Here is a 230,686-nt window from a genome sequence, read left to right on the forward strand (position 1 = left end):
GTTGGATTAGCATTCGATCTTGACAATCTTGTGAATAAAGGGCTAATTCACTAGCTAATTGACTTGTTGCTTCTCCATGTAAAATGATAAGCCCTAATTCTTGATTAAAAAAAGTCAATGCCTGCATAGACTCTTGGAAATTTTGACCAGCTACTAGTTTCAGCTCCATGTATTCAGCTACTTCTCTCATTAATTTAGTCGCTTCTTTTGATTGCATTAGTTCAATGATTGCATTCATTTGGTAACCGCTTCTTAATAGTTGACTCCATTCATAACTAAAAAAATGGGTATAATAAAGTCGTAACATCGTATTCAAGAGTGGTATTCCCATGAAAAAAGTGGCTTTTTTTATCGCTGTCCCTGTTTTTAATCTTTGTTGAAAAATAATAAACAGCAATAAGAAAAATAGCAGACTAATAAATAAAACTGTTGGAAATTGTTGAATAAAAATAACGGCAAATCGATTTATCCATGATAAACTTCGATCTGTTGTGTTGTAAATTTCTTCAAAACTAGGTAATAAAACTAAACGCATCGCTATCATAATACCCGACATAAAAACCAATAAAATAATAGGATAGTGCAATAATTTTATCAGTTCTTTTTTTTGTTTTTCTTTATCTGCTAGATATTGTCCACTTGAATATAATACGAACGAAAAACGACCATGGATCAAGGATAAATAGACTTGCGAACACACTCGTTCTGAAAATCCTTGGTTCCTAATTACTTCATCAAATCGCTCCCCGTTTTCTAATTGATGGATAATCATTTGAATCCACACTACTTCTTTTGGCATAATTTTGGCTAAGAATACTAATGCTTCACCTAAAGTAAACCCTTCTTGCACTAAAGAAGATAACTTTATCAAAAATGACGCTTGAATAGAGAGAGTCGGTTTTTTATGGGATTTGGTATTTTTGAAACGTTGTTTTACTAATATAGCCATAAACATACGCCTTTCTAAGTAAACGATTAAAGGAACGAGGAGTATCATTTTGTTGATTGGTTAGTGTTAACTCATTAGACAAACAATTTCGTAAATCTTGCTTCGTTACAACTTCATAGATAACCGCTCTTTTTTCATGTCCTTTAACATGTGGACAAATCACTAAACTTTCTTCTTCACAAAAAGCGCACAGTTTTGGAACTAATTTCTGAAAAACAATCCCTAAAAGTGTTTGCCTTAACTGATCCATTGTTACTCCCAATTCTAATAAGCGTGAGAGTACCCCTACTGCATTTTTAGCATGGATTGTTGCAATCATCAAGTGTCCTGTTAAAGCTCCTCTTATAACCACCCTTGCGGTTTCTTCATCTCTTATTTCCCCAATAATCATTGTATCAGGATGATGCCTCAAACTTGATTTCAATAATGTTTCGTAGAAAATTCCAGCTTTTTCATTTACCTCCGTTTGTAAAAAGGCCGATTCTTCTATTTCAACAGGATCTTCTACTGTAATGACTTGCTGTTTAAATTGTGTATGATAATCTCGAATTAATTGATACATTGTTGTTGTTTTGCCAGATCCAACGGGACCAGAAAACAAAATCAACCCACTTTTAAAACGAACCAATTCATTCATTTCAATCACTTCATTTTGAAAAAATGTTGTGCGATTCAAAGAACCCGTTTTCATTTCATTTAGCAGACGAATCACCATGGACTCCTGGCTCCTGTAATTCGATATAGTAGAAAATCGCAGAGCTTGCTTGCTCTCTTTTAGCATTAATTGTATTGAGCCGCTTTGTGGTTTTCGGCGCTCTCCTACATCCATTCCGGAAAGATATTTAAAATAAGATATTAAACGATTGGCTTCTGTTGACTTTACTTGAGAGTGTTCATACAGCTCGCCACTAATTCTAAAAAAAAGAAAATAATGAGTTATTTCTGGCAATAGATGGATATCACTAGCTCCTTTATTTTGTGCTTCTAAAATTAAATTTTCAGCAAATTGTTCTATTTCCATTCTAATCGCCATTATAGAGACTTTATTCACTGGTTGAGATAGAATTCAAGTCTCGGGCTTCCCTCCTTAATTTTTTCATAGTTATCTAATGCCTCCTTTTTTTTAGTTCTCTTTTTTAATATTTGCATTTATTTCTTTTTTCTTTTTTTTACACAAAAAAAACACTTTTTACTTTATCAAAATAGATAAAATAAAAAGTGTCTTTAGATCGTTCGTTTTTAAATTCAATTTCTTTATAGTTCTGCGTTGTGGAAAACTTCTGATACATCATCATCGTCTTCAAGTTTGTCTAACATTTGCTCAAAGATTTCTTTTTTATCATCAGATAATTCCGCTGTTGTTTGCGGAATCATGGTCACTTCCGCTTTAGCTAAAACATATCCTTCATTCTCTAAAGTGTCACGTACTTCTGCGAATTCTGATGGATCTGTATAAATCTCAAAAACTTCATCTGACGTTTCCATTTCTTCTCCACCAGCTTCTAGCACACTCATAAGCACAGTATCTTCATCAACGTTCAAACCTTCTCGCTCAATAGCTATATAGCCTTTGCGCTCAAACATGTAGCTGACAGATCCTTTTTCACCCATTGCTCCACCATTTTTATTAAAAGCAACTCGTATATTTGTACCAGTACGATTTAAGTTATCTGTTAAAGAATGAACTAAAACAGCTACACCACTAGGACCGTAACCTTCATAAGTTACTTCATCATAATTTTCACTTTCGGTTGTACTGCTACCTTTTTTAATGGCACGTTCTATATTGTCATTAGGCATATTATTAGACTTAGCTTTATCCATCACCATACGCAATGAAGGGTTCATATTTGGGTCAGGTCCACCACTTTTTACAGCCATGTAAATTTCTCTAGATATCTTTTGAAAAATTTTTCCACGTTTTGAATCTTGTGCATTTTTTCGTCCTTGGATATTATTCCATTTTGAATGTCCTGACATTCAACTCCCTCATTTCATTGTTTATTTAGGCAAGTAAGCCTTATCTATTCTACCAAAAAATAAATGGTTGAGCAATCTTTTCTAAAATGCATAAAACTTGTTTTAGTCTCGATATTTTTTCTTCTTTTTATAATTGGTCTTATGAAAAACGAAAAAAAGTACAGCTAAGATAATACCAGTTGCTGCTCCTATACTGTCTAGTTGAATATCTTGCAATAGAGGTGTTCTATTGGGAGTAAGACCCTGGTGGAATTCATCCATAGCCGCATAACCAGAAGCCAACAACCAAGAGATAAGTATAGATAAGCTCAGACTTGCCAACTTATTTTTCAAACCTAAAAACCAAAATAATCCCAAAAGAAAATAAGTTCCAAAATGGGCAGCTTTACGGATAAAGAATTCCACAAATTTACTATAACCAAGTGTTTGAATACTTATCTCACTCCCTGCATAGTTAAACTGAACACTATTCAACAAGTTTTTCAGTGGTTCTTTAGCTAATAGTTGATCAAGCATAGGAGTAATTGATTGTGCTTCATAAGGTTGGGATGAACTGTAAAAAAGAATGCCCATGATAGCCAACGCTAAAATAATATAACTGCTATCTCTAGTTGTCGAACGCATATTCACACTCCTTTTCCTAAATGTTTTTTAAATTTAACTAGCACAATTGAAATTTTTCTATTCATTTTAGTATATCAAAAATGAAGCAAAAATAAACTCGTTTCTGCTAAATTCTTCAAAATAAAAGACACTTATCTTTTTAGATTCAATTTATTTTTTATTTGGTATTTTCATATTTTAAATAACTAGACTATAATAGAGTAAGATTAATAAAGAAAGGGATTTTTTTAGATGACTTACGAAATGAATTGGGATTTAGACTCTATTTTCTCAGGTGGAAGTGGATCTAGTGAGTTACAAAATAAACTAAGTTTAATCGAAGAACAACTAGTTAGCATAACTGAGCAAGTAAATAAATGGGATAGTGCAAAAGACAAACCAGACTTCAAAGAATTTTCAGCTATGTTAGAAAGTCAAGAAAACATTACCTTTGGTTTATCACAAGTGCATACCTTTGTTGAAGCTGTTCAGTCAGCAGATGTTACAGACAAAAAAAGTGGCGCTTTATTCGGACAAATTTTCACACTCAGTAGTTCATTTGATACCATTAAAACCATTCTCACAAAAAAAATAGTCGCTATGTCAGATAAAGATTGGAAGGGTTTACTTTCTTTAAGTGAATTTCAACCAATTGAATTTGTCTTACAAGAAACTAGAATTCAAGGTAAAGAATTATTGAGTGAATCTGAGGAAGCTTTAATCAATGCTCTTTCAATAGACGGTTTCCAGGCTTGGAGTGACCATTATGATACGTTAGTTGCGACAATTGAAATCCCTTTTGAGGAGGCGGATGGTTCGCGCATGACTCTTTCCGCTGGACAAGCCTATAACAAAATGAATTCTGATCCTGATGAAAGAGTTAGAAAACAATTGTTTGATAAATGGGAAGTCGCATGGGCTGAAAAAGCTCCCTTATTCGCTGATGCATTGAATCATTTAGCCGGTTTTAGATTAACTGATTATAAAGCACATGGCGTTTCGGATTTTTTAAAACGTCCTTTGGAATACAATCGGATGGAAAAAGAATCGCTAGATGCTATGTGGAAAGCAGTCAGTGAACACAAACAACCTTTTATTGATTATCTGAATCGTAAAGCTCAACTAATAGGGAAAGATCAATTAGACTGGCAAGATGTTGAATCTCCTGTTTTAGTGGGCAATACCAAACCACAGCTTTATCCATACGATAAAGGCGCCAATTTTATCATAGCTAACTTTAAAAAGGTCAGTCCAAAAATGGCATCTTTTGCTCAAACTGCTTTTGAAAAGAATTGGATTGAAGCCGAAAATCGTAGTGGGAAACGTCCGGGAGGCTACTGCGCCGAGTTGCCAGAAAGTAAAGAATCTCGAATATTTATGACTTACGCTGATTCACCTGGTGAAGTATCTACGTTGGCTCATGAATTAGGTCATGCTTTCCATAGTTATGTAATGAAAGATTTACCGGCATTAAACCAACAATACGCAATGAATGTAGCAGAAACTGCCAGCACCTTCGCCGAAATGGTTGTTGCTGATGCCACCGTAAAAGATGCAAAAACTAAAGAAGAAAAAATAAATTTACTTGACACAAAAATCCAAAATTCATTAGCTATGTTCTTAAACATACATGCTCGTTTTATTTTTGAAACTAATTTCTATGCAGAACGACAAAACGGAATTGTTACAGATGAACGATTATCTGAATTAATGGACGCAGCTCAAAGAGAAGCATACAAAGACTCGTTGAATTCTTATCATCCCCATTTTTGGGCTAGTAAATTGCATTTTTTCATTACTGACGTTCCTTTTTATAATTTTCCTTATACCTTTGGTTATCTTTTCAGTCTAGGTATTTATGCGCAGTATTTAGAAGACAGCACTGGTTTTGAAAATCGGTACATCGCTTTATTAAAAGACACTGCTTCAATGTCTACAGAAGACTTAGCTAAAAAACATTTGCATGTTGATTTAAATACGCAAGATTTTTGGGTAGCTGGTATTGAAGTTATGGAAAAAGAAATCCAAACATTCTTAGACCTCACTGAAGAATATACAAAGTAAGATACAAAAAAAGACGAAGCTAGATTAATTTTATTAATCTAGCTTCGTCTTTTCAATTAGTACTACGCTTTTATTTTAGTATCTTCCGAACCCAACAACTTTGCTAGCCCACCATCCAGAACTATAAGAGGTATAAGCCACTCCAGTGCTGCTTTGTGAACCAACGAAACCGCCGCCACCTGTTACAATCCCAACATGATCCACAGTAGAACCACCTAATGAAAAGAATACTAAGTCTCCTGCTTTTGGATTAGATACACGCGATGAAGCACTGTATTGTGCAGATGCAACACGTGGAATAGAAACTCCAGCAGATCCTAAGACATATTGAGTAAATCCAGAACAATCAAATCCACTTGCAATTGATGCTCCGCCCCAAAGATAAGGTTTCCCTGCTGATAAAGCAGTGTTGATAGCCGGTTGCATTGAAGATAGAGATGTTCCGCCTATTGAAGGTGCTGGTACTGGCTTTTTAACTGGTACTGGTGTTGTCTTTTTAACTGGTGCTGGTGCTGGCTTTTCAACTGGTGCTGGTGTTGTCTTTTTAACTGGCGCTGGTGTTGTCTTTTTAACTGGCGCTGGTGTTGTCTTTTTAACTGGCGCTGGTGTTATCACAACTTTATTGGCAGTTGGTTTACTTACAGATACTGATGTATTTGACTCTTGATTTGAAGAATTAACAGAACTTGATTGAGTAGAAGTTTGTGCTTCTTCAGCTACTTCTGTAGTATTCTGTTCAGTAGTTGCAACATTTTCAGTTGAAGCAGCTTCTATTGTTACTCTAGATTCTTCTTCTTTTTGTTCAAAAGCTACTTGAACAGCTTTTTCTGCATCTGCTTGAGCTGTTGTATAATCTGCTACTGCTTGTTCTGCAGCTGCTTTTTGTACTAAGAAAGCATCTTTATCTGCTTGCGCTGTTGACATTTCTGAAGCAAGTTGCGATACAACTACTTCTTTTTCTAACAATTGTTGCTCAAGTGAGCTCTGTGTATTTTCTAATTGAGCTGCTAAAGCATTTTGTTGTACGATAGTTTTTTCTGTTTTTGTTTTCTTTTCAACAACCAGTTTTTGATCTTGTACTTGTTCTTCCACAAGGTTTTTATTAGCTGTTACCATGTGATTAACGACATCTACACGACCAATAACATCTACTAAAGATTCTGCTTCAATAATAAATTCTATGTAGTTCTGTGTATCTCCATTAGTTTGAACTGTACGTGCTTGTTTATCTAATTGTTCATTGCGTTCTTCAATCTTTTTTTCTAGTGAGTCAATCTCAGTTTTTAAAGTTACCATCTCTTCTTGAGATTTGTTAATATCTCCAACCATTTTTTGAGATTTTTCTTTATTAACATTAATCGTTTTATTTATCGCTTCTAATTGTGATTGTGTATTGTTTTTTTCTGTTGATAAGCCATTTATTTTTTGATCAGCTGTATCTATGTTATTTTGGTTTGTATTTGATGTTTGTTTAGCTTCTTCAATTTTATCATTATAAGATTCAGCACTAGCTGTTATAGGTAGAATAACAGAACCAAAAGTCATTGTTCCTAAAATTGCAATTGAAAGTAATTTCTTATTCATTAATTATTCTCCTCCAAAAAAATAGTTATTTTTAAAATAATTAAACTGTTATCACCAGTTCACAAAGTTCAGTATAGCATGAAGAACACTTTTAAAGATTACTTTTAGGTTACAATTCAATGTCAAATAATAACACTTAGAAGATAAATAAATTTTATATGTGTTATTATGATTTTGATCAACAACAACCTCTTGAAACTTTTACGAATTATGCTAATTCTTCCTTTTATGAGTTTGCAGTCTAAAAATCTATTTCTTCAATAGTCCCGAAAAAAGTCCTATAAAGAATGTATGAATGATTCAAGCTTAGCTTTTTTTAGAATGACTGGTTAACGTGTTATCTATTTTATTCTCTTGCTTTTATAAAATAAAATAGTGTATCATGTAGTGTTAGATAGTTTATTTATCTATACTACATCTTTATATATTTTAGGAGGATTTATAATGTCTAAAGATTACCGTGTATTACTTTATTACCAGTACGTTAACATTGAAAACCCTGAACAATTTACAGCTGAACATTTAGCTTTTTGTAAAGAAATTGGTTTGAACGGCAGAATTTTAGTTGCTGCAGAAGGCATAAACGGAACCGTTTCTGGAACATTTGAACAAACTCAACACTATATAGACACCATGCACGCTGATTCTCGCTTTGCTGACACTGTATTTAAGATTGATGAAGAGAATACGTCAGCTTTTAAAAAAATGCATGTTCGCCACCGTCAAGAATTAGTTACATTAAACCTTGAAGATGACATCAATCCAAACGAACTTACTGGTACTTATTTAGAACCTGAAGAATTTCGTAAGGCTATTTTAGATGAAAACACGATCGTGATTGACGCACGTAATGACTATGAGTTCGATTTAGGACATTTTAGAGGTGCTGTCCGTCCGGAAATCCGTACTTTTCGTGAACTTCCTCAATGGATTCGCGAGAATAAAGAAAAATTTATGAACAAACGTATTGTCACTTATTGCACTGGTGGAATTCGTTGCGAAAAATTTTCCGGTTGGCTTCTTAAAGAAGGATTTGGAGATGTGGGACAATTACATGGTGGGATCGCCACTTACGGTAAAGACCCCGAAGTTCAAGGAGAATTATGGGATGGACAGATGTATGTTTTTGACACTCGCATAAGTGTTCCAGTAAACCAAAAAGAACATATTATTGTTGGCCGTGATTGGTTTGATGGTTTGCCTTGTGAACGTTACGTGAACTGTGCAAACCCCAAATGTAACCGTCAAATTCTAACTTCTGAAGAAAACGAATTTAAATACCTAAAAGGGTGCTCTCATGAATGTCGTGTAGCTCCTGAAAATCTTTACGTTAAAACGAACCATTTGAGCCAAGAAGAAGTGAGCGAACGTTTAGCTGCTATTGGAGAAAAGCTTCCAGCAAACAGTTTATAAAAAATTACACCAACTAACAGCTAAATCCTAATCACTTCAAAAAACGTAATGTAATCATAACCAGCGATTATTATCCATAAAGTGGACACAGGTCTGCTCCCTCAAACGCATTATAGACCAAATAGTTGCAAGTAAAAAACAGGACATATGTCCTGTTTTTTTACCCTAAAATCAAGGCGTCATCACTGACCCGATTGCCGCTATTTTTATGAAACAATTCTAATAAATCTGGTACAGTCATTTGTTGTTTCTCATTTCCACTTACGTCCACCGCTACCTGTCCATTGTATAACATAATTAACCGATTGCCGTATTCAATTGCATTTTCCATATTGTGAGTAATCATCATAGCTGTCAGTTGCTCTTCTCTAACTATTTTATCTGTTAACTCTAATACCATTTTACTCGTCTTTGGATCCAATGCGGCTGTATGTTCATCTAGTAAGAGTAGTTTTGGAGCTTGTAAAGCAGCCATCAGTAACGTCAAGGCTTGACGTTGTCCACCAGACAATAATCCAACCTCCATTTTCAGACGATTTTCTAAATTTAAATCTAACTGTTTTAATCGTTCACGAAATTCTGTTCGCTGTTTATCTTTTACTCCTAAGGAAAGTCCACGTTTTTTGCCACGCTTATAAGCAACTGCTAAATTTTCTTCTACGCTTAAGCGAGTAGCCGTCCCCATTTTAGGATCTTGAAAAACACGACCAATGTGTTTTGCTCTTTCAGCTGTTTTTTGGCGTGTTATATCTTCTCCTGCTAAACGAATACTGCCTGAATCTATAAAGAAACTACCAGCAATGCTATTTAACAGTGTTGATTTCCCCGCACCGTTGCCACCAATAATAGTAACGAATTCACCTTCTTCAATTGTTAAATTTAGCCCTTTTAAAACATGATTCTCATTAACTGTCCCAATTTCAAAACTTTTATGGATATCTTGTACTTTTAGAATAGCTGTCATTTAACTATCTCCTCCTTTACTCTACGTACTCTACGATTTTTTTGACCTACTTTAGATTTTCTTTTTATTAACGGGGTAGAAAGAGCAATTGCTAAAATAAGTGCCGAAAATAATTTAATATCTTGCGGATCAATACCTAGTTGCAATACCAAATCAATGATTAATCGGTATACAATTGATCCAACAACAATCGTTAACAATCGTTTTGCAAATGATAACTGATGAAAAAGTACTTCTCCAATAATAACTGAAGCAAGGCCAATCACAATTGTTCCAATACCCATTCCAATATCGGCATAACTATTATTTTGTGCAATTAATGCCCCAGATAAAGCAATTAAACCATTGCTTAACATATATCCAATAACTTTCATTGTATTCGTATGAATTCCATTTGCTTCACTCATAGCCTCGTTATCTCCAGTTGAACGAATGGCTAAACCTGTTTCTGTATTAAAAAATAAATACAGCAAAAAGATAACTAATAGGCTCGCCATCATTCCAACAACTAAGACAGCCATACGACTATTTAAGCCGTACGATTGAACTGTTCTAATCAATGTTTCTTCTCCTAGCAGAGTAACGTTTGCTTTACCCATGATTCTTAAATTAATAGAATATAGTCCTGTCATTGTCAAAATACCCGTTAATAGAGCCGGTATTTTCAATTTCGTGTGTAAAAGACCAGATACAACTCCAGCTAACATTCCGCAAAATACAGCAATTAGTGTTGATAGGATTGGTGAAATTCCAGCTACAATTAAGCTCGCACATACCGCTGCGCCTAAAGGAAAACTTCCCTCGGCTGTTAAATCTGCAATATCTAATATCCGAAAAGTCAAATAGACACCTATAGCCATAATCGACCATAATAAACCTTGTGAAATGCTTGATAATATAATACTCATAGTGTATAAAACTCCTCCATTATCCTTTTAGTCTGGGACCACAATACTTGCAGGATCTATTCCCAATGCTTTTGCCATTTTTTCATTTACAACTAATTCTAAATTATTTGAAGTCTCAACTTTCATTTCAGCTGGTTTCTTTCCCTCTTCAATAATTTCTAATGCGATTTCAGCTGTTTGACGTCCTAAATCTGTGTAGTTTATTCCATATGTTGCTAAAGCGCCGGCTTGCACCATTTCTGCTGAGCCAGGTATTACAGGCAATTTGTACTCAGTTGCAATTTCTCCCACTGTTGGCATCGTGCTAGCTAGAGTATTATCTGTTGGGATATAAACTGCATCAACTTCTTGTGCTAATGTTGTCATAACTTGTTGTACATCATTCGTTGAAGTCACTGTTAAAACTTTTACTGCTATTCCCTTTTCTTTGATAGCTTTCTCAGCCAAAGCTGCTTGAATCTTTGAATTTGGTTCGCTTGAATTATAAATGATTCCTACTGTCTTAGCCTCAGGAGCTATTGATACTAATAGGGCGATTTGTTCTTCAATTGGGACAATATCACTTGTTCCAGTCAAGTTTTTCCCTGGTTTTTCCATACTTTCTACCAAACCAGCATCAACTGGATCCGTTACTGCTGTGAACAAAACGGGATCCTCTTCTGTTACATTCGCTAAAGCCTGAGCAGCTGGTGTAGCAATTGTCAAGATAACGTCGTTTTCCCCAGCTAGACGTTCACTCATACTTTGTAAGTTTGCTTGATCTCCTTGCGCATTTTGATAATCAACGGTCAGATTCTCACCTTCAACGTATCCCGCGTCTTCAAATTCACTTAAGAAGCCTTTACGTGCTAGAGATAAAGAATCGTGTTCCATATACTGTAAGATTCCTACATTTATACCGTCTTCTTTTCCATCTCCTGCTTCTTTACCAGTACCACAGCCTGCTAATACTATTCCTGCTATCATTAATCCTAATCCTGTTTTCCAAATCTGTTTATTCTTCTTCATTTTCTTTTCCTCCTAGTCTCCTCTTTTTTTCATCAAATCAATTATTTGAGAAACTAAAAACACCCACATAGATAAACGTACAATCTAAGTGGGTGTTGCTTGTTATTTTAAAAAAGATAAAATAGGTTTCTTGCACCACATAGATATAACTTTCATCTATGTGACGCATTCAGCTCAATACAAAATGCCTTAGCCATCATAGATACAAACATCACTGTTTCCTGTTTGTATCCAAGTGTGACCTGTCTACAAACAGCTTCTAAAATAGCTAAAGAAATAATTATTTAGTTGTGTCCTGTTTTTTGGCAGATTATTCATATTGATTCCCTCACAATTCATTTTTTGGATAGCCCAAGTATAAAAAACAAATAAAAGCTTGTCAATACATTTATTAGTTTTTTTTAATGATTTTATCATCATATATTCATTTTATTCACTACTTAGAGATATTTCAACTTATCTTATCACCTATTCCATTCAAAAGTTAGGTTTTTTTGTAACTTTTTGATATAATTAACAGAGTAACTTTAATCAAGACTATGAATTTGAGGTGAAATCATTTTGAAAGATTCAGAAAAAAATACAATTCCATTTTTCTTAGCAAAATTAAAAAAATTTTTTACGATGATTAAAAAAAAGTTGAAAGAAAAATGGTCTTCTTTCACACAGAAAAGAAAAGAGCAAAGCAACCAGTCCGACGCTCAACAATCTACTTCATCTAACCATTCTCCTGTAGAATCAAAACAACCAAATACAAATCCTGAAACACTTGATGACAAATTTATTGGTATTTTATTGGCTGCAAAAGGATGGGTTGTTGTGAAAAGTAAGAATATTAAAAATACTATCACTAAAAAAAATCCAGAAAATAATAATGAAGAAAGCACACGATCGAATCGTTATCATTCCTTCTTTTTTGGCTTTAATGTCACTTACAACGTTCTAAAAAACCTTTTTATTGCTTTAATCATTTTTCTTTTAGTTGGTGTAGCATTTGCAGGTGGAACAGGATTAGGCTACTTTGCTTACTTAGTCTCTAAAGACGAACCACCTACGTATAAAGAAATGAATGCTGATTTAAAGAATATTGAAACGACTTCTTCTATTTATTATGCTGGCGGAGAGTTAATCAGTGATTTAAGAACAGACTTAAAAAGAACAACAATGCCTTTAGAAGATATGTCTGATTTAGTTCAAAAGGCCATTATAGCAACAGAAGATGAGTATTTTTACGAGCATAACGGAGTCGTGCCTAAAGCTATTGCTCGTGCACTTTTTCAAGAAATTACCGGGGCTAGTTCAGTCTCTGGAGGTTCTACTCTGACCCAACAGTTAGTCAAGCAACAAATTCTAACGAATGAAGTTTCATTTAAACGTAAAGCTAATGAAATCTTACTTGCTTATCGTCTTGAAAATTTTTTTTCAAAAGATGAAATATTAGAATCCTATTTAAACGTCTCTCCTTTTGGACGAAATAATCACGGAGAAAATATTGCCGGTCTACATGAAGCTTCTTCTGGCATCTTTGGTGTTGCTTCAAAAAAATTGACCCTGCCACAAGCCGCTTTCATTGCTGGGTTACCACAAAACCCTATCGTATATAGTCCATATAGCCAATATGGTGAAGTTAAAGATGATTTATCCGCTGGGTTCGCTAGAAAAGATGAGGTTTTATTCCGGATGTACCGCGAAGGCTCTATCACTAAGAAAGAATACGATAAAGCAAAAAGCTATGATCTAGCAGCGGACTTCGTCCAACAAGATACAACAACCAAGCAAAATAATTCTTACATCTATAATGCCGTTGAAAAAGAAGCACGCAAAGTTTTAATGGAACAACTGTATACAGCAGATAAGTTTACTGCTACTGATTTAGCAGCTGATAAAAGTTTATACGATGAGTATTATGAAAAAGCCGATCAAAAAATGCGGATGAACGGCTATCAGATTAAAACAACTATTGATAAATTTGCTTATGATGCTATGCAAAATGTCGTTACTAGTAATGCTAAAAATTTAGGTTATAAAAAAGAAATCGACTGGAAGAATCCAGAAACCGGTGAAACAACTACAATCATTGAACCCGTTCAAAATGGTAGTGTCTTACTAGACAATGAAACAGGTGCTATTCTTTCCTTTGTCGGTGGAGTTGATTTTAATCTCTCACAAGTAAACCATGCGTTTGATACCAATCGATCTCCCGGTTCTACTATAAAACCTATCTTAGTTTATGCTCCAGCGTTGGAAAACGGGACCATTACACCAGCTACTATTGTTCCTCAAACAAAATTAGTCGTCCCTGATGGTGTTACTGGTACCCATGAAATTACAAATCACGGCAACAGCGTTCCCGAGACATGGATTAGTGCCCGCAAAGGATTAGCTGCTTCTAGCAATATTGTTGCTTCAAGGATCTATATGGAGATGCAAAAATCATTTGTTCCTGGGGAGTACCTCCAAAAAATGGGGATAGGAACAGATTCGATTGCAGAGGAAGAATATAAAAATATTTCCTTAGCAATAGGTGGAACTGACGGTGGAGCATCTGTATTAGAACAAACCACTGCTTTCTCTACTTTAGCAAATAAGGGGACACATACAGAAAATTACATGATTGAATCTATTGAAGATTCAGCTGGTGACGTTCTTTATCAACATGAAGAGAAATCCAACCCAGTCTTTACTCCTCAAACAGCGTATCTTACTATTGATATGATGCGAGATGTTTTAGCTGCTGGTACGGCTACTGATGTAGAAAGTCAATTGACTTTTAGTGCTGACTTAGCTGGTAAAACTGGAACTTCAGATTTGCAAAAAGATATTTGGTTCATTGCTAGTACACCCAAAGTTACTTTGAGCTCTTGGATTGGGTATGACAACTCTGTTGAAGAAAATTATTTGGATCTAAGTTCTGGTGCTGGTAGTTCCGGAAGCAGAAATCGAACTTACTGGGCTCAACTTGCTAACGCCATTAATAACGCTAACCCAACTATTATGGGAGCCAACCAATCTTTCCAACAACCTAAAGGAATTGTTCCGGCAACTGTAAATGAAAAGACTGGTACAAAAGCTGGAAAAGTTAAATTAGCTGATGGAAAAGAAATAACTGTTTCTGGTGAAACAAAGACAGAAATTTTTAATAGCAAATACCTCCCAAAAGCAGCTACGTATAATTTTGCTGTTGGCGCAAGTAACAAAGACTTAAAAGACTTTTGGGGTGGAGTTGCTACCGCCGAAGAAAAAGCTGAAGCCGAAAAAGCAAAAGCTGAAGCTGATAAAAAAGCTGAAGTTGCAGAAGAGAAAAAAGCTAAAGAAGAAAAAGAGGATAACGCTAAGGCTGAAGCAGAGTCCAAGGCTAAAATAGAACTAGAAAAACAAGCTGAAGCTGAAGCTAAAAAGAAGGCTGACGCAGAGGCCAAGGCTAAAGCTGAGTCTGAAGCTAAAAAGAAGACTGAATCTGATTAATACAACCCCTAAAAAACCCGACTGAAGAGAAATCTTCAGTCGGGTTTTTTAATTTATTTAGAAGTTCCACGGTTGGCAATGTGATGAGGTAAGATGATTGTTTTTTCATCTACTTCTTCTTTATTCATCAATTTTGTCAATAGACGCATAGAAACAGCGCCGATATCATACAAAGGTTGAGTAATTGTACTCAATTTAGGGCGAACCATTTCAGTTAATTTTGAGTTATTAGCCGTAATGATTTCAAAGTCTTCTGGTATACGAAGATTTGAGTCTAACGCACCATTTAAAATACCAACTGCTAGCTCATCATCTCCAACAAAAGCTGCTGTTGCATTTGCTTCAGCTAGTTTAGAAAAGATTTCTTCTCCAGCTGAGAAAGTATAATCTGTTTCAAAAATTAAGCTTTCATCAAACAGGATGCCTGCATCTGTTAAAGCTTTTTGGTATCCTTTCATCCGATAAACACTATTAATGGGCTCATCTTTTTGAGATCCAGAAACGAACGCAACACGTTGATGACCCTTAGCTAGTAGCTCAGCAATTGCTTCTTCTGTTGCTGCTTCATAGTCGATATTCACACTACCTACTTGCTTGTCAGGGTCAACTGTACCTGCTAATACTACCGGGATTTTTGAACGTGAAAATTCAGCACGCAATTCATCTGTGATTTTATGTCCCATATAAATTAAACCATCGACTTGTTTTGCCAATAAGGTATTTAAGACATTTACTTCTTTTTGATCATTTTGATCAGAGTTAGCTAGGATAATATTGTATTTGTACATTGTAGCAATATCATCAATCCCTCTAGCTAATGATGAAAAATATAAATTTGTAACATCAGGTATGATTACCCCTACAGTAGTCGTTTTTTTACTAGCTAAACCACGAGCAATTGCATTTGGTCTATAATCTAAACGATCGATAACATCTAGTACTTTTTTTCGAGTAGTTGGCTTAACATTAGGATTTCCGTTGACAACTCTAGAAACAGTCGCCATTGATACATCCGCTTCTCTAGCGACATCATAAATTGTAATCGTTTGTTTTTCCATATATATTATCTCCTTTAATTGAGTTTATTTTGTTCATTCGTATTATCCTAATACAATCTATCAGACTTTCACGCATAATGCAAGCGTTTTACTTACGTTTTCATGAAAGTTTCATTTTGAGTTTTCATTAATTTGTATTCTTCTATTTATTTTTTTATCTTTATTCTTTTTTATTTACGTTTTTTATTTATTCAATGATACAATTAGAAAAGATTAAGATACTTTGGAAAGTTGGGGTTAAACTATAATGAACAAAAAGCTAAATGAGTTAAAAAAATGGTTAAAAGAAACTAAAACGGACTGCGTATTAATTAATGATCCGGAAAATATTGCTTACTACAGTGGCTATAAAAGTGATCCTCACGAAAGAATTTCAGCTTTGGTTGCTTTCCCTTTCGCTGATCCCTTTCTTTTCACGCCTTCTTTAGAAGTAAATGATGCAGAAAATAGTGAATGGTCTTTTTCTGTTTATGGCTATCTAGATAATGAAAGTCCTTGGTCTATTATTTCAACAAAAATACAAGAAATAATAGTTGGTACAAATAGATTTGCAATTGAAAAAGCGTTTTTAACTGTGGAACGTTATGAAATGCTCCTTTATTTTTTTGAGAACTCTCAATTTATAAATATATCAGAAAAAATACAAGAAATGAAGCTTATCAAAAATCCTGATGAAATAAACCGTATGATAGAAGCTGGAAAGTGGGCAGATAAAGCTTTAGAAATTGGCTTTAATAGTATCAAAGAAGGTATTTCTGAAGAAGAAATCGTTGCGGAAATTGAATACCAGTTAAAAAAACAAGGTATAAAAGAAATGAGTTTTGAAACGATGGTTTTAGCTGGCGACCACGCTGCTAGTCCGCATGGTATCCCTGGTTCAAGAAAAGTTAAAAAAAATGATATGGTTCTTTTCGATCTAGGAGTAGTTTGTAACGGGTATACTAGTGATGTTACGAGGACAGCTATTTTTGGCAAGCCATCAATAGAAGCTGAAAAAATTTATTCTGTTGTTCTTAAAGCTCACCAAGCTGCTATTGCAGCAGTGGAACCTGGTGTAACTGCTGGACAATTAGATGAAATCGCACGAGATATTATCACGAAAGAAGGATATGGAGACTACTTCACCCATCGTCTTGGACATGGATTAGGAAGCAACGTCCATGAACACCCTTCCATCATGAAGGACAGCGAGTTAATCATTAAAGAAGGTATGTGCTTTTCAATAGAACCTGGAATTTATGTACCAGAAGTTGCAGGTGTTAGAATTGAAGATTGCTTATATGTAACAAAAAATGGTTGCGAACTTTTCACAAAAACATCTACAGCCTTTCAATCAATTATTTAAAAAAAAGATGCTATTCCCCTTTTTTCAATAGGAAAATAGCATCTTTTTCTAATAGTTAAAAATCTACATTTGTATTATTTGTTTTACGGTCTTTCAAATCAGCTGATTTTTTTAGTTGTTCAGAAATTTTATGAACCGTTGACTATTTTTTAGTATCAAATGAATTAGATTGATTTGAACTATAATCCATCGTATTTTTTTCAATTTCTTTTTTTAATGAGTCTGAATCTAATTTTACTCCGGTTTTTAAATCAGTTTCTTCTTTTTCAGTTTTAGCCTCATCAGCTTTTTTCTTTACATCTTCTGATACATCTTTAGCTACAACTTTTACATCTTTTTTTGTATCCGTAGCAATGTCTGCTAAATCTTCTGACGTATCTTTAATATTTGCCTTTGCATCATCAATAGTTGATGCGACCTCTTCTTTTGTATCAACAGCAGTTGATGTTAAATCAGATTTAACTTTATCCGTATTATCCATTAATTCTTCATGAATATCTTTCAAGTCAGCTCCTACTTCTTTAGAAGTTTGGGTTAACTGTTCTTTCATTTGAGAAGCTGTATCTTTTAAACTAAGTTTTATATCATCTGATGCGTCTTTAGCTACATTTTTAATTTCTATTCCTTTTTCTTTTGCAATATCTGAATAATCTTTCGCTGTATTTTTAGCATCTGAGGCTTGTTTAGCTAAATCATCGCGTAATTCTTTTCCAGATTTAGGTGCAAATAATAATGCCGTAATACTAGCTGTTGCTGCTCCGATAAGTGTACCTAATAAAAAACCATGTTTTTTTGTCATAATTAATTTTCTCCTTTTCAAGTTAACTTATTTTATTTTACTTATCTAATTAGTCTATCGTAATGAGTTCGGTTAGTTTGACTTTCGTTTTCGATTTAAATTTAAAGCTGTTTTCCCAACTTTTGTTACCATTCCTGCTTTGACTGTTTTTTTGGTTGTACCAGAAACATGTTCTGCTAAATGACGTGTTGACGAATTCAAACTTGATACAGACATCCCTAAATCTCCAATTGCTTGGAATACAGGATCAGTTTTGCTTAATTTTCCATTTACATCATCAAGCGTTGTGTTCGTTTTGTTCAATAGACCTTCCACTTCAATTAACAAACTATCAGCGTCTTTAGTTATTACTTCGATGCTGCTATTTGCTTCTTTTACAGTTTTAGAAACTTCTTCGATTACTTTTGAAACTTTTAATAATACCACAATTAAAAAAACGACTAATGCAGCAAATGCTATTGCAGCTATTAAAGCTGCTACTTCTCCACCTGTCATGTTAGTTCCTCACTTCCTTCATTTTATTTATGATTACTCAATTTTATGCTATTTTACAAATGAAGAACCATTAAAAAAATAATCGTCTCACTGCAAAGTATAATAAAATCACTTCATATTTAGAATACCATATCGTTTTTACCACTTCAAATGATATGATACCGATTACCAAATAAAAAAAGAAGTCTCATTTCTTCTTTAAAATCATTTTAGAATTATTAAGATAGTTAAAAATTTGCTAGGTTTATTTTCCTTTCTTTTATTAATTTGTTATGATTAAAAATAGTAAGCTGTTTTCAAAAATTATGTCCAAAGGAGTCTTTCAATGAATAATCAACCAGACAGTTCTGTTACTACAGAAGTAGTAGATTCCGTTGCAGAACAAACATCTTTTTTTATAGATTTTTGGCAAAATATCGATTGGAACTATTTATTATCTGCTGGTATCTCAAAAACAATCCAAATCTTTCTTTTCTTTCTTATTTTTCTTGTAATAAAAAAAATTGGAAATGCATTTATTACTAGAACTTTTCAAAATTACCGAAGAAAAAAACATATTTCTTTAAGTCGTTTAGATACTTTGGATAATCTCACCCACAACATTTACAATGCCATGCTTGGTTTCTTTCTAGCATATGCTATTCTTTCAGAAATTGGAATTCCTGTTGGCACGTTGTTGGCTGGTGCTGGTGTTGTCGGTTTAGCATTCTCTTTAGGGGCACAAGGATTTGTCAGTGATATTGTGAACGGTTTTTTTATTCTACTCGAAAAACAAGTGGACATTGGGGATGTTGTTACATTCAGTGACATTACAGGTACTGTTGTCGATGTCAACTTAAAAACAACTATCGTAAAAAGTTTTGATGGAACGCTAAACTTTGTACCTAATCGTTACATTACAATTGTCAGCAATCTATCTAGAGAAGACATGCGTGCTCAAATAGATATTCGAATGAAACCTGATGTTGATATGGTAAAAGTGAATGCAATCATAGAACAAGTAAATAACCGATTAGTTCCTTTGCATCCTGAAATCACTCAACAACCAACTAGTTTAGGTTTAATGGATATTGGGGATAATTTTTTAGCAGTGCGAATTCATATTTTCACACTCCACGGTAGTCAGTACTCTATTCAAAATACTTTTTTCCAAGAATATGTTGCTGCATTAACCAAAGAAGGCATTGTCATTCCGTCAACTCCAATAAAAATGGCTACTTAAGTTTTTTTGCATCGTTTATGGAGTATGGTTTTACTCGCTATGTCGAAAGTCGCATAGACTTTTTATTAAAAAGAAAATAAACTAACGTTATGATTTTGTTTTAAGGACTATTTTTAATTGAATGAAAGGACTGGAAATATATTGACAACCCCAAAAATTTTAATTTTAACGGGCAGTTATGGAAACGGACATTTGGAAGTAACAAATGCTTTGGTTGCTGAGTTGAATAAACGTGGCATCACCGATATTGTTATTTCGGATTTATTTTACGAGGCTCATCCTATCCTCACTAGTTTCACTAAACAACTGTATCTGAAAAGCTTTACTAAAGGCCAAAGTATTTATGGGTTTTTATATTATAATTCAGATGCGCGCTTAACAGACTTTCGAATTGATCGTATTATTGACCGCTATGGATACATGCGCATAAGTCAACTAATGAATAGCTATGATTTTGACGTTGTTATTAATACTTTTCCAATGCAAGCCTTGCCTATTTATAAACAAAAAAATGAACATAATATCCCTTTTGTAAATGTACTAACTGATTTTTCTTTACATTCTCGTTGGCTTTCTGAAGAAATCGATCATTTCTTTATAGCTGGCAAATCTTTAAAAAAAGAATTAACAAACTCTGGTATATCTTCTGATAAAATAACGATCTCAGGCATACCCATCAAAGAAGAATTCTACAATACAAAAACGCTCTTTTCTAATAAAACAAACGATTCAGTTCATCCAAAGGAATTATTGATTTCAGCTGGGGCCTTTGGTGTTATAAAAAATCTCCCTATTTTAATTGAAGAGCTTTATCACCAAAATAATTTAAACATTACTGTTGTCTGCGGTCGAAATCATGAGCTTTATAACTTACTTCTAACTAAGTTTACAGGTATCTCTTCTATACTTATTTTAGGCTATGTAGAAGATATGGCCTCTCTTATGAGACAGGCTGACATAATGGTCACTAAACCTGGTGGTATTTCCCTTTCAGAAGCGTTAGCCATCCAAGTTCCTTTAGTTTTAACACCCGCTGTTCCAGGACAAGAATTTGATAATGCCAAACTATTTGAAATAGAAGGAATGGCTCTTATAACACATGAAGAAGAAGAAATAGTCCCAGCTATTCTCTTTTTATTAAAGAATACTTCTTTTTCTACTGAGTTAAAAAAGAATATGGAAAAGTATTTTTATCCTACCGCTGCTGCTACAATCATCGATAAAGTTTTAACCATTAGTAAAAAGACTACTTCTTCAAAGGAGAATTCACATGGAAAAAAAACCATCAATCCTTGATAGACATTTCCTTTTTTTGTTATTGTCATTGCTTTTGATAGAATATGTCCGAGCTGCGTATGTTATTAGTTACTTACCCGTACAAGCAGCGATTGGAAATCAGTTTTCTGTTGCTTTCGTAGGTTTAGCTGTCAGTTTACATTTCATAAGTGATGCTTTTTCTAATTTTCAAATAGGATTTTTAATGAATCGTTTTGGTGTTAAAAAGGTTGTTTCTTTTTCTTTGTTTACAAGTCTTATAGCTTTAGTTTCTGTTCCTCTTTTTCAGTTTCATTTATTTATTATTTTGTTGGCTTCTGTTGTTTTAGGTTTAGGAGCTTGTCCAATTTGGATTATTGTTTTAGCGAGAGCTACCGAGGGTAAACGTGGTTCAAATATGGGGCTAGTTTACTTTTGCTGGCTTTTAGGTATTGCGGGTGGAGTCATACTAATGAATTATCTAATGATTGATCATTTTTTATTTGCTTATTGGCTATTGCCTATTTTTGTCGGGATTGCGTACATCTTTTTCCGTTTTTCAGGAAATCATCCCAATCCTAATGCAAAACAACAATCTTTCGGTGATATTTTTAAGCAAGCCATTAAAGTTTTTATTAGAAGTAGAAAAATTTTGCCCGGAACTTTAGTTCAAAGTATCGCTATTGGGATGATGATTCCTATTCTTCCAACGTTTGTTTTACAGAATCTTCTATTAGATTACCGTCACTATATGCTACTCGTTACAACAGCTGGTGTCACCGCTGCTCTTTTTATGATTCCTTTAGGACGGTTAACTGATTATTTTAAAACTAAAGCCATGTTTATTACTGGATTTGTCTTTTTTGGATCAGGCCTCATTTTACTGACAACAGCAAAATCTTTAATCCTCATTTTTATCATGGTCTTTCTACTTGCCATAGCTTATACTGCCTATTTGCCTTCTTGGAATGCATTTGTGGCAAGCAATATACAAACAGATGACCAAAACGTAAGTTGGGGAATTATCTCTTCATTTCAAGGAATTGGTACTATGCTTGGACCAGTAATCGGAGGATTGCTTGCTACATTTGGTTCTGGACTGACAGTACTCATTAGTGGTTTATTTTTTATTTTGCTTGCTATATTCTATATGATTGTCAAGTAGGTTATTATGTTCAATGGAAGTGTTAACTATTCTCGAATGCCTCAATTTTAGAATAGATAAAATTTTAGAATAGATAAAAAATTATTTATACCTTTTCTATTTCCCTTTTATAGTTAATCAACTTTCAATCTTTCTTATTCCTTCTATTTTGCATTCTCTTTAAATTTATTAAAAAGCATCAAGATTTCTGCCCCAATCGGCTAAAATCTCGATGCTTTTTCATCTGAGTGGTTAAGAAATGAGAGCTATCTCAATTTTCATTTGAGACAGCCTATTTTTATAATTAGGAGATGCGATTTCTCATTCATTGTCGGCTTTAACAAGTAACGTTGATAGTTCCTGTATTTATAAATGAATGCCCTTTATGCTATTGGAGGCGTTCCTTCAGCATTTGATACAACTGCATCAATCTGAACTAAAGCTTCTCCAGTTAAAGCTGATACGCCAACTACTGTACGTGCAGGGGTTCCTTCTGGGAAAAATGTTTTGTAAGCTTCGTTTACAGCATCAATATCTGCAATATTTTTAAGGAATACATTTACTTTAACGACATCTTCCATAACGTGATCGACGCTTTCGATAATTTTCTTGATATTTTTCAAACACTGTTCAGCTTGCTCTTTTACTCCACCCGTTACCATTTCACCTGTTTTTGAATCAATAGGCAATTGAGCTGAAAGATGGTTGTAATGAGAAAAAGCGACAGTTTGTGTAGATAGAGAGCTTATTGGTGCATTTTTTGTGTTGTTTGCTTCCAAGATAAGACCATGTCTATCTTCAATAAGTTGTGGTGGTGTTCCGTCTCCGTGTGACACAACTGCTTCAATTTGTACCAAAGCAGCCATAGGTAAAGCTGATGCTGCAACTACTGTCCGTGCAGGAACATAAGCTACGGCTCTAGCAATAGCTGAGTCTGGGAAAAATGTTGTATACACTTCGTTTACAGTTTCAATATCTGAGAAGTCTTTAAGGAAGATAGTAATCTTAACAATATCGTCAAAAGGAACGTCAAGACTTTCTAAAATTGCCTTGATATTTTTTAAGCATTGTCCAGCTTGCTCTTTTACCCCACCGGATACTAATCTACCAGATTTTGGATCGATAGGTAACTGAGTTGAAAGATTATTGTAATGCGAAAAAGCCACAGCTTGAGTAGATAAAGAATTCATTGGCGCATTTGCTGTGTTATTTGTAAGTTTAATAAGATCGCCTGATTGTGGTGCGTTTGGAATTGTACCTTCACCGTGTGAAACAAGTGCATCAATTTGCACCAAAGCAGCCATAGGCAAAGCAGCAACTGCTACTACCGTACGTGTAGGAAGATAGCTTGAGAAGAATGTTTTGTAGACTTCGTCTACAGCATCAACATCTTTGATATTCTTAACGAATACAGTGATTTTAACAATGTCATTCATAATATGGTCGATGCTGTCTAAAATTGCCTTAATATTTTTAAAACACTGTTCAGCTTGCTCTTTTACACCGCCCGCTACTAATTCGTTAGATTTTGGATCGATAGGCAATTGAGCTGAAAGATTATTGTAATGAGAGTAAGCTACAGTTTGTGAATAGGGTCCGATATTTTTTGGCGCATTTTTTGTATTTCTTGCTAATACTGCGTTATAGTTAGTCATAATAGTTATCCCCTTTTAGATATATTTATTACCTCCAGTTTCAGCCTAATTCTATCAAGGTTTTAATGCCTAATTTCTGCTGTGAACTTGAGTTAATAACCGCTAAAGCGGTTACATAAACGCAATTATAGCAAACTTTCATCATTTTGACTACATATTTCTTATGACTTATTTTTGTGTTGCACTTTTTTCTAGACAATAACCGTTAAGGGCTACATCAAAAAGATGGAATCATCTCGACGCAGCCCGTAACGATCTTCTGTATTGTGTTGTGTACGTAAGCGTCAATTCCAACGCACCTGTAATCCTATGCCAAAAGTTCCATTTTTATATTTCTGTTTTATACACACTCTATTTTGCGTTTTATACACACTCTATTTTGCGTTTTACATCGTATTTATTTTCAAACTCGTGAGCAATTCTATTGGTTGCTTTAAGTATTTCACTACGCGTTACAATACCGGTGAAACTTCCATCTGATGCCGCCACACAAACAAACGAGTTACGAACGAGCAAATGTAAAACTTCTTCTAAATCATAAGGATTTTCGATTAATGCAAAATCTGTTTGCATCACATCTTCAACACGGATATCTCCAAGCTTATCAAAATCGACATCTTCAATACTAGTTATTGCATCAATAACCATAGACATAGAAATTAATCCTCGTATTTTAAATTTTGAATCTAAAACGGGTATAACAGTATAACCTATTTTTGTTAATACTAATAACGCATGGTCTAAGCGGTTGGTCATTTGAATATGAGCCACATGTTCTGCAGGAATTAAAAAGTTTTCTTGATTTTCTAATAACATTTTCCCGATTTCTTTACCTATCATGTCTATCAGTTTCCTTTCTCACTAATGAACCTCTTCATCCATTTTAAGTGAAAACACACTAAAATAATAGTATATTACACACCATTATTCTAGTTATCCTTTATTATGACCTAGTAAATGAATAGTTTAATTCCTCAATTGGTTGATGCAGTCTATTATAATACGTCACTTGAATCGTGTTTTTAACCGTTTCAACAATTGCATATGTTTTTACTCGATAGGCTCCACGGGGCGATAAAATACTCCCAGGATTCAACATCAAAATTCCATCTAGTATTTCTACTCCTAATTCGTGCGTATGCCCAAAAAAAGCAAACTTAGCCTGTGCTTCTTTCGCAGCTAATAACAGCGTCTGCTTAGATTTCTTCACATCATGTAAATGCCCATGAACCCAAATAATTTGTTCCTGATCAATTTCTGCAGTGCGCACTGTTGGATAAGCTTGTTCGAAGTCCGTATTTCCTTTTACAGTCATCATATCTTGCCAAACTGAATCTGTTTCAGCTAACTCAGAATCCCCACAGTGAATCATTGCATCAACTTTTTCTTTATACTTTTTAATAAGCTCTACTAAAATATCTCGATCGCCATGACTATCGCTTACGACTAATACTTTCATTCCATCCACCTCATTATTCATTTATTTGATCGCTTAACCAGTTATCCCATACTTGGTCTAAATTTACTAAAGCTTGTGCACGATGGCTAGTTTTATTTTTTTCTGTTTCAGATAATTCTGCCATTGATTTACCAGCATCCACTACATAAAACAAAGAGTCGTATCCAAAACCATTCTCGCCGCGCGGTATACCTAGTATTCTACCTTCTACTTCACCCTCGACAACTAAACTTTCTTTACCAGGAAAGGCTAAAGCTAGGGTACAGTGAAATTGTGCTGTGCGTAAGTCACTGGGAATATCCGTTAATTCGTGTAGAAGTTTTGCGTTATTTGCTGCATCACTTTTGGGTTCACCCGCATAGCGTGCTGAAAAAATCCCGGGTCGTCCTTCTAAAGCGTCAACTTTTAAGCCTGAATCATCTGCTAACACCATTACATTTAACCTATTTGCAATCGTCTCTGCTTTTAATAGTGCATTTTCAGCAAACGTTGTTCCTGTTTCTTCTACTTCAGGAATTTCTGGATAGTCCAGCAGCGTTTTAACTTGGATTCCTTTTTTAGCAAATAAAGCTTCGAATTCGCGTGCTTTACCCTGATTATTAGTTGCAATTAAAATAGTATCGGACAGAACAAGGCCAAGATTTATTTGTTTTGAAGAACTTTCTTTGATTGCTTGATTTTGTATATGGATTAATTCTTCTATCCCTTTTTCTCCAAGTTCAAGCATATCCATTAATTGAGCACCTGAAAATGTTGACTCTTCACCTGTCCCTTGTATTTCTGAAAACTTACCACTAGTTGTCATAACGATATTCATGTCAACACTAGCAGAGCTGTCTTCTAAATAATCTAAATCCAATAATACTTCATTGCTTTCTGTTATTCCAACACTAATAGCAGCAATATTTTCTTTGATAGGATCTTCTTTTATTTGACCACTTTCCAGTAATGTTAAAATGGCGATTTTCAACGCCACAAAAGCACCTGTAATACTGGCTGTGCGAGTGCCTCCATCTGCTTGGATGACATCACAGTCGATTGTAATAGCTCGTTCGCCTAATTTATCCAAATCAACCACAGAGCGTAATGTACGAGCAATGAGACGTTGGATTTCCATTGTTCTGCCTGTTAATTTCCCTTTTGCAGATTCACGAATGGTTCTTGTGTTTGTAGCTCTAGGTAACATAGCGTATTCGGCATGAATCCAGCCTTTTCCTTGCCCTCGCATAAATGGTGGAACTTTTGTTTCGATCGTAGCATTGCAAATGACTTTTGTATCACCAAAAGTAACTAATACTGAACCTTCAGGGTGTTTCAAATAGTTTGTTTCAATTGTAACATGACGAAGTTCATTATTTTTTCTTGTATCTTTTCGCATAATTCCCTCTATTCTAAAGACGTTTTTAAAGGCCTAATTTAATGTGTTCTATTTTAATATTGTCTATTTTGAGCCATTGTGAAGCAATCGGTTCAAACATTTGAATCGATCCTGTGGTATAAAAATTATATTCTGTATTTTTGCTATCTCGACTATCTACAGCCAAGTTAAAATAATCTAAAATAGTACTTACTTCACTGATTGTTTCTGCACCTGAATCAATTAACGTGACAGAATCGCCCATCACATTTTGGATAATAGAATGTAACAACGGGTAATGTGTACAACCCAAAATTAGCGTGTCTAATCCTGCGTTTTTCAAAGGACGCAAGGTTTCAGCAACAACTTTTTTTGCAATAGCACTATCGTATTCATTGCTTTCAACTAATGGAACAAATTTTGGACAGGCTAAACTTGTAACCATCGCTTTAGTATCTTTAGAACGAATCATTTTTTTATATTCGTTACTTTTAACTGTACCTTCTGTTCCAATTACGCCAATTTGATTATTCCGAGTACTTTTTATAGCTGACCGACTACCGGGTAAAATAACTCCTATTACAGGAATAGCTAATTTTTTTTTAATATCTACTAGGGCCGCTGCTGTTGCTGTATTACATGCTATTACTAACATTTTAATATCTTTACTTAATAAGAATTGAGTCATTTGCCAAGTGAATTTTAAAATCTGTTCCTTTGGCCTAGGACCATAAGGACACCTGGCAGTATCTCCGACATAGTAGATAGATTCATTCGGTAGTTGCCGAATAGCCTCTTTAACGACTGTCAATCCACCTACTCCTGAATCAATAAAGCCTATCGCTTGTTTTTTCATGTTTTAACAACCTTTATATGAAGTCAATTTATTTGTTAGCTCTATCTTCTCTTTTTTTCACGAAGAATTCAAGTCTTATAAATAAAAAAGATAGGTTTCTACTCTATTGCACGTTATACTAGATTAGTATAAACTGCGAGGTGAAAAAGAATGAATGAACAAAAAACAACCATTGACTTAAATTTGTTTGAAGAGAATAGTCCTTTTTTTGGACAAACTTTACTGCGTGATGTTTTAATACCTAATTTATTAAGAAATGAAACAAATGAAATTTTATATTGGGCTGGAAAAGAGATTGCAAGACAATACCCTCTTTGCTCTATTCAAGATATTATTCTTTTTTTCGAAAAAGCGGGATTTGGAACTCTCATGCTAGATAAACGGGATCATCATGCCATTGTTTACCGATTGACTGGCTCTTTTGTCGAAAGCCGAATCAAAGCTGTTAAAACCCTATCTTTTAATTTAGAAGCCGGATTTCTAGCAGAACAAATTCAACAACAAGAAAGCAATTATACAGAGGCCTTTTATGAATTAGATACAAAAAATCTTAGTGTTTTACTTATATTAAAACAGGATGCAAAAGATTCAGAACCAATCGAACAAAATAACGCATTTTTTACTTTAAATAAAAAAAATAAAGAACCAGACTCGTTGGATTTTCCTGGGAAAATAGCTAAAGAAAAGTTGAATGTACTAGCGGATACTTTACCTACTATCGATAAATCGGAAGACATTCAGTTAGAGAATAAGACTGCTGTTTTTGATGAATTGCCTTCTCGTTCTTCAAAGCACAATAAAAAATAATAACACAAGGTATTGAGTATAGTTGTCTCGATACCTTTTTTTTGTCTACTTTTGCTTTTCGCTACGCATGATATTCCATGAAGTTTTCATCGTTTTGAACATACCCGCATCTGAATAAACTAAACCATTTGAACGATAGAGAATGAGTGAAACATATGAGCAAACTACAGTAAAAACAATCATTAAAAGAATAGCTAGTATATTTCCAGTAGCTGTAACCGTTTCGCTAGCCACTCTAAATGGCATGACCATTGGAGTGAAAAAAGGAATATATGAAGCTACTTTGACAATCATTTGATTAGGACTGGCAAATGCAAACATTCCAGCATAGAAACCAATCATGGAAAGAAAAATTAATGGGATACTGCTTTATTGACATCTTCTATTTTGGATACAAGTGATCCCAAAAAGGCAGCAATAGCAGAGTATAGAATAATCCCTAATACAAAATAAATTGCCGAGTATCCCAATAAACCTTGTAACAATTCTTTGATATCAATCCCTTGCATAATGGTTTGCACTATTTCAAATTCCTTACCAACTTGATAAGCAATAAAACCAATCACGCCATAAATAACTACTTGAGTAAGACAAACTAATAAAATTCCGATTAATTTACCAAAAAAGTGAACAGAGGAACTCACACTAGATAAGACAATTTCCATAATTCGTGTCCCTTTTTCTATTATTTTTCAATTGAGAGAAGCAAATAAAACAAAAAAATATAGGTTAATTCCATTCATTCTGAATGATTCATAGTATTTTTTTAGGAATCTTTTTATTTCTATTAACAACGTTCTATTAACTACTATTATAGAGTGACAACTCATAAAATTTACGTTTAATCTTTCTTTTCTTCTCTGCTATGAGATTAATTTGATCGTACCGGTTAGTTTATCATACCCTATTCAAAAATTGACAAGTTTTAAAAAAAGCTTTCCGACTTGTCCAAAACAAATAGACAAGTTGACTATTTTTTAGCCCAAACTTGTCCATTTAAATATCGTCCTGACATTGTTTACGAGATAATAAAAACAAAAAATTTGGATTCATATTGGCCATAAACACCATAAAGCAAATGAAAAAACAGCATCTTAATAGACAGTTAGTAGGTTTCGATAAACTATTTTGATGATTCAAGTTCATTACTTATTTAATTAGTCTATTTTTATCTTTGGAACTTGTTTTTTCAATTCCGCTATAAAAGATTGTTTGTTTTCAGGAGATAGTTTGATTATTTTCATCCCTACTTTCGTTTGGTACTGAAGAATCACTCCATTTTTTGAGCTTAGTGCTCTTTCTCCATTTAACAGGTCGGCTAATCGATAGTGAACCTCTTGTACTTTTATCACCTGATCGTATTGAATCTTTTTGGTAAAAATTCCTTTTCGTATTCGTAAGCTATCTTTATTGAAAGTATAGACAATAAACCAAGCAGCTGCTAACCATGATAGCAAGGCAAGTGTCAAAAATATCCAGCCTATCCAAGTAAACCATTGGTTAAATGATACGTTTGTCAAAACTACAATCAGACTAATAACCAATAAAAAACTGTTCGATGAAAATAAAATAAGTAAAAAACTGTCTCGCTTTGTACGAAATGTCATCATTGTACACGCCCCTTTAAATTTTTTCTGATAGAAAATCTTTAATAATTGCATTAAATACATCTGGTTTTTCAATCATTGAAAAATGTGTTGTTTCCGGTATAGTAATAACCATACTTTCAGCTATTAATTTATGCATCATTTGCGTGTGTTTCTTTTGAATCACATCATTTTCACCAACTACTATTAACGTTCGTGCGTTTATTCTCTTTAAATCAGCATCATTAAATTTAATTTGGTGCCACATCAAATCAATTACTTCTTTGCGTCGTCTTTTAGATTTAGAAATGAAACCTAATAGTTTCAAATAATAATATAGTCCTTTCACTTGTAAGAAATCTTTTTTTTTCAATCCTTCTGGCTTGTAATTAGCACCGACAACAACAAGATTATCCACTCTTTTTGGATAATGTGATGCTAAATACAGACCTAAATTCCCACCATCACTAAACCCGATTATATCCGCTTTATTCAGTTGAAAATAATTCAATACGTTAATAATATCGTTTGTCATTTTTTTAAATGTCATCTCACCTCTAACGTGTCCAGAGCGTCCATGACCTCGACTATCCATTGCAATAACTTGATAAAAATCACTAAAATAAGTTATTTGATTATTAAATATTGTATGGTCTTCTTCATTACCATGCAATAAGAGTAGGGGTTTTCCTGCTCCAGTTACTTGACAAAACAAACGAACCTCTTTTGTTGGAATATAACATTCTTCCATACTATTCATCCTTTTTATTTTTAGTGCTTGACTTGATTTTTTATCTCTTTAAGTTAGTTTAACATACTTTTATTTGCTTTTTATTTTATTCTTTATTTAGAGTGTTTTATAAAAAGTGGCTTCTTTAACAAAAAAAAAAGAACACGTGTCTCTCTCCAAAGACCAGTGTTCAAATCGTATACCAAAACACAGGGGGGGGTTTTGATACTCTATTCAATTTATAAGTTTATATTTAATTCAATTGTTTTTAATGTAATGGTTGCTTCATTTATAAATTTTACAAATGTAAGTTTACTTACATGCATTTTATTTAAATCATTTGAAGTGAGATTGTGTTTTCTTAAAACACTATCAAAAGGACAATCAAGGATACCGTCTGCGTTTTCAATCAAATCTTCCTCAGCTATGTTCAATGTACTTTTCGCATCTTTTCCTTCAATAATATAGGCATATATTACATTTAACTGTTTTTTATCCATGATTCCCTCTCCCACTTTATGAAAATAAAATTCTCATTATTCTTACTTAAACGTAGAAGTTCATTTTATCTGTGTGTGTGTGCGACTCCTCCTATTCTCCAAATTCATTCCTCATTTATCATTTGGTCAATCAGCAAGTCATTTGGAAAACGGTAGTCTTGGCAGCTAATACGATATTCGTCTAGCCACCCATGAACCAAAGTATTGGTAAGATTGCCACAAGTTTTTTTAAGACCTTAATGTAGTCTGCTTTCATGTCATCCCTCCGCTCTATAAACATAGTATAGCAAATGAATAGGGTTTTGTTATATAATGTGCATATAGTAACATTAGTTTTTAAAAAATTAAAAAGAAGGTGCTCATAATGACCAAACCTAGTCAATCTTTTGGACCAGCTTTAAAAAAAATACGTGAAAATAAAGGCTATACACAAGAAATCGTTGCTCGCAACGCCATGAACCGCTCAACTTATACACGGTTTGAATCCGAAGATATCACTACTAACATAACAAAATATTTCCAAATTCTTACTAACTTGGATATGTCACATAAAGAATTCTTCTATATTCATAATTCTTATCAGTTAAGTAAAAAAGAAGCAATTTTGTTTCAGTTTAATTCTATTACAACCAACTCTGATGTAAAACTTTTAAAAAAATTAAAAGCTGAAGCTGAATGTTACCTAGCAAATTATGATGATCCTATTATTAAAGACATCGTTGAAGTTTACAATGCCTCACTTACTTTAGCTGAGACTAATGATTTGAAGAAAGCTTGCAAACATGCAGAAAAAGTCTGGTTTCGCCTAGAAAAAATGGATAAATGGTACTTAACAGAACTGCGTTTGCTAAATAACATCTTATTCTTTTTCCCTGCTGAGACCTCTTTATTTATCTCTAAACGTGCCTTAGTAGACTTAAATTATTATCGCCATTTTGAAGAAGCCTCTAAATTGCAAATGGCTTTCTCAATGAATTTAATTTTTTTATTAATGGAAGATCAAGATTTTAAACAAGCTTTCATTCAAATCGAAGAATTGATTATAAAAAGCAAGAAAGAATCCAAATATATTATGCTGGCAGTATTATATGTAAGAAAAGGAATTATTTTAGAAAAAACGTGCACAGACAAAGAGGGTGATCACTTTATTCAAAAAGGTCTTAAACTTCTTGAAGCTATTGAAGAATGGGATATCAAGAAAGAATTAGAACAAGAGTTAGACTATTATATTAAAAATAAAAAATAAAGACTGCAAGCGACTTCTGTTCACCAAACAGAAGTCGCTTGCAGTCTTTATTTTTATAATTTATTTATATTTTGCAATTACTTCTTCAATTTGCTCTTTACCATGATAACCAATTAGTTTTTCAACTACTTCGCCATCTTTTTTTACTAACAGTGTTGGAATACTCATAATTCCAAATGAAGCTGCTGTTTTTTGATTTTCATCAACATCCATTTTCACGATTTTAACTTGTTCTCCCATTTCTTCATCAATTTCTTCTAAAACTGGAGATTGCATGCGACAAGGACCACACCATGTTGCCCAAAAATCAGTAATGCTAAGTCCTTCTTTCGTTTCTACTTCAAAATCTTTATCTGTGACTACTTGTACCATTTAAATTCCTCCTAATATATCAGCTTATTAATAGTAAGTTTTTCAACCTTTATTCATTATAACAAATAAATTTATTGTTTTCTAGTATCTTGCCTATGATTTAAATTCTACTATTGTAGCTCCATTTCCACCTTGATTATTTGGTGCATAATGAAAACTTTTTACTGAACGGTGTTTTTTTAGTGCTTCTGTCACTCCCGTTCTTAAAGCGCCTGTGCCTTTACCATGAACAATCGTTACTTGTGGGTAATTTGCTAATAGGGCTGCATCCAGGTATTTATCTAAATCAGCTAATGCATTTTCATACCGTTCGCCACGTAAATCTAACTGTGTAGAAACATGACTGTTAGAAGCAGAGCGGACTGCCGTTGTCATTTTGCGTGTTGGTTCTTTTTCAGGAGTTGTTAATTTAATGTCGTTTTCTTTAATTTTCATCTTTATCATGCCCATTTGAACAACCCAATGATTTTTATCCACTTTTTCTAAGAGTACACCTTTTTGCCCAAATGACACTACTTGTACATCGTCTCCTAATTTAAAAGACTGGTTTATTTTTGCTTTTTTTAAAACTTTGTTTTTTGACAATGATTCTTCATGATGTAGTTTCGATAAACTTGACTTAGCACCGATTAGTTCATGCTCTTTCACATTATTTCCATATGGTTCTTGTAGTTGTTTTTTTCGTAAATCTTTAATAATCTGATTGGCTTCTTCTTCTGTTTTTTCAACAATACTATTGGCTTTTTCACGGGCTTTTTTTAATAAATCTTCTTGTTCACTGTAGAATTGTTGAACGGCTGTTTGCAAATCAGCATGAAGTTGCTCTGCTTCATCCAAATGATAACGAACTTCAAGGTATTCTGTTTCAGCCATTTTCCGTCGATTTTCTAAATCAGTAATCATTTCATTTAAATCTTGGCTTTCGGCATCAATTAATTGACGCGCTGATTCAATAACATCTAAAGACAGCCCTAAACGCTTAGATATTTCAAAGGCATTGCTTCGTCCAGGGACACCAATTAATAAACGATAAGTAGGGCTTAAGGTATCTACATTAAATTCCATACTGGCATTAACTGTGCTCGGTCGATTGTAACCATAAGCTTTCAGTTCAGGATAATGAGAAGTAACCATCACATAGCTCCCAATTGTTCCAATCTTATCTAAAATCGCAATAGCAAGTGCAGCTCCTTCTTGAGGGTCTGTACCGGCACCTAACTCATCAAAAATAACTAAACTTTTTTCGTCTATTTTATCCAAAATAGAAACAATATTTGTCATATGTGAAGAAAAAGTACTTAGACTTTGTTCAATCGACTGCTCATCCCCGATATCAGCAAAGACTTCCGTAAATAATCCCATTTGACTCCCTTCAGCTACTGGAAGCTGTAACCCGGATTGTCCCATTAGTTGTAGTAAACCCAGTGTTTTTAAGATAATCGTTTTACCACCAGTGTTTGGTCCAGTAATAATAACCGCTTGGTGTTCACCACCAATTAGAATATCATTGGCAATAACTGTTTCTGAATCCAACATCGGGTGTCTTGCACTGAGTAATTTCACTTCGTTATTCTCACTAATTAACGGACGACTAGCTGATATGCTTTTGCCGTAACTGGCTTTTGCACCGATAAAATCAAGTTTGCCCAATAAAAACATATTATTTAAAATTTCATTTCCATAAGGAGCAATCTCATTCGATAATTCTGCCAGAATACGATCAATTTCTTGTCGTTCTTCAATCTGCAATTGACGCAATCGGTTATTTAAATCTACAACTGATTGAGGCTCTATAAACAAAGTTTGTCCTGTTGAACTTTGATCATGAACAACTCCGCCAAATCTACCGCGATGTTCAGGTTTTACTGGGATTACATAGCGATCATTTCGCATAGTTACCACTGCATCAGTTAAGTACTGTGCATTTTTCCCTCGAATTAAACTATCTAATTTTTCGCGAATCCCTGTTTCGCCACGTTTGATTCCGGTGCGAATGCCGCGTAAAGCAAGACTAGCATCGTCCAATACATGACCGTCTTCTTCTACAGCTTCGCGAATTTGTTGGTTTAACGTAGGAGTTGTAATAAAGTTAGCTGCTAAGTGATAGAGTGTATTTAATTCGATATCCGCTTCTTTTAGTGTTTCAAAAAAACGAGAAACTTCTGAAGTTGTTCTTAGAATTCTACCAATTTGAGCAATTTCTAACCCATTCAATGAAGCTCCAATTTGGAGACGTTTTAAATGAGGTTTAACATTATGCAGCTTAGGAATTGGCATTCCTCCACGCAATCGTAAAATAGTTGTGCCATCTTCTGTTTCGTTTTGCATCGTTTCAATACCCGATAAAGAAATAGATGGTTTTAGTTCAAGCGCTTGTTCTCTTCCTAATTCAGAAGCAGTAAAATGTGATAAGGTTTTAATAATTTTATTGAATTCTAGTGTCTGAAATATTTTCTTATTGATCGTATTCACCTCTTCATCAATTTTTTTAGTCAAAATAGATACCAAGAAACCGTTCTTTAATATAAAAGAACGATTTCTCAGTTAATCATTTATTATTAATTACAGTGTTGTTTGAATCCACCAATTGTAAATTTGTTTAGATAAAACTGGTGTATTCTCTACTATCATTTGCGCTAAACTGCTATCATTAAAAGCATTTTGAATAGAGTCATAAGGCAACATGGTTAACAAGATTAGCGCCAAGAAGATTCCTGTATAGGAAACAATAAAGGCTAATGCTGCTCCACCTAATGAATTAAGCTGCTTTATTACTGGTATATACGTTAATGAATTTAATAAACCTCCAATAAACCTTGTCAAAAGCCAACCAACAAATAAGATTAACACAAAAGCAACGCCATTATAAAAAGCTTGGTCTAGACTAAATCCTAATGCTTGATTATAAAATGAAAACTGTGTTCCTTCTGAAGCTGCTGGATAAGGAATGAGCAAATTTAATCTCGCTCCTAGTGCTTTATAGTATTGTGATGCTACAAAATAAGAAATAAAATAACCAGTCGTCAGTACAAGTTGTAACACTAATCCTCTTCTAGCACCTCCATAAGCACCTAATGCTAGAATAATTAATATAGCAATCGTCATCATCAATTTTACCACCCTCTTTAATCAAAAATCTATCTGATTTCTTCCTGATTCTCTTTTAGTTTAATTTCCATTTCGTTTAACTTACTTTGAATTTCATCCAGTTTAATTTGCATATTAAATTGATCAGAAACAGCATTAACTGCTGCTAAAACTGCACGTCTCTCTGGATCCAAATCTTTAGACAAAGATTCAATTTGACGCATCTGTGTATTAACTGTTTCAGCTACCATTTTTAAGTGAGCTTCAGAGCGTGCGCCGATAATGGTGTATGTTTTTCCTGCAATCGTTGCTTTATAACGAATTTTCCCTTGAGACATTACGAACCCCTCCTAAAAACCACATTTCCTTTATTTTACCATGAAAGATAAAAGAGTGACACTTCTTTTCTTTAACTTTTTTACTTAGACAGTGTTCTGCCATAAATGAAGCTCAGTATCTCATGGCTTCTCTTTCTATAGTAAAGCCTCTGTAAAACATACTTTCTTAGTCTTTACCAGATTATCCTTTTAGAGCTGTCATTTGCAAACCTAATGCCATATTAAATAGCCGATTCTTTATACTATAATACTATTCAGACTATTTTTTTTCATCAGAAAGGATGACTAAATTTATGTCCAATGAAGTATTAACTGTCTCCCCTCACACGTTAGAAGAAATGAAAAAATAGTATCCAACTGTTTTAAAAACTACAACTCCACCTGGTGGATTATTTGCAGCTAAAAAGAACACGATTAATATCACTACTTATCTCTCAGGGAAAGTCTTGTTCCAGGGTGCTAAAGCGCAACAAGAAACCTCTCTTTGGGCTGATAAAAGTAGCCAAGTCACGTCTAGTAAAAAAAATATAAAAGATCTAAACACTCCTTTACCGAAAAGTTTTGACCACTGGTCCGTTGTCGGGAGTGATGAAGTTGGTAATGGCCGTTGTTTTGGACCGTTAACTGTGGTTGCTGCTTATGTCGATAAAAGTCAATTTCCATTATTGAAAGAATTAGGTGTCAGGGATTCGAAAGATATGAAAGATTCTGAAATCATCCGGGTTGCTTCTGATTTAATCACTTTTCTTCCTCATAGTTTGTTGACTGTCATGCCACAAAAATACAATGCGATTCAACCCACTATGACTCAAGGTAAAATGAAAGCTGTTTTACATAACCAAGCTCTTGGACATATTTTAACCTAGTTGCAGCCTATTGTACCCGATGGCATTTTAATTGATCAATTTGAATTGCCTTCTACTTACTTTAAGCATATCCAAGATCAGCCCAATCAAATAGAAAAAATCTCTATTTCCAAACTAAAGGAGAAAGTCATCATTTAGCGGTTGCAGCTGCCTCTATCATTGCTCGTTATGCTTTTTTAAACAGTTTGAAATCGATGACAAAAGAGGCTGGCGTCACCATACCATCAGGAGCCGGAAGCAACGTCGATATAATTGCCGCTAAGTTACTTAAACGTGGTGGATTACCTTTGTTGGGGAAATATGCTGAATTGCCTTTTGCCAATACACAAAAAGCTCGAAAAATAGCTAGCCTTTAATAGAAAATAAGTTGTTGAAAAGTAGCCTTTTCTTTCTTATTAGCAAGAAAGAAAAGGCTACTTTTAGTTGTTTTTATTTTTAGTGTACAGATAAATAGGTATCCCTGATAAAGTTAATAATGTTCCCAACAACGCATTTCCAGGTTGTACAATGATTGTATTAAAGATAATATAAAACCCGCCAAATATTGCCACTAAAGGAATGACTGGATAAAGCGGTACTCGATACGGTCTATCAATATCAGGTTTGGTTTTCCTTAAAATAATAACCGCAATAAAAGTTAACGTAATGAAAATCCAGATAACAAAAATAATTAAATCCGTTAACTGATTGAACTGACCTGTCAAAATCATAATAATAGAAATACCTAAAATTACTAAACCACCATTTACTGGAACATTTGTCCGTTTGCTTACTTTACTGAACCACTCGCTAAAAGGAAGCATTTTTTGAGTCGCTAGTACGTACGGAATTCGAATACCTGAAATAGCGTACCCATTCATTCCGCCAAAAACAGAAATTAAAATCCCAATGGTCACTAACTTCCCGCCCACTCCGGCAAATAACTTAGAAGCAACCAATGCAGCTGGTGTATCTGTGCTAGCAAGTTGTGAGCTATCTAAAACAAATAAATAAGCAACATTAATCATTAAATACACTGCCATAACAATCGAAATCCCACCAATAATGACTCTAGGCAACATCTTCCCTGGATTTTTCATTTCACCTGCTAAAGTTCCTACATTAATCCAACCATCATAAGCAAACAAAGTTGCCACTAAGGCCGAACCTAATCCTGTAGCAACAGGATGATTTGCAGCAGAAAAAGGCAACAAACGGACGACTCCACCACCCGGATACAACAAGCCGGCTATAATAATAACGATAATCGGAATTAACTTTAAAATAGTTGCAGCTGTTTGAATACGACCACTGTACTTTGTCCCCAAAAAATTAATAAACATAACAAACACAGCTGTTATAATAGCGACAGAAACAATACTTGTATCTGATAATTCAAATAAACTGCTAACTTGTGTAGCAAAAATAATAGCCAATGCTCCGATATTTGCTGGATAATAGACAATCATTTGTGCCCATCCAACTAAGAACCCAACCCATCTTCCATAAACTTTTTCTAAATAAATCATCATTCCGCCTGTTTCAGGATAAATCGTTCCAATTTCTGCAACGGTTAACCCTCCAGCTATCGTAATCAGACCACCTAGGAACCAAGCTAACAAACCCACACCTGGTGCACCTGCTGCGCCATAGACAGCAGTAGGTTTGAAGAAAATACCGGCTCCAATAACAGTTCCAACTACTACTGTTAAAGCAGTTAATCCTGTAACTTCTTTTTTTAATTGTCCATCTCTCATATTTCACCCTCTTTTTCATTTTAAAAATAGTTTTTTATTAGCTTAACACAGGCGCCATACCTCGGCTATCTTTTTCATGATTTTTTATTCTAATAATAAAAAGAAGCTTTGCCGTTAAAGCAAAACTTCTCTATATTTTCAAAAAATCAAACTCTATCTAATAACTGCATCGTATTGCTCAACTAACGCTTGTGTTACTTTCTCAAAAGCTTTCGTAACGTCTTCTTCTATTAATGTGTCAGTTGGATTCAAATAAGATAAGGTATAAGCTAATGATTTTTTACCTTCTTCAATTTTGTCTCCTTGATATAAATCGAATAATCGAACGTTTCTTAGATATTTTCCACCTTTTTCAGAAATCAGTTCTGTTAATTGTTGATTGGTAATGGTTTCATCTACTAACAAAGCCATATCTCTTGTCATCCCTGGATATTTTGGTATTCCAGCATAAATAGTTGGGTGTTTTTCACCTTCAATAATGGGTTGTAAGTTTAATTCGAAAATATATGTTTCTTTTACATCATACTCTTTAGCCATTAAAGGATGAACTTGACCGATAAAACCAATTGACTGCTCCCCTAAATAAATGGCTGCTGTTCTTCCCGGATGCATACCTTCAAGGTTTTTATCCGTTACAAACGTTAATGGTTCAGTTAAGCCATATGTTTCAAATAGCCCTTCTAAAATCCCTTTTAAATCAAAGAAATCTACTTTTCTGGCTTTTTCTTGCCAATTGCTATCTACTAATGAACCAGTTAAAACACCAGCAAGATGTTCTTCTTCTATTGGCAACAGACTGCCTTCTCTTTTATAAAAAACGCGGCCAATTTCATATAAAGCGACATCCATATTTTTGCGAGCACTATTATAATGTACATTATCTAACAAGCCACTAATAAGGTTCATTCTTAATGTGCTACGATCTTCACTCATTGGAAAATCAAGTTTAGTCGAATTGCTCTCTTTCATTAGGAATTGTTCAGCTTTTTGGGGAGTTGTTAAAACATAACTAATGGCTTGAGACAATCCTGCTCCTTCTAAATAATGTCTAGTATGGCGCATAAGACGTTGTTTATCATCTAATTCCCCTGGAGTTGATTCAATAACTGGCAGTGTAGAAGGTAGATTATCGTAGCCATAAATGCGAGCGACTTCTTCTAATAAATCAGCCTCGATAGAGATATCCCATCGACGTGGTGGGATAGAAACTTCAAACAACTCATTTTTTTCAGTAACTTTAAAGCCTAAACGATTAAAAATTGATAAGACCTCGTCTGTCTGAATAGCTGTTCCTAATGAACGATTCAACTTAGCTAATGTGATTGTAACAACTGCATCTTTCACATACAAATCAGAGACAACAGCTGTCCCACTAACAACACTACCACCAGCTAGTTCGCTCATCAACGCCGCCGCATGAGCACTTGCAGTTAAGATAGATCCTTGGTTAATTCCTTTTTCGTAACGTGAGCTACTTTCGCTACGCAAATCAAGTTTTTTTGCCGTTTTGCGAATGGAAACTGGTTCAAATAAAGCTGACTCTAACGCGATATTCACCGTGTCTTCTTGAATTTCTGTTCCCAATCCACCCATAACACCTGCCAATGCAACAGGCTTTTCTCCATTTGTAATCACAATAGTTTCGTTTGTTAATTGACGTGATTCGCTATCTAAAGTCTCCAACTGCTCATCAGTTGTTGCGCGACGAACAAGAATAGTCTTTGATTCTAATCGGTCGTAATCAAATGCATGCAAAGGTTGTCCATATTCTAATAACATATAGTTCGTAATATCGACTATGTTATTTAACGGACGAATGCCCGCATTCATTAACTTCGTTTGAAGCCACATTGGACTTTCAGCAATTTTTACGCCTTTAATCATTCGCATACTGTAAAAAGGTGTATCCTTTTTATCCTCAACAGCTACTTTTATATAGTCTTCTATTTTTTCATTTTCATTTTCATTTAATGAAAAGTCTTTAAAAATAGGTTTTCTATCATAAATGGCTCCTACTTCGTAAGCCACTCCTCTCATACTCAACGCATCTGCTCTATTAGGCGTAATCGATAAGTCCAAGATAGCATCATCCATTGCTAGGTATGAAAAAACACTTTCTCCCGGAACGGCTTCGCTAGGTAATACATAAATGCCATCTGCATATTTCTTAGGAACGACTTTTTCAGAGAAACCTAGTTCTGATAGCGAACAAATCATTCCGTGTGATACTTGTCCTCGCATTTTACCTTTTTTGATTTTAGTGTTCCCTGTAATTCTTGAACCCGGTAAAGCTACAATAATTTTTTGTCCGGTTGCGATATTTGGAGCTCCACAAACAATTTGTGATAATTCTTCTTCGCCAATATCCACTTGACAGACATGTAAGTGATCAGAATCAGGATGATCCTCCACTTTTACAGCATGACCAACAACTATTTTTTTTAAGCCCGTTTCTGGAACAAAAACATCTTCTACTTCGATTCCCGTCCGTGACATTTTATCTGCTAAGCCTTCAGGTGTAATACCTGTTAAATCTAGATATTCTGATAACCATTGATACGATACATTCATAAGTTTACTCCTTCACCTTAAATTGATTTAGAAAACGAACATCATTTTGATAAAAATGTCTGATATCATCGATTCCATATTTTAACATTGCTACACGATCAGGTCCTAAACCAAAAGCAAAACCACTATACTTAGCAGAATCGATTCCAGCCATCTCTAAAACATTCGGATGAACCATACCTGAACCTAAAATTTCAATCCAACCCGTCTGCTTGCAAACATTACAGCCAGATCCGCCACATTTAAAACAGCTCACATCAACCTCTACTGAGGGTTCAGTAAATGGGAAGTAACTTGGTCTTAATCTAATTTCACGTTCAGCACCATATAATTTTTTAGCAAAAACTTCTAATGTGCCTTTTAAATCTGCCATCGTAATATCTTCTGAAATTACAAGACCTTCAATTTGATGAAATTGATGGGAGTGAGTAGCATCATCACTATCACGGCGATAAACTTTACCAGGACTAATCATTTTTAGTGGTCCCTCAGAAAAATCATGCTTTTCCATCGTTCTAGCTTGTACCGGTGACGTATGTGTGCGTAATAATGTATCATCCGTAATATAAAAAGTGTCTTGCATATCACGAGCTGGGTGATGTTTAGGTAAATTCATTCGCTCGAAATTGTATTTATCTTCTTCTACTTCTGGCCCTTCAATAACTTGATAACCCATACCAATGAATAAGTCTTCAATTTCTTCCATAATTTGTGTTAAAACATGTGATTGCCCAGTTGGTACATGATTCCCAGGTAATGTTACGTCAATTGCTTCATTAGCTAAATCGTGGTTGATTTTTTCCATTTCCAATACTGCTTTGCGGCTTTCCAATTGTACAGCTATGGCATCACGTACTTCATTCGCTGCTGAACCAATCATTGGTCGTTCTTGTGCTGATACATCTTTCATTCCTCTAAGTACTTCAGTGATTGGACCTTTTTTCCCTAAATAAGCTACTCGCACATGATCAAGTAAAGATAGGCTTTCAGCTTGTGCGATTTTTTCAAGTGCTTCTTCTTTCAACACATCTAATTTCTTTTTCAACTCCATATATGTTCTCCTTTTAGTGCATTATTTTAACTATTTTTGAACGCAAAAAAAGCCCTATCCCAAAAAGGGACGAGGCTACGATTCGCGGTACCACCCTTGTTTAGATTTATAAACTAGCCTAAATCTACACTTCATTTTACATAACGGTGTATACCGGACCTTTTTTCATTACCTAAAAAGTAAATTCCAAAGTCAACTAAGGAAGTGAATGTTCATTTGGTAATCTAGACAAATGCTTTCAGCCCGAGGCATCTGTTCTCTTTTTTAGACTATTCCAAATTACTTTTTTCCATTATCATTTTTATTTATATTTATTATCATTTTGCTTCTCATCCAGTTTACCTAAATGCTAACGGAGAGTCAAGCAGTTCCTAGGCTTACGGTTCAACAATACAGACCCATTCATCTGCCCAACTTTGAACAGCATTCATGACATTTTTTAAATCTTTTCCTTTTTTAGTCAAACTATAAGCAACACGCATTGTTGCATTTGGATCAACTGTTCGCAAGACTAATCCTTCTTGTTCTAATTCTTTTAAGCGTTCTACTAACACTCGGTCACTAACGTTAGGTATAGCAGCGGCAATGTTTTTAAAACGTTGAGGACCTTCTAACAATACATCAATGATTAGACCCATCCATTTTTTCCCTAAAATAGAAAAAGTGTGCTCAAACTTAGGGCAAATTTCTTTTTGTTTAGACTCACTTTCGGTTCTTTGATCTACTTCTTTTATTGTCATAGTGTTTATTCACCTCTTTTGATGTATTATATCATTTTTGGTTATTCATAGTAAGTAATCTGTTTATTTTTCGCTTACCTTTTATAGTATCTCATTTTTAATACTTGTTACACTTGATTTACCTCAGAAAAAAAGTTTTCTCAGCTAGTTGAATAATGAGAAAACTTTTTTCATTTGATTAAGTTAGTCTCTTAGTATTAGAAATCCAGTTAATAGAAATCTAGGCTTGAGCAGGTTTTAATCTTGCCCACACATTCTTTATTCGATTATGCACTTTTCCAGATAAAGGAACAGCTACTTCTTTTACAGCACAATACTTATCTACAAAAGTTACGATATAGCTTTCTTTATACTTTGGTAAAGCGACTGTTGCTAACCACATATGTTTAATAATGATGTCACACTCTAACGCACTTAATTCAGTAATCTTTTTAGCATTCTCACAAGCTATACGTGGATGAACATAAGCATGGGTTCCTTCATCAAATTTCGTTGTTCTCCAATCATAGTAAAACAAATCATGAAGCAAACCAGCACGTGCAGTTGATTTAGCGTCCAAGCCATATCGTTTTGCAATACGATAACTAAGATAAGAAACACTGATTGAATGTTCCAGACGTGTTGTAAAGTGATGTTGTGTGTATTGATTTAATTGTTTTACTTCTTCACGATCAAGTAAGTCTTCAATTAAGGACACGTATTCTAAATCTTGTTTCCATCTTGGTTCAGACATTCAAAGACTTCCTTTTCTATTCTATAGAGTTCAGGAATTTCTTCCTATTAAACCATATGATACACTTTTTTTAAAAAATGAAAAGTATAACAATACTAATTTAATCGCTATAAACAAAACTTAATAAATTGGACATATTTATGAAAGAGTCCTTATTTTGTTAAGGCAAACATTAGAATACCCGCAGCTACAGCTACGTTCAATGATTCTGCTTGCCCCATGATTGGAATGTATAGATTCTTAGTTGTTTTTTCTAGTAATTCTTTGCTCATCCCGTTTCCTTCATTCCCCATTACCACAGCAAATTTTGATTGTGGTGTAATGTCTCTATAAGAAACAGCTAATTCATTCAACTCGGTTCCATATACGGGAAATCCAGCATTCTGAAATAACTCAAACCAATCAGACAAATCATCTTGATAAATAGGCAAATGAAAATGACTTCCTTGCATAGAACGAATAACCTTATTGTTATATAAATCAACGGTTCCTTTACCTAGAACAACACCGCCAAAACCCGCTGCATCAGCTGTTCGAATCATTGTTCCAAGATTCCCTGGATCTTGAACATTATCTAAAAATAAATACGGTTTCTCAAGTACTGGTTCTTCGGGGACACTATTTTTTTTAACAACAGCAAATATCCCTTGTGTTGTTTGTGTTTCACTTAACTGTTTAGAAACTTCTTGCGAAACTAAAACCATTTTATTTTCAGGTAAAGAGGTTGCTACCATTTCTTTAGCATCTTCACTAAGCATTACTTCCAAGATGAGTGCTTTATTTTTAATCGCCTCATCTATCAGATGAAAGCCTTCAATCAGATAGGTACCCACTTTTTCTCGCCCTTTTTTTGTTTGCAACTTTTTCCACATTTTTACTCGTTCATTTTTGACTGATACGATTGTCTCCATCTTTTTTAATCCTCCAGTTCGTACAAATCACTTGCTCTTTCATTCTACTAAAAAAACCTCTCTTTTTACAGAGAGGTTTCCTATTTTTTGTTTTTTATAATCCTAAATAAGATGCTGGATTGACTCGAGTACCATTCACATATACTTCAAAATGAAGATGGACACCTGTTGATGCACCCGTCGTACCCATTATTCCTAATTGTTGCCCTTGAGAAACATTTTGTCCTGGTGCTACGGCTAAACTACCTGAAACCATGTGCGCATAAAGTGTTTTTAAGCCATTGCCATGATTAATTATAACATGATTTCCCCAACCTGAACCATAACCGGCCACTTCAATTACTCCACTTTGAGCAGCGATGATAGCTCCACTTCCACCAAAGTCCGTTCCACCATGTAATTTACTCTCTCCAGTAATTGGGTGAATACGATACCCAAATTGAGAGGTTACTACGCCATTACTTGGACGGATAAAGCCTGAACCATTACTAGAACTACTCGCTACACTGTTTGGTTTCGTCGTTTCTGCTTGTGGTGCTTGTGGTGCTTTTGATGCTTGTGGTGCTTTTGATGCTTGTGGTGCTTTTGATGCTTGTGGTGCTTTTGATGCTTGTGGTGCTTTTGATGCTTGTGGTGCTTTTGATGCTTGTGGTGCTTTTGATGCTTGTGGTGCTTTTGTATTATTTTTTGAAGAGGCTGCTAATTTTTGTTCTTCTTGTTTAGCCGCTTTTTCAGCGGCTTTTTCTGCAACTGCTCTAGCTTGTGCTTGACGGGCTTTTTCTGCTTCAAAAATCCGTTGTTTTTCTTGTTGAAGTTCTTTAGATAAAACACTAGTTTTTGTAGCGACTACTTTTTGTTCATCCACAAATGTGTTTTTTTCATTTTCTGTCATATTGTATTGAACAGCTAGTTGAACAATGTGATCATCCATTTCAGCTTTTTGAGCGACTAAGTTATTTTTAGTTACTTCAATATTACTTTTTAATTTTTCTATCGCTACTTTTTCATTTTTTGCTTCTTTTTCATTTACTTCTAATGTGGCTTTATCATTCTCTTGTTCAGTTACTATTTCTTTGTTAGCTGACACTAATTGATTGATTATGCCGACACGCCCAATTAAATCTGATAAACTCTCAGAAGAAATCACCATTTCTACCATATTAGATGCTTTACCATCTGTTTGGATAACACGAGCTTGGTTTTGTAATTTTTCTTCTCGTTGTGCAATCAGTTCTTTTAAAGTTTCAATTTCTTTTTGTAATTTCTCGATTTTTTCTTTTGATTCTTTCAATTTTTTCTCTTGTTCGTGTAATTTGATAACCACTTCATCTATATTAGATTGTAGTTTTTTTACATCATTTTCTATCTCAGTTTTTTTTGATTCTAAGCTATCCATTTTATTTTCTTGGGTTTTTATTTTAGAATTTAAGTCATTTGATTTAGTTTCAAGTTCTTGTCTTTGTTTTTCTAAGCTTTGAACACTCTCAGCATTCACCATTGTTGGCATTACAAAAGGACCTGCAAGCAACATCGCTGCAATTAATCCAGTAGTTAGTTTCTTTTTCAAAAAATGTACCCCCCATGAATCTATATGATTAATCTTTCTTATTTTTCTCAACTTTGTAAGTATAACATCATTGTATAAAATAAACGATACTATTAAAGTAACAATTTCACAGTACTATTACAAACAGATTAAATAACTAATTACTTTTAATCTCCTTTTTTTGTTTGCAACTTTTTCCACATTTTTACTCGTTCATTTTTGACTGATACGATTGTCTCCATCTTTTTTAATCCTCCAGTTCGTACAAATCACTTGCTCTTTCATTCTACTAAAAAAACCTCTCTTTTTACAGAGAGGTTTCCTATTTTTTGTTTTTTATAATCCTAAATAAGATGCTGGATTGACTCGAGTACCATTCACATATACTTCAAAATGAAGATGGACACCTGTTGATGCACCCGTCGTACCCATTATTCCTAATTGTTGCCCTTGAGAAACATTTTGTCCTGGTGCTACGGCTAAACTACCTGAAACCATGTGCGCATAAAGTGTTTTTAAGCCATTGCCATGATTAATTATAACATGATTTCCCCAACCTGAACCATAACCGGCCACTTCAATTACTCCACTTTGAGCAGCGATGATAGCTCCACTTCCACCAAAGTCCGTTCCACCATGTAATTTACTCTCTCCAGTAATTGGGTGAATACGATACCCAAATTGAGAGGTTACTACGCCATTACTTGGACGGATAAAGCCTGAACCATTACTAGAACTACTCGCTACACTGTTTGGTTTCGTCGTTTCTGCTTGTGGTGCTTTTGATGCTTGTGGTGCTTTTGTATTATTTTTTGAAGAGGCTGCTAATTTTTGTTCTTCTTGTTTAGCCGCTTTTTCAGCGGCTTTTTCTGCAACTGCTCTAGCTTGTGCTTGACGGGCTTTTTCTGCTTCAAAAATCCGTTGTTTTTCTTGTTGAAGTTCTTTAGATAAAACACTAGTTTTTGTAGCAACTACTTTTTGTTCATCCACAAATGTGTTTTTTTCATTTTCTGTCATATTGTATTGAACAGCTAGTTGAACAATGTGATCATCCATTTCAGCTTTTTGAGCGACTAAGTTATTTTTAGTTACTTCAATATTACTTTTTAATTTTTCTATCGCTACTTTTTCATTTTTTGCTTCTTTTTCATTTACTTCTAATGTGGCTTTATCATTCTCTTGTTCAGTTACTATTTCTTTGTTAGCTGACACTAATTGATTGATTATGCCGACACGCCCAATTAAATCTGATAAACTCTCAGAAGAAATCACCATTTCTACCATATTAGATGCTTTACCATCTGTTTGGATAACACGAGCTTGGTTTTGTAATTTTTCTTCTCGTTGTGCAATCAGTTCTTTTAAAGCTTCAATTTCTTTTTGTAATTTCTCGATTTTTTCTTTTGATTCTTTCAATTTTTTCTCTTGTTCGTGTAATTTGATAACCACTTCATCTATATTAGATTGTAGTTTTTTTACATCATTTTCTATCTCAGTTTTTTTTGATTCTAAGCTATCCATTTTATTTTCTTGGGTTTTTATTTTAGAATTTAAGTCATTTGATTTAGTTTCAAGTTCTTGTCTTTGTTTTTCTAAGCTTTGAACACTCTCAGCATTCACCATTGTTGGCATTACAAAAGGACCTGCAAGCAACATCGCTGCAATTAATCCAGTAGTTAGTTTCTTTTTCAAAAAATGTACCCCCCCATGAATCTATATGATTAATTTTTCTCATTTTTCTCAACTTTGTAAGTATAACATCATTGTATAAAATAAACGATACTATTAAAGTAACAATTTCACGAGTACTATTACAAACAGATTAAATAACTAATTACTTTTAACCTCCTTTTCTCCAGTACTTTGCAGGATAAATTAAGCATAGCAATTAAAGTTCTTTTGTTATATTATATAAAAGAGAATTCTATCTGCTATTAAGTAGTCCATGCTGTTATTTAAGCATGTCATTTGAATTGTAAGAAAAAAAGGGGGTACGAAATGAACAGGAAAAAGAAAAGAAGCTTTGTTTTAATAATACTTATCTTATTCACATTTGGTGGTGGGATAAGTTTCTATCAACACACTATAAATGTACAAGCGAAAGAAGACCAAAAAGAAGTAGAAAACGCACTAACATTGGCAAAAAAAACGACGAACCTTTTATATTTGACTGACAAAACAGAGCTCTTGAGTGACTCAATTACACAAGAAAAAATCCAAGAAGCCGAACATTCTCTTAAAATTTTATCTGCTTTAACATTAAACGAAACACAACAAAAGTATTTAAATAACCTTTCACAACAGGTAAATGATGCTACGCAGATGTTTACTATCCAATCTTCTATACATAAGAAATTTAAAGATGAAAAAATAATAAGTCATGATGTTGAATTTTCTAAAGAAGATAAAGATTTAATGTTGTTAAAAAAGAGGAAACCCCTTTTTGTTAAAAAAATTAGTGAGATTATTGAACAAAGTAAGAGGCAGCTTGCTATAAAACAAGAACTTAGTCACTTTTTTAAAGATTACGATAAACTTGAAGCAAAAGAAACTATCGCTCGCTCTGATTTTAACAGCTTCAAAGAAAAAGTTGATTCTTTGCCTAGCGAAACATTTAAATCAAGTTTAACTGAAGCTTTAGTTGCTGTCCAAAAAGCCATTGAAAAAAGAGCAGTAAAAGAAAGAGAAGTAAAAGAAGAAGAAGCTAAAATAGAAAAAGAGCGTGAAGAAGCAGAAAAAGAACACGAGATTGAGGCTGAAAAGACAAAAGAAACAGATAAAGATAAAGTTGCCTTTAATGATTCTAGTGTTTCAACTTCTGTCTCTAAAGAGACTACTCAAAGTCAAACAAGTTCTAAATCAATTGCCTCATCCAAGCAAGTCGTACCTGCTCAACAAACTGGAATTGAAGGGTTAATAGCACGCTCTTTAACTAGTCAATATACCGATCAAATCATAGGTGTTGTCGCAAATGGTTCAAGTTCAACCGTTTATGTATTTGAAAAAAATGGTGCCCAATGGCAGACCATCCTTTCTGTCCCAGGCCGTGTCGGTTATAATGGCGTAGGCAGTTCTTACGAGGGTTCTGGTCGTACTCCAAAAGGTGCTTATTCATTAGGTTTTGCATTCGGTACTGGTCCAAATCCAGGAACCATTTTAACTTATAAACAAATTACTGGGAATTCTTATTGGATCAGCAACCCTGATGATTCTCAATACAATACATGGCAAGAACGTTCTAGTTCTAGTTCTTTGGATGAACACATGAACGATTACCAAACACAGTATAAATACGGCATTACATTAAATTATAACAATGGTGTTAATGGTGGCAGCGCGTTTTTTGTGCATGTCAACGGAAATGGTGCAACAGCTGGATGTATTTCTGTATCTGAATCTAATATGCTTTACTTGATGCAACACATTAGAAATGGCGCTTATATTATTAATGTCACTAGCGAATCAGAATTAGCTCATTACTAATCCGGGTTTTCTCTTTCACTTACTCTATATAAAAAGGACTACAGAATTCCTTATTGGAATTTGTAGTCTTTTTTGTCCCCATTAATCACTTTGTTTACTATGTTTGTTTTTTTTACATTTTCACTTCCACTTGGCTTCCTTCAGTAGTTTTTGTTACTTCGATATGAACAGGTATTCGCATCTTTAATTCTTCCACATGTGAAATAATTCCAACAAGTCGACCTCTTTGGTTTAATTCATACAAGGTTTCGATTGCACTATCTAAAGAATCCGAATCCAAGGTTCCAAAACCTTCATCAATAAATAATGTATCTACACTCACTCCGCCACTATGATTTTGAATCACATCGCTTAGTCCTAATGCTAATGCTAACGAAGCCTTGAAACCTTCCCCGCCAGAGAGCGTTCTAACACTTCTTGTTTTACCCGTATAATTATCAAATACATCTAAATCCAAACCTTTAGCTCCGGTCCCTTTAACTTTTTCTTCTCTTCGTAATAAGGAATAGCGATTATTGGTCATTTGTGTAAATCGTAAATTCGCTGCCAGAATAATTTCCTCAAAGTAGATGGCTAAAACAAATCGTTCAAATGAAATGTAATCTGTCTCTTTAGAACCATTAGCTAACTCAGCTAATTCGCTGTACAACCTATATTTTTCTAATTGTATCTGCTTAGCTTCATATTGGTGCTTAATTTCTGTATTGGCCGTTTCGTACTTTTTGACTGTTCCAATTAGTTCTTCATATTTTTTATTTATCACAATTCGTTCATTTTCCTTTTGTTGATTTTCTAAATGGTAATCTTCAATGGATTGTCCGTCTTTTATGGCTGCTACTTTTTCTTTTTGCTTTGCATAGTTCGCTTGATTGACCCATAATTTTTGATCATAATCAAATACTTCTGTTGTTAATTCTTGTACTTGTTTTTCCTCTAACACATAGTCTTCAAATCGTCCATCAAATTCTGCTTCTTTTAGTTTCGTTTCAAATTCAATAGCAGCCGCTTCATAGCGCGTAGTACTATTTTCAAGTTGTGTTTCAAAAGAACCAATTCTTGTTTTATACTGTTCTTCTAATTTTTCTAGTTCAACTTTTTTATCTTGGTTTTTTTTATAAATATTTTCTATTTTCTGTGTTTCATCTATTAGCAACTGCAAGTTTTCTTGTACTTCTTTAAGTTCATTATACGTCAACTGACTTATGGCATCTTTGATTTCTTTTTTTATCTCTTCTATTCGGTTGTCATTATTTTGACTAGTAGAACGCAATTCTTGAATAGCCGATTCTACTTTTTTCTCTTGCTTTTGCGTGTTTTCTATTTGTTGTTTAACGGATTCTTCTCGTCTAACAACCTGTTCTAACCGTTTTATTTCATCATTGAGTTCTGTTTTTCTTGTTGTCCCCATTTTTAATTCTAACAGCAGCTGCTCCAACAATTCCTCAGCTTCATTAGAACGCACATTAAACAATCGTTCGTATTCTTTAATATGCTCATTTAAGTAACCCATTTCACTAGAAGCAACTGTATAGTTGTTATACTTCTGGTTTTTTTCACCTTCTACTGCTTCTAATTGTTCTTTTGACCCAACATCTTCTGATAAAATTGCTGGAACAGGATGATCTAGTGAACCACAAACCGGACATGCGGTATCTTTTTTTAACTCATTAGCTAATACCCCAGCAATATTTCGGTTATACGCTAGTTGTTGTTGTTGATAATTTTTTTCACTTTCTTGGTAATCGGTTTCTAACTTATTAAATAGAATGACTTGCTTGTTTTTTTGTTCTAAAATTTGAACCAAGTCTCTAAGACTATTTTGCCTAGTCGTTAATTCCGTAATTTTTTCTTTTAACTCATACGCATCCGTTTGTTTTTTAACTAGTTTAATTCTGGCTTGATAGATTTCTGCTGATAATTGCTTATTTTCATCTAACTGATTTCTTTGTTCTATTAATTTTGCTGTCTGTTCTTCAATCTCTATTTGTAATTCTTGATTGGCTACTTTTAAAGTTGTTATTTTGCTTTCTTTTACTTCAACTGCTTTTATATTCCGTTCTTCTTGTTTCAATTCATTGATTTTTTCTCTTTTTTCTGGCAAAAGTAAATAATTTTTTTCAGCTATTGTTGCCTCATTTTTATTTTCTATCCATGCAATTGCTGTTTTTGATAAGGCATTTTTTTCTGTTTCTACACTCTGCTGAAGCGCTTCTTTATCTACTAATGCTTTCTCTTGTTCTGCTTTGTAGACAACTAGTTTTTGTGCTTTTTCGTTCATCTCTATTTTTTTACGTTTTGCATCCATTTCTTCTTTTAGATCTGTCAACTCATGCTTTACCTGTTCCAATTGCTCTAATTCAGTTAAGTCCTTTATTCGTTCTTGGTTTTGCTGCATTTTTTTACGGAATCGTTCCATCTCATTTGTATAATTTTGAATGTTTTTTCTATAAATACTCAACGAATCTTCTAATTCAATCAACAATTGCTTAATGTCCATCAACTCAATTGCTTCAGCTAGCAAATGATTTTCTTGAGGATCAATTATACCTATAAATTTTTCCATCGTTTTATCACTTTGCTCAACTTCTAATCTTAAACGGCGAGCTTCTTCTTTCAAACTTGATTGAAAAGCCTTAATCGTATCTGTTTGGAAAATATTACGAAAAATCTTTTCTTTATCTGCACTATTGGATTCCAACATTTTTTTAAATTCGCCTTGAGGTAACATCACAATTTGCTTGAACTGTTCATAAGATAAAGAAAGCAACTCTTTAATTTCTTGATTGGCTTCATTTATTTTTGTTGTTACATTTTTACCATGAATAAATTCTACTTCAGGACTATATTTCTTAATTCTATGTTTCCCAGGACCCATTTGAGCGGGTGAACGCTTAATATAATACTGTTTACCCGCTAATTCAAATTCTAATTCAACATAGCAAAGATCATCATCAGTAGCGAACTGTGATTTAAATGAATCTTTTTCTCGACTTGTCCCACTTGCCTCATCATATAAAGCATAGGCAATCGCATCAAAAATAGTCGTTTTCCCAGCACCCGTTGGACCACTTACTAAAAAAAGTGTTTTTTGATTAAATTGAGTGAAATCAATTTCAACTTCCCCTTTATATGGGCCAAAAGCATTTAGTATTAACTTTAGTGGTCTCATTTATTCTCGTCCCCCTATTTCATGTAACGTGCTCTCGACTATTTCTTTACGATTAGTTGCTAGTTCTTTTTGTTTAAACTGTTGATAAAAATCACTAAACAAATCTTCTAGTGGCATCTCTTTCAAGCTTTTTTGATCATATTTTTTATAAATTTGACCCTCTTCTTTTTTTGCAGCATATTCTAAGCCCATTGCATTCGGAAATCTTCTGCGCAATTGGTTCATTGCATCCATCACATAATTTTCATCCTTTAACTCAAAAAAAACATAATCATCAGATTTTTGATTCATTAACTCCTTAAATAAGCCTTTAATAACGCGCATATCATGTAACGGTTTTAAATAAATCGGTTCAATTTCTACTTTACCCTCTTCTAACGTCACCAACGAGACTTGTTTCTTTTGGATTGCTTCTGATTTAGAATATTTTAAAATGGATCCACTGTAACGAATTCTATCGTGTTTAACTTTTTGTGGTTTGTGTAAGTGACCTAATGCCACATAATCAAAATCTTCAAACAATTCGACATTCACGTATTCTGCTGTCCCAATACTCAATGGACGTTCTGAATCGGTCGTTTCAGAGCTATCATCAGAGATGTTAATCACAAATCCATGAGCAATGATGATATTCGTTTCCTCTTTATTCATTGTTTGTTTTATCTTATTTAACTGAGCTTTAGTCGCGTCTTCTAAATTTTTTATTGAATCATCTTTTAATAATTCACGAATATAAACATGATCTGCAAATGGCAGTAAATAGAAATTAGTCCCTTGAACAGTTACTTTTCTCGTCTCTTCTTTAACTGTTCCTTCTATATAAAGGTTACTCGATTCGAACAAACTCGCACCATACTCAACGCGTTCATTGCTATCATGATTTCCTGCAATAATAAATACAGGGATTTTCACTTCATGAATCAAACGTGTTAACACTAAGTTTACTAGCGAAACAGCTTCTTTTGGTGGAAAGGCCCGATCATATAAATCACCTGCCATAATTAGCACATCAACTTCTAAAATTTTTAATTTTTCAATCAACTGGTTCAGAAAAAATTCTTGATCCTCTAACATGGATACTTCATTTACAATTTTCCCAATATGCCAATCTGCTGTATGTAATATACGCACTTATCTCGACCCCTATCTAATTTTCTTGTTCATTATTCTCAATTGATTCCTTTTATTTAGTCTACCACTTTTTTATTCCATTCAAAAGTTCTGATTTAGACGCTAGCAATTATTATCCATTCTCAAGAGTATACAAAGCCACTTTAATGCTGTTACTTTAAATTATGAAGCTATTTGGACAAAAATTAAATACAAGAAAAAGCCTTCGAGTATAATCACTCAATGACTTTTTCTTTTTATACTGAATTGGTTTATTTTTATTTACATTTCTTTATTTAATTTTAATAAACAAGAAGAGGTCTGCGTTATATTGATTATCATATACATTCATAGATTCAACTATAAATTTCAATTTAACTTGTTGATTCTCTTCAATGATTGTAGCCTCATCAACCGATATGAATTCTTTTTGCACATTATCATCGATTAATAGCTTATCAAAAATAGATTGCATCTCGATTTTAATTTGCTCATTATTTTGTTCATCTTTCAATATTAAAGTGTAGTTATTATCTTTTTGCTGTTGAACTAATATATATACTGATCCTTCTTTTTCAAAAGAAAGTTCATTATCCTTTGAAAGCTCACTATCAGAGTCATACAAACGCAGTCGAATCATTTGATCATAGTCTTCAATCGACAGATTTAACCCTTCCTCATAATTTAAACTTACATATCGACCATTATCAACAATATCTTGGTTTTCATATTCTTTTGCGAATCCAAAAGTCGTTTCAAATTTATTATTACTTGTTAAATCATCTGGTAACCACTCTATATTACTAGCATAATTCATGTTTACTAAATAATCAGATGTTCCAGTGATTCGAATTTTATCTTCTTTAGAAATAGAAGCATTCGGAATAATCTTATCCTTTTCAAGCATTTCATTATCTACAAGAATATTTTCTAATAAGTTTGTTTGGTTTACTCTACTTACTGTAAACGCATCGATAGGAGGGATAATAGAAAGAATACAAAAAGAAATTAAGACTGCAATCGCTATGCCGTTTTTCTTGACTGGCAAAAAGCTAAAAATTAATCCTGCGATTGTTGCAAATACTCCAAAAAGAATCACATAATACCGACCTTGTGTAATTCCCAGTTCTCCAATTTTCAATACCGATGCAATCGTTTGGAATAAAACAATTGGAATGAGTACTTTCGGAAAAACCTTTCTGAATAGTACTGCAAACTGATTTTCAATTGTACTAGATAATATATACACTAGTATAACGGTGACTGCGTAAGATACAAGCAGCGGTTCTAACAAGTTATCCGTCCAAAAGCTACTTCTTATATTTAGCACTATATAGGCTAACAGAATGGCCGTATATATCACCGTTAACGGAATAATCACATAAGAGATTAATAGTTCTAGTACTTTAGGAACACTCGTTGCTTCTTTAAGCTTTTCTAATATAACCATCTTATCTTCCTCAGAAATACGCTTATCTGTCGCCTTTTCATATAAAGGAGTAAAAGATAAATAGTATAAGGGAGCGAATAAAGAGAAAATAATATTCAAAACATGCAACGTTAATTTATCGTCAATCGGAAAGAGCAAACGGTCGATTGCAAACAAAATGGAACTAGTACCCATTGCAATAATCACTGTAAATAATGAAGTAATAAAGAAAGCTTTAAAAGCAGCCATAAAACTTTCATTAAAAGCCAACCTTGTTTTTATGGTAGGAATTAGAATATAGAGCAAGACTAGCGCAAAAACGAATACACTTGTTTTAATTCCTACTTCTAAGTCATATAAATTAGCTGTCGGAATAATAAAATAATACCCAATCGTTATCAAACTTGCTGCAGCCATAAGCATAAATCGTTGACTTTGCTTATGGAAGAATCTTTCGTACAGTTGTTGAGCAACCCCGCTGAGTACTGCACCTACAAAAAGAGTGAATAAATAGTTGGTATACACTTCTTTTTCTTGATTAATCGTTACACCATTTAATATTGCTAATGCTAAAAGAAATAAAACAGTCAGAGGGTAACGAGTACTTGCACGGATCATTCCTTGGAATATTTGTTGTAAGTTTCTTATCAGTTTCATCTTCTCCACCTTCTTTCTTAGTTTATGATGAATTCATCTAAATTATAAGTCAATTAAAGAGTAATGTATATTGGTTTGTTTAGTTGCAAAAAAAAAGCACCATCCGAAGATGATACTTTTTTAAGATGCGCGGCAGCGTCCTACTCTCACAAAGGGAAACCCTTCACTACCATCGGCGCTAAGAAGCTTAACTGCTGTGTTCGGCATGGGAACAGGTGTGACCTTCTTGCCATCGCCACCACACATCTTACATATAAGAGAACGTTGTTCTCTCAAAACTGGATAGTGTTTAACTATAAGGGCTTAAAACCGTTTCTTCATCGTTTAAAAATTGGTTAAGTCCTCGACCGATTAGTATTGGTCCGCTCCATACATCGCTGTACTTCCACTTCCAACCTATCTACCTGATCATCTCTCAGGGGTCTTACTCACTTACGTGATGGGAAATCTCATCTTGAGGGGGGCTTCACGCTTAGATGCTTTCAGCGTTTATCCCGTCCACACATAGCTACCCAGCGATGCTCTTGGCAGAACAACTGGTACACCAGCGGTGTGTCCATCCCGGTCCTCTCGTACTAAGGACAGCTCCTCTCAAATTTCCTGCGCCCGCGACGGATAGGGACCGAACTGTCTCACGACGTTCTGAACCCAGCTCGCGTACCGCTTTAATGGGCGAACAGCCCAACCCTTGGGACCGACTACAGCCCCAGGATGCGATGAGCCGACATCGAGGTGCCAAACCTCCCCGTCGATGTGGACTCTTGGGGGAGATAAGCCTGTTATCCCCAGGGTAGCTTTTATCCGTTGAGCGATGGCCCTTCCATACGGAACCACCGGATCACTAAGCCCGACTTTCGTCCCTGCTCGACTTGTAGGTCTCGCAGTCAAGCTCCCTTCTGCCTTTACACTCTACGAATGATTTCCAACCATTCTGAGGGAACCTTTGGGCGCCTCCGTTACACTTTAGGAGGCGACCGCCCCAGTCAAACTGCCCGTCAGACACTGTCTCCCAGCCAGATTATGGCTGTGGGTTAGAGTGGTCATACAGCAAGGGTAGTATCCCACCATTGCCTCCACCAAGACTAGCGTCCTGGCTTCATAGGCTCCTACCTATCCTGTACAAGCTGTACAAACACTCAATATCAAACTGCAGTAAAGCTCCATGGGGTCTTTCCGTCCTGTCGCGGGTAACCTGCATCTTCACAGGTACTATAATTTCACCGAGTCTCTCGTTGAGACAGTGCCCAAATCATTACGCCTTTCGTGCGGGTCGGAACTTACCCGACAAGGAATTTCGCTACCTTAGGACCGTTATAGTTACGGCCGCCGTTTACTGGGGCTTCAATTCTGAGCTTCGCTCGAAAGCTAACCCATCCTCTTAACCTTCCAGCACCGGGCAGGCGTCAGCCCCTATACGTCATCTTTCGATTTAGCAGAGACCTGTGTTTTTGATAAACAGTTGCTTGGGCCTATTCACTGCGGCTGACCAATTGGTCAGCACCCCTTCTCCCGAAGTTACGGGGTCATTTTGCCGAGTTCCTTAACGAGAGTTCGCTCGCACACCTTAGGATTCTCTCCTCGACTACCTGTGTCGGTTTGCGGTACGGGCAGATTGTTTCTAACTAGAAGCTTTTCTTGACAGTGTGACATCAGGAACTTCGGTACTTAATTTCCCTCCCCATCACAACTTGTCCTTAATAGAGGCAAGCATTTGACTCACCTCAAGACTTGTTGCTTGGACGCACATATCCAACAGTGCGTATTCCTTAGCCTACTGTGTCCCTCCATTGTTCAAACAAAACAAACTGGTACAGGAATCTCAACCTGTTGTCCATCGTCTACGCCTATCGGCCTCGACTTAGGTCCCGACTAACCCTGGGAGGACGAGCCTTCCCCAGGAAACCTTAGTCATTCGGTGGACGGGATTCTCACCCGTCTTTCGCTACTCATACCGGCATTCTCACTTCTAAGCGCTCCACCAGTCCTCACGGTCTAGCTTCGACGCCCTTAGAACGCTCTCCTACCATAGAACCTAAGTTCTATCCACAGCTTCGGTGTTATGTTTAGCCCCGGTAAATTTTCGGCGCAGGGTCACTCGACTAGTGAGCTATTACGCACTCTTTAAATGATGGCTGCTTCTGAGCCAACATCCTAGTTGTCTAAGCAACCCCACATCCTTTTCCACTTAACATAAACTTTGGGACCTTAGCTGGTGGTCTGGGCTGTTTCCCTCTCGACTACGGATCTTATCACTCGTAGTCTGACTCCCGGATATAAATCAATGGCATTCGGAGTTTATCTGAATTCGGTAACCCGAGAAGGGCCCCTAGTCCAAACAGTTGCTCTACCTCCATGATTCTAATTCCGAGGCTAGCCCTAAAGCTATTTCGGAGAGAACCAGCTATCTCCAAGTTCGATTGGAATTTCTCCGCTACCCACACCTCATCCCCGCATTTTTCAACATACGTGGGTTCGGTCCTCCAGTGCGTATTACCGCACCTTCAACCTGGACATGGGTAGATCACTTGGTTTCGGGTCTACGACCACATACTCATTCGCCCTATTCAGACTCGCTTTCGCTACGGCTCCGTCTCATCAACTTAACCTCGCATGGGATCGTAACTCGCCGGTTCATTCTACAAAAGGCACGCTATCACCCATTAACGGGCTCTAACTACTTGTAAGCACACGGTTTCAGGTGCTGTTTCACTCCCCTTTCGGGGTTCTTTTCACCTTTCCCTCACGGTACTGGTTCACTATCGGTCACTAGGGAGTATTTAGCCTTGGGAGATGGTCCTCCCGGATTCCGACGGAATTTCTCGTGTTCCGCCGTACTCAGGATACTGATCAGAGTGAACGAAGTTTCAGTTACGGGGCTTTTACCCTCTTTGGCGGACCTTTCCAGGTCGCTTCTCCTACTTCGTTCATTTATGACTCTATGTGTTCAGTCCTACAACCCCAGAAAGCAAGCTTTCTGGTTTGGGCTATTCCCGTTTCGCTCGCCGCTACTCAGGGAATCGATTTTTCTTTCTCTTCCTGCAGGTACTTAGATGTTTCAGTTCTCTGCGTCTACCTCTATTGACCTATGTATTCAGTCAATAGTAACACCCGATAAAGAGTGCTGGGTTTCCCCATTCGGAAATCTCTGGATCAAAGCTTACTTACAGCTCCCCAAAGCATATCGGCGTTAGTCCCGTCCTTCTTCGGCTCCTAGTGCCAAGGCATCCACCGTGCGCCCTTATTAACTTAACCTATGGTCATGTTAACTATTTCATTCACCTTATGGTGAAGAAATACATTAAAAAATAAAACGCGATGTTTTCTTGGTTTCTTGCTTTTCTTACATGTTAAACACTATCCAGTTTTCAAAGAACAACTAACTTACTGTTTGAGAAGATTAGACCTCTCAAAACTGAGCAAAGTAAAACAACTGTGACGGTTCCGTTATATCCTTAGAAAGGAGGTGATCCAGCCGCACCTTCCGATACGGCTACCTTGTTACGACTTCACCCCAATTATCTATCCCACCTTAGGCGGCTGGCTCCCAAAAGGGTTACCTCACCGACTTCGGGTGTTACAAACTCTCGTGGTGTGACGGGCGGTGTGTACAAGACCCGGGAACGTATTCACCGCGGCGTTCTGATCCGCGATTACTAGCGATTCCGGCTTCATGCAGGCGAGTTGCAGCCTGCAATCCGAACTGAGAATGGCTTTAAGAGATTAGCTTGACCTCGCGATCTTGCGACTCGTTGTACCATCCATTGTAGCACGTGTGTAGCCCAGGTCATAAGGGGCATGATGATTTGACGTCATCCCCACCTTCCTCCGGTTTATCACCGGCAGTCTCACTAGAGTGCCCAACTGAATGCTGGCAACTAATAATAGGGGTTGCGCTCGTTGCGGGACTTAACCCAACATCTCACGACACGAGCTGACGACAACCATGCACCACCTGTCACTTTGTCCCCGAAGGGAAAGCTCTATCTCTAGAGTGGTCAAAGGATGTCAAGACCTGGTAAGGTTCTTCGCGTTGCTTCGAATTAAACCACATGCTCCACCGCTTGTGCGGGTCCCCGTCAATTCCTTTGAGTTTCAGCCTTGCGGCCGTACTCCCCAGGCGGAGTGCTTAATGCGTTAGCTGCAGCACTGAGGGGCGGAAACCCCCCAACACTTAGCACTCATCGTTTACGGCGTGGACTACCAGGGTATCTAATCCTGTTTGCTCCCCACGCTTTCGAGCCTCAGCGTCAGTTACAGACCAGAGAGTCGCCTTCGCCACTGGTGTTCCTCCATATATCTACGCATTTCACCGCTACACATGGAATTCCACTCTCCTCTTCTGCACTCAAGTTCTCCAGTTTCCAATGACCTTCCCCAGTTGAGCTGGGGTCTTTCACATCAGACTTAAAGAACCGCCTGCGCTCGCTTTACGCCCAATAAATCCGGACAACGCTTGCCATCTACGTATTACCGCGGCTGCTGGCACGTAGTTAGCCATGGCTTTCTGGTTAGATACCGTCAGGGGATGAGCAGTTACTCTCATCCTTGTTCTTCTCTAACAACAGAGTTTTACGATCCGAAAACCTTCTTCACTCACGCGGCATTGCTCCGTCAGACTTTCGTCCATTGCGGAAGATTCCCTACTGCTGCCTCCCGTAGGAGTCTGGGCCGTGTCTCAGTCCCAGTGTGGCCGATCACCCTCTCAGGTCGGCTACGTATCATTGCCTTGGTGAGCCATTACCTCACCAACTAGCTAATACGCCGCGGGTCCATCCATAAGCGGTAGCCGAAGCCACCTTTCATCCGTTCGCCATGCGGCAATCAGAATTATGCGGTATTAGCATCCGTTTCCGAATGTTATCCCCCACTTATGGGCAGGTTACCCACGTGTTACTCACCCGTCCGCCACTCCTCTTTCCAGTCGAGTGCAAGCACTCAATAGGAAAGAAGCGTTCGACTTGCATGTATTAGGCATGCCGCCAGCGTTCGTCCTGAGCCAGGATCAAACTCTCATAAAAGTTGAACCAACCCGTTAGGATTGCTTCGCTTTTTAACGATGCTTGAAGCTCATTAAAATGACTTGCTAGCGAATAATTATTCACTTTGTTTCTTTTGGTTCGACCCTTGGTCGAACCGCCGTACACAGTTTATTGTTTTACTTTGTTCAGTTTTCAAAGGTCTAATTTGTTTGTCGTTGTCGTTTTGACAACTTCTAAATATTACCAGAAGTTGTTTAACTTGTCAACAACTTTTTGAAATTTATTTTTTTCGTTGCTGATTCGTTGCTACGTTGTATCGCTACGACATCTACTAATATAACAGCTTGTTGAACTTACGTCAACTGTTTTCCAAAAGAATTTTTTTCATTTGTTGCCTTGTCATTTTTTAATGAACACATTCTTTTTTACAAATCAGCATCTACTTTCTTAGTTAAATCCTATTCTTAAAAGGATTTAACTAGAATGACATTCACTATTTTGATGCACTTTTGAATGTATAAAAATATCTTTTTCGGTATATTTATTCTATTAATAATTGCATAAAACAGCTGTTCATTCTATAAAAAAAGAAACTCCCTCAAAAAAGAGTCCCTATTTTCTTAAACGTTCAATTTATCAGCGTTATTTTAGTCTTTCTTTCAATATACCATCTTTCATAACATATACTTTATCACAACGATCAATTAAACGCTCATCGTGTGTCACCATGATTGTCGCTTTATTTTGTGCTTTTGTTTCACGCGCTAATATATCTACAACCTCAAAAGCTTTTTTTGAATCTAGACTTGCTGTTGGCTCATCTGCTAAAATAACAGATGGATTGTGATACAAAGCTCTTGCAATAGCCGCTCGTTGACGTTCTCCTCCAGATAAATCGCTCGGATAATTTTTCTTTAAACCCACTATCCCCAATTCATCTAATAAAGCATCACTTTTTTTTGCATCCATTTTATTTTTGTTGACTTTATTAACTAATTTCAGTTGATCCTCGACTGTTAGGAAAGGGACTAAATTAGAAGCTTGAAGGATAAAACCAATTTCTTTAAAGCGTAAAGCAGCTCGTTTTTTTTCTGTAACTTCACTAAACTTATTTTCTCTTATCAAAACTTTTCCTTCAGAAGGAGTTTGGAGTCCACCTATTATAGTTAGAAGTGTACTTTTTCCTGAGCCGCTTGGCCCAATAATAGCCACAAACTCGCCAGCTGCAACACTAAAATCGGTCTTTTTTAATGCTTCTACTTTTGTGTGCCCTTCTCCAAAATTTCTTGTCACTCCAATTAGTTCAATTAATTTCATTATGTGTCCCCTCCTTAACCTATCGCATCTAATGGATCAATTTTGACAACTGTTCTAACTGAGAATAAAGCACCTAGCACAGCAACAACAATTAATAATGTTGTAATCGCAGCTAAAAACACAATATTTGTTCGATAAGGTACAGCTGCCGGTAATACTAAAGCTGTTAATAATGTCAATATTAATCCTATACCTACGCCAACTATAGCTAGTATGAATGTTTGAGAAACAACTGATTTCGAAATATAAAAGTTAGAAATCCCTTGTGCTTTCATAACGCCAAATAAACTTGTCTTTTGTAGTGTTAAAACATAAATAAAAATTCCAATAACAACTGCAGCAATAACAATTAAAAAACCAATCATTAATCCAAATGTTAGAACTTGTGCTGTATATCCAGGAATTTTACTAATATAATCTTTAATTGGGTAAACGGTTAAATCATCCGTTTCAATAGCTATCCCATCAACTGAATTATTTTCCCCACGTACAATAACGGCACTAATTCTCCCGGCATCGCTACTATCAGCCTTTTCAAATCGAACTTCTTGGTAGCCAGGAATAGTTGTATATAAAACAGGTGCCACACTGAACCTGGCATCTTCTGTAAAACCAACAACTGTTACTTTTTTGTCATTTCCTGCTAATTCAAGTGTATCGCCTATATTAATGTTCTCTTCTTCTTTCAAGCTTATATCTGCGACTACTTCATTATCTTTAGTAAAAGCCTCGCCTTCAATCACTTCAGGCATAATAAATTCTTTGGAGTCAATTCCAAAAAATGTCACATTGACTTTATCTTCTTCCTTTGAAGCTCCCGCTTTTCTGACAACGCTAGATGCTTGGCCTAAAAAAGCGGTTTTATCGCCTTTTACTTTCTCGGCTTGCTCTAGGGTCATCATTGACATATTGATATTGGTATTAGATTCGTCGGTTAAAACAATTCCATCTGCTCCCCATTTATCGATACTTGTCCGATTATCCTGTGCTAGTCCATAAGCTAACCCAACTAAAAAGAAAACTAGATATGAAACTAAAACCATCACACCAATAATTAATGCGAAACGTGTTTTAGAATGCTTCATTTCCCTCCATGCTAAAAACATTCAATCACCCCTCTTGTAGTTAAATCTATTACAGTCAAGCAATATAATACTTGATTGTTTTTAAATTATAACATCTTATGGAGCATATTAGACAAAGAAATAAAAGAGATATGTTATCATTAGAATATTAATTTAAAAGGAGTGGATAGCTACATGCAACATGAAATCAGTAACTTTAATTATTACAATCCTACCGAAATTATTTTTGGAAAGAATCGAATTCCTGAATTAAAAAAATTGATCTCTACCGATAAAAAAATCCTTATCACTTATGGCGGAGGCAGTGTCATAAAGTTCGGTACTCTTGATCGGATTAAATCAGCTTTATCAGAACACCAAGTTGGAGAATTTGGCGGAATTGAAGCTAATCCTACTTTTGAAACAGCGATGAAAGCTGTTGAGTTAATTAAAAAAGAAAAATATGACTTCATACTAGCAGTTGGAGGCGGTTCTGTTATTGATGCCACTAAATTTATCGCTGCGGCAGTTTTATTTGATGGCAATCCTATTGATATTTTTGCTGGCGGCATAGGTAAAGGTACGCCTATCACTTCTGCTTTACCATTTGCAACGGTATTGACTTTGCCAGCAACCGGTTCTGAAATGAATGCAGGTGCTGTTATTACTTTTAAAGAAAAACAAGCTAAACTTAGCTTCGGCAGTCCTCATGTTTTTCCTAAGTTCTCTATCCTAGAACCAGAAATCACTTACAGCTTACCTACACGCCAACTAGCTAACGGTATCATGGATGCCTATATTCATATCATGGAACAATATTTAACTTATCCTGTTGGCGCAATGGTACAAGATCGTTATTCTGAAGGCTTATTACAAACGCTAATTGAAATCGGTCCTGATGTCATTGATGAAGATAACCACGATTATAATTTACGTGCTAATTTTATGTGGACAGCAACCAATGCTCTAAATAAAGTCCTTTCTCCTGGAGTTCCTCAAGATTGGGCTGCACATGCTATGGGACACGAAATCACTGCGTTATACCATACAGATCACGCTAGAACACTAAGTATTGTTCTACCAGCTTTATTAAAAGTACGTAAAGAAGAAAAAAGAGCAAAACTGTTGCAATATGCTGAACGTGTATGGCATATCACCACAGGTACAGAAGATGAAAAAATAGATGTTGCTATCGGAAAAACAAAAGACTTTTTCAAAAGCCTTGGAGCTCCAACATCATTTAAAGATATTGGTTTAGGCGAAGAAGTTATTGAACCTTTAGTTGCACAATTAGAAAAACACAATCAAGTTGCTTTAGGTGAACGTAAATCTCATGATTTAGCTATCAGTAGAGAAATTTACCGTACAGCTCTTAATTAAAAAAGTCATTTTAAAAAGGACACTGCTGAATAATCTCAGTTGTGTCCTTTTTTCATATTGTTATATAAGTACATATTGCAAGTATAGCCACTTTATCCTTATTTAAAGAAATAATTTGTTTTATGCTAATATTTCATATCGTTCTTAAAATTTAGAATAAACCATAAGCTATCGCTTATTATAAATAGAATGTAACTTACTAACTCTTTTGAAAAATTGATACTACAACAAAAAGAAATCCGAAGAAGTTTTGAAGAGAAGCAAAATAGCTAGGCTTTTCTTCAAAACTTCTCCGGATAACTCTTCTTTTTCTCTAAACTTAATTGGCTTAGATGCTATTTAATCAATTCATAAATAGCTTCTGCATAAATGCTCATTGCATTCGTTAAATCATCAATCGCCATAAATTCATTTGCTTGGTGCATGGTGTCAATGCTATCAGGGAACATTGCTCCATAAGCAACTCCACGATCAAACAAACGACCATAAGTGCCTCCACCAATGGTTTGTTCTTTTGCTTCGAGTCCTGTTTGTTTTGCATAAACAGCTAACAACGTTTTAACCAATGGATCTTCTGGTGAAACATAATGTGGTGTTTGTTCTTTTCCGCGACCTAAAGTAACACCGTAATGGCCTAATTTTTTATCTAATTCAATTTCGATTCCTTCGATGCTGACGCCTTTAGGGAAACGGAAGTTTAGAGCAATCATTCCCCCACTTTCAGGGGTAAAAGTAAAGATTCCTGGGTTCATTGTTAAATCTCCCATAACTTCATCGACATAATTTAATCCTAATTTTTCAGCTCTTGAATCCTCATGAAAGAACTCTGCCGTCATTTCAAGGTAAGATTTAGCATTTCCGCCAAATGAATAGTTTGTTAAAAATGTTGCTAAATAAGTTGCCGCATTTACTCCTCCGCGAGGCTCCATTGCATGAGCTGCTTTCCCATTAAGTTCAATCGTTACTTGATTTCCTTTAACAGATACAGTGCCTGTTACGGGTTTGTTCTCAACAAAATCATAAAAATCTTTTTCGATTTTCTCAGCCTCTTGGCTATTAAAAATCGCTGTTGCATCTTGAGGAACCATATTTTCACGCAAGCCGGAATCAAAACTAATCAACTCATTTTTTCCGCCTGTAACATTCCCTTGTGTGTTCACATGCATTGTTAAAATACCCTTTTCACCATTTATAATTGGGAATTGTGCATCTGGTGAAAAGCCGAATTCAGGCTTCTCTTCTACTTCAAAATAACGATTCATACACATCCAACCGCTCTCTTCATCCGTTCCAATAATAAAACGAACGCGTTTAGATACTGGTAAACCTAAATCTTTGATAATTTTTAATGCATAGTAAGCAGCCATGCCTGGTCCTTTATCATCACTTGAACCACGTGCATAAAGTCGACCATCTTTTATTACAGGTTCAAAAGGATTTGTATCCCAACCTGAACCAACCGGTACAACGTCAACGTGTGCTAAAACTCCAAGAGTTTCATCACCTGAACCATATTCAATGTGACCCGCTAAATTATCGATATTTTTAGTGACAAAGCCATCACGTTCTCCTAATGCAAGAAAAGCTTCTAATGCTTCTTTAGGGCCGGGTCCAACAGGTGCTTCATTTGTAGCTTTGCTATCATCACGGACACTGTCAATTTTTAACAATGAAACCAAATCTGTTAGGAACTCCTCTTTACGAGCTGATACTTCATTTTTCCAATCTATCGCCATGTACTTAACACTCCTATCTTTTTTCAACAACTCTATCATAGCACTTTTTATCTTACATACCAATATTCCAATTGTTTTTTCAAGATTTTATTAACGTTTTAAAGTGATTTTTCAGTTCATTGTCTTTATACTAAATGAAACAAGCGACAAGGAGGACTATTATGAAAAATTTGGATAAGAAAACTGTCCAATCTATGATTCCTGAACGAAAAAACATTAGTTACAAAGGTGATTACGGAAAAATACTATTGATTGGCGGCAATGATTCAATGGGTGGAGCCATTATTTTAACTGCTTTGGCTGCTGTTTATAGTGGAGCGGGCTTGGTAACTGTTGCTACCGCTAAAAGCAATCATACTGCTCTGCATGCTCAACTTCCAGAAGCCATGGTCATCAATTGGAGCGACCAACCACAACTTGAAAACCAATTAAAAGAAGCAACCGTTATTGCCATTGGACCTGGAATGGGTGTTTCCAAAGAATCTCTAAATCTACTTAATTTTGTTTTATCTCATATTAATAAAAAACAGCGTGTCATTATTGATGGATCAGCCATTACACTGATGGCTAAGCACCACTTAGCTATCCCTAACGACCAAACCGTTTTTACTCCTCATTTAGGAGAATGGGAACGATTAAGCGGATTAGAACCTGCAAAACAAAACCCCACATTAAATCAAGTCAAACGAAATCAATTAAATGCAACCATTGTATTAAAAAAACACCGAACCGAAGTGTATTTCAAAGAGGAAATATGGCAAAATCAAGCTGGGAACCCTGCAATGGCTACTGGGGGTATGGGAGATACTTTAGCTGGTATATTAGCTAGTTTGACTGCTCAATTACCTGATTTTAAAGCAAGTATACTAGCTGGCGTTTTTTTGCATAGTTATATTGGTGACCAATTAGCCCAAAAACAATATGTTGTATTGCCTTCACAGCTGATCAAACAGCTGCCCTTTATTTTAAAAGAGTTTGCCGACTACCAATAAGCATTTACAAAATAAAGAAAGGAGGACAAATTAACTGTCCTCCTTTCTTTATTTTGTAAATGCTTTTAATTCTGCAATCTCGTTAGCTGTTAACGGTCGATAATGACCGGTTTTTAAAGACTCATCTAATACCAATGGTCCCATTGACAGTCGTTTTAAATACTGAACTTTTTTTTCGACTGCTTCAAACATCCGCTTAACTTGATGAAACTTCCCCTCATGAATAATGACTTGGATTTTAGAAGTTTGATCAGCTGGACTAGTTGATAGCACGCTTAGTTTAGCAGGGCGACAAACAAATCCATCGTCTAGCATAACGCTTTGTTCAAAAGCCTTAATTTCTTTTTCACCAACGATCCCTTCAATAATCGCTTCATAGCATTTGTCTACTTCTTTTCTAGGAGAAAGCAATTCATGAGCTAATACGCCATCATTGGTTATCAGTAATAACCCTTCTGTGTCTTTATCTAATCGACCAACCGGAAAAGGATTGGATAGTTGATCTTGATGATTCAGTAAATCAATAACTGTTTTATGCACTTTATCTTCTGTTGCGCTGATGACTCCTTGTGGTTTATGCAGCATAAAATAGAAAAATTCTTGGTAATGAACTCTTTCTCCCGAAACACTTATCACATCTTTTTCAGGTTGAACATGAGTTTTCCCCTCTCTTATTACGCTCTCATTCACTGTCACTTTTTTACCTTTTATTAACTCTTTCACTGATTTACGTGTCCCATAACCCGTATGTGCTAAAAATTTATCTAAACGCATATCTTTTGCTCAACTCCTTAAAGGTAAAAGAGCTAGCTAACTATGTTCCCATAGGCTAGCTAGCCTGAATCTATTTACTTAATTTTTAATTTGCTTCTCAAACGCGCTACTCTACTACCTAACAAGCGATCGGCTAAACGTGTTTTCAACGCTGCATAGAAATAGAAAAATCCTCCCATAGAAGATGAAACCATTATATTAATCAATGCTCCAAATCTATCTTTCGGTTCGAAGAATAAATACACTCCCTTTTGAAAAATAAATACAATCAGTGCCATACTACTTGTTATTAGAATCATCAATAAAACACGTCTCATCAAAAAGCTAATATTCAATTTAGTCATCTTATACATTGCCCATAACATTAAAAAGACGGTTGTCCCGAATCCTAATATGTTGGATACTAGCATCCCATATGTGCCAAAAACCCATAAAGAAGGGTATTGAAAAACTAACTTTACAATTAATCCAAGGCCCATTGCGGATAAAGCTGATTTAGTCTGATTCGCTGCTTGAAGTGTCGATCCTAATAACACAAACAATCCAAGAGAAATACTCATGAAAGAAGACAATTGTAGAATTCCCGTACCGAATGCACTATAGCCGTAAAAAACCGTGTATAAAGGTTTTGAAACAACCGCCATGCCAATTGCAGACGGCAGCATAATAAAGAAAAATAGTTGAATGCTATCGCTTAACTGCATTCTCACATCTTTCATTTTATTTTTTGCTAATAGATCGGCAATCAGTGGAACCGAAGTTATCGCCATTGAACCTGCTAATGAAATGACAATCATAATCAATTTATTTGCATTACCTGCTGCGATAGCATAGTTATTTTCTATTTGTTTAGCTGTTAATGCTGTCACACTTTCCATGATGGGTGCAAAAGTAAACTGATCGATCATTTGGAACAATGTAATCCCTGATCCAATAATAATAAACGGAACAGCTGTTTTAATAATAGATTTAAAAATTTCGTTTGTTGATACTTTAATGTTATTTTTGCTATGAGCTAGATTGTACTCTAATTCTGGCTTCTTTTTCCAAATAATATAAAGTAAATAGACAATACTGAACAAGGCCCCAATAAATGCACCAAATGTAGAGGCTGATACAGCACTAACAATTTCTCCGTCAGAAACTATTCGAATAAAATAAACAGCCACTAACATAAAAACCACGCGACCTAATTGTTCAATAAATTGCGAAATAGCTGAGGGTGCCATTGTGTGGTGCCCTTGAATGAAACCACGTGTCACACTCATACAAGGAATAATCAATAATGCCCAACTTAATGAGCGAATAACTTGTGTCCCGTCACTTACTGAGGCTGTTGGACTATTTGCAGCAATAAACGGTGCGATGATGTACATCAACAATGCTGAGACAATTCCTGTAACAGCCATCACTTGTAAACCTTTTTTATAAATATCTTGACTAATTTTATACTCACCTAAGGCGTTATAATAAGAAACTTGCTTCGCGATTGCTGAAGGCACGCCAGCTGTTGCAACATTCAAAAACAATGCGTAAGGTGTATACCCAATCATATAAAGTGCATTGGCTGAATTCGCTACTTCTTGAGTTCCCATCCATGCCATCCAAGGAATAATATACAAAGCACCTAACAGACGGGATAAAATACTGCCTCCGGTCATCCAAGCAGATCCGCTGACCATTTTTTCTCTTGAACTTTTCTCTCTGATTGGCTCTTTTTCCTTCACCCTATCCATTGACATTTTCCATACCCTACTCTCATCCTTTTATGTACTAACGTCTATTCTACTTCTTTACGAATATGGTTGCAATCACTTTACTGAGGGACTAGTGTAACTTTACAAAATCTTAAGATTGCCTTTAGGTATCCTGAAGAAGTTAAAAGAGGTTAAAAGAACTAAAGAGACGAGACTGTTGCCTCAACCCTTTAGTTCTTTAGCCTCTAACTCTTAGTTTGCTACGATATTAACTAATCTTCCAGGAACAACAATAACTTTTCGAATCGTTTTACCCTTTAACGCTTCTTTTAGTTTTTCATTGCTCATAGCTAACTCTTCTAATTCTTCTTTAGTAATTTCTTTTGGCGCTTTAGTTTTAGCTTTCAATTTTCCATTTAATTGAAAAACAACTTCAATTTCATCTTGAGTTAGGTATGACTCATCGTAACTCGGCCAAGCTACATAAGAGATACTTTCAGTACTATTCAGCATAGACCATAGCTCTTCACCTAAGTGAGGTGCAATTGGTGCCAATAATTGTACGAAACCTTTGATGTAGTCGACTGGCAAAGCTTTTGCTTTGTAAGCTTCATTCACAAAAATCATCAACTGTGAGATAGCCGTATTGAAACGCAATTGTTCAAAATCTTCTGTCACTTTTTTTACAGTCTGATGGTAAACAATATCTAATGAGCCATCATTAATGGTTGTTATTCGGTCACGCAGTTTACCTTCTTCGTCTACCATTAAACGCCAAACTCGATCTAAGAATTTGCGACTGCCTTCAAGTCCATTTTCATCCCATGCAATTGAAGCATCTAGTGGGCCCATAAACATTTCGTACATCCGCAATGTATCTGCGCCAAATTTTGCTACGACTTCATCAGGGTTAACAACATTGCCTTTTGATTTAGACATTTTTTCGTTATTTCCTCCAAGAATCATGCCTTGATTAAATAATTTTTGGAAAGGCTCTTTTGTTGGTGCGATGCCAATGTCATATAAAAATTTATACCAAAAACGAGCATATAATAAATGCAACACAGCATGTTCTGCTCCACCGATGTAAATATCAACTGGCAACCATTCTTTAAGTTTTTCAGGATCAGCTAACATCTCGGTATTTTTAGGATCGATGAAGCGTAAAAAGTACCATGAGCTACCAGCCCATTGTGGCATCGTATTTGTATCGCGACGACCTTTCATTCCGGTAATTGGGTCTACAACATTTACCCATTCTTTAATATTAGCTAATGGTGATTCACCTGTGCCACTAGGTTTTATGTGCTCTGTTTTCGGTAACAATAAAGGAAGTTCGTCCTCAGGCAATGTAGTTGACGTTCCATCTTCCCAGTGGATAACTGGAATAGGTTCTCCCCAGTAACGCTGACGCGCAAATAACCAATCACGCAAACGATAAGTTGTTTCTGGATTTCCTACTTTGTTTTCTTCTAACCAGTTATTCATTTTAACCATAGCCGCTTCTTTATCCAACCCATTTAAAAAATCAGAGTTAATGTGTAACCCATCTTCAAGAAAGGCTTCTTTTTCTACATCTCCGCCTTTAAGAACTGGAATAATAGGCAATTCAAACGCTTTGGCAAAATCATAATCGCGTTGATCATGTGCAGGAACAGCCATAATAGCGCCTGTACCATATGAAGCTAAGACATAATCCGCAATCCAGATTGGCATTTTTTCACCGTTAACAGGATTGATTGCATAGGCTCCTGTGAAGACGCCGGTTTTATCTTTATTTAAATCTGTCCGTTCTAAATCACTTTTCAAGCTAATTTTTTTAAGATAAGCTTCAACGATTTCTTTTTGTTCCGGTGTAGTAATCGTTCCTACTAAATTTAATTCTGGTGCTAATACACAATACGTAGCTCCAAATAAGGTATCCGGACGCGTTGTAAAGACAGTAAAATGTTGATCTGAGTCTTGGACAGAAAATTGAACAGAAGCTCCAACGGATTTACCAATCCAATTGCGCTGCATGTCTTTAATACTTTCAGGCCAATCAACTAATTCTAAATCTTCTAATAGACGTTCTGCATAAGCAGTAATTTTCAACATCCATTGTTTCATCGGTTTACGAAAAACTGGATGACCGCCACGTTCACTTTTTCCATCAATTACTTCTTCATTTGCTAGAACTGTTCCTAATTCCGGGCACCAGTTAACTGCTACTTCTGCTTCATAAGCCAGTCCTTTTTCATATAGCTTAGTGAAAATCCATTGCGTCCATTTGTAGTAATCAGGATCGGTTGTATTAATTTCACGTTCCCAATCATAACTAAAACCTAACGAATTGATTTGACGACGGAACGTTTCAATGTTTTTTGCTGTAAATTCTGCAGGATCATTCCCTGTATCTAACGCATACTGTTCAGCTGGTAACCCAAAAGCATCCCAGCCCATTGGGTGTAAAACATTGTACCCTTGAGCACGCTTCATACGTGAAAGTATATCCGTTGCCGTATAACCTTCAGGGTGTCCAACATGCAACCCTTGTCCTGATGGATATGGAAACATATCCAACGCATAAAACTTTTCTTTTTTTGTGTCTTCTGTCGTCTTGAATGTATTAGTATCTTTCCAGTAGTTCTGCCACTTTTTCTCAATCGTCTTGTGATTAAAACTCATATTATTTTTCCCACTTTCTTTATTTTATCTCTTAAATTAAAAAATCGTCCTATGAGTCCAGATAATTGCTCTGTTACTCATAGGACGATTTGACAAGTCAATAATCGTGGTACCACCTAAATTTTCTACACCTTTATTTATGTAGACTCTTCTTACCTTTAACGCAGGCGTTACGACTTCACTTACTGTCATTTTCAGCAAAGCAACATCCAAGGCGAGTTCAAAAGTTTTCTTTATGCATTTACACCACCCATGCACTCTCTTTGAAAGAAGCGTTTCTAATAATCCTTTTCTTTGTTTTTAACTATTTATCTTATTCTATCAAATAAAGTCTTAGTGAGCAAGGATAAAAATAGTCCTATTACGGCTAACCTACTATTATATCCTGTTTAATTAGAGAGTATTAAATGATTTTTGATAAAGCAATAAATGCACTCGTTTTCCGAGTATAATCAATCACAAAAAAAGGAGTGAGACATAAAGCATTTAGACCCGAATTACTTTTTCGTGATGTGGACGTCAGGTTTGTTTTTTGGAGCACATTTTAGAATAAAAGTCCGGATATGCGAAAGAGGCTGGGACTTTTTGTCCCAGCCTCTTAGTTACTTATTTTTTTAATTTAATCATTTCATCAGCAACGAATTGTACTTCAGTTCCAACAATAACTTGAATGTTATAGTCAGAAACTTTATTGATTCCTACAATTCCTGCAGATTTAATTTTCTTCTCGTCAACTTTAGACATATCTTTGACTTCTAGTCTTAGACGTGTTGTACAGTTATCGATAGCTGTAACGTTAGTGTCTCCGCCTAAACCATCATAAATGATTTTAGCTTGACGTTTAAATTCAATATCTTTTGCAGATGAACCTGAAACTTTAGAAGTAACAGCCGTAACTTCTTCTTCTACCATTTCTTCATCTTCATCGTCTCCACGACCTGGTGTTGCTAAGTTGAACTTAACAATAATAAAACGGAATACGAAGTAGTAGATAGCAAAAAATACTAAACCTTGAACAATCAACATATATGGTTGGTTAGCTAAAGGTAAACTAGAACTTAAGATAAAGTCGACTAAACCAGCGCTAAAACCAAATCCAGCTGTCCATTGGAACGTCGCTGCGATAAATAATGAAATCCCTGTTAATACTGCGTGAACCAAGTATAAAACTGGTGCAACAAACATAAATGAGAATTCTAGTGGCTCAGTAACACCCGTAAAGAAGGCTGCGAAACTAGCTGCAATCATCAATGATGCAACAACTTTTTTCTTATTGTCTTTAGCAGTGTGATACATTGCAAGTGCTCCACCTGGTAAACCAAACATCATGATTGGGAAGAAACCAGCTTGATACATACCAGTTGTTCCTTTTACTCCAGTGTTACCCCAGAAGTTTCCGATATCATTGATACCAGCAACGTCGAACCAGAAAACTGAGTTTAATGCGTGATGCAATCCGGTAGGAATCAATAAACGGTTAAAGAATCCATATAAACCAGCACCAACAGCGCCTAATTTACTGATGGATGTACCAAAAGTTACTAATCCTGAGAAGACTACTGGCCAAACAAATAGTAGAATCATGGAAACAACCATCATAGCTACTGAAGTCATAATAGGTGCTAAACGTTTTCCACTAAAGAAGGCTAGTGCCGTCGGAAGTTTAACCGTATGAAAGCGATTATACATTGCAGCAGCAACTAATCCTGAGATAATACCGATGAAAGCATTATTGATTTTGCCAAAAGCTGGACTTACTGCTTCAACGTCAATCCCTTGTAACATCGCAACAGAATCTGTACCTAATAAAGTAGTGATAACCAAGAAAGCTACTAAACCACTTAGAGCAGCTGCGCCATCTTTGTCTTTTGACATACCTAATGATAAACCAACAGCGAACAATACAGGCAAATTATCGATAACAGCAGCCCCAGCTTTAATTAAAAAAGCTGCATATATGTTGTCTCCACCCCAGCCTGATGGGTCAATCCAATAACCGATCCCCATTAAGATAGCAGCCACAGGTAAAACCGCAACTGGAAGCATTAACGAACGGCCTATTCTTTGAAAATATGATTTCATTTTCTTTTCCTCCTAAGTATAATAAGTCCTTAATACAATAAATAATGACAAGATAAAAGAAATAAATATAAAAGAAATAAACAATGTCGTTTTACTTTTCATAGCATTATTTCATTTGCATCTTCCTTTTCCAAAAAAATTTACTTGATAGCTGTCCAGTTTATTTAGATAAATTAAAGTTAACTGAATAGATAACCAGTAGCTTTCAATATCTTAACATATTTCAAATAAAATTTTTTTATGTTTAGAAAAATTGTTACTAAAGGATTGGTATTCATTTCATTCTTAGTCTATTTTAGTGGAAAACCATTTATAAACATAGGTATACCAATTTATTTTTATAGGCTACACCAAATTGAAAAAAAAGGGTTAAACAATAGATTTCTCTATGTTTAACCCTCTTCTTACTATTCAATGGCTATATGTCTATTTAACTAAAATAGCTTGGCCAACGAAAATAATATCTGTCTTTAAATAATTCCACTCTTTTAGTTTTGCTACTGAAGTATTTAGTTTATTTGCGATAGCCCACAATGAATCTCCAGGTAAAACTTTATAGCTTTTCGTTAAATTTTCTTTTTCTTTTACAGGCTCACTTGCTGAAATAGATTGAACGATTAAATTCTGTCCAACTGTTATCGCATCTGATTTCAGGTTATTTAGTGATTTTAAATTTGCGATTGTCAGTTTTTGTGCATTTGCGATTCCCCACAATGTGTCACCACTTTTCACTTGGTAATTAGTTGTTACCGTTGGCTTTGTTGACTCATTAGATCCTGTAGGTGTATTTTCTTGTACAGTTGGAGTTGATTCTTTAATACTCAATTTCTGACCCACATAGATAATGTCAGATTTTAGGTTGTTCCATGTCTTTATATTAGCCACAGATACATTTTTACTTGTTGCAATACTCCATAATGAATCACCGCTCTTGATTTGGTAACTTGATGATACTGTTGGTGTTGAATCTGTTTCAGTAGAGTCAGATTTGTTACTTTCTAACGTTGGTGCTGGTGTCGTGACGGTTTCTTTAATTACTAATTTTTGACCCACATAGATAACGTCAGATTTTAGGCTATTCCATGTTTTTATATTAGCCACAGATACATTTTTACTTGTTGCAATACTCCATAATGAATCACCGCTCTTGATTTGGTAACTTGCTGATACTGTTGATGTTGAGTCTGTTTCGGTAGAGTCTGGTTTGTTACTTTCTAGCGTTGGTGCTGGTGTCGTGACGGTTTCTTTAATTACTAATTTTTGACCCACATAGATAACGTCAGATTTTAGGCTATTCCATGTTTTTATATTAGCCACAGATACATTTTTACTTGTTGCAATACTCCATAATGAATCACCGCTCTTAATTTGGTAACTTGCTGATACTGTTGATGTTGAGTCTGTTTCGGTAGAGTCTGGTTTGTTACTTTCTAGCGTTGGTGCTGGTGTCGTGACGGTTTCTTTAATTACTAATTTTTGACCCACATAGATAACGTCAGATTTTAGGCTATTCCATGTCTTTATATTAGCCACAGACACATTTTTACTTGTTGCAATACTCCATAATGAATCACCGCTCTTGATTTGGTAACTTGCTGATACTGTTGGTGTTGAGTCTGTTTCGGTAGAGTCTGGTTTGTTACTTTCTAGCGTTGGTGCTGGTGTCGTGACGGTTTCTTTAATTACTAATTTTTGACCCACATAGATAACGTCAGCTTTCAGGTTATTCCATGTCTTTATATTAACCACAGACACATTTTTACTTGTTGCAATACCCCACAATGTATCACCGTTCTTAACTTGGTAACTTGATGATACTGTTGGTGTTGAATCTGTTTCGGTAGAGTCTGGTTTGTTACTTTCTAGCGTTGGTGCTGGTGTCGTGACGGTTTCTTTAATTACTAATTTTTGACCCACATAGATAACGTCAGCTTTCAGGTTATTCCATGTCTTTATATTAACCACAGACACATTTTTACTTGTTGCAATACCCCACAATGTATCACCGTTCTTAACTTGGTAACTTGATGATACTGTTGGTGTTGAGTCTGCTTCGGTAGAGTCTGGTTTGTTGCTTTCTAGTATTGGAGTTGGTGTCGTGACGGTTTCTTTGATCACTAATTTTTGACCCACATAGATAACGTCAGCTTTCAGGTTATTCCATGTCTTTATATTAACCACAGATACATTTTTACTTGTTGCAATACTCCATAATGAATCACCGCTCTTAACTTGGTAACTTGATGATACTGTTGGTGTTGAATCTGTTTCGGTAGAGTCTGGTTTGTTGATTTCTGGTGTCGGACTCGGTGTGGGTTTAGTTGATGTATCGCCAACCGTGTATCCTTTATCAAATTTAGTTAGATTATAGTCATTAATTAGTCTATTTAATTTAGAAGCATAACTTGGATCAGTTGCATATCGCCCTTGTAACCATGATGTAGCTTCAGAATAAGTTTTCGCATTATTTACCCATGCACCAGAATAAAAACCTCTATCCCAATTTGTTCCATTTTTCAGCAAATTTGCATTGTCTTGTAACGATTCAGCATGAGATGGATACTTTTTAAAGTTTTGTGGAATATAAATCCAACCACCTTTGTCACTGTATTCCGATGTATACATAGTGACCGTTTGGCCTTGGTAGCTTCCTTTAATACCAAATAAATTATAGTTTGGTGAAGATGATAGCTTGCTGCCACCGAAACCACTTTCTAAGGCTGCTTGAGCGACCATTACAGAAGCGTAAAGATTGTTTTTAGGCGCCACTTCAGCTGCGTATGCTCCAATAAAGTTTATAAATTCTGTATTAGACATCTTCTCAATGCCCTTATTAGAATTTATTACTTCATTAGATTTATTTGCAACTTTAGCACCAGATTTATTTACAGCTAATGTATCTCCTGGATGAATTAAATTTGAAGAAAGTTTATTCCATTCCTTTAACTCTGTCACAGATATCTTATGCGCTTTTGCAATTCTGTTTAAAGTATCTCCTGATTTAACAATGTATATTTTGGCTAAGTTTGCTTTGTCAGCTGCGGCTTTTTCGGCTGCGGCTTTCTCAGCTGCAACTTTTTCGGCTGTGGCTTTTTCGGCTGCAGCTTTCTCGACTGCGACTTTTTCGGCTGTGGCTTTTTCGGCTGCAGCTTTTTCGGCTGCGACTTTTTCGGCTGTGGCTTTTTCGGCTGCAGCTTTCTCGGCTACGGCTTTCTCAGTTGCGACTTTCTCGGCTGCGGCTTTTTCGGCTGCAGCTTTCTCGACTGCGACTTTTTCGACTGTGGCTTTCTCAGTTGCGACTTTCTCGGCTATAACTTTTTCAGCTACATTACCTTCAGCAATGACAATCAGTGATTCCTCTTTATTTTCACTCACTTTATCTTCTGCAGTTGATTCATATGTAAGTGTAGATTCTTCAATTCCAACTTCTGCAGTTGAGTTCGGATTCTCCATTTTTGATGAATCTTCAGATAAAACACTTTCATTATTTGAAACTGCTACAGCTTCAGTCCATAATTCTTCAATTTCATCAATCGTTAATTCCTCAAAGTTTAATTTTTTAATTTGTGCTTCACTTAATAAAAGCTTTAATTCATTTATCCTTTGTTCTTTTTCAATTATCGCATCTTCTGAAAGGACCTCTGTGCTTTTTTTTCCTGCCTCAGCTTCTTCTGTCGTTTTATCTGTTGTCTCTGTAACTTCTTTCGCATCCTCCAGTTCATTATTACTAGAATTTGCTAAATCATTAGCCGTAGCCGATACTGAAAAAGAAGGAAATGCTAATAGACCAATAAGTAAAGTCGTGCTTAAAACAGCTGTGCTTCTTTTGTACACTGTCTGTGGTAAATTGAGTTGTTCAATCATTTTTTTATTAGTAATAGATTCTATTCTTTCTTTTCTAGTTTTCTCCAATACTATACCTCCTAATTTAGTTACCTTCTATAACAAAATGAGTGCGACATTAGCTAAATTTTATAATCTTTACTACTCATGTTATTATAACGTTCTATATGCTTATTAGATAGATGAATTTTATTTGTGACAGCTATTTTAATATATGTTACATAACCGTAATAATAACAGACTGTTTTCTAATTTAATCCAAAAATCTTATTTTTAACCTATTCATTATCACTTCAAATTGTTCAGGCTAAAATTTTATGGTAAAATAAACTACTATTCGTGAATTCTATTTTCAAACTAGTAAAAAAACAACTTTAGAAAGTGTGAAATGATGCCTCAAAAACCTACTTATTATCAACCTGCTTTACTTATTAGCTTTTTATGTTTTGTACTCTTCTGTATTATAGCCCTTGGGGTTCAGTCAAACGCTGATTGGATAAATTGGGTGGATCAACTCATTGCTAATCCAATCGTGGCAAGTGCCACACAAAATAAAACAAGCTTTTTTATTTTTATTACTCGTTTAGGTGGGGTCCCAGTCATGTCTACTGCTGTCGTATTATTTAGCTCTTTCCTTATTTGGCAATCAAAAAATAAACGCCTAGCCATTTGGTATATTTCACAATCGATTTTAGGAGCTGGTGCATTAAATATACTTGTAAAAGTACTTTTTCAAAGAGAGCGACCTACAATTGAACATTTAGTTATACAAGGAGGATTTAGTTTTCCAAGTGGACACTCAATGGGCTCATTAATTTCTTATGGCGGGATAGCGTTTTTAATCTTTTACCTTTACAAAAAAAGCACGCTGTCTATCGGTGTCTTGGTCATCGCTATTCTTCTAATCTTATTAATTGGTTTAAGCAGAATTTATCTTGGGGTTCATTTTCCATCAGATGTTATCGGAGGTTATTTATTAGGTACTTCATGGTTAACACTATTGATTGCCCTATTCCCAAAGTTAATAAAACAAAACTAATTTTTTGTCTTATTCATGTCAACTTCAACAAGTAATAAGGAGATTTAAACTATGATTGAAAATGCACTTCGCTACAGCCATACCCTCTTAAAAAGTACCATTATAAATGGTGATAAGGTTATCGATGCAACGGTTGGAAACGGTGGAGATACTGTCTTATTAGCCAAACTAGTCGGGAAAACAGGTCATCTATTCGGTTTTGATGTTCAAGCTCAAGCGATTAAAACGACCAAAGAAAAATTATTATTCACCGGTCTTTTACAGCAAGTTTCTCTTTACAACGAAGGTCATGAAAAGTTGAACTTATTTGTACCAGCGAATATAGAAATTGCAGCAGCCGTTTTTAACTTAGGTTATTTGCCTACAGGGGATAAACAAATTATCACTAAAGGTGAAACAACTATCCAGGCCATAGAAATTATTTTACCGCGTTTAAGAAAAGGCGGCTTAATAGTATTGACAGTTTATTCTGGTCATCCAGAAGGAGACTTAGAAAAATCAGCTATTTTAGAATTTACTAAGCAACTCTCACAAGATTTATTTACTGTTTTATATTATGGATTCATCAACCAAAAAAATTCACCACCCTTTTTAATTGCTATTGAAAAGAGATAAAAAAGCTCGTGAGTCTAGATTTGGTACCGACCCCCAAAAGTTAGAGTAAATAATCTAATTTTTGGGGGTCTTTTTGTATGGCTAAATATCATGCTGATTTAAAATTAAAAATTGTAAAGGAGTATCAAAATGGAACGTTGACATATGATCTATTGGCAAAAAAATATGGTATGCCAAGTTCATCACCTATAAAACAATGGGTCAATCTTTATACTCATTATGGAAAAGAAGGGCTAATCCGAAAAAAAACAAAAGAAGTCTATTCTGTTCATTTCAAACTAGATGTATTACAATTTATGAAACGAACAGGTGCTTCTTATCAAGAAACGGCTAATTCCTTCGGAATCAGAGAATTCTCTATCATTGCGAACTGGAATCGTGCATTTAATAAAAAAGGTATAGAAGGCCTGAAATTTCAACCAAAGGGGCGACCTCCTATGTCTAAACATCCAAAGAAAAAAATAGAAAGTGAAGAAACTATGTCTAAAGAGCAAGAACTTAAGCATGAGAATGAGCTTCTACGCTTAGAGAATGCTTACTTAAAAAAGTTAAAAGCTTACGAGGAGAATCCGGATGCCTACCTCGAAAAGCACAAGCGGCGTTGGCATTCGAGCTCAAAGAAGAAGGATACAAATTAAAGGATGTCCTTGTAGTTGTAGATATTCCCGAAGCGACGTATCATTATCATTTAAAGCGATTGAACACAGACGAACAAGATATAGCTCTAAAAAATAAGATTTCAGAGCTATTTTATCGCTTCAAAGAACGCTATGGATACAAACGGATCACGAATGAATTAAATAAAACTGGACTAGTGATCAATCATAAAAAAATTTATCGGCTGATGAAAGAGTTAGATCTGAAGTGTATTAAATTTACTCGTAAGACTCGAAAGTATAACTCTTACAAAGGAACCGTTGGAAAAACTGCAAAAAATCTACTAAACCGACGGTTTTCTACTCCGCTTGCATTGCAAAAATTAGTGACAGATATAACTGAGTTCAAATGTCTTGATGATCAGAAACTTTATCTTAACCCAATTTATGATTTATATAATGGAGAAATCATCTCGTTTGGTATTAGTAAACGACCAACATTAGATTTAGTATTACGTCCTCTAGTAGAAGCCATTCAAATTGTAAAAGAGAACGGGACAGTTCGCACTACGATTCACTCTGATCAAGGCTGGCATTATCAGCATAATAAATGGAGACACCATTTAAAAAAGAATAAGCTCTTTCAGAGTATGTCTCGCAAAGCCACCTGTTCTGATAATGCCTCAATGGAGAATTTCTTTGGGATTATGAAACAAGAAATGTATCACGGCGAGCCTCTAGTTACCTACGATCAACTTAAGAAACAGATAGAAGAGTATATCGATTGGTATAATACTATTCGCACAAAACAAAAACTGGCTGGCTTAAGTCCAGTAGAATACCGAACTCAAACCAGCCAGTTGGCTGCATAATATTAAACTCTAACTTTTAGGGGTCAGCACCTTTGAAACCTAGACTTACGAGCTTTTTTACTTAATATATGGTTATTTTTTTATCAAATTGATTGATGATTAAAGCAATAAGAACAGTAATAAAACCATAGAAGAAAACATTGTGAACACCCACGTATAAGATATTTCTCAGAACGGGTAATAAATTAGCATCTAAATTGACGGCCGTTAATGGATTAATCAACTCGTTCATCATCTTACTTTCCACACCTTTTGATTGCTGAATAATTAACTGTTCTGCCATCCGCTTATTTAAGATAATACCATAGATTGAAATCATAATCGTTTGTCCTAAAATTCGGAACAAGGTGTTAACTGAGGTAGCCACACCAATTTGATTTTTTGGTACAATATTTTGTACTGTTACGGTTGTTGTTGTGATTGCTAAACCCATACCTAAACCGATTAAAGCAGTTACTAATAGAAAAATATAAAATGGCGTTGCAAGAGGGAGCTGGGTTATAATCAAAGCACTAATACTAATAATAACCAAACTACTTGTTAGAATATTTTTTACCGGCTGCTTAAGCATTAATTGTCCTGCAATGAACGAACCTAATACCCAAGTAAAAGACATTGGTGTAATAGCAAATCCTCCCAGTGCTGCTTTTAATCCTTTTAAACCTTGCATCCACATTGGTATATAAACATCTATGCCTATTAAAAAGCCACTAACTAGAGCTGCCACTAAGTTTTGAATGACAAAGGTTCGATTATTGAATAAACTTAACGGTAAGATTGGATCAGCTGCTCGTTTTTCTGCAAAAATAAAGGCAATAAAGCACATAATAGCAAGAACAAACCAGCTTAACAGAGACCATTCGATGGTTCCTTTATCTCCAATAACTTGAATTCCATAAAGTGAAAACAATAGGGTTCCAGTTAGAGTTAGACTTCCTAAATAGTCAATTGCTTTCCGTTCATACGAAAAGTCTTCATGAAGAAACATTGAAACTAAAATAATAGTGGCTATACCGATAGGAACATTGATATAAAAAATCCAATGCCAACTCAAATAATCAACTATAAATCCACCTAATAAAGGACCAATAATACCAGCTACGCCCCAGGCAGCACCATTGAATCCCATGATTTTCGCTCTTTTTTCTAAAGGATATATATCTGCAATAATCGTAGACGTTACCGGCATAATAGCTCCGGCACCTATTCCCTGAATCGCTCTAAAGAAAATAAGTTGAGTCATTGATTGTGAAAGACCACATAAAGACGAACCGATGACAAAAATAATTAATCCGATAATTAATATCGGCTTTCTACCAATCATATCTGATAATTTACCATATATTGGTGTCATAATAGCATTTGTTAATAAATAAATAGAAAACACCCAATTCATAATGGCGATTCCTTCAAGACTCCCTATAATTGTAGGCATCGCAGTGGATACGATTGTTCCCTCGACAGCAGTCATGAACGTTGCTACAAAAATGGCTACTGTTACAATTTTTACATTTGTTTGTTTCTTATTTCTTTCCATGGCTTTCTCCCATTCATTAAAACTTTATAGTGCTTTTCATTTTTATTTGTATCTTAAAATAGATACAGAGCGTATGCGATACCTCAATCGTTCAAGGTATCGCATACGCTCTTTTACTATCAAACTAAGAATTTTTTTAAATCTTCTATCTTATCCAATTTTTCCCAAGGTAAATCGATATCTGTTCTTCCAAAGTGACCATATGCTGCAGTTTGCTTATAAATAGGTCTTTGAAGATCCAACATTTTAATAATACCGGCAGGACGTAAATCAAAATTAGCTCTTACAGCTGCAATTAATCGACTTTCTGGTACTGTACCTGTTCCAAAAGTATCAATTGCAATAGAGACCGGTTGGGCTACTCCAATTGCGTAAGCCAATTGCACTTCACATTTATTGGCTAATTTAGCTGCTACTATATTTTTAGCAATATAACGGGCAGCGTAGCTAGCAGAACGGTCAACTTTTGTTGGATCTTTCCCAGAAAAAGCTCCTCCGCCATGACGAGAGTAACCACCATATGTGTCTACGATGATTTTACGACCGGTTAAACCAGAATCTCCTTGAGGTCCTCCAATAACAAATCGTCCAGTTGGATTGATAAAGTATTTGGTATTTTCATCCAGCAACTCAGCCGGTATGACAGCTTGAATAACTAATTCTGTAATATCCTTATTTAGCGTTTCAGCAGTTGTATCCGGATGATGTTGTGTACTGATAACAACTGTATCAACACGCAATGGTTTTCCATTTTCATCATATTCAACAGTGACTTGAGATTTAGCATCTGGTCTTAAATAATTAAGCGTCTTATCCTTTCTCAATTCCGCCAAACGTTTAACTAAACGGTGGCTTAATGAAATAGGCAATGGCATTAATTCAGGTGTTTCATCAATTGCAAAACCAAACATTAATCCTTGGTCTCCTGCACCTATTTGATCAAGAGCATCATTGTTCATTTCTTTGTACTCAACTGAATCATTAACTGCTTGAGCAATATCAGCTGATTGCTCATCGATAGCGACAATTACCGCACATGTATCAGCGTCAAAGCCAAATTTAGCTCTCGTATAACCTATTTCTCTAATCGTCTTACGTACTACTTTTTGAATATCTACATAAGTAGAAGTAGATATTTCTCCAACAACTAAAACTAAGCCTGTTGTAACAGTTGTTTCACACGCAACTCGTGCATCTGGATCTTTAGAAATAATATCATCTAAAATAGCATCGCTAATTTGATCAGCCATTTTATCCGGATGACCTTCTGATACAGATTCGGATGTAAATAGTCTTTTTTCTGCCATTCTTTGTTCCCCCTTTAATAGTTTCGGTTACAAGGCATATCCGCTTTTAACAAAGCAGATCCTCTCGGGAATCCATTTGCAAACCTTACATATTTTACCATACTTCCCGATAGTTAGCTAAATAATATTTTAAAATACTCTACCATTATACTGTGCTCAAGTATTTTTTTTGGTAAGATAGAAGCAACACAATAAGCGAAAGGAGTTTTACGATGAATCAAGCTTTATTAACAAAACTGAAAGGCATTTTTTTCCATCCACTTTTCCTTATTTTTATTACTCCCTTAACTTATATTCTGATTGGGACTATCTATACAGCACAACTCTCAACTATAGCTTTCTGGTCCTTTTTTGTACTTTATCTTTTTATATTAATCAATCAATTTTTAGAAAAAATCATTCATAAATGGTTACAACAACCGAATAAAGAATTAACAACTGCTTTACTATTTACTGAAGCCATTAACCTTCTTATCATTAGTTCCTTCGCTTTATCTTTTCACATTCTAATTGGTTTACTGCTATTGTTATATAGTGTACTCGTTCAAAGTCAATTTTATCTTATTAAAATTGATTTAAAATGGTTTGTATTTGCAATGAAAGCAATTTTTAAAGGGGGTATTCTAACGTACGTTAGTTTTTTCATCCACTTATCCTTTATCCCAAACACTATTTTTTTATGGAGCATTCCATTAATTTTATTGGCCTTAATAGTAGAAATCACAGAATACGCCATTCGAACAAAACAAATAGAACAAATAAAACAAAACCGTATTTTATTCCTCAGTTTGTTAACTAGTCTATATATAAGTAGTTTTTTAATTTTATGGTTATCTTTTAGCTATTTCTCTCTCTTATTGTTGTTAAGCCTACCTGCTGCATGGAGTCTGGTATCTCTTTATCGAATGTCAGCTAATAAGAACTCTTTCTCTATGAAACTTAAGCAATTATCTGTTTTCTCCATTATTTTTTTATTCTCCTTTGCTTTAGTTATCAGCACTAGAGTTTTCATCTAATACCGAACTCATTTGTTGAATGAAATTTCATAGTGTCTATTTTTAATGGTTGTACAACCATTAAAAATAGTTAAAAAAAATAAAGCAAATCCAAGTATACGCTTGGATTTGCTTTATTTGGTTGTCCCTATTATGACCCGTACGGGATTCGAACCCGTGATACCGCCGTGAAAGGGCGGTGTCTTAACCACTTGACCAACGGGCCTTTTATTCAGATAATGGGCCTAAATGGACTCGAACCATCGACCTCACGCTTATCAGGCGTGCGCTCTAACCAGCTGAGCTATAGGCCCATAATAAAAAAAAAGCGGGTGACGAGAATCGAACTCGCATCAACAGCTTGGAAGGCTGTGGTTTTACCACTAAACTACACCCGCATAAAAAAGTGACCCGGGACAGAATCGAACTGCCGACACCTTGAGCTTCAATCAAGTGCTCTACCAACTGAGCTACCAGGCCATATATTCAATTAACGGTCTCGACGGGAATCGAACCCGCGATCTTCTGCGTGACAGGCAGACATGTTAACCCCTACACCACGAGACCTTTTTGTATAGATATATCATATTCATTCTATGATATTCATTGCGGGGACAGGACTTGAACCTGTGACCTTCGGATTATGAGCCCGACGAGCTGCCAACTGCTCCACCCCGCGATAATATTAAAATTGTAAATAAGGAGGATAAGAGATTCGAACTCTTGCGTGCTTTTACACACCTGACGGTTTTCAAGACCGTTCCCTTCAGCCAGACTTGGGTAATCCTCCATCTGAAAAGCAATCATTCCCAACATAATAAATCAAGGGAAACAAATGACCCGTACGGGATTCGAACCCGTGATACCGCCGTGAAAGGGCGGTGTCTTAACCACTTGACCAACGGGCCATTTTAAAAAACGGAGAAGGAGGGATTCGAACCCTCGCACCGCGTTAGCGACCTACACCCTTAGCAGGGGCGCCTCTTAAGCCTCTTGAGTACTTCCCCAAAATTAAAAAATAACATTAAATGGGCCTAAATGGACTCGAACCATCGACCTCACGCTTATCAGGCGTGCGCTCTAACCAGCTGAGCTATAGGCCCATAAAAAAAGCGAGTGACGAGAATCGAACTCGCATCAACAGCTTGGAAGGCTGTGGTTTTACCACTAAACTACACTCGCAAAAACGGTCTCGACGGGAATCGAACCCGCGATCTTCTGCGTGACAGGCAGACATGTTAACCCCTACACCACGAGACCTTTTTGCATAGATATATCATATTAGTTCTATGATATTCATTGCGGGGACAGGACTTGAACCTGTGACCTTCGGGTTATGAGCCCGACGAGCTGCCAACTGCTCCACCCCGCGATAATATTAAATGAAACTATTCTACTGAATCAAACTTTCTATCTATTTAACTATCATAGGATAGAAATAATTGCGGGGACAGGACTTGAACCTGTGACCTTCGGATTATGAGCCCGACGAGCTGCCAACTGCTCCACCCCGCGATAATATTAAATTTGTGAATAAGGAGGATAAGAGATTCGAACTCTTGCGTGCTTTTACACACCTGACGGTTTTCAAGACCGTTCCCTTCAGCCAGACTTGGGTAATCCTCCATTTGATAAACGACAATTTTCTTCAATAGAGAAGGTAATCAATCACAATAAAATGATTAATGGACCTTGCAGGACTCGAACCTGCGACCGGACGGTTATGAGCCGTCTGCTCTAACCAACTGAGCTAAAGGTCCAAGATCTTTTTAATTGTAATAGCGGCGAAGGGGATCGAACCCCCGACCTCCCGGGTATGAACCGGACGCTCTAGCCAGCTGAGCTACACCGCCAAAATATTTTAAAAATTTAAAAGTGGAGCCTAGCGGGATCGAACCGCTGACCTCCTGCGTGCAAGGCAGGCGCTCTCCCAGCTGAGCTAAGGCCCCAACATATTAAATCGGGAAGACAGGATTCGAACCTGCGACCCCTTGGTCCCAAACCAAGTGCTCTACCAAGCTGAGCTACTTCCCGTATGTTGAAATTCTGGTATTTCCATTTCATTTTAACTATGTGAAATGGAATGCACCCAAGAGGAGTCGAACCTCTAACCGCCTGATTCGTAGTCAGGTACTCTATCCAATTGAGCTATGGGTGCTATATATGGTGCCGAGGGCCGGAATCGAACCGGCACGGTGATCACTCACCGCAGGATTTTAAGTCCTGTGCGTCTACCTGTTCCGCCACCCCGGCATTTTGAACAAGTTATGATTGTTGCATCACTTACTAGCTTAACTAGTAAGCGGAAGACGGGGTTCGAACCCGCGACCTCCACCTTGGCAAGGTGGCGTTCTACCACTGAACTACTTCCGCTAATGGTGCCGGCTAAAGGAGTTGAACCCTCGACCCTCTGATTACAAATCAGATGCTCTACCAACTGAGCTAAGCCGGCTTAAAAATATGGTGCGGGTGAAGGGACTTGAACCCCCACGTCTTTCGACGCTAGATCCTAAATCTAGTGCGTCTGCCAATTCCGCCACACCCGCTAAAATGTGGTTATAACTAGTCATCTGAGTGAATAGTTATGAGTCATGCAGGATTCGAACCTGCGACCCTCTGATTAAAAGTCAGATGCTCTACCAACTGAGCTAATGACTCATGGTGGAGGTTGACGGGATCGAACCGCCGACCCTCTGCTTGTAAGGCAGATGCTCTCCCAGCTGAGCTAAACCTCCATATGAGAAAAATAAATGTTCGATGCGCGGCAGCGTCCTACTCTCACAAAGGGAAACCCTTCACTACCATCGGCGCTAAGAAGCTTAACTGCTGTGTTCGGCATGGGAACAGGTGTGACCTTCTTGCCATCGCCACCACACATCTTACATATAAGAGAACGTTGTTCTCTCAAAACTGGATAGTGTTTAACTATAAGGGCTTAAAACCGTTTCTTCATCGTTTAAAAATTGGTTAAGTCCTCGACCGATTAGTATTGGTCCGCTCCATACATCGCTGTACTTCCACTTCCAACCTATCTACCTGATCATCTCTCAGGGGTCTTACTCACTTACGTGATGGGAAATCTCATCTTGAGGGGGGCTTCACGCTTAGATGCTTTCAGCGTTTATCCCGTCCACACATAGCTACCCAGCGATGCTCTTGGCAGAACAACTGGTACACCAGCGGTGTGTCCATCCCGGTCCTCTCGTACTAAGGACAGCTCCTCTCAAATTTCCTGCGCCCGCGACGGATAGGGACCGAACTGTCTCACGACGTTCTGAACCCAGCTCGCGTACCGCTTTAATGGGCGAACAGCCCAACCCTTGGGACCGACTACAGCCCCAGGATGCGATGAGCCGACATCGAGGTGCCAAACCTCCCCGTCGATGTGGACTCTTGGGGGAGATAAGCCTGTTATCCCCAGGGTAGCTTTTATCCGTTGAGCGATGGCCCTTCCATACGGAACCACCGGATCACTAAGCCCGACTTTCGTCCCTGCTCGACTTGTAGGTCTCGCAGTCAAGCTCCCTTCTGCCTTTACACTCTACGAATGATTTCCAACCATTCTGAGGGAACCTTTGGGCGCCTCCGTTACACTTTAGGAGGCGACCGCCCCAGTCAAACTGCCCGTCAGACACTGTCTCCCAGCCAGATTATGGCTGTGGGTTAGAGTGGTCATACAGCAAGGGTAGTATCCCACCATTGCCTCCACCAAGACTAGCGTCCTGGCTTCATAGGCTCCTACCTATCCTGTACAAGCTGTACAAACACTCAATATCAAACTGCAGTAAAGCTCCATGGGGTCTTTCCGTCCTGTCGCGGGTAACCTGCATCTTCACAGGTACTATAATTTCACCGAGTCTCTCGTTGAGACAGTGCCCAAATCATTACGCCTTTCGTGCGGGTCGGAACTTACCCGACAAGGAATTTCGCTACCTTAGGACCGTTATAGTTACGGCCGCCGTTTACTGGGGCTTCAATTCTGAGCTTCGCTCGAAAGCTAACCCATCCTCTTAACCTTCCAGCACCGGGCAGGCGTCAGCCCCTATACGTCATCTTTCGATTTAGCAGAGACCTGTGTTTTTGATAAACAGTTGCTTGGGCCTATTCACTGCGGCTGACCAAATGGTCAGCACCCCTTCTCCCGAAGTTACGGGGTCATTTTGCCGAGTTCCTTAACGAGAGTTCGCTCGCACACCTTAGGATTCTCTCCTCGACTACCTGTGTCGGTTTGCGGTACGGGCAGATTGTTTCTAACTAGAAGCTTTTCTTGACAGTGTGACATCAGGAACTTCGGTACTTAATTTCCCTCCCCATCACAACTTGTCCTTAATAGAGGCAAGCATTTGACTCACCTCAAGACTTGTTGCTTGGACGCACATATCCAACAGTGCGTATTCCTTAGCCTACTGTGTCCCTCCATTGTTCAAACAAAACAAACTGGTACAGGAATCTCAACCTGTTGTCCATCGTCTACGCCTATCGGCCTCGACTTAGGTCCCGACTAACCCTGGGAGGACGAGCCTTCCCCAGGAAACCTTAGTCATTCGGTGGACGGGATTCTCACCCGTCTTTCGCTACTCATACCGGCATTCTCACTTCTAAGCGCTCCACCAGTCCTCACGGTCTAGCTTCGACGCCCTTAGAACGCTCTCCTACCATAGAACCTAAGTTCTATCCACAGCTTCGGTGTTATGTTTAGCCCCGGTAAATTTTCGGCGCAGGGTCACTCGACTAGTGAGCTATTACGCACTCTTTAAATGATGGCTGCTTCTGAGCCAACATCCTAGTTGTCTAAGCAACCCCACATCCTTTTCCACTTAACATAAACTTTGGGACCTTAGCTGGTGGTCTGGGCTGTTTCCCTCTCGACTACGGATCTTATCACTCGTAGTCTGACTCCCGGATATAAATCAATGGCATTCGGAGTTTATCTGAATTCGGTAACCCGAGAAGGGCCCCTAGTCCAAACAGTTGCTCTACCTCCATGATTCTAATTCCGAGGCTAGCCCTAAAGCTATTTCGGAGAGAACCAGCTATCTCCAAGTTCGATTGGAATTTCTCCGCTACCCACACCTCATCCCCGCATTTTTCAACATACGTGGGTTCGGTCCTCCAGTGCGTATTACCGCACCTTCAACCTGGACATGGGTAGATCACTTGGTTTCGGGTCTACGACCACATACTCATTCGCCCTATTCAGACTCGCTTTCGCTACGGCTCCGTCTCATCAACTTAACCTCGCATGGGATCGTAACTCGCCGGTTCATTCTACAAAAGGCACGCTATCACCCATTAACGGGCTCTAACTACTTGTAAGCACACGGTTTCAGGTGCTGTTTCACTCCCCTTTCGGGGTTCTTTTCACCTTTCCCTCACGGTACTGGTTCACTATCGGTCACTAGGGAGTATTTAGCCTTGGGAGATGGTCCTCCCGGATTCCGACGGAATTTCTCGTGTTCCGCCGTACTCAGGATACTGATCAGAGTGAACGAAGTTTCAGTTACGGGGCTTTTACCCTCTTTGGCGGACCTTTCCAGGTCGCTTCTCCTACTTCGTTCATTTATGACTCTATGTGTTCAGTCCTACAACCCCAGAAAGCAAGCTTTCTGGTTTGGGCTATTCCCGTTTCGCTCGCCGCTACTCAGGGAATCGATTTTTCTTTCTCTTCCTGCAGGTACTTAGATGTTTCAGTTCTCTGCGTCTACCTCTATTGACCTATGTATTCAGTCAATAGTAACACCCGATAAAGAGTGCTGGGTTTCCCCATTCGGAAATCTCTGGATCAAAGCTTACTTACAGCTCCCCAAAGCATATCGGCGTTAGTCCCGTCCTTCTTCGGCTCCTAGTGCCAAGGCATCCACCGTGCGCCCTTATTAACTTAACCTATGGTCATGTTAACTACTTCATTCACCTCATGGTGAAGAAATACATTAAAAAATAAAACGCGATGTTTTCTTGGTTTCTTGCTTTTCTTACATGTTAAACACTATCCAGTTTTCAAAGAACAACTAACTTACTGTTTGAGAAGATTAGACCTCTCAAAACTGAGCAAAGTAAAACAACTGTGACGGTTCCGTTATATCCTTAGAAAGGAGGTGATCCAGCCGCACCTTCCGATACGGCTACCTTGTTACGACTTCACCCCAATTATCTATCCCACCTTAGGCGGCTGGCTCCCAAAAGGGTTACCTCACCGACTTCGGGTGTTACAAACTCTCGTGGTGTGACGGGCGGTGTGTACAAGACCCGGGAACGTATTCACCGCGGCGTTCTGATCCGCGATTACTAGCGATTCCGGCTTCATGCAGGCGAGTTGCAGCCTGCAATCCGAACTGAGAATGGCTTTAAGAGATTAGCTTGACCTCGCGATCTTGCGACTCGTTGTACCATCCATTGTAGCACGTGTGTAGCCCAGGTCATAAGGGGCATGATGATTTGACGTCATCCCCACCTTCCTCCGGTTTATCACCGGCAGTCTCACTAGAGTGCCCAACTGAATGCTGGCAACTAATAATAGGGGTTGCGCTCGTTGCGGGACTTAACCCAACATCTCACGACACGAGCTGACGACAACCATGCACCACCTGTCACTTTGTCCCCGAAGGGAAAGCTCTATCTCTAGAGTGGTCAAAGGATGTCAAGACCTGGTAAGGTTCTTCGCGTTGCTTCGAATTAAACCACATGCTCCACCGCTTGTGCGGGTCCCCGTCAATTCCTTTGAGTTTCAGCCTTGCGGCCGTACTCCCCAGGCGGAGTGCTTAATGCGTTAGCTGCAGCACTGAGGGGCGGAAACCCCCCAACACTTAGCACTCATCGTTTACGGCGTGGACTACCAGGGTATCTAATCCTGTTTGCTCCCCACGCTTTCGAGCCTCAGCGTCAGTTACAGACCAGAGAGTCGCCTTCGCCACTGGTGTTCCTCCATATATCTACGCATTTCACCGCTACACATGGAATTCCACTCTCCTCTTCTGCACTCAAGTTCTCCAGTTTCCAATGACCTTCCCCAGTTGAGCTGGGGTCTTTCACATCAGACTTAAAGAACCGCCTGCGCTCGCTTTACGCCCAATAAATCCGGACAACGCTTGCCATCTACGTATTACCGCGGCTGCTGGCACGTAGTTAGCCATGGCTTTCTGGTTAGATACCGTCAGGGGATGAGCAGTTACTCTCATCCTTGTTCTTCTCTAACAACAGAGTTTTACGATCCGAAAACCTTCTTCACTCACGCGGCATTGCTCCGTCAGACTTTCGTCCATTGCGGAAGATTCCCTACTGCTGCCTCCCGTAGGAGTCTGGGCCGTGTCTCAGTCCCAGTGTGGCCGATCACCCTCTCAGGTCGGCTACGTATCATTGCCTTGGTGAGCCATTACCTCACCAACTAGCTAATACGCCGCGGGTCCATCCATAAGCGGTAGCCGAAGCCACCTTTCATCCGTTCGCCATGCGGCAATCAGAATTATGCGGTATTAGCATCCGTTTCCGAATGTTATCCCCCACTTATGGGCAGGTTACCCACGTGTTACTCACCCGTCCGCCACTCCTCTTTCCAGTCGAGTGCAAGCACTCAATAGGAAAGAAGCGTTCGACTTGCATGTATTAGGCATGCCGCCAGCGTTCGTCCTGAGCCAGGATCAAACTCTCATAAAAGTTGAACCAACCCGTTAGGATTGCTTCGCTTTTTAACGATGCTTGAAGCTCATTAAAATGACTTGCTAGCGAATAATTATTCACTTTGTTTCTTTTGGTTCGACCCTTGGTCGAACCGCCGTACACAGTTTATTGTTTTACTTTGTTCAGTTTTCAAAGGTCTAATTTGTTTGTCGTTGTCGTTTTGACAACTTCTAAATAATACCAGAAGTCATTTAACTTGTCAATAACTTTTAAATAAATATTTTTTTGTTTGATGTATATTTATTCAATATCGACTTACTTATTCAACACGACTTCAATATATTATCATGAATGGTTATTCATTGTCAAGCGTATAACTCATCTTTTTTTCTAGCATTTCTATCTATTTATTCTGTTGCACAATTAACGCAACAACATCTATTAATATAACAAGTTTATTAATGTTGGTCAATAGGAAAACTTCTTTTTTACCTTTTTATTTAAAAACTTTTAAATAGATTAACCTAAATCACATTGATAGAGATGAAAATCTTTTTTTACACCATCTGCCATAATATCTATTTTCTTTCCAATACAAATAAAATCAGCATCTTGGTATAATCTATTCAAATAAGCATTATCCGCAACACAGTCTAATCGAATCGCTGCAAAACCTTTCTTTTTCGCATAGGCTTTCGCTTCGACTAGGAGTTGTTTTGATATGCCTTGTCCTGAAAAACTGCGTTGAACAGTTAAGCGGTGCAAATACAGATACGCTTCACTTGGGTCCTTTTCCCAAAACATTTCATCCCATTCACTTTGACGACTCCATAAAACAAACATCCCCGCCGTCTGATTGCCTACCGTCCCAAGAAAAACTTCTCCACGTTCGATAGCCTCTGAAGTATTGTGTCTATCCTCACCCTTCAAAATCCCACTCCATTGCTTTGATCCTTTAGTTTGAAGCCATTGCGCAGCCTGTTGCAACATGGCTTTGATATAAGGTGTATCCTTTGGTTTAGCTTGATGTATCATCACTCTTTTAGTCATACTCTCCCTACTTCCAATCTATTATATACTCCTAAATAAAAAATTATGATTAGTAAAAAAACCCTGATAATTAGTACCATCGAACCAAGCAATGACTAACTTAGTCAATGCCTGATTCACTATAGTACTTTATCAGGATTCTTTCTGTCTAGTATTTATTTTATAAACGTGCGTTTAGTTCTTTTGCTAAATCTTCAAATCCTGGTTTACCTAGCAAAGCAAACATATTCTTTTTGTATGCTTCTACTCCAGGTTGGTCGAATGGATTTACTCCGTTAAGATAACCTGAAATACCTACTGCTATTTCAAAGAAGTACATTAGATATCCTAATGTGTAGGCATCTGTTTCAGGAATGGTAACAAGTAAGTTAGGTACATCTCCATCCGTATGGGCCAATAACGTTCCTTGGAAAGCTTTTGTATTAACAAAGTCTATTTCTTTTCCTTGTAAATAACCTAGTCCATCTAAATCATCAGTCGTAGTTGGGATGACTAATGTGTGTTTAGCTTTATTTACTTTAATGATGGTTTCAAAAATATTTCTTTGTCCATCTTGAATGGTTTGTCCGACTGAATGTAAATCAGTAGAGAAGTTTGCACTTGCTGGGAAAATACCTTTTTGGTCTTTTCCTTCTGATTCACCAAATAACTGTTTCCACCATTCTGAGAAATATTGTAAGTTCGGTTCATAATTAACCAATATTTCTGTTGTTTTACCCTTACGGTAAAGTGCATTTCGAATCGCTGCATACTGGTATGCTTCATTTTCTTCTAGCTTGTCACTACTATACGCATCAGCTGCATCAGCAGCACCTTGCATCAAAGCATCTATATCGGCTCCACTTGCTGCGATAGGCAATAAACCTACAGCTGTTAACACTGAGAAACGCCCACCTATATCATCAGGGATAATAAATGATTCGTATCCTTGTGCATTGGCTTCTTCTTTTAAAGCGCCTTTTGCTTTATCTGTTGTTGCATAAATACGTTTCTTAGCTTCGTCTTTACCGTATTTTTTTTCTAGCATTTCTTTAAAAACACGAAAAGCAATAGCTGGTTCTGTTGTTGTACCAGATTTTGAAATAATGTTTACAGAGAAATCTCGATCTCCAATTACTTCAATCAAATCAGTTAAGTACGTTGAACTAATGCTATTACCGGCAAAGAAAACTTGTGGTTGTTTTCTATCTTCTTTAGGAAGTACGTTGTAGAATGAATGGTTTAAAAAGTCTACCGCTGCTTTAGCACCTAGATATGATCCACCAATGCCAATAACGACTAAAACTTCTGAATCCGTTTGAATTTTTTCTGCCGCAGCTTTGATACGAGAAAATTCTTCCTTATCATAGTTTTTAGGCAAGTCAATCCAACCTAGATAGTCGCTTCCTGCTCCTGTCCCCTTGCGTAACATCTCATCTGCAGTAGTTACTTGCTGTTGCATATTTGAAATTTCATGTGGTTGTACAAATTTGTCGATTTTTGAATAGTCAAATTTAATGTGTCCCATGTAAATCCCTCCATCATTTTGTGTATTTGCGAATTAAAGTAGAATCTCAATTCTCATACTCTCTTAACTTTAGTAGTTTTCAAGAGAAATAGCAAGAAAAAAACAGCATTATCTGAATGAAATGCTGTTAGTTATTTTTTTATTTAAAATTGAGGAACACCCGAAATTTCCCACCCTTCAAGAGCTTCCGTTAACGCACCTGATTGCACAAATGAGAGCTGAAGTAAATCTTCTTTCAATATATCGTCTACTTGAATCTCTTTGTTGGCCACTTCAAAAACAAATAAAGGGATGTTTTTTCCATTAACTACTGCATTGGTTAGTTCAAATAAGTTTAGATTATGGATATCGATAGCTAACTTTTGTTTTAATTCTTCTAAGATACAAGCCAGTCCTGTTTGTGTGTCAAGAATCTGAGTTACCGGGAAGGAAAGTTTTTCATTTTCATTCTCTACTAAAAACACGTATTTACCTTCTGGGTTATGCGTCATTATAGTTCCAGCCACCCGTTGTTTTTCTGTCATTTCCAAGCACCTCACACTTAAGTTTTTAAATCCAGTCAATAGATAAGTGACATTTTAGTACAGCACAAAAGACAAATAAATCTATCTTAGTTTATTTGTCTTGCTTCATCTGTTTTGGCTTCTTTGATCCACTGTGGCATCAATTCACGGATAGTATCAAATCCATCTCGGTCCGTTTTTTCTTGACGGTATTTTCTTTTCTTAGAATGGTACTGAAAATGAGTTCGTTCTTCTAATACTCTTAACGATAAACTAATTTTTTTCGTGTATTCATCAATATCTAGAATGACGACATCCATTACATCTCCAACGGTTAAAACTTCATTCAGATTTTTTACGTATCCATGTGTGCATTCTGAAATATGAATCAATCCTTGTGTTTCTTTATCTAAAGAAACAAATGCACCATAAGGTTGAATACCTGTTATTCTACCTTTAACAATCATTCCAATTTTATAATCCACCCTATCACCTCATTTTTGATACATTTATAAACCCCTCTACTTCTTTACTTCTTGATTGTATCATAACAGTAAAATTTATGAAAATAGTATTCGCTTCCATAATAGCATTCTTTTTTTAAGCGAAATACAAGTATTGATAGAATCGTTATCTCACTTAACGTATACTAAAAAAGAGACGAATGTCATTATTTTACTATACTATAAAGGAAGTGCTTATATGGACTATTCATTTGACGAAGTTATCGACCGTAAAGACAGTTTGGGGATTAAATGGAATAATTTAGGCCAACTATTTGGTTCTGAAGAAGTTTTACCAATGTGGGTAGCGGATATGGATTATGCAAATCCACAACCTATACTTGATTCTTTACAGCAGGTTCTCGATTCTCGTATTTTGGGCTACACTGCTCCTCCCGATTCTCTTTATAACGCTATTATTCACTGGCAAAAAGAACGCCATCAAATGGCATTAACAAAAGATGAAATCTTATTTTCGCCCGGAGTTGTACCAAGTATAGCTTTAATTATCCAAGCTCTTACAAATGAGCAAGATGCTATTATGATTCATGATCCTGTTTATACCCCTTTTTCAACTATGATTCAATTAAACAAACGTCGTTGTATTCGTTCTACATTATTAATAGAGAACAATCAGTTTAAAATGGATTTTGAAGAGATAGAAAAACAACTTTTTGAAGAACAGGTGAAATTATTTATTTTATGTAACCCTCAAAATCCAGGAGGACGTGTTTGGTCCAAACAAGAATTAATCACGCTAGCTGATCTCTGTAAAAAATACGATGTTTTAATGATCAGTGATGAAATACATGGCGATTTAATTTTTTCACCGCACCAATTTACTTCATTAGTTACTTTGAAGCCGAGTTATCAAAATTTTGTCATTACACTATCTGCTGCAACCAAAACATTCAACATCGCGGGTGTGAAATTGTCAATGATTTATGTCCAAAACCCAACACTTTACAAACAAATTAATCACTATCAAGAATGCATTGAGCATAGTGGTTTAAATACTTTTGGTTATGTCGCAACAGAAACTGCTTTCACCCAGTGTGGACCATGGTTAGAGCATTTATTGGAGACTCTCAGCGAAAATTTAGCTATGATAAGTAATTTTTTTGATCATGAGTTGCCGCAAGTAACTTATATGAAACCACAAGGAACCTATTTATTTTGGTTTGACTGCTCTAGTCTAGGATTGACGGATGAGGAATTAATGAACCGTTTTATCCATGTAGGTAAAATTGCCCTAAATTCTGGTGTTGCTTATGGTCCTGGCGGTTCACAATATATGAGGCTAAATTTTGCAGCTCCAAAAGTGCTTCTCCAAGAAGGTTTAAAACGAATTAAACTTACTTTTGAGCGATAGAAAGAATATAAATAACCCGATAAAAAGTCACTTTTTAAGTGCTACTTTATCGGGCTGTTTTTATATGTGTTACTTTTTTCTATTTTGCTAGTTGTTCTACAGCTAATAATAGACATCCAGTAATACCGGCATTGTCACCCAAAGCTGGCGGTACAATGTATTCTTCTAATGAAGGCAATTCAACATAACCACCCATTAGTTTCTCAAATTCTTGACGAATTAATTGGAAAAGTTGTGCTTGCTTCATTACCCCCCCACCTAAAACGATTCTTTCAGGACTCAGAACTAATGTATAATTCATTAAAGCTTGGGCAATATAATAAGCCTCCATTTCCCAAACGGCTGAATCATCTGCTAACTCATCTCCTTTTTTCCCGTACCGTTGTTCAATAGCTGGACCAGCGGCAATACCTTCTAAGCAATTACCGTGGTAAGGACAACATCCTGCGAAAGTTTCATCTGGATGCAAGCGAACCATGATGTGTCCCATTTCTGGATGACCGTATCCTGATAATAGTTCGCCATTTATAACAGCTCCGCCGCCAATACCTGTCCCAACCGTTAAGTAAACACAACTAGACAAGCCTAATGCTGCTCCTTTTTTCAGTTCCCCTAAAGCAGCTGCGTTGACATCTGTTGTCCAACCGACAGGAATGGCATATCTGTTTCTGATTGCTCCTAAGAAATCATAATTTTTCCAAGCCGTTTTTGGTGTCGTTGTTACATAACCATACGTAGATGAAGCTGGATTAACATCTATCGGACCAAATGATCCGATTCCTATCGCTGATAACTCGAAGGAATCAAAATAAGCAAAAACCTGTCCTAACGTTTCTTCTGGTGTTGTTGTAGGTATACTAACTTTCTCTTTTAGTTCTCCTTGTTCATCACTTACTGCACAGACAAATTTCGTTCCGCCTGCTTCAATTGCGCCATAAATCATTATTTGCACATTCCTTTCTCACTACTATTATCTATTTTATTGTAGCATAAATCGCAAGAAATGAGGACGTTTCCAACTAATTCAACTAAGAAAATGAAGAGACAGTGATTGTAAGCAGCAGATTGCTAATGATCAAGCAGACATTTCGCTTAGACTTGGTTTCATAACTCTATTTTCACGCATTTCGTATACTCTTTGATTAGTGAAAATATAAAAGGCTTTGTAAATCTGGTGCTACTCGCTATCATGTGGACCAGTTAGATGAGAAATAACCCAGAATTGTCCATTTCCATAAATAAATTAAGATGTGGTAAACTTAATGGTCTAATCCTATCGGAATCGCCACAAGTGCTTTTTAAGAAAACAAAAAAACTCTCGCAATAATTTGCGGAGAGTTTTTCTTTTGATTGATTAAGCTAATTCGATTGATTCGATGACAACGTCATTTACAGGTTTATCTTGCGGACCACGTTTAACTTTTTGGATAGCTTCTACAACATCCATACCTTCAACAACTTGTCCGAATACGGTATGTTTAAAGTCTAACCATGGTGTTCCGCCATTTGCTTTGTAAGCTTCGATCACTTCTGCAGGGTAACCTGCTCCTTCTAATTGACTAAGCATATTAGCTGGCACTTTAGGAGCTGTTACAACAAAGAATTGGCTTCCGTTCGTTCCAGGTCCAGCATTTGCCATTGAAAGCGCGCCATACAAGTTAAAGGCTTCATTTGAAAACTCATCTTCAAAAGATTCTCCCCAAAGACTTTCTCCACCCATTCCAGTACCTGTTGGATCGCCACCTTGAATCATAAATTCAGGAATAACACGGTGGAAGATAACACCATCATAATAGCCTTTTTTTGCTAGACCTAAAAAGTTTTCAACTGTTTTAGGTGCTACATCTGGGAAAAGTTTTAATTTGACTTCCCCCATATTTGTTTTAATGGTTGCTGTTTTTTCATTGTCTGCTACTTCAGTTGATAATTGTGAAAATTGAGTCATGTTGTGTCCTCCTTATTTTTAATTACTTCTTAATCATACTTAACAATTTGAATTTTTACCAATGATTTTATTTAAATGTGTAAACTATTTTTTGAAGGTTTGCAGATTTATCGCTTTATCAATCGCTTTGAATTAAAAAAAAGTCATTTTTTGATTTTTTTCTATTAAGCAGACTTTGATTTAATGGTATAATAGAGAAAATAGAAAGCTTTACTTAAAAAAAGGTGGTCCATTATGGCAATTTTATCAAATTTCCCTCTTATCGCTGCTTTAACAGCGATTATCTTTGCACAACTTATTAAAATTCCCGTCGCCTTTCTTTTGCAGCGGAAAACCACTTGGGGATTAGCTACTTCAACTGGAGGTATGCCTAGTTCTCACTCAGCGTCTGTTTCTGCTTTAATTACAGCTTTAGCTCTTCAAGAAGGAGTAAATTCTCCTTTTGTAGCGATTGCCAGTACTTTTGGAATGATTGTGATGTTTGATTCTATGGGTGTTCGCAGACAAAGTGGTGAACAAGGTATTTTATTAAACCACTTAATACTTGATTTCCAAAATCTCAGCAACAAAGTTTTAAGAATCACACATGAATCTGACACCACAAAATCACCTCAAAAAGAGACTCATTTAAAAGAATATTTAGGCCATAAACCCATCGAAGTGTTCTTTGGAATTTTAACTGGCATTGGTGTGGCTTTTGTCATTAGAAAAATTTTGATTACATTTGGTTTATAGGATTTAATTTTCACTCTGAGATTATAATTGTCTTAAAACATCTTTTTAGCGGACCCTAATAGGTTCTTCTAATAAAGATGTTTTTATTCGTATCCAAGACCCTCAGGGACCCAAATGTCTTTTATGTGCTATACTGATACACGCTTTACAGACTTGTTACTAGATGGAGGAATAACCTTGAAAACAACTAACGAAGTATTTGACATCACTATTATTGGTGGCGGTCCTATTGGCATGTTTGCTGCTTTTTATGGTGGAATGCGAAATGCAACAGTTAAAATCGTCGAAAGTCTTCCACAGCTTGGTGGACAATTATCTATGCTCTATCCTGAAAAAGATATATTTGATGTTGCAGCTATGCCGGTAATCGGTGCGCAAGAATTAATTGATAACCTCTCTATACAAATGTCTCGCTTTGATCAGACTATTTGCTTAGAAGAAGAAGTTCGTGATATCAAAAAAAATGATGATGGTATCTTTGAACTACACACTAAAAAAGCGATTCATTATTCAAAAGCAGTGATCATTACAGCTGGGAACGGAGCTTTCCAACCGCGACGCCTTGAAATCGAACAGGCAGAAAAATATGAAGGCGAAACACTTCATTATTACGTCAACAATATCGAACAGTTTAAAAATCGAACGGTTGCTATTTGTGGCGGCGGCGATTCTGCAGTTGATTGGGCACTGGCTCTAGAGCCTATTGCTAAAAAAGTTTATCTGATCCATCGTCGGAATAAATTTAGGGCACTTGAACACAGTGTCTCAGTATTGGAAAAATCAAGTGTAGAAATAAAAACGCCCTTTGTCCCAAAATCTCTCAAGGGAAAAGATCAATTTTTAAGTCATGTCATCTTAAAAGAAGCTCGTGGCGATCAAACAGAAACGCTAGAAATCGATGATTTCCTTGTTAATTATGGCTTTACTTCTTCTATCGGACCTATGAAAAAATGGGGCTTTGAAGTTACCCACAACGAGATTGTTGTGAATAGTAAAATGGAAACCAGTACTCCTGGAATATATGCAGCTGGCGATATCTGTACTTATGACGGAAAAATTGACCTTATCGCTACCGGCTTTGGAGAAGCTCCTACTGCTATCAATAATGCTATGAGTTATATTAATCCAGATGAGCGCGTCCAACCTATGCACAGCACAAGCTTATTTTAATCGTTTATCTTTACGCTTACTTTTCATTTATAATGAAAATTGAGCCTCTTTTTTAAAGTCGCTTTATCCGACTATTCCATTTGTTTGAGGTATAATGGACTTATCTAGTATAGGAGGTTTTACAACATGGCAAAAGAAAGTGAAAAATTACATCAAAAGGCTCTTAGTTTAATTAAAGAGCGTGGAGTGGAATTAACCGATATAGCAGAGTTAGTTTTACTTTTACAAACACCTTATATTAAGGATTTGACCTTAGAAGAATGTTTACTTAACGTTGAAGCCGTTTTATTAAAGCGAGAAGTTCAAAATACCATTTTAACCGGTATTCAATTAGATATTTTAGCAGAACAAAAACAATTAATGGATCCTCTACAACAAATTATTTCAGAGGATGAAGGACTATACGGGATTGATGAAATTCTAGCTCTTTCTATCGTTAACGTATACGGATCAATCGGATTTACAAACTATGGCTACATCGACAAAATAAAACCAGGTATCTTAGCTAAATTAAACAGCCACGAAGGCGAAAAAGTCCATACCTTCATGGATGATATCATTGGAGCCATCGCAGCTGCAGCCGCCAGTCGACTAGCACACGCCCACCCAACAAAAAGTGATTCAGTCAAATAACAAGATGTGGCGTGACGCAGTTTAAAGATGCAAAAATCAACGGTAACTTCGCTAAGAAAATAGGAACCAGTCGCTTAGGATGTTCTTTATCCTATTGACCGGTTCTTATTTTTTTTGAAAAAACCTCTATGAAAAATCGTAATAAAAATACGTACGTTCCGTTTTGTGTTTCCTATTCAAAGACGTATACTAAACGGGTAAAGAACAAATACTAAAGGAGTGAAAAAAATGGCAAATAATTTGCGTAAAAAAGATGATTTCCCAACACTTACTGATTTTTTCCCATCTTTATTTGATGAAGATTCCTCTTTATTAGATAAGTTCTCCACGTCACTTGCAAAAAACAACTTTAAAGCAGACATCCACGAAACCGATAAAGAATACGAAATAAAAATCGATATTCCTGGTTTTGACAAAGAAAACATCTCTATTGACTTTGACCACGATGTTCTCTCTGTACACGCTAAGCGCCATAATGAATCAAGTGAAAAGAATGAAGAAGGTCAATTCATTAAAAAGGAACGCTCATATGGCAGTATGACTCGTCAATTCTATCTAAAAAATGCAGACGAAGAAAATAGTAAAGCAACCTATACGGATGGTGTTTTAACTTTAAAAATGCCTAAACTAAGTAGTGAAGACAATAAGAAAAAACAGATTACTATTGATTAAAAAGTAACATGACTTCGATGGATAATCGCTCAGCACCGGAAGTACAAAAACCTACTATCCTCAAAAAACACAATCTACCTTTGTGTACTATTGAAGTCATTTATCTAAAAAAACCTGTGACCCTCTACCGCCTCAGCGATGGAAAGTTCACAGGTTTTTTCATTTTTTTTTAAATGCCATACGTTTAGCTGTAAAATAACCCACTATCATTGTTAACTCTATCAAAGAAAACGCTAAAATAAAACAATGCATAAAGAAGGCCTCTGGCAGTGCTAGGATAATAGAATCTGTTGATGGATTAAATAACCAGGCATCATTATTGAAAAATAATTCATGAAAAGCAATAAATAACTCATCAAAATTTAACCCGATGACGATTAAAACAACAATGGGCATAAGCATTCCCCATTGAAAAAAGCGAATTAATTTCCAAGTCAATTCATGTCGTTTGATATAACGCAAATAAAAAAAAGATCCAATTGTTGACACAATAGCTACACTATAATTAATTAAAAACCATTTTTTTACTTCATAGAAATGAAAAAGGCCTTTTTCTGAACTAGGGAAATTTGGCATATTTAATTCCGATACCCATGGTTTATTTAAGTAATCAATTAAAATACGATAATTATCCATTATCGTTTCTTTACTAATACCAAGTGATTCAGGAATGTTAAAATACGTTAGATCAAAGCTATATAACGGAATAAAATTGATGGTAATCGTGATGGCTAGTGTCAAAATACATAAGAATAAACTTGTTAATCCTATAAAATGAATGGCTTTTGTTTTCATCTTATTATCCACTCATCTAATGAATGAATATGGTGCGTTGGCTGTTTCATTTCATTTGTCATATCTTCTGGATTCGTAAACCCGGTGTAGACTAATAATGTATCGATTCCATTTTGAATACCTGCTAAAATATCCGTTTCATAATTGTCACCGACCATTACTACTTCCTCTTTCTTAAGTCCAATCGTTTCTAAAGCTTCATCCATAATGATTGACTCCGGTTTGCCTATAAATGTAGGCTCTACTCGAGTAGCTGCAACAACCATAGCTACCAGTGAACCCGCTCCCGGCACCATTCCTTTTTCACTAGGCATATTTGTGTCTTTATTGGTCGCAATAAATTGGGCGCCTTTTTGAATAGCTAACGTTGCTACCTCAAAATCTGTATACGTAACCGCACGATCTAAAGCAACCACTACAAAATCAGGATTTTCTTTATCTTCAATAAATCCTGATTTAGCCAACGCATCTTTTAGTCCGGTTTCACCAATTACGAATAGTTTATTCCCTTTATTTAACTTTTTCATGTACTTAGCTGTTGCCAATGAGGCAGTATAAATATGCTCTTCTGTTACATCTATGTCAAAGTTAATACGTAGATTATCAGTCACTTCTTTTTGCGTTTTTGTCGTATTGTTAGTAACAAACAAAAATGGCACTTGTTTATCTTGTAATCGTTGAATAAAACGCGGTGCTGCTAAGATAGGTTCTGTACCATTGTACATTGTTCCATCTAAATCAATTAAATACCCTTTGTAATCCATAACTAATTTTCCCAACTCCTATTCGTTATTCTTATCTGTTTCACTTGTTTTGCGTCGAATACTAAAATGACGCTTCCCTTTAGTCTCGTTTGTTGGTTTAAATGTTGTATTCTCTTGTTTTTCTTTTTTCTCAACAGGAGTTGGAGCTACTTCTTTTTTCACGAAATCTCGTTTTGGCTTTGGCTTTGATTTTGGCTTTGGTTTAAGTCTTTCATTGCTCGGTTTCTTATCTTTCTCAACTTCAGCTCGCGTCACAGGTTTTTTCATTTCTTGTTTTTGGTTTGTTGAATTTTTACTTTTTTGGTTTCTTTTTCTTCTTACCGGCTTTTCTGTTTTATCTGCTGATTCTTTCTTTGGCTTATTCTTTTTTGCTTCTAAACGATGCACTACAAAATAAGGACAACCAAAATTACAATATTCATATAAGTAATCTTCCAAATTATTAATTCTTTGATCTTGCGGAACTTTTCGATTGCGATTATCATAAAAACCTTTTAATCGCAATTGTTCAAAACCCCAGTCGGCAACAATGTAGTCGTACTTATCAAGTATTTCACTGTATCTTTCACCTAACCGTTCGCCATCAAACGCTTCTTTGTATTCTTTAACAATTTCATACTTGGTTCCATCGATTGTAATCATTGTAGCATCTAAACGATGCACTAGTTGTTCTTCGTTAACCTCGGTGGTTTCTTGTAAGTTTAAATCAATCGCTGAACTCAATGCCGTCGTTTCTTTTTTTTCAATTATACGTTTTCTAGAAGGCACTTTCTTTCTACTATGTGACTCTCTAGCTGGCCGTTTGCTCGTTTTTTTCTGTTCTTGTGTTTTACCATTCTTTTCAACAGATTGACTTTTCGAAGTCGTTTCCCTCACTTTATGGTTTCGCTCGCTCTGCTTTGCTTCGTCTTCTGACATCCTTTTCACCTACATTTTCTATTCTTATTTGTTATTCTTATTATTGATTTATCTATGATTAGTGGCTAATCGGAAATGTTTTTTGCAAATACTGACCTAAAACATTTCTTATAAAGTAAGGAAATAAAACTTCATTTTTTCCTTTAATTTCAATTGTCGGAAAAAAAGGGATATAAAGGAAATGATCCACCGTGGCAAAAGTATACATCTTTTCTCGCTTAATCTGCTTACCCTCCCAAGTTACCTCACCAGTTTTTTTATCAAGTTGAATCCCGTTATAATAAATTTCTCCAAAAACTTCGCCTCTAAACCCCATACCCTTGATTGGGAAATTACGTAAGAAAAGATGATTTTTATTCATTTCATACATCAAACGAATCAGATTTTCTCCGCTTAAAGTACACCGCATCACCCTCATTGGATGTGGCAAAACTTGATGCAATTCATCATTCGTCACAATCCCTTTGATGATAGGTTGCATAAATAAACCTGCGTTTACTATTGCTGCATCTGTTTTAGCATAATCTTTAATGGCTTCTAATCCAATCTCGACTAATTCAGATTTTTTCTGCCAACTTACTGACAAATTCGTTGGGACCCATGCAATTTCTTGTTCGTTTAATAGTTGATGTCCCAGTTGTTCATAGCCTTTAATTAAATCGTCTTCATCATCTATGACTGGAAGTTGACCTGTCTCAATAACTGTTGCTTGTGCTGAAAGCAATCGAGCACCTTCTACATCAAGTGTTACATGACCAACGTATTGCCCAAATTTCCCAGCTGCCGCTAACAAGGTATTTCTCACTTGTTCCCCTTCTGGTAATAAATGGTGGGTATGTGAGCCTAGAATGATTTTTATCATTGGGTATTTTTCAGCAATCTCTCGATCTTCGAGGATACCTAAATGAGACATTAAAATGACTGTGTCTACTAGAGGTGTTAGCATCTCCAATATTTCAGGAATCACATCGTCTGCTTCTTTCACTTTCCAGCCAATTGGCTCATAGCTTGTAGGAAAAGAAGCCGTTAAACCAAATAGTCCAATTTTGTGTCCTGTTTCTGTCTGTAAAATATCGAAAGGTTGTGCCCAGTCCGGATAGGCACCCGTTGTTTTATCCAAAACATTTGATAAAACAACTTTGAAATTTGCTTCATCGTATAAGTGATTGAGTTCTGCTTTCGAACTGCCAATTCCTTCATTATTTCCAATCGTCACAGCGTCGTAATGAGCCTCGTTTAATACTCTCACATTCGCCTGCCCATTTGTCGCCTCAGTTAGGGGATGGACTCGATCACATGCATCTCCAATATCAAACAAAAAACACGATTCATTTAAACGGATTTTTTGTTTTTTTTCAGCTTGAAGATAAACAGAAATTCTTGGCCAATTTTCAAAATGAGAATGAATATCATTGGTATGATAAATATGAATACGCTCCATAGCTTATTTACCTTCTCTTTCTAAAATTTAGATACATTCAGTATACCAATATTCATAAGATTTCGCTTGAATTTTAGAAAAAAAAACGAATTCTCGTATTATCATCTTTTTTATACAAAAAAAAGAAAAAATACTCTTTTTAGTCAAATTAAAATCAGTTAAATTAACTATTCGTTTATTTTTATTTACAATTCAACTAGTTTAATGCTAATCTTAGGGTTCATGAGTTAACCAAACCAACAGAAAGCGAACAATATAGCGTTTTTCAATTATATTATCTTGTTTTACAATAGGCTAATCATGATTTTTTTTATAAGTCGTCAAATCTATATCCAGATTTATCAAAGCTATTCAGCCCTGCTGATGGCTATTTTATTTAACACCTATTTTTTTTAGATTAGTCACTCAAAAAAAATAAACTGTTTTATCCAATGATAGGAAGCCTATGGAATGCTAAAAACTTTTCATAGCCTTCCTCCTTTAGCTACTTTCAAAAAAATGATTAAGGAGTGAGTATACATGATTGAATTTAAAAATGTTGAAAAATATTACGGTGACTTCCATGCATTAAAAAATATTAATTTAACTTTCAAACAAGGAGAAGTTGTGGTTGTAATCGGCCCTTCCGGTTCTGGTAAAAGTACCATGTTGCGTTGTATTAACGGACTAGAAGAAATTACAGAAGGCGATTTGACTATTAACGAATACAATATCCATGATAAAAAAACAAATATCAATAAAATCCGAAAAAATGTCGGGATGGTTTTCCAACACTTTAACTTATATCCCCATAAGACTGTCTTAGAAAATATTATGCTAGCACCTACAAAAGTATTGAAACAATCCAAAGAAGAAGCAAAAGAAAAAGCTGAAAAGTTATTAGCTAAGGTAAATATGTTAGACAAAAAAGATTCTTATCCTTCTCAACTTTCCGGCGGTCAACAACAACGAATTGCGATTGCCAGAGGGCTGGCAATGGACCCAAATGTCTTGCTTTTCGATGAGCCAACTAGTGCCTTGGACCCTGAAACGATTGAAGATGTGTTGGATGTCATGAAAAAATTAGCTAAAGAAGGAATGACGATGATTGTCGTTACCCACGAAATGGGATTTGCTCGTGAAGTAGCGGATCGTGTTGTTTTTATGGCTGATGGTCAAGTTTTAGAAGATCGTGAAGCTTCTGCTTTTTATAAAAATCCGCAAGAACCAAGGGCTAAACAATTTTTAAGTAAAATTATTAATCATTAACCATAAGGAGGATGTTTAAATGAAACAAACGTTTAAACCATTGCCTTTACTCCTTTTAATCTTTCCACTACTTCTGTCAGCCGCCTGTGGTTCAAAAAACCTGGCTGCACTAGATGTTACCGAGCGACTAGAAGACAACCCAAAGATTACTTGGGGAGTAAAAGTAGATACAAGTTTATTTGGACTTTATAACATTGAAACTGCTGAAATCGAAGGTTTTGATATTGATATCGCAAAAGCTTTAACAAAAGAAATCACTGGTGATGCTAAAAATGCAAATTTTGTTGAGGTCACTTCTAAAACAAGAATTCCCTTATTAAAAAACGGCAATATTGATGCGATTATCGCCACAATGACGATTAGTGAAGAACGTAAAAAGCAAGTTGATTTCTCAGATGTTTACTTTGCTGCTGGACAAGCTTTATTGGTTCCAAAAGACAGCACCATTCAAAGTGTTTCAGACTTAAACAGTGAGACAACTGTTTTATCCGTTAAAGGCTCAACTTCTGCAGCAAATATCAGAGAACATGCGCCTGATGCAACCGTACTTGAATTAGAAAATTATTCTGAAGCCTTTACTGCCTTGCAATCTGGACAAGGAGATGCCATGACTACTGATAATGCTATCCTATTAGGAATCATTGCTAAAAATCCTGGATACCGTTTAGCCGGTGATAATTTTACCGATGAACCTTATGGTATTGCGATAAACAAAGGGCAAGATAACTTTGTCCAAGCAGTCAATGCTGCCTTGCAAACCATTAAAGAAAATGGCGTCTACGATAAAATTTACGCTAAATAGATTCCTGAATTAGATTAACAGTTGTTTTTATTTCAATAAATAAAGTGAGGTGTCCCCTATGATTCAAATTTTTAATGATAATTTCGATCTTTTGTTGGAAGGTTTTAAATTCACATTATATTCAAGTGTTATTGCGCTAATTATCAGCTTAATTATCGGCACTTTATTAGCGATCTTCCAAATTTCAACAAATAAAACCATTAGAATGCTGGCTAGTGCCTATGTTGAGTTTTTCCGAAATATTCCTTTGCTTATTATTGTAATGTTCTTTTACGTTGTTGTCCCCTTATATTGGTTCCAAATTGATGGATTTACAGCTGGAACCATCGGACTAACCATTTATACATCTGCTTTTATAGCTGAAACAATCCGAGCTGGTATCTTGAGCGTTCCAAAAGGGCAAATGGAAGCCGGCTTATCGACTGGATTTACGTATACTCAAACTATGAGGTATATTGTATTGCCTCAAGCGATTAAAATTGTTATTCCACCTCTTGGCAACCAATTTATCAATCTTGTCAAAAATTCATCTGTACTAGCTATGGTCGCTGGTCTAGATTTAATGTACCAAGGTGACTTGATTGCTAGTGAAAATTTTAATACCTTTGATACGTATATCTTAATCGGTATCCTGTATTTGATCATCACTTTACCATTAACTTACTTGATGGCGTATATTGAACGCCGCTTAGCTAGTAACGATTAGAAGGAGGAAATTCAATTGAACTTTGTAGAAGCTTTTTCATGGGTCAACATCCGCTTCTTGTTGGATGGACTCCTTATTACTGTTGAGGTCGCAGTGCTTTCCATTATTTTTAGTTTCATCATCGGGAGCCTATTAGGCCTAGTCCGCTACTTAAAAATTCCGTTTATTTCAAAAGTAGTCGGTTTGTTGATTGACTTGATTCGAAACTTGCCACTTTTATTGATTATTTTTTTCACTTATTTTGCTTTACCGCAAATCGGCATCCGATTTGATATCTTTTGGTCAGCTATAGCGGCCATGACTATTTTTGAATCTGCTATGTTATCTGAAATCATTCGTGCTGGTTTAAATTCAGTTCCTAAAGGTCAAACAGAAGCTGGACTTTCAACTGGTCTGACTTATAGCCAAACTTTATTATTTATCATTATTCCACAAGCATTTAAAGCAATGGTTCCACCGATTTTAAGTCAATTTATTTCATTAATTAAAGACACATCATTGGCCGTCATCATTTCTCTTCCTGAAATTACTCATAATGCTAAAATAATTTATGGTCAAAACACAAACTATGTTATTCCTATGTTTATTGCTATGGCTTTGTTGTATTTCAGCATTTGTTTTGCTTTATCACGTGTGGTCAAGCGTTTGAAATTAGGTATTCAAATTTAACAGAAAAAAGTTCCAACCTAAAACTTTTGGTTGGAACTTTTTTATTTGCTGTTGATTACTTAATAGCCGTTGATACAAATTCTTGAACCGTTTTTTCAAGCTGCTTTTTTTCTACATACTTTGCTTCGCCAAACCAGTATTTTGAGCGGATAGTAGTAATCAAACTAGTTACGGTTAACCATGGACAAGCGGACAGTTTATACATACTTTTCAATTGATAGGTTCCTTCACTTGTTACAGAACTGTATCCACAATCTTCTACGAGGACTTTGCTATTATCCGATAACTTTTCGCCACTAACCGTCATAACCGTAGCACCTCCCATACTAACGCCAAATAAGACCATTTTCGCTTGGTTCCCAGCTTTTTCAAGCATAAATTGAATCCATTGCAAGTAATCTTTCCGCTCATGCCAACCGAATCCAAGATCCTCTCCTTCACTCATCCATGCCCTCTAGCATCTGGCACAAGTCTGTTGAATCCCATATCCGTATATATTTTTGCATATGGAGCCCTTTCTTTTAAGTCTCCCGTATAGCCCTGACAGCCAAGATGGCTATTTTTTAGTGGTAGAATTTTCTTCGCTATAAGTAGCCGATAACTTTAAACCGTCTGTTGATTGGATAGTCAACTTTTGGCAGTCTGCATTCTCATACTACATTCTTTCTTCTAACCATGGATCAGCAGGAAGGTACACTTCTCCAACTGTTGCCTCTTTGATAAAATCTTTTCATTTAATGCTACCGCTATGCGATAAAAGAAATCCCCTGCCATCCCTAGTCCCACAATATCAGAACAGCTATACTAGCCAAAGCAATCCATGCTATTACCCCCACTTTTTCATACTACTAAATAGAGTTAATAATCGTTTTTTGGGGATTTCGTCTACCCAATTTTTTTAGTTTAGTCCAATAAAATGTAAGGTGTTTTTTTCAATTTAAACAGAAAAAAATTACTTTTTCAGCTGCAAAAAATCTACTATCAACTTATCTACCTCGGCATTTTCATGTAATTGACTATGAGACACTTGTTCACCGGTTATAACTTCTTCATGATAATTAAAATTGTTCGACTGCATCAAATACCCAATCGATAATCCGCTACTGATAGAAACCGTGCCATCACTGTTAGAGCCATCTGCTACATCTCCTACAATATTTAACATTTTAGTTGATGAAGGGTATTGTTGGATTGCAGCTGAAAATTCGCTGTAACGTCCACTACGAACAAGCGGACCATTCTGATTCAGTTCCTCAAGTGGTTGATTTTCATTGCCTTCCACAAAATCATTAAATGGTGCACCGATAGCAACAAAATCTTTAACTGCCGGTTGCGAATCCTCGCTTCCATAAGCCACTAAGTACCGGAAACTACTGACTCCTCCCATAGAATGTCCAACCAAATTTACTTCATTAACCTGATACGTTGTCTTTAAATAAATTAAAACAGATTTGATCCAATCCGCTTGATTCCACTCGTTATTTTTATTATCCGCAAACAAAACTTGAATGAAAGGACTAGCTGAATCATCCTGCCAGTTGCCTGCCTCAGAAATACTACCATCTGGTTGTACTGTTATGGTTAACCATCTTTTGCCATAATCTTCGGCCTCAAAACGGGATAACATCCCATTAAACGAAAAGTCCGTTCCGCCGTACCCATGAATAAACAGCGTGGGTATACTAGCCTGATCCTCAGCATGCACGTCAGATACTTCAGTACTAGATTGCGTTTCTTCACTGGACTTGCTTGCTTTTGGTTCACTAGTTAATTGACTTTCTTTAACGGGTTCTGTTCCCTTTTGGCTTCCACACCCTATAATTATGATGCTTAATAAAACTGCTACGAAAGATAATAAACATAGTCGTTTCATTATTGCTCACTCCCAACACTTTTAACTTTATTTTTACGTTCTATTTCATTTATCATAACTCAAAAGTAATCTTTTAGCGCTAACATAATTCATAACTATCATTTAATTCTACTAAATACCTATTGTGACGTTGCTTTTCAAAAAATTGATTCAGATTGGCTTGATGCCATCATTAATTCCAATTTTTTGTTTTTATTTTTTGGCAAATAATTTCAGTCCTATCCTCTTTCAAATGGATAAGTTAGCGATAAAAAGGTTCCTGTAAAAAATGCTATGAATAATTTAGTTAAAAAAAGGAAGTGGAAAATCAAGGGTTTAGACTCGAATCACTTCACGAAAAAGCACAAGATGGTCACAGACTATTGAGCATTAGTCATGAAGTGGACGTCGGGTTTGCTTTTCGGACCACGTTCTAGTATGAAAATCCAGGAATATGGAAAGAGGCTAGGACTTATTGTCCCAGCCTCTTCAATAGTCTTTTTTTTAATATTTATCAAGCATTACAGTTCCTCGATTATCTGGATATCCTCTGTGAACAAGTTGAAATTGAATAAGTCTAAATTAGATAATTGGCGTTCTTTGTTATGCGATTTGGGGATAACTACGACCCCTCTTTGAATTTGATAACGCAATAAAACTTGTCCCCAGTTTTTTCCATATTTATTTCCAATTTTTGTCAGTTTAGCTCGTTGTTCCTCGGTTACCTTAACTAAAGGTCCCCATGCTTCAGGTAGAATGGCCTGATCTTTTAAGTAGTCAATAAGTTCGTTGTTCCAATTAGATGGATTTGATTCAATCTGGTTTACAGCAGGTTGAATCCTAGTGTATTCTTTCATTTCTTCTAGCAGTCTAATAGAAAAGTTAGATACACCAATCGATTTAATCTTTCCTGCATCAACAAGTGATTCTAGCACTTCCCACGTTCTTTTCAAGGTCTTTTTATCTTCAATCGGCTGATGAATCAAAAATAAATCAATGTAATCTGTTTGTAAGTTTGCTAAACTTTGCAAAACAGTCTGTTCAACTAATCCTTTAGAACCTACATACTCATCTGTCTCTGGAATTTTTGTTGTTAGATAAAATTCTCCTCGAGCAATTTCGCTATCTTTAATGGTTTGCCCTACACCTACTTCATTTCGATAATATATAGCGGTATCAATCAATCGATATCCTGCTTTGATTGCTGATTCTAATGCACTAAAGTCATCATTTAAAGCGCCATCGTATTTATTGTCAACTTTTCCATACGTATTTGTACCCGTTCCAACCATTGGCATCTTCATTCCATTCATTAAAGTGACTGTTTCCACTGTTCTCATCCCCTTTACCGTTTGAATAAACGCATCTATTACCCTAATAATAAAGATTTCTAGTGTTATAAGTCAAGTTAGAGCATTTATCAAAAAACAACATAAAGAAGTCGAAAGCACGTACCAATCGCGCTTTCGACTTTTAGTGACATTATAGAGTTGTAGTCTCAAGTTTCTTGATACCTATATTTGTGTAGCCGCTTATAACTGTTAATACAGGTGAAAGTAGACAGAAGAAAGCGTAAGGTAAGTAAGATAGCGTAGGAACACCTAAAGTTGTAGAAATAAATACGCCACTTACACCCCAAGGAATCAAGGAATTAATAACCGCACCAGCATCTTCTAGGACTCGCGAAAGTGCTAGCGGTGACAAACCTGATTGCTTGTAGGTTTTCTTAAATGCGTTACCTGGCAGAACAATAGCTAAGTACTGTTCTCCAACCAGAGCATTCACGCCAATAGCAGACAAAGCTGTCACAAGAATTAAGTTCCCAACTGACATGCTTGCATTTGAAATAGGAGACATGACGGTATCAATAACCTTGAACTCCATTAATAATCCTCCCAGAGCAAGAGCTAGAATAATCAGTGAAATAGACCACATCATACTTTGCACTCCGCCTCTTGACAGTAAAGCATCGATTATTTCATTACCTGTTGTTGCTACGTAGCCTTCTTGAATGTAACTTGAAATTTGCGAAAGTTTAACCGTTGGCGAATTAATTTTTAATAATCCAATAGATACTGCAATATTAATCAATAACGTTGGAATAGCTGGGATTCGTTTCCATGAAGAAATGAATATAAAAACAATTGGAATAGCTGCTAACCAGTTTACTTCAAAATTAGATTCTATTACCTTTGTCAAACCAACAACTTGATTCGTCGTTGCAAGCTGTTTATTCATACCAAAAAATAAAAACAGTACGGTAGATAAAACTAAACTTGGAATTGTTGTCCACATTAAATTTTTTATGTGTTTAAATAGATCAACTTCAGCAATCGCTGCCGACAAATTTGTACTATCTGATAATGGCGACATCTTGTCCCCAAAAACACTCCCTGATACAATCGCTCCTGCCACCAGACCAGGTGTAAACCCCATGGCGATTCCCATTCCAAGAAAAGCTAAACCAATTGTAGAAACGGTGGTGAGTGCTGAACCGATAGATGTACCAACCACGGCACAAATTAAAAAGACGGATGGAATAAAAAAGCTTGGATTCAATAATTTGAACCCAACAACCATCATCGAAGGAATAATCCCTGATGCAATCCAAACGGAAATGAGAGCACCAATCAGAATAAAGATAATCATTGGTATGATACCCGTTTTAACTCCTTTTTGAATACCATCATGAATCTCTTCCCAACTGTGTTTACGAAATCTTCCCCAGACAATCAACAACGTGATGGCTAATAATAAAGGCGTTTGTGGATCTAATTTAAACTTGATAATGCTAACACCAATCATTCCTACTATCAGAAACAGTAAAGCAAAACTTTCTCGTATGGATAATTTTTTCATTCTATACACTCCTAATTTTTATAGTGCTGAAGTAAAATTAGTCATACGATAATATGCGATGCCCCCTGTAGTATTGCACAAAAACATGCCCCAACTTCCTTTCTTTACTTGCTGTATTAGCCTACCTAATCTATCCAGTAGAAAAAACTATTTCTTTAGTATGTACTATCGATAAGAGATTGTCAAAGCAAAGTCAGCATACAAAAAAATAAGAGGAATTTGATTCTTGAACAATTCACTCTTACTTTTCACTTCGCTTCTTTTTCATTTTCAAACAGCGCTTCTTTTTCAATCTGGCCGCTTCGATCATAGCGAATCCAAGAGCCATTTTTTATATCTTGTTTTAAGTTTCCAACTTGCCATAATTCTCCGCTTTTACGATAAAACATCCATTTCCCTTGCATCTGTCCATCAAAAGAACCGGTTGCCTTAATTGTTCTATCCTCAAACTTCTATTCTAAGACTTTGTTAATTCTTTTTTAATCTTCTTGATAAACAAAGAGATTGGATTCTACTTTAATTTTTTTATGTAGTGTAAAAGATACACTTTCCACAAAGTGAGGCACAGAATGTACTCGAATAGAATTTTTCAAAGACCTCAAAAATAACACTGGAAACATCTCTAAAGTTTTTAAATTTAAAGTTCATAGCTACCTTGCCCTCTTTATTTTGAAGCAAACAAACTTTATCTGATACCTTTATTTTCCAACCATAAGGTAATGTATCATGCAGTGTATTATTTTCTTGATTCGTAGACCTATTGACCGCTCTTTTAAACTATCACCAATTTTTTGCTAATGCGAAAAATTTAGCGTATTTATAATTATGAATAACTTTTGAATGGTTAAAAACCTTTCCATTTGAAAGAAAAACAGTTTCTTCAGTAACCATCGATGGATCTTCTTCTTTCAACTGGAGATACTCACTGTCTAATTTAGATAACTTTTCAACATAAATATATTTATCAGCAAAACCAATCGATAGTTTTAAATCATGTTCAATATAATTATAAATAGAAGCTTCAGCGATTTCTTTTCCAAGATAGGGAATAATATTTTTATTAAAATAACTATATTCAATTGAAAAAGGTTCATTTTCAACATAACGAATGCGATTAACAAAATAAACAGGGGTGCCTATTTCACATTGAAGGCTACGGCTTATTTCTTCATCTGCTTTTAATTGTTCTAGCTTAATCATTTTAGACTGTATTTTTTTGTTTTTAAACTCTTCTTTAAATCCCCTGATGGAATTAATCGTAATCGTATCCGGATAGATCGGTTTACGAATATAAATACCGCTCCCTTGGACTCGATAAAGAATGCTTTTATCAACCAATACATCAACAGCATTTCGTAACGTATTTCTACTAACGCTATATTCCGTTATCAAATCTTCTTCTATCGGTAAACGAAGTTCATCTTTGTATTTCCCATGTGTAATTTCCTCTAAAAGTTGATCTGCAACTAGTCTATATTTCCTCATTATTTTTCCTCATTTCAATAGTTTTTGACTGCTATCCTTTGTTAGTATAGCGAAAAAAAAAGGATTAAGCCAATACTGGCTTAACCCTTTTCTTTTCGTTTATAGAGTCGTTTCTTTTGCTACATTCAAATCAAATTGATCGTCTTCTATTTTTGCTTCTATCTTACCTTCTTCTAGCAAGAATAGTTTGTCTTGTTTGATTAGGAAAGGATAATAAATCCCAGCAGATGCAAAGATAATGGTCAATTGAATAGTTAATCCTTGCCAACCACTTAAAAGAAAGCCTGATATTAATGGGGGTGTCGTCCAAGGAACTTGAACCGCCGTAAAGGGATGAATAAAACCAATGACAATCGCTCCATAAGTGATTAACACCGCTGTTATCGGAACTAGAATAAATGGAATTAACATGATTGGATTAAATACAATCGGTAAGCCATAAATAACAGGTTCATTAATGTTAAACAAACTAGGGACAATAGAAATTTTAGAAATTTCCTTTAAGCGTTGTGATTTAGCAAACAGTAATGCTGCTATTAATAAGCCAAGTGTAATTCCTTGTCCGCCAAATTTAGCAAATACATCAATTAATTGAACAGTCATAATCTTAGCATTCTCTCCAACGATAAGTTCTTGACCTGAATCAAGAATCTTTTGGTTATCTAATGCGTTAGCCGTTAGAATAGGTCCCATGATTCCCATGACAATATTGGGTCCATGAATACCAGCCCAGAAAAGAATAGACATTAAGAACGTGATGAAAAGTCCACCGGGTAGTGTATCAGAAACGTTTTGAATCGGTGTTTGAAGCAGTTTGAAAATAAGTGCAGTTAAAGATACTCCAGCAAATTTACTTGTCAATGTATACACGACCATTGAACCGAACATAATAACAACTCCTGGTATCATAGCAGAAAATGCATTTGCTACACCGGCAGGCACTGTTTCAGGCATTTTTATTCGGATATCACGTTTAATAAAGAATGTAAAAGTCTTAGCCACTATAATAGCAACTATGATAGCCGTGATGATGCCATTTCCACCTGTCCATCCTTTAGGTATCACTCCGGTTACTGTTTCGCCACTTTCAGTAATCACAAAAGAATCAGTCAAAATCAAAAAGGATACTAGAGATAAAATAGCTGTACTAATGGGATCAATTTTTTCATTCTTAGCATACGTGTAAGAAATTCCTAATACAGCAACTATTGCTAGGATATCAAACGTTGAACCAGCTACTTGATTTAAGGGCGCAGACCAATCACTACCAAATAAACTTGACATCCAAGTATCCCATTTAGGAATTGGAAAATTAGCAATTAAAAGAAAGAGCGAACCTACAAGGGTAATGGGCATGGTTAGTAAGAATCCATCTTTTACGGCCATCATTGTTTTTGTATTCACTAATTTCAAAAACGGATCAAGCATTTTATTAAACAGATCATTAATTTTATTCATTTTTTTCCTCCAAGTTTACATTTTTATTATTAACAACTGTTATATGTTCTCTCCACGTGTCGCAATAACCTCTTGATACCAATAAAACGAATCTTTTTTCTTACGGTTTAACTGATTTTTGTGATCCACATAAATAAAACCGTATTGCTTTTTGTATCCATTTAACCAACTTAACAAGTCAATAACTGACCAAGCAAAGTAACCTTTGATATTAAGGTCTTCTGAAATACCTTTTTTCACAAATTTCAGATGCTTTTCAATATATTCAATCCGAGCGATATCTTTAATCTCGCCTTCAACAATTGGATCTTCATCTCCTAAACCATTCTCAGTAATATAGATTGGAATATTGCCATAATGTTCTTTTAATAAATGAAGTCCATCTAATAATGCCTCCGGTGAAATTTCCCAACCCCATTTAGTATATGAATGATTAGGCATTTTAACTGTTTGGTAACCCCCATCATAAGAAACAGCTCCAGCTCCGCCAGTACTAGATTCTCTTGTTATTTCTCTTGCAGATTTTGAATCATTTGCAATGACGCGCATTGGTTGATAATAATTAATTCCAATAAAGTCATTTAGTGGGGCTGCTTTTAATAAAATCTCTTGATCTTCTTGAGACAATTCAAAATCGTAACCTTTTTCTTTTAATTCAGTTAATACGTATTCTGGATAAGTTCCTTTTAAAATTGGGTCATAGTATAAGAATGTATCAAACATATTCGCATGATCAGCAGCTTCTTTACTAGATTCTTTGTCATCTGCAGGAAAAGCTGGATTAAAAACATGCGTAATTCCAATATCTCCTTGATAACCTGAATCCTTAAAATTCAACACCACCTTGGCGTGAGTTAAGAAAACATTGTGTAAAACTTGATAGTAGTTTTTAAAATCATTTAACCGACCTGGCGGGTGTGCTCCAAAAATATAGCCATGACGAGAAAAGATAACGGTCTCATTAAATGTAATCCAGTGCTTAACACGATCGCCAAAAGCTTTAAAACAAGTATCAGCATATTGTTCAAATGCTTTTAATGTTCTTTCATTTGTCCAACCACCATTTTGTTCTAGTTCTTGAGGCAAATCCCAATGATAAAGTGTAACAAAAGGAATGATATTGTGTTTCAAACATTCATTGATCACATCATTGTAAAAATCTAACCCTTTTTGATTTAATTCTCCATCACCGTTAGGATAAATCCTTGTCCACGCAATTGAAAAACGGTAAGAATCAAGTCCCATTTCAGCCATTAAAGCGATATCTTCTTTATAACGATGATAGTGATCTACAGCAACATCTCCATTGGTTCCCTGATATGTTTTCCCTTCTATCTTTGAAAATACATCCCAGTTTGAAACCCCTTTACCGTCTTCATTCCATGCACCTTCAACTTGATAAGAAGCTGACGCAGCTCCAAATAAGAAATCATTTGAAAATTTCATTATATTCCTCCTTTTAGTACCTACTACAAAAATTCATACCAATGAATCTATAAGTTAATTATAATCTTTTTTCTTCATTTGTAAACCCTTTCTTCCATCTTTTTAAAAAAACCTTATTCTTTCCCAATTTAGACAAAAGAAACTCCCATTAAGTGTACCGTTTTTCACGGTTTTTACTTTAAAGGGAGTGTAGAAAGAATCAACAAGCTTGCCGACGCTTTAGCTGTATTAAATTTTATATAGATTCTCTAATCTTGACCTACTTCTAAATAGCGGTACAGGTTAATATCTATTGGTTCGGAAAATTTCAGTTCCATCTCGACAACTTTTTTCTTCCCTCCATCTTGAGTTGGTTTTTCTAATTCAATAATAGTAGCTTTTATAGGTTTTACATTTCCCAAGTAATAGAATTCTGTTCCTTCATTATCTGATTTTTTAGCAAAAACTCGTATTATCCAATCTTCAGGATGCATCAACTTTTGAACTTCAGGGGATTTCAATGATCTTGGAGCTTTTGTGAACCACTTCATCGTTGAGGCATCTAGCAATTCATCTTCATAAGCCATCTGAGCTCCAGAAAAACTTTCACCTTTTTTTAGCGTAACGAAGATAACAAACTCGCCATTACTAGCCGTATAGCCGCCAATATTTTGATCAACCATTTGCTGTTGCCAATTCAACAATCGCAAAACATCTTTCCGCTTATATTTTTGAAAACGAGTTAACGGTTCTATAGATGAATAGTTAATAGACTTCAACTTCCCTGTTTCAAGAATGTCTATTAATAATTTCATGAAATATGGATTGCTCATTTCTTTTTTGAATAACGATGATAAGCGAATTTGATTCTCTATTTTTTCAATAAATACCTTTTGGCCATAAGCTTTAGCTAAAGACCCCGTATAAAAAGTTAAATCTAGTGTATTCAACACAGATTGCACAATATCATCATTTGCTGGGAGAGATTGTTGTTCAAATAACTGTTCGATTTCTTCTAAAGATAACGCTCTTGTCGGATCAATCATTAATCTTTCCAATAGAACTAATTCTTGCCTTCGCATTCCTGGTAACAATTCTCGTGAAGCTATCATTAAGAACGTATTTGCTGTTTTAGAGATTGTTGCTTCATTTTGCTTCATACTTTCTAAGAAACCATAATAACTAGATTTTTTATTGGCTATCAATAAAGGTTCCAATGTTTGCTGCTCTTGAAAATCTTTCAGATAAGGAACTCGTCCAAGACGATTAAAAAGTAATTGGAAATTTTTTCTTAATTCACTCATACTGTCCATTGCTACTTTATTAATGGATGTAAAAATTTGTTGTTTCGCAATTTTCTCGAAATTCACAGAAGAAATACCCGATATGAAATTGGTATCAAATGTATCCTTACGCAAATTATTCTTGTCTCTTGACGTATCTCCAGATAAAGCCATCGGTATCATATAATTATTTTTGTAATTTCCGATAAAATCAATCACTGTAACAAATTCTTTTGAAGGGTCTTTTCTTAGTCCTCGTCCTAGTTGTTGGATAAAGATAATACTCGATTGTGTATTTCTAAGCATCACAACTTGATTAATTTTGGGAATATCAATTCCTTCATTAAATATATCTACTGTGAAAATATATTCAATCTCTCCCGATTCTAAACGTTCGACCTCTTTTTCTCGCTCTTCTAGTGAATGATCCCCTGAAAGATACGAACTAGGACGTCCTTTCTGATTGAAGGACATTGCTAGCGTTTGGGCTTCCTGTTTACGGCTGCAAAAAATTAAACCTTTACGAGTATTACCGGAGCAACCATAATAAGTGAGTTTCTCCAATAAATACGTTACTCGCTCTTCTTCAACCAAATATTTTAGATCTGTCGCTTCAGAAATCAATTCTCCATTTCTTTCATAATCCGTTACTCCAAAATAATGAAATGGGCAAAGCATCTCTTCTTCTAATGCTTCTTGAAGGCGGATCTCATAGGCAATAGTGTAATCAAAAAGTTCAAAAATATTAAAGCCGTCCGTTCGTTCCGGAGTGGCTGTCATACCCAATAAGAATTTAGGTTGAAAGTAATCTATTACATGGTGATAAGACTGTGCCCCAGCTTTATGCACCTCATCAATCAATATATAATCAAAATAATCTTTAGAAAATTGCTTTAAAGTAAGCTCTTTTGAAATCGTTTGTACGGTTGCAAAAAGATATTTTGCATTTACTTCTTTTTTATTTCCTGACAAGATTCCAAAGTCTTCATTCTGTCCACCAAGAATTTTTTGATAATCACTTTTTGCTTTATTTAATATTTGTTCTCGATGGACAATAAATAATACTTTTTCGGGTTTAGCTTGTAATACATCAAAAGCAGATAAATACGTTTTCCCTGTACCTGTAGCAGAAATAACAAGCCCTTTTTCAGCTCCAGTTTCTCTCAACTTTTGTAGATTTGATAAAGCAACTTTTTGCATTTTATTCGGCAAGATGTAAGGCGTAGTATCATCTGTTAACAATTGTTCTTGAACAGTCGCTATCTCTTTAAAATAAGTGGTTGGTTGATACAATTTTTTGTAGTTCAAAATCCATTCTGCTGTTAGTAATTCAGCTGCTTGCCATTCTTTTTCCATGTTTGCTTGAATGTCTTGAATCATTTGTCCATGATCATACGAAGTCAAACGGACATTCCACTCGTAATTAATTTTTAAGGCACTCATAGTTAAATTAGAACTGCCAATAATAAAAGAATGATAACCATATTGTTTGAAGAGATACCCTTTAGAATGAAATCCTTGTTTTTTTGAAATACGCACTTCCACATTAGGAATATTTAGCAAATCTTCAAACACAGCTGGCTGATTAAAAGCTAAGTAAATAGAAGTTAAAATTTTCCCCTTGATCTTTTGACTATGTAAATCTGCTAGCTGAGTTTTTAATGCAGCTAATCCATCTTGAGTTACAAAAGCTACTGAAAAAAAGAACTCCTTACAGGTGTTTAATTCATCTTGTAAAGCATTCAACATGTATTGTTTAGTTTCCGTATCATTTATAATAATTTTAGGATCATATAAGGATCCTTCAATTCTTTGATCCATAAAAGCTTTTTTTAAAGAACGTTCTAACACATCAGTCATTATGTCTCATTTCTTTCATTAATTTTTTAACTGCCGGTATATCCGCCGGTGCCCACTCTAAACTATCTAATTCAGATGGGTTTAACCATTTCACTTCCATGTGTTCTGTTAATTTTGGTCTTCCTTTTTTTAATAAACAAATAAAAGTGGTTAACTTTACTAAACCAAAGTCGTAAGGATAAATTGTTTCTTCATATTTTTCAGATTGTATTTCTACTTCAATCATTAGCTCTTCTTTTAATTCTCGTACTAATGCTTCCTGTGGAGTTTCGCCAATTTCGATTTTCCCTCCTGGAAATTCCCATAATTTCGACAAGGTTTTAGTCTCGCCTCTTTGGGCACATAAAATCCGGTCGTCTTCTATTAAAATAGCACCTACAACATTTATTTGTTTCATTTTATTGTTCTCCTTTCTTTTTTGTTTATAATCTCATTTTAGCATAGCCATCCTAAATTCAGGTGCTTATTTTATATATAAACTACTTAAGAAAATATATCTGCTCTTTTTATGAGTGTCCTATTTAAAAAAGAACTATTCCTAGATATAAAGGAATAGCTCTTTAAATTTCCACATTAAATGTTTACGTAGTTAATTTGTTGCGTCCGAACAAGTTCAAAAGTAGCCAATTTATCCAAGTTTAAGTTTCCCCTATGCCTATCTACTGCAGTCAACTGATTATTCTCATAGGTTTTATAATAATAAATTCCTTTATCCGCGTTCATGCAACAAGCATAAGAGGTAATGTCATTCTTCCCTTCTTTAGTGAGTGCACTGCCACGAACCATAGCTACCGAATCGAGGATATGAAAAAATTGAGACAAATTCGCATTCTCATTATCGTCAAATACTGCATTCATTTTATGAAAAGCTGCTCTAACAAACCGAGATGCTGGCGACACATCCCTGGCAAGCCAATTCCTCCCATTCCTACTCCATAAGGTTTTAACTTACTTGCGAGGCTAAATCGATTTTCAGGATAGTGTGCTGTCAGATTTAAATAATTAGTCATATTCATTTTATGAAATTCGAACGGAGGATTATTGGTTAAGACGCCAGATGGATTATCGTGTATCCTTAATCCATCCTCCATCGGTTCTACCACGATACAATAATTTCGATCTGCAATCATCCAGTGTAGTGACGCTAGAGGAATCTGGTCGTTAAAAGGAATATTAACTAGATTGGTTTCTTGCAGTACGGCTTTTGCTTCTTCAACAGTCACACAAGTCCCTAATACCCATGGAATGAGTTCAAAAGGAGTAATATTAAACCGATCCTCTTTCTCCTCTAAATAAACCGCATTTCCCGGGAAATTTAACCCAGCTATAGAAAGACCTTTTTCATTTGTTGCTTCGGCATATAGCGGATAATCATCAATTACCGTTGCCATTCCAATTAAAGCATAATGACTTTGCATATCCTCATATCGTTTTAAATTAAACGGAAATTTACGTGGTGTAACCACTACTTTTTCATTAAATGAACACTCGATATCCATATTTCTTCCAAAATAGAAATTTTCATTTTTATAAGTAATGGATGTGCACATTTTCATTCCTCCTATTTCAATTAAACTGAATTAAAAAATGACTAACATAACCAACTTTTTAACTAACTTATTTAAAGAATAAATCTATCTCTTCTACTCGAGATTGTCCTACCACAAAAGATAATTAGTTAAAAACTATATGAAGAATCTATTATTAAATGAACCTATTGAAATGAATTTCGCTTTAATTCCCGAAGTTCTTTTTAAGTTTCAAATTAGAACTTCCTTTTTTAACTGGCCAACGCAAAACTAAAAAAACCCGCTCAACTAGAAGTTGAACGGACTTTGTAAATAAATCTAACTTTTCAAAATTTTGAACTTATCAACACCCTTTGACAAAAAGTCATGATAGAAAGATAAGATAGTTTATACTTATTTAGCTATGCTAGTTTCACCAGTTATAGTTTCTCCATCAAAAGTTGATGCATCCATTAATTCTTGAGAATCAAATGTAACGTTTCCTTCAACTGTTGAGTTAGCAAGAGTAAAGCCTTCTGCTTTAACTAAAACGTCGCCAGTAACTGTTCCATTTTCTATTTTAAAGTTTGGAGATTCAACGATTATTGTTGGGACAGTTAAATTATATTCATCTGTCACATTACGATCTTCATCTTGTGCATACAAAGCCAGTTTACGGTAAATATCTGTACTTTCATCATCTTTATCATAGAAAGTTCCAGAAACAACTAGGTCTTCTGTTAACGTAACGTCGTCTGTTACTGCGAAAATCCAACTACCTTCTGCACTGAGTCCTGCAAGCAGATCTTCTGGTTTACTACTGATAGATGCACCAGAAACAACTTCAGTACTCTCAGAAACTGAAGAAGCCATTGATTCTTTATCCGCTGTATCTTCATTGTTTCCACAACCTGCCAACACTATAATAAATGATGCACAAAGACCGATGAATAACAATCTTTTTCTATTTGATTTATTAAACATATTGTTTTACCCCCATTTTTTTATTCGTTTACAAAGCTATTAAAACAACATTACAGAAAAATAAGTAGTATAAATAACTTCATTCATATTATACAACTCATTTGTGAATTACTCAACTTGTTTAGTAAAAAAAAAAAAAAACCCTTATTTTAATAGAATCCCAACTTCTTTGTTCATAATTACGTAATAATTAGTTCATTTAGTTCACTTTTCTATTCTCAAAAAAATACACCTATACTTTATTTGTAGCCACTTGCTTAATATGTTTATCTTGATAATAGCTAGTGCTGTTTTAAAAAAAGCGCCTAGAATCCAGTGATTCTAGGCTTAAACAATGTCTCAAATCGGGTATTTAAAAAATATAGCTTTTGATCATTTAAAAAGCAACATGGTGATTTTATTTTTTCTTTTTATTTGATTTTCTTTTATTTGATCTCTTTTTCCAAATTGATTTAAACGAACGTTTAAGCACATCAAAGAAACTTAAAGAGTGCACAATTCGATCTGGTTCGATATATACTTTAATTGCTTGAAGAACTTTTTTGGGTTTTTTTGAAGAGAATGTGTAGGTACCATTTTTTTTTGTTTCAAGGGCATAACGGGGAATCCATTTCCCTTTAAACATCACAGAAGCAACGACAAGATTGACTTCCTCCCACGGTATTTGAATAAACTTACGTGGATCACGCGCATGATAAAATTCAAAACCATTGTCCCCTATCATAATTTTCCCATAATCTGTTAATCCAGTAAAAGCGGTGGCGTCTATTACCAAATCTACCTTTGTATTAATTGATTCAACCATTTTATCCGCTCCATTTCATTTATCTCGTTTTTCCTATTATACCTTTTCCAACTAGTTAAACCAATACAAAAAGTGGCTGAGAACAAACTCAACCACTTTAGTGTGTGTGGAGTATTTAATTCCACAAATTTTTGTCGGTTTACACTTTTATGATTATAAAAGTCCGATTACATGTCCACCAATACCAACTACGAATAAACCAAGAATGATAATGATTGGGCTAACTTTTTTGTTTAATAACCACATACAAAAGAATGTTAATCCTAATGCTGCTAATCCAGGGATTAACTGGTCTAAGTTATTTTGTAAAGTTGTAACGTTTGTAGCAGATAATGCCATTCCTGAGTTAACTTGTTCTATCGCTTGACGAACGCCCTCGCCACCTGCAGGAAGTTGATCCCATTCGATATAAGCGCCTTGATCTAATTGAACTCTAGAAACAACCGGCTGGAAGTTAATGGATACCCACCGCTGTACTAACGCAGCTAAAACGAACATACCAAGGATAGAGGCACCTTTAGTGACATCTTGTAATAATCCGCCAGAAAGGTCATCGGTAATTTTAGAACCGGCTTTATAGCCAAATTCTTGTGTGTACCACATGAAGCCCCAACGAATGATATTCCAAGCTACGAAGAAAATAATGGGTCCAAGAATATTTCCAGCTAATGCTAATGATGCACCTAAAGCACCTAACATCGGACGTACGGTAAACCAGAATACTGGATCGCCGACACCAGCCAACGGTCCCATCATTCCTACTTTTACCCCTTGAATCGCAACATCATCAACTGGCATACCATTTGCACGTTCTTCTTCTAGTGCTAAAGTAACTCCAAGAATTGGTGAAGCAATATATGGGTGAGTGTTAAAGAATTCTAAGTGACGTTTTAATGCTGCTGCACGATCTTCTTTTGTTGTGTATAATTTTTTAATTGCGGGAATCATTGAGAAAGCCCAACCACCATTTTGCATACGTTCATAGTTCCAAGATCCTTGGATAAATGTAGAGCGCCACGCAACGGCTAAACGATCTCTTTTAGTTAATGTAATTTTTTCTACCATGTCTGTTCTCCTCCTTCAGAATTAATAATCGTTTAAGATCTCGCCAAGTGGATCGCCTGAGTTGCCGCCACCGCCATTTGATGATCCTCCCATTTTAGAAAGGTTCAAGTAAATTAGAGCTAATGATACACCTATTGCTCCAAGTGCAATAAGAGTTAATTGAGAAATTGCTGCTACTACGAAACCAATAACAAAGAATGGCCATACTTCTTTTGTTGCCATCATGTTGATAACTAGAGCATAACCAACTGCAACGACCATTCCTCCGCCAATTGCCATACCTTCTGTTAACCATGCAGGCATTGATTCTAAGAATGATTGAACGGATTGTGCAGGAAGAAATAAAAGTGCTCCTGCTGGGATTGCAATACGAACACCTTGCATACATACTGCTCCAATTTGTAACCATTCGATTTTTCTGAAATTGCCTTCTTCAGCTGCTGTATCCATTAAATGTACGATAGGCACAGCTAATGTACGAACAACCATTGTTAAGAAAAGACCTGCTACTGCAAGTGGAACTGCGATTGCGATTGCTGATGGAACTCCAGCAACGCCTTGTCCACCTAATACTAAAATAATTGCTGATGCAACTGATGCTAATGCAGCATCTGGTGCTACGGCTGCTCCAATGTTTGCCCAACCAAGTGCAATCATTTGAAGTGTTCCTCCAAGAATAATAGCAGCGGTTAGATTTCCTGTAACTAAACCGATTAATGTACATGCGACTAATGGTTGGTGGAATTGAAATTCATCTAAAATCCCTTCCATACCAGCTAAAAATGCGATAAATATTACTAAAATAATGGATATAATAGACATAATAGGCCTCCTATTTAATTTAATTTTGTTGTGTTATTATGCACGTGCCAATTCATTTTTTGCTTTTTTAAGAATGTCATCCATATTAGCCTGTGAATCATTTGGTACTTTACGCACATCAAATTTAACGCCTTTTGCTTTCAATTTATTGAAAGCTTCTACATCTTCTTGACTCATAGAAAGTACATTGTTTACGACAACTTTGCCTACTGAGTGAGCCATTGAACCTACGTTAATTTCTTTAAAATCTACGCCGCCCTCAATTGCTTTAAGAACATCTGTTGGATTTTCAAATAATATTAATGCTTTAGTTGTACCAAATCTAGGATCTTTAGAAATCTCAATCATTTTATCAAGTGTAATAACGTTTGCTTTAACGCCTGGAGGTGCTGCTTGTTCAATCAATTTTTTGCGAAGCTCGTCTTTAGATACGATATCGGAAACAACGATGATACGGTTTGGCTGAGTAGATTTTGTCCACGCAGTTGCAACTTGTCCGTGTAATAAACGAGAATCCACACGTACTAATACGTATTTGATTTGTCCATCCCCAACGACTGTATTTGGAGGAAGATGTCCTTTAGGTAAACCATCTTCTGCAACTTTAGCACCTGTTGCTTCTGCTGGTTCTAATTCCTCAGGTCTGATTCTAATTCCTTCTTTTGCTGTATCAAGAATATGCGTTGCAATTTCTTGAGCAGATGTCATTGATAAGCGAGATGCATATGCTTCAATTACCATTGGTAAATTCAAACCAGAAACAATTGCCCATTTCTCTTTGTGATCTTCAAACAATGTGTTCGCTTGGTTAAATGGAGTACCACCCCATAAGTCGACTAAGACTAATACTTCATCTTGGTCATCAAAAGAAGCAACAGCTTTTTGCATTTTAGCTTTTACATCTTCTGGTCCTTCACTTGGCATTAACGTAATAGCCTTGACGTTTTCTTGTTCTCCAAAAATCATCGCTCCAGATTGTAAGATGCCTTCTGCGAACTCGCCATGGCTTGCTATTATAATTCCTACCATATTTCTACCTCCTAAATGATTTATTTTTCCTTTGCTGACCTAGACCCATCCAACAAAATCGAGTTAACTCTTTTTTGTTCTTTAGTCTATTTAAAATAAGTTCCTCACTCCTAACAAAAGTACCTACTTTAAACCTATAAGGCTAACTAAGATGGTAGCGGTTAGATTTTTCAGCACTTACATTATTTTATCAGTCACTTATCTTAAAGCAAGTTCCGTGCCAACAATAGTGTATCGACAAATAATCGCTTCACAATAAGCATTTGTATGAAAATACACACGTAACGTCGATACACTAATTAGTGTATCGACGTTACTAAGTTCATTCTTTTCTGATACTGTAGTGTATCATGTGTATGATTCAGAAAAATTTAGTCTATAACGAATGATTCTTTCAATACAATATAGAATTGGTAAAGAAACTAAAAAGTGATAAACTAATTATATCATTTCTCGACAAATTTATATAAAATGAGCCTGAGTGATTCATACTTTTTAAAAATTTGGAATGGTAGGACTATTTCGCCACCTTAAATAGTGAATAGTCTGTAAAATTTTATATAAGAGCTCTTGATAAACATGATGCGAACTAAGCTTTATGACTGTCTTTTTTCTAGAACAAACAAGCTACCGACTGTTTCAAACAAGAACAATCGAAGTTTATGGATGACAATAAATCAGTCATAACAAATAAAGAAAAAAGCATCTCAGAACTGTACAAAGAGTTACAAGAAATGGTAGCTTCAGTATTTGAAAAATCAAATTACACTTCAATAAGAAAATCAATTAACCAATTTGCTGAATTAAGGTTCATACAACCTAATTTCGAGTCGTACCATAACCTAACTCATAGATCTTTAAATGCATCTACTGATGAAAAAAGGGGATTGATTTTTTCATAGATTCATTATATATCCGCTACATTAAGTTCATCGGTAACTGCGGATCATTCAGATACTAAAGAAATTAATTTTCTTTTAAAAATATTAATGTATCATCCGATGAAAAAGCTAACCGAAAATGACAGTATTTCTTTATTGAATACAGATATTTCACAGCATAAAAAAGGATACTTAAGTTTAAAAAAATTAGAACGAAAATATAAATGTCCTAAATTAATAGACTTTAGTAAGAAAAAATATGAATGATTCAGTATAATACATAATTGATCTCATTTAGAAATATTCTATTGATCTTCATTAATTATAATTTTCTTTTTACCAATCTGATACATGATTCTAAGTTCTGCATATCCTTGGTTTGATATTACATTAATCTCATCTAATAATGAGCTTACTTGATACGTTCCTTTGTTTGTCTTAAAGATAAGTTTTTCTTCTATCATTTTCGTTAAGATATTATTCAAAGTCCCTACAGTTATTTTTAATTTATTTGCTAGTTTGCTCTTTACGTAAGAATTTAAAACTAGTTTTGTCCTACTCTTACTCATAATCCATAATTCAAATAATAATTTACTGTGTTTTTTTGGAAGATCATGCAATAACATAATATCCTTTAAAAACACTTCAACTTGACTATATAATTCTTTGTTTTCCATAATATTCTGCCTTCTTTCATTACATTTAAATAAAGTACAACTTACTACTCTTTATATTAATTTACCAGAAAAGTATTAACAACTCTCAGCTGATTATCTATAAATTTGACGTATAGAACACCTGGATAGGTTACACTTTACTAGTGTTTTTGGGAACTTTTTTTTAGAAAGGAGAACAATCAAAAAACCTTATGTAATCAACTTTTTTTATATTATCTGATTTGTCAAATTAAGCTATACAAAATATCTTCATCCATGTAACTCATAAAAACTTCCAGCGGTGTTTGGTAATTTAATGACTTTCTTGGAATTATATTCCGTTTGTGTGCAACAGACGATACGAAAGCCTGATCAACTTCGTTGAAATCCATTTCTTTTGGCAATCCATCTTTTCGAAGAAGCCCATTAGAATTCTCGTTTAAAGCTCGTTGTGAAGGCGTTCCAGGGTCAGCGAAGTAGATAGCGACATCATGCTGGTTGCACAAAGATTTCCAGTTGGAGAACTCCTTACCGCAATCAAAAGTAATTGATTTGAATAATTTTTTTGGTATGGATTGGAACCATTGATTCATAGCACTCTCAATGTCGCAGGCTTTACGCCCTTTGGGCTTTAAGGTAATGATAGCTTTCGATAAAATCTCTACTAGAGTAATGACCGCACTTTTGTGGCGGACACCTACAATGGTATCTCCTTCGATATGACCAAATTCTTCTTTAAATGTTGGATAATCTATTATTCTTTCAGAGATATTTCGTTTATAAGCTTGTCTACCTCTACGTTCTTGATGTCCGTTAGGCTTTCTTTTCCCTTTCATTGGAAGGGTAGCTTCATCGAATGTTTTTTCTTTAAATTGTCTATAAAGTGTTCGTACGGAACAGTCTATTGTCATTTCTTTACGGCCAATAATGACATCAGGCGTCCAGCCTTCAGCTACTTTTTCCTTGATATAAAGATGTTGTTCTTCTGGTAAAACGACTTTTTCGCGTCCACACTGCTTCTTGTTTTTCTTATACCGTAGGTAATACTCGAAAGCTGTATGTCCTGCTCTGAAGAACCTGATAACATTATTAATCGGTGTTCGAGTACGATTCAAGTAAGCAGCTATTTTAGCAACTGGAATACCTCGATGGTAATAAGCTTCTATCATCACTAGTTCATCCATGGTAATATGGGTATAGGTCATTTGTGATCACTCCTTGTTTTCTATGGTTGGAAATACAATTAGAGTGTATCACGAATGGCTTTTTTATTTGTATAGCTTAATCTTACAATCCACGTTACCAAAATCAATGTCCATAATCATTACCAAATACCCTTACATTTAAAAGTGGTAATGGTATAAAAAAAAAAACTTATTATAAAAAATAATCTATCAATTTATTTATGAATAGAAGAAATAATTTCGAGAGGTGAAATGATGAGAATTGCTTATGCTAGAGTATCAACAGACAAACAAGAACTTCATCGTCAATTTGACGCTTTAGAAAAAGTTGGTTACGATAAACTAATACAAGAAAAATTTACCGGTACGCAAAAAAAGCGAGCAGGATTAGATACCTTATTTAATAGTGTTCGATCTGGGGATACCGTTATTATTGAATCCATTAGTCGCTTAGGTAGGAAAACGCTAGACATCCTTTCTACTGTTGAAGAACTGAAAGAACAAGGCGTAGAAGTTGTATCGTTGAAAGAGAACCTAGATACCTCTACACCAACCGGCCAGGCTATGTTTCAGATGATGGCTGTGATTGCTCAATTAGAACGAGATTTGACAGTACAGCGTGTAAATGAAGGATTAGCTTCTGCTAAAGCACGTGGTGTGAAGCTTGGTAGACCGATAATGGATAAACAAAAAGTTAAAGATACTTTAAGATTATATAATTCTGGTCAATATTCGGTTAAAGATATCATCCGTATTACTGGTATTTCTCAAGGTTCATTGTATCGTAAGCTAAAAGTGAGAGAATTAGAACTATTAACAAGTGAAGGGTAGGGGTTCATAACAAAGTTTTCAATCCTTTTTCATCTACTTTTTAAGTCATTACTAAGAAAAGTAGTGCTCCTATAACTGCACCTATCATCGGTCCTACAATTGGAACCCATGAGTAACCCCAGTCAGAAGTACCCTTATTTTTAATTGGTAAAAATTGGTGTGTAATTCTTGGTCCTAAATCACGAGCTGGATTAATAGCATAACCTGTTGCTCCACCTAGTGACAGTCCGATTGAAACAATTAACAAACCTACAACCACCGGGTTCATTCCATCTGCAAATGTATATTGAGAGAATGATAATAAACCTAAGATTAAAACAATTGTGCCAATAATTTCTGTGACAAGATTGGCTGGATGATTTTTAATTGCTGGTCCAGTTGCGAATGTTCCTAAAATAGCTCCTTTGCCCTCTGTTGCTGCAAAATGATCAATATAAGTCAACCAGACTAAAACAGCTCCAACTATTCCACCTGCTACTTGAGCAAGTATAAACGGTATGACTAGACCCCAACTAAAGTTACCTGCTATAGCCATTGCAAGAGTTACGGCTGGATTTATATGAGCTGGTCCCATAAAGCCTGCAATATAAACCCCAATTGTTACGGCTGCACCCCAACCTAAAGTAATAACAATCCAACCGGAAGCTTCTGCCTTACTTTTTTTCAAGCTAACCGCCGCAACTACTCCGTCTCCTAAAAGAACTAAAATTAACGTTCCTAAAAACTCACTGAAAATCTGTAATGTATCTCCACTCATTTTTATCTCTCCCCTTTTAATTCAGTTAAGTCTGAGTCGTTAATTGCTTTGTTTAACTCAGCAATATAGCTAAATTTTTCTTCTTGGATCCATTTAAGTATATCCGTCATTTCTTCATTCCTTTGACTTTACTAAAGACTAACGGTGCATTTGTACCATATAAATCAACAAAATAGGTCGCTTCTTTTTCTGTTAAGCCTTTGTCTATTCCAGTTTCAACTAATTCAGCTAAGGTTTCTTCAACTTTTTGTGGATCCATTTTTCCACTTTCAGTAATTTTTGAATTAAAATTAGAGCACCTTCTGCCATTTTACGATAATTTGTAATTTTCCCACCAGATAGTGTAATTAAACCATCTTCTTCACTAGTTAAATCACTTCCTCGAGAAACAGCTGAAGGATTGTTTTCCCCTTCTGATAATTCACTTTCTAAACTTCTGATTTGTCAAATTAAGCTAGACAAAATATCTTCATCCATGTAACTCATAAAAACTTCCAACGGTGTTTGGTAATTTAGTGACTTTCTCGGAATTTTATTCCGTTTATGTGCAACAGATGATACGAAAGTCTGGTCAACTTCGTTGAAATCCATTTCTTTTAGTAATCCATCTTTTCGGAGGAGACCATTAGAATTCTCATTTAAAGCTCTTTGTGACGGCGCCCCAGGGTCAGCGAAATAGATAGCGACATCATGCTGGTTACACAACGATTTCCAGTTAGAAAACTCTTTTCCACAATCAAAAGTGATAGATTTGAATAGATTTCTCGGAACGGATTGAAACCATTGGTTCATGGCAGTCTAAATGTCGCATACCTTACGCCCTTGGGGCTTTAAAGTAATGATAGCTTTCAACAAAATCTCCACTAAAGTAATGACAGCACTTTTATGGCGGACACCTACGATGGTATCTCCTTCGATAGGACCAAATTCTTCTTTAAATGTTGGATAATCTATTATTCTTTCAGAGACATTTCGTTTGTAGGGTTGTTTACCCCTACGTTCTTGATGTCCATTTGGCTTCCTTTTCCCTTTCATGGGACGGGTAGCTTCATCGAATATTTTTTCTTTGAACTGTCGATAAAGCGTTCGTACGGAACAGTCTATTGTCATTTCTTTACGGCCACTAATGACATCAGGCGTCCAGCCTTCAGCTACTTTTTCTTTGATATAAAGTTGTTGTTCGTGTGGCAAAATTGCTTTTTGCCGTCCACACTGCTTCTTGTTTTCCTTATACCGCAGGTAATACTCGAAAGCTGTATGGCCTACTTTGAAGAACTTGATAACAGTATTAATCGGTGTTCGAGTACGATTTAAATAAGTAGCTATTTTAGCAACTGGAATACTTTGATGATAATAAGATTCTATCATCACTAGTTCATCCATGGTAATATGGGTATAGGTCATTTGTGATCACTCCTTTGTTTTCTATGGTTGGAAATACAATTAGAGTTTATCACGAATGGCTTTTTTATTTGTATAGCTTAATCTTACAATCCACGACTACTTAAAACATCTTCTACTGCAAATATATCACCCGTTTTTTCTTTGTATTTTGTAATAATATCAACGACTTTAGCAAATCTATCGTCTGTAATCTTGCATTGTCGCCACCATTATAATCCGATCCACCATTTGTTGAAATCAATGGGGCATAATCCAAACCAACTCGATTCAACATCTGCTAGTGTAATGTTAGCTCCTGGATAATAGTAGTTCAAAAATTCTAATAGATAATCAACGTCTTCTTTTTCGGCAATTGGATTCAAATAATCGCCTTGATAGTCTGTATCAGTTGTTCCGAAATCGACAGTAACAGGGTAATGATATCAATGAATTTTTATTGTCAATTATAGATACCTATTAACTCACTTAGATTTACTAGTTAAAAATAAAGTGTAGGTAAGACAGTTCGCTATTTTTCTTACTAACTATTAACATATCGTTTACTCCTAACACTAAATTGTTTTGAATCGTCAAAGTAAATACAACTTATTTGTTTGTTTATGAATAATAGGATAAAAAAGAGGTGCTAATAATAGATAAAACACAAAATTACCTATAGCATGCGCTATATCATAGGGAATACCAGAGATATAGTAGGGGAAGAAAGATAGCCAACCAAAGAACGGAGCCTGTACAAGTGAGACGATGAAACCATACAATAAACCAGTGAATCCACTGATGAATGCCATTACAACTAGTGGAATATTATTATATATTCTACGAAAAGGGTAAACAACTAAAAGAACAGCTGTAAAAGCTATTAATTGCGCGATAGTCCAAACACCAAAACCCAAACTAAGATTTGAGACTACTAAAGATAATAAAGCAACAATAAGCCCATCAGCTAATCCTAAAGAGAGAGTGATAATAATCAAAATCGTTGTCATCGGTTGAACGTTAGGTAGAAAACTAAATGAAACCCTACCTACATAAATAAAAGAAGTGAGTAGTCCGAGAAGAGCGATTCTTTTTGTTTTATTGTGGACCATCTTAGAATTCCGTTAGTTCCCAAACTACTTGATCTCCATCCAACAATTCGTATTCGTTTGCGCCAACCGTTACTTGTTCATCGTTTACAATATAAATCCAGAATTTATTATCTTTTTCTGATTGTTCGACGCCGTTAATGCTATTAATAAATCCATCAGTTTCTTCAATTTTCATATTTTCTTTCATAGCATCTAAAAGGATGGCTCCACTATCTACGGCTAAGTCGACGTTATCGATTTCTTCTCCGGCAACGACAACTTTTACAGTCGCTGAAACTTCCTTAGATTCCTCTTTGACAAGACTTGATTCCACTTGTTTTTCTGAACTATTAGTCATCTCTTGTGTTTCTGAAACTCCACAACCGGTCACCAATATTCCAGCCATTAACAAGCCTAAAATTAAATTATTTGTTTTTTTCATCGTTTTTTCCTCCAATAATAGTAATTAGTTTTATCAATAAATCTATTAACTAATATCACTAGTGTTGCATAAAATATTATATGTTTCACAAATTTATTTATATTAGTCCAATAAGCAAAAAAAGTTCTTTATACTGAACTCAGATGACTCATCCAAGACCAATAAAAAGGACCTAGCTCATGGATAAATGTAAAAAAATCTGCTTTAAGTTTGATTATTTACTGAATCTTATTCAAAAAATATTTCTGCCTTTGATAAATACCGAAAGAAACTTAGTTTCTTTCGGACTCTTCTTCAAGCATATTAAGCAAGATATGACTATCAAAAAATTTTTTTCAAGAAGTGGAAAAGGTATTATCAATCAATTGATTTTACCCATAATTACCAGCTTCCTAACTTATTTGATTAAGTTAAAAACAAAAAGTAAACAGTCTATTTTCAAATTAACTGGTTTTTTCATTATCTGTTATTTCAATTCACAGAAGAATAACTCAATCTTTTAATGCCTACTTAACCTTCAAAGAAAGGTTTTCAGACACTAATGGAATCAGTTGAATAAGCAAAATTTTCTGGAAATAGTCATCTTTTGTGCAGGTGCTCCTTTTTTTCTTTTTTTCAGAAAAATAAAAAATTAGGTTAGTCAAACTATCTTTAAACGCTTAGATAATTTTGTCTCGAGTTTCAATTGTAGAGTCTACAAAAACTTCTTGAGCCGCTTTAGCGGCAGCGGCAACAACTGCAGCACCTACATTAGTAAAAAATCCCTTTACTACCTTTTTGAGAAACTGGAGTAGTTGTATTTTCTGAGTTTCCCAATTCTTCTGCTAATATTTTTTCTGATTTGCTCTTCAAGATTTATATCGCTATTCTCCTTCAAAAAATGTTTTTACTGATATCTCACAGATTAACTGATCTTCCTCTACTGAACCACCACTTATACCAATTGCTCCAATCACTTGACCATGACAGACCAGTGGAATACCACCTGCAAAGGTAACCATTTCACCATTTAACATAGTTTCTATTTGATATAATTCTCCATTTGGTACTGTATCTTTATTTAAATCTTTAGTTGGTTTGCGCATCATAATAGCTGTATTAGCTTTTTTGGGGGCTAGTGTAATACTTGCAATGTTAGCTTCAGGCATATGATAGAACATTCTTGGATGTCCACTCATATCACTAATACAAATTGTGACTGGAACATTAATTTCTTGTGCCTTTTGTTCCGCTACATCGATAATACGATATAGATTGTCTTTTTCAAAATAAGTTTCGGCTTTTAGATACGCAATGACCTTTTCAATTTTTTCATCAAAATTAGTTTCAGATTTTAAATAAGTAAGAGCTTTTTCAATATTTTTATTTTCCATATTATCCACCTATCTGTTCTTTATATCTCATGATTATTTCGTCTACTTACTTTTCTTGTTTTTGATAATGGTCTTCTGAGCGAGCTAATATATATAAGCAATCTGACAAACGATTAGTATATTGTTTAGTTTCAGGTCGTATTTCTACTTCTTCAGAGAGTTGAATCAACAAACGTTCAGCTCTACGGCAAACTGTTCTAGCTAAATGCAAATGTGAGCCCGCAATGCTAGTTCCTGGTAGAATAAATGTTTTAATCTCAGGTAATTTTTCGGTATAGACATCGATGATATGTTCTAACTCTTTAATGTCTATTTGACTAATTTGTTCATTATGTGCCGCAAACTCCTCGGAATGAACCGTTGCTATTTCACCAGATAACTGAAACATCTTATATTGTAATTTAATTAGAAACTCTTTATTCTCAGGAATCTGACTAAATTTTTCAGCAATACTAATTACTGCATTACATTCATCAAACGTGCCATAAACATTAACACGATTTGAATATTTCTTAACTCGTTGACCATCAAATAAACTTGTAGAACCTTCGTCTCCTGTTTTAGTATAGATTGCCATATATATCACATCCTTATTTATTAAAACGGTCAATCATCCCTACGATAGAACAATCAAGTACATCTTGCTGGCCCAGATTATCTCGTTCAGCTTTTCTAGCGCCAGCCCCTCTAACAAGTAATACATATTTACCAATACCTGCACCTACAGTGTCAGCTGCAACTTCTTCATATTTCATTGCTTCGCCGTCACTATTTACTTGTTGAACAATCATTAGTTTTATTCCTACTAAAGATTCGTTCTTTTGACTGGCTTCAATACTGCCGATTACGCGCCCCATATCTATGTTTGATTTATCCTTTCTGCAATCTGTAATTCTTTTTTCATAGATAATTCGTACGCTTCATTTGTCATTTCCTGCTATTTTGTCTTAATTAAAATAGATTTGTCTGGAATATTCCAACTGCATCCGATGTTCTACACCTCCCTTAATGGTTTAAAGGGGATGCCCTTAACTAATCTTGCTGCATTAGTACCAATTTTCATGACTTCTAAAACATTCTGTATATCTACCTCAAATAATGGTTCGTTTTTAGGTAGATTTTTATAATGGAGAATAGCGTGACTGCTATCAATTGCTAATCCTACTGACAACGAAGACTGTATAGAAGCTTGATAAGCTGCTTGACAAAGGTCATAACCACTATCTAAATCAATTATCTCAAACGGAATCTCTTCTTCTTCCATCCCGTATAACAGAGGCGCTAATGTATGTTCACTAACATAACTTACTACTTTGATAACTGGGTTACTCATGCTTATTTCCTCCTTGAACGAGCGTAAGAAAGAATTAGACCTGTAGCAACTGCATTACGCGGCCCTTCAATTCCACGGATATTACCTTGGCCCGCCACTAATGAGTAATGGGACAACTCTTCCGTTACTAGCTGTGGAATCTCAAAATCTATAGCCGATCCACCTACAATTACAACAAATGGAATATCACGAATATTGCCCGTTGGACTAACATGACTCAATGCGCGAATAGCATTTGTAACGAATACACGTTTTTTAGCTGTCTGTCTAACCAGCTTAATTTTCTCGATAGATAAATCTCCAGGCACTGGAACAAACCCATCAGGTTTAACTACAACCGTCTTAGCAAAAATATTAGCTGGTAAAACTTTTTCAAAAAATTCAACTGTACCGTCTTCGTGACGAATATGGAATAAACTTTCTACTTTCGCTAATGGATATCGCTTGATATCTTCGGCTAAGTATTGATCTTCTATTCCTAATTCAGAGTTAATCAACATAGTAACCATATCTCCAGCTCCAGCAAGATGTATGGACGTCATTCGATCTGAAGAATCAATAATAGAGGCATCTGTTGATCCTGCGCCTAGATCTAAAATCGCCAGAGGCTTATTCGTTCCGGCTGTTGTTAATGCACCTAATATAGCAGCTTCTGCCTCTGCGCCACCAACTTCAACTTGTATGTTAAACTGTTTTTGAATTTCATCAGCAATCAATGTCATCTGAAGTCTGTCTGACTTAACCATAGATGCAATTCCTACAGCTTGCTCCATATAAATTTCACCAGCCAAGCCACCTTTAACATCAATCGGTACAAACGTATTAACTGCTAATAAATCTTTGATAAATATTTCACTAATCTGTTTATTAGTTAATTCAGACATTGTTTGACGGACGAGTTCGAGCATCCCACCCATATTAGTTCCTGCCTCACCCGTTATATTTTCTATAACTTTAAAACTTGAAATAATACTCATGATTTTTTCGGCACCATCAGAAACGCCAATTTCACTTGTATGTTTTTCGCCTTCAATAATTAAAGTACCTGCAGGGATAATTCTTTCTTTCACATCCCCTTTCGGTGTCTTAATAACTACAGCTGATCGATTTCCAATAAGGGCACGTGCAACAGGAACAATATTCTTTGTCTCATCAGAATTCAAATTAAAGACGGTTGCAATACCATATGGATTGGATAATTGAGAAATTGCTTGCCCTTTTCCCGCTACCTCTACAGCTGCTAACATCATTTGTGGAATCTTGTCAATGTAAGCTACCTCATCTACGATTGGAATTTTATTCTCTAAGCGATTACTTATTAATACACCATCATCACCTTGAAGAATAGCGCCTGTGATTCTATAACCATATTTAACATATAAATTGATTAAGTTAGCCGCATCTCCAAAATCAACGTCTTTAGGCACAATAACAACGTAGTCTTTCGTTTGATTTTTTTGTTCATAGAGATCGACAAGGTTTATAGTATAACCCACACCCAATCCCACTCCGCCAGGCGTTTTAGGATTATGACCAATCATTGTTGATTCAGTAATAATTGTCTCTGTTATTGTTTCCATAGCTACATCTCCTATAACAGGAGTTGCTTCATTAATGCGGATTAAGTCTACATCAGAAATATTAATATTCGTTTTCGACACGACTATTTCTATAGCTGATTTTATTCCCAATAAATTTTTCTTTGTACCTTTTATACCTGTAGTTGGTACAATAGCAGAATCAATGAACCTTACATCTCCATTTGGACTAACATCTGCTAAAGCTACCTCCGTTGAAGAGTTACCGATATCAACGCCAATTATTTTTTTTATAATAAATGATTTTCCTTCCAAGACTAGTTATCACCTTTTAATTTTTTTCTTACTTCATAATACTTAGCAGCCTCACGAATAAATTTCCCGTTAATTGGTGCATTGTATTTAACTTCTAATTCTTCAGCAATAGCAACTAATTCTTCTTTTGTAGAACGATATGGTCTTAATGTTTCATAAATTTGTAATATACGTTCATCTGGAATTGCAGTTAGTTCAGCTGCACGTGCAAAATTTTGTTTTAAAGCAGCACGTCCAGATGCTTCAGAAATTTCCCCTTGACGACGTAATGTATCAGGTGTAATACGAAGATCTTGCGAAGTAATAATGCCACTCATCACATTAGTTAGTGTAATCTCATCCAGTAATTTTCCAGTAGGAGATTTCACTAAATCTGGATGTTGCGTATATAAAGGATAGTCTGTTACTCCCATTTTTTGCATGTTTTCATAGTCCTCAGTTTTGTAAGGTTTAGGTACAGGTTCAACACTAATTTCTTCTACTATTTTTTTACCTACTTCATCTAACTCTGACATATCTATCACTCCTTCGTTGCAAAGTCCACAATAATCTCTTCAGCTAGTTTACCAATTACTACATTCTTTGTTTCTTTAATATGCATTAAAGCAGACAACGCTTGATACGCAACACGTGCCATTTGGTCACTAACTGTAGGAACCGGACTGGGTGATTCACCCTTAGCATATTTTGCTGCATTTTTCCCAATGGCACGATAAGTATCCAATGTTATAACTGGAGCTTGAGGGAATAATTCGAGGTTTGATAATGGTGCTAAATCTTTTTGGTGAATAATAGTTGTACCTTTTGATTGTATTGCGACACAAATTCCTGAACCAGATAATTGATCTCCTTCTGCACCTACAAAAGAAACATCAGCTGTACGATATACTTTAATAACTCGAGCTTTTAGTCCTTCTTCTTCAATACCTGCGATAACTTGACGCAAAATATCTCTATGAGAAAGACCAGTTAAGTTTTCTGTCAAAAACTCTGCAAATCCTGGTGCAACTGCCACCACTACTTCATCTTTAGACGTTCCTGATTTTGCCACTCCGGCATGCTTAAACCAATTTTTTTGTTTAGCAATTACTTGTGTTTTATTTTGAACTGCAGTCTCTTGATGCGAATTATCACTTAGTGTCTCTTTAAATATTACAGCAGAGTCATCCGTTGGCATCTCTTTTTTCACATCACGTATAATGGCTCTTAACAGATCTTCGTTTACGTTTAATTCAGACATTATTTTATCCTCCATTTCTTAAACTGAACGAGGGTCAATCGCCATTGGAATATTTTTTACTTTTTCCCATTCTTCCCCTTCAAGACGATAACCAGTTCCAGGTCCCATGTAATCGTTACAGTCATTAACTGCTGAAATGACATTGAACTGATCATCAAAAATTGCAGCTGTTTGTAAAAAGTCTCCAGCAACACGCTGTTTTAACATACTTAACATACTTTCAGCGACATCTTTAAATTCTGTTTTAGCTAATGCTTTAACAAGATCTACACCTGTAATATTGCGATTCAATAATTCTTGTGCTGCTTTCATATCTTCGACAAGATTACGATCAGGCATATCTTTAGAGCCGTGAGCATAGGTTGCTGCTTCTACTTCTTCATCAGTAATTTTTGGAAGATCTAATTCATCAAAAATTGCTTGAATAGCACGAGCTGCTTTATTACGTACTTTGATAGTTTCTTCTTCTGTAACTGGGCGAAGACCTCCATCAACCTTTAAATCACGTTGAAAAACTAAATAATCATCAATATCTTCTATATCTGTATTTGAACCAGCAAACATATTGTCATAATTAGGAACTGCTGAAAAACCACAAGAGATAATATCAGTACCTGGCAAAAATTGACACATTAGCTTCTCAGTACGGCGCATATCAGAATGGGAAAATGCTTGGTCATTTCCTGAAGCAACTTCTAGGTCTAACAGAACACAGATTAAGTTTTCTGCTAACACTTCACGTATTCCTGTTGGAACTGCACCTGGGATACCAATACAACTTACAGCACCATTTTGTAGCCCTTGAACACCGCTGGCTTTTGTAATAAAAATACAACGTGCTTCAAGATATAACATTGATTTTCCTTCTGCATATCCCATCATAACTTCAGATCCCGCTCCGGATGTAAACCGCATTTTTAATCCACGAGATGCATAACAAGATGCTAAGAATCCTTTAGACCAAGGTGTGTCATCTCCATCTGTAAACACTGGTTCTGTACCATATACAGATATTGTTTCAGCATATGACGTAAAACCACGCATACCTAAATCAAGTTCTGCAGCTTCTTCTACTGAACATTGTGTTAATACTCCTGGTCGCCCAACTTGTGACCCAACTAAAAGTGAAATAGCATTAAATGGTGCATAACGACCAACAGCAACGGTCGTTTCTTGCTCGGCAAAGCCTCTGAAAGCACCTTCTGCTGCATCTGCTGCAATTTGAACGGGATTATCACGTAAATTAGTAACATGTGATTGTGTAGCTGGGCGTCTTCTTGAATGCATTTTTTGCATCGCCATCATCATCTCGACAACATTCATTTGACTAACAACCTCAACAATTTTAGCTGGTGTCATAGAAGTCGTTAAATCAATAATAATCGAACGCGAAATATTAGGATCACACAACATATTAGCCAATTTTACTGAATCCATTGCCAAAACGTTCTCAGCATTATCTTTTTCAATACCATAGTCTGCTATATAATAATCAATTAAATCAAAATCTTCACGTCTTTTTCCGTCAAGTTCTGTAATAATTCCATTTTCAATCTTAATGCTAGGTTTTGGATCATTTGGACTTTCCATGGCGATAAAACCTTCTTCTATCCATTCCTTTACAAAACCATCTTTATGGATTGAACGTTTTTCTAATACTTCAAATCGTTTTGATCTTTTCATTCTATAATCCCTCCTCTAAGCAGTGATTAACCCTTGACTAATTTTTTCTTGTCCTACTAATGTAACATTAGCTGCTTTTAACATTGCATCTGTTGCTTTGATTGATGCAATTAAACCACGTGTTTCAATCAAGCCTAATGCTTTTTGTTGCATAATTTATTTCCTCCATTCAAACTAATTTCTTATGAGGGTAAATAATAAACACAAAAATATTTTCTATGCTTCGTATGCTTTTTGAAATAGTTTTATGAGATCATCCTTGTTACCAACTCTAGGATTAGAAAAAGCATTCCCATCTTTCAATGCATTTATTGCCATCTGATCAAAATCTTCTGGTAAAGCACCCAGAGACTTGATATTTGTTGGTATACCAACATCTTCAGAAATACGAATCATTGCTTCAATAGCTTTATCGGCAGCTTCCCTAACGGATAATCCTGCAATATTCTCACCTAGTAATTCTGCAATATCAGAAAAACGCTCTGGATTACTAATAATATTCCATTTTTCAACAGTGGGCATCAACACAGCACAACACACTCCATGAGGAGCATCGTACTGCCCACCTAATTGATGAGCCATTGCATGAACATAACCTAAGTCTGCATTATTGAAAGCCATGCCAGCTAAAATTGAAGCATAGGCCATATTGGTTCTTGCTTCTACGTCATGTCCGTTAGCTACGGCACGTCTCAGATATTTACTAACTAATTTTATTCCTTGAATCGCTTGGGCGTCTGTAATTGGATTTCTATTTACTGACACATAAGATTCTACACAGTGTGTTAAGGCATCCATACCTGTGGCAGCAGTTAGGGCTGTCGGAATATCCAGCATGAGCATTGGATCATTAAAAGAAACTAATGGGACGTTTCGCCAAGAAACAACAACAAATTTCAAATGAGTTTTTTCATTGGTTATAACCGCATGTCGTGTAATTTCTGAGGCCGTTCCAGCTGTTGTATTTACAGCCATTAGCGGCGGCAAAGGATTTTCTAATGTTTCAATTCCGGCAAGGGATGGTAGGTCATCACCATTTGATAAAACAATACCAATTCCTTTTCCACAATCATGAGCTGATCCACCACCTATCGTAATGATTGAATCACAATGATTATCAATATATACCTTTTTACCTTCTTTAACATTCCTTATTTTCGGGTTTGGTTCTACACCATCAAAAATAACGTATGCAATATCAGCTTTCAGTAAAGAACTTTCTGCTTGTTTAACTGGCCCGTTATCTAAGTCTCTTAAGAAAGTATCTGTTACAATCAATACTTTTTTCATATTCAACATTTTTGCTCTTTCTCCGACCTTTTTAACTACCCCAGGACCAAAAAAATTTACATTAGGCATCATAAAATCATAATTCTCTTTTAACATATCTATTCCCCAATTCTTCTTATATTTTTTTATTTATCAATCTGCATTTCTTTTAGTTGCTCTTCAACTGCCTCTTGAGTAACGTCAGCCTGTAAAAGTGCCGCTGCAGTATAAGAACCTTCAACAATTGGAACATCATAAATCGTAATCGATTTATCGCTAAGTTCTTTTACCATTTCCAAGTTCATTTTAGCACTACCTAAATCATAAAAAGCTAATAGATGATCAGATGAATGATTGTTGACTAATTCAAGAATGGTATCAAAACTTGTTCCAATCTCAGTCTTGTCTACCCCGCCAATCACTTCAATAGCAACATCTTTGGCAACTTCTTGAAGCAATCGCTCAACACCTTTTGCAATCTCATAAACATGAGAGATAATAATCATTCCTGGTTTCTCCATTATTTTCCCTCCGATTCCAACATAGCCTTAAATAGTAAAGCAGACGAATAGGCACCAGGATCAATGTGTCCAATGGAACGTTCTCCTACATATGAGGCACGGCCTTTTTTAGCTTTTAATGGTTTCGTCGCTTCAACAGCCTCATCAATCACATCACTTGTTAATTGATTGTCTTCTACTGCTTGAACAACAGGTGCCCAAACATCAATCATCGTTTTATCGCCAATTTCAGCTTTCCCACGCTTTTGGATACTTTCTAATCCACCTTGAAGTATTTTACTCCATGAAGAATCATCTTGCTGAAGTGTTTTTAACATACCCATAAATGCTGAACCATATAAGGGACCTGAAGCTCCTCCAACTTTACTTAATAAAGTTGTCGTAACTAATTTTAAAAGTGCTTCAAGCGAATCAGGAGATTCTGATTCAATTGCCTGAATAACGTGAGACATGCCTCTCGACATATTATTACCATGATCGCTATCTCCAATTGGTGTGTCCAGCTGGGTTAAATAATCTTTTTCTTGTTGGATTTTTTCATTAAATAACTCCATCCAACGAATACCTGTTTGAACATTCATCTTAGTTCGAACTCCTTTCATCCCTCAATCATTCGTTCTTATTTTACCAGGCGATTGTTTTAACTGGCGCATTTAGTGCTTCAAGATAAAAATCATTTTCTAAATGAAGTAGGGTCAACGACAATCCTTGCATTTCAAGTGATGTCATAAAGTTGCCTATTTTATAAAAATCAATAGACCAATTACATTTATCCATCAGTTTTTTTACATCATTTGTAAAGACATATTGCTCCATTAATGGTGTGCCACCAAGTCCATTGATCATTACTGCAAATTGACCTTTTTCTTTCCCATCAAATTCTTTAACTACCTTCGTCAACAATTCGTCAGCGAGGTCATAAGAAGGTTGTAATTTTTCTCTACGGTACCCTGGTTCTCCATGAATACCTACTCCATATTCAATTTCATCTTCAGCTAAAGTAAAGCTTGGCTGAGCAGCACCAGGTGTTGTTACGCCAGTAAGTGCGAGTCCAATAGATTTAATATTAGGCATTAAGTCGTCGGCTAATTTTTTTATTTCTTTAATCGACTTTCCTTGTTCAGCAGCGTAGCCGAGTATTTTGTGAACAAATATCGTCCCTGCTACTCCACGTTTCCCTTGAGTATACAGACTATCTTCAACGGCAATATCATCATCTACAACGATATTTTCTACTGTAATATCTTCCGTTTCGGCCATTTCTTGAGCCATTTCAAAATTCATAATATCTCCAGAATAGTTCTTAATGACTAAGAACACACCTGCACCCTCATCAGCTGCCTTAATGGCTTCTAAAATTTGGTCTGGTGTTGGAGAAGTAAATACCGCACCACAAACAGCAGCAGACAACATGCCTTCCCCAACAAATCCAGCATGAGCTGGTTCGTGCCCACTTCCTCCGCCAGAAATAATCGCTACTTTTCCAGTTTTTTTTGTTTTACGTTGGATGACGCCTGTTTCAGATACTCTTTTAATTAAATCGGAATGCGCTACAATCATTCCTTCTATCATTTCATCAACAATTTTATTTGGATCATTCATAATTTTTTTCATCTAGTTTCATTCCTTTAATTCTTATTTTAAATTTATTTAACTGCCTTGATTTTTTTGTAATCACGTCCAAGTGCATCTGCTGCAATAATAGCTTGAGCAACACTTTCAGGTGTAACTTTAAAAGGCATAGCGTGAATAGATTCTTCAGGAATACAGGCTTTTTCTGCAACTTTTAGGATATCTTCATAGTTTACTTCTTTTACGTCTAAATCTGCTAAAGAGACAGGTAAGCCAACAGATAAGCTAAAATCTAATAATTCTTCGACTTCTTTTTTTGGTGCATCTTCAAGGATAAGTTGAACAAATGTTGTAAAGGCTACTTGCTCTCCATGGAAATAATTATGAGGGCCATCTAAAACCGTCAAGCCATTGTAAATAGCATGTGCTGCAGCTAATCCACCTGACTCAAAACCAAGACCAGATAATAATGTATTGGCTTCAATAATATTCTCTAAAGCCGGTGTAACAACATTGTGATCACAAGCAATCTTAGCATTATAGCCACTTTCGAGAACGGTTTCATAACAAACCTTAGCTAATGTAATAGATGCAATCGTACCTTTAGCAGGTTCGGTATCACCAGTGTGGAAGCCATTTGGTAAGCCGGCGTTTACATTTGAATTTGAACGACGTGTTGCACGTGCTTCATAGTAAGTAGCCAGTGCATCGCCCATTCCAGATACTAAAAATCGTGTTGGTGCTTGAGCAATAACAGTTGTGTCCATTAATACAACACTAGGATTTTTAATAAAATAAGCATACTCGTCAAAGTGGTGATCTTTCGTATAAAGTACTGCAGAATGACTAGTTGGTGCATCTGTAGCTGCAATAGTTGGGCAGACAATTAAATTATGGCCATTGGCAACTGTTTTAGAAGTATCGATTGCTTTCCCACCACCGAGACCAACTATGACGTCTGCTCCTTTTTCTTTTGCTAATTTTTTAAGACGCACGACTTCTTCACGTGTTGCTTCGCCACCAAAGTTAGCTAGATGTACGTTGATGCCAAAACGTTTTGCCGTTTGATTTAACTTATCTTCAACTCGAATGATATCATCTGGATTCCCGATAACTAAAGCCGATTCTCCTAAGGACTTAATATAAAAACCTAAATTTAATAATTCATTTTCTCCTTGAACATACTTTGCTGGACTAATAAAAGCTTTTCTCATTTCTTATTCCTCCTCATATTTTTTAAAATGAAGTCACTCTTGAAATAATAAATGACTCCTTTTAAATCTAAACTAAGTTTAATAAGAAAGCGGTATCATTTCAACAGACAAAAGACACCCTTTGTCCGCTTCAATTATTTTGAAGTATGACGTATAATAGAAAGGAATAGAATAGGGTAGTTAATAGGTTGTCAAAGGGGTCCCCAGTATGAACCAACAAAATACAACAAAAAAAATTATTTCTTGCTCTTTCAAAAATCTAGCTATCGAAAAAGTAATTGACAAAATATCCATAACAGATATCATGGATCAGACTGATTACCGCCGCCAAACTTTCTATGATCATTTTGATGATAAATATGATTTGATTACCTGGATATTTTCTTATGATGTCACTGATCTCATTCAATCTATTATGAAATGGGGAAAATGGGAGGAAGTATTATTCCATCTAATAAACTATCTCGAAGAGAATAGAACGTATTATAAAAAAATAGTTTCAAACATAAAATTAGATTCCTTTAAAGATTATTTTATCTATTACATCAAACAAAGTATTCAAACTATTACGGATGACTACCTCCAAACACATTCTATTTCTGATAGCAACCACGCTCTGGTAAAAACAAAAATTGATTTTTGTGCTTATGGATTATCTGAAATGCTCTATCATTGGGTATTAGAAGATTGTGAGCCAAACAGTGCTGACTATCATGAGCTCCTCATCAAAGTAATTTACTTTAGAATTTAAAGGTAAGAGACACTAAGAAAAATAGTATTTTTAATAGAAGAAAGAATACTCATTTACTATACAACCTATTTAAGGACGTGATTGCTTATGGCAGAATATATTTTAGCCATTGACCAAGGAACAACAACCACACGTGCGATTATTATCGATCGTCAAGGAAATTATATCGGTACCGCAGCTCAACATTTTGAACAACAAGTTCCACAATCTGGCTGGGTAGAACAAGACCCAACTATTATTTGGCAATCTGTTTGTGAAGTGATTCAAAAGGTAATGAAGCAATCTGATCTTTCATTCAACCAGATTAAGGCACTAGGCATAACAACTCAGCGTGAAACAACTATCGTTTGGGATCGTAAAACTGGGCAACCGATACACAATGCCGTTGTCTGGAGCTCCAGCCAATCACTCGCTATTGTTAAACAACTTGAAAATGAAGAGATTGAAACTTACATCCATGAGAAGACTGGTTTAGTTTTGAGCCCTTATTTTTCTGCTAGTAAAATTCGTTGGATCCTCGATCACCATCCGGGTTCACAAGAACGAGCAGAGCGTGGTGAGCTAGCTTTTGGGACTGTCGATAGTTGGCTTATTTGGAATCTAACCAATGGCAAGTTGCATTGTACCGACCACACAAATGCTTCAAGAACGATGTTATTTGATATTCATACGCTAGAATGGGATGACTATTTATTAAATCTTTTCAACATTCCAAAGAGTCTTTTGCCAAAGGTCTTCCCTAGTTCTCATGTCTATGGTTTGACCGATACGGCTATTTTTGATGGAGTGGCTATTCCTATTAGCGGTGTTGCTGGAAATCAACAAGCAGCGTTATTTGGTCAGTTAGCTTTTCAACCAGGCCAAGTAAAAAGCACTTATGGTCAAGGAACTTTTATTGTTATGAATACGGGCTCTGAACCTAAACTTTCTAAACATAAATTACTCACTACAATCGGTTATTCCATTGATAATAAAATAACCTATGCCCTCGAGGGTTCAGCTCTTATTTCGGGTAGTGCTATTGACTGGTTGAAAGATAGTTTGCAGTTATTTGAATCAATCGAAGATTCAGAATTATTAGCTCTTAAAGCAGAAAAAAATTCTGGGATTTATGTTGTTCCAACCTTTAGAGGAATTGGTGCTCCCTATTGGGATTCAAATGCACGAGGAGCTTTTTTAGGAATCAACGAATCTACTAGTCGGCGAGAACTAGTTCGAGCAACCTTAGAATCTATCGCTTATCAAGTTAGTGATATCATTGAATTAATGGAATCAGATACAGGTATTTCAGTAGACCTTCTCCATGTTGATGGCGGAGCTGCACAAAATAATCTTTTGATTCAATTTCAAGCAGATATTCTTAAAAAAACCGTTAGACGTATCGAACGTCTAGAAACAACGGGACTAGGAGCAGCGTACCTTGCTGGATTAGCTATTGGGTATTGGCGTGATCAAAGCGAGTTAGCAGCTTTAGTATCTGAGAATGAACAATTCGAACCGCATATGACTGATAAAGAGCGACAAGAACGACTCCACGGTTGGCATAGTGCAGTTGAAGCTATCCGTTATTACACTAAATTAGTACATGGATCATCATTTTAAAAAATTGATTGGATAAATAGGGAAATGCAAGCTATCCCCTACTTACTTAAACGAAAAATACAAGCAATCACAAATAAAAAAAAGAATAATTTTTAATCCTTTAGTCCTTTCTTAGAATTATTCTACTCTTATTGAATATAGATTTTAGGGTTTTCCTTTGTCAAATTAAGCTAGATAGTTTCCAGTCTGGTACATTTTCCAAAAATACTTCTATCAGTGTTTTGTAATCTAAAGACATTCTAGGTATATTGTTTCTTTTGCTCGCAACAGAGGAAGCAAATGTTTGATTGCTGGTATTAAAATCCATTTGCTTGAATAGACCGTCCCGACGAAGCAATCCATTAGACTGCTCATTTAGTCCATGTTGTGGCATCAAATATGTCGCTGTCTTTAAAGCGGCGATAAAGTGACTACGGCCACTAGATTTTACCAGGGGCGCTAAGTTTTTTACCAATGTTTGCCAGTAAGTGTACCACCGATTGCCAGAGAATGTACCACTTATAAAACCACCCCACAACCATTCTAATTAAAGATGATTGTGGGGTGGTTTATGCAATCCGATGGATTGCTTTACAATTATTATTATTGATTATGGATAAATTAAAAGTTGGTAGAAAGACCCAATCGTTCACGCATGGAGGCTTCTCCATCAATTGTAATCGTATATGAATTATGAACGATTCGATCAATGACGGCTTCGCCTATTGGTCCACTGCCTAATTTAGAATGCCAACCTGACGTGTTGAATTGAGTACAAAATATAGTGGACGATTTCATATCACGTTTTTCAATTAATTCCATTGTTATAGTGAAGCTCTTCTTCTGTCAAATCGTGTAAAAAACATTCGTCGATGATAAGCAGCTCTTTCTTCGCGTACTTTCGCATTAACTTTTTATAACTATTATCCGGCTGATTTTTCGCTATTTTAAATTCATTTAGTAATTTAGGTAGGCGGCGTACATACTGAACAATGTAAAATTGATGACACGAAGCTATCCCCAAGGCACAAGCTAAATATGTCTTACCAGGTCCGGTCGCACCCATGAGAATAATATTATTCTTATTTTCTAAGTAGATCCCACTCGCTAAGCGGTGAATCTCTTATTTAGGTAACCGACAATTTTCAAAATATTGAATTTCTTCAATAGAAGCAGAAGGGACTTCAAAAGCTGCTCGAGCTATTAATCGCTGAAGTTTATTGATTTTACGACGAGCATGTTCTCTGTCAATCATTAACGTAAATCGCTCATCAAAGTCAAAGCCCATCTTCTGATTGGTTATTTTTTTAATTAAAATATATATAATAGCCTGAATAATTCATACTTTTTCTAAAACGCTCTGGAAAAACTGTTATAACGCTAGTTTGAGTTAATTTTCTCAGCACCCTTTGGGTGTGCAAAAAGAACCCCAATCTGCTATGGTTAAAGCGACTAAACATAACCAAAGAAAGGGGTTCTCTCTATGGCAACTTTACATGAAAATCGTTTGCTTTTCAATTCAAACATTACGGTATCTCACTCTGGGGGTAATTTATCCTCAGATTCCGGATTGATATTAGTTAAGGAATTCATGCACACCATTAATTTCTCTAACATTTTGAAACAAACCCTCACTATTAACGATGATCGACTTTACTATAACCATGCTAATCATTCAATTATTGAACAAATCCTTTTTCAATTGATTGCTGGATATCAAACGGATTCTTCGGCTGACGTTTTATCAAAAGATCCCATTTTCCAGAGTCTATTAGCTAAAGAGCAACTCGCTTCACAACCGTCTATTTCTCGTTTATGGGATCGGTTAAGTCAAGAAAACATTTCCCAATTACAAGAAGTCAATCAAATCCTGATTGATAAAGTACGTACTGCTCGTAATACAACTGAAATGATTTTTGATCTAGACTCAACACATTCGGATACCTTTGGCAATCAGGAGAAGTCGAATTATAATGCCCATTACCAAACGAATGGCTATTATCCACTTGTTGCCTTTGAAGGTCTGACTGGCGACTTTTTGAAAGCAGAACTTCGTTCTGGTAATGTGTACACATCCAATGGTGTTGCAGATTTTGTCCGACCACTTTTTGACCATTACCAAGAAACCGTACCTGTAAGTTCTATTCTAGTGCGTGCAGATAGTGGTTTTGCAACTCCTGAATTATATGAACTGTGTGAAAAACGTCAAAATTTTTATATTGTTCGATTGAAATCGAATCGCAACTTAGGAAAAATCGCTGAGCAATTTGTATCTATAAATGACCAGCAGGATTGGGATAAAAAAGAAGTTCACTACGCTTCTACACTCTATCAAGCGAAGAGCTGGACACATCCACGAAGAATTTGTATTAAATCTACGCGCGAAGCAACCGAATTGATTGCTCGACATGAATTTATCATAACCAATTTATCAGAGAACCTTTCTGCAGAAGCGGTCTTTCAAACCTATTCTAAAAGAGGCACCATGGAAAATTACATTAAAGAGGCCAAAAATGGATTTTATTTCGATAAAACCAACAGTCCTCGTTTTTTAGAAAATCATGCACGTATGATGGTGAGTGTACTAGCTTACAACATCGTCAATTTTATGCGTACTCTTTGTTTTACGAAAGAAACCAAAGGTTTTCAAGTTTCAACTATTCGTTTGCTCTTATTTAAAGTAGCGGGTAAACTTGTTCATTCTGGACGAAAAACCTTTTTAAAACTCAGTTCCTATCACGTTTACCATGAACTTTTCCATAAAATCTTGCGGAATATTCAGCATTTCAAATGGCAGTAACACTCACACCTAATGGAATAGTTTAAAAAAAAAGGCTAATTTCAAGGGGTTAGTATGCCTAAAAATCTTAATTTTCTGACAAAAAAATAAGTGACTTGGAAATTTGAAGTAAAATAAGTAAACCTAACAAACTAATGACCTGAAAGAAGTGAAAAATGCACCAATTATTATTTTTTTTAAAAGTATGAATCATTCAGGAAATAAATAACTTTTTATGAACCTAGCTGAACATTTAAGATATGAACGCAAACAAAAAAAATCTTGTTAAATAAAGGTTTTACTTACTTAATTCTATGAAATTTCATGTATTCTTTTCTTTGTTTATTAATTTAGTTGTAATAATTGAGCAATTATTTCAGAGCTACCTGGCAATAGTATAATTATCGTTATGTTTATATTAATATTTAAATGACGCTATTTATGATATGGATATTTAGACCGTTCTTTGCTAAATTCATCTCTATTTTTCTTGTAATTTGGCATGTAAAATTTTTCCGGAAAAAGTATCTAGAACCTTATTTGGCAAGGTTCTAGATACCTAAATTTATCTGATTTCATGTGTTGGGAAAAATCTAATTTCTTTATAGAGTTTGGAATTCCTAAGTATACATTTTCATCATTATATTGTTTGATTATTTTTCTTTACAGTTTCATACAAATGAATATATTGTTTTTTCCGTATTTTGAATGCTGATTTCCTTTGTATCTATTATATTTTGAAAAATCTATAATACATATCATTAATTCCAAAAAAATATTTTTAAGAAAAGAGGGACTGACAATGAAAACGCACATTGGGAAAGAAAAATGGAATCGAGCCGCTGCGTTATATGTTCGCATGCAGGTATTTGTCATGGAACGAGGTATTCCGCTCAAAGAGGAATTTGATTTGGAGGATCATGACGAAACGATTTATGTAGTCGTTTATGATGGAGAGAAACCTGTGGCAACCGGACGTTATAAACAAATCGACTCGGATACCATCCGGCCTGGAAGAATTGCCGTTCTCAAAGAATATCGTAAAAAAGGACTGGGAGAAGCAGTCGTTAAAGAATTGGAAGCTTTGGGTAAAAAACTGGGGTGTACGACGTCCGTCATACACGGTGAACTAAGTGCCGTTGGATTTTTACGAAAAACGGGGTTACACCAAGGAGTCTGACGTCTATTATGAAGACGACGTACCGTGTGTAACTTTGAATAAACAGTTGTAAAACAGAGTTTGAGCTACAATTTATTGATTGTAACTCAAACTCTGTTTTATTTCTTAGTGTTGGAAAAAGAATTCTAAGAATTTTTTTACTGGGGATTATGTAAACAAGAATTGAAATTTATAGTAACTAGCATGTGCTTTTCTCTGGAACCAACTAATAAAAAATAAGATAACCGGTATTAGAAGTCTTAAGAACGTCTATCCGATTATCTTATCTGTTAATTAATGGATTATTTTTTTAAAACTCGCATAGCATTTAGGACGGCAATAACCGTTACACCAACATCTGCAAAAACGGCTTCCCACATCGTCGCAAAGCCAAACGCACCGATAATTAAGAAAAAGACTTTTACTGATAGTGCTAAAATAATATTTTGCCATACGATTCTTTGTGTGTCTTTTGCTACTTGCATGGCCGTTCCAATCTTAGAGGGTTTATCATCCATGATAACGATATCCGCTGCTTCAATTGCTGCATCTGATCCTAGTCCTCCCATTGCAATACCAATATCTGAACGTGCAAGTACAGGGGTATCATTGATTCCGTCACCGACAAAAGCAACTTTTTCTTTTGGACCTTTACGTGCCATAATCTCTTCCATTTTTTCTACCTTGTCTTGCGGTAGAAGCTCTGCATAGAACTCGTCAATTCCTAATTTTCTAGCCACTGCTTCCCCTACTGTTTTTGAATCTCCCGTTAACATAATAATATGCTGTACACCTTTTTCTTTCATTATCGCTATTCCTTCTGCCGCATCTTCCTTAATCGCGTCTGCAATCAAAATATAACCAGCATACTCTTTATCAACAGCTACATAAATAATGGTTCCAACTTCAGTTGATTCAGTAAATACAATCTTGTGTTTTTGCATTAATTTCGAATTTCCGGCTAATATCTCTTTTCCGTCAACCCTTGCATGAATACCATACCCTGAAATGTCATTGTATTCAGTAATTCGGTTTTCATCTATCTTTTTTACATATTTTTCTTTGATAGAATCTGCAATTGGATGTGAGGAATGGGTTTCAGCATATGCGACTAACTCTAACAGCTGATTTTTATTCAATCCGCCTGTAGGTTGAATATCTGTGATCTCAAATTTTCCTTTTGTCAAAGTGCCTGTTTTATCCATAATGACATATTTGATATCATTCAATCCTTCTAAGAAGTTACTACCTTTTACTAAAATTCCTTTTTTTGAAGCTGATCCAATCCCACCAAAAAAGCCAACAGGAATGGACACGACTAATGCACATGGACAAGAAATAACAAGGAAAATACTAGCTCGATAGATCCACTCATTAAATGTAGCTCCTGGAATAACTAACGGAGGAATAATCGCTAGCACTAAAGCAAAGATAACGACAATAGGCGTGTAATAACGCGCAAACTTTGTAATAAAGTTTTCAGTTGGAGCTTTTCGGCTACTTGCATTTTCTACTAAATCAAGAATTTTCGTAACCGTTGATTCAGAAAAAAGCTTCTCAACGGTTACTTCAATCAGTCCATTTTTGTTGATAAAACCACTCAACACACTGTCAGTTGCTTCAACACTCCTAGGAATTGACTCGCCCGTTAATGCGGAAGTGTCCATTGAAGAGATTCCGGTAATGATTTTCCCGTCCAAAGGAACCTTTTCTCCCGGACGTATAACAATCGTGTCGCCAACTTTTATTGTATCTGGTGATACACTGCGCGTGCTGCCATCTGCCAGTTTTAAATTCGCATAATCTGGTCGGATATCCATCAAGTCAGAAATAGATCGTCGTGATCTGTTGACCGCGACACCTTGAAAAACTTCTCCTACTTGATAAAATAACATAACAGCTACCGCTTCTGGGTACTCCTGAATATAAAAGGCACTTATTGTAGCGATGGTCATCAGAAAGTTTTCATCAAATAATTGCCCGTTAAACATATTTTTTATGGCTCTCCAGACAATATCATATCCGGCAACAAGATAAGCAGCTACAAATAATCCCAAGGACATAAATTCATTCATAGGAACAAAGTTCGCAACTAGTAATAACGCTAAAGAAATAATTAATCGCGTAACAGTGGTTTTTACAGTGCTTTCCCCATGACTATGACCTTCATTCCCCTCTTGTTCTTCATGACTATGATCATGTGACTGATTCAAATCCTCTAAATGATGGTTATCTTTACTTTTACTCAGCGAAGTATTATTTATAGAAAGGCCATTTTTCCCAATCAGTAGGCCAGTTGACTTAGATAACAGTGTTACATCAGGTTCTAGTTTATTTATTTTTGATTTGATTACCGTTAGAGTTCCATTTTCTTTTTGTTCTTCAATATCAAAACTAAGGGTTTTTGTCATATAATTAGCATTGCTATTTGTTACCCCTTCAATCTTTGATACACCATTTTCAATTTTACTAGCACAATTTGCACAATCTATTCCTTCAAGTATCCATTCATGGTGTTTCATACCTTCAGACATTAAAAATCCCTCCTACACTTATTTCTAAATCGTAATAACTTTGTTTTACATATGATTTTTTTTTCATATGTTTGAAAAAAGTATATCATTCACATGAATAAAGTCAATGGAATTAGACTATATTAATTTTCTATTTGCACTACTTGCTTTTAAAAAAAAGTATGCTATTCTTAGCATATGAAACTTAATTCATGTATAAAGAGGGATTAATCATGGCAAATAAAAAACTATCTATTTTAGATTCAGAAACACTTACATCAGTTAGTAAAATATTCAAACTATTACAAAATGAAGCTCGGCTTTCAATTATTTATTTACTAAAAGATCAAGAATTAAGTGTAGGAGAAATTACTAGTTTATTAAATATGGAACAATCTGCCGTGTCTCATAAATTAAAAGCACTAAAGAAGGCTCGTTTAGTTAAAACTAGAAGAGATGGAAAAACCAGCTTTTATAGTTTAGGTGACGAACATGTTTTTACTATCTTAGAGCAAGTTATTACGCATAGTAAAGAATCTAATTAACTTTATATGATTTCCACTATTTACAATTAACAAGATGTACTATTAGTAGAATAATAAATCAAAGTTAAAGACTACCTACTACATTTGATTGGTGGTCTTTAACTTTGATTTATAAAAATGAGATGTTTGAAATTACATTAAAACTAAAAATATTAGAAACTACCTAACCATTCTATCAAGTTTAAAAACCTAGTCTAAAATTCAATAACGTCTCACTGATCTCATCTTCATTGATCCCAATATAGCGCTTCGTGATTTTCTCGCTGCTATGACCGAAGATTTCCATTAGTGTGGCCACGTCTTTGGTTTTCTTGTAATAGTGGTAGCCAAATGTCTTACGCAGCGTGTGCATGCCAATATCGTCTCTTCCTAGTAGGACAGCGACCTTTTGAAACATCTGATAGACTGTATTGACTTCTAAGTGACCGCCTTTGGTTCTGGGAAATAAATAGTCCTCTGGATCTAATTGCTTTGTATACTCCTGGATCAAGTCCTGCAGACTACTCAAATACAAAATACGCGTCTTCCCGGTTTTCTTTTCGACAATGCGGAAATTTTTTGAGGAAATCAGGTCTTTTTTCTTTAATTTAACAATGTCTGACATGTGTAAACCGCTATTAATACCGATCAAAAACAGAAAAAAATCCCGATCGGCGTTTTTATTGCGCCTTAAACAGAATAAAAAGTCGTTTATTTCTTGTTGCGTGCTTAATGGTTGGACGTTGTAGCTCATTTGAAATCCCTCTCCTCTAACAAAAGCGATACACGTTTTTATAGAATTTCATGTGTTGGAAAAAATCTAATTTCTTTATAGGGTTTGGAATCCCTAAGTGTACATTCTCATCATTATACTATTTGATTGTATTTTGAATGTTGATTTTCTTTGTATGTATTATATATTTTGAAAAATCTATAATACATATCATTAATTCCGAAAAAATATTTTTAAGAAAAGAGGGACTGGCAATGAAAACGCACATTGGGAAAGAAAAATGGAATCGAGCCGCTGCTTTATATGTTCGCATGCAGGTATTTGTCATGGAACGAGGTATTCCGCTCAAAGAGGAATTTGATTTGGAGGATCATGACGAAACGATTTATGTAGTCATTTATGATGGAGAGAAGCCTGTGGCAACCGGACGTTATAAACAAATCGACTCGGATACCATCCGGCCTGGAAGAATTGCTGTTCTCAAAGAATATCGTAAAAAAGGACTGGGAGAAGCAGTCGTTAAAGAATTGGAAGCTTTGGGTAAAAAACAGGGGTGTACGACGTCCGTCATACACGGTGAACTAAGTGCCGTTGGGTTTTACGAAAAACTGGGTTACACCAAAGAGTCTGACGTCTATTATGAAGACGGCGTACCGTGTGTAACTTTGAATAAACAAGTGTAAAATAGAGTGTTTAAATAGGATATACTAAAATTTAGAAGATAATTATGAAAGTTTTTTTACAACAACTGGCAGAGTTGAAATGGAAAGTGAAAAAATCAACTCACTTGATAGCAACGATGACAATATACAGCTACAAGAAATGATAGATAACCAAAAATAAAAAAAGTAACCGTTAAAATTATACGGTTACTTTTTTTATTTTTATGAATACATGATGCTACCTAATTTCATGTGTTAGGACTCTATAAAAAAATCATGTGGATAGAAACTTTATTCCATACTAAATAGATTGATTAACGAATCTTATTTAAAAAATAGTTCAAGAAAGCATAATCCTCAGTTAGTCCAGGGTGATAAGCAGTCACCAGTACGTTTTCTTGCTCTGCAGCTACAATTTTTTGATTGATAGAAGCCAGAACTTTTACATTTGGTCCGACAGATTGAATGTAAGGAGCACGGATAAACACCACTTCGACTTCTTGATCAATACCTACAAAACGGAGAGAAGTTTCAAAGCTGTCTACTTGTCTTCCAAAGCCATTCCGCTCTACTTCCATATCAATAAACCCCAGACGCAGATTAAAATGTACCCTATAAGATAGACACTTAAAAAAAGTCTCTCTGGTCTGTCAACACTTTAATGGACAATAAGTTAAGTTAATTTATTGGAAAGGCTATACTAAAGTGGACACGTAGTTAAGAGAAAATTGGAGGTCTTGTTGTGAAGCGACAATCCTATAGTAAAGAATTCAAAAGACAAGCTGTCGATTTAATTCTAATTGAAGGACAACCCATTCGTTTTATATCACACACACTTGATATTCATGAAAATACTTTGTATCGCTGGGTTGCTGAATATGAGAAATTTGGAGATCAAGCTTTTCCAGGTAAAGGAAGCAGCGAATTTATTTCTCAAAACAAAATTAAAAAACTTGAAAAAGAAAACAGACTTCTTCGGGAGGAGCTAGAACTTTTAAAAAAGTTCCGAGTGTTTCTCAAACAAAACCCAAAGTAGTATTTGACTATTTGAAGAAACACCAACACTCATTTAATATTAAGAATGCTTGTATATTTCTTGGTGTATCTCGTAGCGGTTTTTATGCGTCACTTCACGAAACACCTTCCAAACATACTGTTGAAGATGCGGTTTTAAAAGACCATATTAAAGATATCTTCTTGGAACACAAGCGCCGCTATGGGACCCGTCGAATTAAAGCCGTGCTGAAAAGAAAAGGGCTCAGTATAAGTCGACGACGTATTGGAAGATTACTGAGAGAACAGGGCCTGTACACCAAAGGTGTTCGACGAAAGTACATTCATTATACTAAAAACATTAACTATATAAGTGAAAATATTCTAAATCAAAATTTTGATATCAAGAAAAAGAATACAGTTTGGTATGGAGATATCACATATATTCCAACTGAGGAAGGAACCCTCTATTGTAGTGTGTATATTGATGGTTTTACCCGCAGTTGTATCGCCTATTCAATAAAAAATCATATGAAAGATTCCCTGGTACTTGATAGTTTGCATGAAGCTACCCAGAAACAAAAACCATCCAAAGGACTGATCATTCATACGGATAAAGGATCTCAGTATACTGGATCGAGATTCTATGAATACATGACATTCACTGGTTTTACACATAGCCAAAGTAGACGCGGGAACCCTTATGATAACGCAGTTATGGAGTCATTCTTTAAAAGTTTTAAACGCGAAGTTCTTTACCAGCATCATTTCAAAACAAAAGCAGAAGCTATTTCTGAAACGGTCGATTATTTAGAGAATTACTACAATAACGAAAGAATCCATTCAGCTTTAGGTTATTTAACACCTATTGAATTTGAAAAGATGCATTCTTAAATTAACTTAACTTATTGTCCGTTAAAGTGTTGACAGACCATAGAGACCTTATCTTTTTTGTCCAGTAAAGTGTAACCTATCCAATACCTTATTTAATAGTGTCCGATCTGGGGATACCGTTATTATTGAATCGATTAGTCGCTTAGGTAGGAAAACACTAGATATCCTTTCTACTGTTGAAGAGCTAAAAGAACAAGGAGTAGAAGTTGTATCGTTGAAAGAAAACCTAGATACTTCTACTCCAACTGGCCAGGCCATGTTTCAGATGATGGCAGTGATTGCTCAATTAGAACGAGATTTGACAGTACAGCGTGTAAATGAAGGATTAGCTTCTGCTAAATCACGTGGTGTGAAGCTTGGTAGACCGATAATGGATAAACAAAAAGTTAAAGATGCTTTAAGATTATATGATTCTGGTCAATATTCGGTTAAAGATATCATCCGAATTACTGGTATATCTCAAGGATCATTGTATAGGAAGATAAAAGAGAGAGAATCAAAAAATATTTTAAAAAAATTAGATGAATTAGCTGAACTAAAACCATAAAATTCAAGAATTAATTTAATAAGAAAAATAATATTAGCACATAATAAATAAGTATTTAAAATTAAAATAGAAGATAGGTGGACTTATTAATGAATATCTGATTTGTCAAATTAAGCTATACAAAATATCTTCATCCATGTAACTCATAAAAACTTCCAGCGGTGTTTGGTAATTTAATGACTTTCTTGGAATTATATTCCGTTTGTGTGCAACAGACGATACGAAAGCCTGATCAACTTCGTTGAAATCCATTTCTTTTGGCAATCCATCTTTTCGAAGAAGCCCATTAGAATTCTCGTTTAAAGCTCGTTGTGAAGGCGTTCCAGGGTCAGCGAAGTAGATAGCGACATCATGCTGGTTGCACAAAGATTTCCAGTTGGAGAACTCCTTACCGCAATCAAAAGTAATTGATTTGAATAATTTTTTTGGTATGGATTGGAACCATTGATTCATAGCACTCTCAATGTCGCAGGCTTTACGCCCTTTGGGCTTTAAGGTAATGATAGCTTTCGATAAAATCTCTACTAGAGTAATGACCGCACTTTTGTGGCGGACACCTACAATGGTATCTCCTTCGATAGGACCAAATTCTTCTTTAAATGTTGGATAATCTATTATTCTTTCAGAGATATTTCGTTTATAAGCTTGTCTACCTCTACGTTCTTGATGTCCGTTAGGCTTTCTTTTCCCTTTCATTGGAAGGGTAGCTTCATCGAATGTTTTTTCTTTAAATTGTCTATAAAGTGTTCGTACGGAACAGTCTATTGTCATTTCTTTACGGCCAATAATGACATCAGGCGTCCAGCCTTCAGCTACTTTTTCCTTGATATAAAGATGTTGTTCTTCTGGTAAAACAACTTTTTCGCGTCCACACTGCTTCTTGTTTTTCTTATACCGTAGGTAATACTCGAAAGCTGTATGTCCTGCTCTGAAGAACCTGATAACATTATTAATCGGTGTTCGAGTACGATTCAAGTAAGCAGCTATTTTAGCAACTGGAATACCTTGATGGTAATAAGCTTCTATCATCACTAGTTCATCCATGGTAATATGGGTATAGGTCATTTGTGATCACTCCTTGTTTTCTATGGTTGGAAATACAATTAGAGTGTATCACGAATGGCTTTTTTATTTGTATAGCTTAATCTTACAATCCACGATATGAGAAAAGAATAAAAAAACTTGTTAAATATATAGAGAAAACAACAGAACCAATAAGTATAGAGACATCTAATATGAATGAAAATCTTAAACCTATAACAGATTTTTTTGATAGAATAAATACAATGCTGAAGCCATTTTACGAGACAATTTGCGGACTCTATCATCTAAGAACAGAAATAGTGATTGTATGATTGTATTATTCTATTTTTATTCTTTTTTTATAAGCATTGATTTTACAAAAAAATAGAAAGGCCCTTTCCTTTGACTTCTCTTTCTTCTTTGCTATTCTAAAAATAAAAGAAGTATACTAATTTATGCAGAAAGTAGGATTGTTTCAATATGATATTATTTCATCAACTTTTATTACTCTTATTTGTAAGTGTTATTGTTTATACAATTGATGTAAAGCAAAAATTTTTCCCTGTACCGGTGGTGTTAGTTCTATTGGGGATGGGATTATCTTTCCTTCCCATTTTTTCTGACTTTTCTGTCTCACGAGACATTTTGTATGAAATATTTATACCCGGTCTTCTATTTGTATCTGCTTATCAATTTTCAGCACGCGCTATGAAAAAAAATGCTAGTCTCATCTTAACTTTAAGTACAATAGGAATGTTTGCAACAGTCTTTCTACTCGGGATAGGTATTTTTTGGATTACTTCGTTTTTTGAACCGTTTACATGGTCTGTTTCCTTTTTGCTTGCAGCTATACTCGTACCGACAGATCCCGTTTCTGTGGTCTCTATCTTAAAAAATAGTACCGACAATGACGAAATTGCCAATATTGTTGAGGGAGAATCATTGGTAAATGATGGATCAAGTATCGTTATTTTTACTATCCTTCTGTCCATGGTTCAATCTGGAGATCTTTTTTCTCCTCTTCAATTTTTAGACAGTTTTGCTTTTGTTTCTATCGGAGGGATAGCCGTTGGTCTTGTATTTGGTTGGATTATTAGCCAAGCGATTCATATTACTTCTCATCATGAATACCAAGTTATGTTAAGTATCTTAATCGCTTATGGAGGTTTTGCAATAGCAGAATTCTTTAATACTTCAGGGGTATTAGCCACAGTGGTCTCTGGAATCTTGCTTTCTTTTGCCTTTTCAAAAAAAGAAGAGAAAGAAGAAGGATTCCGGAAAGCCTTAGGCGGATTTTGGAACGTTATCAATCCTACCTTGCTCTCTATCCTATTCCTTTTTATTGGTATTCAAGCTGTTCCGTATATTCAATTTCAAAATTGGACACTTTGGCTACCCGCCCTTATCATTTTTATTCTTTCTGTCCTCGCTCGCTTTCTCGTTTTAGGCGGTATACTCCTAGCCGTACCTAAATGGAGAAAAAAGTTTAGTCATTTTTTCTCGATACTTTTTCTTCTTTCTTGGTCTGGTATAAAGGGCTCAATGTCTGTCGTGCTTCTTCTTTGGACCGAAAGTACAAGCGTTGGCCAAAACACCTTTTTAATTTCAGTAGCCTTTGCTACCATACTCCTTTCCCTTATTTTTCAAAGCATTGGAATATATCCTCTATCCCGTATGTTGAAAAAAATAGATAACGCATAGTGACGAGGGTGCTGAAATTAGCTCTCTTTTTTCATCTATAATTTTATTGATTCAAACTGAAGTAACCCATCTAGAACTAAAATATTTTTGTCTTTAATTATAAATTAATAGATATATATATATATCTATTAAGCGAAAGGCTATAAGTAACTTCAACTAATTTTAATTTATAGCCATTTTGATAACTATATTATTCTCCAACCATTCCATCTCATTGTTATTTGTATCGACTGAAGAGAGATCTCCACTTGTATTTCCTGGTTCTACAATAGTAGGTGCAGCCGAAGAAACAACTTTGTTCGAATCAGGAGATTTAGTTGATTCACTCGTTGTTATATCTTGCTTTTCGTTATACTTATCAGGATTTCCATTCGCGTATTCATCAACAACATCGTTTCCATGAATCGTATATTTGTATTTACTTGGTATCTGCGTTTCGGTGTCAGGATAAGTAATAATCGCCTCAAAGTTTGTTGCTCCACCTGCTTGACGAATATTTCGTTCCTTATAAGCTTGATCACCGTGCCTATTTAGCACGCTATCTTGCGGAGTAATATTGTAGGCATTGGATACCCCACCCAAAGAATCCGCAATAACGTGTCCTTCATAAAGAGTCGAACGTTCAACACCTGGGACTTTTGCTTCATCATAGTAATACCGGCCATTGGACTTAACAGGTTCTGTATCATCATCTTGGAGGATAATCTCATCCGCTATAACACGTACAAGTTATCCATATCCATTAGTGAAACCCCAATACTCACGGTTTCAAAAACCACTATTTACACGTGCGTTTGGTTCCCTGTATCCAGACAAACTGCCACCGTCGACAATAATTGTCTTGTAACCGTCTATCGAATCATCAGTCTTGTCATCGTCAGTCTGAACAACTTCCTCAATGGGTTCTTCCGCTTTCTCCGAAGGAAATATGGAGGATGTAGAAGAGTCTACTTCTTCTATACTCTCTATCTCTTTTGATACAACACTTTTTTCTACCTGAATACTTTCTGCCATTGTCTCTATACTTGAAGCATCTGTTGTTTCAATCACGTCTGTTTGGGAACTACCTGCTCCTAACAATAGCGACGTAGAAAGTAAAAAGAAGAGCAGTTGTTTTTAACATATCATTTTATTACTCCTAAACTTTATAAGTTTTGAAATTCCCAACCGTTCTGTCATTAAAAAACCTTTTGTATTGATTGAGGAACACTTTTACTTAATTGTAAGCAGACGTGTTCCTCTCATATATTCTTAAGTCATCATCTATGATCTACGTAAAGGTAAAATATCTTCATGAATCATATCTGTGATGGCTTCTTTTGTTTCTTTCCAATACGTTAATCGTCTGGCTGGGTTTTCTGTATTGGTTTTATAGCTTTCATAATCGCTTGTATGCTTCAGTTCTGATTCTCCATTTTGTTTTTGTTTTTTAATATTATAGTGATTAACGTAAAAGGCTAATGAACTTTCTTCTATAGCCCACTCTTTTGAAAGGCGGTTCACTTGATAAGCTATGGCTTCTTGAATCATCTCTTCCAATAGACTAGAGACTTGTTTGCCACGATAACTTTCTGGTTCTTCTTGTATATCGTTCCATAACTGCTCCATTAGTTCCGCAAGTTTAGGATTGATTCGTTTCAAATCATTGATATAAGTATCAATTTCTTCTGAATCTGAATCTAATGTTGGACTAACTTCTGATTCGATATAATCTGGAACAAGTGCCTGAATTAAGAGTAAGATGTACTCGTAATTGATATCCTCTGTTTTGACAGATTCTAGTTCATACTCAATATCCATTTCAATTTTCTCATCTTCAATTATCTCAGGTTTGATCTCTTCTATGACGTTGATATATTTCCCATGAAACTCTTCAATTTCATCATGTGTGATCTGATAGTCTGTTTCTAATTCAGACTCGTCATATTCTGTGTAGACCTGGATTGCCGCATAAGCTTTATCCAAACTCTGATACGCTTTTGCAAATTTCTTTTTCTGTCCGTCATTTAATTCATCAACTGATTCAGGATGAACAGCTAATTGTCTCAATGCCTCTAAAGCTTGCTTAAAGTCCTTTTGAGCCTCTTCAAATACAGGTGCTAACAAGTCGTTCTCACCACCATTAGAATACAAGACAAGGGCATCGGTTACTTTTTCTTCATAGGTTGCAGGTGTTTGGAAGGTAACCACTTGACCGAAGTGTTTGGGACGGTCAAATAAACGATTCGTGCGTGAAAAAGCTTGGATCAGATTATGTGGTTGCATGGGTGCACGGTCAATAAATAAAGTCGACAAACATGGTGCGTCAAAGCCCGTCAATAAACGATCGACTACAATGACGAGATCCAGTTGTTCTTTTCTAAAGAGGTACTTTTCTTGTTTACGTGCTAGACGATCATTCACGTTCTTGTTGTAAGCACGCATGGTTTCAACTGAGAAATTCGTATCAAATAAAGCATTGTAATCTTTAATGGCTTCTTCCATCATGTCTTGGTTGATAACCGATGTTTCCTCGTTTTCAGAAATAGAATAGGTGATCGCTATTTTTGGAAAGTCGGGTAGTTTACTTCTGGTCTTCTCACTAATACTAATCGCTTTTTCTCCAGCAACAACTTCTTTAAATAAGGAATAATACCGTTGGGCTTGCGCAATAGAAGACGTGGTTAGGATCGCATCATATGTTTTCCCTGAACCATTTTGAAAGCCTAATTTGCGTCCAGATTTGTTTAGAATAGAATGAATCACTTCCAGCATATGTTTTTCATCTTCATAAACGGATTTCGGAATTTTGGCTTCCTTTTTTAGTTCCGTTAGCGCTGATAGTTCTGCATCTGGGTCTACTTGTAAGACGATATCATCTAATTCTTGGTCTGAGAACGTACTCTTGTATTCAATTTGGAATCCAAGGACCGCTTTATCATGAATGGCTTCTTTAACCGTGTATTCATGTAGTCTGCGACCATATTGTTCTTCCGTTGTACGAGCTAAGTTCCCCACTGCTTGTTTGGCGTTTTCAGCAAAAATAGGCGTTCCTGTATACCCATACCAAAGAGGATGAGAGAAAAAGCGTTCAATTTCTTTTTTCTTTTGTGGCGATACTGCCCGATGGCATTCATCTACTACAAAAGCGAGACGCAGTTTTTTCAACTTTTTGTATCTGGGTGTGTCTTCTTTTCCTTCAAAGCGTTTCATGACATGGTTTAATTTTTGGATCGTCGTGACCACAACCGTACGGTCAGCTGAGAGTAATTTCTTGATTAAATCTTTTACGTTATCCGTCTCATCGATTTCAATCACATCGTGTTCGGCATATGAGGTAAAGGAAGACGTCGTTTGTTGGTCCAAATCCACCCGGTCAACAACAAAAATCGTTTTGTCTAATGAAGGAATTTGAAGCAAGTTACGAGCTGTCTTGTAAGACGTTAATGTTTTACCTGAACCGGTTGTATGCCAAACATAACCCGACTCTTGTCGTTTAGAAGCGGCTTTAACTGCTTCTATCGCATGAATTTGATAGGGTCTCAATAAGATGAGTGCTTTTTTATTGCTGTCAATGACGGTATATTGGGTAATCATTTTATGTGCTTGCGGAATAGATAAAACCTGTTGAGCAAACTCTAAGTAACTGGTGACTGGCCCATTCTCTGAATCAACCCATGTCGTTAAAAATTGTTCATTCAGCTTTGTATCTTGTGCTGCAGCTATGTAGCGTGTGTCACTGCCGTTCGACACAATAAACATTTGAAGTACTGAAAAAATACCCGTAAATTTACCTTGTACGAGGTATTTCTTAATTTGACGAAAAGCTTCCATATAAGAATGGGCTCTATTTTTTAGTTCAATATGAATCAATGGCAACCCATTGATCAGTAACGTGATATCAAAACGGCGATCTCGATCATCTGTGCTTTGTTTAAAGCTTGTAAATTGATTAATGACTTCATACGAAGACATTCCTCCAGCAATATCAGCACGATTTAAGACTCTTAAACGAACCGTTCCAAGAGACGCATCTTCTCGTTGCACTTGGACTTTTGCAATACCATTTTCACCTGCTAACCATTTAGACGCTTCGTAGAAGTTAGCAAATTTCAATTGGTTTTGAACCTGACGGAATTCTTGTTCCGTCAGGTTCACTTCATTTAAGATATCTTTGTTGTTACGTTCGAGTTTTTCTCGAAAGTTTACCCATAATTTATCTTCTGTGTTTAAATCTTTCCGATAAGTCCACTGCGACTCACCGCTAATTAATTGGTTAATGAGATTTTGTTCCAAATCTGACTCAGAAGTAAACGTGATAGCCATTGACTCGCCCCATTTCTTTAGTCTTAAACGAACATCTTTTGTAGCATAGCTTTTTTTAGTTCTTGATAGGTTTCTAATTTGTTTTCGTGTAGAGCAATAGTTTCATCTAATTGTTTAAAGAAATTACCAATTTTAGTTTGTTCTTCTATCATTATAGGAACTTTTACATTTAATTGAGAAAGAGATCTTTGGCTGATTCCCTTAGCTGTTCCTCCACTTGAAAGAGCTGTTAACTCTTTAAATACTTTTGGCGATCGCAATAATATACTAAGAAAATCATTAGTCATCTTACTCTCCTCAACATTAAATGCTACTGTTCTTTGGCTGAGTATGTAGCCTTTATTATCAGGAACTTGCGCAACATTACCCATTGGTGCTTCCATTGTGAATAATACTTGGCCTTCCTTTAATTCTCGGCCACCCATCCATTTATCGTACAAGTTCTTATCTCCATAATGGGCATCTGCATAATAATCTATATAGCCGTTCTTCACATTTAGAGCGGATAATGCTAAATATCCACTTGCACTCCAACTAAGTCCAATTTTCTTAGGGGTTCTCCCCCTAAAATCTATTATACTGTTAATATTATCAAGAAAATTACGTTGTTCCCAACTATCAGTAAAATTAGGAAATCTTACTCTTGGAACGGTTTCTCCTTTTTGTGGAAACATCTTTTGCAACATAGCTTTTTTAAGTTGTTTATGGTCGTTAAGAAGTTGTTGCTGGAGGGTCATAACCTCATCTAAATATTTAAATAGATCACCAATTTTATCTTGTTCCTTAATCGAATCGGGAAAATTTATTTTTATTTTAGATAAATCCTTCGTATTAATTGAAGGATAGCTTGTACCAGTACATAATTTTAAAACCGTTGAGATAAATCTTTCTCTTTGAAGATAGGAAAAAAGAAAATATCTATTATGCTCTGATCTAATCTGAGCATACCCTGTTGAGAATACATAATTATCATATGGTAGATCATACAGACAATTATTCTTCTGATAAGGTCGAACTGTTTGATAAAAAATATCTCCCTTTTGAGCTAATCGTTGTGCACGAGAAGGCGCTGTTACTTTTTTTTCTGTTCTATGTGCTAGAATAGTGGTTCCACTAACCGATTCTAAATCGATATATTCAAATATATCTGGTAATTCAGATGACGGATTAATTTCAGATATTTCTCCTAATTCTTTTTTTCCCCATTTATTATAAAAATCACTAAATCGAATTTCTGGACTCTGTAAATTTATATTAATCATTCTTGTCACCCATAGTAATTAATTGAGAAATAAATCCTTTCAACTCTTTGTCTGCTTCTTCTGTTGTTCCGTGTAATTCTTTTAGCATACCAAACAGTTCATTTTCTGCGTTCTCTAATTCTTTTTTAGTTTGCTGAATATTCGTAGAAATTTTTTCTAACGGAATCTCTTCTTCTTCTTCAAACGTATCAACGTATCTAGGGATGTTTAAGTTATAGTCATTTTCTACTATCTCTTCAAATTGAGCTACATAAGCATATTTTTCTACATTCTCACGTTTACTGTAGGTATCTAATATAGTGTTGATATGTTCATCGTTTAAAGTGTTTTGAGTTTTTACTTTATCAAATTCTTGAGAAGCGTCGATAAACAAAACATCTTTTGTTGGTCGATCTTTTTTCAAAACAATAACCGTAGTTGGAATTGATGTGTTAAAAAAAATATTAGCTGGTAAGCCAATGACCGTATCAATAGCACCATTATCTAGTAAACTTTTTCTAATCTTACCTTCAGCTCCTCCTCTAAAAAGAACGCCATGAGGTAAAACAATAGTCATGACACCTGTATCTTTTAAGTGATAGAAACCGTGTAGTAAGAATGCAAAGTCTGCTTTTGATTTCGGTGCTAAGACGCCGTAAGTTGAATAGCGGACATCTTCTAAGAATCCTTTATCAGCAGACCAATTTGCAGAATACGGCGGATTCATTAGAACAGCGTCAAAGTTTGTTGGTTCTTCCGTTGGCCAATCTTGATCTAAGGTATCTGCATTATGCAATTGTTGGTTTGCAGTTGATACACCATGAAGGATCATATTCATACGAGCTAAGTTATACGTAGACGTATTTAATTCTTGGCCAAAGTAAGAAATCGTACCTGGTTCAGTAGAGTGTTTTTTTGCATTCAACAACAAAGAGCCTGAACCCATTGTTGGATCATAAACAGAAAATCCTTTTTGATTTTCTTTTCCTTGAAGCACAATTTGAGTCATTAGTTTTGCAACCGGTTGTGGCGTATAAAATTCTCCTGCTTTTTTACCTGATTCGGAAGCAAATTGACCGATTAAGTACTCATAAGCATCCCCTAATACATCTCCTGCATGTCCTGCCATATTTAAAACAGCTAATTCTTTCATAACATCAGAAATTGTTTGATTTTGCTTTTGAGGTGTTGTTCCTAATTTTTTAGAATATAAGTCAATATCTTCAAAAAGATTCTCAAATATCTCACTCGATTGTTCAATATCACGGAAACCTTGTACCAAGTCTTCTAGTTGAAAAGAGCCATCATGGATAGCAGTAATTTGAGCCGTGAAGGTTAATTGTGGTTCAATCGTATAAGAAAACTCATCTTGTAATTCATCTAACAAATCTTCCATGATATCACTATCTTGACAAGCTTTTACATATAGATTTTGGGCTATTTCTAAATCTTCTGTCGGTTCTTCTAATAAAACAGATACATAGCGAAGCATATTATCAGAGAGGTATTTATAAAAGACCAATCCTAATAAATAACTTTTATATTCATTTGCGTCCATTTTTGAACGTAGAATATCTGCTGAATTCCAAAGTGCTTGATAAAGTGTTTTTGAATTTTTTTCTATTTTTTCTGCCATTATATACTCCTCTTTAATCTGTTTTTCTTTATTATAATTACTAAGGTAGATTTTTCTATGTGATTAAATCTAATTTTTTAAAATTAGAAGACTTAAAATAATTATAATTCTGGAGAATCGTTAAAGTGTTCTCTTTTTGATTTGTTCATTTTCAGTACAATATTTTGAAGTAAATTTACACTACATAATATTGCTTCTCCTTGACCTAACTTTTTTATCTTATAAAGTAGACTTACATCAACAAAATTATTAATAGCATTTAATTCATCTTGATGGGTTAAACGATGAATAAGTAGTGACCCTATTTGACCAAGTAATACTTTTGAAACATCAGCAGGACTTTGAGTGGTTAATAATAAATATTGTCCGTTTTTTCTTCCTTCTCTTGCTATTGAAACCAGTCCTGTATAAAACTCATGATCGGACGAGATTATATTTTTAGTGTATCTATGAGCTTCATCTAAGAAAAATACGAATGGTTTATCTTTATTGGCTTTATTTAACAAATAGTTAGCTATTAGATCAACTATCATTCCGCCTACTCCATCAGTAGTACCAATTTTCGAAGAATCAATATATAGACAGGTATCATTATTTAAAAAGTCTTCTAAAGAAACTATTAAGTCATTTTTTCCAGTATCATTAAAAAAATTACTTAGACTAGTATTTTGTAATTTATAGTCGATTTTTTGTACTAAAAACCTATTACTATTAAATACAAAATTGTCTAAATAAAAATTATCTTTAGAATTAATTTTAACAGACTCTTCTTTTACTTGCTCAGATAATAGAGATAAGTCAAAACCATCAGTTTTAACTTGTGATAAATAACCATGGACTGAGCTAACACTTCTACCGTCCTTAACAAAAGTATTTTTTTCGCCTATTTGATTCTGATATCGCAATGATACTATAGCATCAGCTAAAACAGCGGGTTGACTATTACTATTAGCTTCAAATAAAATAGCCCATTGTGATAATGTCAATTTATCAGTAGATATAGTAGTGTCTTCTCCTAACGTTATTTTTATTATTTCAGTATTAAAAAAAGATTCTTTATATTCACCTGTGGGATCAATAATAATAATCTTTTTTTTACTCTCGATCATTTTTTCTAGTATCGTTAATGCCGAAGTGCTTTTACCACTACCTGTCGACCCAATTACCATCAGATGTCTATTCATTAATGTATTAGGGCCAATAGAAAAATCTACATTTTTCAAGTTATTAATTTTACCAATACTTGGAAGATGAATTTGCTCTGCATTTACGTGTAAAGATGATAGAAAAATTTTCAATATTTCATTATTGGCCACATAAACTTTGTCGCCTACTCCAACCGTATTAAAACCAGGCATCTCAAACTCTTTACTATAGTTAGGTTTAAATCCAACTATATCTAACTGAATATCTGGTAAAATTTCGTTCATTTTCCCTTCATCTAATGCACGATGTACATTATCAGAATTTTTTATGCTCGTTTGATAAACATTTCCTATAAACAAACCTAAAATTGACTCAATAACAACATAATAATCTATAGTATTTGGCACAATAGCATTTCCTGATATAAAGCGGGATTGTAATAAAGAGTAGTTTTCAATTTGTAAATTAGCATTTTTTCTGTTTACAGAAGATATTAAGCCTAGATAGTAATTACCTTGATTTTGATTTGAATAATATTTTTTCAGTTGCATACAGTCACCCTAAGTAATCAGGCAAATTATTAAAAGAAGCTTTTAGAAATAATACAGGAAATTTAGAATCTGTTAACTTCTTAATCGTTTGCCATCCCTCTCCATTTTGATCTATATTAAAATCTGTTACTAGCATACAAATACCCTGATTGCGTTTCACAGCTCTTTCTACCATCGTTGTAATGTGTGAGTCCCCAAAACTAAAACCAGTAGTAATTAATAAAGTATTATTTTTTGATAATAATTCTTGAAACTTAGCGAATAAATCAAAATAAGGCTCCTCATATGATTGAGCATACTTATTTGAACTTGGAAAAATCAGTATTGGCTTATCCACAATATTTTTAGTTCTTCGAAAAATTTTATTCTCCTCTCGCTCCCAAGTTAGTGAACCATGAATTTTTAATAGATCAATTGTATTAGGCCTATATTCTAGTTCTTTAGTCTTAACATTAGATATATTTTTAACTAAGTTCCATTCAAATTCATCTGCATTAAAATAAGGATCTAAAGAATGAGTAAACCCATCTATAACAGTATAATCAATTTCATCAGCTGCTTGTTCAAACATAGTATCATAATTAGTAGTAACGACTGATAATTTATATGGGGCTTTAACCCTATTGGAAAGACTGTTAATAACACTTGTATGCTTCAAAAGCTCTTGATCGTAATCGTAACTTGTCTCATTCTTTATAACTTCTAATATTCTTTTTTTTGTTCTTTGGTATTTCTTTTCTTTTTTTACAAGAACAAATGGTTCAAATCTATAAATAGTAGATAGTAGATTTTCTAGATTAATTCTGCTAGAATCTACTTTACCTTCCTGATGAAAAAAAGGATATTTGATCATAATACAAATTTCTTCGATATTAAAATAACTGCTATTTGATTCTAATTCACTTATTACAGAACTTACTAAATCAGCCATAGTTTTACCTAAAACATTATTTTGATCTCCGGTAACTGAAGATCCTGATCCCGCTAACAGTATTATTTTTTCAAAACTTCTATTAACAAATTGTGAAACTAGTTCTTTGATTCTTATTTGGAAATCGTACATATCAGTATTTCCAGTATCATCTTCCTTTTTCAAAATAATATCATCTCTTTTAAAGACTTTTTCTCCATCTTCATCAGTACTTTCAGTTAGAATCAAATCAGGTGATAACAGCCATGTCGTAGAATTATTTTCGGTCATATATATAAACCACCTCTCAGGTTTATTAAATTTAATATTTATTAATTTCACTGTATTTTTTATTCTTTTTACCTTGATTCTAAATCTTTTTTTATTCGGTAAACAGTATCTCTTGTAACTCCTGTTTCTTCAGCAATCTTTTTAATCGGTTCCTCAAGCTTTAACTTACTTACAATTACCTGATAGGTCATTCGATCTTTAGGATTAATTGCGTTCGCAGAATATTTCAAAGGTCTTCCTTTATAATGTCCCTTTTTCTTTGCAATTTCGATTCCTTGTTGCTGTTTTCGCTTTATCTCTTCTCGCTCGTTCTCTGCTGTCCAAGAAAGTAACTGGACAATCATATTTCGAATCAGTTTTTGTAAATTAGGATCTCCTAATTCTTGATTTAGAATTGGCAGGTTTAAAACCATTAATCCAATTTCTTTTTGATCAAGCTCTTGAACAATTTGAATGATATTATCATAATTCCGTCCTAAGCGATCCAAAGACTCTACTATTAGTATATCTTGTTCTCGTAGAAATTGTAGAGCTTCTTTTAGCTCTACTCGATCAATCTTATTTTCCCCCGATATTTTTTCTTGAAATATCTTTTCTGCTCCAGCATTTTCTAATGCTTCTAATTGTCGGTCCAAATTTTGTTCAGTTGTGGATACACGTGCATAGCCAACCTTCATATTATCCCTCATTTCAGAATCATTTAATCGACACTTATAATCTACACTATAAATGTAGTAAAATCAATACACGTCATGTGTCGATTATAAGTACACTCTAATTGGACATATTTAAATAATAATACCTATCATATAATTAGCAAAAACTATTTAAACATAATTTCATATTTCAGGTTTTATTTGTTGATATCCTACATATAGTGTTTTCAATATATTTAACAGTACAACATATAGTGTTATACTATTATTAAATAGTTACAGTTAGGATGATTACTTGAATATTGAAGTCGAAAAAATTTTAAATATATTTGAGGATAAGATACCAGAGTATTTTGACCATAAAAAATCTGTAAGGTCTTCTCAAGTACAGATGGCTTTAGATATTGCTGAATTTCTTCATAGTTCTTCAAGGAATATAATGTTTATAGAAGCTCCAGTGGGTACAGGGAAATCACTAGGAGTTTTAGCCCCTTCATTTATGTATGGAACTAAATACAGAAAGACTATAAACTATGCTACCTCTACGATAAATCTTCAAAATCAAATATACGAATCGGATTCTGTATTACTTGAACAAATAGGATTAATAGACAATACTGAGAAAATATTCGCTTTAGGAAAATCTAATTATATATGTAAAACTGCTCTCATATATCGTGGATTGTAAGATTAAGCTATACAAATAAAAAAGCCATTCGTGATACACTCTAATTGTATTTCCAACCATAGAAAACAAGGAGTGATCACAAATGACCTATACCCATATTACCATGGATGAACTAGTGATGATAGAAGCTTATTACCATCAAGGTATTCCAGTTGCTAAAATAGCTGCTTACTTGAATCGTACTCGAACACCGATTAATAATGTTATCAGGTTCTTCAGAGCAGGACATACAGCTTTCGAGTATTACCTACGGTATAAGAAAAACAAGAAGCAGTGTGGACGCGAAAAAGTTGTTTTACCAGAAGAACAACATCTTTATATCAAGGAAAAAGTAGCTGAAGGCTGGACGCCTGATGTCATTATTGGCCGTAAAGAAATGACAATAGACTGTTCCGTACGAACACTTTATAGACAATTTAAAGAAAAAACATTCGATGAAGCTACCCTTCCAATGAAAGGGAAAAGAAAGCCTAACGGACATCAAGAACGTAGAGGTAGACAAGCTTATAAACGAAATATCTCTGAAAGAATAATAGATTATCCAACATTTAAAGAAGAATTTGGTCATATCGAAGGAGATACCATTGTAGGTGTCCGCCACAAAAGTGCGGTCATTACTCTAGTAGAGATTTTATCGAAAGCTATCATTACCTTAAAGCCCAAAGGGCGTAAAGCCTGCGACATTGAGAGTGCTATGAATCAATGGTTCCAATCCATACCAAAAAAATTATTCAAATCAATTACTTTTGATTGCGGTAAGGAGTTCTCCAACTGGAAATCTTTGTGCAACCAGCATGATGTCGCTATCTACTTCGCTGACCCTGGAACGCCTTCACAACGAGCTTTAAACGAGAATTCTAATGGGCTTCTTCGAAAAGATGGATTGCCAAAAGAAATGGATTTCAACGAAGTTGATCAGGCTTTCGTATCGTCTGTTGCACACAAACGGAATATAATTCCAAGAAAGTCATTAAATTACCAAACACCGCTGGAAGTTTTTATGAGTTACATGGATGAAGATATTTTGTATAGCTTAATTTGACAAATCAGATATAATAAAAAAAAATTTACACTACAAGAAAAAGAACAGCTAAATTTTTTTTTCTCTTTGTAAATACGGGCTTGTTTCGGAATTAGAGCAAATAAATCCAAAATTTAATAAAAGTAAAATAAAAAAATATTTATTAATGAACAGTATTAAAAATCCATGTCTTACCTCTTGCCCAGGACATAGTCATAGGCACAAATATCTAAGTAAGCATAATAAGCTAGTCATAACCAATCATGATCAACAAATACAAACTAACCTAAACACAAGCAAAAATCTTAAACCTATAATTCCAAACAATCCCGGTATAATAATTTTTGACGAAGCACATAGTTTAAAAGAAAATTTTCTTGGTCGATTAGAAGTTTCTTTGAGTTATGAGTCCCTTGTAAATCTAAAGATTAATAAAAGAATAACTGAATATAAACAACTTCTAAAATCATTGAAAATTACAAAACAAGAATACGTTAAGTCTTCTCAACAAAGTAGTATGAGATATAAAATAAATGAAAAAGATTTAAAAATAATAAAATCGATCAAAGATATAATTGAAACTAATATGATAGAAAAGATGCAAAATAGAAGTTATCGTGATTATTCAAATGAAGATGATGAGCTAGAAAAAATGTTAAACCATTTAGGAGATTTTTTAAATGAACGTAAGAATACTTCGTGGATACAATTTGGAAAAAATATTGAAATGCATTATGTTTCAAACCATTTTAACGCTAAATTCAAAAAGTTTATAACAGACTTATCTAGACCTAATAAAATAATATTCATGTCTGGCACATTGACTTCTGGAGAACATACAAAAGAAATTAAAACTAATTGGGGATTGAACAAAGACCAGTACATCTATAAAAAATATCCTAATGTCTTTAATTTAAATAATCAAATGCTTGTTTATGCTCCAAAAAAGGTACCGCATCCTAGTAAGTATCCAGAAGAACATTTATCAGAAATAATAAAAAAGTTACCAGATATATTGAAATGGGCCCTATGTAAAGGAGATTTTAAAAAAGAGACCTTATGAAATACTCAATAAAAGCTGCTCCCTGTAATGGACAGGGGGCAGCTTTTTTAGATTCCATTGTCCACGTTCATTGTTGTAATAGTCCATATAATCATCCACAATTGCTCGCAGTTCTTCCAAATTCCTACAATCTTTATACTCTATTTCATCTTTCAAATGTCCAAAGAACGACTCTTGTGGAGCGTTATCCCAACAGTTCCCTCTTCTGGACATGGACTGCCTGAATAATCTTGTCGTGTATCTTTCAATGCCAAAATACCATTATCACGGTATCTTTTTCGCCATTTACCAGCGAATGATCTTATCCTGCTTTCACCAATCATTTCCGGATCAAATCCAGCTTCAATAAATAGCAGCTTAGCTGTTTTTAAGTTCAATGATTCTGAAACAAAGTGGCGCTTGAATTCATCGGAATAAGTAATGCTTTTCTCCGATACATTTTTAACATAAGGATTTGCTTTCGAAATTTGGATTTGTTCAAGTACAAACGTTAATTTCGACATTTAGCGTCTCATTTCTACATGAAATGTAATTGATCTGGATGATGGACTGGGCAGAAGTAACGCTACTTCAAATCTCACCCTAGTTCTCTTTATATTCAGTATACAAAAACAGACCCTATAGAGGGCACCTTTTTTTAGTGTCCATTCTATAGGGTCCATTTTAAAAAATGTCGGATGTCTATTTTAATTTTTTGGAAAGGTTAACTTTCATCTATTAATTAGTTTGTCTTGCTTTTCTTAATAGTTGAATTTGGCTATCCCGTCTTCCATTTCTCCGGCCAATTTTGCTAACATTTCACTAGCATTGGCTATTTCAAGCATGGTTGACATTTGTTCTTCAACAGATGCTGATGCCTCTTCTGTGCCAGCCGCATTTTCTTCAGAAATAGCTGACAGATTTTCTATTACTTCAATAATTTTCTCTTTTTTGTCTATCATTTTTTCTCCAGAACTATTTATTGATTCGATGACACTATTCATATCTGTAATTGCATTAGAGATACCATTAAATTTACTGTTTGTCTGCTCAACCTTTTGACTCTGGTGTTCTGAAATGACTGTCAGTTCTTTCATAGTTTTTACTGCTTGAGAGGTGTTTGTTTTTAAATCTGTGACGATTTCTCTAATCTCTTCAGTGAATCCATTTGACTGATCTGCCAGTTTTCTTATTTCTTCAGCAACAACCGCAAATCCCCTACCTGCATCTCCGGCTCTAGCTGCTTCTATTGCTGCATTAAGGGCCAGCAAATTCGTTTGTTCAGCTATATTTTTTATCATATTGCTCGCATTATCGATTTTCTGAGCACTTTCATCTGTATTCACTATTATATTCTGAATCTCTGAAGTTGAACTGATACTGGATTCCGTTGCTTCCATCAGCTCTTTCAGGCTAGTGGATCCTTCGTTTTTCAATCCGTCGACTTTTTTAGTTGATTTATTCAACTCTTTCAGATAATCTTCGTTGCTTTCAACTAACTGACCGAGTTCCTCAATTTGCTTGGAACCTTTTTCGGTATCAACTGCCTGGTCAGAAGCCCCTCTGGCTATTTCTTCAATGGCTCCAGCAACCTCATTGGCAGCTAATGCAGACTGTTCACTGGAAACATTAAGTTCACCGGACGAAGTGGCCAGTTGACTGGACGTGTCTGCTATTTTTTCAATAAATTGTTTAAGATTATCTATGATCTGTTGAAAAGATATTGCAAGTAAACCTATTTCATCTTTTCGTCTAACTAGACTCTCGGGAATATCTTCAGTTACGTCCAAATTCGCTAGTCTGTCAGCTGATTTCGTAACATTACCAAGTGATTTGCCTAAACTGTTTGCAAATGTGTATAATATTACAACTGCCAATATTAAAAATAGAAGGATACTGATACTTGTATATCTGAGCACGCTGAATGCACCTTCGTTGAAATCACTCTCATAACTACCAGCAGTAACTACCCAGTCCCAGTTTGGATCGAGTTTATTATAGACGATTTTCGTACCAATAGTCTCACTATTGGGTAAATACCAATCAAATTGTGTAAATCCCCCACCATTATTAGCCATCTCTATGCTATCCTGGACAGGAAAATTTCCGTTCCCTGCTTTGTCTTCTACGCTCCAGACGTTCTCTCCTTCCAGAGTGGGATGAGCGATTTCTTCTCCGTCTTGGCTAAAGACAATCATGTACCCATTTTCTCCCAAATCAAAAGGTGTGTTGATAGGACGAGTACCATCCTCTAATTGTTCTCCGAGCATGTATTCTTTAACACTCTCCTGTGCTTCCTCCAGCTCAAGCGTTCCGTTTTCAACTTCTTGGTTAGCTAAATCTATCATTTGGACGGACGTTTCAACTGCGTTTTGAAGAATCGTTTCTCCTTTTATATCCAGCTGGTTTTTTGCAATAGTATATCCTATAAAACCAATAGATACATTTGATATGACGAGTAAAACTATTGTAATTAATAAAATTTTTCCTTTGATCGAGTATTTAAATTTTGTCATCTGCTATCCTCCAAATTAGTACTGCTGAATGTCATATTAATTAAAAATCATATATTTTATAATAATTCTTATGTATGTTGGCTTGTCAAACAAACTATCCTCTCTTTTACAAAGTGATTTTGTATTAATATTTCATGGTCAGTCAAATACTATGGCTTATATGACTACTATACTAGTATCGGTGATTATAACCCATAATTAATAGTATAATTCTAATTTAATCACTGGGCATTGTCTGCGGTTTAGTGTAAGTGATAAATAGTAGGATAAAAAACAGGCCTCTCTATATTAAGAGAAGCCCGCAATATCAGAATAAGTTTGTAGAAGTAAAATTGATTTATAAAGTGTCCTCGACATAAAATTATGTTAGGGTCATTTTATGCCTTATAAAGATAATAGAAAGTTCTTTCCATAAAATGAATGAAAAGACAGGTGCTAAGATGAAAAAAAGAAATAAAGTATTAAAAACTTTATTAATACTTCTTATTTTACTTATATGTACTCCCGTAATTTTGTATTTAGCTTATAATTAAGCAGTTATACAAAGCAAGGTAGACTAAAAAGCAGTTTATGATGTGAATTTGAGATACTATTTTTAAACATCTAATAAAATAAGGAGTTTTTTTGTGGGTGCAGGTTTATCAATTTTTTGTTTTCTTATGATTATTATAGCTGTAACAAAAATATAGAAAATAAGCTTGAAATTAATAAAATATTTTTATACAAATACATGAAATGAGATAGAATCATGTCTCTAGAACCTTGTTAATTCAAGGTTCTTTTTATTTAGTGAACACATAATTTTGTACGTACATATGTATCAAAAATAATTGTTTTTGATACAGTTTTTTATTTATCTATTAAATAAAACTGTTAATTCTAAATAACAACACAAATGACGCCTAAATACACTATAAAAATTGTATTTAGACGTCATTTATTTAGTAAACTTAAGTTCTTTTTTGACAATAAAAATTCTTCAGTTAATTTTACTCTTTAGAAATTGATTTACGCTCACTTTTGAAAATACTCCAAGAACGCTTGAACGTTTTCAACAAGTTTGTATCTGAGTATACGAGTACGTTTGAACGGTAAAGGATTAAGGAAATCCAAGTCGTCAATACAGTGAATGAAAGGGTTGCAACCAATGAAATCCCTATACCAGTTGAAGATATATTTTCTGCTGCAATTCTAAAAGGCATGATAAATGGGGTGAAAAGTGGGACGAAAGATAAAATTTCCACTATTAAATGATCCGGATTAACAAAAGCAAACATTCCACCGTAAAATCCCGCGACTGCAATAAACGCTACTGGTGAGACAGCTTTATTGACATCTTCTATCTTCGTAACAAGCGAACCAAAGAAAGCAGCAAGTACGACGTAAAGAAAAATACCCAATAAAAATAAAACGATAGAAATTCCGATAAAGGAAGCAGTAAGTTCACTTAAATCAACAAACGAAAGAACGTCCTTGATGAAATCTATCTTTTTCAACTGGGTGAAAGCAATAATAGCTATCACAGCGTATGCCATAATTTGTGTTAGACAAACTAGTAAAATCCCAACAAGTTTACCGAAAAAGTGAGTTGTACTGGAAACACTAGAAAGAATAACTTCCATGATACGAGTCCCTTTTTCTGAGGCAATTTCTTGTGCAATAATAGAAGAATACGTTGTAATAAAAATAAAAATGGCGATACTGATAAGATAGGCAGCTCCGTTTCTAACGAGAGAGCCCGTTAAGTCGGAATCATCTTCCGTCTCTATGACACCTTTTTCTATACTGACTATAGATTCAGAAAACTGGATAGGAGACGTGATTGCTCCGATTTCTTGCTCGGAGAGCGCTAATTCTCGTCCTTTTAATTGCGTTTGATAACTGGTTAGTAAAGATCTCAATATTTCAGCATTTGGCGTACCTTGCATATCTGTACTTACATATTCGCCTTCTACAAAATTATCGTTAACTTGAATAGTTGCATACCCTTCAATTTCTTCGTTTCCCAGCGCTTTTTTTGCATCTGCTATGGATTGAATATCTTCATCAATTGTTAGACCTTCTTTTTTAGAAGAGAGTAGGGCCATAACTTGGTCATTTTCAGTAATGACAGCAATAGGTAAAGATTCATCTTCAGAGTTACTGACAAAATAACCTATTCCTAGTCCAATACCTAAAATAATTAAGGGAGCTATAATCATAACCACAAAGCCAATGGATTGGACATTTTTACGATAAGATTCTTTTAAAATAACCCAGAATTTATTCATTAAACTCACCAGCTTTCATTCTAAATATTTCCTCCAGAGAGGGTGGTTGCTGATCAAAAGTTGTAATATAACCATCTTGAGTGACACGTTTAAAAATATCTTTTCCATATTCAGCGGAGGTTAGCGTTAGGGTATATGTTTGTTCACCTGTTTGTTTTACATTTTGTACTCCTGGCATATCTTCTAAAACTTTTTTTTCTAATGGAGTTTCTAAGTATAGTTTTGTTCGTCCGAATTGTTCTCGTATATCTTGAACAGTCCCATTTAAGACAACTTCTCCATCACGTAACATAACTAGGTGGTCACACAATTCTTCTACGTTATTCATATTATGACTAGAAAAAATAATACTAGCTCCTCGTTCTTTTGCTTCCATAATACCTTTTTCAAGTAAATCAGCGTTTACTGGATCAAGGCCACTGAATGGTTCGTCAAGGATAATGAGCTTTGGATCATGAATTAATGTAGAGATTAATTGAATCTTTTGTTGATTCCCTTTGGATAACGTTTTCACTTTATCTGTTTTCTTTCCTTTTACCTTAAACTTATCCATCCACTCGTCTATATGGGGTTCAATATCTTTTTTACTTTTTCCTCTTAATTGTGCAAAATACAATAATTGCTTTTCAATAGTAACTTTAGGATAGAGTCCTCTTTCCTCTGGCAAATAGCCTACTTGATTGTATTCGGATCTACTCAATGGTTTATTATCCCAAAGCACTTCCCCTTGATCTGGGTGTAGTAAATCAAGAATGAGACGAAAGGTTGTGGTCTTTCCGGATCCGTTTTGTCCAATCAATCCTAGGATAGTTCCTCCAGGAACAGTGAAATTAACGGCATCAACGGCTGTAAGTTCGCCAAATGTCTTCTTTAAATTTTTTACTTCTAGCATTGCTTCTCCTCCTTAGAAATAGTTTATAAAAATAAAGTACCTATTTAATACTAACATGGATAGATAGACAAAAGGTTCTTATATGATAATTTCAAAAACTAGCACTTAACCAGTAAGTTATTATTTAGATTGGCCATATTTTCTAGCAAAGTATTGCCAATCCAGATCCTTGATTTAACATAACACTTTTTTTAAAAATATTAGAAGTAAAGAGATTTAGAGATATCTATCAATACGATATAATAAATACTATTAAAAAAATATGGAAAGAAGGTTATAAATTGAATAATTCTTCTGGAAAAGAAAGTAACCCTTTAAATAGTTTGGGTAAAAAAATAAAGAATCACCACAATGACTTAATAAAGAGAGTTAAAAGGAACTGGACAAACAGAAAACGGATTTTTTATGGCGCTACTTTGTCCTTGTAATCAAGGAGATATGGAGAGCGTTCCATTAAAACTTTAGCAATAATTATAAGCAACAAAAAGGAAATATAATGGATACAGTTTTATTAAAGCAATCTGCTGCTACAATAGGATACAAATTTTATGTAGATGGTTAGGAAAACTAACTGTCTACATTAAAAATGTAGACAGTTAGCATCAGAGAAAATGTTTAACTATTAATAGTGTCTTTTTACGATTGTCTTTTTTAACTTTTAGTACTAGTTTTTATATTAAAACTATCACTATTGCTTAGACCCCTCAACAAGGACTTCTTTATTGTTATGCATAAAAATCAAATCTTCACCTGATATTAATTCATAAACCGTTTGTTGTTCAGTTAATATAACCTTAAACCAACTATCCTTAAAATGAATTTTAAAGCTCAACTCTTTCCATTCTTTAGGTAACCGGGGAGAAAAAGTTAACTTATCTTCCTGTATTGCCATTCCTGCAAATCCATATACCATACTCATCCAAGTTCCGCCCATGTTAGCAGCATGAATGCCATCTTTTGTGTTTCCCTGTTGATCAGTAAGATCCATCAAAGCAGTATCCATAAAGTAACGATACGCTTTTTCTTTCTCGCCTATTTCACTTGCCATCATGCCGAAAACAGATCTAGATAGAGAAGAATCATGGGTTGTGATAGCTTCATAATAATGGTAATCCCGTGTTTTTTGTTCTTGCGAAATTTGTTTAGAGTGCAACAATTGGGCTAATACCACATCTGCTTGTTTGTTGACTTGGTAACGATAAATCATTAATGGATGATAATGCTGTAACAAAGGATATTTTTCTTTGGGTGTATTTTCAAAGTCCCATACCGTTTTATCGAAAAATGTATCGTCTTGTTTCGTTAATTGTTTTTCTTCGTCAAAAGGTAAATTCATATTTTTTGCAGCATTTTCCCAAAGTTGAATCTCATTTTTTTCAACAGCTATTGTTTTGGTTTTTTCAATTAATCCTTCTTTTGGTAGACTTAATACTTCTTTGGCTAATTTAACAGCGTATTCTAAATTTGTTTTTACCATACGATTAGTGTAGTAATTATTATTAACAAGAGCGGTATATTCATCCGGACCAGTTACGCCATTAATACAAAACGTGTTCTCTTTTCCAGGAATGTAATCCCCAAACTCCATCCAAAAACGAGCCGTTTCAACTAAAATTTCAAATCCTTCATGGTATCTAAAATCCTTATCATTTGTAGCTTCTAGATAGAGCTTTACTCCATAGGCAATATCAGCATTAATATGAAACTGTGCAGTCCCTGCTGGATAATAAGCACTACATTCTTCTCCATTGATTGTTCGCCATGGGAATAAGACGCCTTGTTCTACTCCCATTTCTCTAGCTCGATTTCTTGCTTTTTCTAAAATAGAATAACGGTATAAGAGCAACGACTTGGCAGTTTTAGGTTGAGTATAAACAAAAAAGGGAAGCATGTACATTTCTGTATCCCAGAAATAATGTCCTTCATACCCGTCACCAGTTAGTCCTTTAGCTGGAATATTAGTTAACCCATCACGTCCCGCTGCTTGATTTAAATGAAACAAATTAAAACGTAGTCCTTTTTGCAATAAATCGTCGCCTTTAATTTGAATATCGCTTTGCTCCCAAAAAGAATCCATCGTTTTCAAATGCTTCTCTTTAAGTTTTTTATAGCCTATTTTTTCTACTTCTTGTAACGTCTCTCCTAATTGTTTAGTACTAGTTTGATCTTGTTCAGACTCAGAATAAAATGAACTATACCCGGTTAAAATCTCAATTCTTTCCGTTTTTCCTTCAGTACCTTTTATAGTAAGTTCATTTATAATCTTTTCATCTGTCTTTATGCAGCGGATTTTTTTGTTGGATGATGAGATATTAACTTTTTGTCCCACGACTACTCGTAAGTTGCTTTTTTTTGTCACTAAAACTAAACATGCTTGATTTTCTTCATAAGCTAAATGAGTACGAAAATCACGTTTTTCACGTTTAATTACTCGAGGATCATCTATTAAAGTCTCGACAGTAGATGGCAAGCTTACCTGGCCATCTAAACAGGTTTTAAATGTCAGTTCTCCATTAAAATTTACCGGTGTTAATTGATAAGAAACGGCTAATATTTCGGGAATATCATAAGAAATAAATCGTTCGATAGCTACATCGATTACTTTTCCATCTGAACTTTCCCATGTAAAAGAACGTTTAAGAATCCCTTCTTTCATATTTAAGACGCGCTTGTGTTTTGATACAGTACCTGTTTCTAACTGAAACCACTCTCCATCAATTGCAAAACTCATTTCTTTTCCATTAGGAATCTGGCAAATAGTTTGGGCATTTTCAGCATATCCATAGGCTGTTTCCCCATAAACAATAGGCGTTGTTTCAAAAAAACCGTTTGCATAGGTCCCTTCATTTGTTGTGAATGTTTTGTTTAAAAAACCTTCTTCTAAACTGCCTCGCGTTCCAATGTGTCCATTTCCTAGCGAAAAAAGAGTTTCATTGTGTCTTATTAGGTCAGGCTCTATAGTTTCTTCCCAAATTTCCCATTCTGTTCCTTTCAGTAACTGGTCCATTTATTTTCTCCTTCTTTTACCCGTATTTTTAATTAAACGTAATCTGATTTATTCATCTATTGCCTATTTAATTTAGTAACTACGTATCGCTACAAAAAGTCTTTAGTCCTTATTAGAAGAACCCTATTTTTTTATACAAAACGTTTCATAAGGTTCCAAATACAAGTCACTTAAATCATAAGATTTTCTTGTACTATTTGAAATAATTGGTTGACTTTTGTCTGATTGGGCACTTAACGATAAGCTAGTTGGTTCTTCAGAAAAGTTTGCAACAACTAGCCACGTCTCATTTTGATACGTCCTTTCATATGCAAAAATCGTTGGATGATTAGGTAACAGCAACTTGAAATCACCAAATACAAGTGATGGATTTTCTTTACGTAGTTTAATCAATTGCTGATACGTATAAAAAATAGAATTTTTGTCTTCTAAAGCTTGTTTGACATTAATTCCATTGTAATTTGGGTTTACTGAGAGCCAAGGTATACCAGTAGTAAAATCAGCCTGTTGGGTATTATCCCATTGCATCGGTCTACGAGCATTGTCTCGTCCTTTTGTGTTGATTGATTTTATTATCTCTTCTTTATCATGAACCAATTCTAGACGTTCACGGTATAAATTAATCGTCTCGATATCGCTTGCTTCCGAAATATCTTCGATTGGCTGATTAGTCATTCCAATTTCTTCACCTTGATAAATATAGGGGGTTCCTTTCATAAAATGAAGTAAAATTGCAAACATTTTAGCGCTTTCTACTCGATAATTTTGATCGTTTCCCCACCGTGAAACAATTCTAGGTGTATCATGATTGTTCCAAAACAAGCTGTTCCACCCGGAGTCACCAAGCTCTACTTGCCATTTAGCTAAGACTTTTTTTAATTCTACTAAATTAAGAGGCTTCAAGTCCCATTTACTTTTTCCTGGTTGCTCATCTAGGCTTATATGTTCAAATTGAAAAATCATTGATAATTCATTTCTTTTTGGATCAGAAAATTTCTTACCGCTATCAATTGTAGCACCCCATGTTTCGCCCACTGTCATTACGTCATACTGACTGATTGTTTCTTGGTTCATTTCTTGAATAAACTCGTGCAGTCGTGGTCCGTTATTTGTAACGTTATTATCTAAGTCTTTGCTAATCTGATCGATAACATCCATGCGGAATCCACCAATTCCCTTGTCTAACCAAAAATTCATCATTTCATAGATATCTTTTCTCACAGCTGGGTTTTCCCAATTCAGATCTGGCTGCTTTTTGCTAAACATGTGCAAGTAATATTGTCCGCTTGCTTCATCAAACTCCCAAGCAGAACCGCTAAAAGATGAGGTTAATTCACTTGGTCTTTTTCCATCAACGGGATCTCGCCAGATATAATATTCACGGTATTCGTTGTCTCTACTTTGTTTTGATTCTACAAACCAGTTATGTTCATCTGATGTGTGATTGACTACTAAATCCATTATAATATGGATTCCCTTTTTCCTAGCTTTTTCTATCAACTCATCCATGTCTTTCATCGTTCCGAACTCAGCGTTGATGGCTTGATAATCACTAATATCATAGCCATTGTCATCGTTTGGAGATTGGTAAACAGGACTAAGCCATATAGCATTAATCCCTAATAACTCTAAATAATCCAACCGTTTGATAATCCCTTGCACATCACCTATTCCGTCTCCATTAGAGTCTTGGAAACTCCTTGGATAGATTTGATAGACTACTGCATTCTGCCACCATTTCATACTTTAATTCCTCATTTCTTTAACTTTTTCTATTGTTTTCTTTTAAGGTTGGTTTATTTAATTGCACCCTGTGTAACCCCACTGATGATCCACTTTTGTGCAATGATATAAACAATTAGCATAGGTAAGCTAGCTAATAAATAAGACGAAAATGCCAAAGTATAATTTGTACTAAATTGAGATTCAAAAATATATTGAGTTAAAGGGATTGTTGCCATATCACTGTTCCCACTCAAAATGACTAATGGCAACATGTTTATAGAGCATGGAACAAACATTGCGCTAATGATGTAATCACCAATTAAAGTGAATCTATCACTTTAACGCTCTTTCTTTCAATGATTTTAAATGGAAGATACACTTCTTTATTTATCAGTTCTTTTTCATCTATTTGATGGAATAACATTTCTGCAGCGGTGTATCCCATATCATACAAAGGCTGCTCAATTGTTGTCAACGGTGGGTAGACCATCTGTGATACTAAAATATTATCGTAACCAATTATAGATAACTCTTCAGGTATATTAATCTTTTTTTCATGTGCCGTTGCAATTGCTCCAGCAGCCATTTCATCACTAGCAGAAAAGATTGCGGTCATTTCCGGGAAATTTTCTAAAAGCGTTACAACATTCGATCTCCCATCTTCAAAGCTAAAGTTGTTCCCGACAATAATACGTTCCTCATTGTAGAATAGATGATGATCTTTCAATGCCTCTTTGTATCCTCTGATTCGTGGTTCTCCAGAAATCTTATCGTTAGGATCACCGCTGAGCATACCGATATTTTTATGGCCCTTGCCGATTAAATATTCTACAGCAGCATAGGAAGCTTGATAATCATCAACTTTTACGAAAGGCAGCTTGTATTTTTCTGAAAATGTAGATAATAATACGATAGGAATGTTTATTTTTTTGATGTATTTAATATTTTCATCCGTTAAATTTTCACTTGTAAAGATAATGCCATCTACTCTTTTTTCTTTTAATGTCTTTAAATACTCCATTGTTCTTTCTTGGTTAGAATAGGTGTAGCAAACGATAATGCTATACTTCCTTGACTGAGATAGATTTTCAATTCCATTCAGCAAATCGTGCGTAAGCATACTTGCAATATTTGGTACGATAACGCCAATAGTATTTGTCTTATTTGTGATTAAGCTACGAGCAATTTCATTAGTCTCATAATCTAATTCTTTCATAGCTTGTTGAACCTTTTGTTTTGTTTCTTCTGAAAAACCGGGCTTATTATTTATTACGCGAGAAACTGTCGCAATAGAGGTTTGCGCTTTCAAGGCAACATCACGAATGGTAACCATCTGTATTCACTTCCTATTCTATCTTTAATTAACCTCAACGTAAACGTTTACTCAAATTGATATTAACATAGTTTGTTAGCGTTTTCGATGTTTTTCTTATATTATTTCAAATTAATTATTAGAGTTATTAATAACTGTAAACTAAAATTTTAGATAACAGCAAAAATAGAACTACATACCTTAAACTATGTACCGACCTTTAGAAGTCAGGCTTAAAATTATAATACCCCGTTTTTTTATCTTAATACATGAAATTTATATAAAATTGTGTATCTAGAATCTTATTAAAATATTGTACATGAGATTGCATGTTCAAAAAAAATTGTGTTTTTTTCACTTGGAATTACAACTAATAGTACCCGTACATTTATACAAAAGTTAGAACATTATAATAAGCTTTGCTTGATACCTACGGATAGAGACAATGCTTTGGCATTAGCAAGAAATCTCGATGATGGTTTCCTTGCTATCTTTATCACCTTAAGTGGAAATACAGAAATTCTTATACAATGCGCTAATTTACTTAAGCAAAAAGGAATTAATATTATTTCTATAACGGGTTTAGAGAATAATTATATACACAAACAGACAATCATTCAGATTCCACTGCTGATATACAATCTAGACTATATATTGACTTCATGTTAGAAATAATTTTTAATTTTATTGCTATTTCAGACGAAATAAATAGCTAAAAATAAATACAGCCTTAGCACTTGGACTATTTTATTACCTTATCCTTTATTTTGTTATTCTTTAGATATTAGTTTTCCTATTTATTCCAGATAAAAAATCCGGACATTCTTAAATTTCTCTTACTGCATACTTTATCAATCCAGATCCAAAATCATAAAAATAGGGTGTTGGAAAGTTTACTTAAAATCCTTTCTTAGCTAAACTATGTATTTATTCTTAATCTTAAGTTAAGCGTTTTATTATTTGTATTCCAGGCTTTCAAAAAAAATGATTTTGAAAGATAAATTACCATAACCTTTTCGTCTGGAATCAGAAGACGGCTATAGCCAACTAATTTCGAAAGCGATTACCAAAATAAAAATAATATCTTATAATCTCCAGTCGATAAATTACTTTCAACTATATTTAATTCATTGTTCAGTTGGAGAAAACTAGTTCTAAAAAGTTAACCTGAAAGTACTAAAAAAAATCATACAAACATATACATGTATATGTTTGTATGACCTTTCAAAACTAATAAAATGATCAAAAAATTTATTTTGATTTAATAGATATTTATAAACTGAATGCATTCAATGCCTGCTAACTGTCTATTTTGGGTAGACTCAATTTAGGCACTATGGAAATAAATAAATTACAACAAGATAGATTAATTTAGTTGTACATTTACTGACTCTTTAAAAAAGTATTAGTATGAATTTTTTTTAAAAAGGCTACTCAAATGATTGCTAAATAAAATCGGGTTTAAGTATAAAAGAAACACTAGAATTAACGTCCATTCAATTTCTACTGTACGCACAATAAACATACTAATAACCGCAAATAAGATATCTAAACTACAGCTTAAATAGACTGACGATTTTAGAACTGTTTGTTTTTCTTTAGTTAACTCTTCAAATCCATTAAAACCTAAAGGAATAAAAGTCCAATCTTGAATAATTTTTGAAGAGTAATGACCTTTAGATAGTTTAATCATAGCGGTTAATTTAATCAAAATAAAAAAAGACATAAAGGCAATTAATATGTAATACTTCATAAAAAAACTCCTTTCAAATCTATTCTTTATTATGACATAAATTATTTCTCTAAAATATCTCAATACATGAAATGACATATAATGGTGTATTAATAAACTTTGATTTAATAAGGTTGTTTTTTTATTTCTTTAGTTTCTCTTCATGATCCACGTGAAGTGTGGTCTATGCAAGGCTAAAACCTGGCCAGCTTTCAGCTGAGACAAGTGGGAAACCGTCACTTATAAGACCTTAAAATCATTTGGCTTTTAGCAAGCCGATCAAACTCTTTTCGCTGGAATTCCGTTCCTTTTCGTTCCAAAAGTTTGGTGGCATGTATTGTGCTGCTTATTCTCATAGCTGCACAACACTTTGAAACAGTGCATCAGTACCGATTCATAAAAAAAGCCACCCCTACAGCGAATAGGAGTGATTTTCTTTTTATTCAATTTTATAACGTTTTATTCTTTTTAAAATGTTTGAGAGTTTATTTCTTTTTATTAGTGTGGTCTAATTTTATTAAATTCAAAAAATTTTAGAGTTAATTAATATCCATCTACTTCTTTTAATTCAAAATCAGAAGGAACCAAAACGGTATCAATCGCATGTACAACGCCGTTTGTTGCTTCAATATCGGTTGTACTTATTGCTGATTCATTCACCATGGGATCTCCCGATAAATCAAATGTTAATTCTTCTCCATTAACTGTTTCTGCTTTCATTCCATCTGTTAAATCAGCAGCTAAAACTTTTCCAGAAACAACATGATACGTAAGAATCTTATCTAAATCAGGCTGTGCGAGTAATTCTTCAGCTGTAATATCTAATTCACCTAACAGTTTTTCAAATGCAGCATTAGTCGGTGCAAATACTGTAAAAGGACCTTCGCCTTGAAGAGTTTCAACAAGTTCTGCTTCTTGAAGAGCAGATACTAAAATACTAAAGTCAGAATTACCTTGTGCAATACCAACAACATCTTCTTTAACTTCGACGGATTCTTCCATAGCTGGATCCTCATTCATTGGATCAGGATCCGTATTATCATCTGTTGCACATCCTGCTAACAATCCAATGGCTGCTAACGAAACTACACCTAATCGTAACTTCTTCAATAATTCTTTACTCATAATAAATTCACCCTCTCTTATAGTCTAAAATAAACTCTCAAACAATAGAGAATAAACTCATTCTCTACCTATATTCACACTCTAATTGAAAGGTTATTAGAAGTCAATTAATAGGTTTAAAAAGAGATTAACCTACTATTTATTGCGAATATAGGCGTTTTAAAATAGTTGAAGAGTATCTAAATGGAAAATCAGGTTATAGTTGCTCGCTAAAAAATATTATGTCCAAAATAGGTCTATTATTCAAAAGTGAGTAGATTAATAGCAACAATAAGGAGTAGATGGATTAAGATCAAAAATAAGTAATTGGCTATAAATTTAAGGCTTGTTGGCGCGAGATGGGTCTCGGCTCTTTTTTTCGAGCAAAACAAAAAAGTCCCCTTTGACTTTTTAAGCTATAGTGACCCCCAAAAGTCGAACTTTTCTCAAAAATCGAAATAAAAGACAAGTAAAAAGATGCCTAAAAAATATCATACAAATGGTTACCAAACGTATTACATTTGTCATACGCGACATCCTGCAAATCTTGATGTGACAATCTTTTAGAGAGAGGTAAGAAAACGTGTTTTTTCGACATCTAGGCGTCTGTTTTTATTTTTGAGATTCGTCAGGCACAGCCTGACACGTCAACATTTTGAAGCGTAGCTTAAAATAGGCAGGCGCCTGAATCTTTTTATGCTCTTATCATTTTTTTCATTAGTTCAGTTCATATTTATTATTTTCTAATATCAGTATGTTTACAAGAATATAGGCATTTGGAAGCCTACTTTTAAAGCACTCTCAAGCCTTGAAATCTCTTATACTTCATTTCATTTTATTAAATAAAATGAAATAATGAATTCCAACAATAATATCAGGTGTTTTATTCGTGTTTTTATTTATTTTCTGCTATTTTTAATAGAGAAATAATAAAAAGGAGATGTTTAGTTTATGGAAAGTAGCACACGCAATTTATTAGTCGGTTTAGGTGCTGCAGTAGCAGTAGGATCTGTTGTTTTATCTGCATCAAATAAAACTATGGCTAAAATAGAAGTATATGCTAATCGCCAAAAAGCGAAAAAATTTGTTAAAGATAGATTAAAAGGCAATGAAAAAGCTTTAGATATTGTTGAAAAGCTATCTGATGAACAGGTAACAAACATATTAAAAGTTGTTGATAAAGTTAGTGATTTAAAAGGACGATTTGGAACTCGTACGAGTCATTTAAAAGATGCAACGAGTGAGTTCAAAGATAAAGTAAAAGGAAAAAAATTCAATTAGAATAAGTAGTGTGACATAAAGTAATTCGAGTTTACTTTTTGGAGTACGTTCTAGAATGAAAATCTAGATATGCGAAAGAGGTTGGGACAAAAAGTCCCAATCTCTAATTTTAATCTGACATTAATTATCATGTAACTTTTACTTTTATTAGTTACAACAATTATTAATAGTTTGTTTCAAATACATGAAATGAGATACAAGCGTGTATCGAAAACCTTGTTTTTTGCGTTTTTCAATCATTTTAATTTCTCTTTAGCATTCAGGTAAAACGTGGTCTCTACGAGGCTAAAAAGGGTCATCTGAAGTAGGTACGAAAAATATCGGAATAGCGGACTACTTTTCCGTGCAGAACAATAAGAAACCTCTTTTCACCTTTTTGATAGGTTCTTTTTAACGATTCATGCATTTGTCATACGTTCTATTGTGTCAAACTGGATAGTATTAAAATTTGGGCTTTAATAAATAGAATATAAACCTCGTCTATTAATCAAATTAACATAATCTAGTGGTATTACTCTAGTTTTTCAGCTTCAATTCTACATACTATTTATATCCCCTAAAGCGATCGTTTATAATGTTTTTTCTTTTAATTCCATTATCTTTAAGCTTGATTCTAATTTCCTTTACCATATTTGGATTACCCGATATAAAGTATAATGAATTATTTTTATGTTTCTTTATATAGTCTAATATATTTTCTTCCAAATCTTTTCTATCTTTTAAATATATAATATTCATTTTAGGATTGTTATTACTTATTTTGTCTAATTCATCTTTAAACACATACTCCCTTTTGCTATCTATATAAAATAGCTTTACCTTTCCTTTTCTATCTTTATATTCTAAATCTTTCAATATAGCTCTCATAGGCGTAATACCGATACCTCCAGCTATCATAGCAATACTTTTATTATCATTAGAAATGAAAAACCCTCCAAATGGACCTCTTAAAAAAATGCTCTCTCCAATTTCCATAGATTTTAGTTTAGCTTTAAATTCACTAGGATTTTCCCCTATTTTTGTACCTATGGTTATAATCTTTTCATATGGAGAAGATGCCACACTATACATTCTAGAATTCCCTCTATTTAACTTTTCACCTTTAAAATTAAATAGACCATGCTGTCCTGCTTTCCAACTCAGTGGTGATTTAGATTCAAATGAAAAAGAATACTTATCCGAGAATTCTTTTCTTTTATCAATGAGTTTTATTTCATTGTTTTTAAATAAACTTAATATACTCATTTTTAATCCCCCTTATATTAGTTCCAATAGTCTTTATGGTCTATCACATATTGTTTAAAACTAATCGGCTCTCTTCCTATTAACATTATAGCTGTATTTTTATATTTGTCTTCTATTAAGCTAATAGCTGCTGCTCTTGCTCTATCTCTTGTGTCTATAAAGCTTGTCTTTGATTTCCCTGCTGGTATATATAGCTCATCTCGTTCTTTTATCTTTCTCTATGATTCGTATTTAAGTTTTGCATAAAAAAATTAGTCTTAAAAACACATAAGGTATGCTTAGGTTTTTTATGATATGTTCAATCTTTCTATGAGGTACTATTGGATTCTTTCCAACTCCAAGAAGAGATACAAATACAATTTTCTCTATTCCCTTTCCTTTAGCAGCTTTTAAAAAAGGGAGCCTATCTTTTTGTGGTTCTGCAAGATTGGGAGGCCTCACTAAAAAAATAGCTCGAACTCCTTCTAATGCTTTTTCAAACGTCTTCTTATCTAAAAAGTCGAATTTTACTAATTCTACATTTTCTTTATCTTTAAATAAAGTTTTAGCTTTTTCTATATTATGAACTGCTGCTTTTATATCCTTTTTAAAAGTCAGTAACTCTTCTACTACATATTGACCAATATTACCACTTGCGCCTGTTACCAAATATTTATCCGTTTTTTTTACCTCATATTTTTTATGATCTTACTTATTGTATTTTTAAATAGTAGAACTTCTTCATTAGTTAATCCTTCTGTTGCGTCAGATAGTACTTTGTTGCTTATTTCTTCTAGCTTAGGAAGTTTTTTTTTAGATTCTTTTGTTAACTTTAATATAAAGGACCTTTTATCATTAGGATTTGGTTGTTTTTCTATATATTGTTTATCTGTAAGTCTATTTATGATTCCTGATATAGTTGGTTTGTCCATATCTAATCTTTCAGATATTTCAACCGCTGTAGCCCCTACCTCTTTTCCATCTTTAAAAGAATTCATTTCAATATCTTTTATAGTTGCAAATTGAGATACTGTGATGTCCTCTATTTCAAGATCTTTATTTAATCTATTTTTTAATAGTTTTGAACAATAATTTATTGTATAACCAATATTCATTCTATCACCCCATATAAACTAGTTAGCACACTAACTAGTTTATCGTTAATTATTTGAAGAAGCAATACAAAAATTTCACTAGTTAGAAAATCATGTCTAAACTGGTGCAATTTCTTGCCTATCTATGTGTGTATCATAAAAATTTACTATTTATTTTCCTTGCTATAATACAAATGAGTTTTACAGTTGTATGATTCTGACAAACTTAGTTTTATAAGTATTTTATTAAAAAATGATGACTTATGAATACACGAAATCTTATAAAATTGTGTATCGAAGACAGGGATGAAAAATAGTCAGCTATTCCGACATTTTTCGTGCAGAATCCCTCCTCCCAATGCCTCTTAACATAGAGTAACCGAGATGGAGGACACCAATGAATGATGTACCAATGACCCGTCGCGGGTTCTTTTCAAAAATTACAAAATTTTTCAAAAAACTATTGGGAGGTAAGAATTATGGGTAAGAAGGCTTTGGTTATTGTTGATGTGCAGAATGATTTCTGTGAAGGTGGCGCTCTAGGTGTGACTGGAGGGCGTGAAGTAGCAAATAATGTTGTCAGCTACATTGATCGATTCTCTGAGGAATACCCGGTCATTTTTGGTACCCGTGACTTCCACGAGGCTAACAATGACAACGGTGGACACTTTGCAACACCGCCTGCTGAGCCTGATTTTATGGACACATGGCCAGTTCACTGTGTTCAGGGAACTGAGGGTGTTGAGTACGCTGATGCAAGGATCCGCCAAGACGTTGACATTCACATCGTCAAGGGGATGGGTCGCCCGGATTACAGTGGTTTTCAGGGAGTGATCCAAGGGACAGGCGTTTCTCTGGAAGATGCGCTCCGCTCGTTGGGCGTTACAGAGGTTGACATTGTTGGAATTGCTACCGATTACTGTGTCAAGGCTACTGCTCTGGATGCGGTGACTGCTGGATTCAAGGTTTCGGTTGTCGCTACTCTCACGGCTGCTGTCAGTGACGGCGAGGGAGCCTTGATTGATATGGTTGCGGCTGGCGTCAACATCGTGTCCCTTGAAGAAAACTGATGCCAAAAAAACATCTGAGATAGAGGAATTAGCTGGTTCAATTAATTTTGAGAAAGTCAACATTAGTGGTTAGTTGGATGACGCCATCATTGCTACATTTGCAGCGAACCCATACGAAGAATCCAAATTGTACACATTTTTACTTAACGACGCAATAGATGACCAAGCAGATTTAGTAGTGAAGCATGCTGAATCTCTTTCTGCTTTGAACCGCATCAAGTGAAACAACCAATGATAATCCACTAAATCTACTAGCCATCCATTCACTTTGCATAACTATTTATCTCTCACTTTAATTTTTTAAAACTCTTTAAGGTACATGAAATAATATAGATTCATGTACCCAGAGTTTTTTAAAATTAAGGTTCTTTTTATTTACTGAACAACTATCTTAAAAACGCACCTCTTACTTTTTAAAATAGTTGTTAGTATGGTTAATGTGTCGTTAGTTTTTAATGATTATACCCTGAAAGAGTAGTATAAGGAGGAAGAAGAAATAGAAAGTCTTGCAATATAAAGATGTTAAGAAAAAACATCTTCCATTGCTTGGAAGAGTTGGCTTAAAAGGGGATTACGATAGAAGAGTAGAGATCCTACGAAAAAATCCAGTTGAACAAGTTAGAAGAAATGAAGTTCCTCAGTCATAAAGCAAGAAAATCCGTTCGATGAGAATCAATGGACAATATAGGCTTTTTTTACAGTCGACAAAGTAAAAAAATCGTAATCATAAAGACTGCTTGATCCCACTATGAAAACAATACCCCATCCTAAGAGATAGCCTTATAGCTTTCTCTTTTTATTTATCAGATAAGTTTTTTTAGTCCTATGTGTCCACTAAACTACCGTTCTAGTTTGTCGATGTCTTGGTGAACGGGTCTGAAGCGACAACGTACTTTGCAGCTTCATACAGGTTAACCGGTATAAAAACAGACAATAGCCACCAAAGTATGCGCATTTTTCTGATTTCCGCTCTTTTCTATATTAATTACAGATTAGTCTTTTAACGAAAAGTCATTTGGCAACCTCTTAATCTAAATAAACTACACGAGGCGGAATCGAACCGCCACAAGGCCCCTAGCCGTGCGCTGATGCTGGTCTTTATTCTGAATCTTCTGCGACTACGGTTGTATCAGTTTCAGTTGTTGGCTGGCTAAGTGTGTCATTCAAATTGTTGATTTGACGACCAATATTCTTTGTTCCAGCCATTGAATTAATCAATTCAATTAGGTCTAAACCTGTTGCGTCTTTAAGGGCTTCTTGTGTCGAAGCTAGCACATTTGTTGCTGTCTTAGTAATAGCTGATGCACCATTGCCGTCTCCGCTATCAACAACCGTTATCTTGTCAATGTTGCCTAGTGGTTCTGCAGATGCTTTGATAATAGATGGGTAAGCTTCAATCAGCATCGTCGTAATGGCTGAACTTCCGATACCCTCCATGGCTTTAGCCCATGCTGTCTTACTTTCGGCGTTAGCTTGACCGATCAAACGAATACTTTCAGCTTCAGCTTGACCATTTAGTTCGATTTCTTTAGCTCTAGCTTCAGATTCAGCAATGGATCTATTTTTACTAGCGATAGCGCTTTGTTCAACAGCGTAACGTTCAGCTTCGGCTTTCTTACGAACGGTTGCGTCGTATTCGCGCTCTTTCTTGATTGTTTCTTTCTCTTGTAGTTCAATTTGTTTTTCACGCTCTGTAATTAATGCGTTACCTTCTTCAACAACAACGCGTTTTTTTAATTCAGCACGTCTCAAGTCATAAGCACTTTCAGCTTCGGCCTTAGCGATATTTTGTTCTCTCTCATACGTAGATAACAATAAACTTTTCTCTTTTTTAGCGTTCGCTGTTTCTGTTTCACGTTGTAATTCAGCTTCTTGAGATTTTTGATCGGCTAAAGCACGTTGAATACGTGTTTCTTTGTCTGCGTTGGCTGTCTTAATGTCAGCATCACGTTTGACTTCGGCAATACGACCTTGACCTAATGCTTCTAAGTAACCATTTTTATCCGTCACTTCTTTTACGGTGAACGATACAATCACTAAGCCCATTTTAGCTAAATCGCTTGCAGCTTCTTCTTGTACGTTACTGTTAAAGACATCTCTGTTTTTATAGATATCTTCAACGGTCATACGACCCAAAATAGAACGCAAGTGACCTTCTAAAACTTCTTTAGCTTCGCTCTCTAATTGCTCCGTTGTTTTACCTAAATATTGTTCTGCAGCCGTTGCAACATCTTCAGACGTTGACCCGATCTTAATAATAACGGTCCCGTCAACTGCGACCGGCACACCCTCTTTAGTATAAACTTCTGGTGTACGAACATCTAATTTAGAGGATAAAAGTGATAATTTATTAACGGTTTGAATAATAGGCCAAACGAACGTTCCGCCTCCGCTAACGATTTTCATCTTGTTGTTTGTTTCAGGATCTATAAAGACGTTTTTGTTTCCCAAAGCTGTCCCAGAAATAATTAACGCTTCGGCTGGCGAAGCGGTACGGTAACGACTAACTAACAATATTAATAAAATAACACCAATGGCGATAACGCCAACTGTTCCAAATAAGGTTGAATCCATATATATATTCCTACTTTCTTCTTGCTCTATTTTTTGAAGCTTGTTTCTTTTTATTTTCGTTCCATGTCGGCACTCGTCTGGTGATGTCTTTAATGCTATTATTATACGGTAATACATATAATACGCGGTCTCTGACGTCCATAACCAAGACATTTTCGTTTATTGGAATGTCTGTTATGCCGTCGTCATTTTCGTAAATTTTAGCCATTTTATTGACTCGTGTGAACCCCGTATAAACAATGACTTCACCTGTTTTATTAAGCGAAATTGGAACGGAAATCTTTCCCTCTTTACCCTCTAATTGATAAATAGAGGTAATACTGGAATTTTCGGCACGTCCCTTAAACGGTAAGATAACCAGAATATTCATTAACATAATGGCGACCATAACGACAAAAAAAATACCTGCAAATAATATAATAGATACTGTTTTACGTTCAGATATTAGAATTCCGTATGTAATGAAAAAGGCAATCATACCGGTAACAAAGAAGTCACTAATGTCATAAAAACCGACACTAATACTATCTTTCAATGGCAACGTTAAAATGGCTACGGCTATACAGCCGGCAAAAGCATACTGTAAGTACAACGGATTCTCTAATACAACAGTTAGCATTTCAATTCCACCTCCCTTCAGTGACTTATTTCTAATGAATATCTACCATTTTTTGAGTACCCTATAATACAGTTTCTTTTGATAGGCCAACAATTCCATCCATGAAAAGACCCTTGAATCTTTGACTCATATAATACTCTTTGTAGTCAGTTCCTACTACACAGTTGACGTTTTTTGCAGCTGTGACTTTTCTGAATACATCTTCACCTTTTTCATTTAATACATACAGAATAAATATTCTTTTGAAAATATATGTTATTAAATTAATTATACCATTAAATTGTATTTTAATATAAGCATTTTAATATAAAAAAACCCATTATTCTAAATTAGTGGATAGTTTCAATGATACAGGACATTGATTAGAATAGTGTATTGTTAACCTTCTCAAATCACGGTTATTTTTATTTGCTGAATAACTATTTTCTTTAAAGAGGCAACAACCCTTGAAAGAAAACAAAGAATAAAAATAAAAACGTACTAACGTAAAAAGCACTTTGTAGTTTTCTTTCTTTCTGAAACTCTTCTACTCCTGCAATGAGCATCGTGAAGCCTATAGACAAGACCATAAAAGGTAGAAAGGCACCATTTTCTGTCACTAGTGAATATATAGCAAGTAATGAACCAACTACTGTAAAAATCAAACGTCCTATTAGAAGCATAAACTTACCCCTCCATTTAAAATAATTTAAATGTATCTTTAATTTTGCTAGGTCATTGTTTTTTTAAAAAAATTTATGAGAATTATCGAATAGATACGAAATACAATAGCAATACTAATATAATCAAACTACCTTTATAATCGATCAATCCCAGTTTTTATATAAGTTCAAACCTCATTTAAATATAACTATTAATAAGAGAGTAACGTGAAAAAGCAACTAATTTCCTTCCAGTTTATTTCTCCGTTCTGAATTGAACCCATAATTATGAAACCTACCCGTACGCCCATAATTCCATAAATAAATGACTCGATTTTTTTATTCATTTTGTTCCCACTCTACTTATATTAAAAAGAATAACCGCATTTAACTGCTCTTGTAAATAATATTTTTTTAATCGTAGTATTCTTCATGACAGCTTAACAGACAAAATCATATAAAAGAATCTTTCAATAAAATAAAATAATGATTTTATTTATATCCATACATGAAATGACATAAAGTCATGTATCCAGAACCTTATTATTAGCAAAGTTTTTTTTATCTCACATTTACTATTTCGAATGCTCTGCGAACCTGGAAACTACTACTGTCTGTTATAGCTACAACAAGCAAATTAGACTCAAATTTTTTAATCTAGACTGATATTCTTTTTCAGAACTATCCCGACTTATTAAAAGGTCTAACTTAAGATTATCTACACTAGCTCAATTTCTTATTTAATTCTTAGCTTAAAAAAAAGGCTTATAAAGACATACGGAATCAACAATAAGAACAAATAATTAATCACGATTATTTGTGGGCTATGAGTAGCAGGCATGATTTGGGTATTTCTTAATCCAGTTAGTAATCCCTCTGTATTAAATTGAATTTCAATGAAAAGCATGACTGTAATCATTTCTAAATAAATAAACTTTATCATATTTTCTAAAAAAGAGACTAAATTAGGAATAACATAAGAAATAAAGAGTTTCTTTCTAGAATATCCCAGTGACTTCGCAAAGATGACATAATTAGACTGATAAACGTCTTTAATATAGGGGGTCATATATTTAATTAAAAAAATAATGGGGAAAATAGTCAATATAATTAATGGAACGACTATCGCGGGTTCTCTGGGAGTCCCAACTGTTTTAAAAAGATAAAAAGATGTCTCTTTGTAGATAACGACACTAAACCAATGGATAAAAAGAACGATACCGACAACGGGCAAGCTTTCAAGATCTTCTAAGGATTGGATAAACTTCACGACTGTTTTATTTTTTAAGTTTGGAAAAAAATAACTATACAAAACTAACAAGCAGATGGTTAGGACTAGACTGACACTGATTAGTTTTAGGGTATAGCTGCCGTTGGTTTGTTGGTATAGCTTAGGTAACTCCATAATATTAGAATATGTAAAAAGTTGTGTCATTGTTTCTTTCATTAAGTTCCAGAATAAGCTGGGGTTCCTCATACTTAAAGGCAATGAATAACTCAAACAAACAATAAAAATAATCCCTAACGGTACAGAAATAAGTGACACAAACTGTTTTAAGCTTTTAATAAGTGTGTTGATTTTCCATCCCTCCAACTAAAGCTCGTTTCATTCTATTAAGCAAAAGAATCAATCCTCCATAAAATGCCAATGGAATAAGTACTGTCCAAGGCGTACTAGCTAAGCGGTTAATGTTCTGCCCAATCAGACCACTCCATTCATTAGACATTGTCACAGTGTATTTAGTGCTTACGTCTAACTGCATAACTAGTGAACCGCCTAAATACAACTGGAAATAAGCTAAATAAATAAAAAGAGATAAGTTTTGCGTCAAAATTTTAAAGAGTAAATTTAATGTTAATTCCGTTAATTGTGGTCTGAAAGAATACCAGATGGATCTAAATTTTGTACTTCCAAGGCTTAAACTAGCCTCCGCAAAGTCTTGATTGAAAAGCAGAGTTAATTCATTGTGATAAAGTTTAACTAAATTTGGAAGCCCAACAAGAAATAAAATGATCAATTGTATCAACAAAAATTTCATATTAGTTGAAGGTAGACTATCATCTGCACTAAAAATGATCGCGTGGTAATAGGGTCCTATCAACAAAAGTAATAAAAAAGGCTTAGGTATAAATGCGAATAGTTTATCAAGATACGAAAAAACAGGTAAAAGCATCGTTCTTCCTAGCTTATAAACCGTTAAACTACTTAAGAATAAACTGATTAAAATTTGAGCGATACTTAATAATAAACCCATGAAAAAAGTATATTTAAATCCTTGAATAACTTTAGCAAAGATGGTGAACCCTAGTATATCCGTACCAAATGGTTTAACTTCAACAGGTGAAAAAGGGGGATAGGTTAGTTCTCCGTTTATTATGGCCTTATCAACCCGAATAGTGAGAAGCTTTGATAATAAGGGTTCATAGATGAAACTAAGGAATAAAAAAAAGAATAAAATAAAACTCAACATCCAAAACCTAGAATGTTTACTTTTGAATGTGTTCATATGAAGGAGGGTCTCCTCTCTTTATAACTAATTTCTACTACGTGATCATCGTTTTTATGTATTATTTTTTTATAAAACTACTATTCTACTTCCTGATTTTAACATATAAACAGTTTTTTATTATTATTATCGTAAATTTCAGTTTCAACTAATGGTGGGGATCTTTCAACTGATTCTAGATTAATATTAGCTAAAGAATTTGTGCGCAAAATTATTTTTACAAAAGCGCTGAAAGAAACACTCGCTATCAAAGATAATCATCTTTATTATAATTTAAAAGTAAGCTACATGCAGTTCAGCAGATTAAGAATATTGCTAGAAGTTAGGACAAGTAATGGCCTCCTGAGCCTTTCCTTAAAACCATTTTTTATAGTTGAATAGATTAATATATCTGTCGTACTGTAATGTATCATTCTGTGACTGCCACTGCCTATCTCTTGCAGTGCTATTTTTGAAAAGAAAGGAAGCCTACAAACTTTATGTCTGTAAGCTTTTTTACGCTGTTATTGTCTACTATTAACTCTTTTTATTGGCTAGGTTAGATACGATAATGAGAACGCAGAAAAAAGATTAGATGAATAAGGAACAAAAGATAACCAGATTCTTTGATTAAATTATATAGTAATTAGTACATAAAATTGCTTGAAAGTGTTTATCTATAAGCTTATTAAAGCAAGAACCTATTTTGCCTTTCTAAAAGGTAAAATAGGTTCTTGCTTTTTAATTCCTAATACAAACAAATGTAGAGGATATTTTTTGATTATTTTTTATGTAATAGGTAAAATTAAAGTGTAGAAAAAAGTGCAGTTTAGTTTACCCCCGTAGGCACTGAGCTCATTTGCCTTCAACTCATAAAAGAAAGCAACTGAGCAATCTTTTTTCACCTGCCATGCACCCATCTTGGTATATGGCAGTTTTTTTAATGTGAAGCAGTATCAAATTATCTGTCAATAGTTTTATCAAGTTAAGGTTCTTTACAATTAAATTAATTTGAATAATCTATTTTACAACTGTTAGATGCGTAAGAAAAATCAAAAGAGGTGAATGCGATTGGAAAATGATTATTTTAAGATGATACTTTTAAGGGAGACAATATCCCCACATATATCGGAAGAAACGGTTGAGATTGAACAACTAACAAACTTTAGAGAGCTTATGTTAGCTTACAATGCTGCTATCAGAGCGGTAACTACAAAATTGGAAATACTAAATGATGAATTATCTCATCATGATAAAAAAAATCCCATACAAGTTATTAAATCGAGGGTTAAGGAGCCAGCAAGTATCGTTCGTAAACTTCAGAAAATGGATAAGGATATAACAACAACAGCTATCGTATCTTCTCTAAACGACGTCGCTGGTGTACGTGTGGTCGTTGCATTTATTGATGATATATACACAGTTGCGGATATGCTTGTTAAGCAAGATGACGTAACGTTAATAGATGCAAAAGACTATGTTAAAAACCCTAAGTCAAATGGCTATAGAAGTTATCATATGATTATAGCCGTCCCTATTTTCTTTTCGGATAGAAAACAATCTGTAAAAGTAGAAGTACAAATTCGTACCGTTGCAATGGATTTTTGGGCGAGCCTTGAATATCAGTTAAAGTATAAAGAAAATTTAAAAGACTCCAATAGTATTGAAATTGAATTGAAAGAATGCGCAGAAACGATTGCTAGGACAGATTTAAAGATGCTGGAGATTAAAAATAAGATAGAAGGCAATAAACTCCCTAGAAAGAAGCATCGATTATATGTTATTAAAGATAGAACTAAAAAGAAAAAAAGGAATGACACTCATAATTTACAAATACATGAAATGAGATAAAGTCATGTATCCCGAATGTTACTGGATTGAGCTTATCTTTGCTATAATAAAGATAGCAAATTTTATAGAATTTCTCATATTTTTGTATATAAATTACAATGAATCGAGGTCATTTTTATGTTAGAGTTATTTTTTCTATATTAGGGATACTTAGTTCAGTTTTTTGTGGTATTGCTTTTAGTAATTTACAAAAATTAGATAAAAAAGATGAAAAAAATTAATCACACAATAGATACATGAAATTAGATAAATTCATGAATCCCGAATCTTGTTAAACCAAGGTTCTTTTTCTTCTTCTCCACAAAAAAAACGGAAATAAATTTCTCGTACCTTATATATCTAGTTCTTGTTTTCTTTAATAAACAAATACAAAATTAGTCCACAAGTGTTCAGGAGTCTGTTGCCAATTTAACTTTGCTCACAATTTTTTTGCTAATACAAGTCTTGGATGTATTTAATTAATGGATAAAATAAGTAATAAAGGTTTTGGAGATATTGGTCAATTCCTTTGACTAAAAACATCTGTCGTAAGATACGTCTACCATTTGAAAAATTATTTCGGAGGGTTAAAAGATGTATAAAGAAGATCGACTGCCTCAATCTCCAAAAGAAGGCATACTATTTATGGTGATTATATCGATTATTTCGGTAAACATCGTCGCTCCTACTATCATGATGTTGGGACAAGGATTCAACATTGAAAATTATTTTGAAACGTTACGAATTATCCCATTCATGTGGGTCATTATCGTATTACTGGTAACGTGATTGCAGAGCCGATAGTTGGTAAAGTAATGCCAAAGTCCTTAGGTGAAACCGATGAGTTTAACGCTCTTATACTATTAAATACCTATTTAACTGTTACCATTATATCTATTTGTCTGTCAATAATAGGACCATTGGGTTGGTATGAGAAAAATAAGCATAAAGCCTTCTCAAAGCTTCTTTCCAAATTGCTTTAAAAACTTTGGTGTAGCTATTTGGGTTGAGTTGCTAGTTGCACAGCCTATCGCAAGATTTGCAATGTACAAACTGCATGTAAAGTAAAAAAAAGACTACCCATTTTTAGCCCTTCCAAGAACCCTTAATCTAGAGGGTTCTTTTTTTCTTATTTAATCTATGATAGTTGGTCAAATAAAGATTCGAACAGAATTTAATTTACAGCAATAATAAGAATAGTAACTATAATTAAGATAATTACACATGAGAATGTAAACAAAAAAACATTTTGTAGGTACATTTTTTTATACCGTACGTTTTCCATATTTAAATTTCTTGCACTATTTCCAACACTAAGTTCTTCTCGATGTAAAAGAAACAAAATCGACAGTCTCGTAGGATCACTAATTAGTCTAAATAGTGTACTTACTTCTTGTATAGATTCTTTCTCCAATAGAGAAGATGATCGATTCATAGCCAATGCTCCCTCTCCTATATGTATCTATTCATACCTAAATTATCATACAAGGTTTGGAATACAAGTTCTTCATCCAATAGAAGACAGGTTAATTTTCTAATAAATAGGGCTAATTTTTTGGTAATAGTTGACAATATCATTTTAGCGGCATAAAATGAACATACAGACATATGATTAAGCATTCATGTGTAAAACGTAATTGTTACGAAGTAATAAAACAATACTATCTATTTTAAGAAAGGTGATAAAATGGCTAATAGTAAAAAAAAACAGCCTCACGAAGAGCACCCTCATGGAAAGGCCCCCATCATTTTATATTTTATTGGTTTAGCACTGGCGATTATCGCATTATTATTGACCGATAACTACCTATTCCTACAAAACAGTTTATTTTCAATCGCTACAATTACAGCTGGGTATCACGTCATTATTATTGAAGGATTAAGCGAGACTATCGAAAACACCAAAAATAAAAAGAACTTTACACCTAATTCTCATATTTTAATGGGACTAGCTGCAATTGGAGCTTCTCTAATAGGTAGTTTTTGGGAAGGAACATTATTGATTCTCATTTTCTCTGGAGCTCATTTTCTTGAAGACTACGCTGAAGGCAGAAGCAAAAGAGAAATGACTAAGTTGATGGAAATGAATCCAACAACAGCTAAATTAATTATGCCTGATGGAAAGACTGAAACCGTTGCTGTCGAGGATTTAAAAGTTGGAGATCAATTACAAGTGTTAAACGGTGATCAAGTACCTATTGATGGAACCATTCTATCGGGCTCTACTTCTATTAACGAATCTGCTATTAACGGTGAAAGTATGCCTAAAGAAAAGACAACAGGCGATAGTGTTTATGCAAGTACCATAAATGGAACAGGTACTTTCTCGATGGAAGTTACAAAAGAAAATAAAGATACTGTGTTCTCAAAAATTTTACAATTAGTGAATCAAAATCAAGACAACCAAACAAAAGCAGCTAGTATCATTCAAAAATTTGAACCTACGTACGTTACGTTTGTTTTGGTTGCAACCTCACTTATTATTTTACTTGCCCCCTTTTTGTTTGATTGGACATGGTCAGAGAGTATTTACAAAGGGTTAGTTCTTTTGGTTGCAGCCTCTCCTTGTGCCTTAGCAGCCAGTACCGTTTCCGTAACCTTGTCAACCACATCGAACCTTGCGAAAAAAGGGGTTCTTTCAAAAGGAAGCACGTATCTATCACAATTAGCAGATATAGACGCTATTGCTTTTGATAAAACTGGAACTCTTACACGTGGAAAACCAGAAGTTACGAATTACTCTTTTACTGATTTTGTAAATGAAGAAACTATCATTGATGTTATAGTGGCTCTTGAAAAAGAATCGAATCATCCTTTAGCCAATGCTATTTTAGAAAAATTTGAACCTAAAAATAAGTTAGACATAGAAGTAACCAATCAAATCGGTAAAGGTTTAACTGGTAATTACGAAGGGAAAAAATATCAGATAGGGAAACCAACTTCTTTTGAAAAGGTCTCTGAAGAAGATAAACAATTAAACAAAGAATGGGCTTCAGAAGGGAACACAGTCGTTTACGTAGCAGAAGATGAAAAAGTGATTGGTCTGATAGCACTAATGGATGTTCCTAGCGAACACGCAAAAGCAACGATTGCTTACTTCAAAAAACTTGGTATTCATACGACGTTAATTACTGGAGATTCCGAAATGACAGGACAAGCTGTTGGTAAAGAATTAGGCATAGATGAAGTCATTGCCAATGTCATGCCGGCAGACAAATCAGCTATTATGGATGAACAAAAACAAAAATATGGAGTGACGGCTATGGTAGGAGATGGTGTAAACGATGCACCTGCCCTTGTGAAGGCAGACGTCGGAATAGCTATGGGAGATGGTACTGATGTAGCAGTAGATGTATCTGATCTCGTTTTAATGCAGAATAATTTATCTAAATTAGTTAATGCACATAAAATTTCTTTGAGAATGAAACGTGTTATTTGGCAAAACATTATTTTCTCAATGATTGTTGTAGCTTTTTTAATTGTAGTCAGTTTATTGGGGCTAACGGACATAGCTATTAGTGTACTTGTTCATGAAGGAAGTACATTAATCGTTATCTTGAATGGTCTTAGGTTATTAAGGACTAATTAAACACTAGCTTTGTACCATTAATTTTATTTCAATGCTTATTAAATAAGAACTCTACCGCTCAAAAGGGAATAGGGTTCTTATTTTCTTTCAATGTAGAAAAGAAAACCATACAAATTTCCAACCATTGGTTTAACTAGCGACAGTTTTAACCATGATTTCATATGATGTCGTTTAATACATGAAATGAGATGAAATCCTGTATCTGGAACTTTATTAAAATGAGGCTGCTAAAATTCTTCTTGTTTTCAGCAGCCTCCTTATTAAGTGCTGTTTTTTTTACTATCTTCAAATGCTTTAATGGTTAACTTTCGCCTTTGTTTGTGTGAGACAATTGGCTCAGGGTAATGTTTCCCTATGATCATTCCAAATTCATTTTGCTCTTTTTCAGAAAGCTTTGACGGATCATGTATCTTTAAACTAGTCATATTCTCAAGCTCAGGAATGTAGCGCTTTATGAAATCTCCATCTTTGTCATACTTCTCTGACTGTGTTGTCGGGTTGAATATTCTGAAATAAGGAACGCTGTCTGTCCCTGTTGAAGCCGCCCATTGCCACCCGCCTATATTACTAGCCGAATCATAATCAATGAGCATTTCTTGAAAGTATTGTTCTCCCCACCTCCAGTCAATTAACAAGTCTTTGGTTAAAAAAGAAGCTGTTACCATACGCAGCCGGTTATGCATCCATCCGGTTTCTTTTAACTGTCGCATTGCGGCATCGACTAGTGGAAAACCTGTCTTTCCCTCTTTCCAATTGCTGAAAAATTGCTTATCATTCTCCCACTCAACTTGACGAAAAGAGGGGTTAATTGAATTGTATTTCTGGTCTGGATGGGAAGCATAGATCATATTGTAAAAATCTCTCCAAGCCAGCTCTTTAATAAATGTTTCTTTACCTAAAGAATTTTTTGAACGATTAACTTGGTCAAAAACAGTCCGAATGGAAATTTCACCTGTTCTTAAGTGTTTGGATAAATGGCTTGTTGCATTTTTTAGCGGATAATCTCTGGCCTCATTATAATTATTCAAATCACAGTTAATAAATTCAGCTAAACGCTCATGAGCTGCTTGATTGCCTAGCTGTAATTCTTTAATAGGAATCTGTTTATCAAGAAAAGAATTAAACTGGTCTTCATCTTTTGAAAATAATGGCTCTTTAATTAATTTTTTATTATCAACTATTACTTCAACTACACCAGGTTTTTGTAGTTCTCTCCATTTATTGAAATAAGGCGTAAACACCTTATAATAGGTTCCAGAATTAGTCTTTATTTCTTTAGCTGAATGGATATGATGATCATAATAGCCATGAGCCTTGACTCCCAATTCTTTGAAAATATTACTTGCTATCTTATCTCGCTCAAGACCGTACCCAGTTTCATCTCTATTTATATAAATATCTGACCAACCAGGAATCTCTTTTTTTAATTTTAAAAAACACTCTTCAAGATCGCCATATAAAATATGCAGAGTACCCTTTTTTCTTTTCACTTCATCACGCAAAACTTCTACACTTCTAAAAAAAGCCGCTTGATTTAGTGAATTTTCACCTAAAAACTGCTTCGGATTTACATGAAACAGCAGCACTAGGGAGTCTGACTCTTGAAAAGCCTGTCTCAGTGCCACATTGTCTTCTAATCTTAAATCTCTTCTAAACCACATAACTGATACCAAGTAATCTCTCCTCTTCAAATTTTTAACTAAACTCTATTCCTATCCATTCATCACGAATGTTGTTTTCTTTTTGCGTTAGTATCTGCTGCGTTGCAATCTTCTTTAAGACTGTTTTTCTTTCTGCAAGATCTATAAAGAGCCCGCTTTTCAGCTTTATTCTACACTGATATCATCAGTCTACAACCTCTATCAAAAATGACTCAAGCCAGAGGACTAGTGGTTTTTTACATACCGATAGAGAGTCGCATATCTGATTCCAGTCATTTCTGTAATCTCCTCCACACTATATTGCTGGCTCTTGTAGAGCTTGATCGCTCGTTTCACAACTCGTGCATTTTCTTCCTCTTGCCTTAGCACTTTTCAATTATTCCTTGCTTTGCTCCACAATGAAATCTCGTTTGAATAGAGTAACAAAGATAGAAACCGTTCAACCTGATAGGGTAGCTATACTAGACGATATCAGCAGTTGTTTGATTAAAAATAAAAAAACTACTATTCTATATTCTGATAAAAAAATACACATGGAAATGGATGAAATCGCGTATCCAGAACCTCTTAACAGCAGGGTTTTTCTATCCTCCTCCAATACACAATTGCATTCTCTAACAAACTAAATCATGTGTCGATAAATCTTTTCCTCCCTACTTGTTGTTTTTCTTTACTTATGTTCTATCTAACTCACTAAAGGCTGACATAATAGGTAAACTTAATTTTCCAGTCCATTTACTAGTAACTATTCTTAAAGCTAAACTATTCAAGAAATTGTTTCCTTTTTTAAGAGTTTTACTACCTCTGATAATTACTTTGTATTTCTTCCTAATCTATCCATTCTTGTCCCTACTAATGTATCGCTTGAAATCATTTTGTTTAACAAATCATTTAACCCATCTTTATTATTTGAAATACCAGAAACTTTCTCATGAATACCTTAACCACAAGTCTTTATTCTTAATACTTCTATTTGAGCATCTAAATTTTAATCCAAAGAAGATACCCTAGCCGATTTAAAAACCACCATATATCCCTCTTTTTTATAATCTATTGATATGTCTACATGATACATTGCAAATGTTATTAGAACAACACTCAAAATATGATATGTATTAATGGGTATACTCTATTGATAGTCTAGCAGCTTAATCTAAACCATCTACCTGTAAAAAGAATAGAATAGTTCTTAGCATTGCTTTCCCAAAACAGTAAATCAATTACATAATTCCAATAAGATTCTACAAAATAATAATATAGAGGTATTTATTTCATGAAGAAAACGCTATTATAGTTAATGAGTAAGTATGCTCTAAATGATTATCACGTATATTGAAATAGTCTAAAACTATTTAATAAAGAAAGGTGTAACCATGAATGACTATTTAAAAATTAATAAACATACTAATTATTCTAAAACACAAAAAAATTCTTTCCTGTACTAGCGGATAGTGTAATTGAACATTACTACACATATGCAAAAATTGAGGCCTTTGATACCGTATCTAAGAACACACTTTTTTATGGTCATATTGGAGCAGATAAAATTACGAAAGTTAGTTTATATACACAAATTTCTTTTTTCTTAAATTGTGTATTTTTAGTATCTCTGATAGTTCAAATGTAAATATAGAAGAATTGTAAACTATTAAAAGATAGATAAAAAGTATCCCCTATTCAAGAAGCTATTTTTCTCTTTAAGCTGAAAAATAAAGCTTTATTTATAAGAGAGAGGACAAAAAATTATGACTGAGAAGAAAAAACTATTCTCCTTAACTTTTCCAATTTTTTTAGAGAGCTTATTATTTTCCATCATTGGAAGTGTAGATACCATCATGCTCTCTCGCTACAATGACTCCGCCGTAGGAGCGGTGGGAGTGGTTAATCAAATGATTTTCCTCATTCTTATTGCAGGCAATATTATTCTTTCTGGTACAGGTATCTTGCTTGCACAAGCTATCGGAGCAAAAAGATCAAAAGCTCATCTTCAAAAATTGACTTTAACAGCCATACTGGTCAATCTAATTATGGGGTTTCTTTTTAGTTTAGCTTTCGTGGCTTTCTCTGGGAGCGTTTTAAGTATTATGAATCTGCGAGGGGAGATGCTAGCTTTCGCAAAACAATATCTAGTCATTGTGGGTGGCTTTATTTTTATGCAACTTCTGGCCATGACATTTTCCATGTTTCTTCGTTCCTTTGGGAAAACGAAAGCCACATTAAAGATTTCTATCATTACCAACTTAACCAATGTATTTTTAAATTATCTTTTGATTTATGGTCATTTGGGTTTCTCAGCTATGGGGGTAAGAGGGGCTGCCATAGCCACCATTATAAGTCGAGGCTTAGGGATGATTATTTTAAGCTATCTGGTTTATGACCTAATTTTCAAACCTAAAATGGTCTCCTTCACCATGGGAGATTTTAAAGAAAATATTCCTGCTATTTTAAAATTTGGTCTTCCTGCAGCTGGAGAACAAATTTCTTACAATCTGGCCCGTTTTGTCATGATGCTAATGATTACAAGACTCGGGGAAGTAGCTATCACTGCGTATTCCTACAGCAATACTCTGGTTAGCTTTGTTTATATTTTTGCTGTTTCCTTAGGGCAAGGCACCTCCATCATGATAGGCTGGCACTTTGGTGCGAAAAACTATTTAAAAACCAAGGACCTAACCTCCTTTGCTTCTAAAGCTTCCTTTATTATTAGTATGCTAGCTTGTTTAATTCTAGTTTTATTTAGAGTTCCTCTACTGGGTTTACTCACTAATAATCTGCAAATCATTACTTTAGCCAGCCAAGTTTTAGTGTTTAATTTTATTTTAGAAGCGGGAAGAAGCCAGAATTTGATTTTTGTAAGTGCCTTAAGAGCTTCCTCTGATGTGAAATTCCCTTTCTATGTCGGCGTTTTATCCATGTGGAGTGTTGGTGTGTTTCTCGCTTACTTCTTCTCTTTTCCACTTCAAATGGGCTTAGTAGGAGTCTGGTTAGCTTTAGGTCTAGACGAAATTGTCCGTTCTATCTTTATGAGACTCAGGTGGCGGAAAAATATGCAGAAAATTTTTCTTGAACTATCATCATAAGGTTACAATTTATTCTTAGCACCCTATTGAACACTTATTTGATACTTTAAAAGCAAAAAAATGAGGATCATTTATGTACTTTCAAAGTTAGACAGTTATTACGGAAACGGTTATTCTATCTAGCCTACTGTGTATGGCCATCATCATTTTTTTGCGTATTTTCGATTAAATAAAAAAACCCAAAGAAATGTCGGCACACATTCTTTGGGTTTTTTATTAGTTCAAGACTTTTTCATTCTCCATAAGATACTTAGCTTCAAACTCATCCAGCAGTGAACGGACTTCAGCTGTTGTCTGAGTATCCATCAATTGGACCCTTAGAGCACTTGCTCCTTTGAATTCGCGAATATAAATTTTAAAGAAACGACGAAGTGGCTTAAAGATACGTGTGTCTTCTTCTGAAAATTGATCGAATAAATCTAAATGGTTTCTAAACAGATTTAGCAATTCTTTTGGCCCATGTTCTTTAGGTTCTTTTTCAAAAGCAAATGGATTATGGAAAATGCCTCGTCCAATCATCACGCCATCAATGCCGTATTTTCCAGCCAGTTCCATTCCTGTTTTATAATCAGGAATGTCACCGTTAATGGTTATCAACGTCTGCGGTGCGATTTCATCACGTAGTTTCTTAATCTCTGGAATGAGTTCCCAGTGAGCATCTACCTTACTCATCTCTCTTTTCGTACGTAAGTGAATAGATAGATTTGCAATATCTTGTTTTAATAAGTGAGTGAGCCAAGCAGTCCATTCGTCTACACTCGAAGCTCCCAGCCTAGTCTTCACACTTACCGGAAGACCTCCTGCTTTTGCTGCTTGTATCAGTTCAGCAGCAACTTCTGTGCGAAGAATCAATCCTGATCCTCTACCGTGTTTAAAAACGTTAGGCGCTGGACAGCCCATATTCAAATCAATCCCACGAAAGCCTAGTTCTGCTATACCAATACTCATCTCTTTAAAGAATTCAGGCTTATCGCCCCAAATATGAGCGACCATTGGCTGTTCGTCTTCTGTAAACGTCAAACGTCCGCGGACACTTTCTTTGCCATCAGGGTGACAATAACTTTCACTATTCGTAAATTCAGTAAAAAACACATCAGGTTTTGCTGCGTTAGCAACGACATGACGAAATACAACATCCGTCACATCTTCCATGGGTGCTAATACAAAAAACGGTCGGGGCAATTCTTGCCAAAAATTATCTTTCATTTTAAAATCCTTTCGTATAACAAATGTAAAAAGTAAATTGAACCTACTTCTTCTCTATTGAACTGTTTTTATTTTAATTATTATAACAGAAATATTCGTTTCTCAAAATAAATTGACTATAAAATTATTTTAGATTTTTTCAACGGTTTTAAAAACACGTAAAGGAATCGTACCAAAGTGTATTTTACTACATTGAACGTCATTATAACAGAATCATGTGATTCAATCTATATTTTCACTAAAAAATAAGTTTACTTTTATTGGGGTATTCCTAACTTTTATTTCAATAATTCTCCAATTGATTTTGAATAACTAATTACGATTACAATAATACCTATAATACTATTTTGAATACTATTTTAACTTGATCATTTTCTATAGAATCTATCTATTTCACTAAATCTTTTAATTTTATTTTCATATTACTAACTCGATTAGTATAAAATTTACTAAAATTTACAAGCTCTAGACTAATATCTTCATCTACAAAAAAGAATTTATTCGATAAACCTTTTTCACTAACCCATTCACTAAGTGCTTTATCATTCTTAGATTCATTTTTTTCACTGTTCAGCAACTCTAAATTCCCTATTTTGTTCCAGTTATCACCATTTTCATTAAGCTCATCATCTGTAAAAATTGTTGCCGCAAATTCAATATTAATAAATTTAGTCTTAGGATGAATATGATCAATATGAAAGTTTTGATTATAATAATCTAAATCTGGATAAAATAATGATAATACAAAAGCAGCATTCTCTGAACCGCATTTCGACTCAAAAAGACCATCAATAAATTCATCATCAAACGAATAATTTTTTGCGGGATTTCTTTTAGCCGATTCCATAATTTGTTTCAATGGGAAACTAGCATTGCTTTCTGCATTAATAACTTTCTTAATATCTAAAAGGACTGTATCTGATTGACCACCAAAAATCCGTTTAAGGAATACTAAAGTTAGCCATTTCTTTATTTTTCTATGGTCTGAATCATCATCTTTTGATTCAAAAAATATATTCTTGATAATCATCTCTTCTTTATTATTCTTATATACCCAAGCAATAATAGGAATCGCTGCATTTTTTGCAGGAAATGTTTTATTATTAAATCCTAATCTATAAAACAATTCAAAAGTATTTAATATTGATTTCCTAATTCTTCCCCAATTATCTATAATACTTTTAACAGTAGCGTTATCAAAATTCTTCACGCGATTTTTAATATCATCTGAATAAAGGATTAATGTAGTCTTTAATATCAAATCTGTATTAATTGAAAAATCGCCAAATTGATTAACATCTTTTATTAAATCATCGAATTTTTCTCTCGCATCTAACCAGTTTGCAGTAAGAACAGACATTAATAAATCAGAAAAAGTTAGTTTTGTTCCACCATCATTAGTTCTTATGAAAATATCTAAAACTTTATCTGGATTTTGCTCGTCTTCAACGAAATAATTCAATAACTTATCTTTATTAATTACTGTAGAAAGTAAATCTAGTGCATCTTGAGCATATTCATTTTCATCTAATCCTGATTTTTGTAAAAATATATACTGATCTTTTGGTTTTTCCATAGTTAGAATATTTCCAACTTCATACCAATATTTATCTTTTTGAGAATTTTCATTTTGTGCTTTTTCCTCTTTTAAAAATTTAAATTCATACTTCTTATCAATTTCAGTATCTGACTCGTACTTACTTTTGATATTTAAATATAGTTTCATTGGCGGAAAATTATCTTCAGTATAATTCAAATGTTTATGGGGTAGTTTCAAAGCATACGTTCCTTTAAGCCCTATATATAAACTATTTAAACGTTGCTGTCCATCAATTACCGCATAAAAAGTTTCATTCTTGCCTCTGGTATTCAATGCCTCATTCATCTCACCATATTTTTGTATATACCTTCTCAAAAAAGAATAAAACTTATAATTATTCTTTATATTCTCAGAATTTATTTCCCATAACATAAGTGAATTAATAGGATAGTTTCTCATAACACTATCAAATAATAGTTCAATCTGATTTGTTGACCACACAAATTTCCTTTGAATGGCAGGTAGTAAGAACTTATTTGAGTCAATACTATCAATTGCTTCTTTGATTGTTATTTCTGGCTGAAAACCTCTACTCATTGTATTCCTCCTCATAAATCGTTAACAGTCGAACATTATTCAGTCTAAAACTTTTTCTTTAAAAGTTTTTCCGCAGTGACTGTTACAGCCAATCCACCTAATGCAAGAATTCCTTTACCTGCTTTACTACTGTATTCTTTAATTTCTCGCTTATGTTGTAAACAAAATAGTGCATTATTTTTATACACTTCCTTACTGCACTTCGGTATTTTACATTTCTTTATTTTCGATTCTCTCACGACTCTCACCTACTATCCTTTTTGTTTTAGATTCCTCCATTAAGTTGTATATCTTACTTGTAATATTTTTTGTTAATTCTACAAATCGACCATTATTGCCTTCGTAAGCATTATCAATTAACCATGCTACAGATCTTTCATCGTTTGTAGATTGTAATAATACTTGTTCAATAAATGAATTATAATTTCCAAGTGTTGCCATCAGAGACTGCTCTTCTCCCAATGCTGTGTAAGCGACTAAGTTAAGTTGTACAGTTGAATTTAAATACCCCATGGAATTTTGTAAAATATTTTCAATTCTCTTAGCATCTTTTCTCTTTGTTTTTATATCAATGAATTCAAGTGCATCTTGGTGCAAAGATAACATTAACTTTCCAATAGTATCATTATTAACTTTTACTGCACTTATTAACAGTTCTTTTTTTATCTCTTCATCGTTTGAAGATAAAGCTTCAATTACTAATTGTCTAGCGCTAAAAAAGCCAGCATATCGATCATTATATTGACCTTGCTCCACGCGTTGGACTAAATGATTTAACTTTTCAATTTGTTCAGAAATTGATGCTAACTGTCCTTGGATAGCTGATAATTCGGGTAATGTTCCTAAGCCCTTAGCTATTTCTTTATCAAGAGTAAGGAAACTTTTATTTTTACCCGTTACAGAATCTCTTATTACTGCGTAGGTTTCCCCTGTTTTTTTCCGAATACCAAGTACCCATTCTCCAGAATCAAGTTTTTCTTTTGCATAATCGGATATATTTGCGACATACTTTGTTTCTCCTTGATGTGCTAATTTGTCAATGAGGGTTACTTTAGATATATTAGAATAGATACTTTTTTTCATTTTTTCAACTACTGATAAAGAAGCATATTCTTGAAGAGACTGTAATGAATATGAGTTGAAATCATAATTGTATAGAGCGCTATCAGTCACATCTATGGTTAAACCAGTTTCGTTTGGTAATTCGATAAGATAGTCTTTCATGCGACTATTACCTCCTACTCATTTTCATTAAATATTATACCATGAATCTTAATTTTCGAAATTACTTAATCATACAAGATTAAATAATGTTTAAACATCATTATTTAATAAAAAAACGTTAAAAGCATCGATATACAATACTTTTAACGTTTATATTTGTTACCCCACAGACCCTTCCATCTCATAAGCAATCAATCGATTCAATTCTACTGCGTATTCCATTGGCAATTCTTTAGAGAACGGTTCAACAAAGCCCATGATGATCATTTCTGTAGCTCGTTCTTCGGTTAAGCCACGACTCATCAAGTAATACAATTGTTCTTCTGATATTTTAGATACTTTAGCTTCATGTTCTAATGACACATTGCCGTTGTGGATTTCATTGTAGGGAATCGTATCTGATTTAGACAAATCATCCATAATGATCGTATCGCATTCGATATGAGATATCGATCCACCTGAATTCTTCCCAAAAATCACTTGACCACGATAGTTTACTTCGCCACCATCGTGCGCAATGGATTTCGAGACAATTGAACTAGACGTATTAGGTGCATTGTGAATCATTTTTGCACCGGTGTCTTGGTTTTGCCCAGCTCCAGCCATTGCGATCGACAACATCGTACCACGTGCGCCATTCCCATTCAGGAAAACACTTGGGTATTTCATGGTTGTTTTCGCACCTAAGTTGCCATCAATCCATTCCATCGTACCGCCTGCATCGACGGTTGCTCTCTTCGTCACTAAATTGTAAACATTATCCGACCAGTTTTGAATGGTCGTATAGCGACAATACGCATCTTTTTTAACGACAATTTCAACGACTGCTGCGTGTAAACTACTGGATGAAAAAGTTGGGGCAGTACAGCCTTCAACGTAATGAATGCTCGCTCCTTCATCGACAACTATTAATGTCCGTTCGAATTGACCCATCGCTTCATCGTTAATTCTAAAGTACATTTGTAACGGCACATCACAACGCACGCCTTTTGGCACATAAATAAACGTACCGCCTGACCAAGTCGCTGAGTTTAACGCCGCTAACTTGTTGTCTGTTGGTGGCACAACCGTTGCAAAGTGTTCTTTGAAAATCTCTGGGTATTCTTTCAAAGCGGAATCTGTGTCTGTAAAGACAATCCCCATCTTTTCGAACTCTTCTTTCATGTTGTGGTACACCACTTCAGATTCAAACTGTGCACCAGCTCCGGCTAGATATTTGCGTTCCGCCTCAGGAATACCCAGTCGTTCAAAGGTTTCTTTGATTTTTTCAGGTACATCTTCCCAATCACGTTCTGGTTTATTGCTTGATTTCTTGTAGTAGGTAATATTATCAAAGTCAATACCGGATAAATCAGCACCCCAAGTTGGCATGGTTTGGCTTTGGTAACGTTGAAAAGACTTTAATCGAAAATCAAGCATCCATTCTGGCTCTTCCTTACGAGCAGAGATGTCTCGAATGATGGCTTCTGAAATGCCTTTTCCAGTTGTATAAACCGACTCGACATCATCATGAAAACCGTATTGGTACTCTTGCGATTCTGGTACTTTACTCATCAATCAGCACCCCTTTCTTTTTCCTTTTTATTCCTTATCATTGGAGGCCATCTCATTGGCCGTCAGCAATGCTTTTTCTAACCCTTTCCAAGCTAATGTTGCACAACGGATCCGGGCTGGAAATTTCGCAACGCCACTCAAAATCGCTGCATCGCCTAAATCGTCCAAATTGACGTTGTCTTTTCCTTGTACTAATAAAGAAAACTGGTCAACTAAGGCGAGTGCTTCTTTCGGTGTTTTACCTAGAACCACGTCGGTCATCATGCTAGCACTGGCGGTACTGATCGTGCAACCACTACCTGAAAAGCGAATCGCTTCGATGCGGTTATCGGCTACAGTTAATTGCAACTCAATCACATCGCCACACGTTGGATTATTCATCTCGACTTGATTGGTTGCCTCTTTTAATGTGCCGTGGTGATGTGGGTGGCTAGAATGGTCTAAAATAACTTGTCGGTACAATTGATCTAATCTAGTTAGTGCCATAATTAAAAAACTCCTTTGCGGCTAAAATCGCTTCAACCAGGCTGTCACAGTCTGCTTTTGTGTTGTAGAGATAAAAACTTGCTCTGACAGTTGAAGAAGTTACAAGCTGCCTCATTAGCGGTTGCGTGCAGTGATGGCCTGCTCGAACAGCAATCCCTTGCATATCCAGTGCCGTTGCTAAATCATGTGGGTGAATGTCAGCCACATTAAAGGTCACAACCCCTGTGTGGTTTAAAGCATCTGTTTGTCCATAGATAACTAAACCTGGAATTACACGAAGTTTAGGCAACAAGTAAGTCACCAACTCTGTTTCATGAGACTGAATATGTTCCATCCCTAGTTGATTCAAGTAATCGATTGCAGCAGCTAAGCCGATTGCACCAGCAATATTAGGAGTACCCGCTTCAAATTTCCACGGCAACTCGGTCCAGGTACTTTCTTGGTCATAAACAAAGTCAATCATTTCGCCGCCGTATTCAACTGGTTCCATCGCTTCTAATAACGCTCTTTTACCATACAAGACGCCAATACCGGTTGGCCCTAGCATTTTGTGTCCACTAAACGCATAAAAATCAACATCTAACTCAGCTACATCGACTGTCATATGTGGCACAGCTTGCGCTCCATCAACAACGATGACGGCCCCAACGCTGTGAGCTAGTTGAGTCAATTCTGCAATTGGATTCACACTACCTAAGACATTTGAAACATGCGTCAAGGCAACGATTTTCGTTCGATTGGTGATTTGTTGTTTTGCACTGGCCAAATCTAACTGCCCATCTTCGGTTAACTCGATATATTTCAAGGTCGCTTTTTTCTTTTTAGCCAGTTGTTGCCAAGGAACAATGTTTGAATGGTGTTCCATATAAGAAATCACAATTTCATCGCCCTCATGGACATTGGTTTCGCCATAACTTTTGGCTACCCAATTCAAACTGGTAGTTGTTCCTCTTGTGAACAACACTTCAGCGGTTTCTTTAGCTTGAATAAACGCTCGAACGGTTTCACGAGCAGCTTCATATTGACGGGTAGCTCGTTCGGCTAACGTATGCACACCGCGGTGAACATTGGCGTTAGCAGTTTGATAATAGGTTGCAATGGCAGTTAAGACAGCTGTGGGCTTTTGACTGGTCGCAGCACTATCCAGATAAATTAGCGGTTCATCATTCACCACTTGATTTAATATTGGAAAATCTTTTTTTACCTCTTCACCTTGAAACATCATTTTATTAACTTCCCTTCAATCGTTTCCACTAAGTCCTCACGAATCGTTTTCAACGGGATGGCTGCAATCACGGAACCTAAAAAGCCGCGGGTAACTAAGCGTTCGGCTATATCTTTTGGAATCCCGCGACTCATCAAATAATACATTTCTTCTGGATCCAAACGCCCAACACTGGCTGCATGCCCGGCTGTTACATCATTTTCATCAATTAAAAGAATCGGATTTGCATCGCCACGCGCTTTATCTGATAGCATCAAAATGCGACTTTCTTGCTGGGCGTCGGCTCCTTTTGCGCCTTTAATAATGTGTCCAATACCGTTAAAGGTTAAGGTAGCTTTTTCGAGAATCACGCCATGTTGTAAAATATGCCCGACTGAATGTCGGCCAAAATTCGTCACTCTGGTATCAATGGCTTGAATTTGTTTGCCCATACTGATGGCCACAACTTTCACTTCACTGTGAGAACCTTCTCCAATCAAGTCGGAATCAAAGTCCGCAATCACATCCCCATCATTCATCACGCCAATCGCCCATTCTATTCTTGAATTGCCTAGTAAATGGCCACGACGATTAAAATAGGTCGTGGTATTTTCGCCTAATTCATCAACGGCTGAAAACTTCACTTTTGCACCAGGTTTAGTGATCACTTCTACCACAATATTGGCTGCATTTTTCTGATTCCCAATCGTTTGGTATTTTTCTACATAGGTAAAGGCACTATTGGTATCAGCATAAATCAACACGTGTTTGATTAGACTGTTAGTTTCTTGACTATTTTGGACGAATAACGCTTCTAGCGGTTCTGTGATGACGACATTTTTTGGTACATATAAAAAGACGCCACTAGTCATAAAGGCTGCATGGAAAGCCGTTAGTTTGTCTTCATCTGGTTTAACAGCTAGTTGCATATACGCTGCTTCTACTAGTTCAGGGTGTTCTTCCATCGCTGTAAAAATATCTGTAAAGATAACGCCTTGTTCAATCAATTCCATCGATAATTGTTCAAAAGCTGTTTGCGTCCCGACTTGAACAATACGAGGAGCATCTGACTCTTCTGTTAAAAAGTCATTGGCTAAGAAAACCGGTTCTTCAACAAGGTTAAAATCTGGCACTTGTAACAGTGGCCAACGATTGTAATGTACACGCTCAATGACTGGCAACTCCAATGAAGAAATCTTTTCTAAAGCCGCTAAACGCAAATCCAGCATCCAAGTTGGTTCATTTTTCATCATAGAAAACATCCGGACGTCGCCAAGAGTATCTTTGTATGCTATTTCTTTCATCTTGCTCCCCTCCTTAGTCTTCATCTAAATCAAACTCGATACCCAATTCATCCCGAATACCTTTGTAGCCTTCTGCTTCTAAACGCTTCGCCAGTTCAGCTCCACCCGTTTTTACAATGATTCCATTCATCATCACGTGAACCACATCTGGTGTCACATAATTTAATAAGCGTTGGTAATGCGTAATAATGAGTGCGCCAAATGATTCGCCGCGCATCGCATTAATGCCTTTAGACACCACTTTTAACGCATCGATATCTAATCCTGAATCGATTTCATCCAAAATTGCAAAAGTCGGCTCAATCATCATCATCTGCAAAATTTCATTGCGCTTTTTTTCTCCACCAGAAAAGCCTTCATTTAAATAACGTTCTGCCATTTCTTCAGACATATCTAATAACTCCATTTTTTCATCCATCTTACGAATAAACTGCATCACGGGAATCTTGTTGTCATCCTCACGACGGGCATTAATCGCAGCTCTCATAAATTCTGCATTCGTAATACCAGCAATTTCGCTTGGGTATTGCACCCCTAAAAATAAACCAGCACGTGCCCGCTCATCAACAGCCATTTCTAATACATTTTCACCATCTAGTGAAATCTCACCTTGGGTTATAGTAAAACTAGGATGTCCCATAATTGCGGCAGCTAATGTTGATTTACCGGTTCCATTAGGCCCCATAATTGCGTGAATTTCATTTGTTTTCACCGTCAAATCAACGCCTTTTAAAATTTCTTTCTCTTCAATGGAAACATGTAAATTTTTAATTTCTAAAACAGCCATTATCAAAACTCCTTTTTATTTCGCTTTATTTTTACCTATCTTCTTTATTCCATTCTACTCCATTTTATCTGAACTAGTATCCATACGCAATAAAGTTACTATCAAACAACTTACTTTTTCTAGTTAAATAAGGTAAACTAGGTAAGTAACCGCTGAAAAATTGCGCAACGTCTTAAGAAACACTAACAAATACTATAGTTAAATTAGAAAGTAGGATAGATAGATGAGTAAACCAATTATTGGTATTCCGGGAAACATTTTACGTGGTGTTAACGAAACAAACGGAGTCACCATCACATACACACCACAAGGTTTCATCGACGGCATTCAAGCCGCAAAAGGCGTACCTGTTATTTTTCCAATTAGCCCAACAGAAGACGCTTCTTATTATGTTGACCAAATTGATGGATTGTTATTAGCTGGAGGACAAGATATTTCTCCTTTATTATTTGGCGAAGAGCCTCATTTGAAATTAGAGGCCACTGAGCCCGCCCGCGATGCATTCGAAATGGCGCTAATAAAAGAAACCTTAGCTCAGCATAAACCGATTTTAGCAATTTGTCGCGGTATGCACCTATTGAATGTCATGTATGGCGGAACTCTTTACCAAGCTCTTTCTGATTATAAGGAACTAACCGTGCAACACATTCAGCAAACTTATTTCAATACAGGCTCTCATACCATTACCCTAGATACCGAAAGTCAATTGGGGACTATTTTTGGGGCAACTTATTTAGTAAACTCTTATCACCACCAAGCTATTAAAGAATTGGCTGACTCGTTTAAAGCCGTTGCTTGGAGCAAAGATAACCTGGTTGAAGGGTTTGAATCGACTGATTCTGAGCAAAGCATCATCGCCGTCCAATGGCATCCAGAATTAATGTTAAAAGAAGACCTCAAGATGCAGCGCTTGTTTACAGATTTTGTTAAACGTGCTTCAGTTGCTTATTAATAGATAGATATATTAAGAGAAAATAGGCCAGCTAAACGAACTGTTTAGCTGGCCTATTTTTAGATTTAAAAACTTCTATGGTTTAATCTTTAACTGGTACTACTGCGCCATCCCATTCTTCCATGATGTAGTCTTGAACTTCTTTTGATTTCAACACTTCAATTAATTTTAGAATAGCTGGGTCTTTAGCATCTTCTGAACGAACAGCTACGATATTAGCGTATGGCGAACTTGTACTTTCCAATGCAATCGAATCTTCAAGGGGGTTAATATCTTGATCTACTGCAAAATTAGAATTAATCGCTACTAAATCACCTTCCTCTTGTTGGTACAATGTTGTCATTAAAGCTGGATCGTTTTCGTATTCAAATTCTAAGTTCTTTGGATTTTCATCTATATCATCAAAAGTGGCAGTTGTTGGTTCAACGCCTTCTTTTAACGTAACTAGACCTTCATCTGCTAAGATGCTAATAATGCGACCCCAGTCTGATTGGCTATTGCTCACTAAAACAGTTGCACCATCTTTTAAATCTGATAAGTTTTCGTATTTTTTAGAATACAAGCCAAGTGGTTCGATATGGATTGCACCAGCATTGACGAAGTCAAAATCATTTTCATTAACTGCGCTATTAAAGAAAGGAATATGTTGGAAATAGTTCGCATCTAAGTCGCCTTCATCTAAAGCTACGTTCGGAACAACATAGTCATTATAAGTAGTAATATCTAATTTTACGCCTTCTTTTTCAAGAAGTGGTTTAGTAAATTCCAATATCTCTGCATGTGGTACGTTGCTAGCACCAATTTTTATAGTCGTTTCATCGCTTTCATTTGCTGAATCGTTCCCACAAGCTGCCAGTGTTAAAGATAATCCTAAAGTTAAAATTGCTCCAAATAATAATGATTTTTTCATCGTCTTTCTCCCCTTTTTCTTTTCAATTTTTTATAAATCTTAATCCATTACTGATTACTATGTGTTTAACGTTTATCAATTCGTTTAACAGCAGTATCTCCAACAAATTGGATAGTGAAAACTAAAACCAAGATAATCAATGTCGCTACTAACGTTACAGCGGGTTGATTTCTTTGGAAGCCATCTAAGTAAGCAAGATTTCCTAATCCACCAGCGCCAATAACTCCGGCCATAGCGGTATAACCAACTAATGAAATTGTTGTAACGGTTAAACCAGAAACAATGGCCGGTAAACTTTCTGGGATGAGAACTTTATAAATAATGTCCCATTTACTAGCTCCCATTGCTTCAGCCGCTTCAATAACGCCTTTATCGATTTCGCGAAACCCGATTTCAACTAAGCGTCCATAGAAAGGAGCTGAAGAAATAATCAAAGCTGGTAACGCAGCTAATGGTCCAATAATTGATCCAACTAACGTTTTTGTGAATGGCATGATTAAAACGATTAAGATAATAAACGGTACTGAACGAAATACGTTCACGAAGAATGCTACGACACTATACAGCACTTTAGCACCAGGTGTTTCTTTTCCATTTGTTTCATACAATAAAAGACCAAGTAAGAGTCCAAATAAAAAGACAATAATGACTGAACCAGCGGTCATTCCTAACGTTTGCACTGTAGCTTTTTGCATTTTTTCTAAATCGATTTCTGAAAAATCAAAATATTGAGTAATCAGATTAGCACCTAGTTTAAGATTCGACAACATGTTCAATCACCTCTACTCCTACTTTCATCTGATTCATTTGCTCAATCGCTTGCGCAATATTTACTGCATCACCCGTTAACTGAACGTATAAGGAACCAATCGAACCTTTTTTGGCTTGTTGGATATTCCCTTGAATAATGTTTAACTCGACGTCAAATTCACGTACAATTCTTGAAATAACCGGCATTTTCACTTGTTCCTCTTCGAACACGAGATGAATTAATTTGCCTTCTGGGTACTCTACCAACATTTCTTCTAAGACTTCATCTGTTTCTCCACTATCTGGATTGGTATCTTGGCGAATAAAACGTTTCGTAATGTCTTGTTGAGGTTTTTTGAAGACTTCTAGCACATCTCCTGACTCGACCACTTTTCCATCATCCATAACTGCTACCTTGTTGCAAATCTTCCTGACAACATGCATCTCATGAGTAATCAATACAATCGTTAAGTTTAATCGTTTGTTGATATCTAACAATAAGTCCAAGACTTCATCGGTCGTCTGAGGGTCTAGTGCACTCGTGGCTTCATCACAAAGCAATAAGGTTGGTTCATTGGCTAATGCTCTGGCAATCCCCACACGTTGTTTTTGACCACCTGACAACTGTGCTGGATAAGCTTGTTCTCTTCCTTCAAGTCCTACTAACCGCAACAATTCTTTCGCCCTATCGTCACGCTTCGCTTTAGGTACCCCAGCGATTTCTAATGGAAACAAAACATTTTCCAATACTGTCCTAGACCACAATAAGTTAAAATGTTGAAAAATCATCCCAATCTTTTGGCGTTCTTTTCTTAAGTCTTTGCCTTTTAATTCTGAAATCACATGACCATTAATGGTGACAGTACCATTCGTCGGAATTTCAAGTCCATTAAACATACGAACCAACGTACTTTTCCCTGCTCCAGAGTACCCAACGATGCCATATATCTCACCATCTTCAATTGACAAATCAACTTGCTCGACTGCCGTTAGATTGCCTTCTTTTGTTTGGAAAACTTTTTTTATATTCTTTAACTCAATCACCAGCGTTCCCCCTCTCTCTACTTAACAGGTAAATAAAAAAACCTTCGTCCTTATATTAAGTCACCTACTTAATATAAGGACGAAAGTCATTGCTTTCGTGTTACCACCTTAATTTGTTGATTTATCACTAAATCAACCTCATCCAGTACTAAGCTCGTTGCAACTTGTATACTGTGGCACGTTATCGGGTGCTACCGGAAAGGGCTTATGCAGATGCATTCACTCGTTCTTGCTCAAAGACCATTTTCGGTTCAACTCCCATTACCTCTTTTCAGCAAACAAGGCTCTCTAAAAATGTTTGTAACGAACGTACTCTTCTTATCATCGCTTTGGTTATGATATTGTCAATATTTTAACAGATGGTTTTTTCTCTGTCAACAAGAATCATTTATTTAATCGTATCTGACAGAGCATTGAAAGCAACTTCATCCACATCGCTTAATTCGACGATCCAATTATTTTCTTTAGCTACACTATTTAATTTTTCAGGTTCCTCAGCTAGTGCTACATGGTAAGAAACCACATTCCCTGCAAGCGGCGTAGTCAGTTCTGTTACTGCCTTGGCACCTTCTACACCAATTAAACTCTCATCAAGTTCTACTTTAGTCACATCAGAAGGGATATCAATAAACATCACTTCACCTAAATCATCTTGTCCTTTTTCAGACAAACCAATCCGATAGTTTTTTTCGTTTTTTAAAATCCATAAGCCATTTTCACTGTACTTTATTTTTTGCACTTCAGTCATTTCATTTCTCTCCTCTACTTTAGCCATTCTTTTTCAAAAACGTCTTCATTGAAACCAAGCGTGATTTTTTCCCCATTGCTTACCAGTGGTCGTTTAATCAGCATCCCATCCGTTGATAGTAGTTCTGCGGCTTCTTCTGCCGTCATTTCTGGTAGTGTGTCTTTCAAATTTAGTTCACGGTAACGATTGCCGCTCGTATTAAAAAAACGACTTATTGGTAAATTAGATGCTGCCATCCATTCCATCAATTGTTTTTTTGAAGGAGGTTGCGCAATCATATCGATTACTTGGTACTCCATTGTATTGTTCTCCAACCATTGTCTGCCTTTACGACAACTTGAACAAGTTGTGTGTTGATAAAAGTTAAGCATATTCCCTTCTCCCTTCAATTTTCGTTTCACATTTTTTTATTTGAGTTGCATCTAAAACTGACTTTCATCTTCTGAGAACATGTAGCTCCGGTAATGATACCTCATCGACATCACTAAGCCGACACCCATCATATTCCCTAATAAAGCCGATCCACCTTGGGAGATGAAAGGAAGAGGAATCCCCGTTAACGGCAACATTCCAATACCCATTCCAATGTTTTCCAACACGTGGAATAAAATCATCATGATTACACCAGTGGAAATATAGGTGTAAAACTCATTTTTTGTATCAAAACAAATGCGGATCATTTGGTAAATCAATAAGAAATAAATAAAGATTAAAGCTGTGCTTCCGATAAAGCCAAAGTTTTCACCAATCGTCGAAAAAATCATATCAGACTCTCGAACAGGTACATATACTTCTGAAACACCAAGTCCTTTACCAAATACTTTTCCAGAACCAATGGCTTTCATACTTTGAATCAGCTGATAGGCTGCATCAGCGGAATCTTGATAAGGATTAAGCCAAGAATCAATCCGAGCAAACTGATATGGTTTAAAACCAAAGTTCAACAAAATATCACGGTTGTAGGCCACAATAAACAATAAACCACTACCGATGCCTGCTACAACTGCAAATATTGGAAAGATAATTTTCCACGTTATACCTGACATTAAGATAATACCGCCAGTAATAGCCATAAAAACTAACGTCGTCCCCAAGTCATTTTGTAATAAAATCAATACTAGTGGGACAATAGACGTGAGCAAAATTTTACCAAACAATAAAAAGTCTGCTTTCACAAAATGCTCATTGTATTCGCTGTTGTGTTTGGTTACTACTCGCGCGAGCATAAGAATAAAGGCAATTTTCATTATCTCTGCAGGCTGAAACGTGAGCGGTCCAAATTTGAACCAACTTTTAGCTCCTGTAAAGGCTGCTGTGGGTCGATCATAAAAGAACAAGACTAAAACCAACAGCAATAAGCCAATTCCATAAGCAATTGGCGCTAGTTTCCATAGTTGTTCGGAATCAAATTGCATAATGACAACAATAGCAATTGTTCCAACGATGTACCAAAGTATCTGCATGATTGTGGTTCGCAATCCTTTGCCTTCGATTAAATAGGTTGTCGAAAAGAGAGTGACTATGCTGATAATGGATAATAATAAAATAGATAAGATTATACCGTAGTCTATTTTTGATTCTTTATTTGCATTCATATTTCTAAAATTCTCCTTGTCTCTTCAATCAAATAATAAAATAGCATTTTTTAATTTCTTATTCATTATATAAGAAATCAGCTACAAAAAAAAGGGGAGCGGGACAAAATCCCAACTCCATTTTTTGATTGTGTCACCCTTTTTATATTGGCAAATTTTCATCTTTATCCATTTCATGTTCTTCAATGGTTTTAATCTTCGTTAATTTTCTACGTTGTTTATTGGCTGCATCAAGTAAGTAATCTTCTTTTGTTTTCCCCTTTTCTTCGTCTTCTTTTTTAAACTCAGCTACTGTTTTATCATTTTTGTATTGGAAATAAATAACGTTAATCAGTGCCCCTAATAAAAAGACAATTGCCGAAAAGTAAAGCCACAACATCAAGATAATGAAGACTCCAAACGCTCCGCTTCCAGCTGCTGCTCCTCCAGCAACGGATACATAAAGTGAAAATCCTTGTGATAATATCAACCAACCGACCGCAGAAAATACAGCGCCGGGTAGAGAATATATAAACGATAAGCTGTGATTCGGTAATAATGAATACATTAAAATTAAGACAACTAGTAAAACAGCTAATAATATAAGCCACCTAAAACTAAGTATCTCTTCAATCAGTGTTAATTTAATATTAAGAATATTTTCAATGAAACGCAGGATTTGTTCACCAAAAACAAAAGCAAACATAATAACTCCAACAACCCCAACAATTGCCACATTAATAACAAATGACATCACTCGGACGATAATAAAATTCTTTCGTTTCTCAACACCATAAACATCGTTTAAGACCAATTGGGTCGCATTGAATGCTTTACTAGTGGACCAAAGAGATGCGATTAACCCAATAGAAATAACGCCTCCACGCGTCTGGCTTAAAAAATCCATTAACATAGGCTGAACGATACTATAAATATCTGATGGTAAAGCTGTCTTTATATAAGGCAATATTTCTGCTGCACTAATTGGTAGGAAAGGAATCATATTCGCGACTACTAATAATATAGGTGCAATTGACAGCAAAATAAAATAAGCTAATTCTGCTGAGTTAGATGAAACCTCAGCTCGTTCCCAGTTTGGTTTTATAATTTCCAACCATGCTTTTGCTTTCTCTTTAAAAGAAGCTTTTTTTGGAATTGCTGTCATTCAACACCACACCTTTCTTAGCTAAAATTGTTGACTCTTCGACTTTATTGTTATATCTGATGCAAATTGTAATCCATCAACAA

The 230,686-nt window shown here is 35.3% G+C and carries 193 protein-coding genes, 26 tRNA genes, 6 rRNA genes, 11 pseudogenes, 1 riboswitch and 3 other annotated features (2 of these 240 only partly in view); of the genes and pseudogenes, 53 read left to right on the forward strand and 183 right to left on the reverse strand.

The genetic code is table 11. The features are described 5' to 3' along the window. The 4 genes from comGB to BR44_RS04485 form a co-directional block, all read right to left on the reverse strand. Positions 1 to 949, reverse strand: partial view of a competence type IV pilus assembly protein ComGB gene (gene comGB, locus BR44_RS04470; protein WP_034550866.1) — the 5' portion only. The gene continues 119 nt to the left of window position 1, outside the view; only the first 949 of its 1,068 coding nucleotides appear in the window; the start codon lies at positions 947 to 949; the stop codon falls past the left edge of the window. After that, positions 903 to 2,000 (reverse strand): competence type IV pilus ATPase ComGA, encoded by a 1,098-nt coding sequence (comGA, locus tag BR44_RS04475; protein WP_342668064.1) that lies wholly within the window; start codon positions 1,998 to 2,000, stop codon positions 903 to 905. The genes comGB and comGA overlap by 47 nt, the downstream gene beginning before the upstream one ends. 203 nt (positions 2,001 to 2,203) lie before the next feature. Further along, complete coding sequence (locus BR44_RS04480) at positions 2,204 to 2,929, reverse strand: YebC/PmpR family DNA-binding transcriptional regulator (protein ID WP_034550868.1); 726 nt, start codon at positions 2,927 to 2,929, stop codon at positions 2,204 to 2,206. 102 nt (positions 2,930 to 3,031) lie between these two features. Continuing rightward, positions 3,032 to 3,553, reverse strand: coding sequence for a VanZ family protein (locus BR44_RS04485; protein ID WP_034550869.1), 522 nt, complete (start codon positions 3,551 to 3,553; stop codon positions 3,032 to 3,034). Positions 3,554 to 3,784: 231 nt separating this feature from the next. On the opposite strand from BR44_RS04485, the gene BR44_RS04490 reads away from it, so the two are divergent. Then, a complete protein-coding gene (locus BR44_RS04490) occupies positions 3,785 to 5,596 on the forward strand; it encodes a M3 family oligoendopeptidase (RefSeq protein ID WP_034550871.1) in 1,812 nt (603 codons plus the stop codon). 75 nt (positions 5,597 to 5,671) lie between these two features. Here the strand turns inward: BR44_RS04490 and BR44_RS04495 are convergent, their stop codons facing one another. Beyond that, positions 5,672 to 7,180 carry a C40 family peptidase gene (locus BR44_RS04495; RefSeq protein WP_034550872.1) on the reverse strand — a complete coding sequence of 503 codons (1,509 nt, stop codon included), beginning with the start codon at positions 7,178 to 7,180 and terminating at the stop codon, positions 5,672 to 5,674. Between the two features lie 444 nt (positions 7,181 to 7,624). On the opposite strand from BR44_RS04495, the gene trhO reads away from it, so the two are divergent. Continuing rightward, the gene (gene trhO / locus BR44_RS04500) at positions 7,625 to 8,593 is read left to right on the forward strand and encodes an oxygen-dependent tRNA uridine(34) hydroxylase TrhO (protein ID WP_034550874.1); all 969 of its coding nucleotides are present in this window, start codon (positions 7,625 to 7,627) and stop codon (positions 8,591 to 8,593) included. Positions 8,594 to 8,753: 160 nt separating this feature from the next. On the opposite strand, the gene BR44_RS04505 is transcribed toward trhO, so the two are convergent. The 3 genes from BR44_RS04505 to BR44_RS04515 are packed head-to-tail and all read right to left on the reverse strand — an operon-like array spanning position 8,754 to position 11,473. Beyond that, complete coding sequence (locus BR44_RS04505; protein WP_034550875.1) at positions 8,754 to 9,557, reverse strand: ABC transporter ATP-binding protein; 804 nt, start codon at positions 9,555 to 9,557, stop codon at positions 8,754 to 8,756. Continuing rightward, complete coding sequence (locus tag BR44_RS04510) at positions 9,554 to 10,465, reverse strand: ABC transporter permease (RefSeq protein ID WP_034550877.1); 912 nt, start codon at positions 10,463 to 10,465, stop codon at positions 9,554 to 9,556. The genes BR44_RS04505 and BR44_RS04510 overlap by 4 nt, the downstream gene beginning before the upstream one ends. Positions 10,466 to 10,492: 27 nt before the next feature. Further along, entirely contained in the window at positions 10,493 to 11,473 is a 981-nt protein-coding gene (locus BR44_RS04515; protein ID WP_034550878.1) for an ABC transporter substrate-binding protein, read from the reverse strand. Between the two features lie 624 nt (positions 11,474 to 12,097). Between BR44_RS04515 and BR44_RS04520 the strand changes: the two genes are divergently transcribed. Further along, positions 12,098 to 14,938: a transglycosylase domain-containing protein gene (locus BR44_RS04520; RefSeq protein WP_084676155.1), complete on the forward strand. Its 2,841-nt coding sequence runs from the start codon at positions 12,098 to 12,100 to the stop codon at positions 14,936 to 14,938. A gap of 53 nt (positions 14,939 to 14,991) precedes the next feature. Here the strand turns inward: BR44_RS04520 and ccpA are convergent, their stop codons facing one another. After that, positions 14,992 to 15,996, reverse strand: coding sequence for a catabolite control protein A (gene ccpA, locus BR44_RS04525; RefSeq protein WP_034550881.1), 1,005 nt, complete (start codon positions 15,994 to 15,996; stop codon positions 14,992 to 14,994). A 247-nt stretch (positions 15,997 to 16,243) separates the two neighbouring features. On the opposite strand from ccpA, the gene BR44_RS04530 reads away from it, so the two are divergent. Further along, positions 16,244 to 17,341 (forward strand): M24 family metallopeptidase, encoded by a 1,098-nt coding sequence (locus BR44_RS04530; RefSeq protein ID WP_034550882.1) that lies wholly within the window; start codon positions 16,244 to 16,246, stop codon positions 17,339 to 17,341. A 142-nt stretch (positions 17,342 to 17,483) separates the two neighbouring features. On the opposite strand, the gene BR44_RS04535 is transcribed toward BR44_RS04530, so the two are convergent. Together BR44_RS04535 and BR44_RS04540 are read right to left on the reverse strand one after the other, a co-directional pair. Then, positions 17,484 to 18,140, reverse strand: a complete 657-nt coding sequence (locus BR44_RS04535; RefSeq protein ID WP_051912518.1) for a YtxH domain-containing protein — start codon at positions 18,138 to 18,140, stop codon at positions 17,484 to 17,486. Between the two features lie 72 nt (positions 18,141 to 18,212). Beyond that, complete coding sequence (locus BR44_RS04540; protein ID WP_034550883.1) at positions 18,213 to 18,635, reverse strand: DUF948 domain-containing protein; 423 nt, start codon at positions 18,633 to 18,635, stop codon at positions 18,213 to 18,215. Positions 18,636 to 18,960: 325 nt separating this feature from the next. Between BR44_RS04540 and BR44_RS04545 the strand changes: the two genes are divergently transcribed. The 3 genes from BR44_RS04545 to BR44_RS04555 all read left to right on the forward strand — a co-directional run bounded on the left by BR44_RS04545 (position 18,961) and on the right by BR44_RS04555 (position 22,276). Continuing rightward, positions 18,961 to 19,857, forward strand: coding sequence for a mechanosensitive ion channel family protein (locus tag BR44_RS04545; protein ID WP_034550885.1), 897 nt, complete (start codon positions 18,961 to 18,963; stop codon positions 19,855 to 19,857). Between the two features lie 141 nt (positions 19,858 to 19,998). Then, positions 19,999 to 21,153, forward strand: coding sequence for an MGDG synthase family glycosyltransferase (locus tag BR44_RS04550; RefSeq protein WP_245592920.1), 1,155 nt, complete (start codon positions 19,999 to 20,001; stop codon positions 21,151 to 21,153). Then, entirely contained in the window at positions 21,128 to 22,276 is a 1,149-nt protein-coding gene (locus BR44_RS04555; protein WP_034550886.1) for an MFS transporter, read from the forward strand. The genes BR44_RS04550 and BR44_RS04555 overlap by 26 nt, the downstream gene beginning before the upstream one ends. A gap of 362 nt (positions 22,277 to 22,638) precedes the next feature. On the opposite strand, the gene BR44_RS04560 is transcribed toward BR44_RS04555, so the two are convergent. From BR44_RS04560 to racE, 5 genes are all read right to left on the reverse strand, one after another. After that, positions 22,639 to 23,910 carry a RidA family protein gene (locus BR44_RS04560; RefSeq protein ID WP_034550888.1) on the reverse strand — a complete coding sequence of 424 codons (1,272 nt, stop codon included), beginning with the start codon at positions 23,908 to 23,910 and terminating at the stop codon, positions 22,639 to 22,641. 363 nt (positions 23,911 to 24,273) lie between these two features. Beyond that, a complete protein-coding gene (gene cbpB, locus BR44_RS04565) occupies positions 24,274 to 24,750 on the reverse strand; it encodes a cyclic-di-AMP-binding protein CbpB (protein ID WP_034550890.1) in 477 nt (158 codons plus the stop codon). Positions 24,751 to 24,853: 103 nt separating this feature from the next. Continuing rightward, positions 24,854 to 25,369 carry a metallophosphoesterase gene (locus BR44_RS04570; RefSeq protein WP_034550891.1) on the reverse strand — a complete coding sequence of 172 codons (516 nt, stop codon included), beginning with the start codon at positions 25,367 to 25,369 and terminating at the stop codon, positions 24,854 to 24,856. Between the two features lie 13 nt (positions 25,370 to 25,382). Next, positions 25,383 to 26,747 (reverse strand): ribonuclease PH, encoded by a 1,365-nt coding sequence (gene rph, locus BR44_RS04575; RefSeq protein WP_034550892.1) that lies wholly within the window; start codon positions 26,745 to 26,747, stop codon positions 25,383 to 25,385. 25 nt (positions 26,748 to 26,772) lie between these two features. Further along, on the reverse strand, positions 26,773 to 27,582 hold the full coding sequence (racE, locus tag BR44_RS04580; RefSeq protein ID WP_034550894.1) for a glutamate racemase: 810 nt from the start codon (positions 27,580 to 27,582) through the stop codon (positions 26,773 to 26,775). Positions 27,583 to 27,732: 150 nt separating this feature from the next. Here racE and BR44_RS11060 point away from each other — a divergent pair, with 150 nt between their 5' ends. Continuing rightward, a complete protein-coding gene (locus tag BR44_RS11060) occupies positions 27,733 to 28,389 on the forward strand; it encodes a YslB family protein (RefSeq protein WP_051912520.1) in 657 nt (218 codons plus the stop codon). Between the two features lie 45 nt (positions 28,390 to 28,434). Here the strand turns inward: BR44_RS11060 and BR44_RS12030 are convergent, their stop codons facing one another. From BR44_RS12030 to BR44_RS04605, 5 genes are all read right to left on the reverse strand, one after another. Further along, positions 28,435 to 28,710 carry an ABC transporter permease family protein gene (locus BR44_RS12030; protein ID WP_281173129.1) on the reverse strand — a complete coding sequence of 92 codons (276 nt, stop codon included), beginning with the start codon at positions 28,708 to 28,710 and terminating at the stop codon, positions 28,435 to 28,437. Between the two features lie 32 nt (positions 28,711 to 28,742). Next, positions 28,743 to 29,054, reverse strand: coding sequence for an ABC transporter permease (locus BR44_RS12035; protein WP_051912525.1), 312 nt, complete (start codon positions 29,052 to 29,054; stop codon positions 28,743 to 28,745). A 492-nt stretch (positions 29,055 to 29,546) separates the two neighbouring features. Further along, positions 29,547 to 29,999 (reverse strand): PH domain-containing protein, encoded by a 453-nt coding sequence (locus BR44_RS04595; RefSeq protein ID WP_169740190.1) that lies wholly within the window; start codon positions 29,997 to 29,999, stop codon positions 29,547 to 29,549. Positions 30,000 to 30,012: 13 nt separating this feature from the next. Continuing rightward, positions 30,013 to 30,726: an alpha/beta fold hydrolase gene (locus BR44_RS04600; protein ID WP_034550898.1), complete on the reverse strand. Its 714-nt coding sequence runs from the start codon at positions 30,724 to 30,726 to the stop codon at positions 30,013 to 30,015. Positions 30,727 to 30,944: 218 nt separating this feature from the next. Then, positions 30,945 to 31,205, reverse strand: coding sequence for a hypothetical protein (locus tag BR44_RS04605; RefSeq protein ID WP_034550900.1), 261 nt, complete (start codon positions 31,203 to 31,205; stop codon positions 30,945 to 30,947). A gap of 364 nt (positions 31,206 to 31,569) precedes the next feature. Here BR44_RS04605 and BR44_RS04610 point away from each other — a divergent pair, with 364 nt between their 5' ends. Further along, positions 31,570 to 32,451, forward strand: a complete 882-nt coding sequence (locus BR44_RS04610) for a helix-turn-helix domain-containing protein (RefSeq protein ID WP_034550902.1) — start codon at positions 31,570 to 31,572, stop codon at positions 32,449 to 32,451. Positions 32,452 to 32,511: 60 nt separating this feature from the next. Here the strand turns inward: BR44_RS04610 and trxA are convergent, their stop codons facing one another. The 4 genes from trxA to BR44_RS04630 form a co-directional block, all read right to left on the reverse strand. Beyond that, the gene (gene trxA / locus BR44_RS04615) at positions 32,512 to 32,823 is read right to left on the reverse strand and encodes a thioredoxin (protein ID WP_034550904.1); all 312 of its coding nucleotides are present in this window, start codon (positions 32,821 to 32,823) and stop codon (positions 32,512 to 32,514) included. Positions 32,824 to 32,916: 93 nt separating this feature from the next. Beyond that, a complete protein-coding gene (locus tag BR44_RS04620) occupies positions 32,917 to 35,286 on the reverse strand; it encodes an endonuclease MutS2 (RefSeq protein ID WP_034552955.1) in 2,370 nt (789 codons plus the stop codon). A 99-nt stretch (positions 35,287 to 35,385) separates the two neighbouring features. Continuing rightward, positions 35,386 to 35,931 carry a CvpA family protein gene (locus BR44_RS04625; protein WP_034550906.1) on the reverse strand — a complete coding sequence of 182 codons (546 nt, stop codon included), beginning with the start codon at positions 35,929 to 35,931 and terminating at the stop codon, positions 35,386 to 35,388. 29 nt (positions 35,932 to 35,960) lie between these two features. Further along, positions 35,961 to 36,248, reverse strand: a complete 288-nt coding sequence (locus tag BR44_RS04630; RefSeq protein ID WP_034550908.1) for a cell division protein ZapA — start codon at positions 36,246 to 36,248, stop codon at positions 35,961 to 35,963. Positions 36,249 to 36,541: 293 nt separating this feature from the next. On the opposite strand from BR44_RS04630, the pseudogene rnhC reads away from it, so the two are divergent. Then, positions 36,542 to 37,470: pseudogene (rnhC, locus tag BR44_RS04635) on the forward strand (ribonuclease HIII). A gap of 63 nt (positions 37,471 to 37,533) precedes the next feature. Here the strand turns inward: rnhC and BR44_RS04640 are convergent. From BR44_RS04640 to BR44_RS04675, 8 genes are all read right to left on the reverse strand, one after another. Next, positions 37,534 to 38,850 carry an APC family permease gene (locus BR44_RS04640; RefSeq protein WP_034550910.1) on the reverse strand — a complete coding sequence of 439 codons (1,317 nt, stop codon included), beginning with the start codon at positions 38,848 to 38,850 and terminating at the stop codon, positions 37,534 to 37,536. 153 nt (positions 38,851 to 39,003) lie between these two features. Continuing rightward, complete coding sequence (pheT, locus tag BR44_RS04645; RefSeq protein ID WP_034550912.1) at positions 39,004 to 41,421, reverse strand: phenylalanine--tRNA ligase subunit beta; 2,418 nt, start codon at positions 41,419 to 41,421, stop codon at positions 39,004 to 39,006. 4 nt (positions 41,422 to 41,425) lie between these two features. Next, on the reverse strand, positions 41,426 to 42,472 hold the full coding sequence (gene pheS / locus BR44_RS04650) for a phenylalanine--tRNA ligase subunit alpha (protein WP_034550914.1): 1,047 nt from the start codon (positions 42,470 to 42,472) through the stop codon (positions 41,426 to 41,428). 62 nt (positions 42,473 to 42,534) lie between these two features. After that, positions 42,535 to 42,777 (reverse strand) — a binding site (T-box leader). Positions 42,778 to 42,849: 72 nt separating this feature from the next. Continuing rightward, complete coding sequence (locus BR44_RS04655; protein ID WP_034550916.1) at positions 42,850 to 43,212, reverse strand: winged helix-turn-helix transcriptional regulator; 363 nt, start codon at positions 43,210 to 43,212, stop codon at positions 42,850 to 42,852. Positions 43,213 to 43,432: 220 nt separating this feature from the next. Then, positions 43,433 to 43,945, reverse strand: a complete 513-nt coding sequence (locus BR44_RS04660; RefSeq protein ID WP_034550918.1) for an HD domain-containing protein — start codon at positions 43,943 to 43,945, stop codon at positions 43,433 to 43,435. A 152-nt stretch (positions 43,946 to 44,097) separates the two neighbouring features. Next, a complete protein-coding gene (locus BR44_RS04665; RefSeq protein ID WP_034550920.1) occupies positions 44,098 to 44,856 on the reverse strand; it encodes a TrmH family RNA methyltransferase in 759 nt (252 codons plus the stop codon). A gap of 94 nt (positions 44,857 to 44,950) precedes the next feature. Further along, a complete protein-coding gene (locus BR44_RS04670; protein WP_034550922.1) occupies positions 44,951 to 46,423 on the reverse strand; it encodes a peptidoglycan DD-metalloendopeptidase family protein in 1,473 nt (490 codons plus the stop codon). 315 nt (positions 46,424 to 46,738) lie between these two features. Next, positions 46,739 to 48,094 carry a peptidoglycan DD-metalloendopeptidase family protein gene (locus BR44_RS04675; RefSeq protein ID WP_034550923.1) on the reverse strand — a complete coding sequence of 452 codons (1,356 nt, stop codon included), beginning with the start codon at positions 48,092 to 48,094 and terminating at the stop codon, positions 46,739 to 46,741. 306 nt (positions 48,095 to 48,400) lie between these two features. On the opposite strand from BR44_RS04675, the gene BR44_RS11075 reads away from it, so the two are divergent. Further along, positions 48,401 to 49,885 (forward strand): L,D-transpeptidase family protein, encoded by a 1,485-nt coding sequence (locus tag BR44_RS11075; RefSeq protein WP_051912527.1) that lies wholly within the window; start codon positions 48,401 to 48,403, stop codon positions 49,883 to 49,885. A 112-nt stretch (positions 49,886 to 49,997) separates the two neighbouring features. Here the strand turns inward: BR44_RS11075 and BR44_RS04685 are convergent, their stop codons facing one another. From BR44_RS04685 to BR44_RS04720, 8 genes are all read right to left on the reverse strand, one after another. Further along, entirely contained in the window at positions 49,998 to 53,054 is a 3,057-nt protein-coding gene (locus BR44_RS04685; protein WP_034550925.1) for an AAA family ATPase, read from the reverse strand. Beyond that, entirely contained in the window at positions 53,055 to 54,185 is a 1,131-nt protein-coding gene (locus BR44_RS04690) for an exonuclease SbcCD subunit D (protein ID WP_034550927.1), read from the reverse strand. 271 nt (positions 54,186 to 54,456) lie between these two features. Beyond that, entirely contained in the window at positions 54,457 to 56,250 is a 1,794-nt protein-coding gene (locus BR44_RS04695) for a DUF4153 domain-containing protein (protein ID WP_034550929.1), read from the reverse strand. Between the two features lie 127 nt (positions 56,251 to 56,377). After that, positions 56,378 to 56,493: ribosomal RNA gene (rrf, locus tag BR44_RS04700) — 5S ribosomal RNA — on the reverse strand. A gap of 88 nt (positions 56,494 to 56,581) precedes the next feature. Then, positions 56,582 to 59,502 (reverse strand): 23S ribosomal RNA (locus BR44_RS04705). Positions 59,503 to 59,706: 204 nt separating this feature from the next. Further along, positions 59,707 to 61,268, reverse strand: a 16S ribosomal RNA gene (locus tag BR44_RS04710). The 16S, 23S and 5S rRNA genes sit together here, the layout of an rRNA operon. Before the next feature lie 603 nt (positions 61,269 to 61,871). After that, positions 61,872 to 62,546 (reverse strand): ABC transporter ATP-binding protein, encoded by a 675-nt coding sequence (locus BR44_RS04715; protein WP_034550930.1) that lies wholly within the window; start codon positions 62,544 to 62,546, stop codon positions 61,872 to 61,874. A 14-nt stretch (positions 62,547 to 62,560) separates the two neighbouring features. Then, on the reverse strand, positions 62,561 to 63,652 hold the full coding sequence (locus BR44_RS04720) for an ABC transporter permease (protein ID WP_034550931.1): 1,092 nt from the start codon (positions 63,650 to 63,652) through the stop codon (positions 62,561 to 62,563). 153 nt (positions 63,653 to 63,805) lie between these two features. Here BR44_RS04720 and BR44_RS04725 point away from each other — a divergent pair, with 153 nt between their 5' ends. Continuing rightward, a complete protein-coding gene (locus tag BR44_RS04725) occupies positions 63,806 to 64,990 on the forward strand; it encodes an iron-containing alcohol dehydrogenase (protein ID WP_034550932.1) in 1,185 nt (394 codons plus the stop codon). 335 nt (positions 64,991 to 65,325) lie between these two features. Here BR44_RS04725 and pepV read toward each other — a convergent pair whose 3' ends face one another. After that, entirely contained in the window at positions 65,326 to 66,726 is a 1,401-nt protein-coding gene (pepV, locus tag BR44_RS04730; protein ID WP_034550933.1) for a dipeptidase PepV, read from the reverse strand. 161 nt (positions 66,727 to 66,887) lie between these two features. Here pepV and BR44_RS04735 point away from each other — a divergent pair, with 161 nt between their 5' ends. Continuing rightward, entirely contained in the window at positions 66,888 to 67,718 is an 831-nt protein-coding gene (locus tag BR44_RS04735; protein WP_034550934.1) for an NAD(P)H-hydrate dehydratase, read from the forward strand. 48 nt (positions 67,719 to 67,766) lie between these two features. Here BR44_RS04735 and BR44_RS04740 read toward each other — a convergent pair whose 3' ends face one another. The 5 genes from BR44_RS04740 to BR44_RS12040 form a co-directional block, all read right to left on the reverse strand. Then, complete coding sequence (locus BR44_RS04740) at positions 67,767 to 68,492, reverse strand: pseudouridine synthase (RefSeq protein ID WP_034550935.1); 726 nt, start codon at positions 68,490 to 68,492, stop codon at positions 67,767 to 67,769. A 74-nt stretch (positions 68,493 to 68,566) separates the two neighbouring features. After that, positions 68,567 to 70,228 carry a putative polysaccharide biosynthesis protein gene (locus BR44_RS04745; RefSeq protein ID WP_245592921.1) on the reverse strand — a complete coding sequence of 554 codons (1,662 nt, stop codon included), beginning with the start codon at positions 70,226 to 70,228 and terminating at the stop codon, positions 68,567 to 68,569. 213 nt (positions 70,229 to 70,441) lie between these two features. After that, positions 70,442 to 72,856 carry a leucine--tRNA ligase gene (gene leuS / locus BR44_RS04750; protein ID WP_034550937.1) on the reverse strand — a complete coding sequence of 805 codons (2,415 nt, stop codon included), beginning with the start codon at positions 72,854 to 72,856 and terminating at the stop codon, positions 70,442 to 70,444. A 77-nt stretch (positions 72,857 to 72,933) separates the two neighbouring features. Beyond that, positions 72,934 to 73,160 (reverse strand) — a binding site (T-box leader). Positions 73,161 to 73,462: 302 nt separating this feature from the next. Continuing rightward, a complete protein-coding gene (gene nagE, locus BR44_RS04755) occupies positions 73,463 to 74,938 on the reverse strand; it encodes an N-acetylglucosamine-specific PTS transporter subunit IIBC (protein ID WP_034550938.1) in 1,476 nt (491 codons plus the stop codon). Positions 74,939 to 75,364: 426 nt separating this feature from the next. After that, positions 75,365 to 78,850, reverse strand: coding sequence for a LysM peptidoglycan-binding domain-containing protein (locus BR44_RS12040; protein ID WP_034550939.1), 3,486 nt, complete (start codon positions 78,848 to 78,850; stop codon positions 75,365 to 75,367). A 436-nt stretch (positions 78,851 to 79,286) separates the two neighbouring features. Here BR44_RS12040 and BR44_RS04765 point away from each other — a divergent pair, with 436 nt between their 5' ends. The 4 genes and pseudogenes from BR44_RS04765 to BR44_RS04780 form a co-directional block, all read left to right on the forward strand. Continuing rightward, on the forward strand, positions 79,287 to 79,820 hold the full coding sequence (locus tag BR44_RS04765) for a phosphatase PAP2 family protein (RefSeq protein ID WP_169740191.1): 534 nt from the start codon (positions 79,287 to 79,289) through the stop codon (positions 79,818 to 79,820). A 51-nt stretch (positions 79,821 to 79,871) separates the two neighbouring features. After that, positions 79,872 to 80,435 carry a tRNA 5-(aminomethyl)-2-thiouridylate-methyltransferase MnmM gene (gene mnmM, locus BR44_RS04770; protein WP_034550941.1) on the forward strand — a complete coding sequence of 188 codons (564 nt, stop codon included), beginning with the start codon at positions 79,872 to 79,874 and terminating at the stop codon, positions 80,433 to 80,435. 77 nt (positions 80,436 to 80,512) lie between these two features. Next, entirely contained in the window at positions 80,513 to 81,073 is a 561-nt protein-coding gene (locus tag BR44_RS04775; RefSeq protein WP_034550943.1) for a helix-turn-helix domain-containing protein, read from the forward strand. Further along, a pseudogene (locus BR44_RS04780) lies at positions 81,028 to 81,903 on the forward strand (IS3 family transposase); the annotation flags it as partial. The gene BR44_RS04775 and the pseudogene BR44_RS04780, both read left to right, overlap by 46 nt. Positions 81,904 to 81,964: 61 nt before the next feature. Here the strand turns inward: BR44_RS04780 and BR44_RS04785 are convergent. Next, positions 81,965 to 83,440, reverse strand: a complete 1,476-nt coding sequence (locus tag BR44_RS04785) for an MDR family MFS transporter (RefSeq protein WP_034550945.1) — start codon at positions 83,438 to 83,440, stop codon at positions 81,965 to 81,967. Positions 83,441 to 83,559: 119 nt separating this feature from the next. Beyond that, positions 83,560 to 84,747 (reverse strand): methionine adenosyltransferase, encoded by a 1,188-nt coding sequence (gene metK, locus BR44_RS04790; RefSeq protein ID WP_034550946.1) that lies wholly within the window; start codon positions 84,745 to 84,747, stop codon positions 83,560 to 83,562. Then, positions 84,745 to 84,834: riboswitch (SMK box riboswitch) on the reverse strand. (Overlaps the previous gene by 3 nt.) A gap of 125 nt (positions 84,835 to 84,959) precedes the next feature. Here metK and BR44_RS04795 point away from each other — a divergent pair. Continuing rightward, positions 84,960 to 85,763: a hypothetical protein gene (locus tag BR44_RS04795; RefSeq protein WP_034550947.1), complete on the forward strand. Its 804-nt coding sequence runs from the start codon at positions 84,960 to 84,962 to the stop codon at positions 85,761 to 85,763. Positions 85,764 to 85,896: 133 nt separating this feature from the next. On the opposite strand, the gene BR44_RS04800 is transcribed toward BR44_RS04795, so the two are convergent. The 33 genes from BR44_RS04800 to BR44_RS04960 all read right to left on the reverse strand — a co-directional run bounded on the left by BR44_RS04800 (position 85,897) and on the right by BR44_RS04960 (position 96,901). Further along, positions 85,897 to 85,968 (reverse strand) — tRNA-Glu (locus BR44_RS04800). Positions 85,969 to 85,982: 14 nt separating this feature from the next. After that, positions 85,983 to 86,056, reverse strand: a tRNA-Ile gene (locus tag BR44_RS04805). Between the two features lie 13 nt (positions 86,057 to 86,069). Beyond that, positions 86,070 to 86,140, reverse strand: a tRNA-Gly gene (locus BR44_RS04810). Positions 86,141 to 86,149: 9 nt separating this feature from the next. Further along, positions 86,150 to 86,222, reverse strand: a tRNA-Phe gene (locus tag BR44_RS04815). Between the two features lie 14 nt (positions 86,223 to 86,236). After that, positions 86,237 to 86,309: transfer RNA gene (locus BR44_RS04820), tRNA-Asp, on the reverse strand. Between the two features lie 39 nt (positions 86,310 to 86,348). Then, positions 86,349 to 86,421: transfer RNA gene (locus BR44_RS04825), tRNA-Met, on the reverse strand. A 21-nt stretch (positions 86,422 to 86,442) separates the two neighbouring features. Continuing rightward, positions 86,443 to 86,532: transfer RNA gene (locus tag BR44_RS04830), tRNA-Ser, on the reverse strand. A gap of 46 nt (positions 86,533 to 86,578) precedes the next feature. Then, positions 86,579 to 86,650 (reverse strand) — tRNA-Glu (locus tag BR44_RS04835). Between the two features lie 11 nt (positions 86,651 to 86,661). Next, positions 86,662 to 86,749 (reverse strand) — tRNA-Ser (locus tag BR44_RS04840). A 22-nt stretch (positions 86,750 to 86,771) separates the two neighbouring features. Then, positions 86,772 to 86,845 (reverse strand) — tRNA-Ile (locus BR44_RS04845). An 8-nt stretch (positions 86,846 to 86,853) separates the two neighbouring features. Continuing rightward, positions 86,854 to 86,924 (reverse strand) — tRNA-Gly (locus BR44_RS04850). A 5-nt stretch (positions 86,925 to 86,929) separates the two neighbouring features. Further along, positions 86,930 to 87,002: transfer RNA gene (locus BR44_RS04855), tRNA-Asp, on the reverse strand. Positions 87,003 to 87,041: 39 nt separating this feature from the next. Continuing rightward, positions 87,042 to 87,114 (reverse strand) — tRNA-Met (locus BR44_RS04860). Positions 87,115 to 87,184: 70 nt separating this feature from the next. Further along, positions 87,185 to 87,257: transfer RNA gene (locus tag BR44_RS04865), tRNA-Met, on the reverse strand. A gap of 21 nt (positions 87,258 to 87,278) precedes the next feature. Continuing rightward, positions 87,279 to 87,368 (reverse strand) — tRNA-Ser (locus BR44_RS04870). Positions 87,369 to 87,428: 60 nt separating this feature from the next. After that, positions 87,429 to 87,502: transfer RNA gene (locus tag BR44_RS04875), tRNA-Ile, on the reverse strand. A gap of 19 nt (positions 87,503 to 87,521) precedes the next feature. Then, positions 87,522 to 87,595: transfer RNA gene (locus BR44_RS04880), tRNA-Met, on the reverse strand. 23 nt (positions 87,596 to 87,618) lie between these two features. Continuing rightward, a tRNA-Ala gene (locus BR44_RS04885) sits at positions 87,619 to 87,691 on the reverse strand. Positions 87,692 to 87,702: 11 nt separating this feature from the next. Then, positions 87,703 to 87,776: transfer RNA gene (locus tag BR44_RS04890), tRNA-Pro, on the reverse strand. 50 nt (positions 87,777 to 87,826) lie between these two features. Then, positions 87,827 to 87,900, reverse strand: a tRNA-Arg gene (locus BR44_RS04895). 6 nt (positions 87,901 to 87,906) lie between these two features. After that, positions 87,907 to 87,995, reverse strand: a tRNA-Leu gene (locus tag BR44_RS04900). A 48-nt stretch (positions 87,996 to 88,043) separates the two neighbouring features. Continuing rightward, positions 88,044 to 88,115: transfer RNA gene (locus tag BR44_RS04905), tRNA-Gly, on the reverse strand. Between the two features lie 3 nt (positions 88,116 to 88,118). Next, positions 88,119 to 88,194 (reverse strand) — tRNA-Thr (locus BR44_RS04910). Between the two features lie 9 nt (positions 88,195 to 88,203). Beyond that, positions 88,204 to 88,288: transfer RNA gene (locus BR44_RS04915), tRNA-Leu, on the reverse strand. A gap of 39 nt (positions 88,289 to 88,327) precedes the next feature. After that, positions 88,328 to 88,400: transfer RNA gene (locus tag BR44_RS04920), tRNA-Lys, on the reverse strand. Position 88,401: 1 nt separating this feature from the next. Further along, a tRNA-Val gene (locus BR44_RS04925) sits at positions 88,402 to 88,477 on the reverse strand. Positions 88,478 to 88,501: 24 nt separating this feature from the next. Further along, a 5S ribosomal RNA gene (gene rrf / locus BR44_RS04930) occupies positions 88,502 to 88,617 on the reverse strand. 88 nt (positions 88,618 to 88,705) lie between these two features. Then, positions 88,706 to 91,626 (reverse strand): 23S ribosomal RNA (locus tag BR44_RS04935). Between the two features lie 204 nt (positions 91,627 to 91,830). Then, positions 91,831 to 93,392: ribosomal RNA gene (locus BR44_RS04940) — 16S ribosomal RNA — on the reverse strand. A gap of 483 nt (positions 93,393 to 93,875) precedes the next feature. Beyond that, positions 93,876 to 94,406, reverse strand: a complete 531-nt coding sequence (locus BR44_RS04945; protein ID WP_034550948.1) for a GNAT family N-acetyltransferase — start codon at positions 94,404 to 94,406, stop codon at positions 93,876 to 93,878. A 160-nt stretch (positions 94,407 to 94,566) separates the two neighbouring features. Then, a complete protein-coding gene (locus BR44_RS04950) occupies positions 94,567 to 95,913 on the reverse strand; it encodes a glucose-6-phosphate isomerase (RefSeq protein WP_034550949.1) in 1,347 nt (448 codons plus the stop codon). 143 nt (positions 95,914 to 96,056) lie between these two features. Next, positions 96,057 to 96,437: a hypothetical protein gene (locus BR44_RS04955; RefSeq protein ID WP_034550950.1), complete on the reverse strand. Its 381-nt coding sequence runs from the start codon at positions 96,435 to 96,437 to the stop codon at positions 96,057 to 96,059. An 86-nt stretch (positions 96,438 to 96,523) separates the two neighbouring features. Continuing rightward, positions 96,524 to 96,901: a CvfD/Ygs/GSP13 family RNA-binding post-transcriptional regulator gene (locus tag BR44_RS04960; RefSeq protein ID WP_034550953.1), complete on the reverse strand. Its 378-nt coding sequence runs from the start codon at positions 96,899 to 96,901 to the stop codon at positions 96,524 to 96,526. 133 nt (positions 96,902 to 97,034) lie between these two features. On the opposite strand from BR44_RS04960, the gene BR44_RS04965 reads away from it, so the two are divergent. Next, positions 97,035 to 98,291 carry a MalY/PatB family protein gene (locus tag BR44_RS04965; protein ID WP_342668066.1) on the forward strand — a complete coding sequence of 419 codons (1,257 nt, stop codon included), beginning with the start codon at positions 97,035 to 97,037 and terminating at the stop codon, positions 98,289 to 98,291. A 79-nt stretch (positions 98,292 to 98,370) separates the two neighbouring features. On the opposite strand, the gene BR44_RS04970 is transcribed toward BR44_RS04965, so the two are convergent. Continuing rightward, positions 98,371 to 99,234 (reverse strand): ROK family protein, encoded by an 864-nt coding sequence (locus BR44_RS04970; RefSeq protein ID WP_034550955.1) that lies wholly within the window; start codon positions 99,232 to 99,234, stop codon positions 98,371 to 98,373. 411 nt (positions 99,235 to 99,645) lie between these two features. Continuing rightward, on the reverse strand, positions 99,646 to 100,236 hold the full coding sequence (locus BR44_RS04975; RefSeq protein ID WP_034550956.1) for a peptidylprolyl isomerase: 591 nt from the start codon (positions 100,234 to 100,236) through the stop codon (positions 99,646 to 99,648). 234 nt (positions 100,237 to 100,470) lie between these two features. Between BR44_RS04975 and BR44_RS04980 the strand changes: the two genes are divergently transcribed. The 4 genes from BR44_RS04980 (at position 100,471) to BR44_RS04995 (ending at position 103,446) form a co-directional block, all read left to right on the forward strand. After that, complete coding sequence (locus tag BR44_RS04980; RefSeq protein WP_034550957.1) at positions 100,471 to 100,971, forward strand: divergent PAP2 family protein; 501 nt, start codon at positions 100,471 to 100,473, stop codon at positions 100,969 to 100,971. A gap of 177 nt (positions 100,972 to 101,148) precedes the next feature. Then, the gene (locus BR44_RS04985) at positions 101,149 to 102,141 is read left to right on the forward strand and encodes an NAD(P)/FAD-dependent oxidoreductase (protein ID WP_034550959.1); all 993 of its coding nucleotides are present in this window, start codon (positions 101,149 to 101,151) and stop codon (positions 102,139 to 102,141) included. 126 nt (positions 102,142 to 102,267) lie between these two features. Next, a complete protein-coding gene (locus BR44_RS04990) occupies positions 102,268 to 102,774 on the forward strand; it encodes a phosphatidylglycerophosphatase A family protein (protein ID WP_034550961.1) in 507 nt (168 codons plus the stop codon). 228 nt (positions 102,775 to 103,002) lie between these two features. After that, complete coding sequence (locus BR44_RS04995) at positions 103,003 to 103,446, forward strand: Hsp20/alpha crystallin family protein (protein WP_034550963.1); 444 nt, start codon at positions 103,003 to 103,005, stop codon at positions 103,444 to 103,446. A 159-nt stretch (positions 103,447 to 103,605) separates the two neighbouring features. On the opposite strand, the gene BR44_RS05000 is transcribed toward BR44_RS04995, so the two are convergent. The 4 genes from BR44_RS05000 to BR44_RS05015 are packed head-to-tail and all read right to left on the reverse strand — an operon-like array spanning position 103,606 to position 107,364. Then, entirely contained in the window at positions 103,606 to 104,241 is a 636-nt protein-coding gene (locus BR44_RS05000; RefSeq protein ID WP_084676091.1) for a TIGR01906 family membrane protein, read from the reverse strand. Continuing rightward, positions 104,238 to 105,005: a TIGR01457 family HAD-type hydrolase gene (locus BR44_RS05005; protein WP_034550965.1), complete on the reverse strand. Its 768-nt coding sequence runs from the start codon at positions 105,003 to 105,005 to the stop codon at positions 104,238 to 104,240. The genes BR44_RS05000 and BR44_RS05005 overlap by 4 nt, the downstream gene beginning before the upstream one ends. Positions 105,006 to 105,023: 18 nt before the next feature. Then, positions 105,024 to 105,923 (reverse strand): YutD family protein, encoded by a 900-nt coding sequence (locus tag BR44_RS05010; protein ID WP_051912528.1) that lies wholly within the window; start codon positions 105,921 to 105,923, stop codon positions 105,024 to 105,026. Positions 105,924 to 105,981: 58 nt separating this feature from the next. After that, positions 105,982 to 107,364, reverse strand: a complete 1,383-nt coding sequence (locus BR44_RS05015) for a bifunctional metallophosphatase/5'-nucleotidase (protein WP_034550967.1) — start codon at positions 107,362 to 107,364, stop codon at positions 105,982 to 105,984. 519 nt (positions 107,365 to 107,883) lie between these two features. On the opposite strand from BR44_RS05015, the gene BR44_RS05020 reads away from it, so the two are divergent. Genes BR44_RS05020 through BR44_RS05035 form a run of 4 tightly spaced genes read left to right on the forward strand, consistent with a single transcriptional unit; the run spans position 107,884 to position 110,789 of the window. Next, positions 107,884 to 108,612 (forward strand): amino acid ABC transporter ATP-binding protein, encoded by a 729-nt coding sequence (locus tag BR44_RS05020; protein WP_034550968.1) that lies wholly within the window; start codon positions 107,884 to 107,886, stop codon positions 108,610 to 108,612. A 19-nt stretch (positions 108,613 to 108,631) separates the two neighbouring features. Beyond that, positions 108,632 to 109,414, forward strand: coding sequence for a transporter substrate-binding domain-containing protein (locus BR44_RS05025; protein WP_034550970.1), 783 nt, complete (start codon positions 108,632 to 108,634; stop codon positions 109,412 to 109,414). Between the two features lie 58 nt (positions 109,415 to 109,472). Continuing rightward, positions 109,473 to 110,120 carry an amino acid ABC transporter permease gene (locus BR44_RS05030; protein WP_034550971.1) on the forward strand — a complete coding sequence of 216 codons (648 nt, stop codon included), beginning with the start codon at positions 109,473 to 109,475 and terminating at the stop codon, positions 110,118 to 110,120. Positions 110,121 to 110,135: 15 nt separating this feature from the next. Then, positions 110,136 to 110,789 carry an amino acid ABC transporter permease gene (locus tag BR44_RS05035; RefSeq protein WP_034550973.1) on the forward strand — a complete coding sequence of 218 codons (654 nt, stop codon included), beginning with the start codon at positions 110,136 to 110,138 and terminating at the stop codon, positions 110,787 to 110,789. 55 nt (positions 110,790 to 110,844) lie between these two features. On the opposite strand, the gene BR44_RS11080 is transcribed toward BR44_RS05035, so the two are convergent. From BR44_RS11080 to BR44_RS05115, 16 genes and pseudogenes are all read right to left on the reverse strand, one after another. After that, on the reverse strand, positions 110,845 to 111,234 hold the full coding sequence (locus tag BR44_RS11080; protein ID WP_051912531.1) for an alpha/beta hydrolase family protein: 390 nt from the start codon (positions 111,232 to 111,234) through the stop codon (positions 110,845 to 110,847). A gap of 507 nt (positions 111,235 to 111,741) precedes the next feature. Then, complete coding sequence (locus BR44_RS05045) at positions 111,742 to 112,662, reverse strand: alpha/beta fold hydrolase (RefSeq protein ID WP_034550975.1); 921 nt, start codon at positions 112,660 to 112,662, stop codon at positions 111,742 to 111,744. Positions 112,663 to 113,162: 500 nt separating this feature from the next. Continuing rightward, positions 113,163 to 113,972 (reverse strand): aldo/keto reductase family protein, encoded by an 810-nt coding sequence (locus BR44_RS05050; RefSeq protein WP_034550977.1) that lies wholly within the window; start codon positions 113,970 to 113,972, stop codon positions 113,163 to 113,165. A gap of 151 nt (positions 113,973 to 114,123) precedes the next feature. Next, positions 114,124 to 115,500 (reverse strand): Na+/H+ antiporter NhaC, encoded by a 1,377-nt coding sequence (gene nhaC, locus BR44_RS05055; RefSeq protein ID WP_034550978.1) that lies wholly within the window; start codon positions 115,498 to 115,500, stop codon positions 114,124 to 114,126. 248 nt (positions 115,501 to 115,748) lie between these two features. Continuing rightward, positions 115,749 to 115,904 carry a toxin-antitoxin system YwqK family antitoxin gene (locus BR44_RS11460; protein WP_156954886.1) on the reverse strand — a complete coding sequence of 52 codons (156 nt, stop codon included), beginning with the start codon at positions 115,902 to 115,904 and terminating at the stop codon, positions 115,749 to 115,751. 376 nt (positions 115,905 to 116,280) lie between these two features. Beyond that, positions 116,281 to 116,985 (reverse strand): GntR family transcriptional regulator, encoded by a 705-nt coding sequence (locus BR44_RS05065; RefSeq protein WP_034550980.1) that lies wholly within the window; start codon positions 116,983 to 116,985, stop codon positions 116,281 to 116,283. Between the two features lie 99 nt (positions 116,986 to 117,084). Then, complete coding sequence (locus BR44_RS05070; RefSeq protein WP_034550982.1) at positions 117,085 to 118,443, reverse strand: PTS sugar transporter subunit IIC; 1,359 nt, start codon at positions 118,441 to 118,443, stop codon at positions 117,085 to 117,087. Between the two features lie 39 nt (positions 118,444 to 118,482). Further along, positions 118,483 to 119,889, reverse strand: coding sequence for a glycoside hydrolase family 1 protein (locus BR44_RS05075; RefSeq protein WP_034550983.1), 1,407 nt, complete (start codon positions 119,887 to 119,889; stop codon positions 118,483 to 118,485). A 248-nt stretch (positions 119,890 to 120,137) separates the two neighbouring features. Next, a complete protein-coding gene (locus BR44_RS05080; RefSeq protein ID WP_034550985.1) occupies positions 120,138 to 123,011 on the reverse strand; it encodes a DEAD/DEAH box helicase in 2,874 nt (957 codons plus the stop codon). Further along, on the reverse strand, positions 123,004 to 123,408 hold the full coding sequence (locus tag BR44_RS05085; protein WP_034550986.1) for a (deoxy)nucleoside triphosphate pyrophosphohydrolase: 405 nt from the start codon (positions 123,406 to 123,408) through the stop codon (positions 123,004 to 123,006). The genes BR44_RS05080 and BR44_RS05085 overlap by 8 nt, the downstream gene beginning before the upstream one ends. Positions 123,409 to 123,584: 176 nt before the next feature. Further along, a pseudogene (bsh, locus tag BR44_RS05090) lies at positions 123,585 to 124,561 on the reverse strand (choloylglycine hydrolase). 372 nt (positions 124,562 to 124,933) lie between these two features. After that, positions 124,934 to 125,503, reverse strand: coding sequence for a hypothetical protein (locus BR44_RS05095; RefSeq protein WP_051912533.1), 570 nt, complete (start codon positions 125,501 to 125,503; stop codon positions 124,934 to 124,936). A gap of 397 nt (positions 125,504 to 125,900) precedes the next feature. Continuing rightward, on the reverse strand, positions 125,901 to 126,308 hold the full coding sequence (locus tag BR44_RS05100) for a DUF956 family protein (RefSeq protein WP_034550989.1): 408 nt from the start codon (positions 126,306 to 126,308) through the stop codon (positions 125,901 to 125,903). A 153-nt stretch (positions 126,309 to 126,461) separates the two neighbouring features. Next, positions 126,462 to 127,373, reverse strand: a complete 912-nt coding sequence (locus BR44_RS05105) for a PTS system mannose/fructose/sorbose family transporter subunit IID (protein WP_034550991.1) — start codon at positions 127,371 to 127,373, stop codon at positions 126,462 to 126,464. A 21-nt stretch (positions 127,374 to 127,394) separates the two neighbouring features. Further along, the gene (locus BR44_RS05110) at positions 127,395 to 128,195 is read right to left on the reverse strand and encodes a PTS mannose/fructose/sorbose transporter subunit IIC (RefSeq protein ID WP_034550993.1); all 801 of its coding nucleotides are present in this window, start codon (positions 128,193 to 128,195) and stop codon (positions 127,395 to 127,397) included. Positions 128,196 to 128,231: 36 nt separating this feature from the next. Then, on the reverse strand, positions 128,232 to 129,224 hold the full coding sequence (locus BR44_RS05115; protein WP_034550995.1) for a mannose/fructose/sorbose PTS transporter subunit IIA: 993 nt from the start codon (positions 129,222 to 129,224) through the stop codon (positions 128,232 to 128,234). Positions 129,225 to 129,886: 662 nt separating this feature from the next. On the opposite strand from BR44_RS05115, the gene BR44_RS05120 reads away from it, so the two are divergent. Next, entirely contained in the window at positions 129,887 to 130,126 is a 240-nt protein-coding gene (locus BR44_RS05120) for a hypothetical protein (protein ID WP_034550997.1), read from the forward strand. 284 nt (positions 130,127 to 130,410) lie between these two features. On the opposite strand, the gene BR44_RS05125 is transcribed toward BR44_RS05120, so the two are convergent. Both BR44_RS05125 and BR44_RS05130 read right to left on the reverse strand, forming a co-directional pair. After that, complete coding sequence (locus BR44_RS05125) at positions 130,411 to 130,782, reverse strand: hypothetical protein (protein WP_034550999.1); 372 nt, start codon at positions 130,780 to 130,782, stop codon at positions 130,411 to 130,413. A gap of 224 nt (positions 130,783 to 131,006) precedes the next feature. After that, a complete protein-coding gene (locus BR44_RS05130) occupies positions 131,007 to 131,966 on the reverse strand; it encodes an IS30 family transposase (protein WP_034551001.1) in 960 nt (319 codons plus the stop codon). A gap of 234 nt (positions 131,967 to 132,200) precedes the next feature. On the opposite strand from BR44_RS05130, the gene BR44_RS05135 reads away from it, so the two are divergent. Next, positions 132,201 to 132,776: a recombinase family protein gene (locus tag BR44_RS05135; protein WP_034551003.1), complete on the forward strand. Its 576-nt coding sequence runs from the start codon at positions 132,201 to 132,203 to the stop codon at positions 132,774 to 132,776. 40 nt (positions 132,777 to 132,816) lie between these two features. Here the strand turns inward: BR44_RS05135 and BR44_RS05140 are convergent, their stop codons facing one another. The 7 genes and pseudogenes from BR44_RS05140 to BR44_RS05155 form a co-directional block, all read right to left on the reverse strand. Continuing rightward, positions 132,817 to 133,533, reverse strand: coding sequence for an MIP/aquaporin family protein (locus BR44_RS05140; protein ID WP_034551006.1), 717 nt, complete (start codon positions 133,531 to 133,533; stop codon positions 132,817 to 132,819). A 2-nt stretch (positions 133,534 to 133,535) separates the two neighbouring features. Then, positions 133,536 to 133,643, reverse strand: coding sequence for a glycerol-3-phosphate dehydrogenase/oxidase (locus BR44_RS11835; protein WP_245592922.1), 108 nt, complete (start codon positions 133,641 to 133,643; stop codon positions 133,536 to 133,538). Then, the gene (locus BR44_RS12140; RefSeq protein WP_156954890.1) at positions 133,640 to 133,792 is read right to left on the reverse strand and encodes a hypothetical protein; all 153 of its coding nucleotides are present in this window, start codon (positions 133,790 to 133,792) and stop codon (positions 133,640 to 133,642) included. The genes BR44_RS11835 and BR44_RS12140 overlap by 4 nt, the downstream gene beginning before the upstream one ends. 185 nt (positions 133,793 to 133,977) lie before the next feature. Continuing rightward, positions 133,978 to 134,937: pseudogene (locus tag BR44_RS05145) on the reverse strand (IS30 family transposase). Positions 134,938 to 135,035: 98 nt separating this feature from the next. Beyond that, positions 135,036 to 135,335, reverse strand: a pseudogene (locus BR44_RS11845) (alpha-glycerophosphate oxidase); the annotation flags it as partial. Positions 135,336 to 135,506: 171 nt separating this feature from the next. After that, positions 135,507 to 135,923: an ECF transporter S component gene (locus BR44_RS05150; RefSeq protein WP_245592923.1), complete on the reverse strand. Its 417-nt coding sequence runs from the start codon at positions 135,921 to 135,923 to the stop codon at positions 135,507 to 135,509. Between the two features lie 103 nt (positions 135,924 to 136,026). Beyond that, positions 136,027 to 136,446 (reverse strand): DUF4430 domain-containing protein, encoded by a 420-nt coding sequence (locus BR44_RS05155; RefSeq protein ID WP_051912534.1) that lies wholly within the window; start codon positions 136,444 to 136,446, stop codon positions 136,027 to 136,029. Between the two features lie 287 nt (positions 136,447 to 136,733). Here BR44_RS05155 and BR44_RS12090 point away from each other — a divergent pair. Next, positions 136,734 to 136,936: pseudogene (locus BR44_RS12090) on the forward strand (IS4 family transposase); the annotation flags it as partial. 373 nt (positions 136,937 to 137,309) lie between these two features. On the opposite strand, the gene BR44_RS05165 reads toward BR44_RS12090, so the two are convergent. The 14 genes and pseudogenes from BR44_RS05165 to BR44_RS05230 form a co-directional block, all read right to left on the reverse strand. Further along, a complete protein-coding gene (locus tag BR44_RS05165; protein WP_084676092.1) occupies positions 137,310 to 137,819 on the reverse strand; it encodes a GlcG/HbpS family heme-binding protein in 510 nt (169 codons plus the stop codon). 46 nt (positions 137,820 to 137,865) lie between these two features. Then, positions 137,866 to 138,396: a cob(I)yrinic acid a,c-diamide adenosyltransferase gene (locus BR44_RS05170; RefSeq protein WP_051912538.1), complete on the reverse strand. Its 531-nt coding sequence runs from the start codon at positions 138,394 to 138,396 to the stop codon at positions 137,866 to 137,868. A 13-nt stretch (positions 138,397 to 138,409) separates the two neighbouring features. Beyond that, positions 138,410 to 138,682, reverse strand: coding sequence for a EutN/CcmL family microcompartment protein (locus BR44_RS05175; protein WP_034551010.1), 273 nt, complete (start codon positions 138,680 to 138,682; stop codon positions 138,410 to 138,412). A gap of 131 nt (positions 138,683 to 138,813) precedes the next feature. Next, positions 138,814 to 139,152 carry a glycerol dehydratase reactivase beta/small subunit family protein gene (locus tag BR44_RS05180; protein WP_034551012.1) on the reverse strand — a complete coding sequence of 113 codons (339 nt, stop codon included), beginning with the start codon at positions 139,150 to 139,152 and terminating at the stop codon, positions 138,814 to 138,816. Between the two features lie 2 nt (positions 139,153 to 139,154). Further along, positions 139,155 to 140,984 (reverse strand): diol dehydratase reactivase subunit alpha, encoded by a 1,830-nt coding sequence (locus BR44_RS05185; RefSeq protein ID WP_034552981.1) that lies wholly within the window; start codon positions 140,982 to 140,984, stop codon positions 139,155 to 139,157. A gap of 23 nt (positions 140,985 to 141,007) precedes the next feature. Then, positions 141,008 to 141,520, reverse strand: coding sequence for a diol dehydratase small subunit (locus tag BR44_RS05190; protein ID WP_034551014.1), 513 nt, complete (start codon positions 141,518 to 141,520; stop codon positions 141,008 to 141,010). 5 nt (positions 141,521 to 141,525) lie between these two features. Next, positions 141,526 to 142,245, reverse strand: coding sequence for a propanediol/glycerol family dehydratase medium subunit (locus tag BR44_RS05195; RefSeq protein ID WP_034551016.1), 720 nt, complete (start codon positions 142,243 to 142,245; stop codon positions 141,526 to 141,528). Between the two features lie 18 nt (positions 142,246 to 142,263). Continuing rightward, positions 142,264 to 143,928 (reverse strand): propanediol/glycerol family dehydratase large subunit, encoded by a 1,665-nt coding sequence (locus tag BR44_RS05200; protein WP_034551018.1) that lies wholly within the window; start codon positions 143,926 to 143,928, stop codon positions 142,264 to 142,266. A 21-nt stretch (positions 143,929 to 143,949) separates the two neighbouring features. After that, a pseudogene (locus tag BR44_RS05205) lies at positions 143,950 to 144,081 on the reverse strand (BMC domain-containing protein); the annotation flags it as partial. Between the two features lie 63 nt (positions 144,082 to 144,144). Next, positions 144,145 to 145,314: an iron-containing alcohol dehydrogenase gene (locus BR44_RS05210; protein WP_034551019.1), complete on the reverse strand. Its 1,170-nt coding sequence runs from the start codon at positions 145,312 to 145,314 to the stop codon at positions 144,145 to 144,147. Between the two features lie 29 nt (positions 145,315 to 145,343). Further along, positions 145,344 to 145,718 (reverse strand): dihydroxyacetone kinase phosphoryl donor subunit DhaM, encoded by a 375-nt coding sequence (dhaM, locus tag BR44_RS05215; protein WP_034551020.1) that lies wholly within the window; start codon positions 145,716 to 145,718, stop codon positions 145,344 to 145,346. Then, complete coding sequence (dhaL, locus tag BR44_RS05220) at positions 145,718 to 146,299, reverse strand: dihydroxyacetone kinase subunit DhaL (protein ID WP_034551021.1); 582 nt, start codon at positions 146,297 to 146,299, stop codon at positions 145,718 to 145,720. Before dhaL ends, dhaM begins: the two co-directional genes overlap by 1 nt. A 43-nt stretch (positions 146,300 to 146,342) precedes the next feature. Beyond that, positions 146,343 to 147,332 carry a dihydroxyacetone kinase subunit DhaK gene (dhaK, locus tag BR44_RS05225; RefSeq protein ID WP_034551022.1) on the reverse strand — a complete coding sequence of 330 codons (990 nt, stop codon included), beginning with the start codon at positions 147,330 to 147,332 and terminating at the stop codon, positions 146,343 to 146,345. Positions 147,333 to 147,364: 32 nt separating this feature from the next. After that, positions 147,365 to 148,504: a glycerol dehydrogenase gene (locus BR44_RS05230; protein WP_034551023.1), complete on the reverse strand. Its 1,140-nt coding sequence runs from the start codon at positions 148,502 to 148,504 to the stop codon at positions 147,365 to 147,367. A gap of 208 nt (positions 148,505 to 148,712) precedes the next feature. On the opposite strand from BR44_RS05230, the gene BR44_RS05235 reads away from it, so the two are divergent. Further along, entirely contained in the window at positions 148,713 to 149,255 is a 543-nt protein-coding gene (locus tag BR44_RS05235; RefSeq protein WP_034551024.1) for a TetR/AcrR family transcriptional regulator C-terminal domain-containing protein, read from the forward strand. A gap of 87 nt (positions 149,256 to 149,342) precedes the next feature. Next, on the forward strand, positions 149,343 to 150,857 hold the full coding sequence (gene glpK, locus BR44_RS05240; protein ID WP_034551025.1) for a glycerol kinase GlpK: 1,515 nt from the start codon (positions 149,343 to 149,345) through the stop codon (positions 150,855 to 150,857). Positions 150,858 to 151,017: 160 nt separating this feature from the next. On the opposite strand, the pseudogene BR44_RS11850 reads toward glpK, so the two are convergent. The 4 genes and pseudogenes from BR44_RS11850 to BR44_RS12050 form a co-directional block, all read right to left on the reverse strand. Beyond that, positions 151,018 to 151,224, reverse strand: a pseudogene (locus BR44_RS11850) (IS30 family transposase); the annotation flags it as partial. 233 nt (positions 151,225 to 151,457) lie between these two features. After that, positions 151,458 to 151,658, reverse strand: a complete 201-nt coding sequence (locus BR44_RS12045) for an ATP-binding protein (RefSeq protein ID WP_051912539.1) — start codon at positions 151,656 to 151,658, stop codon at positions 151,458 to 151,460. Continuing rightward, positions 151,645 to 151,956 carry an ATP-binding protein gene (locus tag BR44_RS12145; protein ID WP_084676095.1) on the reverse strand — a complete coding sequence of 104 codons (312 nt, stop codon included), beginning with the start codon at positions 151,954 to 151,956 and terminating at the stop codon, positions 151,645 to 151,647. The genes BR44_RS12045 and BR44_RS12145 overlap by 14 nt, the downstream gene beginning before the upstream one ends. A gap of 3 nt (positions 151,957 to 151,959) precedes the next feature. Next, on the reverse strand, positions 151,960 to 152,091 hold the full coding sequence (locus BR44_RS12050; protein WP_169740193.1) for a hypothetical protein: 132 nt from the start codon (positions 152,089 to 152,091) through the stop codon (positions 151,960 to 151,962). A gap of 228 nt (positions 152,092 to 152,319) precedes the next feature. Between BR44_RS12050 and BR44_RS05255 the strand changes: the two genes are divergently transcribed. Next, positions 152,320 to 153,636, forward strand: a complete 1,317-nt coding sequence (locus BR44_RS05255) for an IS1380 family transposase (protein ID WP_034551027.1) — start codon at positions 152,320 to 152,322, stop codon at positions 153,634 to 153,636. Positions 153,637 to 154,417: 781 nt separating this feature from the next. Beyond that, a complete protein-coding gene (locus tag BR44_RS05260; protein ID WP_245592924.1) occupies positions 154,418 to 154,795 on the forward strand; it encodes a GNAT family N-acetyltransferase in 378 nt (125 codons plus the stop codon). Positions 154,796 to 155,076: 281 nt separating this feature from the next. Here the strand turns inward: BR44_RS05260 and BR44_RS05265 are convergent, their stop codons facing one another. Next, positions 155,077 to 157,296 (reverse strand): heavy metal translocating P-type ATPase, encoded by a 2,220-nt coding sequence (locus tag BR44_RS05265; protein WP_211249891.1) that lies wholly within the window; start codon positions 157,294 to 157,296, stop codon positions 155,077 to 155,079. A 224-nt stretch (positions 157,297 to 157,520) separates the two neighbouring features. Here BR44_RS05265 and BR44_RS05270 point away from each other — a divergent pair, with 224 nt between their 5' ends. Further along, positions 157,521 to 157,832, forward strand: coding sequence for an ArsR/SmtB family transcription factor (locus BR44_RS05270; RefSeq protein WP_034551030.1), 312 nt, complete (start codon positions 157,521 to 157,523; stop codon positions 157,830 to 157,832). A 181-nt stretch (positions 157,833 to 158,013) separates the two neighbouring features. Here BR44_RS05270 and BR44_RS05275 read toward each other — a convergent pair whose 3' ends face one another. Beyond that, entirely contained in the window at positions 158,014 to 158,565 is a 552-nt protein-coding gene (locus BR44_RS05275) for a tyrosine-type recombinase/integrase (protein ID WP_034551032.1), read from the reverse strand. A 233-nt stretch (positions 158,566 to 158,798) separates the two neighbouring features. Here BR44_RS05275 and BR44_RS05280 point away from each other — a divergent pair, with 233 nt between their 5' ends. Then, the gene (locus tag BR44_RS05280; RefSeq protein WP_034551034.1) at positions 158,799 to 159,227 is read left to right on the forward strand and encodes a GNAT family N-acetyltransferase; all 429 of its coding nucleotides are present in this window, start codon (positions 158,799 to 158,801) and stop codon (positions 159,225 to 159,227) included. 293 nt (positions 159,228 to 159,520) lie between these two features. On the opposite strand, the gene BR44_RS05285 is transcribed toward BR44_RS05280, so the two are convergent. Next, positions 159,521 to 159,805, reverse strand: a complete 285-nt coding sequence (locus tag BR44_RS05285; RefSeq protein ID WP_342668080.1) for a type 1 glutamine amidotransferase family protein — start codon at positions 159,803 to 159,805, stop codon at positions 159,521 to 159,523. Between the two features lie 143 nt (positions 159,806 to 159,948). Here BR44_RS05285 and BR44_RS05290 point away from each other — a divergent pair, with 143 nt between their 5' ends. From BR44_RS05290 to BR44_RS12060, 4 genes and pseudogenes are all read left to right on the forward strand, one after another. Further along, positions 159,949 to 160,242: an IS3 family transposase gene (locus BR44_RS05290; RefSeq protein ID WP_034551036.1), complete on the forward strand. Its 294-nt coding sequence runs from the start codon at positions 159,949 to 159,951 to the stop codon at positions 160,240 to 160,242. An 11-nt stretch (positions 160,243 to 160,253) separates the two neighbouring features. Then, complete coding sequence (locus BR44_RS05295; protein WP_051912545.1) at positions 160,254 to 161,093, forward strand: IS3 family transposase; 840 nt, start codon at positions 160,254 to 160,256, stop codon at positions 161,091 to 161,093. Between the two features lie 100 nt (positions 161,094 to 161,193). Then, positions 161,194 to 161,433: pseudogene (locus BR44_RS12055) on the forward strand (recombinase family protein); the annotation flags it as partial. Positions 161,434 to 161,463: 30 nt separating this feature from the next. Then, complete coding sequence (locus BR44_RS12060; RefSeq protein WP_281173150.1) at positions 161,464 to 161,640, forward strand: helix-turn-helix domain-containing protein; 177 nt, start codon at positions 161,464 to 161,466, stop codon at positions 161,638 to 161,640. 105 nt (positions 161,641 to 161,745) lie between these two features. On the opposite strand, the gene BR44_RS05305 is transcribed toward BR44_RS12060, so the two are convergent. Continuing rightward, positions 161,746 to 162,705 carry an IS30 family transposase gene (locus BR44_RS05305; protein ID WP_034551037.1) on the reverse strand — a complete coding sequence of 320 codons (960 nt, stop codon included), beginning with the start codon at positions 162,703 to 162,705 and terminating at the stop codon, positions 161,746 to 161,748. Positions 162,706 to 163,143: 438 nt separating this feature from the next. Here BR44_RS05305 and BR44_RS05310 point away from each other — a divergent pair, with 438 nt between their 5' ends. Continuing rightward, positions 163,144 to 164,364, forward strand: coding sequence for a cation:proton antiporter (locus tag BR44_RS05310; protein WP_034551039.1), 1,221 nt, complete (start codon positions 163,144 to 163,146; stop codon positions 164,362 to 164,364). Between the two features lie 162 nt (positions 164,365 to 164,526). Here the strand turns inward: BR44_RS05310 and BR44_RS11860 are convergent, their stop codons facing one another. The 8 genes from BR44_RS11860 to BR44_RS05345 all read right to left on the reverse strand — a co-directional run bounded on the left by BR44_RS11860 (position 164,527) and on the right by BR44_RS05345 (position 175,121). Then, the gene (locus tag BR44_RS11860) at positions 164,527 to 164,946 is read right to left on the reverse strand and encodes a hypothetical protein (RefSeq protein WP_051912547.1); all 420 of its coding nucleotides are present in this window, start codon (positions 164,944 to 164,946) and stop codon (positions 164,527 to 164,529) included. A 186-nt stretch (positions 164,947 to 165,132) separates the two neighbouring features. Next, positions 165,133 to 165,444, reverse strand: coding sequence for a hypothetical protein (locus tag BR44_RS11865; protein WP_156954896.1), 312 nt, complete (start codon positions 165,442 to 165,444; stop codon positions 165,133 to 165,135). 183 nt (positions 165,445 to 165,627) lie between these two features. Next, positions 165,628 to 168,669 (reverse strand): type I restriction endonuclease subunit R, encoded by a 3,042-nt coding sequence (locus BR44_RS05320; RefSeq protein WP_034551040.1) that lies wholly within the window; start codon positions 168,667 to 168,669, stop codon positions 165,628 to 165,630. Between the two features lie 23 nt (positions 168,670 to 168,692). After that, on the reverse strand, positions 168,693 to 169,931 hold the full coding sequence (locus tag BR44_RS11260; protein ID WP_034551042.1) for a restriction endonuclease subunit S: 1,239 nt from the start codon (positions 169,929 to 169,931) through the stop codon (positions 168,693 to 168,695). Continuing rightward, positions 169,924 to 171,546: a type I restriction-modification system subunit M gene (locus BR44_RS05330; protein WP_034551048.1), complete on the reverse strand. Its 1,623-nt coding sequence runs from the start codon at positions 171,544 to 171,546 to the stop codon at positions 169,924 to 169,926. The genes BR44_RS11260 and BR44_RS05330 overlap by 8 nt, the downstream gene beginning before the upstream one ends. Positions 171,547 to 171,647: 101 nt before the next feature. Next, positions 171,648 to 173,243: an ATP-binding protein gene (locus tag BR44_RS05335; protein WP_034551049.1), complete on the reverse strand. Its 1,596-nt coding sequence runs from the start codon at positions 173,241 to 173,243 to the stop codon at positions 171,648 to 171,650. 4 nt (positions 173,244 to 173,247) lie between these two features. After that, complete coding sequence (locus tag BR44_RS05340) at positions 173,248 to 174,444, reverse strand: SIR2 family protein (RefSeq protein ID WP_034551051.1); 1,197 nt, start codon at positions 174,442 to 174,444, stop codon at positions 173,248 to 173,250. A gap of 68 nt (positions 174,445 to 174,512) precedes the next feature. After that, complete coding sequence (locus BR44_RS05345; protein ID WP_034551053.1) at positions 174,513 to 175,121, reverse strand: recombinase family protein; 609 nt, start codon at positions 175,119 to 175,121, stop codon at positions 174,513 to 174,515. A 274-nt stretch (positions 175,122 to 175,395) separates the two neighbouring features. Here BR44_RS05345 and BR44_RS05350 point away from each other — a divergent pair, with 274 nt between their 5' ends. The 3 genes from BR44_RS05350 to BR44_RS05360 all read left to right on the forward strand — a co-directional run bounded on the left by BR44_RS05350 (position 175,396) and on the right by BR44_RS05360 (position 177,872). Next, complete coding sequence (locus BR44_RS05350; protein ID WP_034551055.1) at positions 175,396 to 175,788, forward strand: hypothetical protein; 393 nt, start codon at positions 175,396 to 175,398, stop codon at positions 175,786 to 175,788. 82 nt (positions 175,789 to 175,870) lie between these two features. Beyond that, complete coding sequence (locus BR44_RS05355) at positions 175,871 to 176,830, forward strand: IS30 family transposase (protein WP_034546336.1); 960 nt, start codon at positions 175,871 to 175,873, stop codon at positions 176,828 to 176,830. Between the two features lie 145 nt (positions 176,831 to 176,975). Then, entirely contained in the window at positions 176,976 to 177,872 is an 897-nt protein-coding gene (locus BR44_RS05360) for an ATP-dependent DNA helicase (RefSeq protein ID WP_034551057.1), read from the forward strand. Here BR44_RS05360 and BR44_RS11265 read toward each other — a convergent pair. The 9 genes and pseudogenes from BR44_RS11265 to BR44_RS05395 all read right to left on the reverse strand — a co-directional run. After that, positions 177,867 to 178,091, reverse strand: a pseudogene (locus BR44_RS11265) (IS3 family transposase); the annotation flags it as partial. The gene BR44_RS05360 and the pseudogene BR44_RS11265 sit on opposite strands and share 6 nt — an antisense overlap. Further along, positions 178,025 to 178,375 carry an HTH domain-containing protein gene (locus BR44_RS11475; RefSeq protein ID WP_051912550.1) on the reverse strand — a complete coding sequence of 117 codons (351 nt, stop codon included), beginning with the start codon at positions 178,373 to 178,375 and terminating at the stop codon, positions 178,025 to 178,027. The gene BR44_RS11475 and the pseudogene BR44_RS11265, both read right to left, overlap by 67 nt. A 237-nt stretch (positions 178,376 to 178,612) precedes the next feature. Further along, on the reverse strand, positions 178,613 to 180,367 hold the full coding sequence (locus BR44_RS05370) for a methyl-accepting chemotaxis protein (protein WP_051912553.1): 1,755 nt from the start codon (positions 180,365 to 180,367) through the stop codon (positions 178,613 to 178,615). A gap of 989 nt (positions 180,368 to 181,356) precedes the next feature. After that, positions 181,357 to 182,637: an ABC transporter permease gene (locus tag BR44_RS05375; protein WP_034551059.1), complete on the reverse strand. Its 1,281-nt coding sequence runs from the start codon at positions 182,635 to 182,637 to the stop codon at positions 181,357 to 181,359. Beyond that, entirely contained in the window at positions 182,630 to 183,529 is a 900-nt protein-coding gene (locus tag BR44_RS05380; protein ID WP_034551060.1) for an ABC transporter ATP-binding protein, read from the reverse strand. Before BR44_RS05380 ends, BR44_RS05375 begins: the two co-directional genes overlap by 8 nt. A 688-nt stretch (positions 183,530 to 184,217) precedes the next feature. Then, complete coding sequence (locus BR44_RS05385) at positions 184,218 to 186,536, reverse strand: glycoside hydrolase family 65 protein (RefSeq protein WP_034551062.1); 2,319 nt, start codon at positions 186,534 to 186,536, stop codon at positions 184,218 to 184,220. A 123-nt stretch (positions 186,537 to 186,659) separates the two neighbouring features. Further along, on the reverse strand, positions 186,660 to 188,279 hold the full coding sequence (locus BR44_RS05390) for a glycoside hydrolase family 13 protein (RefSeq protein ID WP_034551063.1): 1,620 nt from the start codon (positions 188,277 to 188,279) through the stop codon (positions 186,660 to 186,662). A gap of 53 nt (positions 188,280 to 188,332) precedes the next feature. Then, the gene (locus BR44_RS11270; RefSeq protein WP_211249861.1) at positions 188,333 to 188,533 is read right to left on the reverse strand and encodes an ABC transporter permease family protein; all 201 of its coding nucleotides are present in this window, start codon (positions 188,531 to 188,533) and stop codon (positions 188,333 to 188,335) included. A 47-nt stretch (positions 188,534 to 188,580) separates the two neighbouring features. Continuing rightward, the gene (locus tag BR44_RS05395) at positions 188,581 to 189,594 is read right to left on the reverse strand and encodes a LacI family DNA-binding transcriptional regulator (protein WP_034551064.1); all 1,014 of its coding nucleotides are present in this window, start codon (positions 189,592 to 189,594) and stop codon (positions 188,581 to 188,583) included. A 303-nt stretch (positions 189,595 to 189,897) separates the two neighbouring features. On the opposite strand from BR44_RS05395, the gene BR44_RS12150 reads away from it, so the two are divergent. Then, positions 189,898 to 190,242: an SIS domain-containing protein gene (locus BR44_RS12150; protein ID WP_425393575.1), complete on the forward strand. Its 345-nt coding sequence runs from the start codon at positions 189,898 to 189,900 to the stop codon at positions 190,240 to 190,242. A 736-nt stretch (positions 190,243 to 190,978) separates the two neighbouring features. Here BR44_RS12150 and BR44_RS05405 read toward each other — a convergent pair. Together BR44_RS05405 and BR44_RS05410 are read right to left on the reverse strand one after the other, a co-directional pair. Then, positions 190,979 to 191,326, reverse strand: a complete 348-nt coding sequence (locus tag BR44_RS05405) for a hypothetical protein (RefSeq protein ID WP_034551067.1) — start codon at positions 191,324 to 191,326, stop codon at positions 190,979 to 190,981. 522 nt (positions 191,327 to 191,848) lie between these two features. Beyond that, entirely contained in the window at positions 191,849 to 192,430 is a 582-nt protein-coding gene (locus tag BR44_RS05410; RefSeq protein WP_084676099.1) for a fasciclin domain-containing protein, read from the reverse strand. Between the two features lie 930 nt (positions 192,431 to 193,360). On the opposite strand from BR44_RS05410, the gene BR44_RS05415 reads away from it, so the two are divergent. Next, on the forward strand, positions 193,361 to 193,690 hold the full coding sequence (locus BR44_RS05415; protein WP_034551069.1) for a hypothetical protein: 330 nt from the start codon (positions 193,361 to 193,363) through the stop codon (positions 193,688 to 193,690). A gap of 543 nt (positions 193,691 to 194,233) precedes the next feature. Here BR44_RS05415 and BR44_RS05420 read toward each other — a convergent pair. From BR44_RS05420 to BR44_RS05430, 3 genes are all read right to left on the reverse strand, one after another. Next, positions 194,234 to 194,935, reverse strand: a complete 702-nt coding sequence (locus BR44_RS05420) for an FAD-dependent oxidoreductase (protein ID WP_034551070.1) — start codon at positions 194,933 to 194,935, stop codon at positions 194,234 to 194,236. 231 nt (positions 194,936 to 195,166) lie between these two features. Further along, the gene (locus tag BR44_RS05425) at positions 195,167 to 195,583 is read right to left on the reverse strand and encodes an NmrA family NAD(P)-binding protein (protein WP_051912554.1); all 417 of its coding nucleotides are present in this window, start codon (positions 195,581 to 195,583) and stop codon (positions 195,167 to 195,169) included. A gap of 17 nt (positions 195,584 to 195,600) precedes the next feature. After that, the gene (locus BR44_RS05430; protein ID WP_034551071.1) at positions 195,601 to 196,029 is read right to left on the reverse strand and encodes a MarR family winged helix-turn-helix transcriptional regulator; all 429 of its coding nucleotides are present in this window, start codon (positions 196,027 to 196,029) and stop codon (positions 195,601 to 195,603) included. Between the two features lie 458 nt (positions 196,030 to 196,487). Here BR44_RS05430 and BR44_RS05435 point away from each other — a divergent pair, with 458 nt between their 5' ends. Further along, positions 196,488 to 197,078 carry an isochorismatase family protein gene (locus BR44_RS05435; protein WP_034551073.1) on the forward strand — a complete coding sequence of 197 codons (591 nt, stop codon included), beginning with the start codon at positions 196,488 to 196,490 and terminating at the stop codon, positions 197,076 to 197,078. Positions 197,079 to 197,151: 73 nt separating this feature from the next. Further along, the gene (locus BR44_RS11480) at positions 197,152 to 197,301 is read left to right on the forward strand and encodes a hypothetical protein (RefSeq protein WP_156954898.1); all 150 of its coding nucleotides are present in this window, start codon (positions 197,152 to 197,154) and stop codon (positions 197,299 to 197,301) included. 875 nt (positions 197,302 to 198,176) lie between these two features. Here the strand turns inward: BR44_RS11480 and BR44_RS05445 are convergent. From BR44_RS05445 to BR44_RS05465, 5 genes are all read right to left on the reverse strand, one after another. Continuing rightward, the gene (locus tag BR44_RS05445; RefSeq protein ID WP_034551074.1) at positions 198,177 to 199,652 is read right to left on the reverse strand and encodes a flotillin family protein; all 1,476 of its coding nucleotides are present in this window, start codon (positions 199,650 to 199,652) and stop codon (positions 198,177 to 198,179) included. Between the two features lie 10 nt (positions 199,653 to 199,662). Further along, positions 199,663 to 200,271: a membrane protein gene (locus BR44_RS05450; RefSeq protein ID WP_034551076.1), complete on the reverse strand. Its 609-nt coding sequence runs from the start codon at positions 200,269 to 200,271 to the stop codon at positions 199,663 to 199,665. A 428-nt stretch (positions 200,272 to 200,699) separates the two neighbouring features. Beyond that, positions 200,700 to 200,933 carry a DUF3953 domain-containing protein gene (locus BR44_RS05455; RefSeq protein ID WP_034551077.1) on the reverse strand — a complete coding sequence of 78 codons (234 nt, stop codon included), beginning with the start codon at positions 200,931 to 200,933 and terminating at the stop codon, positions 200,700 to 200,702. A gap of 715 nt (positions 200,934 to 201,648) precedes the next feature. Next, positions 201,649 to 202,506, reverse strand: a complete 858-nt coding sequence (locus tag BR44_RS05460; RefSeq protein ID WP_245592925.1) for a peptide transporter — start codon at positions 202,504 to 202,506, stop codon at positions 201,649 to 201,651. After that, positions 202,475 to 203,419: a hypothetical protein gene (locus BR44_RS05465; protein WP_034551079.1), complete on the reverse strand. Its 945-nt coding sequence runs from the start codon at positions 203,417 to 203,419 to the stop codon at positions 202,475 to 202,477. Before BR44_RS05465 ends, BR44_RS05460 begins: the two co-directional genes overlap by 32 nt. Positions 203,420 to 204,469: 1,050 nt before the next feature. Between BR44_RS05465 and BR44_RS05470 the strand changes: the two genes are divergently transcribed. Together BR44_RS05470 and BR44_RS11710 are read left to right on the forward strand one after the other, a co-directional pair. Then, positions 204,470 to 205,249 (forward strand): GTP pyrophosphokinase, encoded by a 780-nt coding sequence (locus tag BR44_RS05470; protein ID WP_211249862.1) that lies wholly within the window; start codon positions 204,470 to 204,472, stop codon positions 205,247 to 205,249. Positions 205,250 to 205,822: 573 nt separating this feature from the next. Continuing rightward, positions 205,823 to 206,017, forward strand: a complete 195-nt coding sequence (locus tag BR44_RS11710; protein ID WP_211249863.1) for a hypothetical protein — start codon at positions 205,823 to 205,825, stop codon at positions 206,015 to 206,017. A 490-nt stretch (positions 206,018 to 206,507) separates the two neighbouring features. Here the strand turns inward: BR44_RS11710 and BR44_RS12155 are convergent. After that, positions 206,508 to 206,663: pseudogene (locus BR44_RS12155) on the reverse strand (ArsR/SmtB family transcription factor); the annotation flags it as partial. Between the two features lie 252 nt (positions 206,664 to 206,915). Here BR44_RS12155 and BR44_RS05485 point away from each other — a divergent pair. Then, positions 206,916 to 208,817: a heavy metal translocating P-type ATPase gene (locus BR44_RS05485; RefSeq protein WP_034551081.1), complete on the forward strand. Its 1,902-nt coding sequence runs from the start codon at positions 206,916 to 206,918 to the stop codon at positions 208,815 to 208,817. Between the two features lie 260 nt (positions 208,818 to 209,077). On the opposite strand, the gene BR44_RS05490 is transcribed toward BR44_RS05485, so the two are convergent. From BR44_RS05490 to BR44_RS12160, 3 genes are all read right to left on the reverse strand, one after another. Continuing rightward, positions 209,078 to 210,490: a cryptochrome/photolyase family protein gene (locus BR44_RS05490; RefSeq protein WP_034551083.1), complete on the reverse strand. Its 1,413-nt coding sequence runs from the start codon at positions 210,488 to 210,490 to the stop codon at positions 209,078 to 209,080. Positions 210,491 to 210,703: 213 nt separating this feature from the next. Beyond that, positions 210,704 to 210,847, reverse strand: a complete 144-nt coding sequence (locus tag BR44_RS12095; protein WP_342668067.1) for a terminase gpP N-terminus-related DNA-binding protein — start codon at positions 210,845 to 210,847, stop codon at positions 210,704 to 210,706. Between the two features lie 442 nt (positions 210,848 to 211,289). Continuing rightward, complete coding sequence (locus tag BR44_RS12160; protein WP_084676156.1) at positions 211,290 to 211,415, reverse strand: recombinase family protein; 126 nt, start codon at positions 211,413 to 211,415, stop codon at positions 211,290 to 211,292. 808 nt (positions 211,416 to 212,223) lie between these two features. On the opposite strand from BR44_RS12160, the gene BR44_RS05495 reads away from it, so the two are divergent. Continuing rightward, positions 212,224 to 213,558, forward strand: a complete 1,335-nt coding sequence (locus BR44_RS05495) for an MATE family efflux transporter (RefSeq protein WP_034551085.1) — start codon at positions 212,224 to 212,226, stop codon at positions 213,556 to 213,558. A gap of 216 nt (positions 213,559 to 213,774) precedes the next feature. On the opposite strand, the gene BR44_RS05500 is transcribed toward BR44_RS05495, so the two are convergent. From BR44_RS05500 to sufC, 9 genes are all read right to left on the reverse strand, one after another. Beyond that, a complete protein-coding gene (locus tag BR44_RS05500; protein ID WP_034551087.1) occupies positions 213,775 to 214,764 on the reverse strand; it encodes a tRNA dihydrouridine synthase in 990 nt (329 codons plus the stop codon). 388 nt (positions 214,765 to 215,152) lie between these two features. Further along, on the reverse strand, positions 215,153 to 216,901 hold the full coding sequence (locus tag BR44_RS05505) for a DUF262 domain-containing protein (protein WP_034551089.1): 1,749 nt from the start codon (positions 216,899 to 216,901) through the stop codon (positions 215,153 to 215,155). A gap of 44 nt (positions 216,902 to 216,945) precedes the next feature. After that, positions 216,946 to 217,089: a hypothetical protein gene (locus BR44_RS05510; protein WP_156954899.1), complete on the reverse strand. Its 144-nt coding sequence runs from the start codon at positions 217,087 to 217,089 to the stop codon at positions 216,946 to 216,948. Positions 217,090 to 217,111: 22 nt separating this feature from the next. Further along, positions 217,112 to 218,125 (reverse strand): hypothetical protein, encoded by a 1,014-nt coding sequence (locus BR44_RS05515; protein ID WP_034551092.1) that lies wholly within the window; start codon positions 218,123 to 218,125, stop codon positions 217,112 to 217,114. A gap of 159 nt (positions 218,126 to 218,284) precedes the next feature. Next, the gene (gene sufB, locus BR44_RS05520) at positions 218,285 to 219,679 is read right to left on the reverse strand and encodes a Fe-S cluster assembly protein SufB (RefSeq protein WP_034551094.1); all 1,395 of its coding nucleotides are present in this window, start codon (positions 219,677 to 219,679) and stop codon (positions 218,285 to 218,287) included. A gap of 27 nt (positions 219,680 to 219,706) precedes the next feature. Beyond that, complete coding sequence (gene sufU, locus BR44_RS05525) at positions 219,707 to 220,165, reverse strand: Fe-S cluster assembly sulfur transfer protein SufU (RefSeq protein WP_034551096.1); 459 nt, start codon at positions 220,163 to 220,165, stop codon at positions 219,707 to 219,709. Then, positions 220,152 to 221,390: a cysteine desulfurase gene (locus BR44_RS05530; RefSeq protein WP_034551098.1), complete on the reverse strand. Its 1,239-nt coding sequence runs from the start codon at positions 221,388 to 221,390 to the stop codon at positions 220,152 to 220,154. Before BR44_RS05530 ends, sufU begins: the two co-directional genes overlap by 14 nt. Next, positions 221,387 to 222,673 carry a Fe-S cluster assembly protein SufD gene (gene sufD, locus BR44_RS05535; RefSeq protein WP_034551099.1) on the reverse strand — a complete coding sequence of 429 codons (1,287 nt, stop codon included), beginning with the start codon at positions 222,671 to 222,673 and terminating at the stop codon, positions 221,387 to 221,389. Before sufD ends, BR44_RS05530 begins: the two co-directional genes overlap by 4 nt. 13 nt (positions 222,674 to 222,686) lie before the next feature. After that, the gene (sufC, locus tag BR44_RS05540) at positions 222,687 to 223,460 is read right to left on the reverse strand and encodes a Fe-S cluster assembly ATPase SufC (protein WP_034551101.1); all 774 of its coding nucleotides are present in this window, start codon (positions 223,458 to 223,460) and stop codon (positions 222,687 to 222,689) included. A gap of 223 nt (positions 223,461 to 223,683) precedes the next feature. Between sufC and BR44_RS05545 the strand changes: the two genes are divergently transcribed. Further along, on the forward strand, positions 223,684 to 224,412 hold the full coding sequence (locus BR44_RS05545; RefSeq protein WP_034551103.1) for a gamma-glutamyl-gamma-aminobutyrate hydrolase family protein: 729 nt from the start codon (positions 223,684 to 223,686) through the stop codon (positions 224,410 to 224,412). A gap of 82 nt (positions 224,413 to 224,494) precedes the next feature. On the opposite strand, the gene BR44_RS05550 is transcribed toward BR44_RS05545, so the two are convergent. The 8 genes from BR44_RS05550 to BR44_RS05585 form a co-directional block, all read right to left on the reverse strand. Then, positions 224,495 to 225,322 (reverse strand): MetQ/NlpA family ABC transporter substrate-binding protein, encoded by an 828-nt coding sequence (locus BR44_RS05550; protein WP_034551105.1) that lies wholly within the window; start codon positions 225,320 to 225,322, stop codon positions 224,495 to 224,497. A gap of 65 nt (positions 225,323 to 225,387) precedes the next feature. Continuing rightward, a complete protein-coding gene (locus tag BR44_RS05555; protein WP_051912558.1) occupies positions 225,388 to 226,092 on the reverse strand; it encodes a methionine ABC transporter permease in 705 nt (234 codons plus the stop codon). After that, positions 226,076 to 227,116, reverse strand: coding sequence for a methionine ABC transporter ATP-binding protein (locus BR44_RS05560; RefSeq protein WP_034551107.1), 1,041 nt, complete (start codon positions 227,114 to 227,116; stop codon positions 226,076 to 226,078). Before BR44_RS05560 ends, BR44_RS05555 begins: the two co-directional genes overlap by 17 nt. 72 nt (positions 227,117 to 227,188) lie before the next feature. After that, positions 227,189 to 227,450 (reverse strand) — a binding site (T-box leader). A gap of 54 nt (positions 227,451 to 227,504) precedes the next feature. After that, complete coding sequence (locus BR44_RS05565; RefSeq protein WP_034551108.1) at positions 227,505 to 227,864, reverse strand: glycine cleavage system H family protein; 360 nt, start codon at positions 227,862 to 227,864, stop codon at positions 227,505 to 227,507. A 14-nt stretch (positions 227,865 to 227,878) separates the two neighbouring features. After that, positions 227,879 to 228,235: an arsenate reductase family protein gene (locus BR44_RS05570; RefSeq protein WP_034551109.1), complete on the reverse strand. Its 357-nt coding sequence runs from the start codon at positions 228,233 to 228,235 to the stop codon at positions 227,879 to 227,881. Positions 228,236 to 228,286: 51 nt separating this feature from the next. Continuing rightward, positions 228,287 to 229,459 (reverse strand): FtsW/RodA/SpoVE family cell cycle protein, encoded by a 1,173-nt coding sequence (locus BR44_RS05575; protein ID WP_034551110.1) that lies wholly within the window; start codon positions 229,457 to 229,459, stop codon positions 228,287 to 228,289. A 142-nt stretch (positions 229,460 to 229,601) separates the two neighbouring features. Next, positions 229,602 to 230,603, reverse strand: a complete 1,002-nt coding sequence (locus tag BR44_RS05580; RefSeq protein ID WP_034551111.1) for a YihY/virulence factor BrkB family protein — start codon at positions 230,601 to 230,603, stop codon at positions 229,602 to 229,604. A gap of 50 nt (positions 230,604 to 230,653) precedes the next feature. Beyond that, positions 230,654 to 230,686 carry the 3' end of a DUF2969 family protein gene (locus BR44_RS05585; RefSeq protein ID WP_034551112.1) on the reverse strand. The gene runs 198 nt beyond the window's last position, so the window shows 33 of its 231 coding nt (coding positions 199–231); its start codon lies beyond the right edge, outside the window; its stop codon occupies positions 230,654 to 230,656.

It is taken from the genome of Carnobacterium funditum DSM 5970 (genome assembly GCF_000744185.1).
GTDB lineage: Bacteria > Bacillota > Bacilli > Lactobacillales > Carnobacteriaceae > Carnobacterium_A > Carnobacterium_A funditum.

Bases quoted from the DNA above. Each gene is read 5' to 3' on its own strand.
- BR44_RS04480 (WP_034550868.1), bottom strand. From the start codon at position 2,929: ATGTCAGGACATTCAAAATGGAATAATATCCAAGGACGAAAAAATGCA.
- BR44_RS04485 (WP_034550869.1), bottom strand. From the start codon at position 3,553: ATGCGTTCGACAACTAGAGATAGCAGTTATATTATTTTAGCGTTGGCT.
- BR44_RS04490 (WP_034550871.1), top strand. From the start codon at position 3,785: ATGACTTACGAAATGAATTGGGATTTAGACTCTATTTTCTCAGGTGGA.
- BR44_RS04495 (WP_034550872.1), bottom strand. From the start codon at position 7,180: ATGAATAAGAAATTACTTTCAATTGCAATTTTAGGAACAATGACTTTT.
- trhO (WP_034550874.1), top strand. From the start codon at position 7,625: ATGTCTAAAGATTACCGTGTATTACTTTATTACCAGTACGTTAACATT.
- BR44_RS04505 (WP_034550875.1), bottom strand. From the start codon at position 9,557: ATGACAGCTATTCTAAAAGTACAAGATATCCATAAAAGTTTTGAAATT.
- BR44_RS04510 (WP_034550877.1), bottom strand. From the start codon at position 10,465: ATGAGTATTATATTATCAAGCATTTCACAAGGTTTATTATGGTCGATT.
- BR44_RS04515 (WP_034550878.1), bottom strand. From the start codon at position 11,473: ATGAAGAAGAATAAACAGATTTGGAAAACAGGATTAGGATTAATGATA.
- BR44_RS04520 (WP_084676155.1), top strand. From the start codon at position 12,098: ATGATTAAAAAAAAGTTGAAAGAAAAATGGTCTTCTTTCACACAGAAA.
- ccpA (WP_034550881.1), bottom strand. From the start codon at position 15,996: ATGGAAAAACAAACGATTACAATTTATGATGTCGCTAGAGAAGCGGAT.
- BR44_RS04530 (WP_034550882.1), top strand. From the start codon at position 16,244: ATGAACAAAAAGCTAAATGAGTTAAAAAAATGGTTAAAAGAAACTAAA.
- BR44_RS04535 (WP_051912518.1), bottom strand. From the start codon at position 18,140: ATGACAAAAAAACATGGTTTTTTATTAGGTACACTTATCGGAGCAGCA.
- BR44_RS04540 (WP_034550883.1), bottom strand. From the start codon at position 18,635: ATGACAGGTGGAGAAGTAGCAGCTTTAATAGCTGCAATAGCATTTGCT.
- BR44_RS04545 (WP_034550885.1), top strand. From the start codon at position 18,961: ATGAATAATCAACCAGACAGTTCTGTTACTACAGAAGTAGTAGATTCC.
- BR44_RS04555 (WP_034550886.1), top strand. From the start codon at position 21,128: ATGGAAAAAAAACCATCAATCCTTGATAGACATTTCCTTTTTTTGTTA.
- BR44_RS04560 (WP_034550888.1), bottom strand. From the start codon at position 23,910: ATGACTAACTATAACGCAGTATTAGCAAGAAATACAAAAAATGCGCCA.
- cbpB (WP_034550890.1), bottom strand. From the start codon at position 24,750: ATGATAGGTAAAGAAATCGGGAAAATGTTATTAGAAAATCAAGAAAAC.
- BR44_RS04570 (WP_034550891.1), bottom strand. From the start codon at position 25,369: ATGAAAGTATTAGTCGTAAGCGATAGTCATGGCGATCGAGATATTTTA.
- rph (WP_034550892.1), bottom strand. From the start codon at position 26,747: ATGCGAAAAGATACAAGAAAAAATAATGAACTTCGTCATGTTACAATT.
- racE (WP_034550894.1), bottom strand. From the start codon at position 27,582: ATGAAAAAACAAGCGATAGGCTTTATTGATTCAGGAGTAGGTGGATTG.
- BR44_RS11060 (WP_051912520.1), top strand. From the start codon at position 27,733: ATGAATGAACAAAAAACAACCATTGACTTAAATTTGTTTGAAGAGAAT.
- BR44_RS12030 (WP_281173129.1), bottom strand. From the start codon at position 28,710: ATGTTTGCATTTGCCAGTCCTAATCAAATGATTGTCAAAGTAGCTTCA.
- BR44_RS12035 (WP_051912525.1), bottom strand. From the start codon at position 29,054: ATGGAAATTGTCTTATCTAGTGTGAGTTCCTCTGTTCACTTTTTTGGT.
- BR44_RS04595 (WP_169740190.1), bottom strand. From the start codon at position 29,999: ATGATGACATTTCGTACAAAGCGAGACAGTTTTTTACTTATTTTATTT.
- BR44_RS04600 (WP_034550898.1), bottom strand. From the start codon at position 30,726: ATGGAAGAATGTTATATTCCAACAAAAGAGGTTCGTTTGTTTTGTCAA.
- BR44_RS04605 (WP_034550900.1), bottom strand. From the start codon at position 31,205: ATGGATAAAAAACAGTTAAATGTAATATATGCCTATATTATTGAAGGA.
- BR44_RS04610 (WP_034550902.1), top strand. From the start codon at position 31,570: ATGACCAAACCTAGTCAATCTTTTGGACCAGCTTTAAAAAAAATACGT.
- trxA (WP_034550904.1), bottom strand. From the start codon at position 32,823: ATGGTACAAGTAGTCACAGATAAAGATTTTGAAGTAGAAACGAAAGAA.
- BR44_RS04625 (WP_034550906.1), bottom strand. From the start codon at position 35,931: ATGATGACGATTGCTATATTAATTATTCTAGCATTAGGTGCTTATGGA.
- BR44_RS04630 (WP_034550908.1), bottom strand. From the start codon at position 36,248: ATGTCTCAAGGGAAAATTCGTTATAAAGCAACGATTGCAGGAAAAACA.
- BR44_RS04640 (WP_034550910.1), bottom strand. From the start codon at position 38,850: ATGAGAGATGGACAATTAAAAAAAGAAGTTACAGGATTAACTGCTTTA.
- pheT (WP_034550912.1), bottom strand. From the start codon at position 41,421: ATGAATGTATCGTATCAATGGTTATCAGAATATCTAGATTTAACAGGT.
- pheS (WP_034550914.1), bottom strand. From the start codon at position 42,472: ATGGAGTTGAAAAAGAAATTAGATGTGTTGAAAGAAGAAGCACTTGAA.
- BR44_RS04655 (WP_034550916.1), bottom strand. From the start codon at position 43,212: ATGACAATAAAAGAAGTAGATCAAAGAACCGAAAGTGAGTCTAAACAA.
- BR44_RS04660 (WP_034550918.1), bottom strand. From the start codon at position 43,945: ATGTCTGAACCAAGATGGAAACAAGATTTAGAATACGTGTCCTTAATT.
- BR44_RS04665 (WP_034550920.1), bottom strand. From the start codon at position 44,856: ATGGAGACAATCGTATCAGTCAAAAATGAACGAGTAAAAATGTGGAAA.
- BR44_RS11075 (WP_051912527.1), top strand. From the start codon at position 48,401: ATGAACAGGAAAAAGAAAAGAAGCTTTGTTTTAATAATACTTATCTTA.
- BR44_RS04685 (WP_034550925.1), bottom strand. From the start codon at position 53,054: ATGAGACCACTAAAGTTAATACTAAATGCTTTTGGCCCATATAAAGGG.
- BR44_RS04695 (WP_034550929.1), bottom strand. From the start codon at position 56,250: ATGAAACTGATAAGAAACTTACAACAAATATTCCAAGGAATGATCCGT.
- BR44_RS04715 (WP_034550930.1), bottom strand. From the start codon at position 62,546: ATGAAATTAATTGAACTAATTGGAGTGACAAGAAATTTTGGAGAAGGG.
- BR44_RS04720 (WP_034550931.1), bottom strand. From the start codon at position 63,652: ATGTTTTTAGCATGGAGGGAAATGAAGCATTCTAAAACACGTTTCGCA.
- BR44_RS04725 (WP_034550932.1), top strand. From the start codon at position 63,806: ATGCAACATGAAATCAGTAACTTTAATTATTACAATCCTACCGAAATT.
- pepV (WP_034550933.1), bottom strand. From the start codon at position 66,726: ATGGCGATAGATTGGAAAAATGAAGTATCAGCTCGTAAAGAGGAGTTC.
- BR44_RS04735 (WP_034550934.1), top strand. From the start codon at position 66,888: ATGAAAAATTTGGATAAGAAAACTGTCCAATCTATGATTCCTGAACGA.
- BR44_RS04740 (WP_034550935.1), bottom strand. From the start codon at position 68,492: ATGCGTTTAGATAAATTTTTAGCACATACGGGTTATGGGACACGTAAA.
- BR44_RS04745 (WP_245592921.1), bottom strand. From the start codon at position 70,228: ATGGATAGGGTGAAGGAAAAAGAGCCAATCAGAGAGAAAAGTTCAAGA.
- leuS (WP_034550937.1), bottom strand. From the start codon at position 72,856: ATGAGTTTTAATCACAAGACGATTGAGAAAAAGTGGCAGAACTACTGG.
- nagE (WP_034550938.1), bottom strand. From the start codon at position 74,938: ATGAAATCATATTTTCAAAGAATAGGCCGTTCGTTAATGCTTCCAGTT.
- mnmM (WP_034550941.1), top strand. From the start codon at position 79,872: ATGATTGAAAATGCACTTCGCTACAGCCATACCCTCTTAAAAAGTACC.
- BR44_RS04775 (WP_034550943.1), top strand. From the start codon at position 80,513: ATGGCTAAATATCATGCTGATTTAAAATTAAAAATTGTAAAGGAGTAT.
- BR44_RS04785 (WP_034550945.1), bottom strand. From the start codon at position 83,440: ATGGAAAGAAATAAGAAACAAACAAATGTAAAAATTGTAACAGTAGCC.
- metK (WP_034550946.1), bottom strand. From the start codon at position 84,747: ATGGCAGAAAAAAGACTATTTACATCCGAATCTGTATCAGAAGGTCAT.
- BR44_RS04795 (WP_034550947.1), top strand. From the start codon at position 84,960: ATGAATCAAGCTTTATTAACAAAACTGAAAGGCATTTTTTTCCATCCA.
- BR44_RS04945 (WP_034550948.1), bottom strand. From the start codon at position 94,406: ATGACTAAAAGAGTGATGATACATCAAGCTAAACCAAAGGATACACCT.
- BR44_RS04950 (WP_034550949.1), bottom strand. From the start codon at position 95,913: ATGGGACACATTAAATTTGACTATTCAAAAATCGACAAATTTGTACAA.
- BR44_RS04955 (WP_034550950.1), bottom strand. From the start codon at position 96,437: ATGACAGAAAAACAACGGGTGGCTGGAACTATAATGACGCATAACCCA.
- BR44_RS04970 (WP_034550955.1), bottom strand. From the start codon at position 99,234: ATGATTTATGGCGCAATTGAAGCAGGCGGAACGAAATTTGTCTGTGCA.
- BR44_RS04975 (WP_034550956.1), bottom strand. From the start codon at position 100,236: ATGACTCAATTTTCACAATTATCAACTGAAGTAGCAGACAATGAAAAA.
- BR44_RS04980 (WP_034550957.1), top strand. From the start codon at position 100,471: ATGGCAATTTTATCAAATTTCCCTCTTATCGCTGCTTTAACAGCGATT.
- BR44_RS04990 (WP_034550961.1), top strand. From the start codon at position 102,268: ATGGCAAAAGAAAGTGAAAAATTACATCAAAAGGCTCTTAGTTTAATT.
- BR44_RS04995 (WP_034550963.1), top strand. From the start codon at position 103,003: ATGGCAAATAATTTGCGTAAAAAAGATGATTTCCCAACACTTACTGAT.
- BR44_RS05000 (WP_084676091.1), bottom strand. From the start codon at position 104,241: ATGAAAACAAAAGCCATTCATTTTATAGGATTAACAAGTTTATTCTTA.
- BR44_RS05005 (WP_034550965.1), bottom strand. From the start codon at position 105,005: ATGGATTACAAAGGGTATTTAATTGATTTAGATGGAACAATGTACAAT.
- BR44_RS05010 (WP_051912528.1), bottom strand. From the start codon at position 105,923: ATGTCAGAAGACGAAGCAAAGCAGAGCGAGCGAAACCATAAAGTGAGG.
- BR44_RS05015 (WP_034550967.1), bottom strand. From the start codon at position 107,364: ATGGAGCGTATTCATATTTATCATACCAATGATATTCATTCTCATTTT.
- BR44_RS05020 (WP_034550968.1), top strand. From the start codon at position 107,884: ATGATTGAATTTAAAAATGTTGAAAAATATTACGGTGACTTCCATGCA.
- BR44_RS05025 (WP_034550970.1), top strand. From the start codon at position 108,632: ATGAAACAAACGTTTAAACCATTGCCTTTACTCCTTTTAATCTTTCCA.
- BR44_RS05030 (WP_034550971.1), top strand. From the start codon at position 109,473: ATGATTCAAATTTTTAATGATAATTTCGATCTTTTGTTGGAAGGTTTT.
- BR44_RS11080 (WP_051912531.1), bottom strand. From the start codon at position 111,234: ATGAGTGAAGGAGAGGATCTTGGATTCGGTTGGCATGAGCGGAAAGAT.
- BR44_RS05045 (WP_034550975.1), bottom strand. From the start codon at position 112,662: ATGAAACGACTATGTTTATTATCTTTCGTAGCAGTTTTATTAAGCATC.
- nhaC (WP_034550978.1), bottom strand. From the start codon at position 115,500: ATGAAAAAATTATCCATACGAGAAAGTTTTGCTTTACTGTTTCTGATA.
- BR44_RS11460 (WP_156954886.1), bottom strand. From the start codon at position 115,904: ATGCAAGGGAAATGGATGTTTTATCGTAAAAGCGGAGAATTATGGCAA.
- BR44_RS05065 (WP_034550980.1), bottom strand. From the start codon at position 116,985: ATGAGGAAATATAGACTAGTTGCAGATCAACTTTTAGAGGAAATTACA.
- BR44_RS05070 (WP_034550982.1), bottom strand. From the start codon at position 118,443: ATGAATAAAATTAATGATCTGTTTAATAAAATGCTTGATCCGTTTTTG.
- BR44_RS05075 (WP_034550983.1), bottom strand. From the start codon at position 119,889: ATGAAATTTTCAAATGATTTCTTATTTGGAGCTGCGTCAGCTTCTTAT.
- BR44_RS05080 (WP_034550985.1), bottom strand. From the start codon at position 123,011: ATGACTGATGTGTTAGAACGTTCTTTAAAAAAAGCTTTTATGGATCAA.
- BR44_RS05085 (WP_034550986.1), bottom strand. From the start codon at position 123,408: ATGAAACAAATAAATGTTGTAGGTGCTATTTTAATAGAAGACGACCGG.
- BR44_RS05095 (WP_051912533.1), bottom strand. From the start codon at position 125,503: ATGTTTAATAAATCAAATAGAAAAAGATTGTTATTCATCGGTCTTTGT.
- BR44_RS05100 (WP_034550989.1), bottom strand. From the start codon at position 126,308: ATGGTTGAATCAATTAATACAAAGGTAGATTTGGTAATAGACGCCACC.
- BR44_RS05105 (WP_034550991.1), bottom strand. From the start codon at position 127,373: ATGGTAGAAAAAATTACATTAACTAAAAGAGATCGTTTAGCCGTTGCG.
- BR44_RS05110 (WP_034550993.1), bottom strand. From the start codon at position 128,195: ATGTCTATTATATCCATTATTTTAGTAATATTTATCGCATTTTTAGCT.
- BR44_RS05115 (WP_034550995.1), bottom strand. From the start codon at position 129,224: ATGGTAGGAATTATAATAGCAAGCCATGGCGAGTTCGCAGAAGGCATC.
- BR44_RS05120 (WP_034550997.1), top strand. From the start codon at position 129,887: ATGGATGACAATAAATCAGTCATAACAAATAAAGAAAAAAGCATCTCA.
- BR44_RS05125 (WP_034550999.1), bottom strand. From the start codon at position 130,782: ATGGAAAACAAAGAATTATATAGTCAAGTTGAAGTGTTTTTAAAGGAT.
- BR44_RS05130 (WP_034551001.1), bottom strand. From the start codon at position 131,966: ATGACCTATACCCATATTACCATGGATGAACTAGTGATGATAGAAGCT.
- BR44_RS05135 (WP_034551003.1), top strand. From the start codon at position 132,201: ATGAGAATTGCTTATGCTAGAGTATCAACAGACAAACAAGAACTTCAT.
- BR44_RS05140 (WP_034551006.1), bottom strand. From the start codon at position 133,533: ATGAGTGGAGATACATTACAGATTTTCAGTGAGTTTTTAGGAACGTTA.
- BR44_RS11835 (WP_245592922.1), bottom strand. From the start codon at position 133,643: ATGACGGATATACTTAAATGGATCCAAGAAGAAAAATTTAGCTATATT.
- BR44_RS12140 (WP_156954890.1), bottom strand. From the start codon at position 133,792: ATGGATCCACAAAAAGTTGAAGAAACCTTAGCTGAATTAGTTGAAACT.
- BR44_RS05150 (WP_245592923.1), bottom strand. From the start codon at position 135,923: ATGACAACGATTTTGATTATTATCACTCTCTCTTTAGGATTAGCTGAT.
- BR44_RS05155 (WP_051912534.1), bottom strand. From the start codon at position 136,446: ATGAAAAAAACAAATAATTTAATTTTAGGCTTGTTAATGGCTGGAATA.
- BR44_RS05165 (WP_084676092.1), bottom strand. From the start codon at position 137,819: ATGGAAAATAAAAATATTGAAAAAGCTCTTACTTATTTAAAATCTGAA.
- BR44_RS05170 (WP_051912538.1), bottom strand. From the start codon at position 138,396: ATGGCAATCTATACTAAAACAGGAGACGAAGGTTCTACAAGTTTATTT.
- BR44_RS05180 (WP_034551012.1), bottom strand. From the start codon at position 139,152: ATGAGTAACCCAGTTATCAAAGTAGTAAGTTATGTTAGTGAACATACA.
- BR44_RS05190 (WP_034551014.1), bottom strand. From the start codon at position 141,520: ATGTCAGAGTTAGATGAAGTAGGTAAAAAAATAGTAGAAGAAATTAGT.
- BR44_RS05195 (WP_034551016.1), bottom strand. From the start codon at position 142,245: ATGTCTGAATTAAACGTAAACGAAGATCTGTTAAGAGCCATTATACGT.
- BR44_RS05200 (WP_034551018.1), bottom strand. From the start codon at position 143,928: ATGAAAAGATCAAAACGATTTGAAGTATTAGAAAAACGTTCAATCCAT.
- BR44_RS05210 (WP_034551019.1), bottom strand. From the start codon at position 145,314: ATGTTAAAAGAGAATTATGATTTTATGATGCCTAATGTAAATTTTTTT.
- dhaM (WP_034551020.1), bottom strand. From the start codon at position 145,718: ATGGAGAAACCAGGAATGATTATTATCTCTCATGTTTATGAGATTGCA.
- dhaL (WP_034551021.1), bottom strand. From the start codon at position 146,299: ATGAATGTTCAAACAGGTATTCGTTGGATGGAGTTATTTAATGAAAAA.
- dhaK (WP_034551022.1), bottom strand. From the start codon at position 147,332: ATGAAAAAAATTATGAATGATCCAAATAAAATTGTTGATGAAATGATA.
- BR44_RS05230 (WP_034551023.1), bottom strand. From the start codon at position 148,504: ATGAGAAAAGCTTTTATTAGTCCAGCAAAGTATGTTCAAGGAGAAAAT.
- BR44_RS05235 (WP_034551024.1), top strand. From the start codon at position 148,713: ATGAACCAACAAAATACAACAAAAAAAATTATTTCTTGCTCTTTCAAA.
- glpK (WP_034551025.1), top strand. From the start codon at position 149,343: ATGGCAGAATATATTTTAGCCATTGACCAAGGAACAACAACCACACGT.
- BR44_RS12045 (WP_051912539.1), bottom strand. From the start codon at position 151,658: ATGGAATTAATTGAAAAACGTGATATGAAATCGTCCACTATATTTTGT.
- BR44_RS12050 (WP_169740193.1), bottom strand. From the start codon at position 152,091: ATGATTGACAGAGAACATGCTCGTCGTAAAATCAATAAACTTCAGCGA.
- BR44_RS05255 (WP_034551027.1), top strand. From the start codon at position 152,320: ATGGCAACTTTACATGAAAATCGTTTGCTTTTCAATTCAAACATTACG.
- BR44_RS05260 (WP_245592924.1), top strand. From the start codon at position 154,418: ATGAAAACGCACATTGGGAAAGAAAAATGGAATCGAGCCGCTGCGTTA.
- BR44_RS05265 (WP_211249891.1), bottom strand. From the start codon at position 157,296: ATGAAACACCATGAATGGATACTTGAAGGAATAGATTGTGCAAATTGT.
- BR44_RS05270 (WP_034551030.1), top strand. From the start codon at position 157,521: ATGGCAAATAAAAAACTATCTATTTTAGATTCAGAAACACTTACATCA.
- BR44_RS05275 (WP_034551032.1), bottom strand. From the start codon at position 158,565: ATGAGCTACAACGTCCAACCATTAAGCACGCAACAAGAAATAAACGAC.
- BR44_RS05280 (WP_034551034.1), top strand. From the start codon at position 158,799: ATGAAAACGCACATTGGGAAAGAAAAATGGAATCGAGCCGCTGCTTTA.
- BR44_RS12060 (WP_281173150.1), top strand. From the start codon at position 161,464: ATGGATAAACAAAAAGTTAAAGATGCTTTAAGATTATATGATTCTGGT.
- BR44_RS05305 (WP_034551037.1), bottom strand. From the start codon at position 162,705: ATGACCTATACCCATATTACCATGGATGAACTAGTGATGATAGAAGCT.
- BR44_RS05310 (WP_034551039.1), top strand. From the start codon at position 163,144: ATGATATTATTTCATCAACTTTTATTACTCTTATTTGTAAGTGTTATT.
- BR44_RS05320 (WP_034551040.1), bottom strand. From the start codon at position 168,669: ATGGCTATCACGTTTACTTCTGAGTCAGATTTGGAACAAAATCTCATT.
- BR44_RS11260 (WP_034551042.1), bottom strand. From the start codon at position 169,931: ATGATTAATATAAATTTACAGAGTCCAGAAATTCGATTTAGTGATTTT.
- BR44_RS05330 (WP_034551048.1), bottom strand. From the start codon at position 171,546: ATGGCAGAAAAAATAGAAAAAAATTCAAAAACACTTTATCAAGCACTT.
- BR44_RS05335 (WP_034551049.1), bottom strand. From the start codon at position 173,243: ATGCAACTGAAAAAATATTATTCAAATCAAAATCAAGGTAATTACTAT.
- BR44_RS05340 (WP_034551051.1), bottom strand. From the start codon at position 174,444: ATGACCGAAAATAATTCTACGACATGGCTGTTATCACCTGATTTGATT.
- BR44_RS05345 (WP_034551053.1), bottom strand. From the start codon at position 175,121: ATGAAGGTTGGCTATGCACGTGTATCCACAACTGAACAAAATTTGGAC.
- BR44_RS05355 (WP_034546336.1), top strand. From the start codon at position 175,871: ATGACCTATACCCATATTACCATGGATGAACTAGTGATGATAGAAGCT.
- BR44_RS05360 (WP_034551057.1), top strand. From the start codon at position 176,976: ATGAACAGTATTAAAAATCCATGTCTTACCTCTTGCCCAGGACATAGT.
- BR44_RS11475 (WP_051912550.1), bottom strand. From the start codon at position 178,375: ATGTCGAAATTAACGTTTGTACTTGAACAAATCCAAATTTCGAAAGCA.
- BR44_RS05370 (WP_051912553.1), bottom strand. From the start codon at position 180,367: ATGACAAAATTTAAATACTCGATCAAAGGAAAAATTTTATTAATTACA.
- BR44_RS05375 (WP_034551059.1), bottom strand. From the start codon at position 182,637: ATGAATAAATTCTGGGTTATTTTAAAAGAATCTTATCGTAAAAATGTC.
- BR44_RS05380 (WP_034551060.1), bottom strand. From the start codon at position 183,529: ATGCTAGAAGTAAAAAATTTAAAGAAGACATTTGGCGAACTTACAGCC.
- BR44_RS05385 (WP_034551062.1), bottom strand. From the start codon at position 186,536: ATGGACCAGTTACTGAAAGGAACAGAATGGGAAATTTGGGAAGAAACT.
- BR44_RS05390 (WP_034551063.1), bottom strand. From the start codon at position 188,279: ATGAAATGGTGGCAGAATGCAGTAGTCTATCAAATCTATCCAAGGAGT.
- BR44_RS11270 (WP_211249861.1), bottom strand. From the start codon at position 188,533: ATGTTGCCATTAGTCATTTTGAGTGGGAACAGTGATATGGCAACAATC.
- BR44_RS05395 (WP_034551064.1), bottom strand. From the start codon at position 189,594: ATGGTTACCATTCGTGATGTTGCCTTGAAAGCGCAAACCTCTATTGCG.
- BR44_RS05405 (WP_034551067.1), bottom strand. From the start codon at position 191,326: ATGAAGTATTACATATTAATTGCCTTTATGTCTTTTTTTATTTTGATT.
- BR44_RS05410 (WP_084676099.1), bottom strand. From the start codon at position 192,430: ATGAGTAAAGAATTATTGAAGAAGTTACGATTAGGTGTAGTTTCGTTA.
- BR44_RS05415 (WP_034551069.1), top strand. From the start codon at position 193,361: ATGGAAAGTAGCACACGCAATTTATTAGTCGGTTTAGGTGCTGCAGTA.
- BR44_RS05420 (WP_034551070.1), bottom strand. From the start codon at position 194,935: ATGAGTATATTAAGTTTATTTAAAAACAATGAAATAAAACTCATTGAT.
- BR44_RS05430 (WP_034551071.1), bottom strand. From the start codon at position 196,029: ATGAATATTGGTTATACAATAAATTATTGTTCAAAACTATTAAAAAAT.
- BR44_RS05435 (WP_034551073.1), top strand. From the start codon at position 196,488: ATGGGTAAGAAGGCTTTGGTTATTGTTGATGTGCAGAATGATTTCTGT.
- BR44_RS05445 (WP_034551074.1), bottom strand. From the start codon at position 199,652: ATGGATTCAACCTTATTTGGAACAGTTGGCGTTATCGCCATTGGTGTT.
- BR44_RS05450 (WP_034551076.1), bottom strand. From the start codon at position 200,271: ATGCTAACTGTTGTATTAGAGAATCCGTTGTACTTACAGTATGCTTTT.
- BR44_RS05455 (WP_034551077.1), bottom strand. From the start codon at position 200,933: ATGCTTCTAATAGGACGTTTGATTTTTACAGTAGTTGGTTCATTACTT.
- BR44_RS05465 (WP_034551079.1), bottom strand. From the start codon at position 203,419: ATGAACACATTCAAAAGTAAACATTCTAGGTTTTGGATGTTGAGTTTT.
- BR44_RS11710 (WP_211249863.1), top strand. From the start codon at position 205,823: ATGTATAAAGAAGATCGACTGCCTCAATCTCCAAAAGAAGGCATACTA.
- BR44_RS05485 (WP_034551081.1), top strand. From the start codon at position 206,916: ATGGCTAATAGTAAAAAAAAACAGCCTCACGAAGAGCACCCTCATGGA.
- BR44_RS05495 (WP_034551085.1), top strand. From the start codon at position 212,224: ATGACTGAGAAGAAAAAACTATTCTCCTTAACTTTTCCAATTTTTTTA.
- BR44_RS05500 (WP_034551087.1), bottom strand. From the start codon at position 214,764: ATGAAAGATAATTTTTGGCAAGAATTGCCCCGACCGTTTTTTGTATTA.
- BR44_RS05505 (WP_034551089.1), bottom strand. From the start codon at position 216,901: ATGAGTAGAGGTTTTCAGCCAGAAATAACAATCAAAGAAGCAATTGAT.
- BR44_RS05515 (WP_034551092.1), bottom strand. From the start codon at position 218,125: ATGAAAGACTATCTTATCGAATTACCAAACGAAACTGGTTTAACCATA.
- sufB (WP_034551094.1), bottom strand. From the start codon at position 219,679: ATGAGTAAAGTACCAGAATCGCAAGAGTACCAATACGGTTTTCATGAT.
- sufU (WP_034551096.1), bottom strand. From the start codon at position 220,165: ATGGCACTAACTAGATTAGATCAATTGTACCGACAAGTTATTTTAGAC.
- BR44_RS05530 (WP_034551098.1), bottom strand. From the start codon at position 221,390: ATGATGTTTCAAGGTGAAGAGGTAAAAAAAGATTTTCCAATATTAAAT.
- sufD (WP_034551099.1), bottom strand. From the start codon at position 222,673: ATGAAAGAAATAGCATACAAAGATACTCTTGGCGACGTCCGGATGTTT.
- sufC (WP_034551101.1), bottom strand. From the start codon at position 223,460: ATGGCTGTTTTAGAAATTAAAAATTTACATGTTTCCATTGAAGAGAAA.
- BR44_RS05545 (WP_034551103.1), top strand. From the start codon at position 223,684: ATGAGTAAACCAATTATTGGTATTCCGGGAAACATTTTACGTGGTGTT.
- BR44_RS05550 (WP_034551105.1), bottom strand. From the start codon at position 225,322: ATGAAAAAATCATTATTATTTGGAGCAATTTTAACTTTAGGATTATCT.
- BR44_RS05555 (WP_051912558.1), bottom strand. From the start codon at position 226,092: ATGTTGTCGAATCTTAAACTAGGTGCTAATCTGATTACTCAATATTTT.
- BR44_RS05565 (WP_034551108.1), bottom strand. From the start codon at position 227,864: ATGACTGAAGTGCAAAAAATAAAGTACAGTGAAAATGGCTTATGGATT.
- BR44_RS05570 (WP_034551109.1), bottom strand. From the start codon at position 228,235: ATGCTTAACTTTTATCAACACACAACTTGTTCAAGTTGTCGTAAAGGC.
- BR44_RS05575 (WP_034551110.1), bottom strand. From the start codon at position 229,459: ATGAATGCAAATAAAGAATCAAAAATAGACTACGGTATAATCTTATCT.
- BR44_RS05580 (WP_034551111.1), bottom strand. From the start codon at position 230,603: ATGACAGCAATTCCAAAAAAAGCTTCTTTTAAAGAGAAAGCAAAAGCA.